The following is a 229,235-nucleotide window of genomic DNA, read 5'->3' on the forward strand; positions in this document are numbered from 1 at the left end:
AAGTGGTGATTCTGGCGATCATGATGAGCAACGAGCCGTCGCCCACCTTGGTGCGTGACACCATTTACTCCGCGGTAATGCTGGATATCAACGGCATCCTCGGCCTGGCCGCGTTGATGGGCGGCATCAAACATGGCGAGCAGTCCTACAACGATGACTCGGCGCGCACCTACAGCGTGATGATCCTGACGGCCATGGGCGTGTCAATGGTGGTGCCGGAATTTATCCCCGAAGCCGACTGGAAAATTTACTCAGCCTTCACCATTGGCGCGATGGTGGTGCTCTATACCCTGTTCCTGCGCATGCAGGTGGGGCCTCACAGTTATTTCTTCAGCTACAGCTACCCGGAAAAACGCCGCAAGAAACTGCCGGAAGAGGAGCAGACGCCGCCGGTGAACCTGGCGTTCTCCATTGGCACGCTGGTGTTTGGCGTGATTGTGATTGGCGCGCTGGCCGAGGTGATGTCCAAAACCCTCGACCTGGGTCTGGAAGGCACGGGCGCACCGCCAGTGATCACGGCGATTGTGGTCGCGGCGATCTCGGCAGCACCGGAAATCCTGACAGCGTTGCGCGCTGCATTGGCCAATCGCATGCAGTCAGTGGTGAACATTGCGCTGGGTGCGTCGTTGTCGACGGTGATTTTGACAGTGCCGGTGATGGAGGTGATGGCGCTCTACACTGGCCAGCCGTTCCAGATGGCGATGACGCCAGTGCAAACCGTGATGGTGTTTATCACGTTGATTGTCAGCGCGATCAACCTCAACGATGGCGAAACCAATGCCATCGAAGGGATGACCCATTTTGTGTTGTTTGCGACGTTTATCATGTTGTCTCTGCTGGGGTTGTAGGAACACAGCAGATAAAGGTGTGGGAGAGGTCAAACCCTCGCCCACCTTTTGAAGTGTGTTTGCTTAGGTTCCGGCGATCAGTTGTCGGGCTGCCTGGGTGTGGTCGGCGATCAAGCCTTTCAGGTCCAGCCCTTCCACCTGGCCATCAATGACCCGCCATTTGCCCCCTACCATCACCCGGTCTGCCCGATCCGCACCACACAGCAGCAGCGCCGAAATCGGATCATGGCTGCCGGAGAACCGCAGCTCATCGAGTTTGAACAGCGCCAGGTCGGCCTGTTTGCCGACGGCCAACTCACCAATATCCGTACGCCCCAGCAACTGCGCCGAACCTTTGGTAGCCCAACCGAGCACGCCTTGCGGGGTGATTTTTTCCGCGCCGTAACGCAGGCGCTGGATGTACAGGGCCTGGCGGGTTTCGAGGATCATGTTCGACGCGTCGTTGGAGGCGGAACCGTCCACGCCCAGGCCGATCGGCGCGCCGGCAGCCAGCAGGTCGAGGGTCGGACAGATGCCGGACGCCAGGCGCATATTCGAGCTTGGGCAGTGGCAGATCCCGGTACCGGCGGCGCCGAGGCGGGCAATTTCATCCGGGTTGAAATGAATGCCATGGGCCAGCCAGGTGCGTGGGCCAAGCCAGCCGACGCTGTCGAGGTAATCCACGGTGCGCAGGCCGAAGCGTTGCAGGCAGAAATCTTCTTCGTCGAGGGTTTCCGCCAAGTGGGTGTGCAGGCGCACGTCGAGGCTGTTGGCCAGTTCGGCGCTGGCTTGCATGATTTGCGGGGTGACGGAGAACGGCGAGCAGGGCGCCAGGGCGATCTGGATCTGCGCGCCGTCGCCACGCTCGTGGTATTCGTGGATCAAGCGCTGGCTGTCGTCGAGGATCACTTGGCCTTGTTGCACGGTCTGTTGCGGCGGCAGGCCACCGTCGGCTTCGCCCAGGCTCATGGAGCCTCGGGTGAGCATCGCGCGCATGCCCAGTTCGCGCACACTTTCCACTTGCACATCGATGGCATTTTCCAGGCCGTCGGGGAACAGATAGTGGTGGTCGGCCGCGGTGGTGCAGCCGGAGAGCAGCAACTCAGCCAGTGCGACCTTGGTGGCCAGGGCGAGCTTTTCCGGGGTCAGCCGCGCCCACACCGGGTACAGGGTTTTCAGCCAGGGAAACAACGGCTGGTTGACCACTGGCGCCCAGGCGCGGGTGAGGGTCTGATAGAAGTGATGGTGGGTGTTGATCAACCCCGGCAGGACCACATGCTCGCGGGCATCGAACACCTCGGCACAGGGCTGTGCGGGTGCTTGCCCCTGGGCCAGCACTTCGGTGATCACACCGTCTTGCAGCACCAGGCCGCCACGGGCATCGAGGCCATTGGCAGTGAAAATCGCGAGGGGGTTTTTTAACCAGATACGGGTCGCAGGCATTGGCCGGCTCCTCTGAATGATGGGTTCAGGTTTGCCAGCTCAGTGTTGCCCTGTCTGCTGATCCAGGGTCGCCCGTGAGGGCGAGCTGGGTAGATTACGTGTAGTTCGGGATCTGGTCTACTCGTAGGAAAAAGACGCTATCAATGGGGTGTTTACCAGGCGATGGTGTCGCCTTTGTAGTCCACGAAGTGGTGGCCGCCTTTACCGGTGTAGGCATTTACCTGATCCACCAGGCCGCGCACGCTGGTGTCGACATCAATGTGCGCGTTTTCGCCGCCCATGTCGGTCTTTACCCAGCCTGGGTGCAGCGACAGCACGGTGAGCTTGTGGTCGCCCAGTTGTGTGATGAAGCTGTTGGTCATGGAGTTGAGCGCGGCCTTGCTGGCCTTGTACAGCGCCAGGTCCGAGCCGTCGGGGATGGTCACGCTGCCCAGCACCGAACTCATGAATGCGAGCACGCCGCTGTCTTTGCGGATCTGTCCGACAAAGCGCTGGGCCAGGTTGATCGGCGCCACGGCGTTGGTGAAAAACAGTTGACCGACTTCCGCCAGGGTGGCGTGGCCAGGTTCCTGGTTGGCCGGACCTTTGACGCCGGCGTTGACGAAGAGCAGGTCGAAGGTGCGCTCTTTGAGGCGCTGGGCCAGGGCGATCACGGCTTGCTGATCGTCCATGTCGAGTTTTTCGATCTGTACCGGGCCCACGGCTTTCAGGGCATCGGCCTTGCTCGGATCACGTACGGTGGCGGTTACGTCCCAGCCGTCCTGGAGCAGTTGCTTGACCAAGCCAAGGCCCAGCCCGCGCGAGGCGCCGATGATCAGTGCGGTTTTTGGCGTAGACATGAAAAGCTTCCTTTGGAGTCGCGGTTCAGGGGGATTCAGCAAATTACAGTAACAGTTTCAGCGTTGCAGCAGGATACGCCCACGGCTCAGGTCGGCAAGCTGCGCCTGGAGCGTGTCGATGTGCGCCTCACCCAGTGCCAGTTGCAGGTCGACGCCGTTGGCAGTGAAGGTTTCTTCGATCACCAGCCCGCCCAGTTCGGCGATGCGCAGTTTCACCAGGTTCAACTCGGAGAAACCACAGGCGCAACTCAACGGCACGCGGCTGATCAGTTCGAGGCGCTCGGCATTCTGCAGGCATTTATTCGCACCGCCGCCATAGGCACGGGCGAGGCCGCCGGTGCCCAGTTGGATGCCGCCGTACCAGCGAATCACCAACACGGCGACCTGATCAAAGCCCTGGGCTTCGATAGCTGCCAGAATCGGTCGCCCGGCAGTGCCACCGGGTTCGCCGTCGTCACTGCTGCGGTATTGGTCGGCCAGCTTCCAGGCCCAGCAGTTGTGCGTGGCGTTCAGGTCGCTGTGTTGCTCGAAAAATGCCTGGGCGTCCTGTGGGCTGGTGATTGGCGCGGCGAGGGTGATGAAGCGGCTTTTGCGTATTTCTTCACGAAATTCGCAAAGACCGGTGAGCGTGAAAGGCATAAGTGGCTTCGTCTAGAGGGCCGGCTTGATGCCGCAGCCTTTGAGAATGATGTGAATCAGGTTCGTGCCCGCGTCTTCCATGTCTTGCTTGGTCAGCTTGGTGCGACCGGTGACGCGGCAGATCTGCGTGGCGAAGTCGGCGTAGTGCTGGGTGCTGCCCCATAGCAGGAAGATCAGGTGTACCGGGTCGATGGGGTCCATCTTGCCCGCGTCGATCCAGGCCTGGAACACGGCCGCTCGGCCACTGAACCAGGTGCGGTAGTCCTGGCTGAAATATTCGGTGAGGCATTCGCCGCCGCTGATGATTTCCATCGCAAAGATCCGCGAGGCCTGGGGTTGGCGTCGCGAAAACTCCATCTTGGCGCGGATGTAGCGGGAGAGGGCCACGGCCGGGTCGTCCTCGGCGGTCAGCGTGTTGAAGGTGCTGTCCCACAGTTCGAGGATATTGCTGAGCACGGCGATATACAGGCCCAGCTTGTTGGTGAAGTAGTAGTGCAAGTTGGCCTTCGGCAATCCGGCACTGGCAGCAATGGTGTTCATGCTGGTGCCCTTGTAGCCATGGCGCGCGAATTCATCTTCAGCAGCCTGGAGAATCGCTTGTTCGTTCTTTTGCCGAATGCGGCTGGCGGGCTTACCGGCGTGGTTGCTGTGGGCAGGAACTTCGAGGCTCATGGAGATTACCGTGCTGATCGATAGAGACGACGTGTGCACAGATAACCCACCCTCAAGCCTCAGACAAGTCCTGATGCAATAAAACCCTTAAAGCGGTTCCAGTGTGTCGCTTTCCGGCGCGTGGTTTGCGGCAGCTTCAGTCGCCTTGGACTCCGGCAGCAGGAGGCACAGTACGATGGCCGTCAGCCCGCCGCTGGTGATGGCCGAGTCAAACAGGTTCTGCACCAGCGTCGGCATCAGGTGCAGCAAGTTCGGTTGCGCGGCGATGCCCAGGCCGACGCCAAACGACGTGGCGATGATCAGCATGCTGCGGCGGTCCAGCGGCGCCTGGGCAAGGATGCGCACGCCTGCGGCCGCCACACTGCCGAACATCACCAGGGTCGCGCCGCCCAATACGGGTTTGGGGATTTGCTGCAACACCGCGCCAATCAACGGAAACAAGCCGAGGCAAAACAGCACCACGCCTATATATAAGCCAACGTAACGGCTGGCGACGCCGGTGAGTTGGATCACGCCGTTGTTCTGAGCAAAGGTGGTGTTGGGGAAGGCGCTGAAGGTGGCGGCAATCATGCAGCTCACACCATCACCCAGCACGCCGCCTTTGAGTCGGCTTATATAAGAAGGGCCGCTGATGGGCTGGCGCGCGATCATGCAGTTGGCGGTGAGGTCGCCGACCGTTTCGATGCTGCTGATCAGGTAAATCAGCGCGATCGGTAGGAAAGCGCTCCAGTCGAAGTTGAAGCCAAAGCGAAAAGGTATTGGCAGACTCATCAGAGGCAAGTCTGGCAGGGCCTGGGGCACCAGTTTTCCGCTGAACCAGGCCGCGAGGCTGCCAAGCGCGAGGCCGATGATGATGGCCGAGAGCCGCACCCACGGCGTGTTGGAGCGGTTGAGCAGGATGATCGTCAGCACCACGAACAGGCCCAACGCAAGGTTGGTGGGCGCACCGAAATCCGCTGCATTGAAGCCACCGCCGAGGTCGGTGATACCCACTTTGATCAGGCTGATGCCGATGAGCGTGATGACAATCCCGGTCACCAACGGCGTGATGACTCGGCGTAGTTGGCCGATAAAACGGCTCAGCACGATCTGCACCACGGCACCGAAAAAGCACACGCCGAAGATCATCGCCATGATGTCTTCCGGGCTGCCGCCGCGTTGTTTCACCAGGAAACCCGCCGACAGCACCGCGCCAAGAAAGGCAAAGCTGGTGCCTTGCAGGCAGATCATCCCCGCGCCGATGCCAAATGGCCTGCGCGCCTGGATGAACGTGCCGACACCGGAAACCATCAACGCCATGCTGATCAGGTAGGGCAAATGGGCGGTCAGGCCCAGGGTGGAGCCGATGATCAGTGGCGGGGTGATGATGCCGACAAACGCCGCCAGCACATGTTGCAGTGCGGCCAAAAAGGCTGGCGCCGGTTTGGGACGGTCGTTGAGGCCGTAGATCAGGTCGCTGGGGCTGCTAGATTCTGATGGCATGGCGGGTTAACTCAAGGCGGATGGTTCATGTTCCATCTGTCCTTGCAAAAAGCTGTCCAGTTGCTCAGCTTTTAGCGTAAGGCCCGTGCTAGCGCGTTGTGGCCAGACTGTCGAGGAAGCTTTCCAGCACCAAATGAGGGCGACGTCCCTTGCGGGTGACCGATGCGAGGCTTAAATCGTAAAAACGTGTAGCCGATTTCAGCGCGCGCAGTCGGCCTTGTTGCACCCACAGGCTGGCGTAGTGGTCGGGCAAGTAACCGATGTAACGGCCGGTGAGAATCAGGAACGCCATGCCTTCGCGGTCCGAGGCGCTGGCGGTGCAGTTAAGGGCTTGGTAATGGGCCTGGATTTCAGCAGGCAGGCGGAAGGTCGGTGCGATGGCGTCCTGGCTGTCGATGCGCTCGTCGTCCAATTGCTTGTCGTCGGCGTAAAACAGCGGGTGGCCGACTGCGCAGTAGAGCAGCGAGCGTTCGCTATATAACGGTTGGTACTCCAATCCGGAGAGGGCGCTGGCCTGTGGCACTACACCGACATGCAGGCGACCGTCGAGTACGCCTTGTTCGACCTCATTGGGGGCAATCATGCGGATCTGGATCTGCACGTCCGGGCCGCGTTCCTTTAATTGGGCCAGGGCGTGAGTAATGCGCATATGGGGCAGGGTGACGAGGTTGTCGGTAAGGCCGATGATCAACTCTCCGCGCAAATGCTGGTGCAGGCCGTTGACCTCGGTGCGGAAACTTTCCAGCGCACTTAAGAGTTGCAAGGCCGATTGATAAACCTCGCGGCCCTCTTCCGTCAGGGAAAAACCTGCGCGGCCGCGTTGGCACAGACGTAATCCGAGACGCTGTTCAAGGTCGCTCATTTGCTGGCTGATGGCCGAGCGCCCGATGCCGAGTACGGTTTCCGCCGCCGAGAACCCACCGCACTCCACCACACTGCGAAAGATGCGCAGCAGACGAATATCAAAGTCGCTGACTTGGGCCAGGGGATCGGGTCGACGGCTGCTCATAGTTTAGTGAAGGCCTGACTGAAGGTTAGAAGAGTTGAATTTCACCGACTTTATCGTCATGGCAATTTAGCTGCAAGAACGCTTTTCAATCCCGACGCTGCCTTTTGCCCTGCGAGGTTTTGCTGATGAACATGCCCGAAAACGCCCCATCGTCCCTGGCCAGCCAATTGAAGTTGGATGCGCACTGGATGCCCTACACCGCCAACCGCAACTTCCAGCGAGACCCACGTTTGATCGTGGCCGCCGAAGGCAGCTGGTTGACCGATGACAAGGGCCGCAAGGTGTACGACTCGCTGTCAGGCTTGTGGACGTGCGGCGCAGGGCACACGCGTAAGGAAATCCAGGAAGCGGTCGCCAAGCAATTGGGCACCTTGGACTACTCCCCCGGGTTCCAGTACGGTCATCCGTTGTCCTTCCAGCTGGCGGAAAAGATTACCGACTTGACCCCAGGCAACCTGAATCATGTGTTCTTCACCGACTCCGGTTCCGAGTGCGCTGATACGGCGGTGAAGATGGTGCGGGCTTACTGGCGCCTGAAAGGCCAGGCCACCAAGACCAAGATGATCGGCCGCGCCCGTGGTTATCACGGTGTGAACATCGCAGGCACTAGCCTGGGCGGTGTCAACGGCAACCGTAAGATGTTTGGCCAGGCGATGATGGACGTCGACCATCTGCCGCACACCTTGCTGGCGAGCAATGCGTTCTCCCGTGGTATGCCTGAGCTGGGTGGCATCGCGTTGGCCGATGAGCTGCTCAAGCTGATCGAACTGCATGACGCGTCCAACATCGCGGCAGTGTTTGTCGAGCCGATGGCTGGCTCCGCGGGCGTGCTGGTGCCACCGCAGGGTTATCTCAAGCGCCTGCGTGAAATCTGCGATCAGCATAATATTCTGCTGGTGTTCGACGAAGTGATCACCGGTTTCGGCCGTACCGGCTCGATGTTTGGCGCCGACAGCTTTGGCGTGACCCCGGACCTGATGTGCATCGCCAAGCAAGTCACCAACGGCGCGATTCCAATGGGCGCGGTGATTGCCAGCAGCGAGATCTATCAGACCTTCATGAACCAGGCGACGCCTGAGTACGCGGTGGAATTCCCCCACGGCTATACCTACTCGGCGCACCCCGTCGCTTGCGCGGCTGGCCTGGCGGCACTCGACCTGTTGCAGAAGGAAAACCTGGTGCAGAGCGTAGCCGAAGTCGCTCCGCACTTTGAGAATGCGCTGCACGGCTTGAAGGGCAGCAAGAACGTGATCGACATTCGTAACTATGGCCTGGCCGGTGCGATCCAAATTGCCCCGCGTGACGGTGATGCCATCGTGCGTCCATTCGAGGCCGGCATGGCCTTGTGGAAAGCCGGTTTCTACGTGCGTTTTGGTGGTGACACTCTGCAGTTCGGGCCAACCTTCAACAGCAAGCCGCAGGACCTGGACCGCCTGTTTGATGCGGTCGGCGAAGTGCTGAACAAGATCGACTGATTTCTCCTTCTATATAGAACAACTTTTCAGGAGTCCTGCATGAGCCTTATCCAGCATTTGATCAACGGTGAGTTGGTCAACGACAGCGGTCGCAGTGCCGACGTGTACAACCCGTCCACCGGCCAGGTGATTCACCAGGTGCCGTTGGCCAGCCGTGAAACCATTCAACAGGCGATCGACTCAGCCAAAGTCGCATTCCCGGCTTGGCGCAATACGCCGCCGGCCAAGCGTGCCCAAGTGATGTTTCGTTTCAAGCAGTTGCTGGAGCAGAACGAAGCGCGCATCTCGCAGTTGATCAGCGAGGAGCATGGCAAGACCCTGGAAGACGCGGCGGGTGAGTTGAAGCGCGGTATCGAGAACGTTGAGTACGCGTGCTCGGCGCCGGAGATTCTGAAGGGCGAGTACAGCCGCAACGTGGGTCCGAACATTGATGCCTGGTCGGACTTCCAGCCTTTGGGCGTGGTGGCGGGTATTACGCCGTTCAACTTCCCGGCGATGGTGCCGCTTTGGATGTATCCGCTGGCAATCGTGTGCGGTAACTGTTTCATCCTGAAACCTTCTGAGCGTGATCCCAGTTCGACGTTGTTGATTGCGCAATTGTTGCAGGAAGCCGGCCTGCCTAAGGGTGTGTTGAGTGTGGTGCATGGCGACAAGGGCGCGGTGGATGCGCTGATTGAGGCGCCGGAAGTGAAGGCGCTGAGTTTTGTGGGATCGACGCCGATTGCCGAGTACATCTACTCCGAAGCGACCAAGCGCGGAAAACGCGTACAGGCGCTGGGTGGGGCGAAGAACCATGCGGTGCTGATGCCGGATGCGGATCTGGATAACGCAGTCAGTGCCTTGATGGGCGCGGCATATGGTTCTTGCGGTGAGCGTTGCATGGCGATCTCGGTGGCGGTGTGCGTGGGTGACCAGGTTGCGGATGCATTGATCGCCAAGTTGGTGCCGCAGATCAAGGCGCTGAAGATTGGCGCTGGCACGACCTGTGGGTTGGATATGGGGCCGCTGGTGACAGGGCAGGCACGGGATAAGGTCAGCGGCTATATAGAAGACGGTGTGGCTTCGGGGGCGGAGCTTGTGGTTGATGGCCGTGGATTGAGCATTGCCGGGAATGAAGAGGGCTTCTTCCTCGGTGGCAGCCTGTTTGACCGTGTGACGCCTGAGATGCGTATCTATAAGGAGGAGATATTCGGGCCTGTGTTGTGCGTGGTGCGGGTGAGCAGTTTGGAAGCGGCGATGCAACTGATCAACGACCACGAATATGGCAACGGGACGTGTATCTTCACGCGTGATGGTGAAGCGGCTCGTCTGTTCTGTGATGAGATTGAAGTGGGCATGGTTGGGGTGAACGTTCCACTTCCAGTGCCGGTGGCTTATCACAGCTTTGGTGGCTGGAAGCGCTCGCTGTTTGGCGATCTGCATGCCTATGGGCCGGACGGGGTGCGTTTCTATACCCGTCGCAAGGCAATTACCCAGCGTTGGCCGCAGCGGGCGAGCCATGAAGCGTCGCAGTTCGCTTTCCCTAGCCTGTAAGGCTTGGTAGGCGCAAAGCCGGCCCCCGGGGCCGGCTTTTGCGTTTCAGGGGCATTTTTGACTTATATGACAGAAATATGAAAAAGAAGGTTGACGCCAGATTCTGGGAGCCTATAATTCGCCCCACTTCCGGCGCAGTCGAAACGGAAAACTCCTTGGTAAACAATGAGTTGCGCAGTTTTCGGCAGCAGGTTGCTTCAGTTTATCGAAGCCAAAAGGAAGTTGAAAAAGAGGTGTTGACAGCAGCGTGTAACGCTGTAGAATTCGCCTCCCGCTGATGAGAGATCCTCAGCGCAAGTGGTTGAAGTTGTTAAGGATTCCTTGAAAACTTCTGAAAATAATCACTTGACAGCAAATGAGGCTGCTGTAGAATGCGCGCCTCGGTTGAGACGAAAGATCTTAACCAACCGCTCTTTAACAACTGAATCAAGCAATTCGTGTGGGTGCTTGTGGAGTCAGACTGATAGTCAACAAGATTATCAGCATCACAAGTTACTCCGCGAGAAATCAAAGATGTAACCAACGATTGCTGAGCCAAGTTTAGGGTTTCTTAAAAACCCAAAGATGTTTGAACTGAAGAGTTTGATCATGGCTCAGATTGAACGCTGGCGGCAGGCCTAACACATGCAAGTCGAGCGGTAGAGAGAAGCTTGCTTCTCTTGAGAGCGGCGGACGGGTGAGTAATGCCTAGGAATCTGCCTGGTAGTGGGGGATAACGTTCGGAAACGGACGCTAATACCGCATACGTCCTACGGGAGAAAGCAGGGGACCTTCGGGCCTTGCGCTATCAGATGAGCCTAGGTCGGATTAGCTAGTTGGTGGGGTAATGGCTCACCAAGGCGACGATCCGTAACTGGTCTGAGAGGATGATCAGTCACACTGGAACTGAGACACGGTCCAGACTCCTACGGGAGGCAGCAGTGGGGAATATTGGACAATGGGCGAAAGCCTGATCCAGCCATGCCGCGTGTGTGAAGAAGGTCTTCGGATTGTAAAGCACTTTAAGTTGGGAGGAAGGGCAGTTACCTAATACGTGATTGTTTTGACGTTACCGACAGAATAAGCACCGGCTAACTCTGTGCCAGCAGCCGCGGTAATACAGAGGGTGCAAGCGTTAATCGGAATTACTGGGCGTAAAGCGCGCGTAGGTGGTTTGTTAAGTTGGATGTGAAATCCCCGGGCTCAACCTGGGAACTGCATTCAAAACTGACTGACTAGAGTATGGTAGAGGGTGGTGGAATTTCCTGTGTAGCGGTGAAATGCGTAGATATAGGAAGGAACACCAGTGGCGAAGGCGACCACCTGGACTGATACTGACACTGAGGTGCGAAAGCGTGGGGAGCAAACAGGATTAGATACCCTGGTAGTCCACGCCGTAAACGATGTCAACTAGCCGTTGGGAGCCTTGAGCTCTTAGTGGCGCAGCTAACGCATTAAGTTGACCGCCTGGGGAGTACGGCCGCAAGGTTAAAACTCAAATGAATTGACGGGGGCCCGCACAAGCGGTGGAGCATGTGGTTTAATTCGAAGCAACGCGAAGAACCTTACCAGGCCTTGACATCCAATGAACTTTCTAGAGATAGATTGGTGCCTTCGGGAACATTGAGACAGGTGCTGCATGGCTGTCGTCAGCTCGTGTCGTGAGATGTTGGGTTAAGTCCCGTAACGAGCGCAACCCTTGTCCTTAGTTACCAGCACGTAATGGTGGGCACTCTAAGGAGACTGCCGGTGACAAACCGGAGGAAGGTGGGGATGACGTCAAGTCATCATGGCCCTTACGGCCTGGGCTACACACGTGCTACAATGGTCGGTACAGAGGGTTGCCAAGCCGCGAGGTGGAGCTAATCCCATAAAACCGATCGTAGTCCGGATCGCAGTCTGCAACTCGACTGCGTGAAGTCGGAATCGCTAGTAATCGCGAATCAGAATGTCGCGGTGAATACGTTCCCGGGCCTTGTACACACCGCCCGTCACACCATGGGAGTGGGTTGCACCAGAAGTAGCTAGTCTAACCTTCGGGAGGACGGTTACCACGGTGTGATTCATGACTGGGGTGAAGTCGTAACAAGGTAGCCGTAGGGGAACCTGCGGCTGGATCACCTCCTTAATCGACGACATCAGCTGCTCCATAAGTTCCCACACGAATTGCTTGATTCATTGAAGAAGACGATAAAGAAGCAGCCCGAAATTGGGTCTTTAGCTCAGTTGGTTAGAGCGCACCCCTGATAAGGGTGAGGTCGGCAGTTCGAATCTGCCCAGACCCACCAATTTTGTGTGGGAAACGCCTGTAGAAATACGGGGCCATAGCTCAGCTGGGAGAGCGCCTGCCTTGCACGCAGGAGGTCAACGGTTCGATCCCGTTTGGCTCCACCACTACTGCTTCTGTTTGTTGAAAGCTTAGAAATGAGCATTCCATTGTGATGATGGTGAATGTTGATTTCTAGTCTTTGATTAGATCGTTCTTTAAAAATTTGGGTATGTGATAGAAAGATAGACTGAACGTTACTTTCACTGGTAACGGATCAGGCTAAGGTAAAATTTGTGAGTTCTCTTAATTGAGAAATTCGAATTTTCGGCGAATGTTGTCTTCACAGTATAACCAGATTGCTTGGGGTTATATGGTCAAGTGAAGAAGCGCATACGGTGGATGCCTTGGCAGTCAGAGGCGATGAAAGACGTGGTAGCCTGCGAAAAGCTTCGGGGAGTCGGCAAACAGACTTTGATCCGGAGATGTCTGAATGGGGGAACCCAGCCATCATAAGATGGTTATCTTACGCTGAATACATAGGCGTAAGAGGCGAACCAGGGGAACTGAAACATCTAAGTACCCTGAGGAAAAGAAATCAACCGAGATTCCCTTAGTAGTGGCGAGCGAACGGGGACTAGCCCTTAAGTGGCTTTGAGATTAGCGGAACGCTCTGGAAAGTGCGGCCATAGTGGGTGATAGCCCTGTACGCGAAAATCTCTTAGTCATGAAATCGAGTAGGACGGAGCACGAGAAACTTTGTCTGAATATGGGGGGACCATCCTCCAAGGCTAAATACTACTGACTGACCGATAGTGAACTAGTACCGTGAGGGAAAGGCGAAAAGAACCCCGGAGAGGGGAGTGAAATAGATCCTGAAACCGTATGCGTACAAGCAGTGGGAGCCCACTTTGTTGGGTGACTGCGTACCTTTTGTATAATGGGTCAGCGACTTATTTTCAGTGGCGAGCTTAACCGAATAGGGGAGGCGTAGCGAAAGCGAGTCTTAATAGGGCGTCTAGTCGCTGGGAATAGACCCGAAACCGGGCGATCTATCCATGGGCAGGTTGAAGGTTGGGTAACACTAACTGGAGGACCGAACCGACTACCGTTGAAAAGTTAGCGGATGACCTGTGGATCGGAGTGAAAGGCTAATCAAGCTCGGAGATAGCTGGTTCTCCTCGAAAGCTATTTAGGTAGCGCCTCATGTATCACTGTAGGGGGTAGAGCACTGTTTCGGCTAGGGGGTCATCCCGACTTACCAAACCGATGCAAACTCCGAATACCTACAAGTGCCGAGCATGGGAGACACACGGCGGGTGCTAACGTCCGTCGTGAAAAGGGAAACAACCCAGACCGTCAGCTAAGGTCCCAAAGTTATGGTTAAGTGGGAAACGATGTGGGAAGGCTTAGACAGCTAGGAGGTTGGCTTAGAAGCAGCCACCCTTTAAAGAAAGCGTAATAGCTCACTAGTCGAGTCGGCCTGCGCGGAAGATGTAACGGGGCTCAAACCATACACCGAAGCTACGGGTATCACGTAAGTGATGCGGTAGAGGAGCGTTCTGTAAGCCTGTGAAGGTGAGTTGAGAAGCTTGCTGGAGGTATCAGAAGTGCGAATGCTGACATGAGTAACGACAATGGGTGTGAAAAACACCCACGCCGAAAGACCAAGGTTTCCTGCGCAACGTTAATCGACGCAGGGTTAGTCGGTCCCTAAGGCGAGGCTGAAAAGCGTAGTCGATGGAAAACAGGTTAATATTCCTGTACTTCTGGTTATTGCGATGGAGGGACGGAGAAGGCTAGGCCAGCTTGGCGTTGGTTGTCCAAGTTTAAGGTGGTAGGCTGAGATCTTAGGTAAATCCGGGATCTTAAGGCCGAGAGCTGATGACGAGCTAACTTTTAGTTAGCGAAGTGGTTGATGCCATGCTTCCAAGAAAAGCTTCTAAGCTTCAGGTAACCAGGAACCGTACCCCAAACCGACACAGGTGGTTGGGTAGAGAATACCAAGGCGCTTGAGAGAACTCGGGTGAAGGAACTAGGCAAAATGGCACCGTAACTTCGGGAGAAGGTGCGCCGGTGAGGGTGAAGGACTTGCTCCGTAAGCCCATGCCGGTCGAAGATACCAGGCCGCTGCGACTGTTTATTAAAAACACAGCACTCTGCAAACACGAAAGTGGACGTATAGGGTGTGACGCCTGCCCGGTGCCGGAAGGTTAATTGATGGGGTTAGCTAACGCGAAGCTCTTGATCGAAGCCCCGGTAAACGGCGGCCGTAACTATAACGGTCCTAAGGTAGCGAAATTCCTTGTCGGGTAAGTTCCGACCTGCACGAATGGCGTAACGATGGCGGCGCTGTCTCCACCCGAGACTCAGTGAAATTGAAATCGCTGTGAAGATGCAGTGTATCCGCGGCTAGACGGAAAGACCCCGTGAACCTTTACTATAGCTTTGCACTGGACTTTGAATTTGCTTGTGTAGGATAGGTGGGAGGCTTTGAAGCGTGGACGCCAGTCTGCGTGGAGCCAACCTTGAAATACCACCCTGGCAACTTTGAGGTTCTAACTCAGGTCCGTTATCCGGATCGAGGACAGTGTATGGTGGGTAGTTTGACTGGGGCGGTCTCCTCCTAAAGAGTAACGGAGGAGTACGAAGGTGCGCTCAGACCGGTCGGAAATCGGTCGTAGAGTATAAAGGCAAAAGCGCGCTTGACTGCGAGACAGACACGTCGAGCAGGTACGAAAGTAGGTCTTAGTGATCCGGTGGTTCTGTATGGAAGGGCCATCGCTCAACGGATAAAAGGTACTCCGGGGATAACAGGCTGATACCGCCCAAGAGTTCATATCGACGGCGGTGTTTGGCACCTCGATGTCGGCTCATCACATCCTGGGGCTGAAGCCGGTCCCAAGGGTATGGCTGTTCGCCATTTAAAGTGGTACGCGAGCTGGGTTTAGAACGTCGTGAGACAGTTCGGTCCCTATCTGCCGTGGACGTTTGAGATTTGAGAGGGGCTGCTCCTAGTACGAGAGGACCGGAGTGGACGAACCTCTGGTGTTCCGGTTGTCACGCCAGTGGCATTGCCGGGTAGCTATGTTCGGAATAGATAACCGCTGAAAGCATCTAAGCGGGAAACTAGCCTCAAGATGAGATCTCACTGGAACCTTGAGTTCCCTGAAGGGCCGTCGAAGACTACGACGTTGATAGGTTGGGTGTGTAAGCGCTGTGAGGCGTTGAGCTAACCAATACTAATTGCCCGTGAGGCTTGACCATATAACACCCAAGCAATTTGCGTCGAAAGGCCAGATTGCGGTGTGTGAAGACGAGATGAACCGAAAGTTCGACGCTCACAAGACACCGAAAGCTATCACATACCCAATTTGCTGAAGCGAGGCCAACAGGCCGCGACTCAGTACCCGAATTTCTTGACGACCATAGAGCATTGGAACCACCTGATCCCATCCCGAACTCAGTAGTGAAACGATGCATCGCCGATGGTAGTGTGGGGTTTCCCCATGTGAGAGTAGGTCATCGTCAAGATTAAATTCCAGAACCCCATTTGCGAAAGCAGATGGGGTTTTGTTTTGGGCGGTCGGAAAGCGCGGTTAGACCCACGACAAATTTGCACAGTTATTTCTGAACCAGACCACTAGAATAGGTACCTAACCTTTTTTAGAGCCAGAGCCCTATTTATGCCCGATCCGGTTGATGCCCTTGAGGTGTCGGATTTACCACTGGACGACCTGGTGGCATGCCATGAGTGCGACTTACTGATGCGCAAACCCGTGCTCGCCCTCGGCGAAAAAGCCCAATGCCCGCGTTGCGGTTACGAGCTGTACGCTCACCGCCACAATGTCGTTGAGCGTAGTCTTGCCCTGGTACTCGCCGCGCTGTTGCTGTACATCCCCGCAAACTTTCTCCCCATCATGCAGCTCAATCTACTCGGGCAGTCCTCTGAGGACACCGTGTGGAGTGGCGTAGTCGGCCTATTTGATACTGGTATGCAAGGCGTTGCTGCCGTGGTGTTTCTATGCAGCATGGGCATTCCCTTGCTCAAATTGCTCTGCCAATTGGCGGTGTTGCTCAGCATTCGTTGGAAAGTCGGCCGCAGTTACGGCTTATTGTTGTACCGCATCTACCACCACATGAAAGATTGGGGAATGTTGGAGGTCTACTTGATGGGCGTGCTGGTGGCAATTGTGAAACTTGCCGACATGGCCGCCATCACAATTGGCCTCGGTTTGGTCTGCTTCGTCAGTCTATTAATGGTTCAGGTTCTGCTTGAGGTGGTGATGTCGCCGCACCAGATCTGGCAAGCGCTGTCGGGAGAGGATGATCATGCGGGCGATTGATGCGGGCATTCTGATTTGTACCGAATGCCACGAGTTGAACAAGCAGGAAGCAGATATTGATGAGCAAATCTGCTCCCGTTGCGGTGCGCTGATCCATGCCCGTCGCCCCAACAGCCTCGCGCGCACCTGGGCTTTGCTGATCACCGCCGCGATTTTGTACATCCCCGCCAACCTGTTGCCGATCATGACGATCAACTCATTGGGTCAGGGTGACCCCAGCACCATCATGGCGGGTGTGATTCAACTGGTGCAGCACGGTATGTTTCCCATCGCAGCCGTGGTATTTATCGCCAGTATCCTGGTGCCCACATTCAAGCTAGTAGGCATTGGCCTGCTACTGTTCTCGGTGCAGCGTCACCAGCCGCTTTCTGCACAGCAACGCATTGTGATGTACCGCTTTATCGAATTCATTGGGCGCTGGTCCATGTTGGATATCTTCGTGATCGCCATCCTTGTGGCGGTCGTAAACTTTGGACGGCTTGCCAGCGTCGAGGCCAACCTCGGTGCTGCGGCGTTCGCCAGTGTGGTGATCTTGACGATGCTTGCCGCTGTAACTTTTGATCCCCGACTGATTTGGGATAACACGGAGTCGGACGACGACCATGAGTGATTTGCCTAAAGCTAAAACCCGTCCAGCTTCCAACTGGTCGGCCATTTGGGTGTTACCCCTGATTGCCCTGATCATCGGCGGCTGGTTGGGATGGCGTGCCTATTCCCAGCAGGGCATTGAGATCCAAGTGCGCTTTGAAAGCGGCGAAGGCATCCAGGTCAACAAGACTGAAGTTGTCTACAAAGGCATGCCAGTGGGTAAGGTCAAAGCCTTGGCCTTGGATGACGAGGGCAATAATCGCGGGGTGATTGCCACCATCGAGATGAACAAAGACGTCGATCAATACCTCAAGACCAACACGCGCTTCTGGCTGGTCAAACCCAGCGTCAGCCTCGCCGGTATCACTGGCTTGGAAACCCTGGTCTCAGGTAACTACATCGCCGCCAGCCCTGGCGATGGCGAACCCACACGTAAATTCAAGGCGCTTTCTGAAGAGCCGCCATTATCCGACGCCAAGCCCGGCCTGCATCTGACCATCAAGGCTGATCGTCTAGGCTCGCTGAACCGTGGCAGCCCTGTCTTCTACAAGCAGATCCAGGTCGGTCAGGTCAAAAGCTACCTGCTGTCCGAGGATCAGAGCACCGTCGAGATCAAGGTCTACATCGAACCGACTTACGCCAACCTGGTGCGCAAACACACGCGTTTCTGGAATGCCAGCGGCATCAGCATCGACGCCAACCTTTCCGGTGTGAAAGTGCGCAGCGAGTCGCTCTCCAGCATCGTTGCCGGCGGTATAGCGTTCGCCACTCCGGAAAATCGAAAAGACAGCCCACCCACCGACCCAAGCCTACCGTTCCGGTTATACGAAGACTTCGACGCCGCCGCGGCTGGCATCAGGGTCAAGGTCAAGCTCACTGACTTCGAAGGCCTGCAAGCTGGGCGTACCCCGGTGATGTACAAAGGCATCCAGGTCGGCAGCCTTAAAACCCTGAAGATCGACCCCGATTTGTCCAGCGCTAACGCCGAGTTGACCCTCGACCCATTGGCCGAAGACTACCTGGTGCAGGACACCCAATTCTGGGTAGTCAAGCCGTCCATTTCCCTGGCAGGCATCACCGGTCTGGAAGCTTTGGTAAAAGGTAACTACATCGCCATCCGTCCTGGCGATAAGGGCAGCGCTCCTCAGCGTGAATACGTCGCCCGCGCCAAAGCACCACCGCTGGACCTGCGCTCTCCCGGCCTGCACATGGTGCTATTCACCGATAACCTTGGCTCCCTGGATGTCGGCAGCCCGATCCTTTACAAGCAGGTCAAGGTCGGTTCGGTACAGAGCTACCAGTTCTCGCGCAAGAACAAGCAACTGGTGATTGGCGTTCACATCGAGAAGGAATACGAAAACCTGGTCAACGGTTCCACGCGTTTCTGGAATGCCAGTGGCGTCACCCTGACCGGTGGCCTCACCGGCGGCATCCAGGTGAAGAGTGAATCCCTCGCCAGCCTGATGGCCGGCGGCATCGCCTTCGAAACGCCACAGCCGAACGTACCCCTGAAAAAGCGCATTCCGCGTTTCCGCTTGTTCGCCGACCGTGAAGCCGCCAACCAGCACGGCACTCTGGTGACCATCAAGGTTGACCGCGCCGATGGCCTGCGCCCAGGCACTGCGGTACGTTTCAAAGGCCTGGATGTCGGCAAGATCGAGAGTGTCGACCTGAGTGCCGATATGCAGTCGGTGCTGCTCAGTGCCCGCATCACCCAGGTGGCGGACCGGATCGCACGTGCCGGTAGCCAGTTCTGGGTGGTCAAGCCGGAGCTCGGCCTGATGAAAACCTCCAACCTGGAAACCCTGGTCACCGGCCAATACATCGAAGTGCAACCCGCAGTAAAAAGCTCGGGTCCGCAAAAGAGCTTCGTCGCCCTGGACCAGCCGCCTGAGGTGGTACACCAAGAGGAAGGCCTGAGCCTCACGCTCAGCGCCGCACGCCGTGGCTCGTTGAAGGAAGGTGTGCCTGTGACTTACCGTGAGGTTACCGTGGGCAAAGTTACGGGCTACGAGTTGGGCCAAACCGCTGACCGCGTGCTGATCCACATCCTGATCGAACCCAAGTACGCATCGCTGGTGCGCGGTGGCAGTCGTTTCTGGAATACCAGTGGCTTCGGTCTCGACTTCGGCCTCTTCAAAGGCGCCACCGTACGGACTGAGTCCTTGGAGACGCTGGTTGCCGGCGGCATCGCCTTCGCCACGCCAGACGGCGAGCGGATGGGTAACGCTGCGCGGCCACAGCAGACCTTCCCGTTGTTTGATAAGTTTGAAGATGAATGGCTGACCTGGGCGCCTAAAATTCCGCTCGGCAAGTAGACCCAGGCGCGGCTATCGGGGGCTTGCCCCCGTGAGGCCGCCCCAGTGTCTAGTCCTGAAATAGGTTTACACCTGTTTGAGTCTCAAAACGCCTGATGCACCGCATCGGGCGTTTTGTATTTCAGGGATAAGTGCGGCCGCTCCCCGTTGTAGATCAGCACCGACTCATCCACCATTTTTACGGCATCCGCCAAATCTTTGGGTCGGTGCAGCAAAAACTCAGTTTTCAAAATCCCATTTACCCGCTCTGCCATCGCGTTCTGATAGCAATCGTAGCCGTCAGTCATTGAGCACTTGATCCCATGCTTGGCGTGCATTTGCTGGTACAGGTCGGAGCAGTATTGGGCCCCGCGATCCGAGTGATGGATCAGCGACTGCATGGATTTTCGCTGGTTAACAGCTTTCTGCAATGCTTTGACCACCGACTCCGTATGCAGGCTGTCATGCACATGATGACCCACGATCTTGCGTGAGTACGCGTCTGTTATCAGGCTGACCTAAACAACACTTTCCCGCGTGGGCAGATAGGTAATATCTGCAACCCAAACCTGCTCGGGCCTGCCAGCGACAACTTGTTCCGGGCCTGCTTTGAGCAGGTTGGGATGGCGGCGGAACCGATGATGGCTATGCGTAGTTTTATGATAAGCACGCTTTCGAGGAACCAGCTCTCGCGCTTCGCGCAAGATGGAAAAAAGACGGTCTCGACCAACAATTACCTGCGCTTCAGCCTCAGTGCTCATCAGATAATGCAGCTTGCGCGTGCCTAGCCTCGGCTGGCGACGCCGCTTTTCCAGAACAAAGTCCACTACTTGCTGGTCTTGGTGAGCTCTCGCATCAACGGCTCGGTTACGTTTGTAATACGCTTGGCGCGAAATTCCCATGAACAGGCAAGCCCTGGTAATGCTCAGGTCTTGGATTTGCCCTTGCGAGAGGACTTGCCGGGTCGCTTTTTTACGATGGACACACCGTAATCATTTTTCAAGACGTTCACGACAGCTTCAAAGAACTGGGCCTTTTGATTGCTCAGCGCCAACTGTTCTTCAAGCTCTTTAATCCGCTGCTCGGGTGTCAGCGGGAGGTTGGGGTCGGTCATCGGCCTGCTCCGCGGCGCTCGGATTGAGGCGCCTTGGCTCCAGTCCTGTCGGCCATGCTTGCGTAGCCAAACCAGTACCGTGGACCGGCCCTGGATGCCAAAGCGCCGTTGAGCCTCTTTATAACTCAACTCGCCTTTTTCGACTTGGTCTACGACCGACAATTTAAAAGCTAGCGTGTAATCGCGTTGGCTGCGCCTTTTTCTCGTATCCATTGAGTCCTCCTGAACAAAGGTCAGAAGGTGTAAACCTTATTCAGGACGGGACACAGACACAAAAAAGGCCCCTGGGGAGAACCCAGGGGCCTTTGCATTTCAGCCCAAAAAATCAGACCTCATCCAACTCCGGTTCATCCGCCTGCACATTCACCGTCGCCTTCACCACATCGTGACGACGGATGTACTTCCAATCCGCCTCATCGATGTAGATCCCGTTCGGGCCGCTGCCACCTTCCAGGTCAATCGCCACCTGGGCAGACACTTGCGGCTTCACACTCGCCAGAATCGGCACGAAGCCCAGTTGCAGGCTGGTTTCCAGCAACGCGGCCTGGTTCTTCTCATCGATGTCCGCCGCTTCATCCAGGTAGTACGGCAAGCGCACACGCCCAGCCTGATCGCGGTCCATCAGGTGCAGCAACAAGTACATGTTGGTCAGCGCCTTGATGGTCATGGTGGTGCCGTTGGACGCCGCACCATCAATGTCGGTGTGAATGACCGGCTGACCATTTACCTTGGTGATCTCAAACGCCAGCTCGAACAAGTCCTTGAGGCCCAACTGGTTGTGGTTGGCCGCCACCAGACGCGCCAGATACTCCTTGGCCTCTTCGTTCTTGTTGTCTTGCTCGGCGCTCTGGCTGAGGTCGAACACCGACAGCGTTTCGCCTTCCTCGTACTGACCCGCACTGTGGATGATCTGGTCGATATGCTTGAGAGCTTCTTTGTTCGGCGCCAGCACGATGCGGAAGCTTTGCAGGTTGGACACCTGACGCTTGTTGATCTCGCGGTTGAACAACGCCAATTGGTGCTCAAGGCTGTCGTAGTCGCTGCGGATATTGCGCAGGGTCCGAGCGATATCGGTCACCGCCGCGCGGCGCGCCTTGCCCAGCGTCAGCGCTTCATCAGTGCGGTGGGCGTAGGCATTGATCAGCAGCTGCAGGCGGCGCTCAACATCATCCTCGCTGTCGAACTTGGCCACGCCCTTGAGGCGCACCTGCGCATACAGCGCCTCGATCTGGCCGTCGGCGCGCAGCAGACCTTGCCAGCTGTCCTGATAGTCATTGAGCAACGGCAGCAGGTTGTCCATGGAGTCGTCGACCGGGTCCATGAACGGCGTGCCGAACGGCAAATCCGCTGGCAGCAACTGACGACGGCGCAAGGCGTCGTCCAGCGTACGTTGCTTGGCTTCCATGTCGCCAATCTGCCGGCCGACCAGTTGCAGCTTCGCCGACAGTTGTTGGACACGTTCGGTAAACGCATCGCTGGAGCGCTTCAACTCGTCCTGGGCGGCTTCCATCTGCGCCAGGTTTTCGAGCTTCTCGCCTTCTTCGGCGCTCAGGGTTTGCGCACGGCGGAAGTCTTCCAGGGCCTTTTGCGCGTCAAGCACCTGCTGGTACAGCGCCTCGGTCTGGGTCTTGCTCGCGGCGCGGTCGGACGCTACAGCCTGCTGCGTCTTGAGCTGCTTGAGTTCTTTTTCCAGGCGTTCCTTCTGGTCACGCAATGCGGCGCGATCTGCCAGGGCCTGCAACGCCGGCGGCTCGATGTGGGAGATGTCGATGGACAGCCCCGGCACTTCAAAGCGCTCGCCCTTGAAGCCATCGAGGATCTGCTCCAGGGATTTGACCCACTGGCCGTCCTCGTCCAGCGTGATGCCATGCTCACCCAACGGCAGGCTGAACAACGAGCTGTTGAACAGACGCATCAGACGCTCGACATCCTGCTGTGAGAATTCTTCCCGCAGTTTGGCGTAGCTGTTGTTGTCGGCGTGATCAAGCTGCTGTCTGACCGACTTCAAGCGTTTTTCCAAGTCGCGCAGACGCTCGTCCAAGTCTTCGGCGCTGAACTGACGTGACTGCGCCAAAGCGCCCGCCAGCTCATCGTGGGCATCCTTGGCTGCCAGCAGTTGCTGTTCCAGCACCTTCACGTCATCCACCAGGGCAAAGCGATGCTTGAGCACCGACAGCTCGCCTAACCAGCGCTGGATGCCGCTGATCTCACGCTCCAGGCGCATCAGCTCCTGGGTGCCACCGCGCTGATCGTTCTGCAGCGCGTCCTGCTCGTTGCGGTAGTGCTCGGCCTGGATGGTCAGCTCTTCCTTGCGTGCACTGGCGTAATCCGACCAGGTGCCCAGCAGCGAGTCCAGCAGCGGCGACAGGCGATGCAGTTTGCCGCGCAAGCTGTCGCGCTGGCGAACGCCATTGGCCAACGCTTCGACCAGCGGACCAGCGGCGACCAGCGAGTTGTAGTCCTGCTCCATGCGTCGCACATCGCGAAAGGCTTCTTCGCACGCAGCGATGTAATCCACGCTACCGGAACGCAGGCTGTGTTCGAAGGCATCGAGGAACAATTGCTTGAGCTTGGCTGCGGTGATTTCGCGCATGTGCAGCAGGTTGATAAACAACGCACGGAAGGTCTTCAGGCTCTGCTCGCTGGTGGAGCGCAGCGGGATCAGCGTCAGGTCCAGCGGGATCGAGGTGTGGCCGCCCACCAGCAAACGCCGCAGTTCATCCGGCTTGAGTTCGTAGGCTTTGAGGCCTTCGCGCTCAAGGTTGGTGAACAGCTCTTTCTGACGCAGGCACGTGTCGTTCTTTTGGTAGTGCGCCAGGTCCAGCTTGCCCGCATAGGCGAAGAACTGGTGACCGAAACCACCGCCCGGCCCGCGCCCGACCACGCCGATCACGTGCGGGCCGTGGGGCAGGGAGACTTCCACCAGGATGTAGCTGGTGTCGGTAGCAAAGTAGAAGCGCCGCGATTGTTCCAGGGTGTACTTGCCGAAACTCATGTCCGACATGCGTGCCAGGATCGGGAACTGCAAGGCGTTGATCGACGCGGATTTACCCAGATTGTTTGCGCCATACACCGACAGCGGTTCTTCCAGCGGGAACAACCCCAAGCTGTAGCCGGCAGTGTTCAATAGGGCGAAGCGGCGGATGCCGTAGCGTTCCTTGCTCATGCGTCGGTCTCCTGTTCTTCGGCAATGGCGCGGGCCAGGGCGTCTTCTTCGCTTTCTTCTGCAAAATCGCTCAAGTCCAGCGGGTCATCGGTCTTCAGCAGTTTTTCATCGCTGTCTTCGTCAATGATCACCGGCACCGGCAGTGGCAACACGCTGTGTACGCTGGCCGCCAGGTCGCGGTCCTGCTGCACCGACAGGCACACGTCGAGGAAGCGGTGCATCGGCGGCAGGAAACGATAAATGCCGTTGTCTTCGCTGGCAAAACCCAGCTGGGTCATGCGGCGCATGATTTTTTCTTCGAGTTCTTCCTGGGTCTGCACTTCGGCCTGGATAAACAGGTCGCGGTATTTTTCCAGCAGGGACGGCAGCTCGTCGCGGCCCAGGCTGCCACCGTCGAGCACGGCGATCGGGTCGCGGCCCTGATCGGCCAGGTGTTCGACGATGATGAAGGTGAACAGCGCCAGGCGCTGGGCGGTCTTGTTCACCTGCGCGCTGGCGATGGCGGAGTCCGGCACGAAGTAATAAAAACCACGGGTGTCGCATACCAGCTCAAAGCCCAGGGCCTTGAACAGCGTGCGGTACTGGTCCTGGAAGTTCGACAGTTGTGCGTACAGCTCCGGGTCGCGGCGGCTGACGTGGTAACCCTTGAACAGCTCGCGAAAGATCGGCGCCAGCTGGGACAGTTCGGATAGATCAAGATGCATAAGGTGTACTCGCAGGATGCTCGGCGGCGTCGGTGCCGGCCGGGAGCAGGGCGAATGAGCGCAGGCTGACCTGGTGCTCGTGTGTGTGGTAATCGCGACGTTCCAGGCGTTCGCGCTTGAAGCGCTTCTCACGGGACAGTCGCGAGAACCAGTACAGTAATTCGTCGGTGGCGCCGTCCGGTTCCTGCTCCAGCAGCCAGCTCATCAGGTCCGGCATCGGCAGGGCGTCTTCGCAACGCTCCAGCATTTCCTTGACCGTACGTGGCGCACGCTGGGCTTCGCCCTTGTGGGATTTGTGCGCCTTGGGGAACCGTGCCGGTTTCGGCTCGAAATTCGCCAGGGCATATACATAGGCTTCCACCTGACTCGCGCTACCAAGGAAGGTACTTTGCGGCCGGGTGAACATGGGCATGGCGGCCTGGGGTACCGCATCCAGGCCTTTGCGGCGGATGGCCGACAGCGCCAGTGCCGCGCCACGGGTCACGGCGTTGTGCCGGCGCGCTTCTTCACGCAGCGGCAACAGCAGCTCGCGGGCATGACGCAAGGTCAACTGGGCGCTGGTCTGCATTTCGAGGATGCGCGCGTGGGTGCGCAGCAGCATGTCGTCGTCCACCAGGTGGCCAAGACGCTGTTGCTCGGTGAGCATGCGCAGCAGCACATTCTCGACCTTGCGCACGCCTTGCTCGAAGGCGCCGTCGGCGTTCACCAGTTGGATCATGGGTTCGACGTATTCGTCCCAGGTCGCCAGCACTTCGGCGTAACGCTGGCGCAACGGGATCTGCCGGTCGCTGGTCTTGGCACGGTCTGCCACGGCCGCGAGGGCTTGTTCGTCGTTGGCGAGTTTTTTCAGCACATCCCGCACGCGCATATCCAGCAGGCGCAGCTGGCGGGCCAGGTCGTGGCCGTCACGGATGTCGAAGGCGTCCTGGATATAACCGGCCAGGCGCTCAAGGTGGCGCAGGTAGGCTTCGATTTCCAGGCACAGGCCAAGCCGGTGCTCCTTGCGAAGATAAGCCAGGAAATCGTGGATCTGCGCGTTGAGCTCGAAACGGTTCGGGCTCTTGGCGACAGGCACCAGGATATCCAGGCGAATCCACACGTCCAGCAGGCTGGTGATGTCCTGGGGCGTGCTGTCCAGTTGTTGGGCGGCCAGTTGTGCGCGCAGCTCGCTCAGGCTCAGGGTGCCTTGGTCGAAGTGTTCGCACAGTGGCTCAAGTAAGGCCCAGTGTTCGGCGAGGGCGCGCAGGACGCGCTTGGGTTCGATCATGGGAATGGCCGGCTGGTTGGCGATTAAAAGTCGCGATTGTACTGCATCAAGCGGGGGATTTATCCACAGCCGGTCAGTGCGCAGTGGGCGATTGTTACCGAACAGCGGTAGAATCCCCGCTCTTTACTTATCCACAAGTGGCCGAGCTGTGCTTATCGAGTCCCGACGTCGCGCTTACTTGACCGCCATGCAGGTCGTCAACTGGCTGCCCCGCACCGAACTGCCGTTTGCCGCGCCGTCGCGGCCCGAGCTGCTGCAGGCGCTTGAGCCCGATGAGGCGTTCCAGACCTCGGGCGAGGAGGCCGCCGCACCGGTGGCGGTGGTCAAGCCGCAGCCGCAGGCGCGCCCGGCGGTCGAGCGCACCAAGATCGAAGTGCCACGCCCGTCGCCGATAGCCAAGCCCGTGGTCGCCGAGGCGGAGGCCCCGGTGGTCAAGACCCCGGCAGTGCCGCCGCCACGCTTTGCCCTGCAATTGCTGCGCGCCGGGCGCTGCCTGCTACTGGTGGAATTGCCCACCGGCGAGCGTTTCCAGACCCGCGATCCCGCTTATATGTTGCTCAAAGACATGCTGCGCGCCGCCGGTTTGCCCGACAGCCCGCAAATCGTCGGTGATCCGGTGCGCTGGCCGCTGTTGGTGCGCGGCACCATGGACCAGGGCCCGGAAGCGGCGCGGGATTTTGTGCAGAGCTTTGTCTCGGCGCGCCTGGAAGACGAACCCTGTGTGTGCCTGTGGCTGATCGGCCTGCCCGCCGTGCGGTTTGCCGGTGAGGCCAATGCCGAGTCCTGGTACCGCGAACTGCAGGTCGAAGGCCTGGGTTCGGTATGGGCCCTGCCGGGCCTCGAATTATTAATGGAAGAGCCACAGCGTAAGGCTGATGTCTGGCAAGCCATGCGCCGGCTGATGGCGCGCTGGAAAACAACCGATGAGTGAGGCTTTATCCTTCCGCCCGATGACCGAGGCTGACCTCGACGCCGTGCTGAAAATCGAATACGCGGCGTTCAGCCATCCCTGGACCCGCGGCATCTTTATGGACGGACTGGGCAAGTACCAGATCTGGCTGATGTTTGAAGGTGAGCAGCAGGTGGGTCATGGCGTCGTGCAGATCATCCTCGATGAGGCGCATTTGCTCAACATCACCGTCAAGCCGGAAAACCAGGGCCGTGGTTTGGGCTTGAGCTTGCTCGAACACTTGATGTCTCGGGCCTATGAGGCCAAGGCGCGGGAGTGTTTCCTGGAAGTGCGCGACAGCAATACCGGCGCTTTTCGCTTGTACGAGCGCTATGGCTTTAACGAGATTGGCCGTCGTCGGGATTACTACCCGGCTGTCGGTGGCCGCGAAGATGCGGTCGTCATGGCCTGCACCTTAGTCGACTGAACACACAGACCAATGTGGGAGGGGGCTTGCCCCCGATGGCGGTGTATCAGTGACATCTAAGTGCCTGACACCCTGCTATCGGGGGCAAGCCCCCTCCCACATTTGGGTCTACGGTGTTTCAGCGGCTGCGGTCGATCGGGTCAATGTCGGCGAGCTCCGCCTCATCCAACCCATTCCCGCCGCCAATCGCATCTTCATCCACGATACTCAGGTCGTAGTCCGCAGGATTATCTTCACCTTCCTCCCGGACATCCCGCGCACCATCCTCATGGATCAGGGTTTCCGGGCTCATATCGTCATCGGTAGGCTCGTGATCATCCGTCGAAGCCCCTGTCAGACCGGCTTCACGCACCCGTTCGGCGGGCATCAGGTGCTCGCGTTCACGACGTGGGATCTCATCACCGATCTCCGCCGTCGGTTCCTCTTCGTCAAAATCCAACTCGCGCATCGACCCCATGCGATCTTCGTTGTCGTCAATTGGTTCGGGCTGGGTAGCGCCGTAGGGACGTCGTGATTCAGTCATGGCCAATCCTCATACTGTGGGGCTTATAGTGTGTGGACAGGCACGGCGCGCCAAAGATTCAAGCTAATTTGCGCATCGCGTGACCTGGACGATGGGTTGTCAGTCACAAAACTGCGCATCATTCCTGAGGCTTTCCCTGATGAACGAACTACAAGACCTGCTTGATAACAACGAACGCTGGGCGGATGCGATCAAACAGGAAGATCCCGAATTCTTCGCCAAGCTCGCCCGCCAGCAAACCCCGGAATACCTGTGGATCGGCTGCTCCGACGCCCGTGTGCCGGCCAACGAGATCGTCGGCATGCTGCCGGGTGATCTGTTCGTGCACCGCAACGTGGCCAACGTGGTGCTGCACACCGACCTAAACTGCCTGTCGGTGATCCAGTACGCAGTCGACGTGCTGAAGGTCAAACACATCCTCGTCACCGGTCACTATGGCTGCGGCGGTGTGCGGGCGTCGATGCAGGATCGCCAGTTCGGCCTGATCGACGGCTGGCTGCGCACCATTCGCGACCTGTACTACGAAAACCGCGACGTGCTGTCCCAGTTGCCGACCGAAGAAGAACGTGTGGACCGCATGTGCGAGCTGAACGTGATTCAGCAGGTGGCCAACGTCGGCCACACCAGCATTGTGCAAAACGCCTGGCACCGTGGGCAGAGCCTGTCCATCCACGGCTGCATCTACGGCATCAAGGATGGCCGCTGGAAGAGCTTGAACACCACCATCAGTGGCTTCGAGCAACTGCCGCCGCAATACCGCCTGCGTCCACTGGGCGAAGCCTAAGGCCGTTTGCGCATCCGCCACTGGGCCATGAAGGCCTGGCCTTCGGCATTCAATGGCTCCTGGCTGCCGGTGATCCAGCCCCGGCAGTTCAGCTCGCCGCATTGGCAAGCGAACTGCCGGAACAGCACATCTTCAGTGCTGGCGTAGTCCAGGGTCAGCCAGGCGCCGGCGGCGATGGGTTGCACGGTCCAGAGCTCCAGGTACGTGGTGTCGAAGAACACATTCGGGTTGCACGAATGCTGTAAGAGGCCGCAGAACCAACAGTCGTACAAGTGGATGCGCGGGGACAACTGCAGCGTGTGCAGGCGTCGTTCGCCCACTGCGTAGCCGGAGACAATGGCAATGCGCGTGCGGCCGTCCAAGGCTGTGCGCGCCCTGATGCCACCTCCCGCGTCATTTGCGGTGCGTACGACCTTGAACTGCTCGGACGAAGGGTAGCCCTGTTCAATTCGCAGCGTCTTGAACGGGTATAAACATTCACTTGCAGCAGTTCTAGCCTTATCCATGGCTTGAGTTTTCATAACTCTCCTTGGTTAGGCTGCATCGACCTGCGGGTGGTGTCTGACGGCCAGTCTTGCAGCGGATGGGCGCGGCTCAAGACTCGCTTAAGTTGGATCCGATTTCTACTGTCAAATATGACAGTAGAAACGGGTTCTTTTTTCTGCGCTTTACAACGCAGGCTCCGTGATCAGGGGGGCAGGAGCGGCGTTCTTCAGCTGTTTCAACTGAGTTTTGATCGCTGATGTGGCGCACTTGGCGTTTGCCTGCTCCGGGCTCAGTTCGCGCACTGAGGTGTAGAACAACTCACAGGTCTGCTCTTTGCGCGTCACCTGCCAGGTATTCATGCAGGCCTTGAGCAGCACATTCGGGTCGCTGGCCGGTTTCTGGACCATCCCGGCCTGCCAGCAGGCGGCGCTGAGATCCTGGCCCATTACTTTCAAACCCGCCTCGTCGGCCTTTTGTTCGTTGCCGTCGTAGGTCTCGGGGTCGGCGGCGTACCAGATATAGCTTGGGTGGTTGGCGCCCAGTACCGATACGGCTTTGCCCTCGATCGGGTTTATTTGCGCCAAACCCAGTACGCCCACGGTTTGCCCGTACTGCTGCTTGATCCAGTTACGCACCGGCGCGCCGAACGCCACCATTGGCAGCGAGCCGTCGGGCAGCAGGCTCAGTTCCTTGACCATGCGTGTTTGGTAGTCGGTGAAGTAGCTGTAGATGCCTTCCAGGTCCTTGCCGGCGTTGGAGGGGGCGGCGATGGGGGCGATATCGATGATGGTCTGGTAAGCCGGGGTTTCGGTGGCCGGCACGCCGTTGCTGGTGAGCAAGTCGGCCCAGCGATCCGTGGTTTTCGACTCCAGGTAATCCTGCGCCTGAGTCAATGAATAGTCCGGCGGGAAGTGCAGCAGCTCAATACTTTTACGGTTTTCCAGGGCCATGCCCAATGGCAGGAACAGGTACCAGCTGTAGGCCCACTTGCCGTCGCTGTTGAGCTTGCTGGCGCCTTGGTAAGCCAAGTCTGCAGTGTTGAGCAACGTCGTCAGGGGTTGGCCATAGCTGTCGGGAACGCCGCTGAAGGTTGCCACGACTTGGCCGTCATGGCTCTTGACGCTGACCTTGGCGCGGCTGTAACCGTCGCGCACCAGGCTTTGGTTCAGATAGTGCTCGGCGGTCTGCTCCAGCGTCCAGGGACGAAAGCAGATCACATTGCAGTTGTTGGGGAACGCGAACAGCTGGGTAACCCGTTGCGTGCTACCCAGTGGTACGTCGACATCGGCGTGTACGACTGCACTGCACATCAGTGCGGCCAGGACGAGGGAAAGCCCGGTCGGTTTGAACATAGTTGATTCCTTGTCAGCGAAAGCCCGTCTGCGCGGGGTGAAAGCCCACCTCCTCACAGTAGCGGTTGACCAGGAAAACCGCGTGCTAAATCGCTGGGCGTGTCGCTATTGGATAAGAAACCTACAGGTTGAACTGCAAGGCGTTGCTCAAATCGCCCATGGGTTTCTGGCCGCGGGCGATCATCGCATCATCGCGCTGCTTGAGGCCGTCGAGGGTCTCCAGTTGGAAGACCCGGGTGATCAAGCGCAGGATCGACGCGGTGTCGTACACCGTATGGTCCACCGTGCCTTTACGTGCGAACGGCGACACCACCAGCGCCGGAACCCGCGTGCCAGGGCCCCAGCGGTCGCCTTTGGGCGGTGCGACGTGGTCCCACCAGCCGCCGTTTTCATCGACGGTGACGATCACCACCATGTTTTTCCACTGCGGGCTGTCCTGCAGCACCTTCAACGCGCGGGCGATATGGCGGTCGCCCGAGGCAACGTCGGCGTAACCGGCATGCATGTTCAGGTTGCCCTGGGGTTTGTAGAAACTCACGGCCGGCAGCTTGCCAGCCTGGGCATCGGCGAAAAACTTATTGGTGCTGGACTCATCGCCCAAACCGCCATCGCGCAGGCGCTTGTCGCGTTCTGCACGGTTCTCGGGACCCTGTTTTTTGAAATAGTTGAACGGCTGGTGGTGGTACTGGAAGTTCGGGATTTTCGGAATGCCCCCCGAATCCTTGAACTGATCCAACGTCGCCTGCCAGGCCCCGGCATACCAGGCCCAGTCGACGTTCTTTTTCGACAGCTTGTCGCCGATGTGTTCGTGGGTCTGCGGCACCAGCACGTTGGGCAGGTCGGGTTTGGAGTAATCCGGGTTCTGCGGGTCGCGAATCCACGTCGGCCAATAGGGCGGGGCCAGGGTATTCACGGCGAAACCGTCCGGGGTCAGCGCGCGGGGGCCGAACTGCGGCGGGCCAGTCATGGCGCTGGCCGGGGATTTTTCGAGCGGTTTGAGGCGTGTGTCGGTCGGGTCATCGCTTTGCAGCGTGGCGATCTGCGCCTTGGCCACCGACGCGGCGGCATTCGGATAAACCGGCGCCGTGGCGCTGATCAGGTACTGATGATTAAGGAACGAACCGCCGAACGCACCCTGGAAGAAGTTATCGCAAAGCACAAACTCCTTGGCCACGTCCCACAGACGCAGGGAATAACGGCTTTGTGCGTAACGGCCCATCACCAGCCCGCCGGAATCCGCCCAGGCGACGAAGCCATCGTTCTTGCCGCCGTTGATCTGCATCTGGTTCTGATAAAACACGTGCCACAAATCGCGGGTGACCAGGCTCAGCGGCAGGTCCTCACCACTCGGACCCTTGAGATCAAAAGGGGCGTTGGGCAGGTTTTCCTGGAATTGCACTTCGCTGGGGTACGTCACCCCGTCGACGGTTTGCGGGCCGACTTGCAGTACGCCGCCCCAGGCCGGTGGCAGCGTGCTCAATAAGCTGCCATCGCGGTCGCGTTGCTGGGTGTCGGTTGCGGACAGCGCGGAAAGCGGTTTCTCAACACCTGGGAAATCCGCAAACAGATTGTTGAAGCTGCGGTTCTCGGCATAGATCACCACCACGGTTTTCACCTGGTCCTGCAAGGCCTTGTCCAATTCCTGGGGCGTGAGTGGCCGCGCTGCAGGTTTTCCCGATGTGTCACTGGTGTGGCCGCAGGCACTCAAGGTCGCCCCCACCCCCAACACAGCCGCGCCCCCCAGGAAGCGCCGCCGGCTGCTGTCTACCGGCGGATTGGATGTGGAACCTGGGGCAGGGCGGTCTTCGTGCTCGTCACTCATTGCGGGGAGTCCTTGCTGGCGAGTTGTTGCAAGATATTTCGCAGGACGGTAGCAATGCAATGTGACGGAACGAAGACAGGCATTAGAGCAACCGCCGTGCCCTATGGCATCACCGGCGGCAGATACGTCAACGTCGTCCCCAACGCCCACAATAAAAACAGCACCAGTGGCGTGTGCACCAGCAACTGCACAAACGAAAACCCGATCAGATCCCGCGCTTTGAGCCCCAACACCCCGAGCAACGGCAGCATGTAGAAAGGGTTGATCAGATTGGGCAGCGCTTCAGCCGCGTTGTAGATCTGCACCGACCAGCCCAGGTGGTATTGCAGGTCATTGGCCACTTGCATCACGTACGGCGCTTCGATGATCCACTTGCCGCCGCCCGACGGGATAAAGAAGCCCAGCACCGCCGAGTACACGCCCATCAACAGCGCGTAGGTGTCGTGGGAGGCGATGGAGGTGAAGAAGGTCGAGATATGGTGCGCCAGCGTCTGGCCGTCAGCGCCTTTCACCACCGTCATCAGCGCCGCAATCGAGCCGTACAGCGGGAATTGGATCAGCACGCCAGTGGTGGTCGGCACCGCCCGCGCCACTGCATCCAGGAAGCTGCGCGGGCGCCAATGCAACAGCGCACCGACCATGATGAACAGGAAGTTGTAAGTGTTGAGCCCCGAGATGGCGCTGATCGCCGGTTTGGTCGAGAACTCGTGGAACAGCCAACCGGCCGCCAGCAGTGCCAGCAGGATGGTCAGCAGCGGACTGTGTTCCAGCCATTCGCCGGGGCGCGTCGGGGCTTGCGGCTTGGGCAGGTTGAAGGCCGGGTCGACGCCGCAGGCCTTGGCGTCACGGGCGCTGTTCGGGCCGGGCGCGGTGGCGTAGGCGATGATCAGCGACACCACGATCAGCGCCAGTAACAGCACGCCGGATTGCCACAGGAAGATGGTCTCGGTAAACGGGATCATCCCGGTGATCGCCAGAATCGACGGCGGCAGGCTGGCCGGGTTGGCCTGCAACTGCGCGGCCGACGACGACAACCCCAGCGCCCACACCGCACCGAGGCCCAGGTAGGCCGCAGCACCGGCGGCGCGGTAGTCCATGCGCAAATCCGTACGCCGGGCCAGCGCCCGTACCAGCAAGCCGCCGAATACCAGGGACAGGCCCCAGTTGAGCAGCGAGGCGACCATGGAAATCAACGCCACCCAGGCCACGGCTGAACGGCCGTTTTTCGGGATGCGTGCCAGGCGGTCAATCAGCTTGACCGCCGGCGGCGAACTGGCGACGACGTAACCGCCGATCACCACAAACGCCATTTGCATGGTGAACGGGATCAGGCTCCAGAACCCATCGCCGAAGGCCTTGGCGGCCTCGGTGGGCGCTGCGCCCATGCCCAGGGTCGCCACGGCGACGATGATCACCGCGAGCGCGGCGAACACCCAGGAGTCAGGGAACCAGCGTTCGGCGAAGTTGGAGCAACGCAGGGCAAATCGGGCATAGCGGCTTTCTTCGATAGCATCGGCCACGGGTCGTACCTCTTGTATTTATTATGGGCGGCAGTTTTCGCGCATGTTCCTCCACGGCCATTGATATGGGAATGCAGTTATCTTCATCGATCCATGAGGAAAACAAATATATCTGCGGCGATTGCCATCAACCGGCTCAGCTCATAACCTGCACGCCATTTTGTTTGTCTGCCGAGCCTCAACATGACTGCCACCTTTTCTTCACAGGCGCAGCGTTTTTCCCGCTCCGACTACAAAACCCTGGGCCTGGCCGCCCTGGGCGGTGCCCTGGAAATCTACGATTTCATTATTTTCGTGTTTTTTGCGCTGACCCTCAGCCAACTGTTTTTCCCCCCGGAAATGCCCGAGTGGCTGCGCCTGCTGCAAAGCTTCGGCATCTTCGTCACCGGCTATCTGGCGCGCCCGCTGGGCGGAATCCTGATGGCGCACTTTGCCGACCACCTGGGGCGCAAGCGCGTGTTCAGCCTCAGCATCCTGATGATGGCGTTGCCGTGCCTGCTGATCGGGATCATGCCCACCTATGCGCAAATCGGTTATTTCGCCCCGCTGATCCTGCTCGCGCTGCGCGTGCTGCAAGGTGCGGCGGTGGGCGGCGAAGTGCCGAGCGCCTGGACCTTTGTCGCCGAGCACGCACCGCGCAATCACCGAGGCTACGCGCTGGGCTTTCTGCAGGCCGGCCTGACCTTCGGCTACCTGCTCGGCGCCTTGACCGCCACGCTGCTGGCGCAAGTTTTCACCCCGGCCGAAATCCTGGATTACGCCTGGCGTTTTCCGTTTCTGCTCGGCGGTGTGTTCGGCGTGATCGGCGTATGGCTGCGTCGCTGGCTCAGCGAAACCCCGGTGTTCCTCGAAATGCAGGCCCGCCGCCAGGCCGCCGCTGAACTGCCGCTGCGTACCGTACTGCGTGACCACCGCGCCGTCTTGTTGCCGGCGATGATCCTCACCTGCGTGCTCACCTCCGCCGTGGTGGTCCTGGTGGTCATCACCCCGACCATGATGCAAAAAACCTTCGGCATGAGCCCCAGTCACACCTTCGCCCTGAGCGCCTTGGGCATCGTGTTCCTGAACATCGGCTGCGTCCTCGCCGGCCTGCTGGTGGACCGCATCGGCGCCTGGCGCGCGGTGCTGGTCTACAGCCTGTTGCTGCCAATGGGCATCGCGTTGCTGTACGCCAGCCTGATCAATGGCGGCGTGTGGCTGGGCGCGGCGTACGCCGTGGCGGGCTTGAGCTGCGGCGTGGTGGGCGCAGTGCCGTCGGTGATGGTCGGGCTGTTTCCGGCCCAGGTGCGGGTGTCGGGGATTTCCTTTACCTACAACATTGCCTACGCGCTGTGGGCGAGCACCACGCCGTTGATGCTGATCGCGCTGATGCCTACCAGCCCGTGGATCTGCGTGGGGTATTGCGTGGTGATGGGGGCGGTGGGCGTGACGAGTGTGGCGCTGTTTGGCAAGCGCCACACATTGGCTGCCTGAGGGCCCGCTCGGAAGTGCCAGAGCCCTTGCTGTCGATTTTGTAATCTTTGCTCCACCGCCCTGATAAGTCGCGAGCGCTACATTGCCTGCGCTTGGACCTCATGGCCGTGGAACTCTTGTTATGGCAATTTCCGTTAAAAAACTGGTCGGGGCGACGCTGCTGTGGGCGGCCGCCAACGCCGCCCTGGCGCAACCCCTGACCCTCGATTCCGCCCTGCAAACCGCCTTCGCCAACAACCCGGACCTGGCCGCCGCGCAATGGGAAATCGACATCGCTGCGGGCGGTCGCCAACAGGCTGGGTTGATCCCCAATCCGGTCGTGTCCTGGGACGCCGAAGACACTCGCCGCGACTCTCGCACCACCACCGTCAAACTCAGCCAAGCCCTGGAGCTGGGCGGTAAGCGTGGGGCGCGCATCGATGTCGCCAGCCGCGCCCAGGACGCCGCCGCGCTGACCCTGGAACAGCGCCGCAACACCCTGCGCACCGAGGTGATCGACAGCTATTACGCCGCCCTTCGCGCCCAGGAACGCCTCGACTTGGCGCAACGTTCCCTGGCCCTGGCCGAACGCGGTCTGGTGGTCGCCAACGGCCGCGTCAGCGCCGGCAAGACATCACCGGTGGAAGCCACCCGTGCCCAGGTGCAGTTGTCGCAAATCCGCCTGGAACTCAACCGCGCACAGATCGGCCTCACTGACGCGTATCGCCGGCTGGCCGCCAGCACTGGTAACGCCGCCGCCGACTTTGACGCTGTCGCCACGCCAAGCCAATCCACACCAGCCCTGCCGCCAGCCGCACAGTTGCTGGCACGCCTTGGGCAGACCGCTGAGCTGCGTCTGGCCGAACTGCACATTCAGCAAAGCGAGGCCAGTGTGAGCCTGGAAAAAACCCAGCGCATTCCCGACCTCGATGTGTCCATCGGCAGCCAATACGACGCCAGTGTGCGCGAGCGCGTGAACCTGGTGGGCGTGTCGATGCCGCTCCCGCTGTTCAACCGTAACCAGGGCAACGTGCTCGCCGCCACCCGACGTGCCGACCAGGCCCGTGACCTGCGCAATGCCGCTGAGCTGCGCCTGCGCACCGAAACCCGCCAGGCCCTTGACCTGTGGCAAGCAGCCAATACGGAGGTGCGCGCGCTCAACCAGCAGATCCTGCCCGCCGCTCAAAGTGCGGTGGATGCCGCCACCCGTGGCTTCGAGATGGGCAAGTTCAACTTCCTCGACGTGCTCGACGCCCAGCGCACCCTGATCGCGGCGCGCACCCAATACCTCACGGCCACGGCCCAGGCCACCGACGCCTGGCTGCGCATCGAACGGATTTACGGCGACGTCGCCCGCTTCTGATTTTTCCTGGAGTCCCCTATGAATAGAAAACACGGCGTGGCGCTTGCCGTCGCCTTGGGCCTGATGCTGTCCAGCCTGGCCAATGCCGAGGAAGAAGAAGGTGCGCTCGAACTCACCGCGCAGCAAATCGAGGCCGCCGGCATTCAACTCGCCCAGGCCCGACCACGGCCCATCAGCACCTTGCTGACGCTGCCGGGAGAGGTACGTTTTGACGAAGATCGCACCTCCCACATCGTCCCGCGTGCCGCCGGGGTGGTTGAGTCGGTGAAGGTCAATCTCGGTCAATCGGTGAAGAAGGGCGAACTGCTGGCGGTGATCGCCAGCCAGCAGATTTCCGATCAGCGCAGCGAGTTGGCCGCCGGCGAGCGCCGGGTCGAACTGGCGCGCACCACCTTCCAGCGCGAACGCCAGTTATGGCAGGACAAGATCTCCGCCGAGCAGGATTACCTGCTGGCGCGCCAGGCCCTGCAAGAGGCCGAAATCGCCCTCGACAATGCCCGCCAGAAGATGACCGCCCTGAGTGGCAGTGCCGTATTGGTCGGCGGCAATCGCTACGAACTGCGTGCGCCATTCGCCGGTGTCGTGGTGGAAAAGCACCTGGGGGTTGGCGAGGTCGTCAGCGAAACCACTAACGCCTTCACCCTCTCGGACCTGTCCCAGGTGTGGGTCACCTTCGGCGTATTCCCCAAGGACTTGAACAAGGTACGCATCGGCAAACCGGTGACCGTCAGCTCCACGGAACTGGGCACCGACGTGCGCGGCACCGTGGCCTACGTCGGCAGCCTGCTCGGCGAACAGACGCGCACCGCCACCGTGCGCGTGAGCGTGCCCAACCCGGACGACGCCTGGCGCCCAGGGTTGTTTGTCACCGTGCAACTGGCCACGGACACCGCCCAGGCCAAGGTCACCATCCCTCAGGAAGCGATCCAGACGGTCGAGGACAAGCCCTCGGTATTCGTGCGCACGCCGGCCGGTTTTATCACCCGCCACCTTGAGCTGGGCGTCAGTGAGAACGGCTACGTCGAAGTGCGCCAGGGGCTGGCCGCCGGCGAGCAAGTGGCCACGGTCGGCAGCTTCATCCTCAAGTCCGAACTGGGCAAAGGCTCGGCCGAGCACGCCCATTGATCCTGCGAGTGATTCCCCATGTTTGAGCGCCTTATCCAATTCGCCATCGAGCAGCGCATCATCGTGCTGCTGGCGGTGCTGTTGATGGCCGGTATCGGCATCGCCAGCTATCAGAAATTGCCCATCGACGCAGTGCCCGACATCACCAACGTACAGGTGCAGATCAACTCCGCAGCGGCCGGGTTTTCGCCGTTGGAAACCGAACAACGCATCACCTTTCCCATTGAAACGGCCATGGCCGGGTTGCCGGGCTTGCAGCAGACGCGTTCGCTGTCGCGCTCCGGGTTGTCCCAGGTCACGGTGATTTTCAAGGACGGCACCGACCTGTTCTTTGCCCGCCAACTGGTCAATGAGCGCCTGCAAGTGGCCCGCGAGCAATTGCCCAGTGGCATCGAAACGGCGATGGGGCCGATCTCCACCGGGCTCGGGGAAATTTTCCTGTGGACCGTGGAAGCCAACGACGGTGCGCTCAAGGATGACGGCACGCCTTACACGCCGACAGACTTGCGCGTGATTCAGGACTGGATCATCAAGCCGCAACTGCGCAACGTGCCGGGCGTGGCCGAGATCAACACCATTGGCGGCTTTGCCAAGGAATACCAGATTGCCCCTGATCCCAAGCGCCTGGCGGCCTACAACCTGACCTTGAGCGATCTGGTCACCGCGCTGGAGCGCAACAACGCCAACGTCGGCGCCGGTTATATCGAGCGCAGTGGCGAGCAATTGCTGATCCGCGCACCGGGGCAATTGGCGTCCATCGATGACATCGCCAACATCGTCATCACCTCTGCGGACGGCACGCCAATTCGTGTGCGCAACGTGGCCCAGGTCGACATCGGACGCGAGCTGCGCACCGGCGCCGCTACGGAAAACGGCCGTGAAGTGGTACTGGGCACGGTGTTCATGTTGATCGGTGAAAACAGCCGCAGCGTGTCCCAGGCCGTGGCGAAAAAACTTGAAGAGATCAACCGTTCGCTGCCCCAGGGCGTGGTGGCCGTCACCGTTTACGACCGCACCAACCTGGTCGAAAAAGCCATCGCCACCGTCAAGAAAAACCTTTTTGAAGGCGCGCTGTTGGTGGTCGCGGTGCTGTTTCTGTTCCTGGGCAATATCCGCGCGGCGTTGATCACCGCAATGGTGATTCCCCTGGCGATGCTGTTCACCTTCACCGGCATGTTCACCCACAAAGTCAGCGCCAACCTGATGAGCCTCGGCGCGCTGGATTTCGGCATCATCGTCGACGGCGCGGTGGTGATCGTCGAGAACGCCATTCGCCGCCTGGCCCATGCGCAACAGCGCCATGGCCGTCTGTTGACCCGCAGCGAGCGCCTGCACGAAGTGTTTGCCGCCGCCAAGGAAGCGCGGCGTGCGCTGATCTTCGGGCAGTTGATCATCATGGTCGTCTACCTGCCGATCTTCGCCCTCACCGGTGTGGCCGGGAAGATGTTCCACCCCATGGCCTTCACCGTGGTGATCGCCTTGCTCGGCGCGATGATTCTGTCGGTGACCTTCGTACCGGCGGCGATTGCGCTGTTTGTTACCGGCAAGGTCAAGGAAGAGGAGAACCTGGTGATGCGCAGCGCACGCCGGGTGTACGCGCCGGTGCTGGACTGGGTGATGACGCGACGTGCGCTGGTGTTCGGTCTGGCACTGTTGAGCATCGTCGCTTCGGGCGTGGTGGCCAGCCGCATGGGCAGTGAATTCATCCCCAGCCTCAGCGAAGGCGACTTCGCCCAACAGGCCCTGCGCGTGCCTGGCACCAGCCTCACGCAATCGGTGCAGATGCAGCAGCAGCTTGAGAAGGTGTTGATGGCCCAGGTGCCGGAAATCGAGCGAGTATTTGCCCGCACCGGCACCGCAGAAATTGCCTCCGACCCGATGCCGCCGAATATTTCCGACAGCTACGTGATGCTCAAGCCGAAGGACCAATGGCCCGATCCGAAAAAATCCCGCGAGGCGCTGATCGCCGATATCCAGCGCGCCAGTGCGATCGTGCCGGGCAGTGCGTATGAGCTGTCGCAGCCGATCCAACTGCGCTTCAACGAGCTGATTTCCGGGGTACGCAGTGACGTGGCGGTGAAGGTGTTTGGCGATGACATGGCGGTGCTGAACAGGACCGCCGGGGAAATCGCCGAGACCTTGCAGAAGCTCGATGGCGCCTCAGAAGTGAAGGTGGAACAGACCGCTGGTTTGCCGGTGCTGACCATCAATATCGACCGCGACAAGGCGGCGCGTTTTGGCCTGAATGTCGGCGATGTGCAGGACACCCTCGCGGTGGCCGTCGGTGGGCGCCAGGCCGGTACGTTGTATGAAGGCGACCGCCGTTTCGACATGGTCGTGCGTTTGTCCGACGCGCTGCGCACCGATATCGACGGCCTGTCACGGTTGCTGATTCCGCTGCCGGCGCAGGCCTCCGGGCAATTGGGTTTTATTGCCTTGTCCCAGGTTGCCAGCCTGGACCTGGTGCTCGGCCCGAACCAGATCAGCCGCGAGAACGGCAAGCGCCTGGTGATCGTCAGCGCCAACGTGCGCGGGCGCGATATTGGCTCGTTCGTGGCAGAGGCCGAAGCGGCGATCACCGGCCAAGTGAAAGTACCGGCGGGCTACTGGACTTCCTGGGGCGGCCAGTTCGAACAGCTCAAGGAAGCCTCCGAGCGCTTGCGCATCGTGGTGCCGGTGGCGCTGCTGCTGGTGTTCGGCTTGCTGTTCATGATGTTCAACAACCTCAAGGATGGGCTGTTGGTGTTTACCGGGATTCCGTTCGCGTTGACTGGTGGGATCATGGCCTTGTGGCTCAGGGATATTCCGCTGTCGATCTCGGCGGGAGTGGGCTTTATCGCGTTGTCCGGTGTGGCGGTGCTCAACGGTCTGGTGATGATTGCCTTCATCCGCAACCTGCGCGAGGAAGGGCGTTCGTTGTCGGTGGCGACCACCGAGGGTGCGCTGACCCGACTGCGCCCCGTGTTGATGACCGCGTTGGTAGCGTCCCTCGGGTTTATCCCCATGGCGTTGGCCACCGGCACCGGGGCTGAGGTGCAAAGGCCGCTGGCAACCGTGGTGATCGGCGGGATTATCTCCTCGACGTTGCTGACCTTGCTGGTGTTGCCGGCGTTGTACCAGTGGGCGCATCGCAAGGAAGAGGGCACGGCTTAAGGTGCTCAAGGTGCTTAAGGCGCTTAGGGTGTATTTTTTTTGTGGTGAGCGGGCTCACCACAACTGTCAGGGAAGCGGAAACACCAGGCTGAACCGTGTAAAAACGCCGGGCTGGCTGCTGACGTCGGCGTGGCCCTGGTGCAAATGCATGATCGATTGCACGATGGCCAGCCCCAGGCCCGTGCCGCCTTCGGCGCGGGTGCGGCTGCTGTCGGCGCGGTAGAAGCGTTCGAACAGGTGCGGCAAATGGTGCGCTTCGATGCCGCGACCGGGGTTGCCCACCGACAGCGCGACGCTCTGGTCGTAGGTTTCCACCAGCAGCAACACACTGGCGCCGCTCGGTGTATGCCGAATCGCGTTGGACAGCAGGTTGGAGATGGCGCGCTGGATCATCAGGCGATCCCCGGTCACCCAGGCGTCGCCGCGCAGGCTCAGGGTGACTTGCTTGTCCTCGGCACTCAGGGCGAACAGTTCAATCACCCGCTGCGCTTCGTCACCCAGCGATACTGCCCCAAACTCGGCGCGTGCCGCCGGGTGGCTGACCTGGGCCAGAAACAGCATGTCGGAAACGATGCGCGACAGGCGTTCCATTTCCTCGGTGCAGGACTCCAGCCCGGCCTTGTAGTCTGCCGAAGGCCGCTCGCGAGACAGCGTCACCTGGGCCTTGCCCATCAGGTTGGTCAACGGCGCGCGCAGTTCGTGGGCCAGGTCGTCGGAGAATTGCGACAGCTGCTGTACGCCGGCATCCAGGCGATTGAGCATCACGTTGAAACCCTGGGCCAACTCGCCCAGTTCCTTGGGCAGGTTATCCACGGACAAGCGATGGGTCAGGTCCTGAGTGGTGACCTGGGCGGCCACATGGCTGAACTGCTTCAACGGTGCCAAGCCGCGCTGCACCAGCCACCAGGCGCCCATGCCGATCAGGATCAACAGCAACGGCACGGCGATCACGGTGGAGCGCAGGTAGGCGCTGAGCAACGCTTCATCGTCGGAGCGGTCCAGCGACAGCAATACGCGCACATAGTCGCCACTGCGCAGGGGCATCACGTGGGTGGCGGTGAGGATGCGATTGTCGCGGCCGTCCACCCAATTCACGTAGGCCAGGTTTTTGCCGGCGGGAGCATCAAGCAACAACGGCTGCTGGGGTTTGGCGCCGGCGCTGAGCAGCACCGGCGCGTCAGGCTGGGTGCCGGTGATGGTCAGGTAAATATTGTCGTGGCCCATCACCAGGTCCAGCAACGAATGGGGGCGGGCGGCGATGTCGTGGGGTTTGAGGTCCTGGCGCAGGCTGTGTTCCAACTGCTCCATTTTGTTTTCCAGGCCCTTGCGCGCGAGGTTTTCCAGCTCGTGGGTCAGGGCCAGGTAGGCGAGGGTCGCGAGCAGCACCACCAGCCCTGCGCCCATCAGGCTGACCGTCAGGCCCAGGCGCATCGACAGGCTGCTGGTCTTCATTGGCGCGCTTCCAGCACATAGCCCACGCCGCGAATGGTGTGGATCAGCTTGACCTCGCTCTGGTCATCGACCTTGCCGCGAAGGCGGCTGATGGAGACTTCCACCACGTTGGTGTCGCAATCGAAGTTCATGTCCCACACCAGGGAAATGATCTGCGTGCGCGTCATCACTTCGCCTGTCTGGCGCATCAACACATGCAACAGGGCGAACTCCTTGGTGGTCAGGTCGATGCGTCGGTTGCCGCGATAGGCACGATGCCGACGCGGGTCCAACTCCAGGTCCGAGACGCGCAGCACGTCCGGCAGCGGGATATGTTCACTGCGCCGCAGCAAGGTGCGCACGCGGGCGAGCAACTCGGGAAATTCGAAGGGTTTGACCAGGTAGTCGTCGGCGCCCATGTCCAGGCCCTTGATCTTGTCGGCCAGGCGTCCGCGCGCGGTCAGCATCATCACGCGCTGGTTGCCCTCGCGGCGCAGTTGCTCCAGCACGTCCCAGCCATCGGTGTTGGGCAGGTTGACGTCGAGGATCACCAGTTCATAAGTGTTCTGCCTGGCCAGGTGCAGACCGTCGATGCCGCTGGCGGCGCAGTCGACGACGTAACCGCTTTCGGTCAGGCCTTGCTGCAAGTAATCGGCGGTTTTCTGCTCGTCCTCAACCACAAGGATACGCATGGGGATTTACCTTCAAGGAAACGAAAGGAGATGGCCTCATAGAGGCGCTGAGGGGTCTGTAGGAAAACTCTGAAGCCTGAAGTAGCTTTAGGGTCAAGGCAGGTCAGGCCGCTGCGACGATTCGTCGCTGGATGCGCGCACAAAAAAACGCCCCAAACGGGGCGTAAAAAATCATCTCTGTTCCAAAGGAGCTACACAAAAGCTGCAGAGATGAAGTGTGTTCGATGTGCAGTATAAAAAGTGCAACTTAACGAGAAGGTGAGGCCGATATTACAGTTCTGACAGACTTCAACTTGTTAAGAGATGTACGGCATTGGCAAGTGAATGTAAGTGGACCACCTAAAGCACGGCCAACGGATACTCGACAATCACGCGAACTTCTTCCAGGTCTGATTCGAATGCACTTGAGCGCACGGTGGCCTGGCGCAGCCTGAGGGATAGATCTTTCAAATTGCCACTTTGCACCACGTATTTGGCTTCGATATCCCGCTCCCAGCGGCGTTGATTGGTAAGCGGGTCGCCGGCCCCGTCGCGGCGCATGTACACCGCGTTGGCGTTGCTGTAATCGGCGCCGGTGCCTTTGGCGTAGCGGGTCATGAACGACAGGCCGGGGATGCCGAAGGCGTGCATGTCCAGGTCATAGCGGACCATCCACGAGCGTTCCTTGGGCGAGTTGAAGTCGCTGTACTGGATCGAGTTGTTGAGGAAGATCGAGTCCGAGTTGCGCAGGTAGTCGAAGTCGTCATCGCCGTTGTTGCGTTGATGGGACACGGCGAGGCTGTGAGCGCCGACCTTCGCGCCGAGCCGGGCACTCCAGATGGTGTTATCGAATTCACCGAGCAGTTTTTTACCTTCGTCCACCGCCTTGTAGACGTTGACGTCGCCGAACAACGAGACGTCGTCGCTCAGCGGGTAACTGGCGGCGCTGCCTGCGTAATACTGGTTCCACGCGTCCTTGAGGCGGCTGCCGTACAGGCTCAGGCTGAGGTGTTTGTTGAGCTGGTAATCGCCGCCGCCATAGGCGATCCAGGGCGAGTCGACGGGGCCTGCGTAAAACGTTGCGAAGCCTTTGTTCATGCCGCTTTGGATGGGTTGGCTCATGCCGTCCAGGCGCCCGCCCTGCAAGGTCAGGCCGTCCAGGCTGGTGTTCTGCAAGGTCACGCCGCGAAAACTTTCTGGCAATACGCGCGAATCGCCGTAGGCCACTACCGGTGTGAGCGGGAACACGTCGCCGGCCTTGACCACCGTGTCCAGCACGCGCAGTTTCGCCGCGCCGCCGACTTTGCTGTAGCTGTCTTCGGGATGGTTGTTGCTGTCCACGGGCATGACCCCGAACGAGCCTTTGCCGCCGCTGCGACCGGTGCCCGAGTCGAGCTTCACGCCGATCATGGCAAACGCGTCCAGGCCAAACCCCACGGTGCCTTGGGTAAAGCCGGACTCGAATTTACCGATCAACCCCTGGGCCCAGGCCTCGGAATAGCCATTGCCGGTTGGGCTGGACTGGCCCTTGCGGTCGTCCCGATTGAAGTAAAAATTGCGTGCGAGCACATTGATGCTGCTGCCTTCGATAAACCCTTCGGCCTTGTCTTCCACGGCCACAGCGGCCAAGGGCAGCGCGGCGCACAGTGAAAGGGGAAGGCTGTAATAACGGATGTGCATGTTTCGCTCCTCGGTATTGGCAGTGATCAGCTTCTTATGGAGGTGGGCGCTCTTATTGATCTGGCCCGGGCTGATAGTTGCAAACCGTGGATAACGATCAGGTGGCTTGAACATTACAATTCTGGAAACTCACCGGCATCTAACAAATAAGTAATGTTCTGGTGAACCTCGTGACAGGGTGCGCTGGTTAGTCTCGGCACTGAACTTTCAGTCGAGGAATCAACCATGAACTTTTATCGCGTTGGCTTGGGTGTATTGATCGCAACGTTGTCATTGGGGGCGCTGGCCGAAAACGGCGGTGATCGCACCTTTGCCCTGATGATGGAGCGCAATGAAAAGGCCATGGCCGCCTATGCCGAAAAGCAGGGCAAGCCGGCGCCTCAAGTACAGGTGTATCGCTATGGCATGGATCTGGACATTGCCAAGGTGGTTAGTGTCACGCCGCCGATCCGTGCCTGTAACCCGGTGCCGTCGCGCATGACCTATGAAGACTCCAGCGGCGCCCTCAATACACTGGAGTATCAAGTCATGGGCGTGTGTCGAAATAACGGCGGTTAATAGCGTCAAAAAAAACAGTCGGGTATGGCACTGAAGTTCGCTTCAGAAAAGCCCCTCAGGGCCGATGCAGGTCACATCACTCTCTCCAATTGACCATCGGTGCCTAATGTTCAACACCCGTTTGAAGCAGGAGCTGTCGGCTCTTCGCGAAGAATTGTCCAGCTTGCAGCAGGTCAAGGAGAGCCTGGAAAGCGAAATGTTGTGCCTGACGCTGGACGCCGATGGCCGGGTGGAATGGGCGAATGCCAATTTCCTGCAGGAACTGGCCTACCAGTCGAGCAACATTGTAGGGCGCCCTATTGAAGACTTGGTGCCGGCCCATGTGCGCCGGGATGAATTCCAGCAGCGCTTCAACAATGCCCTGCGCTGTGGCGAACACTTCGCTGGCACCGTGCGGCTGATGCGTGGCAATGGCCAGGAAGCCTGGCTTCGCTCCATCGTGCAGCCGGTGCGCAGTTCCGATGGACGCATCAAGCATTTCTCGATTTTTTCCAGCGACCTCACGCGCACCATCGAAGCGTCGCGTGAGCATGAAAACCTGATCACCGCGTTGGTACGCTCCACCGCCGTTATCGAGTTCGACCTGGGCGGCCATGTGCTCACCGCGAACGATCGCTTCCTTGCCGGCATGGGGTACAGCCTGGCGCAGATCCAGGGCAAACATCACCGTATGTTCTGTGAGCCGCAGGAATACAACAGCGACGAGTACCAGGCCTTCTGGAAGCGACTGAACAACGGTGAGTTTGTCGCATCGCGTTTCAAACGTGTGGACAGCCGTGGCCAGGTGGTGTGGTTGGAAGCCACCTACAACCCGGTGCTGGACGCCAACGAGCGGCTGTACAAAGTGGTCAAGTTCGCCACGGTGATCACCGATCAGGTCAACCGTGAACAGACAGTGGCCGACGCCGCGAACATCGCTTACAGCACCTCGCTGCAAACCGACAGCAGCGCCCAGCGCGGCACCACGGTGGTGACTCAGGCGGTCGAGGTGATGCGCGACCTGGCTACGCATATGCAACAGGCTGGTGAAGGCATCGAGGCGCTGAATGCGCAATCCCAGGTGATCGGCACCATCGTCAAGACCATCAGTGGCATCGCCGAACAGACCAACTTGCTGGCGCTCAACGCCGCCATCGAGGCGGCGCGTGCCGGCGAGCAGGGCCGCGGTTTTGCGGTGGTGGCTGATGAGGTGCGCCAACTGGCGTCACGTACCAGCAAAGCCGCCGAAGAAATTGTCGGCGTGGTGCGTCAGAACCAGGACATGGCCCGCGACGCGGTGGCGCTGATGACCGACGGCCGCCTGCAAGCCGAGCAAGGCCTGGCCCTGGCGGCGGAGGCGGGTACGGTGATCGTGGAAATCCAGGACGGCGCCCAGAAGGTAGTCAGCGCCGTAGGGCAATTCGCAAACCAGCTATCGACCTGACCCGTAGGGCTGATGCTGAGGTGTCGTAGGTTTTTTCATTTGAAGAGCCGATCCCAAGTCGCTCACTCAGCGCCCCAGCATCTTCACCCAGCGCGACGGCGGCATGCCGTAGGTGCTGCGAAACTGCCGGGTCATGTGACTCTGGTCGGTGAATCCGGCGGTCAAGGCTGCATCGACCAATGAACGCCCTTGGGCCAGCAGGCTGCGCACCAGATCCAGGCGGCGCATGGTCAGGTAGCGATAGGGGCTGGTGCCGAACAGCACACGAAAATCCCGCGACAACGCCCAGCGGTCACGGCCGGCGTGCTCGGCCATTTCATCCAGGGTGATGCTGCGGCCCAGGGCGCTGTGGATAAATTCCCGGGCGCGTTCGGCGGCCACGTAATCGAAGGTCTTGCGGCTGATGATGGCCCCGGCGGCAGTGCTGAGCGCGTGGGCCAGGTCGAACATCGCGTCCTGCTCCTGCAGTGGATCAATCGGGTGATCGAGGTTCTGCAGCAGCACTTCGCTGGCGCGGAACAGCCTGGGGTCGGTGGATAAACCACTGGGGATAAACGGCAGCGGCTTGCCGCCGAGAATCTGCTGGATCAGCGACGGCTCCACGTAGATCATCCGGTACTTGAAGCCCTCGTCGCTGCCGGCGTGGCCGTCGTGGGTCTCATCGGGATGGAGCACCATGGTCGTGCCGGGCAGGCTGTGGATCATGTCGCCGCGATAGTGAAAGCTCTGCACCCCGGACAAGGTACGCCCGATGGCGTAGGTGTCATGGCGATGGGGATCGAACGCAAAGCCCGCAAAGTACGCCTCGATACGGTCCAGGCCGCTGGCGTGCGGGGCGCGGTGCAGCCAGTCGAAGGTGGGGGTCGATTTGCCCATGGTGGCTTGTCACAAAAAGAGAGGGAATTACGTTAACCCAGTCTGCATCGCCTGTCTGCCGGGGTCTTGTACGATTGTGCGGGCGGTGGGGGCGGCCTATGCTGGTGACCCTCATGGCTACCCTGTCGTTCAGTTGGTATTCCTGCGTGGCGCTGGTGTTTTCCAGTGCGCATATGGCCAGTCTCTACAGTCGCTCACGCAACTGGCTCGATCGTTTTGCCGGCGGTTGCTACGTGTTGTTCGGCGCACATCTTGTAGCAAATCGCTGACGGCCCGTGGTAAGAAGCCTGACGTTTATTTGTGAGGTCGGGTCATGAGCAAGCTGCGGGTCGGTATTATTTTTGGGGGCCGTTCGGCTGAACACGAAGTGTCATTGCAGTCGGCGCGCAATATCGTCGACGCGCTGGACCGTTCGCGCTTCGAGCCCGTCCTGATCGGCATCGACAAGGCTGGCCATTGGCACCTCAACGACACCTCGAACTTCCTGATCAACCAGGAAAACCCGGCGCTCATCGCCCTCAACCAATCCAACCGCGAACTGGCGGTGGTGCCCGGCAAAGCCAGCCAGCAAGTGGTGGAAACCTCTGGCAACGACCTGCTGGCACACATTGATGTGATCTTTCCCATCGTCCACGGCACCCTTGGCGAAGACGGCTGCCTGCAAGGCCTGCTGCGCATGGCTGACCTGCCTTTCGTCGGCTCCGACGTGCTCGGTTCGGCGGTGTGCATGGACAAGGACATCAGCAAGCGCCTGCTGCGCGACGCGGGCATTGCGGTGACGCCGTTCATTACCCTGACCCGCAGCAACGCTGCGCGTACTTCCTTCGACACTGCGCTGAATAAACTCGGCCTGCCGATGTTCGTCAAACCGGCCAACCAGGGTTCGTCGGTGGGCGTGAGCAAAGTGGCGAATGAAGCCGAGTACCACGCGGCGGTTGAGCTGGCCTTGGGTTTTGATGAAAAAGTGCTGGTCGAATCGGCCGTGCAAGGCCGTGAAATCGAATGTGCCGTGCTCGGCAATGAACACCCCATCGCCAGCGGTTGCGGCGAGATTGTGGTGAGCAGCGGTTTCTATTCCTACGACAGCAAATACATCGACGACCAGGCGGCCCAGGTGGTGGTGCCGGCGGCGATCAGCCCCGAGGCCAGCGAGCGGATCCGCCAACTGGCCATTGAAGCGTTTGAGGTGTTGGGCTGCTCAGGCCTGGCGCGCGTTGACGTGTTTCTTACGGCAGACGGCGAAGTGCTGATCAACGAAATCAACTCACTGCCCGGCTTCACCCGCATCAGCATGTACCCCAAGCTGTGGCAGGCGGCGGGCATGAGTTACAGCGAGTTGGTAAGCCGCTTGATTGAGCTGGCGCTGGAACGGCATGCGGGGCGCAAGGGGCTGAAGATCAGCCGCTGACTTGCCACGCCTTGATGCGGATTTGTGGCGAGGGAGGCTGTGTGTTCATCAATCCCCCAGGGCTTCGCCTTCACGCCGAGGATCCGCGCCGCCGCTCAGCGACACCTTGCCCTGAGCATCCCGCGTGCGAACAATCGCCTGCACGCCGCTGGTCATCTCGATCTCGCTCAGCGCATGGCCTTTGTCCTTCAACGCCTGCTTCACGCCAGGGCTGAACAAACCGGCCTCCAACTCGGTAGCGCCGTTGCGGCTGCCGAAGTTGGGCAGGCTGATGGCGGCCTGTGGGTCGAGGTTCCAGTCGAGCATGGCCACCAGGGATTTGCTCACATATTCGATAATTTGTGAGCCGCCCGGTGAACCCACCGTGGCCAGCAGCTCACCGCTCTTGCGGTCGAATACCAGCGTCGGCGCCATGGCCGAACGCGGGCGTTTGCCGGGTTGTACGCGGTTGGCGACGGGCTGGCCGTTTTCTTCGGGGATGAACGAGAAGTCGGTCATCTGGTTGTTGAGCAAAAAGCCCTGAACCATTACATGTGCGCCAAACGCGGCTTCCACGGTGGTGGTCATCGACACGGCGCCGCCCCAGTCATCCACGGCCACCACTTGCGAGGTGGAGATGCGCAGCGGCGAACGGTCCGGCGCGTAAGCCACTTGAATGCCCGCAGGCTGGCCCGGTTTGGCGATGCCCATGCTGCGTTCACTGATCAACGTGGCGCGTTGGGCCAGGTAGTTCGGCGCGACCAGGCCAGCCACCGGCACCGGCGTAAAGTCCGCATCAGCCACATACAGCGCGCGGTCGGCGAAGGCCAGGCGGCCGGCTTCGGCGATCAGGTGCACGGCCTCGGGCAGTGGCTCAAGCCCGGCAGGCGAGGCGCTCTTGATCGGTGTCATCGGTGCAATAGCCAGACGCGGATCGCGGGCTTCCAGGGCCTGCAACGTTCCGAGGATCTGCGCGACCGCAATCCCACCCGACGACGGCGGCGGCATGCCACAGATTTTCCAGCGCTTGTAATCGGTGCACAGCGGTTCACGCTCCTTGGCTGCGTAGGCCTTGAGGTCAGTCTGGGACAGGCTGCCCGGGTTGCGATTGCCCTGTACTTTGCGTGCGATCTCATAGGCAATCGGCCCGCGGTACAACGCGTCCGGACCCTCTGTGGCGATGCGCCTGAACACGGCGGCCAGCGCCGGGTTTTTCAGCAGCGTACCCGCGGCTTTGGGCGTGCCATCGGCATTCAGAAAGTAGGCGGCCATCTCTGGCGATTGCGCAATAAAGCGGTCTGCTGCGATCAGGCTGTGCAAGCGTGGTGAAATCGCGAAGCCTTGCTCAGACAAGCGGATCGCCGGTTCAAACAGCTTGGCCCATTGCAGGTGGCCGCTCTTCTTATGGGCCATTTCCAAGGCCCGCAACACACCGGGCGTGCCCACCGAGCGCCCGCCGATCTGCGCGTCGGTGAAGGCCATGGGAGTGCCGTCGGCATTGAGGAACAACCGCTGCGTCGCCCCGGCCGGTGCCGTTTCGCGGCCGTCATAGGCGCGCACCTTTTCCCCATCCCACAGCATGATGAACGCACCGCCGCCGATGCCGGAGGATTGCGGTTCCACCAGGGTCAACACCGCCTGCATGGCGATGGCGGCATCAATCGCCGAACCGCCTTGGCGCAACATCGCGCGGCCGGCTTCGGCGGCCAGCGGGTTGGCGGCGGCGGCCATATGCCGTTGCGCGTGCTGCGTGCTCAGGTCGGTGCGATAGCCCGAGCCCAGCTCCGGTGCCGGTGGTTGTTCGTTGACCGGGGTGTGGCAGGCCACAAGGGCCAGGGCTGCGGCAATAACCGACAACTGACGGCGGGAAATCGAAAACACGTGCTGAACTCCGTTCATTTTGAGAATGATCTGTTGTCCCTGGTTGCTGCCGATTACAGGTAGATCGTGCCTTGCATGTACAACACGGCCTTGCCGGAAATGATCACTCGGTCGCCCTTGAGCGCGCAGCGCAATTGGCCTTTGCGTTTACCGCCTTGTTCCGCCGTCAGTGTTGTTTTCCCCAGGCGTGCAGCCCAGAACGGCGCGAGCGAGGTGTGCGCAGAACCCGTGACCGGGTCTTCATTGACGCCCACGTTCGGCCCGAACCAGCGCGAAATAAAATCGAACTGCGTGCCTTGGGTGGTTACTGCGATCCCGCGTTTAGGCAGGCCCTTGAGCCGTGCGAAATCCGGCGTCAGCGCAGCGACCTGGGCTTCGTTGGCGACCAGCACGACGTAGTCATCGGTGCTGAATACCTCGGCGTGCTCGATCCCCAGGGCACTCAACATGCCGGCTGGCGGCTCACAGGGCTGCGGCGTCTTGGCCGGGAAATCCATCGCCAACTCATCGCCATCGCGTGTCACCCGCAGCTCGCCGCTGCGGGTGGAAAAGCGCAGCACTTCGGGTGCATCGGGCAACTGATTAATCAGCACCCACGCCGCCGCCAGCGTGGCATGGCCACACAGGTCCACCTCGATTTCGGGGGTAAACCAGCGCAACTCGTAGAACCCATCACGGGGCACGAAGTAGGCGGTTTCGGAGAGGTTGTTTTCGGCGGCGATACTTTGCAGTTGATCGTCAGGCAGCCACTCGGTGAGCGGGCACACGGCTGCCGGGTTGCCGCCGAAAGGATGTTGGCTGAAGGCGTCGACTTGGTAGATGTCCAGTTTCACCGTGAAGCACTCCGTGTGGTGGGAGGCTGGACACTAACAGTGGCAAAGCAGGGCGTCAAAAGCGGCCTGCCTTGGAATAGGCCGTGTGGCCAGGTCATCAGAAATCCCAGCGTGTGGTCAGCATGAAGTGACGTGGCGCGCCGTAGATGGCGGAGTTATAGAAACCCACGTTGGTGTAGTAGTGCTTATCGAACACGTTGTTCAGGTTCAGCGTGGTCGACAGGTTTTTGGTGAATTGGTAGCGCGTCATCAAATCCACCACCCAATAGGACTCCTGGGAGAATTCATCGGTAGTGCCCTTGGGGCTGTTGTAGATGTCCTGCCACACCGTGTTCTGCCAGCGCAGGCCACCGCCGACGCTGACTTTGTCCAACTCGCCCTTGAGCTTGTAGATCGTGTACATGCTCACCTGGTCTTCGGGTTCGAAGGTCGAGATTTTTTTGCCGGCATCGTCGCGCACCACTTTGTGAGTGTAGCCACCTTGCAACTGCCAGCCGGGGGCGATTTCGCCGGACAGTTCCAACTCATAGCCCTTGGTCGTCGCGTCGGTGCCCTTGAACGCAAAGTTGGACGGGGTTGGCGTCTGGTTGTTGTAAGCGTCGTCGGGGAGGGAGCGGTTGCTTTCCTTGACTTCGAAGTACGCCAGGCTGGCGTTCATGCGACCGTCAAGGAACTCGCCCTTGAGGCCCACTTCGTAGTTCTCGCCTTCGTCCGGGTCGATCAGCTTGCGGTCGCGGTCGAGGTTGTAGCTTTCCTGGGGCATGAACACATCGGTGTAGCTGACATAGGCTGACAGGTTTTCCGTGAGGTCATAAATGGCCCCGGCATAGGGAATGAAACGACCGGTTTCACGGTAGGTGTCGGTGCTGCCGGTCAGGGTGTAGTCGACCACGCGACCGCCCAGCAACAGTTTCAGGTCATCGGTGAGGTTCCAGCGGGTGGTGACGTACATGCCGGTCTGGCGGATGGTGTCGTCGATGACTTGCGAGGCCACGCCCCAGTCGGGCTTGGCCAGGTTGCCGTGCCAGTTGAAGTAGTCGACGAGGTTGGCCGTGGGGAAGGTTTCATCCCAGTAGCCCTTGCCCTTCCAATGGGCGGTGCTGATCGAGCCGCCCACCACCAGGTCATGTTCGCGGCCGAGGAAGTTGAACGGGCCGCTGAGGTACAGGTCGGCCGAATCGCTGGTGGTTTCGCCTTTGTAGCGCTGCGCGTTGATGTCTGCAGTACCGTCCGCTGCCGGCTGGTAGAACTGGATCGCGCCCAGCTGGGCATCGTAGCCGTTGAGCTTGTGGTCCAGTTGCAGCTTGGTCACCCAGCCGTCGCCGAGGTCGTGCTCCAGGTTCGCGAACACCGTGCGGGTGTATTGCTGCCAACTGCTCCAGTCGGTGGCATTGCTGAAAGACCGCTTGGCATCGTTGAGCGCACCCGAATAGTTGAACAGCGGGAAACTGCCGGACCAGGTCGAGCCTTTGGGTTTGCTGTCCTGATAGTCCGCGCCGACGGTGAGCAGGGTGTCGGGCGACAGGTCGAATTCAAGGATGCCGTAGAACACCGAGCTTTTGTTCGAGTAACGGTCGATCCACGACTTGCTGTCCTGATACGCCGCCACGGCACGCCCGCGCACATTGCCGGTTTCGGTCAGCGGGCCGCTGACGTCCACTTCCGTGCGGTAGTTGTCCCATGTGCCGGCTGCCGTGGTGATGTGGCCGAGAAACTCCGCCGTGGGCTTCTTGCGCACCAGGTTGATGGTGCCGCCCAGGGAGCCGGCGCCGCTGAGCAGGCCGGAGGCGCCTTTGAGCACTTCGACGCGGTCATAGATCGCCATGTCGCTCAGGGTGTTGCCCGCCGAATAGGCCACGTTGCGCACGGCCGAGGGGATGCCGTCGTATTGGAAATTGTTGATCGAGAAACCGCGCGAGTAGTAGTTGCTGCGGTCGGTGTCGTAGGCCGAGACGGTAATGCCGGGTGTGTGGCGCATCACGTCGTCGACGCTGTCGAGGGCGAAGTCGTCCATGTGCTGGCGCGTGACGACGCTGATGGACTGCGGCGTTTCACGGGGTGTGAGCACCAGGCGCGTGGCCGTGGCGATGGTCCCAGGTGTGTAGGAACCGGTCCCTTCGGTGACGGTGCCCAGTTGGTTGCTGATCACCGTGGTGGTGCCCAGTTGCAAGGCTGCGCCGGGCTGTTCGGTGCGGGTTAGCATCACCGCGTTGGGACCGTTTCGCTCGAAGCTCAGCGGCGTGCCTTCGAGCAGTTGGGCCAGCGCCTCCAGGGCGGTCATGCGGCCGTTGACACCGGGCGATTCGACGCCCTGGGCCAGGTCAGCCGTGTAGGCAATTTGCAGCCCGCTCTGCACACTCAATTGATCCAGGGCATTGACCAGCGACTGGCCGGCGATGGCAAAACTGCGGGTGTCCGCCGCTTCGCGAGTGGCCAGCTGGCCCGCCGGTTCCACGGCAACCGCGTGGCTGCACGCCAGGCAAATGGCGAGCGTCAGGACGCTGCGGGCATGGGTCGGATTGAATGCTGGAAAGTGCATGTGAGCCCCGTTAGAAATAGGAATGATTTGCAAAGGCAAAGTTCTTGACGGGTTGAACCTTCGAAAGCCGTAAAACTTTTTTCGACGGTGTCGGGGCTCTGTGTCAGCGGATAACCAGGATGCCACCGGGCAGGCGCTGGACCTGGGTGGACGTGACTTTACTCAATGCCTTTACGATCGCCAGGGGGTCATCCAACTGGTAATTCCCGCTGACGCGCTCACTGGCGGCGGCATCGTTGAATAACAGGATCGGCGCCGGGTAATAGCGCCGGATCTCTTCGACTACCTGCACCAGTGGCGCGTTCTGGAACGACAGCCGCCCGTTGATCCAGGCCATCTGCCGTTCACTGCCTTCCAGTGACAGCGGTTGCAACTGTCCATCGCGCAACTGTTGCCAGTTGCCCGCGTGCAACAAGCTCTGTTCGCCCTTGCGGTCGGCGAAGCGCACTTGGCCCTGGCGCACGGCGACGGTGACCCCCGAGCCGCGCTGGCTGACGCTCAATTGCGTGCCGACCACGGTCACGCTGGCCTCGGCGGTCTCGATGCTCATGGGGCGGTTGGCATCATGGGCGGCTTCGACGTAGAGCTCGCCGCGCAGCAACTTGATGCGTCGATGCGCGCCGTCGAAGGCGGTGCTGATTGCGCTGTGGCTGCCCAGCACGATGTGCGAGCCGTCTTCGAGGTCAAAGCGTTCCAGCTGCGCAACGTCGGTCATGTGATCGGCTTGCAGGCGCATCGGTACATCGGCCATCCAGCCGACGCCCAGTGCGAGCAACACGGCAGCTGCGGCGGCCATCAAACGCATCCTGGGAGGCTTGGCGGTCAGCGGGGGCGGGGGTAACTCAAGGTCGACGGCAAGGTCTTTCAAGGCCTGTTCGAAGGCGCGGTTTTCCCACATCGTATCCAGTTCCGCATACGCGCTGGCGTGCCGGGGATCGGCCGTGCGCCACTGCTCAAAGCGCTGGCGGGTGATGAGGTTGCGCGCTGTCTCATCGCGCAGCGCGAACCAGTCGGCTGCCTGCTCACGTACGGCATCGGGAATGTCGGGGCGATCAATCATGGTAGGTCGTTTGCTTGACGCAGGCGGTGAGGGCTTGGCGCAGGTCCTTTTCCACCGTGCTCAACGATACCTGCAGGCGCTGGGCGATCTCGCCTTGGGACAGGTCGTGCAGTCGATGTAAAACCAGGATTTGTTGCTGGCGTTTGGGCAAGGTAGCGAGCACCTGTTGAAACTGCCGCAGTTGCTGCTGGCCCTGAGCCTGACTCTCCGGCCCGGGTGCCGTCGTGGGCACTTCGACCACCAGGCTTTCGGCCAAATGGCACTCATAGCGCCTTTTGCTGCGCACACTGCGCAAATGGTCAAAGGCCAGGTACTGCGCGGTTTGATAAAGAAACGGCTTCAAGTGTTCGATGGGGCGGGCGTACAGCGCCTTGGCTACCTTCAGGTAGGTTTCCTGGGCCAGGTCCTCCGCCTGGTTCGAACAGCCGACGACGCGCGACAGCATACGGATTAACGCACTGCGCTGCCCGATAAAAACGGCGCTGAGTTTTTCCTGATCCCCTGGCGTCCCTGTCTCCATGGCCCCGATACCTTACTGCTGCGTTGCGCGAATAGCAGGCATACTAATGAGAAGTTGTCTCATTTGATAGGGCGCTGGGTGACTATCGCCTCAGGCTGCGTTCGTAGGCGGCCAGCACCGTTCGCTCCGATTGCACAAGGTAGGCATCCAGCATGACAGTCGCCTCGTCTGGCCGGCCCTCCTCAACGCACTGCAGTATCGAAGCGTTCATATTGAGAAACGGCAAATGCAAGAACTGAGGGTCGTTGAGCAGCCCGAACGCCAGCCGCAATTCAGCCGAGATCTGACCGTAGAACACCAGCAGGCGCGGGCTATCGGCCAGTTCGACGATAGCGGTGTGGAACATCATGTTGGCCGTGCCGACCGCGCCCCAGTCTTTCGCATCGCGCGCACGCACGCCCAATTCGACCGCCTCGCGCATGTGCAGCGTGCCTGGATGCTGGGGGTAACCCTGTGCGATCGCCTTGCACTCGATGAAGCGGCGCACCCGGTAGATGTCGATGATCGACCCCATGTCCGGTTCCGCCACCGTGACGCCGCGGTTGGGTTCGTGTTTGAGCAACCCTTCACGCGTCAGGACCCGGAAGGCCTCTCTCAACGTGTTGCGCGAAATATCCAGGTTCTCGGCCAGTGCCGCTTCTGAAAGGCGTTGGCCGGGCACGAGCTCGCCTTCGACCAGCATCCTGCGAATTTCCTGGGTGATGGTTTCTCCCAGTGATCTTGGCAGGGCGGAAGAGGCGTCGTTCATAAAAAATCCTAGGTGAGAAAACCGCTCCATTATTCCATCAGAGCGGGTGAGTGGCACAAGGATGACGCGCGTCGTATGCGTCATTAAGTAGCACATGCGCGGTATGAGGTAACAATTTGGTGCCAATCGCTCAACTATAGGATATGGATTGTTCAACAAGAATTCCTTGATGCATCTACATTTCAGGGTGTTTGCCTGGGTCTTGGCATGCTCATTGCTCAGTCAAACTACCTCTCACTGTAGGAATGATGCCGTGACACAGACCCCTCAAGCGTTCACAAAAGCGCGGCGCGCTTCGTTGATCGCCGCGATTTTCATGATGGCGACGTCTGCCATCGGCCCTGGATTCATCACCCAGACCGCCACGTTCACGGCCAAGATGGGGGCGGCATTTGCGTTCGGTATCCTGGCGTCGATTCTGATCGACTTCGTGGTTCAGCTTAACGTCTGGCGTATCGTTTCCCTGACTCGAATGCGTGCCGCAGACGTGGCCAACAAAGCGATTCCAGGCAGCGGTTACCTGCTGGCGGTGCTGGTGATTTTCGGTGGGCTGGTGTTCAACGTCGGCAACATCGCCGGTGCCGGGCTGGGTCTGAATGCGCTGATGGGGCTTGATGCAAAGTGGGGCGGTGGCCTGAGTGCCCTGCTGGCTATCGGCATCTTCCTCTCTCACCGCGCCGGGTTGGCCGTCGACCGGCTGATCGTCGTGCTGGGCGTGGTGATGATTGGCTTGACGCTGTTCGTGGCCTTCGCCTCCAACCCACCTCTGGGTGAAGCCCTCTACCAGACCGTCCTTCCGGACCAGATCAACTTTGCCACCATTACCACCATTGTTGGAGGCACGGTCGGTGGCTACATCACCTATGCGGGGGCTCATAAACTGCTGGATCGCGGTGCTACCGGCGTCGAAAACCTCCAGGCTGTGACCAAGGCGGCCCTGAGCGGCATCCTGGTCACCGGCCTTATGCGCTATATCCTGTTTCTCGCCATCCTTGGCGTTGTTGCCAGCGGCGTCGTCATCGACACCTCGGGGCAGGGCGCCAATCCGGCTGCACAAGCCTTCCAGGCAGCCGCGGGACAGATCGGCCTGCGGATCTTCGGCCTCATCCTCTGGGCCGCCAGCATCACCAGTGTGATCGGCGCCGCGTACACGTCCATTTCCTTTATCACCGTATTCAAGCCGGACATCACCGAGCAGAGTCGCAACCGTGCCACCACTGTGTTCATCGCCGTATCGCTGCTGATCTTTGTTCTGTTGGGCACCGCGCCTGCCGCACTGCTGCTGTTTGCCGGCGGGTTCAACGGTCTGATACTGCCCATCGGCCTGAGCATCTTTATCTACGTCGGCTGGCGCCGATCCGACCTCATGGGCGGTTACCATTACCCACGCTGGCTCTTGGTCCTGGGCGCTCTGACCTGCCTGCTGACCTGGTACATGGCGATCAAATCCGTTGTGCCGATCTTTGCCATCCTCAGCGTCGCCTGAGCCGGATAACGAAAAAGGAGTTACGTGAATGCCAACGATAGATATCAACAGCGATCTGGGCGAAAGCTTCGGCGCCTGGAGCATGGGCGACGACGACGCCATGCTCGATGTGGTAACCAGCGCTAACGTCGCCTGTGGTTTCCACGCAGGCGACCCCGCCGGCATCCTGCGGACACTCAAAGCCGCCGCCGCAAGAAATGTCACCATTGGCGCCCACGTTGCCTACCCGGACAAGGTGGGTTTCGGTCGACGGAACATGGACCTGGCCAGCGATGAACTCACCGCCGACGTGATCTACCAGATCGGTGCGCTGCAAGGCCTGGCCAAGGCTGCCGGCACCTCGGTGCGTTACGTGAAACCCCATGGCGCGTTGTACAACACCATTGCCCACGACCGTCGCCAGGCGCTGGCGGTGATCACCGCCATCCGTGCCATTGATCCCACGCTGACCCTGGTGGCGTTGGCTGGCTCCGAGCTGATTGAGTGGGCACGTAACGAGGGCTTGCAGTGTATCGCCGAGGCCTTCGCCGACCGTGCCTATACGCCGCAAGGCACCCTGGTTTCGCGACGCGAGCCGGGCGCCGTGCTGCACGATCCGCAGCTTGTGGCTCAACGCATGTTGCGCCTGGTGCAAGACGGCACCCTCGAAGCCATCGACGGCACGCTCACCCGAATCCAGGCCGACTCGATCTGTGTCCACGGCGACAGCCCTGCCGCCGTAGCGATGGCTCGCGAATTGCGCCGAGTGCTGGAGCAGGCCAACCTGTCGCTGCAACCGTTTGCCGGAGGTCGTCCATGAATACGCTCGCCCGCGCCCGCCGAGCGGCCATTGCCGCTGCCCAGGACGCGCGTCAAACCTACCGTGGCGGGCTGGTCACCCCCACGGCCGGCATCGCGCCGGGCATGACCCAGGCCAACCTGATCGCCTTGCCGCGCGAATGGGCCTACGACTTTCTGCTGTACGCCCAGCGCAACCCGAAAGCCTGCCCGATTCTCGACGTCAGCGACGCGGGCAGCCCGCGAACACTGTTGGCTGAAGGCGCCGACCTGCGTACCGACATCCCCCTGTACCGCATCTGGCGGGACGGCAAGCTGGTCGAGGAAGTCAGCGATGCCACCCAGGCTTGGGCCGAGCACGACGATATGGTGGCGTTTTTGATTGGCTGCAGCTTTACCTTTGAAACCGCCTTGCAAGAAGCCGGCATCGAAGTGCGGCATATCGCCGATGGTTGCAACGTACCGATGTACCGGACCAACCGCGCTTGCCGTCCGGCGGGACGATTGCAGGGTGAAATGGTTGTGTCCATGCGCCCGATCCCGGCCGATCGTGTGGCCGAGGCCAGTGGCATCTCCGGGCGTTATCCGTCGGTCCACGGCGCTCCGGTGCATATCGGAGAGCCCGCGCTGCTGGGCATCCATGACCTGAGTCGACCCGATTTCGGCGATGCCGTGCGCATCGAGCCCGGCGAAGTCCCGGTGTTCTGGGCCTGCGGTGTGACGCCCCAGGCGGCGGTGGCGGCGTCGGGCGTGCCCTTCGCGATCACCCACGCCCCTGGCCACATGTTCATTACCGATGTGCCTGACAGCACCTATCACGTCTAGGAGTCTCCCGTGCGTTTTCTACCGGTCAACCTGGACACCCTGCTCGTCGAATTGAACGATCTCGACGAGACCTTGGCTTTGTTCGACGCCCTGATGGCGGAGCCTATTGCGGGCGTGGAAGAAATTGTGCCTGCTGCGCGGACGCTGCTGATCCAGTTTCGCCCCAGCGCCATCGAGCGTCAGGCGCTGGTCGATCGTATCGCCGGCCGGGACCTGAGCCGGCGCCGCGAGGGCGAACAGCGCCGCGTGGAAATCCCCGTGCATTACAACGGCGAAGACCTCGACGAGGTCGCCACGCTGCTCGGCATCAGCCGTAACGAAGTGATACAGCGCCACACCGCCCATGACTACAGCGTGGCCTTTTGTGGGTTCGCGCCGGGGTTTGCCTACCTCACGGGCGGCGCCGGTTTCCAGGTGCCGCGCCGACAGACCCCTCGCACCCGCATACCGGCGGGTGCCGTGGCGCTGGCCGGGGATTTCAGTGGCGTCTATCCGCAAGCCAGTCCTGGCGGCTGGCAGATCATCGGTGTCACGCCCCTGCAGATGTGGGACCTGAACCGCACCGAGCCGGCCCTGCTGCGCCCTGGTTATAAAGTGCGCTTTACCGACGCCGGCCCGCTCCCGGCCAACGGCCTGCCAACCCCCGCTGCGGCACTGCGTCCCGCCGCCCCCAGCGGTGCTTATCTGGAAATCATCCATCCTGGGTTACACAGCGTCCTGCAGGATATGGGACGGCCCGGCCAAACCGGTCAAGGCGTCTCCCGCTCTGGTGCGCTCGACCTCGGCGCCCTGCGCGCCGCCAACCGCGCGGTGGGCAATCGCTCGGACATGGCTTGCGTAGAGTCGGTACTTGGCGGCTTGAGCTTCGTTAGCCATGGCCGTGCGGTGATAGCGATCACTGGTGCGCACACACCGGTCACCATCACCAACGCCAGTGGCCTACAATGGCCGGCCAGCAACTATCAACCCATCGAACTGGACGTGGGTGACCGTGTCAGTCTGGGCGCACCGCTGGCGGGCCTGCGCAGCTACCTGGCCATTCGTGGCGGTTTTGAGGTCACGCCGGTACTCGGCAGTTTGTCCACGGACACGTTGGCCCAGGTCGGCCCTGCGGCACTTGCCGCTGGTGATCGTCTGGGCTTCACCACCCTGACCACGGGCACCAGCGTATCGCTGACCGAAGCCCCGGCCTTTGAGCTGCCGACGGCGACCCATATCGTTACCCTTGATGTGGTCATGGGGCCGCGCACCGATTGGTTTACCGAAGACGCGATCCAGCGCCTGAGCAGCCAGCTCTGGCGCGTGACCTCGCAGTCCAACCGGGTGGGCATTCGCCTGGCCGGTGATGCGCCGCTGACGCGCAGCAACCCACAGGAACTGCCCAGCGAAGGCACCTCCGTCGGCGCTATCCAAGTGCCAGCCAGCGGCCAGCCCGTGCTGTTTTTGGCCGACCATCCGTTGACCGGTGGCTACCCGGTGATCGCCGCAGTGGCTACACACCACTTGGACCTGGCGGGGCAGATACCGATCAACGCGCAGATTCGCTTCAACCCCCTGGGCGGATTCCACGAAATCCAACCCAGCACAGACGCCTCTTCTTCAACTGCCGATGCGAAGACAACTCCATGAAAAAATTATTGATCGCCAACCGTGGTGAAATCGCCGTCCGCATCGCCCGCGCCTGTCGCGACTACGGTGTGCAGTCTGTCGCGGTGTATGCCGACGCGGACATCGACGCCCTGCATGTGCGCCAGGCGGACGAAGCGTTTTCGCTGAATGGCCAACGCCCGGCAGAGACCTACCTGGATATCGAAAAACTCCTGGCCATCGCCAAACGCAGCGGCGCCGATGCCGTACACCCGGGTTATGGCTTTTTGTCGGAGCGCGCCGACTTTGCTCGCGCAGTGATCGCCGCTGGCTTGATCTGGGTGGGTCCCAACCCAGAGACCATCGACGTGCTGGGGGACAAGGTCGAAGCGCGGAAACTGGCCCAGCAGGTCGGCGCACCTCTGGTTGCGGGTACACCCGGACCTGTTGAAAGCGCCGCCCAAGTGCTGGCCTTTGCCGAGCAGCATGGCATGCCGATTGCCATCAAGGCAGCCTTCGGCGGCGGGGGGCGCGGCATGAAAGTCGCGTGGCGCCTGGATGAGGTCGCCGAGCTGTTTGCCTCGGCCGTGCGAGAAGCCGAAGCCGCCTTTGGTCGCGGTGAGTGTTTCGTCGAGCAGTTCCTCGACCGCCCTCGGCACATCGAAGCGCAGATTCTGGGCGACAAACACGGCAAGGTGGTGGTCGTCGGCACGCGTGACTGCTCGCTGCAACGACGCAACCAGAAGCTGGTGGAAGAGGCGCCCGCGCCTTTTATCAGCGATGCGCAGCGCCAGCGCATTCATCAGTCCGCCCACGATATCTGCGCCAAGGCCGGCTACGTCGGCGCCGGCACGGTGGAGTTCCTGCTCAGTCAGGATGGCACCTTGTCGTTTCTTGAGGTCAACACGCGCTTGCAAGTCGAGCACCCGGTGACCGAAGAAACCACCGGCGTCGATCTGGTGATCGAGCAACTGCGCATCGCCGACGGTTTCCCTTTGTCGTTCAGCGAGACGCCAACCCCACGTGGCCATAGCTTTGAGTTTCGTATCAACGCCGAAGATGCGGGCAAGGGCTTCTTGCCGACACCGGGGCAAATTACCGAGTTCCTGCCACCCTCGGGCCCGGGCGTGCGCCTGGACAGCGGCGTGACCAGCGGTTCACGCGTGCCCAGCACCTTCGATTCGATGATGGCCAAACTGATCGTCAGCGGCGCCACCCGCGAACAGGCTATCGCCCGTGCACGCCGGGCACTGGCTGAATTCAACATCGAGGGCATCGCGTCGGTACTGCCTTTCCACCGGGCCGTGATGGATCATGCCGACTTCACCGGTGCCGATCGCTTCGCCGTGCACACCCGCTGGATCGAGACCGACTTCGCCGAACAGATCACCATCGCGCCGCGCAACGCCATGTCGGCCGACCCTGACGTGCTGCGTACCTTTGTCGAGATCGACGGCAAGCGCCATGAGCTAGGCCTGCCTGCGGCCCTGTTGCGCGGTGTCAGCCTCAATGCCGCCGGTCCCGCCAGCGAAAGCACAAGCACACGCGAGGCGGTTGATCCGCACGCGGTACTGACGCCGGTAGCAGGCAACCTGCACACCTGGGTCGTCGACGATGGCGAATCGGTCAGTGCCGGGCAAGTGATCGCGGTGGTCGAAGCGATGAAGATGGAAACATCGATTCTGGCCCCCTGTGCGGGTGAACTTCAGATTGCCAAACAGGCGGGTGATTACTTTGAAGTCGGCTCCCTGATCGGCCGTATCAACGCCGCCAGTTGATTCAACTGCTTCTTTGGCAGGCCTTACGCGCAACGGGTTAATCACCCGTTTGCCGCGTGCTTAATCGAGGCTTTCAGAGAGCATGCGTAATGGGGGGGGGGGGGCGGATCTGGATGAAACTCCAGACACAAGAAAGCCCGCACTAGGCGGGCTTCTTGAGGTGATTCACAGACTGCTGTAGACATCTATGGATCGGTACTTGGTGGCTACGCAGGGACTTGAACCCCGGACCCCAGCATTATGAATGCTATGCTCTAACCAACTGAGCTACGTAGCCAAGTGGCGCGCATTATTCGCGTAGAACGCAAATGCGTCAAGCATTTTTGTGAAGATTTTTTCTACGCTTTCAATTGTTTAACGAAACTGAGGGTGTTGCGTGACTGCCAGCCTCTGCTTTCGTGATGTCTGGACAGTGGTGGGGGCCTGGCAACATTGGGGGCGCCGGCTGGAAACAGGTGGAGTCCGGTTGGGCAGATATCCCTGCCGCCCAACGTTTGGCCTGTCAGCCAGTCTTACGGTTGAAACGGGTTTTGGGTGGCGCGCTTGAGCTGTTCGCGCGCGCGCGACAAGCGTGAGCGGACTGTGCCGATAGGAATGTCCAATACGTCGGCGGTGTCCTGGTAGCTGCCGTCGGTTTCCAGCGATGCGTATAGCGTCTTGCGCATTTCCGTTGGCAGATGGTCGATGGCGCTCAGGGTGTTCTCCAGGCGGCGGTTGACCTCAAATTCCCAATCCAGGTTGTTGTTTTCTGCCTGGCCATGCCACAACGACTCATCAAATTCGCAATGCACAGGTTTGGCATACATGCGCCTGAAATGATTGCGGATCAGGTTCTGTGCGATGCCACACATCCAGGTGCTGAGCGATGCGTTACCGCAGAAGCGCTCGCGGTTGCGCCATGCTTCCAGGTAAGTCAGTTGCAGAAGGTCATCCGCATCTTCCGGGTTGAGTACGCGTTTGTGAATGAAGCGTCGGAGTTTTTTCTGCTGTTCGTCTGTCAGGTGATGCATGAATTGAGGCGAGCTGCCAACGAGGTGAGCTAAAGCTTCAATGGGAAGATTCATGGTTTTTTCCTCAGGGTGAACGGGTCGAAATGCTTTCGACGCAAAGCCCTGTAGCACTGGCTGTGCCAAACGGAAGATCTATGTAAGCAGCTGAAATATATGAATAAAAATATTTTATCTGATGCTGGTTGCGCAGTTTTTTGCAAAAAACCATGGGTGTTTTGTGCCGGTTTTTTCAAAAGTTCAGGGTGTGAATAAAAGTGGAACCGTCTCGGGGTTTCTTGCCACACAAGCACACACTCTTCTTATCTCGGCACGCCCATGAACGTCGAAATCACCCCTGAAGTGCAAAAGAGCCAGTATCTGGATCAGCTGGGTCCCAGCACTGGGATCGCACCCCAGACGCTGTCGGCTACGACGGGCATCGATGAACTGGCCAACGTGTTCAGCCAGGAAGCAATGCGTAACAGCCAACCGTTGGGCGAGCGTACGTTTGAGGTGCGCGTGCCGCCCATCGAGCAGTTCAAGCGGCTCTACAGCCTGCTAAGCCTCCCCGCTGACGCAAGCCTTTCCGCTGTTGCGCGTCGGATCAGGATGCAACTGCTGCAACGGCCCAGCGTTGACAAAATAGTGGAGCTGACTGGCCGTGATCCTGCTTGCACGTACGTGGTGCTCAAGCATGTCCTGACCCAGGCCGAAGGTGAATTGCGCGAGACCGAAGCCGGGCTGGCCCGAGACGCGCTGGCCAAGTTGGAGGTTCGCTACAAGGGCGAGATCCAGGCCGGGCTCAACATCGCCATGACGCTGCATGCGGCCAGTGGTGATCCGCAGGAGTGCCAGGCGGTGCGGGCGCTCTACTACGCGAGTGTGGTGCAGCGCCAGTCCCTGGCTCGCATGATGCAGGCCTTGCTGGGCGTGTACGGTGGCGACCGTTTCGCCGCAGGGCTCATGGTGATGCGCAAGGCCTTGGCGGACGATATTGCGGCGCACACGCCGTCGGTACCCACGGCGCAGTTGCGCACGTTGTTACTGGGCCTGCAAAGCTGCGGGCAGTTGAGTGCGGTGCTCGGTGCATGCCAGATGCTGATTCAGCGCATGAGTATCGAGCAGGACTCGGTCAGCCTGCTGCAGCGTCTGCTGGGTTATGCCGGCAGCGGCATCGCCCCTGCGGAGATCCAGAGCCTGGTGCAGGAGTTGGCTGGTGACAAGTCATCGGTTTCTCTAGTGTTGCTCAATGCGCTGTACCCGTTGTTCCAACAATTCCCTATCGCGTTGTGGAGTGATCAGCGTGGGCGTCAGGAGGCCCTGCACAACTTTTTGCTGGTGATGGATGAGTTTGCTCGTATCGAACGGGGTTCTGCCTACGTGGCAGGCTTTTCGAGGGACCGGGCGTGACCGCACTGGCGGTCATCAATAACGTGCTGCTCAAGGTGGCACGGCGTGCGGAGGTGCTGGGCGCCGTGGTGGTCATGGCCATCGTGTTTATTTTTATCGTGCCTTTGCCCACCTGGCTGGTGGATATCCTTATTGCACTGAATATTTGTATCTCGTGCCTGTTGATCGTGCTGGCGCTGTATTTGCCGGGGCCGTTGGCGTTCTCGTCGTTCCCGTCGATTTTGCTGTTGACCACGATGTTTCGTCTGGCGCTGTCGATCGCTACCACCCGCTTGATCCTGCTGGAACAGGACGCCGGTGAGATCGTCGAGGCCTTCGGCAATTTTGTGGTCGGGGGCAATCTGGCGGTGGGGATGGTGATCTTCCTGATCCTGACACTGGTCAACTTTCTGGTCATCACCAAAGGCTCGGAACGGGTCGCCGAAGTCGCGGCGCGGTTCAGCCTGGATGCGATGCCCGGTAAGCAAATGTCTATCGACAGCGACCTGCGCGCCGGGCTGATTGACGGCGGGCAAGCGCGGGACAAGCGCGAGCAGTTGTCCCGTGAAAGCCAATTGTTCGGAGCCATGGACGGGGCGATGAAGTTCGTCAAGGGCGACGCCATCGCCGGTTTGATCATTGTGCTGGTCAACCTGCTGGGCGGCTTCTCCACGGGAATGTTCCAGCACGGCTTGAGCGCTGCCGAGTCGATCTCGCTGTATTCCGTACTGACCATCGGTGATGGCCTGATTGCGCAGATTCCTGCGCTGCTGATCTCGCTGACGGCGGGCATGATCATTACTCGCGTCGCACCGGACGGCCGCAAGGGCGTCAGCAATATGGGCGCCGAAATTGCCCGGCAAATGACCAGCGAGCCCAAGAGCTGGATGATTGCTTCGGTCGGAATGCTGGCGTTCGCGATAGTGCCGGGCATGCCCACACTGGTGTTTATCTTTATCTCGATTATGACCGGGGCTCTGGGTTATTACCTCGCGCGCAAGCGGCAGCAACAAGCGCAGCCCGAAGCCCAGGCAGCCGAAGCGGTACGCCCTGAAGAGAACGGCAGTGAAGACCTGCGTGGCTTTGATCCGTCGCGGCCTTACTTGTTGAAGTTTCCCCCTGCACTGCGAGGGACGCCGCAAGTGACGGACTTGATTCACGGCATCCGCCAGGCACGCAATGCGCTTGTCGCTAACATCGGGCTCACGTTGCCGCCATTCGAGGTCGAGCTGGATGATTCGCTGGCCGACGATGAAATGCGGTTTTGCGTGCATGAAGTGCCGATGATCAAAGCCTCTGTCGTCAGCCGCGTGGCGGTAGAGCGCAAGGCGCTGACTGTTGAGCTGGAAGACGCCCAGGAAGGGCTGGCCGAGCGTGATGAGCAGGAATGGGTCTGGGTGAGGCCTGATGATCCGGTGCTGGATGATCCGCAGTTGGAGCGCTTCAGTGCAACGACCCTGATTATTGAACGCATGAAGCAAGCGATGATGCTCAGCGGACCGCAGTTCCTGGGTATTCAGGAGAGCAAGTCGATTCTCAGTTGGCTGGAGCACAACCAGCCCGAACTGGTGCAAGAGTTACAACGCATCATGCCGCTTTCGCGGTTTTCAGCGGTATTGCAACGACTGGCCGGTGAAGGCGTGCCGCTGCGCGCAGTGCGGCTGATCGTCGAGTCGCTGATCGAATATGGCCAGCATGAACGTGAGCCGGAGGCATTGGCCGGCTATGCCCGTATTGCCCTCAAGTCCCAGATATTTCACCAGTACAGTGAAGCTGATGGCCTGCACGTGTGGTTGTTGTCACCACAGAGCGAAAACACCTTGCGCGAGGCACTGCGCCAGACTCAGACCGGGGTGTTTTTTGCGCTTGACGATGAGAGCAGTGCAGCGCTGGTCAGCCTGCTCAACCAGGCCTTTACCTTACGTCCAAAAACCAAAAGCGTGATGTTGGTAGCGCAGGACTTGCGCAGCCCTCTACGTACCCTGCTGCTGGAGGAGTTCAACCATGTTCCGGTGCTGTCCTTTGCTGAACTGGGAAGCACCTCGAAGGTGAAAGTACTGGGACGTTTTGACTTCGGCCAGGACGAACTGATGCGGGGTGCCGTGGCGTGAGTGCCCATCCATGGTCAGTGTCAGGTAGGGCTCGATGATGTTTGAGCTACGTGTGCTGGACGGTTTACACCAAGGCGCTGCGTTGCCGTTGTTTGGCGACGAATGGAGTATTGGTGCCCATGCAGATGCAGATTTGGTGCTCAATGATGCTGGGATCGCCGAGCAGCATGCGCGGTTGCGGTTTATCGACTCGAACTGGTCGGTACAAGCCGAAGCCGGTCTGCTGCGCGGCGCTGATGGACAGGTGCTGGCCCAGATTGCGAGGCTGGAAGTCAGCGTACCGTTTCTGGTGGGCACGGTTCGGCTGTGTGTCGCCCTGGCTGATCATCCCTGGCCCCAGGCACCAGCGCCAGCTCCGGCGGCAGTACCGACATCATCGCGCCCGAGCGTCGACCCTGTGCGAACACTCACGTTGTCGTCCATCTCGCACTCCCAGCAAAAGCGCCTGCTCAGCCTGGTGTTGGTGGTGACGATCATCATCATGGCGGTGGGCATGGCCTCTACGGGGGAGCGCGAGGCCCAGGCTTCGCTGATGCCTCCTGAGGTCAAGAAAAGCGAGCTGGGTTCGCCGTTCGAAGTGCGCCAGCAGTTGCTGAAGATGCTCAACGAGCGCGAGTTGGATCATCGCGTCAGCTTGCAGGTGATCAATGGCCAGGTTGCCCTCAATGGGGATGTTTCCCAAGAGGATGTGGACTTGGTGGCGCGCATGCTCAGCCGCTTTGGCGAGCAGTTTGACAGTGACGTTCCGGTGATCAGCCGTGTCCGGGTACGCGACAGCGCACCGCCGTTCAGGATTGTGCAGATCGTTGGCGGGCCGAACGGTCATGTGGTGCTTGAAGACGGCGGTCGGCTGTTTGTGGGGGACGAATTGGATGGCTTGCGTCTGGTCTTGATCGATAACAGCAAAGTGATTTTCGATGGCGCACAGCGCTATGAGGTGCGCTGGTGAGTACGGACCTGCAAGCGCGCCTCGATGCATGGCAGCAGCGCCAGACACAATCGCTGGTGAGGTTTTCGCCGGTGAAGATGCGCGGTCGTATCCAGCGCGTCAACGGCATGCTGCTGCAATGCCGGTTGCCTCAGGCGCGTATCGGTGACTTGTGCCAGGTAGAAAAAAAGCCAGGCGAATACATGCTGGCCGAGATCATCGGTTTTGATCAGCAGGATGCGGTGCTCAGTGCCCTGGGCAACCTGGAAGGTGTGCGCGTGGGCGCCGGCGTGGAGCGCCTGGGTGTGCCGCATTGCGTGCAGGTCAGTGACGCGCTGCTGGGCCAGGTGCTGGATGGTTTTGGACGGCCGATTACGGGGGATGGCCCCAGTGCGTTTGCCGAGGCTGATGCGCCTGATGCAAGCCCGGTGTTATGTGAAGCGCCCTTGCCCACCGACCGGCCAAGGATCAACCGCGCGCTGGCCACGGGTGTGCGCTCGATCGACGGCCTGCTGACGCTCGGCGAAGGCCAGCGTGTGGGGTTGTTCGCGGGGGCCGGTTGCGGCAAGACCACCTTGTTGGCCGAGATCGCCCGTAATGTCGAGTGCGATGTGATTGTATTCGGCCTGATCGGCGAGCGGGGCCGGGAGCTGCGTGAGTTTCTCGACCACGAACTGGATGAGCAGCTGCGCTCCAAAGCGGTACTGGTGTGTGCCACGTCCGATCGCTCCAGCATGGAGCGCGCCCGTGCGGCCTTTACGGCAACCGCATTGGCGGAAGGCTTTCGACGCAAGGGAAAGCGGGTGTTGCTGCTGATCGATTCCCTGACGCGTTTCGCCCGGGCCCAGCGCGAAATCGGCCTGGCCGCCGGCGAACCCTTGGGGCGCGGTGGTTTACCTCCGTCGGTGTACAGCCTGTTGCCACGGCTGGTCGAGCGCGCCGGCCTGACCCGTGAAGGCGTGATCACCGCTATCTACACGGTGCTGATCGAACAGGACTCCATGAACGACCCCGTGGCCGATGAGGTTCGTTCGCTGCTCGATGGGCATATCGTGCTGTCCCGCAAGCTGGCCGAGCGCGGGCACTACCCGGCGGTCGATGTCCTCGCGAGCCTGTCGCGGATTTTGAGCAATGTCGCCGAGCCTGACGACATCCGTGCCGGGACGGCGTTGCGGCGCCTGTTGTCGGCGTACCAGCAGATCGAGTTGATGCTCAAGCTGGGTGAGTACCAGCCCGGCAGCGATGCCCTGACCGACCTGGCCGTGGACAGTCGTCAGGCCGTGGACGATTTCCTGCGCCAAGACTTGCGTGAGCCGGCGCCACTCGCGGCTACGCTGGACCAGCTCAAGGAGCTGACTGCCTATGTCCCTTTCTGAATCAACCTATTCGAAGGTGCTGCTGGATGAAGTCGAGACCTTGCGACGCCTGCGCCGGCATCGGGCGGACCGGGCCGAGCGCGCGCTGCGTGAAGCGAAGCGGGCTCAGAAAGCCTTGCTCGCGCATATCCAGCAGGCCCAGGCCGCCCTTGAGCAAACCCAGGAGGAAGAGGCCCGGCAAAGCGCCCAATTGCTCAGTCAGCATCAAGGCCAGGTATTGACCCTGCAGGCGCTCAAATCCTGGGGTGCGCAGGAGCGCTCATTGTCTGCCACGACTCGGCGCGACCAAGGTCAGCTGGAAACGCTACGGGGGCAGCAGGAAGAAAAGGAAGCCCGCGTCGACAGTACCCAGAAACAGGTTAGCGAGTGTCTGCGTCAGGTGGAAAAACTGCAGGAGTTATCTCTTTTACTGCTCCAGGAGTCGACATGACCCAGGTTTCAACCAAACCCACCGAACGCCCACGACAGCGCGAGCCTAGAGAGGGACATGAGCCTGGTGTTGGCGTCGTGGTGCCGTGGGAGCAAGGGCGGCTGTTTGCCCAGTTGTTCGGCGATAACGATGAAGGTACCGGGACGCGGGGTGGCTTGTCGGGCATGAAAGAGTCGATGACGACTTCCATGATTGAGGCGCTTGCGGAGCAACTGGCACCTCGCGTGATGGGCAGCGCGCAGTGGCCGCTTCAGGCGGTGTTGTATTTGCCGCGGCTGGGACGGATCAACGCCAGCGTACGCCGTGAGCAGAACGCCTGGAGCATTGATTTGGAAGCGGAAGATGACGCGACAGCGCGTTGGCTCAGGGGCACGCGCCAACAGTGCGAAGGTCGATTTGCCGCCGCGCTGGGGCAGCCGGTCAGCCTGTTTATACCCAACGCCGGGTCGGCATGATGATGCCGCAGTTGATATTGCCTTTGGTCAACGGCGATACGGTTGCCGCACGCCGTCGATTGGGGCGCGGCTTGCGCCTGCCGTTCCACGTGGCGGGGCAGGGCGGTGAGTTGAGTCTTGAACCAGGGCGCGCGCCTGCCGGGGTCAAAGCCGTGTGCCTGGAAACCGTATGCGGGGTGCTGGCGCTCGCTGAGGCCGGGCCGTTATTGAGCTTGCTGGGTGAGTGCCCGGTGACGCTGGCCGAGGCTGGCAACGATGCAGAGTCCTGGTTCTGGGCGCTGTTTCAACATCATCTCAGCCCTCAGGTGCTGGCCCTGCTGGGCTATGTGCGCTTGCTGGAGACAGAGCGCCCCACCGGGTTTGGTTGCCGGCTCAGCGTGACCCTGGGGGCGTCGCGTGTCACGGGCTATATGTGGTTGTCGGCTGAAAGTTTCCTGGCGTTGTGTGATGCGGGGCCTTGGCGCGCCATGGGCGCTCCGATGCCTGGAGCATTTCAACTGCCAATTGCCGTGATCCTGGGACGTTTGCAATTACCCATTGCGCAGGCACGCAGCCTGCGGCCTGGCGACGTGCTGATCTTTGAGCAGTGCTTGTTTCAAGCCCACGGCAATGGCCATTTACAGGTTGGCAGACAGCGGCTGCATGGCTGCATTGATGACGACACCGGGCAGCTGCGTCTGACCCTTACTTCTATCGAGGACACGTCTGTGGACGAGGAATTTTCAATACCCCCCTTCTCAGGGCATGAGGAGGATGAGCCCATAGTGGATGTGTTCGGCAACGAGCCGTTCGATGAGTTGAGCATCGGGCTGAACGTACGCTGCGGGACGTTGAACCTTACTCTGGGTGAGTTGCGTAACCTCGCCCCCGGCGCGGTGCTGGGGATTGCCGGATATGCCCCAGGAATGGCCGGCCTTTACTATGGGGATCGCCCTATTGGCCAGGGTCAGTTGGTAGAAGTCGACGGGCGCCTGGGCTTGCAGTTGTCTCGCGTGATGGTCGGTCGATGACACTGCAGGGGATAGATCCCCTCATTCTAGCGATGTTCCTTGGGGCATTGTCGTTGATGCCCATGCTGTTGATCATCTGCACATCGTTCTTGAAGATTGTCATTGTGCTGATGATTACCCGCAACGCCATCGGTGTGCAGCAGGTCCCGCCAAGCATGGCCATCAACGGGATCGCGTTGGCGGCCACGCTGTTTATCATGGCCCCGGTGGGGTACGAGATCGCCGAGAGCGTCAAGGCTTCGCCCCTGGACATGACTAACGTACAGACGTTTCTGCAGACCGGGAATGAGGCAATCAAACCGCTGCGTGCATTCATGCTGCGCAACGTCGACCCGGACGTACTGACCCATCTGCTGGAAAATACCGCGCGCCTGTGGCCTGCGCAGATGGCGCAAGAGGTGCAGCGCGAGGACCTGATCCTGTTGATACCGGCCTTCGTGCTGTCGCAACTGCAGGCGGGGTTCGAGATCGGCTTTCTCATCTATATCCCCTTCATTGTGATCGACCTGATCGTCTCCAACCTGCTGCTGGCGCTGGGGATGCAGATGGTCTCGCCCATGACCATCTCCCTGCCGCTCAAGTTGCTCTTGTTCGTGCTGGTGTCTGGCTGGTCGCGGTTGCTCGACAGCCTGTTCCTTTCCTATCTCTGAGGGGCGTATGGAACCGATCGTACTGTTCAAGCAAGGCATGTTGCTGGTGGTGGTGCTGTCGGCACCGCCGCTGATTGTGGCGGTGGTGGTGGGCGTGCTGACGTCGCTGGTGCAGGCGCTGATGCAGATACAGGACCAGACGCTGCCCTTTGGTATCAAGCTGGTGGCCGTGGGTATCACGTTGATCATGACCGGCCGCTGGATTGGTGTGGAGTTGATTCAACTGATCAACCTGACGTTCGAGATGATCGGTCGCTCGGCCCTGAATTGAGGTTTTGCCTGTGCTGCTGTATCTGGAGTTCCTGCCCAGCCTGATCATTGGCATGGCGCGTATCTACCCCTGCGCCTTTCTGGTGGTCGCGTTCTGTTTTCAGCATATCCGTGGCATGCCACGGCACACCATCGTGATGGTCATGGCGCTGATGCCCGCACCGGGTATTCATGCGGCATTGGAGGGCCACGACTACTCAGGGCTCATGCTCGGTGGCCTGGTGCTCAAGGAAGTGGCCCTGGGGTTTTTGTTGGGCGTTTTGCTTTCTATGCCGTTCTGGATGTTCGAGTCGGTAGGCGCACTGCTCGATAACCAGCGCGGCGCCTTGGCCGGCGGCCAGCTCAACCCTTCGCTAGGGCCGGATGCGACGCCCATCGGGCATTTGTTCAAGCAGTTGGCGATTTTTCTGTTGATCGTCAGCCTGGGGCTGGGCTCCCTGACTCAGGTGATCTGGGACAGTTACCTGATCTGGCCCCCCACGGTGTGGTTTCCGCTGCCGGCGGCGAATGGCATGAGCGTATTTGTCGACCTGCTCGCGGATACCTTCACGCACATGATGCTCTATGCCGCACCGTTCATTGCAGTGCTGCTGTTGCTGGAATTCGGCATCGCGTTGCTGGGGGTCTACAGTCAGCAGTTGCAGGTGAGTTCGCTGGCGCCACCGGTCAAGAGCCTGGCGGGTATCGGAATCCTGCTGTTGTACTTTGCGCTGCTACAGGACTTGATCGTCGGGCGCATGAGCCAGTTGGGCGACCTCAAGCACTCGCTGGGCCTGCTGTTCAAGGCGGCGATACCATGAGTGATTCCGGGGAGAAAAAACACCCGGCATCTGCCAAGAAGCTGCGTGACCAACGCAAGAAAGGCCAGGTTGCTCAAAGCCAGGATGTGGGCAAGTTGCTGGTGCTCACCGCCATCAGCGAAATCGCGTTGTTCACCGCCCAGACCAGTTTGCAACGGTTCCAGCAACTGATGATGTTGCCGATGTCCCGCCTGAATCAGCCTTTCGTGCGAGCGCTGGAGGAAGTGTTGGCCGAAGGCCTGGTGGTGTTTTTCTCGTTCGCCCTGCTGATGGCCGGTGTTGCGATCATCGTGAAGCTGATCAGCAGTTGGATGCAGTTCGGGATACTGTTTGCCCCGCAGACCCTGAAGCTCGATTTCAACCGCCTGAACCCCCTCAGCCAAATCAAGCAGATGTTCTCAGCCCAGTCGCTGATGAACCTATTGATGAGCATCGCCAAAGCGTTTCTCCTGGGATTGATTGTGTACGTGGTGGTCTGGCCTTCGTTGGGAACGTTGATCAACCTGGCCAATAGCGACCTGCAAAGTTACCTTCTGGCGTTGATTGCACTGTTCCGTCACCTGCTGCATGCGTGCCTGGGGTTGCTGCTGGTGCTGGCTCTGATCGACCTGATATTGCAGAAGCACTTTTTTGCCAAGCGCATGCGCATGACTCAGGTCGAGGTCGTCAAAGAGTATAAGGATATGGAGGGCGACCCCCATGTGAAAGGGCAGCGCCGCTCGTTGGCGTACCAATTGGCCCAAGAGGAACCGAAGGTCAAGCTGCCCAAGCTGGAGGAGGCCGATATGCTCGTGGTCAACCCGACGCACTTTGCCGTAGCGCTTTACTACCGCCCCGGCAAAACACCGTTGCCCTTGCTGGTGGACAAGGGCACTGATGCCAACGCTCGCAAACTGATCCACCGCGCCAAGGCGGCCGACGTGCCAGTGATCCAGTGTGTTTGGCTCGCTCGCACGCTTTATACGAAGAAACTGGGCGAGAACATTCCGCGCGAAACCTTGCAAGCCGTCGCGTTGATCTACCGGACCTTGCGCGAGCTCGATGATGAGGCCAAGCGTGAGACCCTGGAGTTGCCAGAGCTTGAGCAACGTTGATCAGCGGGTTGAGCCCGTGTCCAGGGCTTGCAGGCTGGCCAGTGTCAGCATCCGGCTGAGGACCCTGTCCGCAGCGCGGGTTGTTGCAGGCAGCGCGTGCCAGATCACCAGGGTGTCCTGGGCGTCGAGGTAGATAAAACAGCCATCGAACGCCAGCGCTTGCTCAAAGCGTCTTTCCAACGCCTGCTGCAATTGCCCGGTCTGCAGCGCTTCGCGAGCGACCAGCAGCGCCACCCCTGGTTGGGTGCCTGCGTTCTGTGCGCACACCGTTATACCAGGGCCGAGCGTAAGGTGAGCGGCAGTGCCGCCCACCAGGTTATCGAGGAAGACCTGACGCTGATGGTCGTCCAGTATCCCCGGAGTACTCATCGCTCCAGCGACACCGTCTGATAGTCCGCACGCTCCCCGGCGGGGCCGGGTTCGACGCGCATTTGAGGCGGCCACCAGATCACCAGCTTATCCTTGGTGGATTGCGGGCGTGAGCAGGAGTCGCCCTTGCAGGTCGGTGTGCAACCGGTGGCGAGCAATGCCGCGCCGATCAGGGTGACGTACAACAAGCGGTGTTTCATGGCGTGGCCTTCTGGATTGGAGAGAGCAAGGAGGGGCGTGGCACGCTGAGGTGTTCATCCTTTACCACCGGTCGCATGGCGATAAAGACCTCGGCTTCTTCACCTGGCTTGAGCCAGGCACGCGGCCAGACACTCACGGCCAACGTCTGCGAGTTGCTGCATTCTTTTTCATCAATGCGCACATTGCGCGTGAACTGGTTGCGCAGCACCACCACCGCGACGTTGTACTCCGGTCCGGCATACCATTGGCTGCGTTCGGTATTCAGTGCCAGCAGGTCACGGGTGTTGCACAGGGTATCTAGCCCCAGTGGCATCGGCGCCGCCTTGAAGGCCTTGGGTACTTGCCCGCTGACCAGATGGGCCAGTGTGCTGGTGATGTCGCTGCGCTTGATCACCGGTTGGTGCGGGTTAACGCGCCTGGCCAGCGGCGTGAGGGCGGCCTGCAGTTCGGCCTGGTCGGCCTGGGGCAAATAGCGTGACGGGTCGGTTTGGTCACCAATGACACGCGGGGTGAGGATGAACAAGCGCTCACGCCGATTGTTCTGGCGCTCGGTCGAGGAGAACAGCACCTTGCCCAGCAGCGGAATATCACCCAGCAACGGCACTTTGTTTTGCTTGTCGCTGCGCTCGGTCACGTGGAAGCCGCCGACCACCAGCGAACGCTTTTCCGCCATCACGGCCTGGGTGCTGACCTTGCCTCGGCGCACGTCAAGGTTGTTCGGATTGGGGTTGGTCTCGTCGAAATTGCCGTCTTCAATATCCACCACCAAGTGGATCTGATGGCCGCCACGGCTGGTGATGACGCGAGGCACTACCTGGAAGCTGGTGCCCACGGTAACCGGCAAAATGGTTGCATTCTCTCTACCGGGCGTCAGGTACTGCGTGCGGTTGAAGTCGATGACTGCCGGTTGGTTTTCCAGGGTGAGCACGGAGGGGTTGGAGACCATGGTTGCCAACCCCTTGGCTTCCAATGCGCGTATATCGGCATAGAAGCGGTCACGGTTTTCAATCGATAGTTGCGATGAGGTGCCCGGCGAGACATTGGCGCCGCCGCGAAACCGGCTGTTCTGAAAGCCCCAGTTCACCCCGAACTCGCGCAACTGCGTGCGCTCGATATCGAGGATGATCGCATCGATCTCAACCAGCTTGCGCGCGACGTCGAGCTGGCTGATCAACTCCCGATACATCGCCTGACGCTCTGGCACGTCGTAGATCAGCACAGCGTTGTTACGCACATCCGCCTCGACGCGGATCCGGCTGCTGGCGACCGGAGCTCGCGGGGTCAAGGTCGCCCCCATGTCCATTTGCGCCGGGTTGGCGTTCGCACCAAGCATTTGGCCCAACAACGGGTTGCCCAGGCGCGGCACGTTTGGCGTGAGAGGCGACGGCTGGGCGGCAGGGCGCTGGCCGAGCCCCGAGAGAGCAGAAGAGGAGCGCGGTTCCAGCAGCCCGCGCAAAATGCTGGCGACGCCTGGAACGTTGAGTTTTTCACCGCGGTAATCCACCAGGCGGTCTGTCGCATTGGCGAACTTCAACGGGTAACTCAGCACGCTCTGTTTTTCATCCGCAGAGCGGCGTTGACTGCTGAATTGCTTGATCTGTTGGATATAGCTCTTGGGACCGGAGACGAGTACGACACCGTCTTCCGGTAGCTCGCCCCAGCCGAAACGGCTATCGAGCAGTCCGATATCGGTCAGCGCCTGCTTGAGGTCGCTGATCGTCTCCGAAGACACCTCCAGCCGCGCGGACTCCTGCTGGTCCAGCGTGCTGATGTACAGGGTGTTGTTGTAGAGATACCACTGGAAGCGGTGCTCAACGCCCAGCCTGTCCAACATGGACTGCGGGGTATTCGCACGGATCTTGCCGTTGACAGTCCCCTCCAGCAAACCCTCGATTTGCAGTTGTGTGCCGAAGGTCTGGCCGAAGTCTTCGAGCACTTCCCTCAGAGGTTTGTGTTCGGCTTCATAGGCGTAGGCGGTGTTTTTCCATTCGGGGGGGATGGCGGCCAAGGTGCTGCTCACGGGCGTCAGCAGGCAGGTAACCAGAAGCAGGCTGCACAATTTGTCTCGTCGGGATAAAGCACCTGGCGAATCTTGGCGCAAGCTACGGCGCTTGTGGGTCGTGATTTTCATAGAGAATTCTCTGGTTAGTACGACAACGAACGTAACGAGGTGGGTCTGAGATTGCGGGTTGCGTGAGTGAGTCGCGCTGACGTGGCCCGCCACGTGTCGCGCTGGTTGAGCAGGTCTTCAAGACAACCGAGCACGTGGGCTTCCCCCTGCCCACTGCGTAAGGTTTGAATCAGCCAGAGCGTACCGCTGTCGGCTTTTTGAGCCAGTGCGCCCTGAAATAGATTCAGGCTGGCGACCCCCAAGCGCAGCCAACTTTGCAGTGTCGTGGTGTCTGAGGGGGTCGAGGTCAGTTGAACGCTCAATAAAACCAAATTGTCCTGGCGTTTTAAAATGATTTCGTCGTCGACTTCAAATAAGGTGATTTGTTCTTCGTGACTGCCCAGCCAATCACGGACGATATCTTTCATCTTATTGGAAACTTTCAATGGCTGTTTTCAGACACTGATGTTCAATTCGAAGGGTCTCAGTGTAAAGCGCATTGGAAACCGTCATCGATTCGACTAGTTTGTGAAATCGTTCAGCATCCTGTGCATCCTTTTCACCGCCTATCGGATGTGAGTTATAACTTTTATAAGCGGAATTTGCGTTTTTCAATGCGTAGTGCGAGAGCGTCTTTGGAGAGTCCATGGCGGGTCCTTTGTTGTTGAGGTTCTTATACGAAAGGCAGTTGTTTTGAGCCTGGGTTGAATCAGATGTTGATCACAAATTCTTTTTCGTGTTTGAACAAAGTGTCGAGCATGGAGCGCCAACTGATGCGAAAGTCTCCCTCATCCGTTTTCAAGACGAGTGTTTGAGGCGGGATCGCCTCATCAGCATGAAGTTTCCAGACGCAGGTTTTGTGATAAGCAAGATGCTGTTTTATTTCTTCAAGGTCTTGCGGGTGGCAGAGCAATGCCGCACTGACCTCCTGGACATGATTTATCAGCAATTGCTTCATAAGCGCGGCCAGCCTGCTCGGGGTTACCGTTTCATCGAGCAGGTAACCAATAGCCTCATTGGTAATGGAACTGGCGTATTGCTCAAGCATGTCGCACATGGATTGACGGTCGCGCTCCCAACGTTTTAGCTGGGCGTCAGCGCGCTGCCAGATTTCCAGTGACGCCTCCTCGCGTAATGTCTCGCATTGTTTTTCTGTCAAGCTTAGTAGCTCACTGGCCTGGTCCTCGGCGCGTTTCAATAGCTGCTCGGCCTGCTGCCAATTTGCTAGTTCTTCCCTCGGAATCAGGTTGCGTGGCAATCCGGGCGTGTCCTTGAGTAACTCAATGGCATATCGGCATAACATCAGTGATCTCCTTACTCGTCCGAGCCAGGGGCTATGGGATCACTTGGTAGCGACGTGACACGCCAGACCACGGCTTGCCAGAGTGTATTTAATCGACCACTCGCGTTCTCAAGGCCGGTATTGCTCTGTTCAATTTCATGCACCCGTTTACGAGAAAAACGCAATCTGAGACGCTGCCAGGTTGTGGGCTCTAGCCAGCTATGGAGCAGTAGCAACGGGTCGGCATTGGGCGACAGCATGGCAGGTGGCAATGCTTTGGAGAGGCGTATGCACCACAGGTGATCACTGTCACTCAACGGGTGGGCAACTTCAGGGTTGCAGGTGTCATGAACCAGCGTCAGCGCCAGGTTGACTTGTTCATTGGCAGCAAGGGCCAGACGCAGCACTGTGACGTTTGGGGCAGGGGGTAAGCAGGCTGCCACACCCATGAGAGAGCCCCGCACTAAATGTCTGTTGTGATGAAGCGCGTCAATCCAGGAGTACTTGTCCCCTTTCCAGTCCTCATGGGCGTATTTCCACGGGAATGCCCACCATTGAGCCCAGGCCAGGTGTTCGTTCATCGGGTGTTCGGTCCTAGACGTCATGGGAAGGGCCGATCGATTCGCGCGTTACGGGCGACTCGGATAATAACCGCCGACGTCGATTGTGCAGAAACAGTGCGGCGACGACGGCGGTTACCACGCTGAGCAGAAAGGTGATGATGCTGTTTCGCCAAAAGCCGAGATCCTCGCCAGGCACCAGGAACGGGCCGAAATACACCAGGCGTTGCTGTTCCTGATAAGTGGTGGCGGGTACGAATATCACGGTGAGTTTTTGCGGGTTGTCCACGGCTGTGGACATGCCAGGGATGCTGCTTGCCACCATCCTGCGCACGCGCGCGCGGATGTTATCGGGATCCAGGCGTGGGTCATGTTTTATAAACACCGAGGCGGATGCAGGTTGAACCGGTTCACCTGGCGCGATGCGTTCCGGCAGTACCACATGGACCCGGGCAACGATTACACCGTCAATGTTGGACAGCGTGGCCTCCAGCTCTTGGGACAAGGCGTAGATATAGCGTGCCCGCTCCTCCAGTGGCGTGGAGATAACGCCCTCCTTGCGAAATGTGTCTCCCAGCGTGGTCCTGGCCACTCTAGGCAGGCCGGCGGCTTCCAGCGTGCGTACGGCGCGCCCGATGTCGTTTGCGTTTACCGCGACGACGACACCATCTTTGGCCGGGATTTTTTGCGCGCGAATATGCTTATCTGCCAACTCGGCGATGACTTCATTAGCCTCTTGCTCAGAGAGTTGACGATGAAGTTCGACTCGGTCACTGCACCCGGTCAAGATAAATGCAGCCGCCAAGAGGAAGGAAATAGTCAGGAAGTTATTCATGATGCTTATTGTAGGTTTGATATTTTTTCAATGCCTTGAGTTGTCTTGGCGAGGCTTTTGACAAGCAGTTGAGATGTCAGTTGAATATTCGACAGTGCGCTTGGGAATAACCTGAACTTTTCAATATCCACCTCTTTTGTGTTTGATTTTATTATATTGCTCAGGCGGGCTCTTGATGTGGTTAATGGCTTTATGGCATCTGTCAAAAATGGGCTGATCTGTGCTGCGCCTGCGGAGAGCTTGGCCGCAGTCGATTGCTCAAGAGTTGACGAAAAAAAACAGGAGTCTCTACTGCATGCCAACGCATCTCGGGGTGTGGCCGACTCGCTGAGACCTGCATCTTTGTTGGAATAAACATACTCTTTTATTTGCATAAGATGCCCGTTGAGTTAATGCCTGCAGAAAATAGGTTCAAGCCGCGAGCGTTACCTCTCAGGCTGATGAGCCTGAGAGGTAATGGGCTATTATTGGAACGATTTAGCCGCTTGGTTGATACCTGACACTAGCTTGGCTTCGAGTTGTCTCTTGGTGGTGTAGTCGTTAATGGCTTCAGCTTGATCAAAGTTGTTTTCAGCAGAACCAGCACCTGATCCCCCGGATGTACCATTTGATAAGCTGCTTGCGCCATAATAAGGATTTATTGCGGCACCCGAACCGATTGAGTTCATAAAAGTTCTCCAAGCATAAGTTGAGATAGTTAGCCATTGGTCACGTTGAGGGCTTCTCAGGTTTCCTGACAAATTAACCTTGGCACTAGTGTGTGGCCGCCAGGGAAAAAGCGTTCCACTTGCTTAGCTATATAAATGTTTCCAGATATTTTGGGTTCTTGGCGTTATCAAGTGCGCAATAAAAAATTTCTTTAAACTCAATCTGCTTCATCCCAGTGCTATCTCCAGCTGTTTCATCCTGTGATACAACGTGCGCTTGGCAACCCCCAGTTCCAGCGACACGGTATCTACACAATGCTCATGGCGGCACAGCGACTCCTCAATCAGTGCCTTTTCAATTTGCTGCAGGCGTGCCTTCAGGTTCGTCTTGGTATCAACCAAGCTGTTCATGGGAGTGGAGAGCGGTGTCAACCCCAGCACGAACCGTTTTGCCGTCGAACGCAACTCGCGGACATTACCCAGCCACGGGTGGCACAACAATTGTTGCAGCAGCCCGTGAGAGGGCGGCGGGGCCGAGCAATTGAAATGGTCGGCTTCCTGCTGGATCATCTCCAGAAACAACGGGATGATGCGCTCACGCCTGTCCCGCAGGGGCGGAAGCTGGATGTGGACGACATTCAGGCGAAAGTAAAGGTCACGCCGGAAGGTACCGTGCTCGACCATCTGGTGCAGCGAGTGCTGGGCTGATGCTATGACACGCATGTCCACCGGTATAAAACGGGTCGATCCCAGGCGCTCGACGCCTCGCGACTCCAATACTCGCAGCAGCTTGGCTTGAAGACCCAATGGCATGCTGTCGATTTCATCGAGGTACAACGTGCCCAGATGGGCGGCTTCGACAAACCCTGCCCGCGATTGCATTGCTCCGGTATAGGCGCCGCTGTTGACGCCGAACAATTGGCTTTCCGCCAGGCTTTCCGGGATGGCCGCACAGTTCACGGCAACAAGGTTGCCACGCCGCCCTGATAAAAGATGAATTCGTCGGGCTAGCGTATCTTTTCCCGTGCCGGTTTCTCCCAGCAACAAGATGTCAATGTCGAGTGCAGCGGTGTTGTTAAGTGTGTTTTCAATGTCCGGGCCTTCAATGAGTGAAATTGCCGTTTCATTTTCCATGTTGAAGGTTGCCGGCATTGAATGATGCTCCCTTATCGCTATTAAAAGGGCGGTATGCACAAGGTGACCAGTTGAGCTTAGGTTATAGAAGTTGTCTTTGGTTTTTAAGGCGTTTAGCGGGTTAAGTGACGTAGGAAATTGTCTTTGGGTTGTAATGATTAAATTGGGGTGTTGGTATTTGAGCTGGCGCGTGAATAAGATCAATAGGAAACGTCTGAGAGTGTTTAATGTTTGGATGTAAATAACATTTGAAATTAAACGCTCGCCCACAAAAAAGCCGATGCAATGCATCGGCTTTTTATTACGGCAGTTATTGCAGGTGATGTTTATACATTAAATCGGAAGTGCATCACATCGCCATCTTTAACAATATATTCTTTGCCTTCCAGGCGCCATTTACCCGCTTCCTTGGCACCGGCCTCACCCTTGAATTGGATAAAGTCGTTGTAGGCGATCACTTCAGCGCGGATGAAGCCTTTTTCGAAGTCGGTGTGGATCACGCCTGCAGCCTGTGGCGCGGTGGCGCCGACCTTGACGGTCCAGGCGCGGACTTCTTCGACACCGGCGGTGAAGTAGGTCTGCAGGTTGAGCATTTCGTAGCCCGCACGAATCACGCGGTTCAGGCCAGGTTCTTCCAGGCCCAGGGCCTCAAGGAACATGTCTTTTTCTTCGCCGTCATCGAGTTCGGCGATTTCCGCTTCGATCTTGTTGCACACTGGCACTACGATCGCGCCTTCTTCGTCAGCGATGGCTTTTACCACGTCGAGCAGGGGGTTGTTCTCGAAGCCGTCTTCAGCGACGTTGGCAATGTACATCACCGGCTTGGTGGTCAGCAGGTGGAAGCCCTTGATCACGGCCTTCTCGTCGGCGCCCATGCCCTTCATAAGGCTGCGTGCCGGCTTGCCTTCGGTGAAGTGTGCGATCAACTGCTCCAGCAGGCCTTTCTGGACCACTGCGTCCTTGTCGCCGCCCTTGGCGTTACGCGCGACTTTCTGCAGTTGTTTCTCGCAGCTGTCGAGGTCGGCGAAGATCAGTTCCAGGTCGATGATCTCGATGTCGCGTTTCGGGTCGACGCTGTTGGAGACGTGAATCACGTTCTCGTCTTCAAAGCAGCGGACCACGTGGGCGATGGCATCGGTTTCGCGGATGTTGGCCAGGAACTTGTTGCCCAGGCCTTCGCCTTTCGACGCGCCGGCTACCAGGCCTGCGATGTCAACGAACTCCATGGTGGTCGGCAGGACGCGCTTGGGATTGACGATGGCCGCCAAGGCATCCAGGCGTGGATCCGGCATCGGCACGATACCGCTGTTGGGTTCGATGGTGCAGAAGGGGAAGTTCTCCGCCGCAATACCGGACTTGGTCAAAGCGTTGAACAAGGTGGATTTGCCGACGTTGGGCAGGCCGACGATGCCGCAATTGAATCCCATGGTGTTTCCCCTCGGAAAAAAGTCAGGCCTTCTGGCTGTGCAGGTTTTTCATCGCGCGGTTCCATTCCCCGGCGAAGATATCCGGCAGCACGCCGAGGGCAAAGTCGATGCTTGCATCGAGTTTTTCCTGTTCGGCGCGTGGCGCACGACCCAGGACGAAATTTGAAACCATACTGGCAACGCCTGGGTGGCCAATGCCGAGCCGCAGGCGGTAGAAATTATTCTGATTACCCAACTGCGCGATGATGTCGCGCAGGCCGTTATGCCCGCCATGCCCGCCGCCGAGCTTGAGCTTGGCAACGCCGGGTGGCAGGTCCAGTTCGTCATGGGCCACCAGGATTTCTTCGGGTTTGATCCGGAAGAAGCCCGCAAGCGCCGCGACAGCTTGGCCGCTGCGGTTCATGTAGGTGGTGGGAATCAGCAGACGAACATCCTGACCCTGGTGCGAGAAGCGCCCGGTCAGGCCAAAATACTTGCGATCGGCCGCCAGGTTTACACCTTGGGCATGGGCGATACGCTCAACAAAAAGGGCCCCCGCGTTATGCCGGGTCTGTTCGTATTCGGCGCCTGGATTTCCCAGGCCAACGATCAGTTTAATGGCAGTCACGACAGGGGCCCTTCCTTTGGAGTTGTGGATAACATCGCCGCGAACTGAGTGCGGCGAAAGTGGACGACAGGAGCTCACTTATCCAGAGATAAACTTCGCGTTGTCGCCCGCTTTCTCGCTACGTTCCGGTCCGCGATGTTTCCTCAAGCTCCGGCAATACAGAGTGAATTACTCTGCAGCGCCTTCTTCAGCTTCTGGAGCAACGCGTGGAGCGTGTACGTTTGCAACAGCTTTGTCATCACCGTGAGCCAGTGCAACGAACTCAACGCCTTTAGGGGCCTTGAGGTCGGACAGGTGAACGATTGCGCCGATTTCCAGAGCCGACAGGTCGACTTCGATGAACTCAGGCAGATCTTTCGGCAGGCAAGTTACTTCGATTTCGTTCAGGACGTGAGAGATCTCGCCGCCTTTCTTGACCGGAGCTTCTTCACCAACAAAGTGCACAGGCACGATAGCGGTCAGTTTCTGACCGGCTACAACGCGTACAAAGTCAGCGTGCAGAACGTGGCCCTTGGACGGGTGACGTTGCAGGGCTTTGATGATTACGTTCTGCTTTTTGCCGCCAACGTTCAGTTCGATAACGTGGCTGTAGGCAGCATCGTTTTCGAGCAGTTTGGCAACTTCTTTAGCCAGCATGCTGATGGATTCAGGGGCTTTCTCGCCACCGTAAACTACAGCTGGAACCAGGCTTGCGAGACGACGCAGGCGGCGGCTCGCACCTTTCCCCAGGTCGGAACGCACTTCAGCATTCAGAGTAAAATCGTTCATGTTGTATCTCCAAAATAACCACATTCGCCCCAGCGTTTGCGACCAGCGCTAAAGGCGATATGGGCAAAAAAGCCCCGCCCCAACAGAATGCTGGGGCGGGGCGCTTTTCGTCAGTGAGGTGTTCCGAAGGTTTGACCCTTAGCGGAACATCGCGCTGATCGATTCTTCATTGCTGATGCGGCGAACCGCTTCGGCAACTACCGGTGCGATATCCAGTTGACGGATACGCGCACAGGCTTGTGCAGCAGCGGACAACGGGATGGTGTTAGTCACCACCAGTTCGTCCAGCACAGAGTTCTCGATGTTCTCGATCGCTCGGCCTGACAGCACAGGGTGTGTGCAGTAGGCGAAGACTTTTGCTGCACCGTGCTCTTTCAAGGCTTTCGCCGCGTGGCACAGGGTGCCGGCGGTGTCGACCATGTCATCAACCAGAATACAGGTACGCCCTTCGACATCACCGATGATATGCATCACTTCCGAGTGATTGGCTTTCTCGCGGCGTTTGTCGATGATCCCGAGATCAACGCCCAGGGATTTGGCAACAGCCCGTGCACGCACGACGCCACCAATGTCCGGGGACACGATCATCAGGTTTTCAAAGCGCTGATCTTCGATATCGTCCACCAGTACTGGCGAACCGTAGATGTTATCTACCGGAATATCGAAGAACCCCTGGATTTGGTCAGCGTGCAGGTCAACCGTGAGAACACGGTCGATGCCTACCACGGTCAGCATGTCAGCAACGACTTTCGCGCTGATAGCCACACGTGCGGAACGCGGACGGCGATCCTGACGGGCATAACCAAAGTAAGGGATTACAGCTGTGATTCGAGTCGCTGAGGAGCGGCGGAAGGCATCAGCCATCACGACGAGTTCCATCAGGTTATCGTTGGTCGGAGCGCAGGTCGGCTGAATAATGAAGACGTCTTTACCGCGGACGTTTTCATTGATCTCGGCTGTAATTTCGCCGTCGGAAAATTTACCGACAGAGATGTCACCGAGAGGGATATGCAGCTGACGTACGACACGTCGAGCCAGATCGGGGTTGGCGTTCCCCGTAAAGACCATCATCTTGGACACGCGCAGTACCTAGAGGCTGAGGGTAACCTGGATGAGTATTAGAAAATGGCAGGGGCGGCTGGATTCGAACCAACGCATGGCAGGATCAAAACCTGCTGCCTTACCGCTTGGCGACGCCCCTGTATCTGTTGCAACGAGTACCCAGTACTCGGTTCCTTTTAGAGCAGACTTTGCAGCTTGCGATGCAACATCGAAACGTTGCTTCCCTTTGCTACAAACCCTGTAAGGGTCTCTGTAAGAAGGGCCGAGACTTTATCAGCTTCAGCTTTGTTTGGGAAGCCCCCAAACACACAACTTCCAGTTCCGGTTAATTTTGCTTCGGTAAATTTACCTAACAAATTCAAAGCGTTACGTACCTCTGGATAACGCCTTGCTACAACCGGTAAGCAGTCATTTCGACTGTTTCCCTTGGGAACGGGGCGCACTTTAATGGGAGAAGAGTTACGTGTCAACAACGGATCTGAAAAAATTTCTGCTGTACTTACAGATACTTGCGGGACAAGCACGACATACCACGGCTCTTCGGGATATTCCGGCGTGAGTTTCTCCCCCACGCCCTCAGCAAATGCGGCGTGTCCGTGCACGAAAACCGGGACGTCTGCGCCCAGTGTCAGGCCCAGTGCGGCCAGGCGATCATGGCCCCAGCCCAGTTGCCACAAGTGATTGAGCCCCAGCAACGTCGTCGCGGCATTTGAACTGCCGCCACCGATTCCGCCGCCCATGGGCAAAATTTTATCGATCCAGATATCGATGCCCAATGCACAGCCGGATTGTTCCTGAAGTTTTTTTGCCGCCTTCACGATCAGGTTGCTGTCGTGGGGCACGCCTTCGAATTCGGTGTGCAGGTGGATCACGCCATCGTCGCGCACGGCGAAGGTGAGCTCATCACCGTAGTCGAGAAATTGAAACAGCGTCTGCAACTCGTGATAGCCGTCTTCACGACGGCCGAGAATATGCAGCATCAGGTTGAGCTTGGCGGGTGAGGGCAGTGTCAGGCGTTCTGAAGTCACGTTATTGCCCCAGCTTGCGCGGTTGCCAATCCTTGATCACCAGCGTGACATCAAGGTCAGTGCCATGCAGCTTGATGCGCTCGGGCAGCCAATAACCGCCCTGTTCCACATAACTGAGGTACTCGACCTGCCAGCCATCCTGTTCCAGTGATGCGAGGCGGCTGTCACCATTGAGGCTCAGGCGACTCTTGCTGTCCGGAGCGGGCAAGCCGCGCACCCACCACACCAGGTGCGACACGGGTAGCTTCCAGCCAATCTGTTCTTCCAGCAGTGCTTCCGGCGAAGCCGCCTCATAGCGGCCCTGGTTGGCCACTTCAAGGCTGACTTGCCCCGGTCGACCTGTCAGGCGAGCGGCGCCACGGCCCAGCGGGCCCGACAAGCGAATGTCGTAGTAGTCCTGGCGTTGCAGCCAGAACACGGTGCCGCTGCCTGAGTCCTTGGGTGCGCGCACCCCGACTTTGCCTTCGATCTGCCAACCATCAATGCTGCTGAGCTGATCCTTGTGCTGTTGCCATTGCGCCGGGTTGCCCTGGCCTTCAACGGATTCACGGCTGCCGATGCCCGCGCAACCGGCGAGCAGGGCGATAAGACTGAACACTACAACATGGCGCAAGAACATAAGCTTAAAGGGTCTCGGATCCGGTCAGGCGCTTGATGGTGCCGCGCAGAATGGGGCTTTCGGGTTGTTCCTTGAGGAATTTTTCCCAGATTTGACGTGCTTCGCGCTGCTTGCCATTGGCCCACAGCACTTCGCCCAGGTGCGCCGCGACTTCCTGATCGGGGAAGCGCTCCAGCGCCTGGCGCAGCAAGCGCTCTGCTTCGTCGAGGTTGCCCAGGCGGTAATTCACCCAGCCGAGGCTGTCGAGTACGGCCGGGTCTTCCGGGTTGAGCTGGTGTGCCTGTTCGATCAACACCTTGGCTTCGTCGTAGCGGGTCGTGCGGTCGGACAAGGTGTAGCCCAGGGCGTTGAGGGCCATGGCGTTGTCAGGGTCGCGCTTGATGATCAGGCGCAGGTCTTTTTCCATCTGCGCCAGGTCATTGCGTTTTTCCGCCTGCATGGCGCGCGTGTACAGCAGGTTCAAGTCGTCGGGGAATTGCAGCAAGGCTTGTTGCAGCAGTTTCCAGGCGCGCTCGCCCTGATTGTTGGCCGACAGGGTTTCGGCCTGGATCAGGTACAGCTGGATCGCATAGTCCGGCTCGGCATCGCGGGCCGCGGCCAGGCGTTTTTCGGCCTCGTCGGTACGACCGTTGCTCATCAGGATATCGGCCTGGCGCAGCTGGGCCGGCAGGTAGTCGTTACCGGGGCCAACCTGGGCGTATTCGAGCAGGGCGGCCTGAGGGTCGTTGCGTTCTTCCGCGATACGGCCCAGGTTCAGGTGCGCCGAGTCCACATGGCTTTCACGCCCGATCAGTTCTTCAAGGTAACCCTTGGCCTCGTCCCAGGCCTTGGCTTCCAGGCACACCAGCGCCAGGGAGTAACGCAGTTCGTCGTCATCGGGGTATTGCTGGACCAGGTTGGCGAACTGCACTTTGGCGTCCTCCATACGGTCCTGCTCCACCAGCATACGTGCGTAAGTCAGGCGCAGGCGTTTGTCGTCCGGGTACTTCTTGATGCTTTTTTCCAGCAGCGGAATGGCTTCCTTGCCGCGATTGAGATTCTGCAGCAAGCGTGCGCGCAGCAGGATCGGCGCGATCTCGCCCTCGTCCGGCGGGTTCTGCTCCAGTAGTTTCAGCGCGGCGTCGGCCTCGTCGTCCTGTTGCAGCAGCAGGGCCTTGCCGAAAATCAGCTGGCTGTTTTTTGGATGCTTTTGCAGCAGGCGGTCGAAACTCTTCATCAGGCCATTGCGCGTGTCCTGGTCAGTGTCGGCAGCCGACAGCGCGAGGAAGTCGAAATGGGTGTCGCCCTTGCCTTGCAGGACTTTCTCCATATAGACCATGGAGTCGTCATAGCGCCCGGCCCGCGCCAGTTGAATGGCCGCCGCCCGTTGCGCTTCCAGATCGTCCGGCGCGTTTTTCGCCCAGATCAGCGAGGTGTCCAGTGCGGGCTGATCGGCGCCCAGGTACTCGGCGATGCGAAATGCCCGTTCGGAGATGCCAGGATCCTGTGTATTGATGGCCTGGGTCACATAGTTGTCCAGCGCAATGTCGAAGCGATTGCGCTGGCCGGCCAGTTCCGCACTCAGCAGGCTGAACACCGTTTCTTCACTGAATGAGGAATAAACCTTGGGCTTTTCAGGGGCGGGGGTGCTGTCTTCTACCGGCGGCGTACCGTCCGGCGAAACGGGGGCCAAGGTCTGGCAGCCGCTGAGGAAGACAAAAGCAAGGAGCAACGCGGAAGATCTATTCATATAGGAAGAGGACGACTAACCTGCGGTCGGATCATCATGACACAAGCCTTCGGCCAAACATAACCGAGTCTCAGTTGGTGCCTTTATAGACACAAGGCATTAGGACAATAGACGACGGTGGTTGTTCTGAATCTTTCGAAGTAGGACAATTGTCGGCTTCCCGACATCATCAGCGATATTGAATGGCCTTCCTCGCACTCGGTATTAACCACAAGACTGCCTCCGTAGACGTGCGCGAGCGCGTGGCGTTTACGCCAGAGCAGTTGGTTGAGGCCTTGCAGCAGCTCTGCCGGCTCACCGACAGTCGCGAAGCTGCGATCCTTTCGACCTGCAATCGCAGCGAGCTTTATATAGAGCAGGAACATCTTTCAGCGGATGTCGTCCTGCGCTGGCTGGCCGATTTCCACCATTTGAGCCTCGACGACCTGCGCGCCTGCGCTTATGTGCACGAAGAGGATGCGGCAGTTCGTCACATGATGCGCGTGGCTGCCGGTCTCGATTCGCTGGTGTTGGGCGAGCCGCAGATTCTGGGGCAGATGAAGTCCGCCTACGCTGTGGCGCGTGAGGCCGGCACCGTCGGCCCGCTGCTGGGCCGGCTGTTCCAGGCCACGTTCAATTCCGCCAAGCAGGTGCGCACCGACACCGCCATCGGCGAAAACCCGGTCTCGGTGGCATTTGCCGCCGTCAGCCTGGCCAAACAGATTTTCAGCGACCTGCAACGCAGCCAGGCCTTGCTGATTGGCGCCGGCGAGACCATCACCCTGGTCGCCCGTCACCTGCATGACCTGGGTGTGAAGCGCATCGTGGTCGCCAACCGCACCCTGGAGCGCGCCAGCATCCTCGCCGAACAATTCGGTGCCCACGCCGTTCTGCTGGCGGATATCCCCGCCGAACTGGTGCGCAGTGACATCGTCATCAGCTCCACCGCCAGCCAATTGCCGATCCTCGGCAAGGGCGCGGTGGAAAGCGCGCTGAAGCTGCGCAAGCACAAACCGATTTTCATGGTAGACATCGCCGTTCCCCGGGATATCGAACCCGAAGTCGGCGAGTTGGACGACGTTTACCTCTATAGCGTCGACGATCTGCACGAAGTCGTCGCCGAAAACCTCAAGAGCCGCCAGGGCGCAGCCCAGGCCGCCGAGGAAATGGTCAGCACCGGCGCCGAAGATTTTATGGTGCGCCTGCGCGAACTGGCGGCAGTGGACGTGCTCAAGGCGTATCGTCAGCAGGGCGAACGCCTGCGCGACGAGGAGCTGATCAAGGCCCAGCGTTTGCTGGCCAACGGCAGCAGCGCCGAAGAAGTGCTGATGCAACTGGCCCGTGGCTTGACCAACAAGTTGCTCCACGCACCCAGCGTACAGTTGAAAAAGCTTACCGCCGAAGGCCGCCTCGATGCGCTGGCCATGGCTCAGGAACTCTTTGCCCTCGGTGAGGGCGCGTCAGAAAGCTCTTCGGATAAAAAACCGCAATGAAAGCGTCACTGCTCAATAAACTGGACGTGCTCCAGGACCGTTTCGAAGAACTGACCGCCTTGCTCGGCGATGGCGAAGTCATCTCCGATCAGACCAAGTTCCGCACCTATTCCAAGGAATACGCCGAAGTTGAACCGATCGTAACCACCTACGGGCAATGGCTGAAAACCCAGGCCGACCTTGAAGGTGCCCAGGCGCTGCTCAAGGACAGCGACCCTGATATGCGCGAAATGGCCGTGGAAGAAGTCCGCGAGGCCAAGGACAAGTTGATCGCGCTGGAAGGCGACCTGCAACGCATGCTACTGCCCAAGGACCCCAACGACGGGCGCAACGTGTTCCTCGAAATCCGCGCCGGCACCGGTGGCGACGAGGCGGCGATTTTCTCCGGCGATCTGTTTCGCATGTATTCGCGCTATGCCGAGCGACGTGGCTGGCGTGTGGAGATCCTGTCCGAAAACGAGGGCGAGCACGGCGGCTATAAAGAAGTCATCGCGCGGGTCGAAGGCGAAAATGTCTACGGCAAGCTGAAGTTCGAATCCGGCGCGCACCGTGTACAGCGTGTCCCGGCGACCGAATCCCAAGGCCGTATCCACACCTCGGCGTGCACCGTGGCTGTATTGCCTGAGCCGGATGAGCAGGAGGCCATCGAGATCAACCCGGCGGACCTGAGGGTCGACACTTACCGCTCGTCGGGTGCCGGTGGTCAGCACGTCAACAAGACCGACTCGGCAATCCGTATCACCCACTTGCCGTCGGGCATCGTGGTCGAATGCCAGGAAGAACGTTCCCAGCACAAGAACCGGGCCCGGGCCATGTCCTGGCTGTCGGCCAAGCTCAATGACCAGCAGACCAGCGCCGCCGCCAACGCGATTGCCAGCGAGCGCAAGTTGCTGGTGGGTTCGGGCGACCGTTCCGAGCGCATCCGTACCTACAACTTTGCCCAGGGCCGGGTCACCGACCACCGGGTCAACCTGACCCTTTACTCCCTCGACGAGATTCTCGCCGGTGGCGTCGATGCGGTGATCGAGCCCCTGCTCGCCGAGTACCAGGCCGACCAATTGGCCGCGATAGGTGAATAAATGACCATCATCGCCAGCCTGCTGCGCGCCGCCGACCTGCCCGACTCGCCCACCGCGCGCCTGGACGTGGAATTGTTACTGGCGGCGGCCCTGGGCAAGTCCCGCAGCTACCTGCACACCTGGCCGGAAAAAATCGTCAGCAGCGAAGACGCGCTGACCTTTGCCGACTACCTCCAGCGCCGCCGCGCTGGGGAGCCGGTCGCCTATATTCTCGGCCAGCAGGGCTTCTGGAAGCTGGACTTGGAGGTCGCGCCCCACACGCTGATCCCGCGTCCGGACACCGAGTTGCTGGTAGAGGCCGCCCTGGAATTGTTGCCGGCCACGCCCACCCAGGTCCTCGACCTTGGCACGGGTAGCGGCGCCATCGCATTGGCCCTGGCCAGCGAGCGCCCGGCCTGGCACGTCACGGCCGTCGACCGCGTGCTGGAAGCCGTGGCGCTGGCCGAGCGCAATCGCCAGCGTCTGCACCTCAATAACGCCACAGTGCTGAGCAGTCATTGGTTCCGCGCGCTGCAAGGTCGCCGTTACGACCTGATCATCAGTAATCCGCCGTATATCGCCGACAATGACCCGCATCTGGTCGCGGGCGATGTACGTTTTGAACCGGCCAGCGCCCTGGTGGCGGGCCATGACGGTTTGGACGACCTGCGCTTGATCATCAACGAGGCCCCGGCCTACCTGAATGCCGGTGGTTGGTTGCTGCTCGAACACGGTTACGACCAGGCCCTGGCCGTGCGTGATCTGCTGCTGGGCCAGGGTTTTGAGGGCGTGCACAGTCGCATCGACCTCGGCGGCCACGAACGCATCACCTTGGGGCATCGCCCGTGCTGACCGATCAGGAGCTGTTGCGCTATAGCCGACAGATTCTGTTGCAGCATGTCGACATCGAAGGCCAGTTGCGCCTTAAAAACAGCCGTGCGCTGATCGTCGGCCTCGGTGGCCTGGGCGCGCCAGTGGCGCTGTACCTGGCCGCTGCGGGCGTGGGCGAACTGCATTTGGCCGACTTCGACACCGTCGACCTGACCAACCTGCAACGCCAGATCATCCATGACACCGACAGTGTCGGGCAGACCAAGGTCGACTCGGCCCTGCGCCGCCTGACCGCCATCAACCCTGAAATCACGTTGGTCGCCCATCGCACCGCGCTGGACGCCGACTCGCTGGCGGCGGCAGTGGCTGCGGCGGACGTGGTGCTTGATTGCAGCGACAACTTCTCCACACGCGAAGCGGTCAACGCCGCCTGCGTTATCGCGGCCAAGCCGTTGATCAGCGGGGCAGCGATTCGCCTGGAAGGCCAATTGTCGGTGTTCGACCCGCGTCGCGCCGACAGTCCGTGTTACCACTGTTTATACGGGCACGGCAGCGACACCGAACTCACCTGCAGCGAAGCGGGCGTGGTCGGGCCGTTGGTGGGGCTTGTCGGCAGCCTGCAAGCCTTGGAAGCCTTGAAGTTGCTGGCCTGTTTCGGTGAACCGCTGGTGGGCCGCTTGCTGCTGATCGACGCCTTGACCACACGTTTTCGAGAATTGCGCGTCAAGCGTGATCCCGGTTGCAGTGTCTGCGGGACGCAACATGGTTAAGGACGCGCCAATCGGTGTGTTCGATTCCGGCGTCGGCGGTTTGTCGGTGCTGGATGAAATCCAACAGCTATTGCCCCACGAATCGCTGTTGTATGTGGCCGATTGCGGGCATATCCCCTATGGCGAGAAAACCCCCGAATTTATTCGTGAGCGTTCGCGACGGGTCGCTGAGTTTTTCCGCGATCAGGGTGCCAAGGCTTTTGTGATTGCCTGCAACACCGCCACCGTCGCCGCCGTTGCCGATTTACGCGAGGACTACCCCGACTGGCCGTTGGTGGGCATGGAGCCCGCCGTCAAGCCAGCGGCTGCCGCCACCCGCAGTGGCGTGGTCGGCGTGCTGGCCACCACCGGCACCCTGCAAAGTGCCAAGTTCGCCGCGTTGCTCGACCGTTTCGCCACCGATGTGCGGGTGATCACCCAGCCGTGCCCCGGCCTGGTGGAACTGATTGAAACTGGCGACCTGAACAGCCCGGCCCTGCGCCAGTTGTTGCAGGGCTACATCGAGCCGCTGCTCAACGCCGGTTGCGACACCATTATCCTCGGTTGCACCCACTATCCCTTCCTGAAGCCCCTCCTGGCACAGATGCTGCCCCCCAGCATCGTCCTCATCGACACCGGCGCCGCCGTGGCCCGCCAGCTCAAGCGTTTGTTGGGCGAACGCAACCTGCTGGCCCATGGCGATCCTGAACCTGCCCAGTTCTGGACCAGCGGTGATGTGTGTCATCTAAGAAATATCCTACCCACACTTTGGAAACATTCCGCAGTTGTGCGAAGCTTTGGTTCGTGAAAATTTCGTGAAATGTCGCTGAACTTCTGGCTCTGAGTCAGCTTCTATAGCGAGATGGCCTGTAAAAAATCATACAACTTCGTTCTCAAAGGACTGTTTCTTATGAAGCGCTTGTTCTGTTTGGCCGCAATTGCGGCCGTAGTGGTGGGACACTCGGTTTCGGCCCAGGCTGCTGGCCTGGAATTTGGCGTAGGCAGCACCAGCGACTCGACCATGACCTACCGATTGGGGCTCACGTCGGACTGGGATAAACGCTGGTGGCAGAGCGATGTGGGTCGCCTGACCGGTTACTGGAGCGGCGCTTATACCTACTGGGATGGCGACAAGCGCGCCAGTGCCAGCAGCCTGTCGTTCTCGCCGGTGTTTGTGTATGAGTTTGCCGGGGAATCGGTCAAGCCATACATCGAGGCGGGGATCGGTGTGGCGGTGTTCTCCCGCACGAAGTTGGAAGACAATAACATCGGCCAGGCTTTCCAGTTCGAAGACCGTCTGGGGTTCGGCCTGCGGTTTACCGGTGGGCATGAAGTGGGCATTCGTGCCACGCACTATTCCAATGCAGGCATCAGCAGCAACAATGATGGGGTAGAGAGCTACGCGCTGCACTACACCCTGCAGTTGTAATTGCGCAAATCCCTTGTGGGAGGGGGCTTGAACTGGCCTAATGATTTTGGACACTTCAATCGGGCGCTATGATAGCGCCCAAATTTGAGGTGTTTGGATATGCGTAAATCTTATTCGAGTGAGTTCAAGCTCAAGGCCGCCAGCATGGTGTTGGATGAAGGTCAGCCAGTTACCGAAGTCTGTGCCAGCCTGGATATCGGCCCCACAGCGCTGCGTCGCTGGGTCGATCAAGTGCAAAAAGAACGCTTGGGCTCGACTCCCGTAGGGGCCAAGGCGATTACCGCTGATCAACGAGAAATCCAGAGGCTCAAAGCTCTGCTCAGAGAGAAAGACCTGGATATCGAAATCCTAAAAAAGGCCAGTGCTCTCCTGCTTTTGGACGCCAAAGATCATTCACGTTGATCGATGAGCTGGACGAGCAGTACGGCGTTAAAAGGTGTTGCCGGGCGTTCGGGGTCAACCGCAGTAGTTTCTACGCTTGGCGCCAGCGCCAAGGCAGAGCAAATCCTGAACGGGACAAGCTCAAGGCCGCGCTGGTCAGGCACCACAAGGCGTCCAGAGAGTCGGCCGGCGCACGTACATTGTCCAAGGAGCTACAAGCCAAAGGGCATCGTATCGGACGTTATATGGCTCGCAGTTTGATGCGCGAAGCTGGCATCGCTAGTCGTCAGCGCAGGCGCCATAAGTACAAATCGCCGGGCGTGGAGGCCTTAGTGGCGCCACACGTGCTCAAGCGGAAATTTGATGTGACGGCGGTTAATCAGGTGTGGTGTGGCGACGTGACTTACATCAAGGTCGGCAAGCGGTGGATGTACTTCGCCGCCGTTCTGGATTTGTACGCTCGCAGGATCGTGGGCTGGTCGTTCTCGATGATTTCTGATGCCAACCTGACCTGCGAAGCGCTACGCATGGCGGTTGAGCTACGCAGCCATCCCCAGAATGTGTTGTTTCATTCTGACCAAGGTTGTCAGTACACCAGTCATAAGTTTCGAAACGAGCTGCTCAAACAGGGTTTTAGGCAAAGCATGAGCCGTAAAGGCGAGTGCTGGGATAACGCCCCGATGGAGCGTTTCTTTGGCAGTTTGAAATCAGAGTGGGTGCCTGAAACGGGCTACAAACTGGAACATGAGGCCCGAGCAGACGTGCAGCGCTATGTCTCTCGCTACAACATCAGCAGGCCTCACAGCTACAACGACTACCGGTCGCCGGTCATGAAGGAAAGGTTGGCGGCGTGAACCGTAATCGGTGTCCAAGATTACTTGACCAGTTCAGCTTGCCCCCGATTGGGCTGTATCAGCCAGCGAATTTTTGTCTGACACACTGCAATCGGGGGCAAGCCCCCTCCTGCATTTGATCGTCATCGGTGTTTGGGTCAGCGGTAGGCCGTCGCAATCCCCTGGCGCTCTTCGATGCACTCCGGTGCGCCCATCTCGAATTCCCGGCAAATCAGCGGCCGACGCTCATAGATCGTGCACATCATCGTGTCCCGATCCAGCGCCGCGCACCAGCCGTCGTCCAGGCGCAGCATCACTTCGCCGCCCCAATCGTCGGTGTCGATATAGCGCTCCGGCACGCCGGTGTCGGTGATCAGCATGACTTCCAGCTGGCAGCAGCAGGCCGCGCACGTCGAGCAGGTGACGGCGGGTTCGGCGATTTGAGTGTGGGGGATGTTGGTCATGGCGGCAGCTTCAAGCTTTGAGCGGCAAGCTGCAAGAAAAAGCCGACCGGCTTCAGTATTTTGTCGCGGCGCGAGCAAGCAGTGCGAAGAGCACAGCCCACAGCAGTGCCAAGCCGAACAGGCTCGGCCACAGGGCGTAACCGAAGCTCACCCCTGCCAGTTGGCTGCCTGCGTAATAAGACATGGGGCCGCCCACGGCGCCCAATAATGCTGCGCGCCAGCGAGGCCGGGTGCTCCAGGCCAGACAATGACGCAGTGTGGTTGCCAGTAGCGCCCACAGCAGCATCAACCAGAACGGGATGAGCGGGCCCGGCTCGGTGAAATGAAACACGCCCACCGTGCGTAACGCCGTATCCAGCAATGTGCCCAGCACCGTCACGCCGAGAATCAGTCTGCCGTCTTCGGCCCATGAACTTATCCACAGCAGATGAATAGCCAGCGCAGCGAGCCCCACGAGTAACCACACGCTGTCGCCGCCCAGCACACAGGCAAACCAGCCGCACTGGAACAGCGCGGCATTGGCCAGGTTTTTAAGCATTGAAGCGCCCGAGCAACGGCGGGTTGATCGCTGCCGGTTTGGCCAGCAGCAATTGCGCGGTGCCGATGGTGCGCTCCATAAAGCCACCTTCGCAGTAACACAGGTAAAACTCCCACAACCGCAGGAAGTATTCGTCGTAGCCCATTTCTGTCAGGCGGCCGTGAGCGCGACGAAAGTTCTCATGCCACAGGCGCAGGGTTCGCGCGTAGTGCAGGCCAAAGTCTTCCATGTGCAGCAGGTTCATATCGGTGTCGCGGCTGACGATTTGCAGCATGTTCTGCACACTGGGCAGGGCGCCGCCCGGAAAAATGTAGCGCTGGATAAAGTCCACGCTGTTCTTGGCCTGCTCAAACCGTTGCTCGCGGATGGTGATGGCCTGCAGCAACATCAGCCCATCGCTCTTGAGCAAGTGCGCGCATTGCTTGAAGTAGGTCGGCAGGAAGCGATGGCCAACGGCTTCGATCATCTCGATGGACACCAGCTTGTCGTACTGGCCGGTGAGGTCGCGATAGTCACTCAGCAGCAGCGTGACCTGGCCTTGCAAGCCGAGGGTTTCGATGCGTTTTTCGGTGTAGGCGAACTGCTCCTTGGACAAGGTCGTGGTGGTGACCTTGCAGCCATAGTGTTGCGCCGCATACAGCGCCATGCTGCCCCAACCGGTGCCGATTTCCAGCAGGTGGTCGGTGGGCTTGAGCGCGAGCTTCTGGCAGATGCGTTCCAGCTTGTTCAGTTGCGCCTGTTCCAGGGTGTCGTCAGGGCTCAGAAATTGCGCCGCCGAATACATCATGGTCGGGTCGAGGAATTCTTCGAACAGGTCGTTGCCCAGGTCGTAGTGCGCGGCGATGTTTTTCTGCGAGCCCTTGCGTGTGTTGCGGTTGAGCCAGTGCAGGCCTTGGGTGAGCGGGCGTGCCAGCCGCGCCAGGCCACCTTCCATGGCGTCGAGCACGTCCAGGTTGCTGACCATCACACGCACCACGGCGGTCAGGTCCGGGCTGCTCCAATACCCGTGGATAAACGCCTCGCCGGCGCCGATGGAGCCGTTGGCCGCCACCAGTCCCCAAACCGCAGGGTCGAGGATCTGGATTTCCCCCAGCAAGTGCGCTTCCCGTGCGCCGAACACTTGCCGTTCGCCGTCCTCGATCACCACCAGTTGGCCGTGGCGCAATTGGCTGAGTTGACGCAGCACGCCCTTGCGCAACAGCGCACTGGTCACACCGTTGACGTTCAGGCGGTTGGCCTTGACCGATAAGCTAGGGGATTTCATGGCGGCGATCCTTGGTATACCCGACGGCTGTACGAGAGGCGCCATCGGCGGCCCGGTGGGAAAAAATCGGTGTGCGCTTAAGAAAAAGGCGCAGCGCCTGCCAGTAAATGGCCAGGCACGTCTTGGCGGTCATCCACGGAAAGCGCCACAAGTAGCGATGCAGGCTGGCGCGATCCAACACTTCTTTTTGCAGGCTCAAGGTGGCGTCGAACACTTTCAGCTCGCCCTGCCAGTCGGCCATGTGCACGCCGAGCCTGGCGGCGGGCGGGCTGAAGCTCATGCGGTATTCCAGGTCGCGGGGCAAGAACGGCGACACATGGAAGGCCTTGGCCACGGCGAAATGCTGGTGCTCATCAGCGCCCAGGGCTTGGGCCGGCAGCACGTAGTGGTAGCGCTCGCGCCACGGGGTGTTGGTCACTTCACACAGAATCGCGGCCAGTTGTCCGTCGGCCTCGAAGCAATAGAAGAAACTCACCGGATTAAAAGCCAGGCCCCAACTGCGGGCCTGGGTCAGTAGGCAGATCACGCCCTGAGGCGTACGCCCCAGCGCCTTGCCGACTTCCTGGCGCACGGCATCGCTCAAGCTCATGCCGTGGCGCGTGAATTCACGCAGGTAATCCTGCTGACGAAAACCGAAGGGCGCCAGGCGACTGCGCCCCGCCAACGGCGACAGCCCGAGGACTTCGTCTTGTTCGCTCAAGTCCAGGTACAGCAGGCCGATGCGGTAGCGAAAGGCATGGGCCTTGGGCGCAAACCGTCGATGGGCAATCCAGCCGCTGTACAGGGCGCTGTTCACAGGGTTTCCCCAAAGGCCTGGGCCACGCGCAGGGCGCTGACCACGCCGTCTTCGTGGAACCCATTGGCCCAGTAGGCGCCGCAGTAAAAGGTGTTGCGCGCCCCGGCCAGTTCTTCCCAGCGGTTTTGCGCGGCCACCGCCGCCAGGCTGTATTGCGGATGGGCGTAGGTGTAGCGCGCGAGGATCTTCAGCGGGTTGATCATTGGCGTCTGGTTGAGGCTGACGCAAAAGGTGGTGGCGCTGTCGATGCCCTGCAGGATGTTCATGTCATAAGTGACGGCCGCCTGGGTCTGGGTGTTGCCGCTCAGCCGATAATTCCAGCTGGCCCAGGCGAGTTTGCGGTCGGGCAGCAGGCGGGTGTCGGTGTGCAGGACCACGTCGTTGTCGGCGTAGGGCAGGGCACCGAGAATCTCCTGTTCGGCCTGGCTGGGGTCGGCGAGCAATGCCAGTGCCTGGTCGCTGTGGCAGGCGAACACCACCCGATCAAACGCCTCGCTGCCGGCAGGGCTGTGGATAACTACGCCGTCCTCGGTGCGCTCGACATTATGCACAGGGCAATTCAGGCGAATCTGCTCGCGAAAGCGGCGCGTCAACGGTTCGATGTAGCGGCTGGACCCGCCTTCGATCACACACCACTGCGGCCGGTTGTTCACCGACAGCAAGCCGTGGTTCTTGAAGAAGCGCACAAAGAACTGCAACGGAAAGCCCAGCATGTCTGCCAGGGACATCGACCAGATCGCCGCGCCCATCGGCACGATGTAATGCCGCACAAAGCGTTCGCCGTAACCGCCGGCTGCGAGGTAATCGCCCAAGGTCATCTCGGCGCTGATGCGTTGCTCCTGCAGATCCAGCGGCGCCTGGCGGTTGAAGCGCAGGATGTCGCGCAACATGCCCCAGAAGCCCGGCGACAGGATATTGCGGCGCTGGGCGAACAGGCTGTTGAGGTTATTGCCGTTGTATTCGAACCGGGTGCTTTCGTCGCACACCGAGAAGCTCATCTCGGTGGGTTTGAACGTCACGCCAATCTGCCCCAGCAAGCGGATGAAGTTGGGGTAGGTCCAGTCGTTGAACACGATAAAGCCGGTGTCCACCGCGTAGCTTTTGCCGTCGACGCTGACATCGACTGTATGGGTATGCCCGCCGATACGATTGCCCGCTTCAAACACGGTGACCTCGTGACGGCGGCTGAGCAGGTAGGCGCTGGTCAGGCCAGCAATGCCGCTGCCGATAATGGCGATCTTCACTGGTCGTCCTTTTTCGGTGGCGGGCTGCGCAGCATGCGTTTGCCGATGATCAATTGCGCGCGGTTAGGCAGTTTCGACAGCGGCCACAGGGTCGCAATGAACAACGCCGGGAAGGCGATTTCCAGTGGGCGTTTGTCCAGCTTGGCGAAAATGTGCCGAGCCGCCTTGTCGGCAGGCCAGCTCAGGGGCATCGGGAAGTCATTGCGCTCGGTCAGTGGCGTGTCGACAAAGCCAGGGCTGATCACGGTGACGTCGATGTTTTCCGTCGACAGGCTGATGCGCAGGGATTCGAACAGGTAACGCAGCCCGGCCTTGGACGCGCCATAGGCTTCGGCGCGGGGCATCGGCAGGTAGGTCACGGCGCTGGCAACACCCACCAGATGCGGGGTGCGCCCGGCACGCAACAACGGCAGGGCCGCTTCGATGCAATAACTGCTGGCCAGCAAGTTGGTGCGCACCACGTGCTCGATGATCGATGAATCAAACTGCTTGGCGTCGACATACTCACAGGTGCCGGCGTTGAGGATCACGGTGTCGAGCGAACCCCAGGCAGCACCGATATGCTCCCCGATCTCGCGTACCGTCTGGCTGTTGGTCAGGTCACCGGCCACCACCAGCACTTGGCCGGGGTAACGTTGGGCCAGTGCGTCCAGCGGCGCCTGGGTGCGGGAACTCAAGGCCACATGGGCGCCGCTGTCAAGCAACTCCACAGCCAAGGCGGCACCAATCCCACTGCTGGCACCGGTCAGCCAATAACGACGTGGCGACACTGCGTTCATCCCACTCTCCTTTTCAACCAACTGACGACTTTGCCCAGGACGGGAAGGTGTTCGTAGAGCATGGCGCCCGCATCGAAGTAATCGCGGTGGCGGTACACCTTGTCCCGCCACATCAGGTGCGAGCACCCCTCCACCCGGATGACTTGGCCGTTGGCCAGGCGCGGGTGGCAAAAACTCATTTTCCAGCGCAGGTAGCCTTCGCCTTCGGCCACTTGGTCGAAACCGTGGAAGTCGAAGCGCAGTTGGCTGACATTGCTGTACAGCTCGGCGAAATAGCTGTGCAGCGCGGTCAGGCCATGGACCTCGTGCAGCGGGTCGGTAAAGGCAATGTCCTTGCTGTATAGGCTGTCGAGCAGGTGCAGGTTGTGCTTGTCCAGCGTGGCGAAGGTCTGGGCGAAGCGTTGCAGGAAGTCACTCATGTTCGGCCACCGACTGCCGCGAAGGCAGGCTGCGAAAGGCGGCCAGTGCTCGCTCGCGGGACTTTTTCAGGTCGACAATCGAGCGCGGATAATCCGCCACGCCAAACAGGCCACCGACGGCTTCGGGGTTGTGCACTTCCTTTTTATTCAGGGCGGCCAGTTCCGGCAGCCAGTGCTTGATGAATACCCCTTCGCTGTCGAACTTTTCCGACTGGCTCAGGGGGCTGAAGATCCTGAAGTACGGCGCCGAGTCGGTGCCGGTGGACGAACTCCACTGCCAGCCGCCGTTGTTGGCCGCCAGGTCGCCGTCGATCAGGTGGCGCATAAAGAAGCGCTCGCCTTCACGCCAGTCGATCAGCAGGTTCTTGGTCAGGAACATCGCCACCACCATGCGCAGCCGGTTGTGCATCCAGCCGGTTTCCAGCAGTTGGCGCATGGCGGCGTCAATGATCGGCAGGCCCGTGCGAGCTTCCTGCCAGGCCGCCAGATCCTTGGGCGCATCACGCCAAGCCACGGCTTCGGTTTCGGGGCGGAACGCACGGTGGCGCGACACCCGTGGGTAGCCCACCAGGATGTGTTTGTAGAACTCACGCCAGAGCAATTCGTTGATCCAGGTGATGGCGCCGATGTCGCCACTTTCGAATTCGCCCTGGTTGGTCTGCAACGCGGCATGCAGGCACTGGCGCGGCGAGACCACGCCGGCCGCGAGGTAGGCCGATAACTGGCTGGTGCCGGGCTTGGCGGGGAAATCGCGCTCGTCTTTGTAGTAGCTGATCTGCTGGTCGGCGAAGGTGTCAAGGCGGCGCCGGGCCTCGTCTTCACCGGCAGGCCAGAGCGCGCGCAGGGTGTTGCTGGGCGGCTCGAAACCGGCAACGGTGGTCGGGACCGGATCGCTGTTGAAGTCGAGTCTGGCCTGGGCCTTTGGCGTGGGCACCAAGCGTGGCAGGGCGCTGTGCAGCCGTGTGTAGCAGACTTTGCGGAACTGACTGAAGACCTGGAAGTAGGTGCCGGTCTTGGTCAGCACACTGCCCGGTTGGAAGAACAATTGGTCAAGGTAGCTGTGGAACGTCACGCCTTCGGCCTCCAGCGCCTGGGCGACGGCGGCGTCACGGCGGCTTTCGTGAATGCCGTACTCCTCGTTGACGTGCAGCGATTGCACCGACAGCGCCCGGCACAGTTCGCCGAGCACAGCGGGCGCCTGATCCCAAGTGGCCGCCGTGCGGATCAACAGCGGGATGTTCAGCTCGCCCAAGGCCTGGCTCAGGTGCTGCAGGTTGCGTAGCCAGAAGTCGACCTTGCACGGCGCATCATCGTGGGCCAGCCATTGCTCAGGCGTGATCAGGTACACGGCAGCGACCGGGCCACGCTGGCTTGCGGCGGCCAGGGCGGTGTTGTCGTGTAGGCGCAGGTCGGTGCGCAGCCAGATCAAATGCATTTAGATAAGTCCACGCTGGATCAATAACTGGTGAGCCGACAGCACCTCTTCGGCCAAGAACAATTCAGGAGTGTCACGGGTTAATACGGCTAACTCAGCCTGGTGGATGCACACCGTTGGTCCGACGAGCAGCGTCGGGCAACTGACGCCCATCAGCAGTTTGGTCAGCGCTGGCAAGTGCAGGGCCTTGCTCGAATAAAGCAGCACCGCGCGCGGTTGCAGATGCTCCACCGCCAGGGCCAGTTCGCCGGCGGGCAGCGGCCAGTCGAACACTTCCACCGGGCAATCGGCGCTGCTGGCCAGCCAGGCGCTGAGCCACAGGTGCGGCTCCAGTGGCAGGTCGGACTGGTTGACCAGCAACAGCGGCGCACCGTGCAGTTGGCGATTGTTGTGGTAGATACGCGCACCGAACTTGCTGCGCAGCCAGGACAGGAAAAACACCCGTTCCATCTGCGCGCCGAACTGGCCCTGCCAACGCTGCTCCAGCTCCATGATCAGTGGCAGCAGCAGTTGTTCGCACAGGGTGCGCGGCGGGTACAGCGCCATGGCCTGGTTGAAGGCGTCGTCGACCCGGCGCTCGGTCAGTTCGCTGATGGCCTGCACCAGGGTCTGGCGCAGGGTGTGCCATTCATTCTCTGCCGTGTCGGGGCTGGTCTGAGCAGTGTCAATCAGGTGTTTCACCTGGCTGACCGGCACGCCGCGATTGAGCCAGGTGAGAATGGCGTGGATACGTTGCACATGGTCGGCGCTGAACAGCCGATGGCCCTTGGGCGTGCGCTGGGGCACGATCAGGCCATAGCGGCGTTCCCAGGCGCGCAGGGTCACGGCGTTGACACCGGTCTGGCGCGCCACTTCGCGGATCGGCAGCCAGCCGTCTTGCAGGGCTTGGGCGATGTCTTCACCGGGTTCGTCTTGCAGGGCAACTTTCATGGTCTAGATCGCATTGCGCAGGCTGAGGTTTTCCGGGTGCGGTTGCAGGTACGCCTGCTGCGCGATGTAGCGGTCCGGGTGTTGGCGAAAGTGATGTTTGAGCAGGGTCAACGGCACCACCAGTGGCACGATGCCGTGGCGGTATTGGCCGATAACGGTCTGCATTTCCTGCTTGTCGTCGGCGCTGATGACCTGCTTGAGATAGCCACTGATGTGTTGCAGCACATTGGTGTGGGTGCCGCGGGTGGCGCATTTGGTCAGGCCGGTCATCAAGTCGCTGAAGTAACACGCGGCCAGTTCACTGAGGTCGGTGCCTTTGCCCATGCTGCCCAGCAGGTGACCCAGGCTTTTGTAATGGACAGGGCTGTGGGCCATCAGCAGGTATTTGTAGCGCGAGTGAAAAGCCAGCAGGCCGTGACGGGTCAGTCCTTCGGCCTGCAGCTGCTGCCAACTGGCGTAGACGAACACGCGGGTCAGGAAGTTTTCCCGCAGCACCGGGTCATTCAATCGGCCGTCTTCTTCGACCGGCAGGTTGGGGTGGCGCGCGCAAAACGCCCGGGCATAGATGCCGCGCCCGCCACCGTCGACCGGGGTGCCGTTTTCGCGGTACACCTTGACCCGCTCCAGGCCACAGGACGGCGATTTCTGCATAAAAATGTAACCGCACAGGTCGGTGTGTTCCTGGGCCATCTGCTGGCCGTAGTCGTCCAGCGGCTGGGTCACGTTGAGCTCACGGCGCACCGTGCCCACGGCCTGCGGGTGGGCAGGGTCGCCGACCAGGCGGATCGGTTCGCGGGGGATGCCCAGGCCAATCGCAACTTCGGGGCACAGCGGCACAAAGTCGAAATAGTCGGCGAGGGTCTGGCTGCAGAGCAGGGATTGTTTATGACCGCCGTTGAAGCGCACGTTCTCGCCCAACAGGCAGGCGCTGATAGCGATCTTCGGTTTTGCGCTGCTGGACATCGGCAAACCCCTGATAAATTCCTGTACAAGCTTTAGGCGTTGTACAACTAAATCTCATCATAGGTTTGATGCTGTACAAGTCAAATTATTTGTACAGGTTTTTTCGTGAGGACTATTTCCAGCCGATTTTCCAGGCCTCGGCATTCTGCAAAGTCTGCCACGGCAGGCGTTCGGCCCGTTTGGTCATGATCGCCTGCAGCTCGATTTCCAGCACGGTGCCTTCTTCGTCCCGGAACAATTCGGTGACCAGAAAGTGTTTTTCCTTGTGGCGGGGGTGGGCTGCTGTCCACTTCGACAGCAGCAGTTTGGCGGGGTTGAGACGGTTCATTGCAGGTGCTCGATCAATCGTCGCGCGGCTTCCTGGCCACTGAGCCAGGCACCTTCGACCCGACCGGACAGGCACCAGTCGCCACACACGTACAGGCCCAGGTCAGCATCGGCCAGCACACCGAATTCGTGACTGCTGGACGGGCGCGCATAAAGCCAGCGGTGCGCCAGGCTGAAGGACGGCGCAGGCATGGCGCTGTGCAGCAATTCGGCGAAGGCGCCGTGCAGGTGTTCGATCACGGCTTCCTTGGGCAAGTCCAGATGGGCTTTGCTCCACGCACTGGTGGCATGCAGCACCCAGGTATCGGGGGTGGTGTCGCGCCCAGGTTTGCTGCGGTTGCGCGCCAGCCAGTCGAGGGGACTGTCTTGTACGAAACAGCCTTCCATCGGTGTATCCAGTGGCTTGTCGAAGGCCAGGGCGACAGCCCACGTGGGGTCCATTTTCACCCCCGCGGCGGCGCTGGCCAGCTTGGGCGCAGCAGCCAGCAGGGCGGTGGCTTGGGGCGCTGGCGTGGCGATGACCACATGGCTGAATGGGCCATGGCTGCCGCCGTCCGCGTCGAGCAGGTTCCAGTGCTGAGTGCCTTGGAACACCTCGGTAATGCGGCAACCGAATTCCACCGGCAAGTCATCGAGGAGGGCGCGGGTGATGGCGCTCATGCGCGGTGAGCCGACCCAGCGGATCTGCTCGTCGGGGGAGGGCGTGAGCTGGCCGGATTTGAAGTTGTACAACTGCGGTTTCCATTGCTCGGCCCAGCCGTTGCTTTGCCAGCGTTGCACTTCGTTGACGAAGCGTCGGTCGCGGGCGGTGAAGTACTGGGCGCCCATGTCCAGCGCGCCGGCATCGCTGCGCTTGCTGGACATGCGGCCACCGCTGCCGCGGCTCTTGTCGAAAAGTTTTACAGCGTGCCCGGCGTCTCGTAACGCTTGGGCGGCGGAGAGACCGGCGATGCCGGTACCGATGGTCGCGATGGGGACAGTCATGGGAGGCCTCGTTTTACCGTTGGGTACAGACTACGCCGACACCAATAGCTGTACAATATTGTTTTTTGGTATAAGTTTTGGCGTACCTGAACGTCTGGCGTGACCTATGGTTAAAGCTGAGGCTTAAACAACAGCCACGCCCGATTACAAATTGATCCCTGCTTATAAAATAGACCAGTGATCGGCGGCGAACGTTACATGAGGAGGATCCCATGCATATTTTGCTGACCGGCGGTACCGGCTTGATCGGCCGCCAACTCTGCCAACACTGGCTCGCCCAAGGCCATCGCCTGACCGTGTGGAGCCGCCATCCTGAAGAGGTTGCCGCCCTGTGTGGCGCGCAGGTGCTGGGCGTTGCGCGCCTGGAAGAGGTGATCGGCGCCGTGGACGCGGTGGTCAATCTCGCCGGCGCCGCCATCGCCGACCGCCCCTGGACTCACAAACGCAAGGCGCTGTTGTGGGGCAGCCGCATCGGTCTTACCGAAACCCTGCTGGCGTGGCTCGAAGGCCAGGCGCAGAAACCGGCGGTGTTGATTTCCGGCTCGGCGGTGGGCTGGTACGGCGACGGCGGTGAGCGCGAACTGACCGAGGCCAGCGGCCCGGTGCAGGACGACTTCCCCAGCCAGCTGTGTATCGCCTGGGAAGAAACCGCCCAGCGCGCAGAAGCCCTGGGCATTCGTGTGGTGCTGGTGCGGACCGGCCTGGTGCTGGCGGCCGAGGGCGGCTTTTTGTCGCGGCTGCTGTTGCCGTTCAAACTGGCGCTGGGCGGGCCGATCGGCAATGGTCGGCAGTGGATGCCCTGGGTGCATATCAAGGATCAAATCGCCCTGATTGATTTTCTTCTGCACAAGGATGACGCCAGCGGTCCGTATAATGCCTGCGCGCCACACCCGGTGCGTAACCGCGAGTTCGCCAAGACCCTGGGCCAGGTGCTGCACCGCCCGGCGTTCATGCCGATGCCGGCCTTTGCGCTGAAAGTCGGCTTGGGCGAGTTGTCGGGGCTGTTACTGGGCGGGCAGAAGGCGATCCCCGAACGCTTGATGGCCGCCGGTTTCATTTTCCAGTTCACTGAGTTGCATGCGGCTCTGGACGACTTGTCCAGCCGCCTCTAGAGATAGGATGTTGCATGACGGATCACGCGTTGTTACTGGTCAACCTGGGTTCACCGGCGTCCACTTCGGTGGCCGATGTGCGCAGCTACCTCAACCAGTTTTTGATGGACCCTTATGTGATCGACCTGCCATGGCCGGTGCGGCGCTTGCTGGTGTCGCTGATCCTGATCAAGCGCCCCGAGCAGTCGGCCCATGCCTATGCGTCGATCTGGTGGGATGAAGGCTCGCCGCTGGTAGTGCTCAGTCGCCGCCTGCAACAGCAGATGACCGCGCAGTGGACCCAGGGCCCAGTAGAGTTGGCCATGCGTTACGGCGAGCCGTCCCTGGAAACGACCCTCACCCGGCTGGCCGCCCAAGGCATTCAGAAGGTCACTCTGGCGCCTTTGTACCCACAGTTCGCCGACAGCACCGTGACCACGGTGATCGAAGAGGCCCGGCGCGTGGTGAAAGACAGGAAACTGAATGTACAGTTTTCGATCCTGCAGCCGTTCTACGATCAGCCCGAATACCTCGATGCCCTGGCGGCGAGCGCACAGCGTTATATCGAGCAGGATTACGACCACTTGCTGCTGAGCTTTCATGGTTTGCCCGAGCGCCATCTGACTAAGCTCGACCCGACCGGCCAGCATTGCTTCAAGGATGCCGACTGCTGCAAGAACGCCTCGCCGCAAGTGCTTGCCACATGCTATCGCGCGCAATGTTTCAGTGTTGCCCGCGATGTAGCCGAGCGCCTGGGCTTGCCGGATGGCAAATGGTCGGTGGCGTTTCAATCGCGCCTGGGCCGTGCGAAGTGGATCGAACCCTACACCGAAGCGCGCTTGGAGGCGCTGGCTCAACAAGGCGTGAAAAAGCTGCTGGTGATGTGCCCGGCGTTTGTGGCCGATTGCATCGAGACCCTGGAAGAGATTGGCGATCGCGGCCTGGAGCAGTTCCGCGAGGCCGGGGGCGAGGAATTGGTATTGGTACCGTGCTTGAATGATGATCCGCAGTGGGCGGCGGCGCTCAATACGCTGTGCGAAAGAGCGCCTCTTTCACTGTAATTGAACCTGGCGCAGATCCAAATGTGGGAAGGGGCTTGATCCCGCTACACGTAATTCGTAGCAGCTATCGGGAGCACGCCCCCTCCCACATGTTTGATTTGTGTTAGAGATTGAGGGTCAGGCTGACCGTGAAGTTGCGCGGTTCGCCGGGGTTGACCCAGTAATTGCTGTAGGACCGCTCATAGTATTTTTCATCAAACAGGTTGTTCAGGTTCAGGCCCACCGTCACGTTCTCGGTCGCCTTGTAATGCGCGAGCAAATCTACGGTGTGGTAGGCCGGCAGTTCAAAGCTGCCGCCTGCTTCACCTGAGCGGTCTCCCACATAGGTAAACGCTGCGCCCAGGTCTGAGCCGCGCAACGCGCCATCCTGGAATTCATACACCCCCAACAGACTGCCGCTGCGCTTGGCCACGCCGAGAATGCGGCTGCCGGCCGCAATGGCCTTGTCACCTTTGGTCACTTCGGCGTCGATGTAGGCGAAGGCGCCGATCACCCGTATCGCGTCGGTCAGTTGCCCGGTCAGTTGCAAGTCAACGCCCTGGCTGCGCGCCTTGCCCATGGCGCGGTTGGTGTTGGTGGCCGGGTCCAGGGCCAGCACGTTTTCCTTTTCGATATGGAACGCGGCGACGGTGGTGCTGAGGCGGTCGTCGAACAGCTCGCTCTTGATCCCCACTTCATAACCCACGCCTTCTTCGGGCTTGAAGGTGTTGCCCGTGGCGTCCAGGCCGCTGTTGGGTTTGAACGAGGTCGAAGCGTTGGCGAACACGCCGACTTCGGGCGTGAGTTGATAAAGCAGGCCGGCGCGCTGGGTGAGGGCGTCGTGGGTTTGCCGGCTCGGCGGGGCGTTGCGGGTGAAGTCGTCGACGGTTTGCTCGAAATGCTCGAAGCGTGCGCCGACCATGCCGCGCAGGCGGTCGGTAAAGACGATCTGGTCTTGCAGGTTCAGGGCGTGGCTTTTGGTCTGCTCGAAAAAGTCGGTGCCGGAACGTACGCCATTGGGTTTGGCTTGGCCGTAGACCGGGTTGTAGATGTCGATCGCGTATGAGCTACCCGGGCTGCCGGCGATGGCGGTCACGCGTTCCTTCTTGCGGTAGTCCTCGTATTCGGTGCCCACCAGCAGTTCATGCTGCCAGCTGCCGACGTCGAACAAACCGCGCAGCTCCAATTGGGTGATGCTGTCGTGCCAGCCCATGGAGCGTTCGCGGTAGCGGCGGTTGAGGGTATGGCCGTCGGCGCTGAGTGGCCGGTTTTCCGAGGCATCGCCCCATAGGCTGCCTTGTTTGTAGTGGCTGGCCAGGCGCAGTTTCCAGGCGTCGTTGAGGTGATGTTCGAGGGTCGCCTGGATGCGGTTGTTGTGGTTGTCGATGTCGCCGTCGTTGGGCTCGCCGAGGAAGGTGGAGCGCGACAGACCGGGCGCGTCGACGATGCCACGGTCGAACGTGGAGCTGTGGCGCACGAATTCGCTTTCCACCAGCAGGCTGGTGTCCGGGTCCAGTTGCCAACTGAACGAGGGCGCAACCAAAACGCGCTTGCTCTGCACGTGATCGCGAAAGCTGTGGTTGTCCTCTACTGCCAGGTTGACCCGCGAGAGCACGTGGCCTTCGTTGTCCAGGGGGGTGTTGACGTCGATGGCGGTGCGGTAACGGTCCCAACTGCCGGCGCTGGTTTGCAGGGTGGTGAAGGCGTCTGGCTGAGGTTTTTTGGTGACGATATTCACGGTGCCGCCTGGGTCGCCGCGCCCGTACAAACTGGCCGCAGGGCCTTTGAGTACTTCAATGCGTTCGATATTGGCCGCGTCCGGTGTGCTCGGGTAACCACGGTTGGCGCTGAAACCGTCCTGGTAGAACTCCGAGGTGGTGAAACCACGCACGCTGTATTCGTAGAGGGTCAGGCCGCCGAAGTTGTTTTGCTTGGACACGCCGCCCGCAAATTCCAGGGCGCGTTCCACATTGGTGCTGCCCAGGTCCTTGAGCACCGTGGCGGGAATCACGCTGATGGATTGTGGGATATCGCGCAGGGCTGTGTCGGTTTTAGTCGCGCTGGCCGAACGAGTGGCGCGGTAGCCCTTCACCGGGCCGGTGGCGGATTCATAGGCGTCGGTAGTGACGCTGATGGTATCGAGTTCGACGGTGGTTTCTTCGGCAAAGGCGGGGTCGAGCAGCAAACCCAAGGCCAGGCCAGCCAAGGGGGCAATTCTTCGAGACGGCATGATAGAGCGTTCCAATAGCGATATTGAAACAATATAACATGACTAATGAGAATGAATCGCTGTGAAACATTAACTTACAGGTGCCCGCTAAGGGGCACCTGGACGAGGCGGCTTATTCTTCTTCTTTTACCGGAGCCGGCGGCGGGCGCAGGCCGATTTCCGCCGACAACTTGATCTCTTTACCGTTGCGCATCACCAGGATCGCCACCTTATCGGTCGGTTTGATCCGCGCCACCTGGTTCATCGACTTGCGACCGTCGCCGGCCGGTTCGCCGTTGATGCTCAGTATCACGTCACCCAATTGCAGGCCGGCTTTCTGCGCCGGTCCGTCGCGGAAGATCCCGGCGACTACGATGCCAGGGCGCCCGGTCAGGCCAAACGACTCGGCCAGTTCCTTGGTCAGCGGTTGTACTTCGATCCCCAGCCAGCCGCGAATAACCTGGCCGTGCTCGATGATCGACTTCATCACTTCCATCGCCAGCTTCACCGGGATCGCAAAACCGATGCCCTGGGAGCCGCCGGACTTGGAAAAAATCGCGGTGTTGATACCGGTCAGGTTGCCATTGGCATCCACCAGCGCGCCGCCGGAGTTGCCAGGGTTGATCGCCGCGTCGGTCTGGATGAAATCTTCGTAGCTGTTGAGGCCCAACTGGTTACGGCCGGTGGCGCTGATGATGCCCATGGTCACCGTCTGGCCCACCCCGAACGGGTTGCCGATGGCCAGCGCCACATCACCCACCCGCAAGCCATCGGAACGGCCGAGGGTGATGGAAGGCAGGTTTTTCAAATCGATCTTCAACACCGCCAGGTCCGTTTCCGGGTCGCTGCCCACCACGCGGGCCAGGGTTTCGCGGCCATCACGCAGGGCCACCACAATTTGGTCGGCGCCGGTGGTCACGTGGTTGTTGGTGAGGATGTAGCCTTCGGGGCTCATGATCACCCCGGAACCCAGGCTGGATTCCATGCGCCGCTGCTTGGGCCCGTTGTCACCGAAATAGCGGCGGAACTGCGGATCCTCGAACAACGGATGCGCCGGCTTGTTGATGACCTTGGTGGTGTACAGGTTGACCACCGCCGGAGCGGCAATGACCACTGCGTCGGCGTACGTCACCGGGCCTTGCACCACCGCGCTGGTCTGCGGCGCCTGTTGCAGGTTGACATCAAGGCTGGGTAAGCCCACCCACTGGGGATAACGCTGAATAATCAGCATCGCGATCAGCACGCCAGCCAGCAATGGCCATCCAAAAAAACGCAGTGCCTTGAGCATCAAGTAAGTCCTGACAGGTTGCAGGGGGCGGGAGAGCGCCCATAATGTCGCGCATTATACGAGGCTGCGAGCGCCTCGGAACGGGATATTTAGGAGTCTTTTATGGCCGTCCCCCTTACCACCCTCGTCGAGGAAGCGGACCGCTACCTCGGCAGTGCAAAAATCGCCGACTACTGCCCCAACGGCCTGCAAGTCGAAGGCCGTCCGCAGGTGATGCGCATCGTCAGCGGCGTGACCGCAAGCCAAGCCCTGCTGGACGCAGCCGTTGAAGCCCAGGCCGATTTGATCCTGGTGCACCACGGCTATTTCTGGAAAGGCGAGAACCCCTGCATCACCGGCATGAAGCAGCGCCGCCTGAAAACCCTGCTCAAGCACGACATCAGTTTGCTGGCCTATCACCTGCCGCTGGACCTGCACCCCGACGTCGGCAACAACGTGCAGCTTGCCAAGCAGTTGGACATCACCGTCGAAGGCCCTCTCGACCCGACCAACCCCAAGATCGTCGGCCTGGTCGGCTCCCTCGCCGAACCCCTGTCGCCCCGCGACTTTGCCCGCCGCGTGCAGGACGTCATGGGCCGCGAACCGCTGCTGATCGAAGGCAGCGAAATGATCCGCCGCGTCGGCTGGTGCACCGGCGGTGGCCAAGGCTACATCGACCATGGGATTGCCGCCGGCGTCGACCTGTTCCTCAGCGGCGAAGCCTCCGAGCAAACCTTCCACAGTGCGCGGGAAAACGACATCAGCTTCATCGCCGCCGGCCACCACGCCACCGAGCGCTATGGCGTACAGGCACTGGGCGATTACTTGGCGCGGCGTTTTGCGCTCGAACATCTGTTCATCGACTGCCCCAACCCAATCTGAATGTGGGAGGGGGTTTGACGGCATGGCAGGCCAAACCTGGCGGCATATTCATATACCGTTTCGATCTAGCCAGCTCCCTGAATAGAAGAAGGTGCTGTGCTAGCATGCCTCGCTCGAACACGGCCCGCTGGCCGTCCATAAGATCGTTTTTCCGTGAGTAACCATGGTCGACAAACTGACGCATCTGAAACAGCTGGAGGCGGAAAGCATCCACATCATCCGCGAGGTCGCCGCCGAGTTCGACAACCCGGTGATGCTCTACTCGATCGGTAAAGACTCCGCCGTGATGCTGCATCTGGCACGCAAGGCCTTCTTTCCGGGCAAACTGCCGTTCCCGGTGATGCACGTCGACACCCGCTGGAAATTCCAGGAGATGTACGCGTTCCGCGACAAGATGGTCGAGGAACTGGGCCTGGACCTGATCACCCACGTCAACCCCGATGGCGTTGCGCAGGGCATCAACCCGTTCACCCACGGCAGCGCCAAGCACACCGACATCATGAAGACCGAAGGCCTCAAGCAGGCCTTGGACAAGCATGGTTTCGACGCAGCGTTCGGCGGTGCCCGTCGTGATGAAGAGAAATCCCGCGCCAAAGAGCGCGTGTACTCGTTCCGCGACAGCAAGCACCGCTGGGACCCGAAGAACCAGCGCCCCGAGTTGTGGAACGTCTACAACGGCAACGTCAACAAGGGCGAGTCGATCCGTGTATTCCCGCTGTCCAACTGGACCGAGCTGGACATCTGGCAGTACATCTACCTGGAAGGCATCCCGATCGTGCCGCTGTACTTCGCCGCCGAACGCGACGTGATCGAGAAGAACGGTACGTTGATCATGATCGACGACGACCGCATCCTTGAGCACCTGTCCGACGAAGACAAAGCCCGCATCGTCAAAAAGAAAGTCCGTTTCCGTACCCTTGGCTGCTACCCGTTGACGGGCGCGGTGGAGTCCGAAGCCGAGACGCTGACGGACATCATTCAGGAAATGCTCCTGACGCGAACTTCCGAGCGCCAGGGCCGTGTCATCGACCACGATGGCGCAGGCTCAATGGAAGATAAAAAACGTCAAGGCTATTTCTAAGGGGCTGTCATGTCGCATCAATCTGATTTGATCAGCGAGGACATCCTCGCCTACCTGGGCCAGCACGAGCGCAAAGAGATGTTGCGCTTCCTGACCTGCGGCAACGTCGATGACGGCAAGAGCACCCTGATCGGGCGCCTGCTGCACGACTCCAAGATGATCTACGAAGATCACCTGGAAGCCATCACCCGCGATTCGAAGAAGTCCGGCACTACCGGTGACGACATCGACCTGGCGTTGCTGGTCGACGGCCTGCAGGCCGAGCGTGAGCAGGGCATCACCATCGATGTTGCCTACCGCTACTTCTCCACCGCCAAGCGCAAATTCATCATTGCCGACACCCCCGGCCATGAGCAGTACACCCGCAACATGGCCACCGGTGCCTCCACCTGTGACCTGGCGATCATCCTGATCGACGCCCGCTACGGCGTGCAGACCCAGACCCGTCGCCACAGCTTCATCGCCTCGTTGCTGGGCATCAAGCACATCGTGATCGCCGTCAACAAGATGGACATCAACGGCTTCGACCAGAGCGTGTTCGAGCAGATCAAGGCCGATTACCTGAAGTTCGCCGACGGTATCGCCTTCAAGCCGAGCACCATGGCCTTTGTGCCGATGTCGGCGCTCAAGGGCGACAACGTGGTGAACAAGAGCGAGCGTTCGCCTTGGTACACCGGCCAGTCGCTGATGGAAATCCTCGAAACCGTCGAGATCGCCAACGACCGCAACTACACCGACCTGCGTTTCCCGGTGCAGTACGTCAACCGTCCGAACCTGAACTTCCGTGGTTTCGCCGGCACCCTGGCCAGCGGTATCGTGCACAAGGGCGACGAGATCGTGGTTCTGCCGTCGGGCAAGAGCAGCCGCGTCAAATCCATCGTCACCTTCGATGGTGAGCTGGAACACGCCGGCCCAGGCCAGGCCGTGACCCTGACCATGGAAGACGAGATCGACATCTCCCGTGGCGACCTGCTGGTGCATGCCGACAACGTGCCGCAAGTAACTGACGCCTTCGACGCCATGCTGGTGTGGATGGCCGAAGAACCGATGCTGCCGGGCAAGAAATACGACATCAAGCGCGCCACCAGCTACGTGCCGGGTTCCATCACCAGTATCGTGCACCGCGTGGACGTGAACACCCTGGCCGAAGGCCCGGCGAGTTCGCTGCAATTGAACGAGATCGGCCGGGTCAAGGTCAGCCTCGACGCCGCCATCGCGCTGGATGGTTACGACAGCAATCGCACCACGGGCGCGTTCATTGTTATCGACCGCTTGACCAACGGCACCGTTGCCGCAGGCATGATCATCGCACCGCCGGTCACTCACGGCAGCGCGGCGCAGCATGGCAAGTTGGCGCATGTGGCCACCGAAGAGCGTGCCCAGCGCTTCGGCCAGCAACCGGCCACCGTGCTGTTCAGCGGCCTGTCCGGCGCTGGCAAGAGCACCTTGGCCTATGCGGTCGAGCGCAAGCTGTTCGACATGGGTCGTGCGGTCTTCGTGCTGGATGGTCAGAACCTGCGTCACGACCTGAACAAAGGTCTGCCACAGGATCGTGCCGGGCGTACGGAAAACTGGCGTCGTGCGGCTCACGTGGCGCGCCAGTTCAACGAAGCCGGCCTGCTGACCCTGGCCGCGTTCGTTGCCCCGGATGCCGAAGGCCGTGAACAGGCCAAGGCGCTGATTGGCGGTGATCGTCTGCTGACTGTGTACGTGCAGGCGTCGCCGCTGGTATGCGCCGAGCGTGATCCGCAAGGCCTGTACGCGGCCGGCGGGGATAACATCCCTGGCGAATCCTTCCCGTACGACGTGCCGTTGAATGCCGACCTGGTGCTCGACACCCAGGCGCTGTCGCTGGAAGACAGCGTCAAGCAAGTGCTGGAACTGTTGCGTCAGCGCGGCGCGATCTAAACCTCGCGGCCACAAAAAAAGCCCGCCACCGAGTGATCGGTGGCGGGCTTTTTCACATCTTCAAGATCGGGCGCGGTCAAATGTGGGAGGGGGCTTGCCCTCTATAGCCGTGGGTCAGCTACGACTGCATCAACTGATGCTCCGTCATCGAGGGCAAGCCCCCTCCCACAGGTTGATCATCGTTTGCCTGGGAAGTCTTTATGCAGCTTTTCCAGCAACGCATCCTTGTCTTCCCATAACCGGTTGATCCAGCTCTGGAACGCCAACCGATACTCCCCATCCTGCTCATAATTCTTGCCAATAAACTCGGCCGGAATCTGCACCTCTTCAAACTGCACCACCACGTCCTTCACATTCCCGCATAGCAAATCCCAATAACCAGGACGCCCGCCAGGGTAGTGAATGGTCACATTCACCAGTGACTTCAGTTGCTCGCCCATGGCGTCCAGCACAAATGCGATGCCGCCAGCCTTGGGCTTGAGCAGGTAACGGAATGGCGATTTTTGCTGGGCATGTTTGCCATCAGTAAACCGTGTGCCTTCGGCAAAGTTGAAAATCCCGACCGGGTTGTCGCGAAACTTCGCACAGGTCTTGCGGGTGGTTTCCAAGTCTTTGCCTTTCTTCTCCGGGTGCTTCTCCAGATAAGCCTTGGTGTAGCGCTTCATGAACGGAAAGCCCAGTGCCCACCACGCCAGACCAATCACCGGCACCCAGATCAATTCCTGCTTGAGGAAGAACTTCAGCGGGCGAATCCGTCGATTGAGCACGTATTGCAAGACCATGATGTCGACCCAGCTCTGGTGGTTGCTGGTCACCAGGTACGAGTGTTGATAATCCAGCCCTTCAAGGCCTTTGAGGTGCCAGCGCGTGCGCTGTACCAGGTTCATCCAACCCTTGTTGTTGGTGACCCAGGCTTCGTGGGTGTGGTTCATCAGCCATTCGCTGAAGCGCTTGGCAAACGGCAACGCCTTGAACAGCGCAACGATGAACAGGAACGAACACAGCAGGATCGTGTTCAGCGCCAGCAACAGCGAAGCGATCACCCCGCGCACGGCGGCAGGTAGAAAATCCAGCATTTAGATATCCATTGGTCGGTTGGCGGCTTGGATCGCGGTCAGGGCGATGGTGTACACGATGTCGTCAACCTGGGCGCCGCGGGGCAGGTCGTTGACCGGTTTGCGCAGGCCCTGGAGCATCGGGCCCAGGCTTACGCAATCGGCGCTGCGTTGTACGGCCTTGTGGGTGGTGTTGCCGGTGTTCAGGTCAGGGAAGACGAACACGGTGGCCTTGCCGGCGACCTGGCTGTTGGGCGCCAGTTGTCGGGCTACGTCCTCGTTGGCGGCGGCGTCGTATTGCAGGGGGCCGTCGATCAACAGCGAGCTTTGCTGTTCATGGGCGAGCAGGGTGGCTTCGCGAACTTTTTCCACTTCCTCGCCGCTGGCCGAATCACCGCTGGAATAGCTGATCATCGCCACGCGCGGGGTAATGCCGAACGCCGCCGCCGAGTCGGCGCTTTGCAGGGCGATTTCCGCGAGTTCCGCAGCGCTTGGGTGCGGGTTCATCACGCAGTCGCCGTACACCAGCACCTCTTCGGGGAACAGCATGAAGAACACCGACGACACCAGCGTGCAGCCCGGCGCCGTTTTGATCAGTTGCAGGGCAGGGCGGATGGTGTTGGCGGTGGAGTGGATAACGCCAGAAACCAGGCCATCCACTTCATCCAGTGCGAGCATCATGGTGGCGATCACCACTGTGTCTTCCAATTGTTGCTCGGCCATCGGCGCGTTGAGGCTTTTGCTTTTGCGCAGCGCGACCATTGGTTCGACGTAGCGTTGGCGGATCAGGTCCGGGTCGAGAATTTCCAGGCCTTCCGGCAATTCGATGCCTTGGGCGCGGGCGACGGCTTCCACATCGGCTGGTTTGGCCAGCAACACGCAGCGGGCAATGCCTCGGGCCTGGCAGATGGCGGCGGCCTGGACGGTAAGTGGCTCGCTGCCTTCGGGCAGCACGATGCGTTTGTTGGCGGCCTGGGCGCGTTGGATCAACTGGTAGCGGAACACCGCTGGCGACAGGCGCATTTCCCGTGGTGTGCCGCAACGCTGATGCAGCCAGCGCGCATCAAGGTGGCTGGCGACGAAATCGGTGATGATCTCGGCGCGCTCGCGGTCATCGATGGGGATTTCTTTGTTCAGGTTGTTGAGCAGGTTGGCGGTGTCGTAGGAGCCGGTGCTCACCGACAGCACCGGTAGCCCGGCCTGAAACGCTCCGCGACACAGGTCCATGATGCGCGGATCGGGCAGTGTATCGCTGGTCAGCAGCAGGCCGGCCAGCGGCACGCCGTTGATCGCGGCCAGGCTGACGGCGAGGATGATGTCGTCGCGGTCGCCTGGGGTTACCACCAGCACGCCGGGTTTGAGCAGCTCGACGGTGTTACGCATGGTGCGGGCGCAGATGATGATCTTCGTCATGCGCCGGGTTTCGTAGTCGCCGGCGTTGAGGATCTGCGCGCCCATCAGGTCGGCCACGTCGCGGGTGCGCGGCGCGTTGAGTTCCGGTTGATACGGAATGCAGCCGAGCAGGCGGAAGTCACCGCTGCGCAGTAAAGGCGAATGCTCTTTAAGGCGCGCTGAAAACGCCTCCATGCTTTCGTCGGTTCGCACCTTGTTGAGGATCACGCCGAGTACTTTCGGGTCTTTCGGGCCGCCGAACAGTTGGGCCTGCAATTCCACGCGGCCGGAGAGTTCGGTGAGCACTTCGTTTTCCGGAGCGGAGACCAGGATCACTTCCGCGTCCAGGCTCTTGGCCAGGTGCAGGTTGACCCGTGCCGCATAGCTGGCGTTGCGGGTGGGCACCATGCCTTCGACGATCAGTACGTCCTTGCCCACGGCGGCCTGCTGATAGAGGGTGATGATCTCTTCGAGCAGTTCGTCGAGCTGGCCGTCGCCGAGCATCCGTTCAACGTGTGCCAGGCCCAAAGGCTGTGGTGGCTTGAGGCCGTGGGTGCGTGCCACCAGTTCGGTGGAGCGTTCGGGGCCGGTGTCGCCGGGGTGCGGCTGGGCAATCGGCTTGAAGAAGCCGACTTTCAGCCCGGCCCGCTCAAGGGTGCGCACCAGCCCAAGGCTGATGGAGGTCAGACCCACACCAAAATCGGTGGGCGCGATAAAAAAAGTCTGCATGCGAATTCTCTGGAGGTGCATGGCTTCGGTGGCGCTCTATGGCTGAGTGCCTACCGGGAATCAGGCGTCAAGGTTATCGTTATTCGGGGCTTGCGCACACCAGCCGCAGGCAAAGGGCTGGCCTATTTTTTCCAGACGCTGTGCGGGGTCGATTACCCAGGCGCGGGATTGCCATGGTGGCTGGTGGCGCAGATGCTGGGTGTGGCCGCAGGACAGCTCGGCCACCCAATGCCGTTCTTCGTCCAGATGAAAACCGACGACCGTGACCCTTGATCGGTCCCGTCTGTCCGGGTTCTGTTCGCTTTCGGGCAAATCCTTGTTTAGACTTGTCCGTTCTTCATTCTTATGCAAAAGGTCTCGCCCCATGACGATCGCCGCTAACAAGGCTGTCTCCATCGACTATACCCTGACCAACGACGCTGGTGAGGTCATCGACAGCTCCGCCGGCGGCGCGCCGCTGGTCTACCTGCAAGGCGCAGGTAACATCATCCCAGGCCTGGAAAAGGCACTGGAAGGCAAGGCAGTTGGTGATGAACTGACCGTTGCCGTAGAACCTGAAGATGCCTACGGCGAGTACTCGGCTGAACTGGTCAGCACTCTGAGCCGCAGCATGTTCGAAGGCGTTGACGAGCTGGAAGTGGGCATGCAGTTCCACGCTTCCGCGCCGGACGGCCAAATGCAGATCGTGACTATCCGTGATCTGGACGGCGACGACGTAACCGTCGACGGCAACCACCCTCTGGCAGGCCAGCGCCTGAACTTCCAAGTGAAGATCGTTGCCATCCGCGATGCTTCCCAGGAAGAAGTGGTTCACGGCCACGTTCACGGTGAAGGCGGTCATCAGCACTGATTGATGCGTTAATCAGCTGATAGCAAAAACGCCCCGACTGGTTCGGGGCGTTTTTTTTGCGCTTAAAAAAGCACTGAAGTTCAAATGTGGAAGAGTTGTACTTCAGAAAACAAAAATGCCCCGGACCTTTCGGTACGGGGCATTTCTTAACTGTTTCGCAACCAGGGTTGCGTTGCAGTTGTTACCACTTAGGCAGCAGCAGGAACGCTCAGAGCCTTGATGTGGCCGTTCAGGCGGCTCTTATGGCGAGCGGCCTTGTTCTTGTGGATGATGCCTTTATCGGCCATACGGTCGATAACTGGCACAGCCAGAACGTAAGCTGCTTGAGCTTTTTCAGCGTCTTTGGTGTCGATGGCTTTAACTACATTCTTGATGTAGGTACGAACCATGGAACGCAGGCTGGCGTTGTGGCTGCGACGCTTCTCAGCCTGTTTTGCACGTTTTTTGGCGGAAGGTGTGTTGGCCACCGTCGAGCTCCTCGAAAGACTTTTTAGGAAATAGCAAACAAAATAGGCCGCGAATCATGCCGATGACTTGATGTGTTGTCAAGGGCGGCTGATGCGAACTGCTGAGTGGTCGATCTGAAGAGGCGGGTGATTTATTTCCGGCGCTTGACCTGTAAACTCGCGAGCTTTGGCTCTGTGCTGTTGCAGGCGCGCAGTATCGCATAAGTAGGCGCACAGTTCGCCTGCTCTTTATCTAATAGGCGCAAACTCTTTCAATGAATCTGCTCAAATCGTTGGCCGCCGTCAGCTCTATCACGATGATCTCCAGGGTTCTGGGGTTTGTGCGTGACACCCTGCTGGCACGCATTTTTGGCGCCAGCATGGCCACGGATGCCTTCTTTATTGCCTTTAAATTGCCCAATCTGCTGCGGCGTATCTTCGCGGAGGGAGCGTTTTCCCAAGCATTCGTGCCGATTCTGGCCGAATACAAGACCCAGCAAGGCGAGGAGGCTACCCGCACCTTTATTGCCTACGTCTCAGGCCTGCTGACCCTGGTTTTGATGCTGGTGACTATCCTCGGCATGCTCGCCGCACCTTGGGTGATCTGGGCCACGGCGCCCGGTTTCGCCAATACGCCGGAAAAGTTCGCGCTGACCACTGATCTGCTACGGGTTACCTTTCCTTATATATTGCTGATTTCCCTGTCATCCCTGGCCGGGGCGATCCTCAATACCTGGAACCGTTTCTCGGTGCCGGCGTTTGTGCCGACCCTGCTAAACGTCAGCATGATAATTTTCGCGCTGTTCCTCACCCCGTATTTCGATCCGCCGGTCATGGCGCTCGGCTGGGCTGTATTGGCCGGCGGCCTGGCACAACTGCTCTACCAACTGCCGCACCTGAAAAAGATCGGCATGCTCGTGCTGCCGCGCCTGAATCTTAAGGACACCGGCGTCTGGCGCGTGATGCGCAATATGCTGCCGGCGATCCTCGGCGTATCGGTCAGCCAGATTTCCCTGATTATCAACACGGCCTTTGCCTCGCTGCTGGTATCGGGCTCGGTGTCGTGGATGTATTACGCCGACCGCCTGATGGAGCTGCCGTCCGGCGTGCTGGGCGTGGCCTTGGGCACAATCCTGCTGCCTACCCTGGCGCGCACTTATGCCAGCAAGGACCGGCAGGAGTACTCGCGCATCCTTGATTGGGGCCTGCGCCTGTGTTTTGTCCTGGTGTTGCCGTGTGCCCTGGCGCTGGGCATCCTGGCCGAGCCGCTGACGGTTTCACTGTTCCAATACGGCCAATTCGACGCCCATGACGCCTTGATGACGCAGCGCGCGCTGGTTGCCTACTCCGTCGGCCTGCTAGGCATCATCGTGATCAAAGTGCTGGCGCCTGGCTTTTATGCCCAGCAAAACATCCGTACACCCGTGAAAATCGCGATCTTCACGCTGATCGTCACGCAACTGCTCAATCTGGTGTTTATTGGTCCATTGGCTCATGCCGGCCTGGCCCTTGCGATCAGCGCGGGTGCCTGCATCAATGCGGGCTTGCTGTTTTATCAACTGCGCAAACAGCAGATGTTCCAGCCGCAGCCGGGCTGGGGCATGTTTGCCCTCAAGCTGTTGGTGGCGGTGGCAATGATGTCGGCGGTGTTACTGGGCTTGATGCACTTTATGCCGGCGTGGGACCAAGGCCCTATGTTGGAACGCTTCATGCGTCTGGGCGTGTTGGTTGTCGCTGGCGTGGTGGTGTACTTCGGAATGTTGCTGCTGCAGGGTTTCCGCCTGCGGGATTTCAATCGCAAGTCGTTGAGCTAGAGAGTTTGCCGCGATAAAAGCGGTGTTTTATCGATTCGATCCATTTGCCCTGCGCTGTTGCCTGTCGTCTGAGGCTGGGTGTGGTTATAATCGACCACTTTATGAGCAAGAAGCGCGTTATGCAGCTGGTTCGAGGTCTCCACAACCTGCGCCCCCAGCATCGGGGCTGCGTCGCCACTATTGGCAACTTTGACGGTGTTCACCGTGGTCACCAGGCTATCCTGGCCCGGCTGCGCGAGCGTGCGGTCGAGTTGGGCGTGCCCAGCTGCGTGGTGATTTTTGAGCCACAGCCGCGGGAATACTTTACCCCGGAGACGGCGCCGGCCCGCCTGGCCCGCTTGCGGGACAAGCTGCAACTGCTGGCCGAAGAAGGCGTGGACCGCGTCCTCTGCCTGGCTTTCAACCAGCGCTTGCAAAGCCTCAGCGCCGCCGAGTTCGTCGACCGTATCCTGGTGGATGGCCTGGGCGTGCAGCATCTGGAGGTCGGCGACGACTTCCGTTTTGGTTGCGATCGGGTTGGGGATTTCGAATTCCTGCAGCACGCCGGCGTTACTCAGGGCTTTACCGTTGAAGCCGCGCAAACCGTCGAACTGGACGGCCTGCGTGTGAGCAGCACCCAGGTGCGTAATGCCCTGGCGGCTGCCGACTTCGCCCTGGCCGAGCGTCTGCTGGGTCGCCCGTTCCGCATTGCCGGGCGGGTACTGCACGGCCAGAAGCTGGCGCGCCAACTGGGCACGCCAACCGCCAACGTGCAACTCAAGCGTCGTCGTGTGCCGCTTACCGGGGTTTACCTGGTGAGCGTCGACATCGACGGCCAGCCGTGGCCGGGAGTCGCCAACATAGGCGTCAGGCCCACGGTTGCAGGTGATGGCAAGGCCCACCTGGAAGTTCACCTTTTGGATTTTGCCGGTGATTTATACGACCGGCGTTTGACGGTGGTTTTCCACCAGAAGCTGCGTGAAGAGCAGCGTTTCGCCTCCCTTGAGGCGTTGAAAACGGCGATCAATGCGGATGTCGCCGCCGCCCGTGCACTAGCCGCACCTAGCGCCCATCGCTAACCGAAGAGCCTTAAATGACCGACTATAAAGCCACGCTAAACCTTCCGGACACCGCCTTCCCAATGAAGGCCGGCCTGCCACAGCGCGAACCGCAGATCCTGCAGCGCTGGGACAGTATTGGCCTGTACGGAAAGTTGCGCGAGATTGGCAAGGATCGTCCGAAGTTCGTCCTGCACGACGGCCCTCCTTACGCCAACGGCACGATTCACATCGGTCATGCACTGAACAAAATTCTCAAGGACATGATCCTGCGTTCGAAAACCCTTTCGGGCTTCGACGCACCTTATGTTCCGGGTTGGGACTGCCACGGCCTGCCGATCGAACACAAGGTCGAAGTGACCTACGGCAAGAACCTGGGCGCCGATAAAACCCGCGAACTGTGCCGTGCCTACGCCGCCGAGCAGATCGAAGGGCAGAAGTCCGAGTTCATCCGCCTGGGTGTGTTGGGCGAGTGGGACAACCCGTACAAAACCATGAACTTCAAGAACGAGGCCGGTGAAATCCGCGCCTTGGCAGAAATCGTCAAGGGTGGTTTCGTGTTCAAGGGCCTCAAGCCCGTGAACTGGTGCTTTGACTGCGGTTCGGCATTGGCCGAAGCCGAAGTCGAGTACGAAGACAAAAAGTCCTCGACCATCGACGTGGCGTTCCCGATCGCCGACGACGCCAAGCTGGCCCAGGCATTCGGCCTGGCAAGCCTGAGCAAACCAGCGGCCATCGTGATCTGGACCACCACCCCGTGGACCATCCCGGCCAACCAGGCGCTGAACGTGCACCCGGAGTTCACCTACGCGCTGGTAGACGTCGGTGATCGCCTGCTGGTGCTGGCCGAGGAAATGGTCGAGGCGTGCCTGGCGCGTTACGAGCTGCAAGGTTCGGTCATCGCCACCACCACCGGCTCCGCGCTTGAACTGATCAACTTCCGTCACCCGTTCTATGACCGTCTGTCGCCGGTGTACCTGGCTGACTATGTCGAGCTGGGCTCGGGCACTGGCGTGGTCCACTGCTCGCCCGCCTATGGCGTTGACGACTTTGTGATCTGCAAGAAGTACGGCCTGGTCAACGATGACATCATCAACCCGGTGCAAAGCAACGGCGTGTACGTGCCTTCGCTGGAGTTCTTCGGTGGTCAGTTCATCTTCAAGGCCGACCAGCCGATCATCGAAAAGCTGCGTGAAGTCGGCGCATTGATGCAAACCGACACCATCAAGCACAGCTACATGCACTGCTGGCGCCACAAAACTCCGCTGATCTACCGCGCCACCGCGCAGTGGTTCATCGGCATGGACAAAGAGCCAGCCAGCGGCGATACGCTGCGCAACCGCGCGATCAAGGCCATCGAAGACACCAAGTTCGTCCCGGCCTGGGGCCAGGCGCGCCTGCACTCGATGATCGCCAATCGTCCGGACTGGTGCATCTCCCGCCAGCGTAACTGGGGCGTGCCGATCCCGTTCTTCCTGAACAAGGAAAGCGGCGAGTTGCACCCGCGTACCGTCGAGCTGATGGAAGTCGTGGCCCAGCGCGTTGAACAGGAGGGCATCGAAGCCTGGTTCAAACTGGACGCCGCCGAACTGCTTGGCGACGAAGCGCCGCAGTACGACAAGATCAGCGACACCCTCGACGTGTGGTTCGACTCGGGCACCACCCACTGGCACGTGCTGCGTGGCTCGCACCCGATGGGCCACGAGACCGGCCCGCGTGCCGATCTGTACCTGGAAGGCTCGGACCAACACCGTGGCTGGTTCCACTCCTCGTTGCTGACCGGTTGCGCCATCGACGATCACGCCCCGTACCGCGAATTGCTGACCCACGGCTTCACCGTCGACGAGACGGGTCGCAAGATGTCCAAGTCGCTGAAAAACGTGATCGAGCCGAAAAAGATCAACGACACCCTGGGCGCCGACATCATGCGTCTGTGGGTGGCCTCGACCGATTACTCGGGCGAGATCGCCGTATCGGACCAGATCCTGGCCCGCAGCGCCGATGCCTATCGTCGCATCCGCAATACCGCGCGCTTCCTGCTGTCGAACCTGACCGGTTTCAACCCGGCCACGGACATCCTGCCGGCCGAGGACATGCTCGCCCTGGACCGTTGGGCCGTGGACCGCACCCTGTTGCTGCAGCGCGAGTTGCAGGAACACTACGGCGAATACCGCTTCTGGAACGTGTACTCGAAGATCCACAACTTCTGCGTGCAGGAACTGGGTGGTTTCTACCTCGACATCATCAAGGACCGCCAGTACACCACCGCCGCTAACAGCAAAGCACGCCGTTCGGCGCAGACTGCGCTGTACCACATCAGCGAAGCGCTGGTGCGCTGGATCGCGCCGATCCTTGCGTTCACCGCCGACGAACTGTGGGAATACCTGCCGGGCGAGCGCAACGAATCCGTGATGCTCAATACCTGGTACGAAGGCCTGACCGAACTGCCTGCCGACTTCGAACTGGGCCGCGAGTACTGGGAAGGCGTGATGGCCGTCAAAGTTGCGGTGAACAAGGAGCTGGAAGTTCAACGTGCGGCCAAGGCCGTCGGTGGCAACCTGCAAGCTGAAGTCACCCTGTTTGCCGAGGAAGGCCTGACCGCCGACCTGGCCAAACTGAGCAACGAGCTGCGCTTCGTGTTGATCACCTCCACGGCGAGCCTGGCGCCATTCGCTCAAGCACCGGCTGATGCCGTGGCTACCGAAGTGCCGGGCCTCAAGCTTAAAGTGATGAAGTCCGCCTTTGCCAAGTGCGCCCGTTGCTGGCACTGCCGTGAAGATGTGGGTGTGAACCCTGAGCATCCGGAAATCTGTGGTCGTTGCGTCGACAACATCTCCGGTGAAGGCGAGGTTCGCCACTATGCCTAACGCCAGTCGTTTCGGACGCCTGGGCTTGCTCGTGTTGAGTTTGCTGGTCCTGGTCATTGACCAGGTCAGCAAGGCTCACTTCGAGGGCTCCCTGGAAATGTTCCAGCAGATCGTGGTGATCCCCGATTACTTCAGCTGGACCCTGGCCTACAACACCGGCGCCGCGTTCAGCTTCCTCGCTGATGGCGGTGGCTGGCAGCGCTGGCTGTTTGCCGTTATCGCGCTGGTGGTCAGTGCGGTGCTGGTGGTGTGGCTCAAGCGCCTGGGTCGCGATGACACCTGGCTGGCCGTTGCCTTGGCCCTGGTGCTGGGTGGTGCGCTGGGTAACCTGTACGACCGCATTGCCCTTGGCCATGTAATCGACTTCATCCTGGTGCATTGGCAGAACCGTCATTACTTCCCGGCGTTCAACTTCGCCGACAGCGCCATCACCGTCGGCGCGATCATGTTGGCGCTGGATATGTTCAAAAGTAAGAAAACCGGAGAGACCGTCAATGACTGATCAGGTATTGGCTGAGCAACGCATCGGCCAGAACACGGAAGTCACTTTGCACTTTGCATTGCGCCTGGAGAATGGCGACACGGTCGACAGCACGTTCGACAAAGCCCCTGCGACCTTCAAGGTCGGTGACGGCAACCTGCTGCCGGGTTTTGAAGCGGCCCTGTTCGGTTTCAAGGCCGGCGACAAGCGCACCCTGCAGATTCTGCCGGAAAACGCCTTTGGCCAGCCCAACCCGCAAAATGTGCAGATCATCCCGCGTTCGCAGTTCCAGGACATGGACCTGTCGGAAGGCCTGCTGGTGATCTTCAACGACGCGGCGAATACCGAACTGCCTGGCGTGGTGAAAACCTTCGATGACGCGCAAGTGACGATCGACTTCAACCACCCGTTGGCCGGTAAAACCTTGACCTTTGACGTTGAAATCATCGACGTTAAAGCACTTTGATCAACGCCCCGGTCTAAAATGTGGGAGGGGGCTTGCCCCCGATGGCAGCGGCTCAGTCAAAGATGTATCAATTGACGCGCAGCCATCGGGGGCAAGCCCTCTCCCACTTTTGATCTCTATTGTCAGTTCAGTAGCATCAACTCTGACCCCAGCGCCAGACACGAGGCACAGCATGCAAATCAAACTCGCCAACCCCCGTGGCTTCTGCGCCGGCGTGGACCGTGCGATCGAAATCGTCAATCGCGCCCTGGAAGTCTTCGGTCCGCCGATCTACGTGCGTCATGAAGTCGTCCACAACAAGTTTGTGGTCGAAGACCTGCGCGCACGCGGCGCGATCTTTGTCGAAGAGCTAGACCAGGTGCCGGACGACGTGATCGTCATCTTCAGTGCCCACGGTGTTTCCCAGGCCGTGCGTACCGAAGCAGCAGGCCGTGGCCTCAAAGTGTTCGATGCCACCTGCCCTCTGGTCACCAAGGTGCACATCGAAGTCGCGCGCTACAGCCGCGACGGTCGGGAATGCATCCTGATCGGTCATGCCGGTCACCCGGAAGTCGAAGGCACCATGGGCCAATACGACGCCAGCAATGGCGGCGCCATCTACCTGGTGGAAGACGAGAAAGACGTCGCCAACCTGCAGGTGCACAACCCAGATCGTTTGGCCTTCGTCACCCAGACCACCTTGTCCATGGACGACACCAGCCGTGTGATCGATGCCCTGCGCACCCGTTTCCCGGCCATCGGCGGCCCGCGTAAGGATGACATCTGCTACGCCACCCAAAATCGCCAGGACGCGGTCAAGCAATTGGCTGACGAGTGCGATGTGGTTCTGGTGGTCGGCAGCCCCAACAGCTCCAACTCCAACCGTCTGCGTGAGCTGGCTGAGCGCATGGCTACCCCGGCGTACTTGATCGACGGGGCTGAAGACATGCAGCGCAGTTGGTTCGATGGCGTCCAGCGTATCGGCATCACAGCGGGTGCTTCTGCCCCTGAAGTACTGGTGCGCGGTGTTATCCAGCAACTGCACGCCTGGGGGGCTACCGGCGCTGATGAGTTGGCGGGACGTGAAGAGAACATCACTTTCTCCATGCCCAAGGAGCTGCGGGTTCGCTCACTGCTCTGAATGCCAGGGTGCCGGAGGTACTCCGGCACAACGCCTGTTCGGCTTTATCGCTGCGCAGGCTGATGCGCCCACTGGGCGCCAGCACCACTTGGTGCACACTTTGCGCCGAGTCCTTGGCGCATATGTGCACAGTGCCGGCACGAAAACCTCCCCCTGAAAATACCGGTTCGCCCAACCCGCTGAATCGCACCTGGCTTTTGACCGGGCCATTTCCCACTATCGGCACACGACCGCTGTCCTGGCGCTCCAGCAGCACCGGGTTGTTGTCGTCCAGATGGCCGCGCCCGCTGATGTCCACTATCACCCGCCAACCTCGACTCCAGTCATCGTCCAGTGCGTGAATGACCACCGCGCGGTTACGCGTGATGGCTTCGGTGCGTGCGAAGCGGAGTCCGTTGGTCAGCGATTGCGCCGCGCTTTGTCGCTGCTGTGACTCCAGCAGCCCCGCGAAACCCGGCACTGCCAGATGCGCCAGGATGCCGCTCACGATCAGTCCGAGCAGCAGTTCGATCAGGGTAAAACCTCGTTGTCCCATTGGTCGTCCCTCCGTGGACGTATGCAGAAAGCAGGTTGAGACATAGGTATAGCGCCCGGCGCGGAGTGCCGAATGATGGCCTTCATGTCCAAAGTATTTCCCTTTGTTCCATCGGCAGCGCGGGCGAAAAACCGACGCTAGTCTTGGGCCGCACCGCAGGATTTCCTGCTTTTTTTGCCCTTCGACACGGATGACGACGGTAATGCTTGCCTGCCTGAATACCTGTTTTCCCCACGCTGTAGCACGACATCAAATCGGCATGACGTTGATTGAGGTACTGGTAGCGGTGCTGATTCTCGCGGTCGGCCTGTTAGGCGCGGTGGTGCTCCAGCTCAATGCCCTCAAATACACCGACAGTTCGAGGATGACCAGTCAGGCCAGTTTCATTGCCTACGATATGCTCGACCGAATCCGCGCCAATTCCGGCGCCGACTACTCATCGCCAGGGAGGGTAAGGGCTCCGGCCAATACCGCGACTGCCAGTGTGCGTGACCTGGACCTGCATGATTTCGAGGCCAATATTCGCGGTTTTGCCGGGGAGAGTGCCAAAGGCTCTGTGGTGGTCAGTAGAAATGAGGTGACGGTCAGTATCAGTTGGGATGACCGATCGAGTTCGAATATCCCTGATGCGCGGGAAACCTTTACCCTGACCAGTCGCATCGACCCAGGGCCGGAGGTGGCGCAATGAGGCCTGTGGCGAGGGGTTTCAGCTTGATGGAGTTGCTGCTGGCCCTGGCAGTCGGTTTGGTGCTGGTGCTTGGGGGCAGCCAAGTGGTGATCGGTTCCCGAATGACCCACGCCAGCCAGCAGGCAGCCATGTTGCTGCAGGACGACGCCCGGTTTGCGCTGGGCAAGATGCTTCAGGATATCCGTCAGGCGGGCATGTTTGGCTGTATGGCTACTGCGTTTATCGACAATGCCCCACCGGCCTTTGATCGGCCGGTTGGCTGGAGTGCCGGGGGCGGTTCAACGTCGCTGACACTGTTGACTGCGGACGTGGGTGATGGCGGTGGCAAACCTGACTGGACGGTGTTGTCCGACTGCACGGGTACGGCCTATGCATACGGCGGGACCTCACCTTCGCCAGTTCCCGGGCAGATTCGCTTTGCCATTCGCCAACTCACCTACACCTTCGAGGCCGGCCAGTTAAAGGTCAGCACGCCTGCTGCGCCGGCCAGGGCAGTGTTGGTGGATAACGTGGGGGCGTTCGATCTCAGTTTCGGTGTGGCGGCCGGGCCGACATCGGCGCAGGTAGTGCGCTACGACGCCATGCCGTCTGACGAGTCGTTGATCCGCAGCGTACGCATCCGCATGACGCTGCGAGACCCGACGGGCCGGGTGAAAGATCAAACCTATAGCGTCGTGGCGGCGCTGCGTAACCGTGTGGGGTAGGGCGGTCATGGTGCTGACTGACGGTATTTCTTCGCAGCAGAGGGGAATGGTGCTGCTGATAAGCCTGGTGTTTTTGCTGCTGTTGTCACTGATTGGCTTGTCGTCAATCCAAGGTGCGGTGGCCCAGCAAAAGATCAGCGGCAGCCTGTGGCAACGAAACCAGTCGCTTCAAAACGCCGAAAGCGGCTTGAGGCTGGGAGAGCAGGCGGTGCAGCGAGCGGGTGTCGGGTGGCCGCAGTGCTGGTCGATTGTTACCTGCGCGCCGCCGGACGAGGCGTTTTTGCTGGTGGCTGCAGGGACGAACCCTGTTTCGGCAGTGACCTGGGTTGCCGTCAGGGGAGGGCTCTACGGCATTCAAGCCTTGGGTCCTGGCGTAGGGCTGGCGCATCTGCCGCCTCATGCCTCGGCGGCGGTCTACCGGGTGACGGCGGTCGGGTTCAGCGGCCAGTCGCGCACGGTATTGGAGACTGTATATGCGCGGGTGGAATTGGAAAGTGGCCCGCGGTTTCGGCGGGTGTCATGGCGACAGCTTCAATGAGGAATAGTGGAATGGGCATGGACTGCCGGGGCTTTACCCTGATCGAGTTACTTATCTGCGTAGCGATCATCGCGTTTCTGGCCGGGATCGCTTACCCCGGCTACACCCGTCATGTAAAAAAGGTCTATCGCGCGGAAATTGTCGCGCTACTGACCGAGCAAGCTCAGCACCTTGAGCGTTTTTATACGAGGAACGGCACTTTTATTGACGCCAGCGGCGTCAGCACCGGCAATGATCGCTATAGAATCACCGCTGCGTTGAACCCTCAGGATTTCTACCTGGTCGCTACGCCGGGCGTCGATTCGTTGATGGTGGGTGACCCTTGTGGTGACTTCAGCCTTAGCAGCACGGGTGTGCGGGCCAATCCGGGGGCGGCACCTGAAATGTCGCGCCAGACATGCTGGGGGCAATGATGGGGGTGCTGGATGATTGGGCGCCAGGTGCGCTTGTTCCTATTTATCGGCTGGATCGAATGATGGCTAAGCAACAGCAAGTGGTGATTGTCGGCGGCGGAGTCATTGGCCTGCTGACCGCGTACAACCTGGCGAGCCAGGGGCAGGCGGTGGTCCTGTTGGAGCGCGCCGGTGTGGGGCAGGAGTCTTCATGGGCGGGCGGTGGCATTGTGTCTCCGCTGTATCCGTGGCGCTACAGCCCGTCGGTCACTGCATTGGCCCATTGGTCCCAGGATTTTTATCCGCAACTGGCTGAGCGCCTGTTTGCCGCCACCGGCATCGACCCTGAGGTTCATACCACCGGCTTGTACTGGCTGGACTTGGAAGATGAGGCCGAGGCGCTGGCATGGGCGGTCCGTGAAGGTCGGCCTCTAGGCAAAGTGGATGTGTCGGCCGCCCATGATGCGGTTCCGGTGCTGGGTGGCGGGTATTCCAGCGCGATCTATATGGCTGACGTGGCCAATGTGCGCAACCCTCGCTTGGTCAAATCCCTCAAGGCTGCGTTGTTGGCACTGCCTGGCGTAACTGTTCACGAACAGTGTGAAGTCACTGGATTTGTCATGGAAGGCGACAATGTGGTGGGCGTAAACACTGCAGGGGGGCCGATTGTCGGGGAGCAAGTGGTACTGGCAGCAGGCGCGTGGAGCGGTGAGTTGCTCGGCACGCTGGGCTTGGTGCTGCCGGTGGAACCGGTCAAGGGGCAGATGATTTTGTACAAATGCGCCTCGGACTTCTTGTCGAGCATGGTCCTGGCCAAGGGCCGTTATGCCATACCCCGGCGCGACGGGCATATTCTCATTGGCAGTACCCTGGAACACGAGGGCTTCGACAAGACCCCCACCGATACTGCGCTGGAAAGTCTCAAAGCCTCGGCTGTGGAGCTGATTCCCGCCCTGGCAGACGCCGAAGTAGTGGGGCATTGGGCCGGTTTGCGCCCAGGCTCACCGGAAGGTATTCCCTATATCGGCCAGGTTCCCGGCTTTAAAGGGCTGTGGCTCAATTGCGGGCATTACCGCAACGGCCTGGTACTGGCGCCGGCGTCCTGTCAGTTGTTTGCAGACTTGCTGCTGGGGCATGCGCCGATCATCGATCCTGCGCCTTACTTGCCTGAAGGTCGCATCAGCGCTGTATAGACTTCGGTCCCTGCTCCAGATGCGCCTGAGTGCAATACCACTCCTGGCGCAAGCTTAGGGCGCGATCCTGTGGCAGGTGCACGCCGCAGTGGGCGCAACGCACCATCAACGCAGCGTCAGGCTCGTTGTTGCGTTGCTGCTTGGCGGCCGGGTTTTTGAATTTGCGCCAGAACCATACCGCGGCAGCAATAACGGCAATCCAGAACAGAAGACGAAGCATGATGGGCGGTTTCTCGATAAGGAATGCGCCAGTTTAGCCAAGGACGTGGCAGACGCACAGCGCAATAATACTGCCCATAAAAAAGGAGCCCCGAGGGGCTCCTTTTTTGCGTTGCATCGACAGATCAGTCGAACACACCGAAGGTCATGTAGCTGAACCACGAGCGGTCCTGGTTGTTGCCCAGAGCCTCTGGCTCTTCTTCTTCGATCACGTCGCCGTTCTCGTCGTGCGGCTTGAGCTCCGACGGAATGGCTTCCTTGGCGTCCTGGTATTGTTTGATCACGTCCTGATTGGCGCGGGTTTCGCCCGGCGGCAACGGAGGGCGCGACTCGATCAGGCCCAGGGTGTACTTGCTCAGCCACGAACGGTTGTCGGCTTCGGCAACCTGAGGCACGAACTGGCCGTCTTTCAGGCTAGGGTGATCCGGGTAGTTGAGCTTGAGGGTCTCCAGGCTGGTGTTGGCCAGATCGTCCAGGTGCAGCCGCTGGTAAGCCTCGGTCATCACTGCCAGGCCGTCACCCACGGAAGGGGTTTCCTGGAAGTTCTCTACGACATAGCGGCCACGGTTGGCGGCAGCCACGTACGCCTGACGGGTCAGGTAGTAGTGAGCTACGTGGATTTCGTAGGACGCCAGCAGGTTGCGCAGGTAGATCATGCGCTGCTTGGCGTCCGGCGCGTAGCGGCTGTTCGGATAGCGGCTGGTCAACTGGGCGAACTCGTTGTAGGAGTCGCGGGCAGCACCTGGGTCACGCTTGGTCATGTCCAGCGGCAGGAAGCGCGCCAGCAGGCCAACGTCCTGGTCGAACGAGGTCAGGCCCTTGAGGTAGTAGGCGTAGTCCACGTTCGGGTGTTGCGGGTGCAAGCGGATGAAGCGCTCGGCGGCGGACTTGGCAGCTTCCGGCTCGGCGTTCTTGTAGTTGGCGTAGATCAGCTCAAGCTGAGCCTGGTCGGCGTAGCGCCCGAACGGATAACGCGACTCCAGTGCCTTCAGCTTCGCTGTGGCGCTGGTGTAGCTATTATTGTCCAAGTCTTTCTGTGCCAGTTGGTACAGCTCGACTTCGCTCAGGTTTTCGTCGACGACGTCCTTTGTTGACGAGCAAGCAGCAGTCATGGCGAGGATGGCGATCAGCAGCAGGTGTTTCACTTGCATGGCGGCTTGCGTCCCTATGACGGCCGCTGTCTTGGGCGGGGCCGTCCTGTTATGATGAGCGCCCCGTTGAAAGCCTCGGGGCAAAAGACGCCGTATTTAACCACAAGCGCGCAGCCGAAACCAAAGGCTGTGCCACGCCTAGTCTGAGCATGTCCGATAAAATTGAACTTCGCGCAGAGGTGCCGTCCGAATTGGGCGGCCAACGCCTCGATCAAGTCGCCGCACAATTATTCGCTGAGCACTCGCGCTCGCGCCTTTCCGCCTGGATCAAAGACGGCCGCCTGACTGTGGATGGAGCGGTTATCCGCCCGCGAGACATAGTTCATGGCGGTGCGATTCTTGAGCTGACTGCCGAGCAGGAAGCCCAGGGAGAATGGGTCGCCCAGGACATCGAGCTGGATATCGTCTATGAAGACGACGACATCCTGGTCATCAACAAACCCGCAGGCCTGGTGGTTCACCCGGCGGCCGGGCACGCTGATGGCACCTTGCTCAATGCCCTGTTGCACCATATCCCCGACATCATCAACGTGCCGCGCTGCGGGATCGTGCACCGTCTGGACAAGGACACCACCGGCCTGATGGTGGTCGCCAAGACCATTCAGGCGCAGACGCAACTGGTTACGCAGTTGCAGAGCCGTAGCGTCAGCCGGATCTACGAGTGCATCGTGATCGGCGTGGTCGTCGCGGGTGGCAAGATCAACGCCCCCATCGGTCGCCACGGCCAGCAGCGCCAGCGCATGGCGGTAATGGAAGGCGGCAAGCAAGCCGTGAGCCACTACCGTGTGCTGGAGCGTTTCCGTTCCCACACTCACGTGCGGGTCAAGCTGGAAACCGGTCGTACTCACCAGATCCGCGTGCACATGGCCCACATCAACTTCCCGTTGGTCGGCGATCCTGCCTACGGTGGCCGCTTCCGCATTCCGCCTGCGGCCAGCCAGACCATGGTCGAATCGCTCAAGACGTTCCCGCGCCAGGCACTGCATGCACGTTTCCTGGAGCTGGATCATCCGACGAGCGGTAAGCGCATGAGTTGGGAATCGCCACTGCCGGACGATTTTGTCTGGTTGCTGTCGCTGCTCAAACAGGACCGCGAGGCGTTTGTCGGATGAGTGACCGGCTGATACCTGACTGGCCCGCGCCGGCTCGGGTAAAGGCTTGTGTCACCACCCGTGCGGGTGGCGTCAGCATGGCGCCATTCGACAGCCTCAACCTGGGCGATCATGTCGAGGACAGCCTGGAGGCTGTCCTTGAAAACCGCCGTCGTCTCAGCGACGCCTTTGCTATTAAGCCGGCCTGGCTGCGCCAAGTCCATGGGGTGAGCGTGGTCGAGGCCGATCCTGGTCACACGGCTGAAGCTGATGGCAGTTGGACCAGCACCCCTGGCATCGCCTGTACCGCTATGACTGCCGATTGCCTGCCCGCGTTGTTCTGCAACCGTGCCGGGACTCGCGTCGCTGCGGCCCATGCCGGTTGGCGTGGGTTGGCGGCCGGTGTGTTGGAGGCTGCTTTCGAAAGCCTGGAGACTGAACCTGCCGACGTATTGGTCTGGCTGGGTCCGGCAATCGGTCCGAAAGCCTTTGAAGTCGGCCCGCAAGTGCGTGAAGCGTTCATGCAGCAACTGCCGATCACGGCCGAAGCTTTTGTGCCGAGCCATAACCCTGGCAAGTTCATGGCAGACATCTATCAACTGGCCCGCCTGCGCCTTGCCGCACGGGGTGTCACGGCTGTCTACGGTGGTGGTCTGTGCACGGTGACCGACCCGCAATTCTTTTCTTACCGGCGCAGCCCGCGCACCGGTCGATTTGCCTCCCTTATCTGGCTCGAACGCTAGACTCTCCTGACTTACGTCAACTGTCCGTGGCTTGAATCTTCCAGAATCCCCCCCATCTATAAGGGTATCTGGCAGGTTTCTTCATTCAGGAATGTTTTATAGCTCCGGCCTGCTCAAAAGGAAGGTGACTAATGCGTATTGATCGTTTAACCAGCAAATTACAGTTGGCCTTATCGGACTCCCAATCGTTGGCGGTAGGTCTCGACCACCCGGCCATCGAGCCTGCGCACTTGATGCAGGCACTCCTGGAGCAGCAAGGTGGTTCTATCAAGCCCTTGCTGATGCAGGTGGGCTTTGATGTCAGCAGCCTGCGCAAGGAATTGAGCAAGGAGCTCGACCAACTGCCAAAAATCCAAAACCCAACCGGCGACGTGAACATGTCGCAGGACTTGGCGCGTCTGCTCAACCAGGCCGACCGCCTGGCCCAGCAGAAGGGTGACCAGTTCATCTCCAGCGAACTGGTACTGCTCGCCGCCATGGACGAGAACAGCAAGCTCGGCAAATTGTTGTTGGGCCAGGGCGTGAGCAAGAAAGCCCTGGAGAACGCCATCAACAACCTGCGTGGCGGCGACGCAGTAAACGACCCTAACCACGAGGAGTCGCGCCAGGCCCTGGACAAGTACACCGTCGACCTGACCAAACGCGCCGAAGAAGGCAAGCTTGACCCGGTGATCGGCCGTGACGATGAGATTCGTCGCACTATCCAGGTCCTGCAGCGTCGCACCAAGAACAACCCGGTGTTGATCGGTGAGCCTGGCGTGGGTAAAACCGCGATTGCTGAAGGCCTGGCCCAACGCATCATCAATGGTGAAGTGCCGGACGGCCTTAAAGGCAAGCGCCTGTTGTCCCTGGATATGGGCGCGTTGATCGCCGGTGCCAAGTTCCGTGGCGAGTTCGAAGAACGCCTCAAATCCCTGCTCAATGAACTGTCGAAGCAGGACGGGCAGATCATTCTGTTCATCGACGAACTGCATACCATGGTCGGCGCCGGTAAAGGCGAGGGCTCCATGGACGCTGGCAACATGCTCAAGCCCGCCTTGGCGCGGGGCGAGTTGCATTGCGTCGGTGCAACGACGCTCAACGAGTACCGCCAATATATAGAGAAGGACGCGGCTCTTGAGCGGCGCTTCCAGAAAGTGCTGGTAGAAGAGCCTAGTGAAGAAGACACCATCGCGATCCTGCGTGGCCTGAAAGAGCGCTATGAGGTCCACCATAAGGTGGCGATTACTGATGGTGCGATCATTGCGGCGGCCAAATTGAGTCATCGCTATATCACCGATCGTCAGTTACCGGACAAGGCCATCGATTTGATCGACGAAGCGGCCAGCCGCATTCGTATGGAAATCGATTCCAAGCCGGAAGTGCTCGACCGCCTTGATCGGCGCCTGATTCAACTGAAAGTCGAATCCCAGGCCCTGAAGAAAGAAGAGGACGACGCGGCGAAGAAACGTCTGGAAAAACTCCAGGAAGAAATCGTGCGCCTGGAACGCGAGTACTCGGACCTTGAAGAAATCTGGACCTCGGAAAAAGCCGAAGTGCAGGGCTCTGCGCAGATCCAGCAAAAGATCGAGCAGTCCCGCCAGGAACTGGAAGCCGCTCGCCGCAAGGGCGACCTGAACCGCATGGCCGAGTTGCAGTACGGGGTCATCCCGGACCTGGAGCGCAGCCTGCAAATGGTCGACCAGCACGGCAAGTCTGAAAACCAGTTGCTGCGCAGCAAGGTGACCGAGGAGGAAATCGCCGAAGTCGTCTCCAAGTGGACCGGCATTCCGGTGTCGAAAATGCTCGAAGGCGAGCGCGACAAGCTGTTGAAGATGGAGCATCTGTTGCACCAGCGCGTGATCGGCCAGGAAGAGGCGGTTGTGGCAGTGTCCAACGCGGTACGACGTTCGCGCGCCGGGTTGTCCGACCCGAATCGTCCGAGCGGCTCGTTCATGTTCCTCGGCCCGACCGGCGTGGGTAAAACCGAGCTGTGCAAGGCGCTGGCCGAATTCCTCTTTGATACTGAAGAGGCCATGGTGCGGATCGATATGTCCGAGTTCATGGAGAAACACTCGGTGGCCCGTCTGATCGGCGCACCACCAGGCTATGTGGGCTACGAGGAGGGCGGTTACCTGACCGAAGCCGTGCGACGCAAGCCTTACTCGGTGATCCTGCTGGATGAGGTCGAGAAGGCGCATCCGGATGTGTTCAACATCCTGCTGCAAGTGCTGGAAGATGGTCGATTGACGGACAGCCACGGGCGTACTGTGGACTTTCGCAACACGGTAATCGTGATGACCTCCAACCTGGGCTCGTCGCAGATCCAGGAGCTGGTAGGGGACCGTGAGGCTCAGCGCGCTGCTGTCATGGACGCGTTGACCTCGCACTTCCGCCCGGAATTCATCAACCGGGTCGACGAAGTGGTGATCTTCGAGCCCTTGGCGCGGGATCAGATTGCGGGCATTACCGAGATACAGTTGGGGCGCCTGCGCAGTCGTCTGGCTGAGCGCGAACTGTCGCTGCAGCTGAGCCGCGAGGCGTTGGACAAGCTCATCGCGGTTGGTTACGACCCGGTGTATGGCGCACGGCCTTTGAAGCGTGCGATTCAGCGCTGGATCGAGAACCCGCTGGCGCAGTTGATCCTTTCTGGCAGTTTTATGCCGGGTACCAGCGTCGAAGCCACTGTGGAAAACGACGAAATCGTCTTCCACTGAGCCTGAACAGCAGGCAAATAAGAGAAGGCCCCGCATCGCGGGGCCTTTTTTTTCGTTAGGGCGTTGAACTGTAAGGAAAAGGCTTGTAAAGTGCGCCCCGCAGCAACGTCAGCCCACGGGTTTCTTCTCCCCAAGAAGAAATCAGAAAGAAGCGCAAATCATTGTCTTAAAAGCAATTTAAAGGGTTGACAGGGGTTTTTAAGATTGTAGAATAGCGCGCCTCAGAGACGCTAACGTAGCGATACGGACAGGGTCGAAGAGGAAGGTTACAGAGCAGTAAAAGTTGTACTTTGAAATATGTAGTTCCGTGATAGCTCAGTCGGTAGAGCAAATGACTGTTAATCATTGGGTCCCAGGTTCGAGTCCTGGTCACGGAGCCAATTTCAAACCGGGGTATAGCGCAGTCCGGTAGCGCGCCTGCTTTGGGAGCAGGATGTCGGGAGTTCGAATCCCCCTACCCCGACCATATTTGGGTCGTTAGCTCAGTTGGTAGAGCAGTTGGCTTTTAACCAATTGGTCGTAGGTTCGAATCCCACACGACCCACCATTTTTGAGACCAGTTAGCGCTGGAATCGAATCTTAAGATCAGAGGCCAAAAGCGCTGATCGAAGAAGGCGACTGAAAGGTCGCCTTTTTTTTACCGGGGTATAGCGCAGTCCGGTAGCGCGCCTGCTTTGGGAGCAGGATGTCGGGAGTTCGAATCCCCCTACCCCGACCATATTAAAAATCCTCGTATCGAAAGATACGGGGATTTTTTTTGCGTGCGCAAAACTCAAGTGCCCTGAAAAGCTGATGTGGGAGGGAGCTTGCTCCCGATGCAGTGGTTCAGTTACCAAATACTTGGCTGACCCACCGCTATCGGGAGCAAGTCCCTCCCACATGGTTTTATGGTGTTAGTGAAGCTTCAGGCGCGGCTCAGTCCCGCGTCCAATCTTGCTGCCCAGCATCAACATCGCGGTGCGGAAGAAGCCATACAGCGCCATCTGGTGCATGCGATACAGCGACACATAGAACATCCGCGCCAGCCAACCCTCCAGCATCACGCTGCCGGTCAAGTTGCCCATCAGGTTACCCACAGCGGAAAAGCGCGACAGCGAGATCAGCGAGCCATAGTCGGTGTACTTGTACGACGGCAGCTCCTTGCCCTCGATGCGCAGCTTCAACGACTTGGCCAGCAACGACGCCTGCTGGTGAGCCGCCTGGGCCCGTGGCGGCACGTTGCGGTCGGTGCCCGGTTGCGGGCAGGCGGCGCAGTCGCCGAAGGCAAAGATATTTTCGTCGCGGGTGGTTTGCAGCGTCGGCAGTACTTGCAGCTGATTGATACGGTTGGTTTCCAGGCCATCAATGTCCTTGAGGAAGCCTGGTGCGCGAATCCCGGCAGCCCACACCTTAAGGCTGGCCGGAATCACCTGGCCGCTACTGGTAATCAGTGCATCGGCGGTGACTTCGCTGACAGCCGAGTTGGTCAGCACGGTCACGCCGAGCTTCTCCAGGGTTTTATGCACGGGCCCGCCGATACGCTCCGGCAGGGCAGGCAGCACCCTTGGACCAGCTTCGATCAAAGTGATGTGCATGTTTTCCGGCTTGATCCGGTCCAAGCCATACGCCGCCAGCTCATGGGCGGCATTGTGTAGCTCTGCCGCCAGCTCGACCCCGGTGGCGCCAGCGCCGACGATGGCGACGCTGATCTGTTCAACGGCATCGGTCTGCCCGGCATGGGCACGCAGGTAGTGGTTCAGCAGTTGCTGGTGAAAGCGCTCGGCCTGTTTGCGGGTATCGAGGAACAGGCAGTGTTGCGCCGCGCCTTCGGTGCCGAAATCGTTGGTGGTACTGCCGACCGCAATCACCAGGCTGTCATAGCCCAGCACGCGCGCAGGCACCAGTTCGCGGCCCTCTTCGTCGAGGGTGGCGGCCAGTTGGATTTTCTTCTGCTCACGGTCGAGCCCGCTCATACGCCCCAGTTGGAACTCGAAGTGGTTCCATTTGGCTTGGGCGACGTAATTGAGTTCGTCTTCCGAAGAGTTAAGCGAGCCGGCAGCCACTTCATGCAGCAGCGGCTTCCATATATGGGTCAGGTTGGTGTCCACCAGCGTGACGCTGGCGGTGCCGCGCTTGCCCAGAGTCTTACCCAGGCGGGTAGCCAACTCCAGGCCGCCGGCGCCGCCGCCGACGATAATAATACGATGGGTCATGGGGATATCTCGCAAGGCTAAAAGAAATCGGAGCAGTTACCCCCGCGAGCGCCAGGCAGCTCATAGCGTCAGGTAACTCAAAAGGCGGCTCAGCAGACCGAGCCCGATCACCACTACCAGCACCACACCAAGGAGCAGCCACGGCCGGAAAGGCTTGCGCTCGACTCGGTTCTGGGAGAGTTGCAGGTACTCTTCGACATGCTGTTGGTCGTCGGGGTTCAGGCGGCTGGTCATAGAAGGCCTCGTCAGGTAGACGTTGCAAAAGGGCGCCACGTTACAGTCGGGGTGGGATCAGAGGCTGATGCCCACGTCGAACACTATGCTGCGCCCCAGGTTGTTGCGCAAGAAATCCGGCGCGTCCGGGTGAGCGAACAGCACCCGTGCAAACGTCGGCCCGACCAGCGACAGCGAGCGCCACCCCTGGCGCAGATACTCGGTGGGCGGTGGAAAGTGGCTGTTGAGGTCCAGCACTTCGCGCTTGAGGCTGGTGAAGGCGACGATATCCAGCTCGCCCAGGTCCATCCCGCGCTCTTTATAGTTGTGCGCTTTTTTGCGCAGTGTGGGCCCCAGGCGCAGCAGGAATTCATGGGCGGGAATGCGTCGCGGCTTGGCTTCGCGCCGAACCAGTTGGCTGAGGGAGAAGGCACTGCGTCGGCGTAGCAATTCATCGCGCCATTCGTCGTTGAGTCGCCGCCCTTCATCCAGTACAAAAAACACCTCGAAACTGGCATCACGAAACAATACATCCGGGGGCTCTTGCCCCGCAGCGTGAAACTCTTCGGCGCGGTAGGGCACGTTCAAGCCTTGTAGCAGGCGCTGGCAGACCCAACGCTCACGCTCCCATTTGCGGGCATTGGACAGGAATGCGTTGGCTTGTTCGGCTGCTACGGTGAGCAGGCGCAAATAATCTGAGTCATCCATGCTTGCAGCTTAGCGTCCAAATGATGACTGCAGGAAGTCTCACTGCAAAAGGGCGGTGTAGACTGACGACTCGACTTCAACTCCTGCAAAGAGGTGTGCGGTGAGCTTTTTTGCCTTGGTAGTTCACCCATGATCAGTGCCGCAGTGTTGGCGCCCGCAACCCTCGGCATCGGTTGGCTGCTGTACGCACCGGTACTGCTGTGGGCCGCTGTGCATTCGCCATGGGTTGAATTGTTCGCCGACCGGCGGCGCCAGCATCTGCTGTTCGGTACGGTGTTCGCGTTGTTCATGTTGTGGCTGGTGCGGCGCGATTTCGATACCGGTGTGTCTTACCACTTTATCGGCATGACCGCCGTGACCCTGCTGCTGGATTGGCCCCTGGCAATCGTAGGGGGCTTTGCCGCCCAGTTCGGTTTGATGCTGCTGGGGCGTCAGGATCTGGTAGCCCTTGGTATCAACGGCCTGCTGCTGATCGTGCTGCCGGTGCTGGTCACCGAAGGTTGCGCGGTGCTGGTCGAGCGTGCGCAACCGCGTAATCCTTTTGTGTATATCTTCTGTTCGGGTTTTTTTGCCGCCGCGCTGTCGGCCTTGTTCTGTCTTCTGCTGGGGCTGGGTTTACTGTGGTTTGACGGACGTTTTGCAATGCCCGAATGGCTGGAAGATTTTGTCGGCTACCTGTGGCTCATCATCTTTCCCGAGGCATTTATCAACGGCATGGTCGTCAGCGCTCTGGTGGTGTTCTGTCCGGAATGGCTGGAGACCTTCAACCGCACCCGCTACCTCTCGGCGCCCTGGAACGATGACGAATCGCAGCGTTGATCCAGATCAAATCCAGTACAAGCAAGCAGGCCCATGCTCAGCCAAATTTTAGATGAGTAAGGCGGGAGCACGGATCATGGGTGTGTATGAGTGGGCACGGCAGGAGTTGCGCAAAAGCCAGGATTCGGCGCAGGAAATCGGTTTTGACCCAGGCTTGACCCTGCGCGCCATGCTCAGTGCGGTGGTGCAGCAGAGCAAGGGCGTGCGCAGTTTTGAAGACCTGGCCGACGAGCTGCAATACCTTGCAGAGAACCTCGACGACCAGCAGGAATACGCCTTTATGCGGCCTTAATGGCGCGGCGACAGGTCTTCGGAAAACAGCTCGTCTTCGGCATCCGGGGCCACGGGAATCTTGTGCTCTTCAGCGGCCCAGGCGCCCAGGTCGATGAGTTTGCAGCGGTCCGAGCAGAACGGCCGGTTGAGGTTGTCGGTTTTCCATTCCACGGGTGCGCCGCAGGTTGGGCAGTCGACGGTCAAGGGTTGGCTCATGATCGGCCTCCACGCAAAGTAAGGTAAAAGTGGTGCAGTCGCTCGACCTCGATGTGCAGCCAGGCGAGGTCCTGGTCATTGACCAGCACGTCATCGGCATGGTTCAGGCGGTCTTCACGGCTGGACTGAGCCTTGAGGATCGCCTGCACCTGTTGCTCGCTGATGCCGTCGCGCTGCAGGGTACGCTGAATCTGCAGCGATTGCGGCACGTCGATCACCAGGATGCGCTGGGTCATGCTGTATTGGCCGGATTCGATCAGCAGCGGCGACACCAGGATCGCGTATGGCGAGCGCGCGCGCGCCAGGTGGCTGCGAATCTCCTCGCCGATCAGCGGGTGCAGCAAGCCTTCCAGCCATAGGCGCTCTTCGGGTACTTCAAAGATCAGCTTGCGCAACGCGGCGCGGTCCAACTGGCCGTCGTGCTGCAGCACGCCGCCGCCAAAGTGTTCGACGATGCGGGCCAGCGCCGGCCGGCCAGGCTCGACTACCCAGCGGGCGGCGTGGTCAGCGTCGACCAGGTCGATGCCCAGGTCGATAAAGTGCTGGGCCGCCGCGCTTTTACCGCTGCCGATGCCGCCGGTGAGGCCGAGAATCCAGGGTGTTGCAACAGAAGTGGTCATCTGAAACCGACAGACTGCAAATAGAAGTCGGTTATTTGACCACCCCAGAGCAATGCAATCCAGCCGGCAATTGCCAGATACGGACCAAATGGCATCGGTGCCGACGCCTGGGTCTTGCGTACGCGCATCAGGATCAGCCCGCTAAACACGCCTACCAGCGACGACATAAACAGCGTCATCGGCAAAATCTGCCAGCCACCCCAGGCGCCTAGCAAGGCCAGTAACTTGAAGTCACCGTGGCCCATGCCGTCCTTTCCGGTGACCAGCTTGAACAGCCAGAACACGCTCCATAGGCTCAGATAGCCGATCACCGCGCCCCAAAGGGCATCGGGCAATGTGGTCAATAATTCAAAACTGTTGACGATCAACCCCAGCCACAGCAACGGTAGCACCAGCACATCCGGGAGCAACTGGTGGTCTGCGTCGATCAAACTCATCGCCAGTAGCCCCCAGCTCAACAGCAGTACTGCTGCCGCTTGCCAGCCCAAGCCGAAATGCCAGGCGACCCAGGCCGAGATCAGCGCGCACGTAAGTTCGGTTAACGGGTAGCGGGCGCTGATGGCGCCGTGGCAATGAGCACAGCGTCCCCGGAGTATCAGGTAGCTGAGCACGGGGATATTTTCCCAGGGCCGGATTGGGTGATCACAGTGCGGGCAGCAGGAATTTGGGCGCATCAGGTTGTAGGTCGGCCCTGCAGGCTCGGCAGGCAAACCGAGCACTTCATGGGCCTGGGCGCGCCATTCCCGTTCGAGCATTTTTGGCAGGCGCCACACCAGCACATTGAGAAAACTGCCGACGATCAGCCCCAGTACCGATGCTAACGCCACAAATGCCCAGGGGGACTCACTCAACAGCAGGTTCAAAATGCGCTCCCCAGTTGGAAGACCGGCAGGTACATGGCGATGACCAGTGCTGCGACGATGCCTCCCAGAACCACCATGATCAGCGGTTCCATCAGGCTGGTGAGGCTATCGACCTGGTTGTCCACGTCGGTCTCATAGTGGTTGGCGACTCTTTCCAGCATCTGTTCCAGCATGCCCGATTCTTCGCCGATTGCCGTCATCTGGATCGCCATGCCGGGAAACAGACCGCTGTTGGCCATGGATTGATTCAACTGCATGCCAGTGGATACATCGTGACGCATATGTTCGATTGCCTGTTTGAACGGAGCATTGCCCACGGCGCCGGCGACTGAGTCCAATGCCTGTACCAGTGGAACACCGGCGGCAAAGGTGGTGGAAAGCGTGCGGGCGTAGCGGGCCGCGGCGGATTTTGTCAGCAGTTTGCCTGCCAGGGGCGCTTTCAACAAACCGGTGTCCAGCCAATATCTGAAACCTGGCGATGTCCGATAGGCCTTCCGCAACCCCATGGCTGCGAAGGCAATGCCCAAGACCAGCATCCACCAGGCTTGCTGCATGAATGCCGACAGGGCGATCACCTGCAAGGTAAACGCCGGCAGCTTGCCGCCGACCCCGGCGAACAGCGTCTGGAACTGCGGCACGACGTGGACCAGCAGTACGCCGGTGACCAGGCTGGCAACCACCAGCACCGCAATGGGGTATGTCATGGCCTTTTTGACCTTGGCCTTGAGTTGCTCATTCTTTTCGCGATGGATCGCCACACGCTCCAGCAGGGTCTCCAATGCGCCGGCCTGCTCGCCAGCGGCTACCAGGTTGCAGTACAGCTCATCGAAGTAGCGCGGCTGTTTGCGCAGTGCGTCGGCCAGGCTGGCGCCAGCTGCGACCTGCTGTTTGAGCCCCTGCACCAGCTCACGCACGGCGCGGTTGTCGAAGCCTTCGTTGATGATGTCGAAGGCTTGCAACAGGGGAATTCCGGCGTTCAGTAGCGTAGCCAGTTGGCGCGTGAGCAGGGTGATGTCAGCCGCCTTGGCCGACTGGGCCAGGCCTGGCAGCATCGGGGATTGCTTGCGCACGCGACCTGGGCTGATCCCTTGCAGGCGCAGTTGTGCCTTGACCAGGGCAGGGTTGTGCCCTTTGGTCTTCCTGGACACACTGCGTCCTTTGCGGTTGATGCCTTCCCAAGCGTAGATCGTTGAAGGGTTGTTCATGTCGCGGTTCCGCATACAAGTCATCGAAGATTTATAGCGTAGTCAGGTGACGGATCCGGGCATGCCGATGGCGCCGGATAAAATGTCAGAATGTGCGTCTTGTGCGCGATTGACCGCTTGCGGGTGAGTACACTGGCGCCGCTGAAAAAAACGGGGTGCAGGACGCGCCTTGTCATGAGTTTTATTCTGGAGAGTGAATGTGATGAGTCAGAAAGGCTTTACCTTGATCGAGTTGTTGATCGTCGTGGCAATCATCGGCATTTTGGCCACCATCGGCCTGCCGATGTACACCACACACCAGGCCAAGGCCAAGTTCACTGCCGGCTTGGCTGAAATTACCGCGTTGAAGGCCGGTTATGAGGACACTATCAACCAGGGCACCGTACCCACCGTGACCTTGATCGGTGGCACCAGCCCCACCGCCAACTGCAAAATCGAGGTCGCGGGCGACGTTGCTACGGGCGCGGGCTCCATCAGTTGCGAAATACTCGACGCGCCAGCGCCGGTGCTGGGCAAGACCATCAACCTGACGCGCAGCGCCACCACCGGTTGGAAGTGCACTACAACCGCTGAAGAGAAATATGCCAGCAAGGGTTGCAGCGCTGGCGGTGCATAACTGCTGAACCATCCACAGGGACTAGAGGTGGCCGATGGCGTTATCCGTACGGCAGCGAGGCGGGGCTTTCCTGGTAGCAGTGGTGTGCTTGCTGACGATTGGGGTTTGCGCACCGTTTGGTGGGCATGATCTGCAGCGTGTAATGCAGATTGCCATTGGGCTCTGCGCGGTGCTGTACGGGTTGTCGGTTTCCGCGCTTGAACCCTTGGTGGACAGGCACACGGCCTGGGGCCTGGCGCTGATTATTGCGCTGGGGCTGCTGTCTTCGGCGCATGCCCATCAGCCGCTCTGGGCATTCACCGAAGTGGCGTTGCTGGTCAGCTGCGCGGCAATCGCCGTAGCGTTTGCCTTGCTCCGCCGGCACGGTGGGGGCGCGATGGATCGTGTGCTGATCCTGGTTGTGCTGCTGCTATGCCTGATCAAATCCATTCAATATCTGTACGCCAGCGCGCTGGTGCTGACCAGCGGAGCGCTGACGCTGGACCCAGACCTGTTGCTGTCCGGCTTTTCCAACAAGCGCTTCTACGGTCAGTTCCAGACATTCACGCTGCCGTTACTGGCGCTTCCCCTGCTGATACCCAAAGTCTCCCGCGCTGTGCGAGGCGCAGTGTTCGCGTTGTTGTGCGTCTGGTGGCTGATCGCGATCAGCGGGGGGACGCGCGGCACATGGCTGGGGATGGGCGCGGCGGGTTTGCTGCTGGCACCGCTGGGGCCTTGGGGGCGACGCTGGCTCGGATGGCAGTTGGCCGCTGTTGTCGGCGGGCTGTTGCTGTACTGGCTGGCGTTTACAGTACTGGCCGATCACTTGGGAATCGTGCTCTCCAGTGGTGCTGGTGATCGCCTCACCACCTCGCTGTCGGGTCGCGGTCCGATCTGGTGGCAGGCGTGGCATATGCTCGTCGAACGTCCGTGGCTGGGGTTCGGGCCGATGCATTTTGCCGATATTGCCAACAAGATCGCCGCCCATCCACATCAGTCTGTCTTGCAATGGGCCAGCGAGTGGGGTGGGCCATCGACCTTGATCGTTGCTGCTTTGGCGTGGCGCGCTGGCTGGGCCACGTTTGGCGTATTGCGTGAGAGGGCTCTGTCCGCCGAGCGCGCTGACCTGATGCGCTTGTGCCTGTTTGCCGCGTTGGTCGGCGCGTTAGTGCAGTCCATGGTCGACGGTGTGACCGTGATGCCTAACTCCCAGGTCTGGCTGGCGTTGCTAATAGGCTGGCTGATGGCCCTGCATGTGTGGCGTGCCCCGGCAACGCCTGCACTGCCACTGGGCTGGGAGATATGGAAAGGACTGAGTGTGCTGGCCGTTGGTCTGTTGATCGTGATTGCACTGCGTGACGTGCCTCACATCGCGCAAGCCCAGCAGCAATACCTGGGCGCCGAGGGCGATCACCTGCAACCACGCTTCTGGGCTCAAGGCGTGATCGCCCGCTGAGGGGCGTAAGTTGCCGGACGCCCGATGCGGTGCTAGCTTTAGCCCACCGCCCGTGTAGCTCAGTTGGTAGAGCAGCGCACTCGTAACGCGAAGGTCGCAGGTTCGATTCCTGTCTCGGGCATAAAGGCACTACTGCTTGTTTTAGATGCAATGTTTCAAAGGCAATGTTTTCAGATGATCCCAGAATGGTTCTGAAGGCCAGGCGAGTCGGCATTCGTGCCCGCTCTTTTGTATCTGCGCAACCTTGATGACCCAGATGCATCCCCATTCCTCGATCTAAGAGAACGACATGACCACGACTGAAATGACCCAGGAAGTTCGGCATCAAGCAGCCCTCGAAAAATACATCGGGGAAACGCCGCAGCTTAAAGAAGAGATCAAGGACCTGAGCGCCGATGATCAGCGTGACCAGATCCAGTGGGCATTCGAGGACGAGGCCGAGAGCCAGGGTCTCCAGCCTTGGGAGCTGACGCTCAAATACACCTCGACACCAGAAGAATTCGAAGCGGAACGGCTGGTCCTTCACAAGGAAGCGGCCGAGGTGCTGGGTGTTGATTGGGAAGAGTATTGCGAAATGAATAATCTGGTGGTTTGAAAGCAGCGGCATGTCTCAAGCTGCAAGTGGTCATACGGCCTCTTGCAGCTTGGCGCTTATCGCCTCATATACTGAGGCGCATCGACAGATCCACCGCCTTCACATCCTTGGTCATCGCCCCGATGGAGATGTAATCCACGCCGGTTTCAGCGATGGGCAGCAGGGTGCTTTCATTGATCCCGCCGCTGGCTTCCAGCTTCGCCTTGCCGCCGTTCAGGCGTACGGCCTCACGCATATCCTCCAGGCTCAACTCATCAAGCATGATGATGTCGGCGCCCGCCGCCAGTGCTTCGCGCAGTTCTTCCAGGCTTTCCACTTCGATTTCCACCGGCTTGCCGGGTGCGATCTTGTGGGCGGCAGTAATGGCTTGGGCGATACCACCGCAGGCCGCGATATGGTTTTCCTTGATCAGGAATGCGTCATACAAACCGATGCGGTGGTTGTGGCAGCCGCCGCAGGTCACGGCGTATTTCTGCGCCAGGCGCAGGCCGGGTAGGGTTTTGCGGGTGTCCAGCAGCTTGACCTGGGTGCTGGCAACAAAATCTGCGAGGAACCGCGCGCGCGTGGCGACGCCGGACAGTAACTGCAGAAAGTTCAGGGCAGAGCGTTCGCCGCTGAGCAGCGAGCGCGCCGGGCCTTCGAGGTGGAACAGGGCTTGGTCGGGGCTGACCCGTTCGCCGTCGGCCACTTGCCAGTGTACGGCGACCCGTGGGTCCAGTTGGCGGAACACGGCGTCCACCCAGGCCGTACCAGCAATGACCGCGCTGTCGCGGGTAATGATGGTGGCCGTGGCCAGGCGTTCGGTCGGGATCAACTGCGCGGTAATGTCGCCGCTGCCGATGTCCTCCAGCAGTGCACGGCGCACGTTGGCTTCGATTTCGGCGGTGAGGTCGGCAAGACGGAGATTCGGCATAACAGGCTCCACAAACAAAGTGCCCCGATTATAGGGGCAGCGTGCACTCGAACCCAGACTCACCGCTGATTTACCGCGCAATCTCAGAGTTTGCTGGCGCAACGGGGCTCATTTGCAAGATAATCTCGCGCCTTGCAATTGGCGTCATAGCTTTGACGTCCTGGTGATTACCGGTTTCGACAGCGCCTCATGGGCCTGTACCCGATCTTTCCCAACCAATACCGCCGTTTCAGGAGGCCAGGATGCACAATGACGGAAAGGTGGTGCCAATCAACAGGGCACACGCCACGCCATCGCCGCTCGCGCGCCTGCCGGTGGTATTGCTGCAGGTTCGCGACAAGGCCGCGCAGCAGTTGCAGCACGGGCTGCAGGAGCTGTTCGATAACGCCGACGACACGTTGTTCGAGATGGCCGACAAGGCCCGCAGCAACGTGGACCATCATATTTTCTTTGAAGCCATGCGCGACTTGCGCCTCAAACGCAAGAATTTCGAGCGTGTGTTCATGGAGCGGCTGTTCGAAGCCTTCGGCGGCCTGGGCCAGGCGGGACGCGGCGAGCTGCAGATGGTGCCGGTGGTGTCCTATGACGCGGCGCCAGGTTCATCCAAGGATGAGCTGGAAAAAGCCGTTGCACTTGAGACCATGCTCGGCCGCGTGCATCACCGTGACGGGCTGGCGCTGGGGCAACTGACCGCGCGCTTGAGTGCCTTGCTGGGCAATCAACTGGATGACCGTGAAAACCCCTTGGGCCCGGCGCTGCTGTGCGAGTTTTTCCTGCGTGCGGGGCGCAGTCTGGGCGTTGAGATCCGCGTCAAGCTGATCATGCTCAAGCTGTTTGAGAAGTACGTACTCAGCGACGCGGACCAACTGTACGGTGAAGCCAACCAGTTGCTGGTCGCCACCGGCGTGTTGCCGGACCTCAAGGCCGCGCCGTCCCGCCGCCCCGGCGAGCGCGCCACCCGTGATTACCCGCGTGAGGCGGCACTGCCCAGCGCCGAGCAACCCGTCGACGAAAATGGCCAGCAAGCCTTCACTGCCTTGCAGGCGCTGTTGACCGCCTTGCGCGGTAGCGTGTCGCCTACCCTTGAGGCCAGCGCCGAACCCCAGCCCATCGCCACCCGTGACCTGCTGCGGCTGCTGTCGCATTTGCAGCAGTACGTACCGGAGCCGCAGGTCGAGGATGATTTCGACCTGCGTAACCAGCTTGAGCAATTGCTCACGCGGGTAAGCGTCAAGAGTGGCAAATCACGGGTGGTGGAGGAAGCGGACGAAGACGTGATCAACCTGATCGCCCTGCTGTTCGAATTTATCCTCAATGACCGCACCGTGCCGGACGCCTTCAAGGCCTTGATCGGCCGCCTGCAGATCCCTCTGTTGAAAGTGGCTGTGCTGGACAAGAGTTTTTTCAGTCCCTCCGGCCACCCGGCGCGGCGCCTGTTGAATGAAATCGCAGCGTCCGCCATGGGCTGGAGCCCGGTCGATGACTACGCGCACGACAGCCTGTATCTGCGCATTGAGCAGGTGGTTCAGCGTTTGCTCAATGAGTTTGCCGAGGACCCGGCGATTTTTTCCCAATTGCTGACCGAGTTCACCGCGTTCACCGCCGAGGAGCGTCGGCGCCGCGAGTTGCTCGAACAGCACACCCGCGACGCTGAAGAAGGGCGCGTACGAACTGAAGCGGCGCGTGCACGCGTGGCCGAGGTGCTCAACCGACGGCTGTTGGGCAAGGTGTTACCGCGAGCGGTGGTGCAGTTTCTGCAACAAGCCTGGAGCCAGGTGCTGTTGCTGGCCAGCCTCAAGCACGGCGAGCAGTCGGTGCAGTGGCAGGCAGCGCTGCGCACCATGGATGAGTTGATCTGGAGTGTGAGCCTGCCGCAAGACACCGACGCCGCAGGCCACTTGTTGGTGCAGTTGCCGGGCTTGCTCAAGGCCCTGCGCGACGGGTTGACCAGCGCGGCCTTCGACCCCTTCAGCACCCGAGATTTTTTTGTTCGCTTGCAGGCCCTGCATGTCCAGCCGCCCGAAGGTGTCGATGGTTTGATCGAAGTGCGCGAGCCTTTTGTGCTCAGTGCAACGCCGCCCGATTCAGCCCAGGAGCTGCCGGCGGATGATCCGGACCTGCTCAAGGTGTACCAGCTGCGTATCGGTGGCTGGGTCGTGTTCCAGCCAGATCAGGGCAATGCCCTGCGATGCAAGTTGATGACGATCATGGCGCCGGCCAATACCTATGTTTTCGTCGGCCGCACCGGGCTCAAAATCATGCACAAAAGCGTCGGCCAACTTGCACTGGCGTTCAAGCGTGGCGCGCTGCACACCCTGGACGATGGTCCGCTGTTCGAGCGGGCACTGGCAGCGGTTGTGGGCCAGTTGCGTCAACTCAATCGCGGCAAGTGATCGCAACCGCGGGGTCGAACGCGGCATACTGGTCACACTTAGTCACGTTCAAGGATCCTGTATGCAGTTGGACCCCGTCAGCGGTTGGTGCGAGGGCATTCGCCATTGCCCGTCCCCCAACTTCAACGAGCGCCCCGCAGGCGAAATCTCACTGTTGGTGGTGCATAACATCAGCCTGCCACCGGCGCAGTTCGCCACGGGCAAGGTGCAGGAATTTTTCCAGAATCGCCTGGATGTCACGGAACATCCCTACTTTGAAGGGATTGCCGACCTACGGGTGTCTGCGCATTTTCTGATTGAGCGCGACGGTGCGGTGACGCAGTTTGTGTCCTGCATCGACCGGGCCTGGCACGCCGGGGTTTCATGTTTCGACGGGCGTGAAGCCTGTAACGACTTTTCTTTGGGGATAGAGCTGGAAGGCACGGATGACCTGCCGTTCACCGACGCCCAGTATGTGTCGCTGATCGGCCTGACTCGTCAGTTGCTGGCGACCTACCCCGGTATTACACCGCAGCGTATCTGTGGTCACAGCGATATCGCCCCGGGGCGTAAGACCGATCCCGGCCCCGCTTTTGATTGGACGCGCTTTCGCAGCGCTCTGCAGGATGGAGGACACGCACGATGAGTTTTCTGGTGTTGGTGCTGGCGGTGTGGATCGAGAAGTTTTCGGCCATGCGCCAGCGATTGCAGCGTGATGGCGGCTGGTTGCGCGAATTGGCCAAGCTGGAATCGAGCCCGCGCCTGGGTAAACAACCTTGGCTGATTCTGGCCCTGCTGGTGCTGCTGCCGGTGGCGTTGCTGGCGTTGCTGCTGCTGGTGCTGGAACCGGTGGCCTATGGTTTGTTGGCGTTGCCGGTGCACCTGCTGGTGGTGATCTACAGCCTGGGCCGTGGCGACCTGTTGGCCGGGCTTGGGCCGTTTCGCGATGCGTGGCGCCGGGGCGATCTGCAAGCCGCCGAACATGTGGCTGAACGCGATCTGAAAATCGGCGCCGACAGCGGTGAGCAACTTCTGGAACGCGTCCAGGGCCATCTGTTATGGCAGGCCTACCAGAGTTTTTTCGCAGTGATTTTCTGGTACTTCCTGTTGGGCCCGGTCGCCGCACTGGCCTATAGGCTGTTGGCCCTGGCCAGTGAACACAGCCAGAACCCACTGGTGGCCGAGCGCGCTGGGCAGTTACGTCACGCATTTGACTGGTTGCCGGTGCGTCTGCTGGCGGCCAGCTTTGCCTTGGTGGGCAACTTCGTTGCGGTCAGCCGTGTGATGCTTCACGAGTTGCTGAACTGGGACATCAGCGCCGCGCAACTGGTGGAGAAAGTCGGCCTGGTCGCCGCCGAAATCCCACCGCCGGTGGTCGGTGCAGACGGCATCAACAGCCTGGATCGCTTGTGGGAGCTGCTGCTGCGTGCGGCGGTGCTGTGGTATGCCGGGTTCGCCATCTGGACCGTGCTGCCTTGACCCCCCGGACAGGAGCGAGTCCTTCGCTCCTGTCGTTAACCTTAAGTTACAAAACTCCCTTTCAAATTGAGCTATACAGACAGAACGCCAAATAGTGGCTTTCTGCCGCCGCCCTGCGCCTCAATAAAAATAAAATAAAAGGGAGTTCACCTGTGAAGAGCTTGCTCTATCCCGCCATCGCGCTGATGAATCGCCTGAGCTTCGGCATGAAGTTCAGCCTGATCAGCGTGTTGTTCCTGCTGCCGATGCTGGCGACCAACTATTACCTGGTGCGTGATTCCTGGCGCGAATTCCAGGGCACCCGTGTCGAACTGCAAAGCCTCGATCTGCTTGGTAGTAGCCTGGCCTTGCGCCGTGATCTGGAAACCCTGAATAACCAAGTGCAGATCAACGCAACCCTTGGTCAGTCCGCTAAGGCCGCAGACCTTGAGGCCAGGATTGGCAGCTTGGAGCAGAGCGTGCTCGCCCGTCTGCAGGGCCTCAACCCGATGGCCACCGAGCCTGAGCAAATCACCGTGTTTGAAGGCAAGCGCGACGAGTTGATCGCGGCCTTCAAGGCCCAGCAACAGGAAACCTCGTTGCTGAGCAAAAGTGCGCTGATCGGCAAGTTGCTCAACAAGGCACAGATACTCAGCCAGATCATCGCCAGCCAATCCGGCTTGAGCCGCGACTCTCAGAGCGATTTACGCCAACTCAGCGAACTGATCACCAGTGTCACGCCCCAAGTCACCCAAGTCTTGGGCGAAGGTCGGGCGATGGGCGCTTATTCCCTGGGCCAGGGCTTCCTCAATTCCTCCTCCAGCACGCGTTTTGACGAGTTGCTGCAACAGCTGGAAAAACTCCAAGCCGAATACGGCTTGAAATTGCACGATGCCCTCGGCTCCAGCACCGCCGCCCACGCCGCCCTGGAGGGGCTGGCGAAGGCCAGTAACGCCAGCCTCAAGCAAGGCAGCGAGCTGTTTGAAGAGCAAGTGGTGATGGCTGAAACACTCGACGCACCCTGGCAGGCTTTCTACGACAGCGTCAGCCAATTGATGGCCCAGACCTATCAGCTCGATGACGCCACCTTGATGTTCCTCGGGCAGCAACTGGAGCAGCGCCTGGCGCAGAATCGCACGCACATGGTGGTACTGGTCTCGGCGCTGACGGCGGTGTTTCTGCTGATCTTCTACCTGTACGCCGGCTTCTACGCCTCGACGCGCACCACCCTGCGCCGCCTGGGGGCGATGATGGACAAGGTGGCGGCCGGCGACATGACCGTCACGTTTGTCGCCCAGAGCCGTGACGAGTTGGGCGATCTCGGCCAGGTGTTCAACGGCACTGTGGCGAAAATCCATGACTTGATCGAACGCGTCGGGCACACCGTCAGCCAGGTCGAACTCCAGGCCGGTCAAGTGGAAACGGTGTCGGCCCGCAGCAATGAGGCGGTCTCTGGCCAGCGCATGCAAATCGAACAGGTCGCCACGGCCATGAACCAGATGTCGGTCACCGCCCAGGAAGTGGCGCGCAGTGCGGCGGCAGCGGTCAGCAGTGCGCACAGCGTCAACGACGAAACCGTCAATGGCCGTGGCCTGGTGCAATCCCAGCAGGGCAGTATTGCGCGGCTGGCTTCGGAGATCGATGCGTCGGTACGGGTGATCAACCAATTGGCCAGCGACAGCCAGGCCATCAGCAGTGTGTTGGAAGTGATCAAAAGCATCGCCGAGCAAACCAACCTGCTGGCGCTCAATGCGGCGATTGAGGCCGCCCGGGCCGGTGAGCAGGGGCGTGGTTTTGCGGTGGTGGCCGATGAGGTACGCACCCTGGCCCGGCGGACCCAGCATTCCACTGAAGAAATCGAACAAATGATCAGCCGTCTGCACGCCGGTGTCGGCGCAGCCGTGAAGGCCATGGGTACCAGCCATGAAATGGCCAGCGGCACCGTGGGCCAATCGGAAAAGGTCCAGCAGGCGCTGGAAAATATCCTCGGTGCCGTCGGCATGATCGTCGACCAGAACCAGCAGATTGCTGCCGCTGTGGAGCAGCAGACCGCCGTCGCCCACGATATCGACCAGAACATTGTCGAAATCAACCGGGCCGGCGAACATGCGGCCCAAGGCGCACATCAGACCGAGGCGGCGAGCCGGCAGCTTTCAGTGCAGGTGATCGAGCTGAAGCAATTGATCGGCGCGTTTCGTGTGTAGGGCGGCGGGGTAGGATTGGTCTCTTGTGGATGTAGTGCCTGTCTGGATTTCCCTGAGTGCCTTTTTTGCTCGCGGGAATGAGTGAGAATTTATTTCACTCATTCATGATCCAGGGGAGGCATGACGATGACCACTGCCATCGGCATCAAAGGGCACTGCGCCCATTGCGATATCACGTTTGAACTCAAGCCTTGGCAGCTCAACGCCATCGCTATCGAAGAACCCTTCGACTGCCCTTACTGTCAGCGGGTGTTGGAGCTGAACTGCCCCCGGCAATTGCGCCACTTCAAGGCGCTGGACCACTGGTCGCTGGTCCGCCCGAGCATGGCGGTGTTGACCAGCATGGTACTGATCGTGGCGTTGGTGACGGAATGGGTGGGGCTGATCAGCGTGATCGGGCAGCTCAACGTGTCACTGGTGGTGCTGTTGGTGCACTTTCTGGTGTTGCGCTACGCCCGGCATCGGCAACGCATGACCCTGAATCTGCAAGCGGTGACACCTGTGCTACCAATTGAACAGCTCGCACGCATTGCGTGTGCTCGCCTCGGCCAGCAATAGCGGGCTGGTGCCCATGCGCTCGGCCAGGGCGGTGCAGATCGCCGGCAGGTGCTCAGGGCTGTTGCGCTGGCCGGGGAACATGGCCGGTGCCATGTCGGGGGCGTCGGTTTCCAGTACCACCGCATCCAGCGGCAGTTGCGTGAGCACCTTGTGCATGCGCAGCGCCTGGGGCCACGTGGCGGCGCCGCCCAGGCCAAGTTTGAAGCCCAGCTTGATGTACTCGCGGGCTTCTTCCCTGCTGCCGGCAAACGCGTGGATGATGCCGCCCCGTGGCAGGCGGATACGCTTGAGGGTCGCGATCACGGCGGCGTGGCTGCGGCGTACGTGCAGCAGGGCCGGAAGCTGGAGGTCCACGGCCAGTTTGAGCTGCGCTTCGAACAGGCTTTGCTGGCGTTCGCGGTCCAGGTGTTCGAGGAAGTAATCCAGGCCGATCTCGCCCACCGCGCACAGTTGCCGATGGCCGTGCAGGCGACTCAGCCAGTCGCCCAGTTCCGTGAGGTCGGCGGGGCGATGGTCATCCAGGTACACCGGGTGCAGGCCGAAGGCCGCGAACAAACCTTCATCTGTCTGCACCAGATCCCACAAGCGCTGCCAATTCTGCTGATAGACCCCCAACACCACCATGCGCTGCACCCCGAGTGAGCGGCTGTGCGCGAGGACTTGCGCGCGATCATTGTCGAAGTCCGCAAAGTCCAGGTGGGTGTGGGTGTCGATCAGCTCCACGTTCAGGCCTCGTGGATTCGCTGTTTGAAGGTCCGGCCGATGGCGTGCACGCCCGGCTGGTACTGTTCTTCTTCAATCGCGGCCAGGGCCAGGCGCAAGGCGGTGTCGGCAATCAGTTGATGTTGCTGGGCCATTGCGTTGACCGGCAGCGGCAGGAAATCCAGCAACTGCGTGTCACCAAAGGTGCCCAGGCGTAGCGGGCGCGACTTGAGCGGGAAGTCATGCAGCGCGTCAAACACACCCTGCAACAGCACGTAGGACGTGGTCACCAGTGCGTCAGGCAAATGCCCCAGTTGTTGCAGAAGTTGCTCCATCAACTGTCGGCCGCAATCACGGCTGAAGGATTCGCCGTGTTCGACGATCACTTCACCCGTGAAGCCTTGCAGCGCTTCACGGAAACCGGCGGCACGCTCCTGGCTGATGCTCAACTCGGGCCGTGCGCCGATCAGCACGATCTGCTTGGGCAGCGGCTGCAACAGGCTGCTGGTCAGTTGCTGGCACGCCTGGCGGTCGTCGCTGACCACGGAGCAGAACTGCTCGGGCTCCATCACCCGGTCGATGGCGATCACCGGCAAGCCCTTGGCTTGCAGCTCGCGGTAACTGTGATCGCTGGCGGGCAGGCAACTGGCCACGAACAACGCATCGCACCGCCGTGCACGGAACAGTTGCAGCAATTGGCGCTCGCTGTCCGCCTCATCGTCGGAACTGGCAATCAGCAACTGATAACCGCGCGCACGGGCGCCCTGTTCCAATAGCTTGGCGATTCGTGCGTAACTGGGGTTTTCCAGGTCGGGCAGGATAAAGCCCAAGGTGCGCGTGTGCCGACTGCGCAGCCCGGCGGCCTGTGGGTTGGGGGTAAATCCATGGGCTTGGACCACGGCACGCACACGCTCGACGGTGGCGCTGCTGATGCGTTGCTGTTCGGCCTTGCCATTGATGACATAGCTGGCGGTGGTCACGGACACACCGGCCAGACGTGCGATATCACTGAGTTTCAAACCGGGATTTCCTTGTTTTTTGGAGCTTGCCCCGACATTTTTTCCAATCGTAACCGATTCCTGGGTACGACCCATGTCCTGGCTCAAGTGCCGAGTGGTCCTTCAAGGATGCACAATTAACGCGTAATCTGCCTTAAATTCTAGATTAAACGTTTCAGCCAGCGTATTTTTACGACGTTCGCTACTGAGTGGCTACTGCCAATTGACCGCTCAGTCAGTAAATTCTGAACACATTTACACTGAATTATTCAAAACAATACCTAGTGCACCCCTTGCACTAACTAGGAGAACGGCATGCTTGAGCTCACCGTAGAGCAGATATCCATGGGCCAAGTGGCTGTGGATAAGTCTGCTGCCTTGCACCTGCTCGCTGACAAACTGGTGGTCGATGGCCTGGTCGCCGAAGGGTATCTCAGCGGCTTGCAAGCCCGTGAAGCCCAAGGCTCGACTTTTCTCGGCCAGGGTATTGCCATCCCCCACGGCACTCCCGAAACCCGCGACCAGGTATTTTCCACCGGCGTGCGCCTGTTGCAGTTCCCCGAAGGGGTGGACTGGGGCGACGGTCAGATCGTGTACCTGGCCATCGGCATTGCCGCCAAATCCGATGAACACCTGCGCCTGCTGCAACTGCTCACCCGCGCCCTCGGTGAAACCGACCTGGGCCAGGCACTGCGCCGTGCCGGCAGCGCCGAAGCGTTGCTAAAACTGCTGCAAGGCGCGCCGCAGGAGCTGGCGCTGGATGCGCAGATGATCAGCCTGGGCGTGTCCGCCGATGACTTTGAAGAGCTGGTCTGGCGAGGCGCACGCCTGCTGCGCCAGGCCGATTGTGTGAGCAATGGTTTCGCCGCTGTATTGCAGCAGGTCGACGCGCTCCCGCTGGGCGATGGCCTGTGGTGGTTGCACAGCGAACAGACGGTCAAGCGTCCCGGCCTGGCGTTTGTCACGCCGGATAAACCTATGCGCTACCTCGGCCAGCCGCTTAACGGCCTGTTCTGCCTGGCCAGCCTGGGCGAAGCCCATCAGGCGTTGCTTGAGCGCCTGTGCGCCTTATTGATCGAAGGCCGCGGCCAGGAATTGGGCCGTGCCACCAGCAGCCGTGCGGTACTCGAAGTGCTGGGCGGTGAACTGCCGCCGGATTGGCCGAGCGCACGCATTACCCTGGCCAACGCCCACGGGCTGCATGCGCGACCGGCGAAGATCCTCGCGCAACTGGCAAAGAGTTTTGAAGGCGACATCCGTGTACGCATCGTCGACGGTCCTGTGGGCGCGGTGTCGGTCAAGAGCCTGAGCAAGTTGCTGAGCCTGGGCGCCCGTCGCGGTCAAGTGCTGGAGTTTGTTGCCGAGCCGAGCATTGCCGGTGATGCGCTGCCCGCGCTGTTGGCGGCGGTGGAAGAGGGCCTGGGAGAAGAGGTCGAGCCGCTGCCGACCGCGAGCGCCCAGCCTGCCATCGTTGAGGCCGAGCCCGCGCTCAGCGCACCGCTGGCCGGCAGCCAGGTCCAGGCCATCGCCGCCGCGCCGGGCATTGCCATTGGCCCTGCGCATGTGCAGATCCAGCAAGTCTTCGATTACCCGTTGCGCGGCGAATCCTCGGCCATTGAGCGCCAGCGCCTGCAAGAGGCACTCGGTGAAGTACGCCGCGATATCCAGGGCCTGATCGAGCGCAGCCAAGCCAAGGCGATTCGCGAGATTTTCATCACCCACCAGGAAATGCTCGACGACCCGGAACTGACCGACGAAGTCGACACCCGCCTCAAACAAGGCGAAAGCGCCGAAGCCGCGTGGATGAGCGTGATCGAAGCCGCCGCCAGGCAGCAGGAGTCTTTGCAGGATGCTCTGCTCGCCGAGCGCGCCGCCGACCTGCGAGACATTGGTCGGCGGGTGCTGGCCCAACTGTGCGGCGTCGAAACCGCCCAGGAGCCAAGCGAGCCCTACATTCTGGTGATGGATGAAGTCGGCCCGTCCGATGTTGCCCGCCTGGACCCGGCCCGCGTCGCCGGCATCCTCACCGCCCGTGGTGGCGCCACGGCCCACAGCGCTATCGTCGCCCGTGCCCTCGGCATCCCCGCGTTGGTCGGTGCCGGTCCGGCCGTGTTGCTGCTGGCCTCCGGCACGCCATTGTTGCTCGATGGCCAGCGCGGTCGCCTGCATGTGGACGCCGACGCCGCCACCTTGCAACGCGCCACCGTCGAGCGCGACACCCGCGAACAGCGCCTGCAAGCCGCCTCGGCCCAGCGCCATGAACCGGCGGTCACCCGTGACGGCCACGCCGTGGAAGTGTTTGCCAACATCGGCGAGAGCGCGGGTGTCGCCAAAGCGGTCGAGCAGGGCGCCGAAGGCATTGGCCTGCTGCGTACCGAGCTGATTTTCATGGCCCACCCGCAAGCGCCGGACGAAGCCACCCAGGAAGCCGAATACCGCCGCGTCCTCGACGGCCTCGACGGGCGCCCGCTGGTGGTGCGCACCCTCGACGTAGGCGGCGACAAACCGTTGCCTTACTGGCCGATTGCCGAGGAAGAAAACCCTTTCCTCGGTGTGCGCGGCATTCGCCTCACCCTGCAACGCCCGCAGATCATGGAAGCGCAATTGCGCGCCCTGTTGCGCTCGGCGGATAACCGTCCGCTGCGCATCATGTTTCCCATGGTCGGCAGCGTGGATGAATGGCGCGCCGCCCGTGACATGACCGAGCGCCTGCGCCTGGAAATCCCGGTGGCCGACCTGCAACTGGGCATCATGATCGAAGTGCCGTCGGCTGCGCTGTTGGCGCCGGTGCTGGCCAAAGAGGTCGACTTCTTCAGCGTCGGCACCAACGACCTGACCCAGTACACCCTGGCCATCGACCGTGGCCACCCGACCTTGTCGGCCCAGGCCGATGGCCTGCACCCGGCAGTGTTGCAACTGATCGGCATCACCGTGCGTGCGGCCCACGCCCATGGCAAATGGGTCGGCGTGTGCGGCGAACTGGCGGCAGACCCGCTGGCGGTGCCGGTGCTGATCGGGTTGGGTGTGGATGAGTTGAGCGTGTCGGCCCGCAGCATTCCCGAAGTGAAGGCGCGGGTGCGTGAATTCAGTCTGAGCGAGGCCCAGGGCCTGGCGCAAAAGGCACTGGCGGTGGGGTCTCCCGCCGAAGTGCGTGCCCTAGTGGAGGCCGTGTAAATGGCAAGGATTCTAAGCCTGACGCTCAACCCGGCGTTGGACCTTACGGTGCGCCTGGCGCGCCTGGAACCGGGTGAAGTCAATCGCAGCGACGCCATGCTCACCCATGCCGCCGGCAAGGGCGTGAATGTGGCGCAGGTGTTGGCGGATCTTGGGCATCAGGTGACCGTTGGCGGATTTCTGGGGGAGGGCAATCCTCAGGCATTTGAGGCGCTGATCGTGCGCCGTGGTTTTGCCGACGCGTTTATCCGCGTGCCTGGCGAAACCCGCAGCAATATCAAGATTGCCGAGCAGGACGGCCGGGTCACCGACATCAACGCGCCGGGGCCGTGGGTCAGTGAACAGGCGCAACAGGCGCTCCTCGATCAACTCACGCGGATCGCCCCCGGGCATGACGCGGTGGTGGTCGCTGGCAGCTTGCCCCGTGGCGTCAGCCCGCAGTGGTTGCAGGATTTGTTGGTGCAACTGAAGAAGCTCGGTTTGAAAGTCGCCCTGGACACCAGCGGCGAAGCGTTGCGTGCCGGATTGCAGGCGGGCCCGTGGTTGGTCAAACCCAACACCGAAGAGCTGGCCGATGCCCTGGCGAATGCCACGGATGCCGTCAGCCAACTGCATCAACAGGGTGTGGAACATGTGGTGGTCTCCGACGGCGCCGCAGGCGTGAGCTGGTACAGCTCGGGCGTGACACTGCATGCGACGCCGCCCAAGGTCACCGTGGCCAGCACCGTCGGCGCCGGCGATTCGCTGCTGGCCGGCATGCTCCACGGTCTGCTCAGCGGCGAAGCGCCCGAGCAGACCTTGCGCCGTGCCACTGCAATTGCCGCGATGGCGGTGACGCAAATCGGTTTTGGCATCAGCGATGACGCGCAGTTGGCGCACCTCGAAAGCGGCGTTGTTGTGCGCCCGCTGACAGAACAATAAGAGGGTTTGTGATGAAGTTAGCCATTGTTACTGCCTGCCCGAACGGCATGGTCACCAGTGTGCTGTGCGCCCGCTTGCTGGACGCCGCCGCGCAACGCCAAGGTTGGAGCACCAGCGTCGAAGTCGTCGACGTACAGCATCCGGAACGCGCACTGTCCCAAGCGACAATCGACGCCGCCGAATGGGTGTTGCTGGTCAGCAGCACCCCGGTGGATATGCAACGCTTTGTCGGCAAGCGCGTGTTCCAGAGCACCCCGGCCCAAGCGCTGGCGGATGTCGAAGCAGTGTTGCGCCGTGGCGCTGAAGAGGCCGAGGTGCAGGTCGCCAGCCAAGCGCCAGCGGTGTCGAAACAGGCCCCGCGTATCGTCGCGGTGACCGCGTGCCCCACGGGCGTGGCCCACACCTTCATGGCCGCCGAAGCCTTGCAGCAGACGGCCAAGCGCCTGGGTTATGACTTGCAGGTCGAGACTCAAGGTTCAGTTGGCGCACGTACGCCATTGAGCCCGGAGGCCATCGCCAACGCCGACGTGGTGTTGCTCGCGGCAGACATCGAAGTCGCCACCGAGCGCTTCGCCGGCAAGAAGATCTATCGCTGCGGCACCGGCATTGCCCTCAAGCAATCCGAAGCGACCCTCAACAAGGCCTTGGCCGAAGGCGCCGTCGAAAGCACAGGCACCGCGACGGTGGCCAAGAAAGAAAAAACCGGCGTGTACAAACACCTGCTCACCGGGGTGTCGTTCATGTTGCCGATGGTGGTGGCGGGCGGGTTGTTGATCGCCTTGTCGTTTGCCTTCGGCATTCACGCGTTCGAACAGGAAGGCACCTTGGCGGCCGCGCTGAAAACCGTCGGCAACAGCGCCTTTATGTTGATGGTGCCGCTGCTGGCAGGTTACATCGCGTACTCGATTGCCGACCGCCCAGGCATTGCGCCGGGCATGATCGGCGGCCTGTTGGCCGGCACCTTGGGGGCGGGTTTTATCGGTGGCATCCTGGCCGGTTTCCTGGCGGGCTACTGCGTCAAACTGATCACCCGTGCCGTGCAATTGCCGCAAAGCATGGAGGCGCTCAAGCCGATCCTGATCATCCCATTGCTGGCCAGCCTGATTACCGGCCTGGCGATGATCTACCTGGTCGGCCCGCCTGTCGCGCGCATGCTGACCAGCCTGACCGACTTTCTCAGCACCATGGGCACCACCAACGCGGTGCTGCTGGGCATCCTGCTGGGCGGCATGATGTGTGTGGATCTGGGCGGGCCGATCAACAAGGCGGCCTATGCGTTTTCGGTGGGTTTGCTGGCCGCGTCCAGCGGCGCGCCGATGGCGGCGACCATGGCCGCCGGCATGGTGCCGCCGATTGGCATGGGCATCGCAACGTTCCTGGCGCGGCGCAAATTTGCCCAGACCGAGCGCGAAGCCGGCAAGGCTGCGATGATCCTCGGCCTGTGCTTTATCTCTGAAGGCGCGATCCCGTTCGCGGCCAAAGACCCACTGCGGGTGATCCCGGCCGCTATCGCCGGTGGCGCGTTGACGGGCGCCCTGTCCATGTACTTCGGCTGCAAACTCGCCGCGCCCCATGGCGGGCTGTTCGTGCTGGTGATTCCGGGTGCGATCAACCACGCGCTGTTGTACCTGTTGGCCATCGTCGCCGGTAGCCTGTTGACCGGTCTGGTATATGCCGTGATCAAGCGTCCCGAAACCGTGGAGCTGGCTGTCGCACCGGTGTCATAAGTGCGTGCTTAAGTGGCCCTTTTGATACTCAAGAGGGCACCTGCATGAGCCATTTCGATCTGGGCCGTCGCCGTGTGATGCAAGTCGTCGGCGCCGGCCTTTTGCTGCCGGGCCTGGCGCCGGCGGTGATTGCTTCGGTCAAGGACCGGCCGCAACTCACCGACGGCGTGCAGTCCGGCGACCTGCTCGGCGATCGCGCCATGATCTGGAGCCGCAGCGACCGCCCGGCGCGGATGGTGGTGGAGTGGGACACCCGCAGCGTGTTCAGCAACCCACGCCGATTCGTCTCGCCTTTGGTCGACAACCGTAGCGACTTCACCGCCCGCGTCGAACTCACCGGGCTGCCCGCCGACCAGGCGGTTTTCTACCGTGTGCACTTCGAAGACGCCCAGACCGGCATCGCCAGTGAGCCGTGGTTCGGCCACCTGCGCAGCGTGCCGCAGCAGCGCCGTGACATTCGCTTTGTGTGGAGCGGCGACACCGTCGGCCAAGGCTTCGGCATCAACCCGGACATCGGCGGCATGCGCATCTACGAGGCCATGCGCCTGCGCCTGCCGGACTTTTTTATCCACAGCGGCGACACCATCTACGCTGACGGCCCGGTGCCGGCGCAACTGGCGACTGAAGGCGGGCGCATCTGGCGCAATATCACCACCGAAGCCAAGAGCAAAGTCGCCGAAACCCTCGATGAGTATCGCGGCAATTACCGCTACAACCTGCTGGACGAAAACGTGCGCCGCTTCAATGCCGAAGTGCCGCAGATCTGGCAGTGGGACGACCACGAGGTGGTGAACAACTGGTCGCCCAGCAAGCAGCTCGACGAGCGTTACCAGACCAAGGACATCAACACGCTGGTGGGTCGTGCGCGCCAAGCCTGGCTCGAATATTCACCGATGCGCCGCCAAAGCGCAGACGGCGGCGGGCGGATTTATCGCAAGCTCAGCTACGGCCCGCTGCTGGATGTGTTTGTGCTGGATATGCGCAGCTATCGCAGCGGCAACGATGACAATCTGGGCGGCGCCAAGCCCTTCCTCGGTCGTGAGCAACTGGACTGGCTCAAGCGCGAACTCAAGGCCTCGAAGGCGCAATGGAAAGTGATCGCCGCCGACATGCCGATTGGCCTGGGTGTGCCCGACGGTGAAGTCAGCCCCGGCGTGCCGCGCTGGGAAGCGATCGCCAATGGCGACCCCGGCTCGGCGCAAGGGCGCGAGCTGGAAATCGCCGAACTGTTGGCATTCCTGCGTGCGCAGAAGGTGCGTAACCACGTATGGCTGACGGCGGATGTGCACTACTGCGCAGCGCATCACTACCACCCGGATCGGGCGGCGTTCCAGGATTTTGAGCCGTTCTGGGAGTTCGTTGCCGGGCCGCTGAATGCGGGGAGTTTCGGGCCTAATCCGCTGGATAAAACCTTTGGGCCAGAGGTGGTCTTCGAGAAGGCGCCGCCGGCGCAGAACACCTCGCCGTTTGCCGGGTTTCAGTTTTTTGGCGAGGTGAATATCGATGGGCAGACGACAGAGTTGACGGTGATATTGCGCGACCTGGATGGCGTCTCGGTGTTCGAGCAAAAACTACAACCAGTCTAATCATTTGGTATGCGGTCCAAATGTGGGAGGGGGCTTGCCCCCGATAGCGGTGGGGCAGTCACAGATGTGTTAGCTGACACCCCCTCATCGGGGCATAGGTATTGAATGTATGGCAACTGGGCTGTTGTGGTGAGCGGGCTTGTCCCGCGCTGGGCTGCGAAGCAGCCCCAATAAGGTCACCGCAGAGTGCCAGAATCAATCGAGGTGGACGTTTTGGGGCCGCTTCGCAGCCCAGCGCGGGGCAAGCCCGCTCACCACAAAAGCCCGCTCTCCACAGAGTTATGTATAAGCCTTTGAGAGTTGTGTTGAGACCCATGCTCATCGGGGGCAAGCCCTCTCTCACATAGGTCGCCTCAGTAGACATCCCGGCGATAGCGGCCTTGTTCGATCAAGCGATCCACCGCCTCGCTGCCCAGCACGTCGTGCAGCACCTGATCCACCCCCGCCGCCATCCCCTGCAAGCTCCCGCACACATAAATCGCCGCGCCGTCTGCGAGCCATTTACGCAGCACATCGGCCGATTCACGCAGGCGGTCCTGCACGTAGATCTTCTCTTCCTGATCCCGCGAAAATGCCAGGTCCAGCAAGGCCAGATCACCGCTGGCCAGCCAGCCTTGCAGCTCGTCCTGGCACAGGTAGTCGTGGGCGATATTGCGTTCGCCGAACAACAGCCAATTGCGCTGCTGGCCATCGGCAATCCGCGCTTTGAGCAAGCTGCGCAGGCCCGCGAGGCCGGTGCCGTTGCCCAGCAGGATCAATGGCACAGGCGCTTGCGGCAGGTGGAAGGCGCTGTTGCGACGCAGCCGCAGGCTGATGCCTGCGCCCAAGGCCGCGTGTTCGGTGAGCCAACCCGAGCCCAGGCCCAGGCTGCCATCGGGGTGGCGTTCCTGGCGCACGATCAACTCCAGCACGCCGTCGCTGGCAACCGAGGCGATGGAGTATTCGCGCATGCCCAAGGGCGCCAGTGCGTCCACCAATGCCTGGGCATGCATGCCCACCAGATGGGCGCGGTTTTCCGGCAGTTGGCGAGTCGCCAGGGCTTGGTTGAGGGGCGTGGCCAAACCGTCGATCAACACGCCGTCGGTGCCGGTCAGGCCCAGGCCGCTCAGGAAGTGCTCGATGGCCCATGGGCAATTGCGGGGCAACACTTCCGCCAGGTCGCCGGCTTGCCAGGTGTGTGGCGAAGCCGGGGTGAGGCCGAGCAGGTAAACGTTCGAGCCTGCGCTGTTGCGGTTGAGCAGGTGGCGCTGGCTGAGCGTCCAGGTTTCGTACTGGGCGGTAGGCCATGCCGCGGCCGGTGCCTGACCGGTCAACTGCCCAAGCTGTTGTTGCCAATGCAGCAGCGCGGCCGTGTCGCCGCTGTCCACTTCCACCGGAGCAAACAGTGGGTTGCCGCCCTGGTTGGTCAGCCAGAAATGCAGGCGCCGGGCAAAGCCGCAGAAGTGTTCGTATTGACGATCACCCAGGGCCAGCACCGAGTAATTCAGGCCCTTGAGGGACAGGTCCTGGCCGAGCACTGCGCGTTCAAAGCCACGGGCGCTGTCGGGGGCTTCGCCGTCGCCGAAAGTGCTGACCACAAACAGCGCATTTTCTGACTGGAGCAAATCGTCCTGGCTGACGCTACCCAAGGACTGCACCTTCACCGGCAGGCCGGCCGCCTGCAATTGCCCGGCGGTCTGCCAAGCCAGTTGCTCGGCAAAACCGCTCTGGCTGGCAAAGCCGATCAGCCAGGCCGGGGTATTGCTGTGGTTGGCGCCGAGGCTTTTACGGGCGTCGCGCACCTGGCGTTTTTTGCGGCGACGGTCCAGGTACAGCAACCAGCCAGTGATGAAGAACAGCGGCATCAGCAATGAGCTGACAGTGAGGATGATCCGCCCGGCGAGGCCGAAGTAACTGCCGGTGTGCAGCGCGTAGAGGCTGGTCAGTAGCTGCGCCTTGAAGCTCTTGCTCGCGTATTGATCATGGGATTTGACCTCGCCGGTAGCCGGGTCCAGGTTGATCTGGTTCAGGGCGCGGTCATGGGGTGAGTCTTTCAACAGGTAGTAGACGGTCGCCGGTTGCCCGGCGACGGCCGGCATGCGGATGTTGTAGGCGCTCAACCCCGGGCCTGCGTTGCTGTAGATGCTGCTCCAGATCGCGTCATAGTTGGCCACCAGCGCCGGGCCTGCCGGCGGCGGGCCGCGCTTGCGCATGCGTTCATTTTGCGGCGCGTCGGACAGCAGTTTGGTCAAGCCCTGACTGTACCAGTCATATGACCAGGACAGCCCGGTCAGCGCCGCCAACAAGTAAGCCAGCAGGCACCAGGTGCCAAACACCGAGTGCAGGTCCCAGTTGAAACTGCGGCCCTTTTTGCGCCAGTCCAGGGTCAGCCACACACGCCAACTTGCCACCTGGCGCGGCCAGCGCAGGTACAAACCGGAGAGGCAGAAAAACACCAGGATCAGCGTGCACGCGCCGGTGATGTTGCGCCCGGTTTCGCCCATGGCGAGGAAGCGGTGCAGTTGCAGGATAAAGCCGAAAAAGTCCTGGCCGACCACATCGCCCATGTAAGCGCCGGTATAGGGATCGAAGTAGCGCAGTTGGCCGCGTCGCTCACCCGGCGGCGGGGTGAAGAACACCCGTGCGGCATTGCCGCTTTCGCTTTCCACGAACAGCATGGCGACGGTCTTGCCTTCGCAGGCTTCGAGCTTGCGCACCAGTTCGGCGGGCGGCAGCACACCGGCTTCGCGTTTTTCAACGCTCAGTACGTTGGGGTTGAGTGCCCGCAGTAGTTCATCCTGAAACGAGACCGCAGCCCCGGTGATCCCCATCAAGGCCAGCACCAGCCCGGCAGTGATGCCGAAGAACCAGTGCAACTGGAACAGGGTTTTCTTCAACACGTCTGACCGCCTCGTCTATCTGGGTATGTAGGGCACGGCGCGCATTATGCCGTGGCTTTTCGAGAAACATTCTGTTTTACACGCAAAAGCCCCACGCATCCGATGCGTGGGGCTTTGTGCTACGTGAAGCGGTGTCTAGAAGTGGAAGCTAGTGGACACCAGCGCCGTGCGCCCAGCCGCCTGGTTGGCGAAGTGCGTTGAGAACGCTTTGTCGTAGTAGGTCTTGTCCGTGAGGTTTTGCACGTTCAATTGCAGGTCGATGTTTTTGGTCAGCTTGTAGCTGGCCATGGCGTCGTAGCGGGTATAGGACGGCACGTAGACCGTGTTACCCACATCGCCGTAGACGTCATCGACGTAGAACGCGCCGCCGCCGATGGTCAGCTTGGGTGTGATGGCGTAGGTGGTCCACAGGCTGAAGCTGTTCTTCGGCGTGTTGGGCATCTGGTTGCCTTCGTTGGAACCGGCGCTGATGACACCGTTGCGCCCGTTACGGCCCGCTTTGACCAGCTCGCTGTCCAGGTAGCTGTAGCCCGCGAACACTTGCCACTGATCAGTGATTTTGCCGCTGGCGGACAACTCGATACCGTCTACCTGGGATTCACCGGCGTTCTGGTAGGTGAGGGCGTCCACCAGGATGCGCGTGTTTTTCTTCTCGGTACGGAACACTGCAGCGGTCAGCGAGAGGCGGTCGTGGAACAGATCCCACTTGGTGCCCAGTTCGTAGTTGACGGTTTCTTCCGGTTGCAGATCGCTGCTGGCCGCGCCAGCGGACAGCGGGTTGCCATCGGAGCCTTCGCCGACCAGGCCGCCGGCGGGGGTTGCCGAGGTGGCGTACGAGGCATAGACGCTGGCGTTTTCCACCGGCTTCCAGACCAGGCCGGCCTGCCAGTTGAAGAACTGACTGTCATCCTTGATCTTGCTCCGCGCCTTCACGGTCGCGCTAGGGACGGCGTTGGTGTTGGCTTCGGTGTCAAAGGTGTCGTAGCGCAGGCCAACGTTCAGCAGCCATTTCGGGTCCAGTTCGATGGTGTCGAACACATAGGCGGCGCGGCTGGTGGCCTTGGTATTGGTGCCGTTGTAGTTGCGCGCGATGCTGCCGTTCCAGGCGTCATCCGGGTTCGGGTTGCTCAGCGAGGTGCACTGGCCGCCTTGGCTGCCGCCGGCCACGGTGCAGCCGCCGGTGGGGTTGGCGTTCGGGCTGATGGTGTAGCTGCTCACGCGGGTTTCTTCACCCGTGAATTCCAGGCCGGTGGAGTAGCTGTGCTTGAAGCCCAGTGCCTGGAAACTGCCAAACAGATCGGTCTGGTTGGTGGTCGTCGTCGTTGTGGAGACGCGGCTGTTGGCGCGACGCCATACGGTGCCGAAACGGTTGACGTTGAGCTTGCTGTCATCCGGCTGGGTCAGGATGTAGTCCTGTCCGGTGCTGCCATGACGCAGGGTGTTTTTCAGCGTCATGCTGTCGTTCAGGTCGTGCTCGATGGAGACGGTGCTGATATCGGCGCGGGTCTTGCGGAAATCCCGATCTTTAAGGCCGTAGAAGTTGTTGCTGTCGCCGCCGTCATTGGGTTTGTCGTGCCCGTGGGTGGTGGCGGTCGACGAGCTGTAGCCGTAGGGAATGCCCGAGTCCGGGAGGTCGTTGCTTTCCATGTGGTAGTAGCTGAGGTTGACGCGGGTCGGGGTGCCCAGGCCAAAGGTCAGCGATGGCGCCACGCCCCAACGGTCGTAATTGACGGCGTCACGGCCGGCCACGTTCTGCTCGTGGGTCATGAGGTTCAGGCGGAACGCGGCGCTGTCGTCGAGGAACTGGCGGTTCACGTCGAGCACGTAGCGACGGGTCTGGTCTGAACCGTAGGTGAAGCCGCCGTTGGTGAAGTCTCGGGCTTGCGGCGTCTTGCTCACCAGGTTGAGGCTGCCACCGGCCGAACCGCGACCGCCGAACGAGGAGTTCGGGCCTTTGCTGACTTCGATGGACTCGATGTCGAAAATCTCACGACTCTGGCCGCCAGTGTCGCGCACGCCGTCCAGGTAAGTGTCGCCCTGGGCGTCGAAACCCCGGATGAACGGTCGGTCGCCCTGGGGGTTGCCGCCTTCGCCAGCGCCGAAGGTAATCCCCGGTACGGTGCGCAGGGCATCCTGCAACGAGGTAGCGGCGGTGTCTTTGAGCACTTGTTGCGGCACGACGGTGACCGAGCGCGGCGTGTCCACCAGCGGCGCGGTGTATTTCTGCGAAGAGGCTTTTTCGACTTGGTAGGACGTGGCGTCCTGTTCTTCCCCAGTGATGCTGGTGGCACCCAGGGAGATGCTGTCGCGCTGGCCTTTCTGTTCGGTGTCTTCGGCCGCTTGCGCCAGATGGGCGACGGAGCTGGCACCGAGGGCCACGCCGATGGCCGAGGCCAGCAAACGCGGTGAACTGGCAGATGTTTTTATAATGGTGCGCGACATGACGTGTCCTTTCCCCAAGGATGTGAGGCCGCGGAATATAGGGTTAACAAGACTTCATATCAATTGCGATACATTGCTAATTGCACTGAATTTACATTCTTTACACTTTTTGCTTACGGTTTTTACGAACTCGTCCGTCACGGCGTTTTACAGGTCGGATAAGAATCAATACCATTAGCGCCTCCTTGCCTACAGGTATTGCCTCATGTTGCTGCACATTCCCGGCCTGTTCTCTCGCGAGGAAGTGCAGCGCATCCGCCAAGCCCTGGAAGACGCCGATTGGGCCGACGGCAAAATCACCGCCGGGCATCAATCCGCCAAAGCCAAACACAATCTGCAATTGCCCGAAGGCCACCCGTTGGCCAAGGAAATCGGTGCGGCGATGCTCGAACGCTTGTGGCAGAACCCGCTGTTTATGTCAGCGGCGTTACCCCACAAGGTGTTCCCGCCGTTGCTCAACTGCTATACCGCAGGCGGCAGTTTCGACTTCCATATCGACAACGCCGTGCGCCAGCCCAAAGGCAGCCACGAACGGGTGCGTACGGACCTGTCGTCCACCCTGTTCTTCAGCGATCCGGATGAGTACGACGGCGGCGAACTGGAGATCCAGGACACCTTTGGCGTGCAGCGGGTCAAGTTGCCCGCCGGCGACATGGTGCTGTACCCCGGCTCCAGCCTGCACAAAGTCAACGCCGTGACCCGTGGCGCGCGTTATGCCTCATTCTTCTGGACCCAAAGCCTGGTGCGCGAAGACAGCCAGCGCACCTTGCTGTTCGAGATGGACGGCGCGATCCAGCAACTGACCACGGATGTACCCGACCACCCCGCGTTGATCCAGCTCACCGGCACTTACCACAACCTGTTGCGTCGCTGGGTCGAGGTCTGAGATGGGCTTTTTGTTACGCCGCCAGGAAGTGCTCAATGTCGAACAATTGCAGAACATGCTCGACGACGCGCCGGTGCGCGCCGCCCAAGCGATCCTGATCGCGGCCAAGGAGGGCGTGGTGGATGCCCAGGCCCTGCTCGGGCAAATCCTGCTGGAAGGGCGGGGCATTGCGCGTGATGAAGCGCTGGCATTGCGCTGGTTTCGGATCGCGGCGCAGGGCGGTCATCTGATGGCGCGCAATATGGCCGGGCGTTGCCTGGAGCATGGCTGGGGCTGCCCGGCGGATGCGGCCGCGGCGGCGCAGCAATACCGTCTGGCCGCCGAGGCGGGGCTGGATTGGGGGCAATACAACTACGCAAACCTGCTGGCGACCGGTCGCGGTGTTGCTGAGGATCAGCCGCAAGCATTGTCCTTCTATCGTCGGGCGGCGGAGCAGGGCCACGCCAAGTCGATGAACCTGCTGGGGCGCTACCTGGAAGACGGTCAGTATTGCCCGAGGGACCCGCAGGCCGCTGTGGACTGGTATCGCCGCTCAGCCGAAGGCGGGGATTTCCGTGGGCAGTTCAGTTATGCGGCGGTGCTGGCGGATAGAGGCCAGGTCGAGACGGCGCTGGAGTGGCTGCACAAAGCGCTTGCCGGCGGCAATCTGAAGTTTTTGCGGGTGGCCCACAAGGCGCTGGCGGCGGCCAACGACCCGCCGATTCGCGCGATGGCCGAGGCCTACCGACAACGCGCCGCCAGCCTTCCGGAGGCATAAAAAAACCCATGACACGTCATGGGTTTTTCTTGCGGTTTGCAGCTTAAAACTTGCGGCTGCTGTTAAACATAAAACGACTTCAACGGCGGGAAGCCATTGAACTCAACCGCGCTGTAGCTGGTGGTGTAGGCACCGGTCGACAGCCAGTACAAACGGTCACCGATGGCCAGGTTCAGCGGCAGGCCGTACTTGTAGTTTTCGTACATGATGTCGGCGCTGTCGCAGGTTGGGCCGGCGATGACCACTTCTTCCATCTCGCCTTTCTTTTCGGTCCAGATCGGGAACTTGATGGCTTCGTCCATGGTTTCGATCAGGCCGGAGAATTTACCCACGTCTGTGTACACCCAACGCTCGACGGCGGTACGGGATTTACGTGCGACCAACACCACTTCACTGACCAGGATACCGGCGTTGGCGATCAACGAACGGCCCGGCTCCAGGATGATTTCCGGCAGGTCGTCGCCGAAGTCTTCCTTGAGGAAACGGATGATTTCTTCAGCGTAGGTTTCCAGGCTGTTGGTGCGGGTGATGTAGTTGGCCGGGAAGCCGCCGCCCATGTTGATCAGCTTGAGGTGGATGTTGTCTTCTTCTTTCAGGCGTTCGAAGATCACTTTGACCTTGGCGATCGCCGCGTCCCACACGCTGATGTCGCGCTGCTGCGAACCCACGTGGAACGAGATGCCGTAAGGCACCAGGCCCAGGTCGCGCGCCAGGATCAGCAGGTCCATGGCCATGTCGGTCTGGCAGCCGAATTTGCGCGACAAAGGCCAGTCAGCCGTGGTCGAGCCTTCGGTGAGGATACGCACATACACTTTCGAACCCGGCGCAGCCTTAGCGATGTTGCGCAGGTCGGCTTCGGAGTCGGTGGAGAACAGACGCACGCCCTTCTCGTAGAAGTAGCGGATGTCCTTGGATTTCTTGATGGTGTTGCCGTAGCTGATACGGTCGGCGCTGACGCCACGGTCCATGACCTTGTCCAGCTCGTAGATCGACGCGATGTCGAAGCTCGAACCCTTGTCTTTCAACAGGTCGATGATCTCGACGGCTGGGTTGGCCTTGACGGCGTAATACACCTTGGCGAATTCGAAACCGGCGCGCAGGTCGTCGTAGGCCTGGCTGATCATCGCGGTGTCGATCACCACGAACGGGGTTTCTTGCTTGTCGGCGAACGCCTTCATTTTGTCAAAAGTGGCGCGCGCGAAATAATCTTCGACGTTGATCGACATGCTGGGGACTCCTAAGGGCAAACTGAAATTAGCAATGGGTGCAAATGAACGTCCTCCGTATCCCCACTTTGGTTCGCCTACTTCCCAAGGCATGTCGCCGAAAGCAAAAAGGCCATGGGAATAGACGCTTCCCTTGGCCTTGCTGTCTCGTCGTCAGTACTTGAGCCGGATGGATCGTTTCCAGCATGGACGTTCGGCGCGAACTTTAGGGCTTGATGGGCGTGGGATCAACTAAAAATGTCGCGTTTCTGCACGCGTTCGTCGCGCGATGGCGTGCAGCTACTTATGTAACCGACAGGTGTGACGGAATGATGTTCCCCGGATCGGGCAAATCGACGGTATTTACCTGACGCACCACGGAGCAAATGTGGGAGGGGGCTTGCCCCCGATAGCGGTGTGTCAGCCAATACTTCAGTGACTGACACACCGCCATCGGGGGCAAGCCCCCTCCCACATAAGATCAGGCCAGTGCCGTCTCGGCAGGCGAAACAATACTGGTCTTGCCCCCACGCGACTTACCGGAGCTCAGGTACTCGGCAATCGACTCCTGCGTCACTTCCCCCAGGAACACCCGCTCCGCATCCATCACCGGCAGCCACGAGCGGTTGAATTCGTACATGCGCGACAACAGGATGCGCAAATGCTCGTCATACGCCGCCGTGGCGTTGAACTCGCGCAGGTATTGGCCGCAGGTACCGGTCTGACGGTGCAGGTCGCGACGTCGTACATAACCCAGTGCCTTGTTCTCGGCACAGGTGACCACCACATAGCGACGGTCGGTTTCGTCCATCAGTTCCAGGGCATCGGCCACCGGGGTTTCCGGGCTCACCGACGGGGCGTTGTCTGCCGCGTCTTCGGCCTTCACCAGCAGCAGGCGCTTGAGGGTGCTGTCCTGGCCCACGAAGTTGCTGACGAACTCGTCAGCCGGGTGCGCCAAAAGCGTGTCTGGATGGTCGATCTGCAGCAGCTTGCCGGCGCGGAAGATCGCGATTTTGTCACCCAGCTTGATGGCTTCGTCGATGTCGTGGCTGACCATGATCACGGTCTTGTTCAGCGCGCGCTGCATCTCGAAGAACTCGTTCTGGATCATCTCGCGGTTGATCGGGTCGACCGCGCCGAACGGCTCATCCATCAGCAGCAACGGCGCATCGGCCGCCAGTGCGCGGATCACGCCGATCCGCTGCTGCTGGCCACCGGACAACTCACGGGGGTAGCGATGCAGGTACTGCTTGGGTTCCAGCTTGATCATGCTCATCAACTCGCGGGCGCGGTCGTGGCATTTCTGTTTGTCCCAGCCCAGCAGCTTGGGCACGACCACGATGTTTTCCTCGATGGTCATGTTGGGGAACAGGCCGATCTGCTGGATCACGTAGCCGATGTTGCGACGCAGGGTCACTTCATCCAGGTCGGTGGTGTCTTCGCCGTTGATCAGGATCTTGCCCGAGGAAGGCTTGATCAGGCGGTTGATCATCTTCAGGGTGGTGCTTTTGCCGCAGCCCGACGGGCCGAGGAACACGCAAATCTCGCCTTCATTGACGGTCAGGCTGACATCGTTGACGGCAGTAATGGTCTTGCCGTTGCTTTGAAAGGTCTTGGACAGGTTTTGAAGTTCGATCATTTGAGCAATCCTTTTGGAGTCAGCGAGCGTTGCAGCCATTGCAGAAGCAGGTCGGCGAAGATGGCCAGGAGACTGACCAGCACGGCGCCAACAATCAGCATCGACATGTCGCTGCGGCTGATGGAAGCCAGAATAAGTACACCCAGGCCACCGGCACCGATGGTGGCGGCGATGGTCATCACACCAATGTTCATCACCACGGCGGTGCGCACACCGGCGAGGATCACCGGCACCGCAATCGGCAGTTCGACCATGCGCAGGCGCTGGCCGAAAGTCATGCCGATGCCTTTGGCGGCCTCGCGAATGCCCGGTTCAACGCCGGTCAGGGCGAGGTAGGTGTTACGCATGATCGGCAACAGGGAGTAGAGGAACACGGCGGTGATCGCCGGCATCGGGCCCAGGCCCTGGCCGAATTTGGAGTAGAACGGCAGCAGCAGGCCGAACAGGGCAATGGACGGCACGGTCAGCAGCACCGTGGCGCTGGCTTGCAGCGGGCCGGCCAAGGTCGGAAAGCGCGTCATCAGCACGCCGAGGGGCACGCCCACGACAATCGCCAGGATCACGGCAATGCCAACCAGGGTGATGTGCTGCCAGGTCAGGTGCAGGACTTGTGCCCAATCAAGATGGGAAAAGGCGTTCAGGAATTCCATGTCTTCTCCTTCTTTAGTTGATCGGATGTTGGCGCAGGAAATCGGCGGCAACAGCGGACGGGCTCTCATGGTCGACGTCGACCCGCGCATTCAGCTGGCGCATGGTTTCGTCGTCGAACAGCGTGGCCAGTGGCTTGAGTTCGGCAGCCAGTTGCGGATGCTTGTCGAGGTATTCCTGACGCACCACGGGTGCTGCGGTGTAGTCCGGGAAGTAGTGCATGTCATCCGCCAGCAGCTTGAGCTTGAAGGCGTTGAGGCGACCGTCGGTGGTGTAGACCAGGCCGGCAAACACCTGGCCATTGCGCAAGGCGGTGTAGACCAGGCCCGCGTCCATCTGCCGAGTGTTTTTGCGCGTGAGGTTCATGTCGTACAGCTTGACCATGCCGGCCAGGCCATCGGAGCGGTTGGCGAACTCGGTGTCCAGGGCGACCAGGCGATGCTCTTTGGTCTCCTGGGCCATGGCTTTGGTGAGGTCGCTGATGCTGTTGATCTCGGGATGTTCTTCGGCGACCTTCTCCGGCAATGCCAGGGCGTAGGTGTTGCTGAAGCGCGACGGCGAGAGCCAGACCAGGCCTTTTTTAGCGTCGAGTTCTTTCACCCGAGCGTAGGACTGTTCGCTGTCGAGCTTCTCGTCCACATGGTTGTAGGCCACCAGGGACACGCCGGTGTACTCCCAGATCAGATCCAGTTGCCCGCTTTCCTGGGCACTGCGCGCCAGGTTGCTGCCCAGGCCGCCGGTCACCTGGGTGTCGTAGCCCTTGGCGCGCAGGTACTGGGACGTGATTTCGGCGAGCAGGGTCTGCTCGGTGAACACTCGGGCGCCGATGCGGATCACCGGTTTCTCGGCGGCTTGCGCAAAACCTGCGAACAGCAGGACGCAGCTCAATATCAATGTCAGTTTTTTCATGTGAATTCCTTTGCCAGGCCTTAAGACGGACGCAACCCGCGTTCCAGCCAGAGGCGGCTGGCCATGGTCACCAGACCGTCGAGCAGCAATGCCAGCAACGCGGTGCACGCGGCGCCGAGCAGCAATTGCGGCTGATTGTTCAGGGCGATGCCGGGGAAGATCAGGCTGCCCAGGCTGTTGGCGCCGATCAGGAACGCCAGCGGTGCAGTACCCACGTTGATCGCCAGGGCCACGCGCACACCGCCGATGATGATCGGCACGGCGTTGGGCAATTCCACACGAAACAGCACCTGGCGCGGCGTCATGCCGATGCCGGTGGCGGCTTCCTTGAGTGAGCCTTGAACGTTTTTGAGGCCCTCGTAGGTGTTGCGCACGATGGGCAGGAGGGAGGCGAGGAACAGCGCGAAGATGGCCGGGCCGCTGCCGATGCCGAGGACGCCGAGGGCGATGGCCAGTACGGCCAGAGGCGGGACGGTGTTGCCGATGTTGAAGATCTGCATGAAGCGTTCTGCACGCCCGACCATGTTTGGTCGGCTGAGCAGGATACCGGCAGGGATGCCCACAACGAGGGCCGCCAGCATGGAGACTAGAACGAGGATCAGGTGTGCTTGCAGGTAAAACAACAAATCGTCGCGGTACAGTTCGATCGTGTTGATGCCGATCCAGTGGACCAGCAGGGCCAGGAGCGCGACGACAACCACGCCTCCTATCAGCCCTTTGCCATAGCGAATAGCCACAGGCGGACTCCTTTTTTCTTTTGTCGGCGAACACATTTCCGAGCGGCAATGCCATTCCTGGCTGTCGGCAAATGTGGTCGCGAAAAGCAGCTCGCCAATACCGGCAACGCGGTATCAAATCGAGCCATGAGCGCAGCCTCGTCAGGCTAACTTGCTGATTTATCAGCCCCTGTTCCGAGTGCGGTAGCAGGGGAGTGGACGTCTCTACCTTTTAAAAGGTTCCATACTTGGCAGCATTTAGCCACCCCCAATCGGGTGAACGGTGGTCCGGCCCCCGGGGTTTGCGCTATACTCGCCGCCCTTTTTTGACTCACCTGCCAGGCGATTTCCCATGACCCACCAGGCCGCCGAAGTCGCGAAACGCCGCACTTTCGCCATTATTTCCCACCCCGATGCCGGTAAAACCACCATCACCGAGAAGCTCCTGCTGATGGGCAAGGCAATCGCGGTGGCCGGCACGGTGAAATCCCGCAAATCCGACCGCCATGCCACATCCGACTGGATGGAGATGGAGAAGCAACGGGGTATTTCCATTACCACGTCGGTCATGCAGTTCCCGTATCGCGACCATATGGTCAACCTGCTCGACACCCCGGGCCACGAAGACTTCTCCGAAGACACCTACCGCACCCTGACGGCGGTGGACTCGGCCTTGATGGTCCTCGACGGCGGTAAAGGCGTCGAGCCACGGACCATCGCGCTGATGGACGTGTGCCGCCTGCGTGACACGCCGATCGTGAGCTTCATCAACAAACTCGACCGTGACATCCGCGACCCCATCGAGTTGCTGGATGAAATCGAAGCGGTCCTGAAGATCAAGGCCGCGCCGATCACCTGGCCGATTGGTTGCTATCGCGACTTCAAGGGCGTGTACCACCTGGCCGACGACTACATCATTGTCTACACCGCCGGCCACGGTCACGAACGCACCGATGTGAAAATCATCGAGAAGCTCGACTCGGACGAAGCCCGCGCCCACTTGGGTGACGAGTACGACCGTTTTGTCGATCAGCTTGAACTGGTGCAGGGCGCCTGCCACGAGTTCAACCAGCAGGAATTCCTCGACGGCCAACTGACCCCGGTGTTCTTCGGGACCGCGCTGGGCAACTTCGGTGTCGACCACGTACTTGATGCTGTCGTGAACTGGGCGCCAAAGCCCCTGGCCCGTGTGGCCAACGAGCGTACGGTTGAGCCGGTCGAAGAGAAATTCACCGGCTTCGTGTTCAAGATCCAGGCGAACATGGACCCCAAGCACCGCGACCGTATCGCCTTCATGCGTATCTGCTCCGGCAAATACGAAAAAGGCATGAAGATGCGCCACGTGCGCACCGGCAAGGACGTGCGCATCGGCGACGCCCTGACGTTCTTCTCCTCCGAGCGTGAACAGCTCGAAGAAGCCTACGCCGGCGACATCATCGGCCTGCACAACCACGGCACCATCCAGATCGGCGACACCTTCACCGAAGGCGAAGCGCTGGGTTTCACCGGCATCCCGCACTTCGCCCCGGAACTGTTCCGCCGCGTACGCCTGCGCGACCCGCTCAAATCCAAGCAACTGCGCCAGGGCTTGCAGCAGTTGGCGGAAGAGGGCGCCACCCAGGTGTTCTTCCCCGAGCGCAGCAACGACATCATCCTCGGTGCCGTCGGTGTGCTGCAGTTCGATGTGGTGGCCAGCCGCCTGAAAGAGGAATACAAGGTCGAATGCTCGTATGAGCCGATCACCGTGTACTCCGCGCGTTGGATCGATTGCAGCGATAAGAAGAAGTTGGAAGAGTTCTCCAACAAGGCTGTGGAAAACCTGGCGGTCGACGGCGGCGGTCACCTGACCTACCTGGCGCCGACACGGGTGAACCTGGCGCTGATGGAAGAGCGTTGGCCGGATGTGAAATTCCGGGCGACCCGCGAACACCATTAATTCCTGAACGTCGCAAAACCAAGTGTGGGAGGGGCTTGCCCCTCCCACACTTTTTTTTGCATAAGACTGGGGAATTGGCGAGAACCCTGCATCGGGTCTAGCGTTTACGCACCGACTATAGAAGGAGACCACCGTGCGAAACGCTCAACGCGCCATCCCCCTGGTGTTGCTCGTAGCCTTGGGACTGACGGCTCTTCCGGTAATGGCGGGCTCAGGCTCCCCCCAATGGAAGGACACCGGCCCGGTCACCAAGAAAAAACAGAACGAGGTCAACTCCGGCAGTTGGCAGCCGCAACCGCAGCCCACGGACGAGCAAGATCCGGAAAACCCCCTCAACGAGGGCGAAGCCAGCGACACCTACGACGACGGTGACACCTGAGTCGCCAAAAAGAAAACCCCTCCTGCCAGGCTGATGCGCAACCTGGCGGGAAGGGCTGTAGAACGCTGTATCACTCTAATGTAATGCCCCCGGTAGATACCGTCTTGACTCTCACCGGGCAACTGCAATTTTCGGGTTGTAGCAGCTGCCGAGCGCAAGCGAGGCTGCGTTGGCGCCCCGCAGATCGCAGGGTGTCAATGCGTCCGCTACGCAGCCTCGCCAAGGCTCGGCAGCTGCTACGAACCAAAACTTGCGCTTGTCCGGTGACGTCTACGGGGGTTACTCAAGCGACGAACTGCTCCGCGTAGTGGCACGCCACCTGCCGGTTATCCAAGGCGCGCAACTGCGGCTCCTCAGTGCTGCAGCGTGCCGTCGCATACGGGCAGCGTTTGTGGAATGCGCAACCCGACGGCGGGTTCAGTGGGTTGGGCAACTCGCCGACGATTTTGATCTTCGGTTTGTTCGGGTCCGGATGAATGGTCGGGGTGGCCGACAGCAGCGCCTGGGTGTACGGGTGCAGCGGGCGCGCATAGATGTCTTCCTTCGGGCCCACTTCCACCGGGCGGCCGAGGTACATCACCATCACGTCATCGGCAACGTGCTGCACCACCGCCAGGTTGTGGGAAATGAACACGTAGGCCGTGTTGAATTCCTGCTGCAGATCCATGAACAGGTTCAGCACCTGCGCCTGGATCGACACGTCCAGCGCCGAGGTCGGTTCGTCCGCCACCAGCACTTTGGGTTGCAGCATCATGGCGCGGGCCAGGGCGATGCGCTGGCGCTGACCACCGGAGAACATGTGCGGGTAGCGCTGATAATGCTCAGGGCGCAGGCCCACTTGCTTCATCATCGCCTGCACTTTTTCGCGGCGTTCGGCGGCGGACAGGTTGGTGTTGATCAACAGCGGCTCGCCAAGTTGATCGCCGACTTTCTGGCGTGGGTTCAACGAAGCGTACGGGCTCTGGAACACCATCTGCACGTCTTTGCGCAGTTGCTTGCGCTGGGCCTTGTCGGCGCCGGCGACTTCCTGGCCGGCGATTTTCAGCGAGCCGGACGACGGCTCTTCAATCAGTGTCAGCGCTCGGGCCAGGGTGGATTTGCCGCAACCCGACTCGCCCACAACGGCGAGGGTCTTGCCGGCTTCCAGTTCGAACGACACACCATTGAGCGCGCGCACCAGGGCGTGGCCCTTGAACAGTCCACGGGACACTTCGTAGTGACGGGTGAGGTCGCGGGCGGTAAGAACGACGGCCATTACGCCACCTCCTGGTTCAAGGGGTAGAAGCAGCGCGCAAGGCTGTTGCTTTTCGGATCAAGGCCGGGACGCTGGGCGCGGCAGGATTCCTGCACATACGGGCAACGCGGCGACAGCAGGCAGCCCTGCGGACGGTCATAGCGGCCGGGCACGATACCCGGCAGTGTGGCCAGGCGCGTGGCGCCGAGGCTGTGTTCCGGGATCGCCTTGAGCAATGCTTCGCTGTAAGGGTGCGCCGGAATATCGAACAGTTGCGGCACCTGGCCGACTTCCACCGCTTGGCCTGCGTACATCACGCACACGCGCTGGGCGGTTTCCGCCACGACGGCAAGGTCGTGGGTGATCAGCACCAGGCCCATGTTCTGTTCTTTTTGCAGGGCCAGCAGCAGCTCCATGATTTGCGCCTGGATGGTCACGTCCAGTGCAGTAGTCGGCTCATCCGCGATCAGCAGTTTCGGCTCGCCGGCAATGGCCATGGCGATTGCCACGCGCTGGCTCATGCCACCGGACAGTTGGTGCGGGTAGGCGTCCATACGGCTGGCCGCACCTGGGATTTCTACTTTTTCGAGCAGTTCGATGGCGCGTTTACGCGCTTGCTTGCCGGACATTTTCAGGTGCAGGCGCAGCACTTCTTCAATCTGGAAACCCACGGTGTAGCTGGGGTTCAGTGCGGTCATCGGGTCCTGGAACACCATCGCCAGGTCTTTGCCGACAATCTTGCGGCGCTGGCGGTTGCTCAGCTTGAGCATGTCCTTGCCGTCGAAGTTCAGGGCGTCGGCGGTGACGATGCCGGGGTGCTCGATCAGGCCCATCAGCGCCATCATGGTCACGGATTTACCCGAGCCGGACTCGCCAACGATCGCCAGGACTTCGCCCTTGTCGACCGAAATGTCGAGGCCATCGACCACCGGCACGGCGGTCTTGTCGCCGAAGCGGACGTTGAGATTCTTGATTTCTAACAGTGACATGGGAATCTCCTCAGGCGGCGTTCTTGAGTTTCGGGTCCAGCGCATCGCGCAGGCCGTCACCCATCAAGTTGATTGCCAGCACGCTGAGCAAAATGGTCAAACCAGGCAAGCTCACTACCCACCAGGCGCGTTCGATGTAGTCACGGGCCGAAGCCAGCATGGTGCCCCACTCAGGGGTTGGCGGTTGAACGCCCAGACCGAGGAAGCCCAACGCGGCGGCATCGAGAATCGCCGAAGAGAAACTCAAGGTGGCCTGTACGATCAGCGGCGCCATGCAGTTGGGCAGCACAGTGATGAACATCAGGCGTGGCAGGCCGGCGCCGGCGAGGCGGGCGGCAGTCACGTAGTCACGGTTGAGTTCGCCCATCACCGCCGCGCGGGTCAGACGCACATAGGACGGCAACGACACGATAGCGATGGCGATCACGGTGTTGATCAGGCCAGGGCCGAGGATTGCGACAATGGCAACGGCCAGCAGCAACGAGGGCAGGGCCAGCATGATGTCCATCAGGCGCATGATGGTTGGGCCAAGCAGGCGCGGGAAGAACCCGGCGAACAGACCCAGCAGGATGCCCGGGATCAGCGACATCACCACCGACGACAAACCGATCAGCAACGACAGGCGCGAGCCCTGGATCAGGCGCGAGAGCAAGTCACGGCCGAGTTCGTCGGTGCCGAGCAGGAACTGCATCTGCCCGCCTTCCAGCCAGGCCGGCGGGGTGAGCAGGAAGTCGCGGTATTGCTCGCTGGGGTTATGCGGGGCCACCCACGGCGCGAAGATCGCGCAGAACACGATCAGCAACATGAACAGCAGGCCGGCAACCGCGCCTTTGTTCTTGGAGAAGGCTTGCCAGAATTCTTTGTACGGGGACGGGTACAGCAGGCTTTGATCGACTGCTGACACTTGAGTAGGTGTGGTCATGGTCATGATCTCAGCGCTGGTGACGGATACGTGGGTTGGCGAAGCCGTAGAGGATATCCACCACGAAGTTCACCAGGATCACCAGGCAGGCGATCAACAGGATGCCGTTTTGCACTACCGGGTAGTCCCGCGCGCCAATGGCTTCGATCAGCCATTTGCCGATGCCGGGCCACGAGAAGATGGTTTCGGTCAGGACCGCACCGGCCAGCAGGGTGCCGACTTGCAGGCCGACCACCGTGAGCACCGGGATCAGCGCGTTACGCAGGCCGTGTACGAATACCACGCGCGCCGGCGACAGGCCTTTGGCCTTGGCAGTACGGATGTAGTCTTCACGCAGCACTTCGAGCATGGATGAACGGGTCATCCGTGCGATCACTGCCAGCGGGATGGTGCCGAGCACGATGGCCGGCAGGATCAAGTGGTGCAGCGCATCCCAGAATGCATCCGGCTCGTCAGCCAGCAGGGTATCGATCAGCATGAAGCCGGTGCGCGGCTCGATGTCGTAGAGCAGGTCGATGCGCCCGGAAACCGGGGTCCAGCCCAGGCTCACCGAGAAGAACATGATCAGGATCAGGCCCCACCAGAAGATCGGCATCGAATAGCCCGCGAGGGAGATGCCCATCACCCCGTGGTCGAACAGGGATCCTCGCTTGAGTGCCGCGATCACCCCGGCCAACAGGCCCAGGATACCGGCGAACAACAGGGCGGCCATGGACAGTTCCAGGGTCGCCGGGAAAAGGGCGGTGAATTCGGTCCACACGCTGGTACGGGTGCGCAGCGATTCGCCAAGGTCGCCCTGGGCGAGCTTGCCGACATAGTCCAGGTATTGCGCATACAACGGCTTGTTAAGGCCAAGGCGCTCCATTGCCTGTGCGTGCATCTCGGGGTCGACGCGCCGCTCGCCCATCATGACTTCGACGGGGTCGCCAGGGATCATGCGAATCAACGCAAACGTGAGCAACGTGATGCCGAAAAACGTGGGGATCAATAACCCCAGTCGGCGGGCAATAAAACTAAACATCTTGTTGTGTACCTCAATCAGCCGGTTAGGCAGGTTCGGCACCGTCCCAGTGGGCGGTGCCGAGCGTTTCTCTTATTTACTTCACCTGGGTAGTGGCGAAGTTATTTGTACCCAGAGGGCTTTGGGTAAAGCCTTCTACGTTCTTGCGCATGGCGGTGAACAGTTTCGGGTAAGCCATGGGGAGCCATGGTTGGTCTTTTTCGAAAACGTCCTGTGCTTGTTCATAGAGCGCAGCCCGAGCCGCGGGTTCATCAATTGCGCGGGCTTTGTCGATCAGGGCCTGAAACTCTTTGTTACACCAGCGGGCGTAGTTTTCGCCGTTTTTCGCAGCGTCGCAACTCAGGTTGGGCGTAAGGAAGTTGTCCGGGTCGCCGTTATCGCCGACCCAGCCAGCCGAGACCATGTCGTGCTCGCCGTTTTTAGCGCGCTTGAGCATCTCGCCCCATTCCATGACTTTGATATTGACCTTCAGGCCAACCTGCGCCAGATCCGCCTGCATGCGCTGGGCGCCGAGCATCGGGTTGGGGTTGGTCGGGCCGCCGCCGTTACGGGTGAACAGGGTGAATTCGGTGCCTTCCGGTACGCCGGCTTCCTTGAGCAGGGCGCGGGCCTTGTCGAGGTCACGGGGCGGGTTTTTCAGGTTGGTGTTGAACCCCAGCAACGTCGGTGGATAAGGGCCGGTGCCCACCACGGCATTGCCTTTGCCGAACAGCGCTTCGGTATAGCCGGCCTTGTCGAATGCGATGTTGATCGCGTGGCGGACCCGTGCATCGCTCATGTACTTATGGGTGGTGTTCATGGCGGTGTAGCTGGTGGTCATCGCCGCCAGTTCGTCGACCTTGAGGTTCGGGTCCTTGCGGATGCTTGGAATGTCATCGGGCTTGGGGAACAGCGCGATCTGGCATTCGTTGGCCTTGAGCTTCTGCAGGCGCACATTGTTGTCTGTGGTGACCGCCAGGATCAGCGGATCGGCCGCCGGCTTGCCACGGAAATACTCCGGGTTGGCCTTGAAGCGTACCTGGGCGTCCTTCGCGTAGCGCGTGAAGATGAACGGCCCGGTGCCGATCGGCTTGGCGTTCAGGTCATCGGTCTTGCCGGATTTGAGCAACTGGTCGGCGTATTCGGCGGAATGGATCGACGAGAACGCCATGCCCAGGTCGGCCAGAAACGGTGCTTCAGGACGGGTCAGGGTAAAGACGACGGTGTGATCGTCAGTCTTCTCTACGCTCTTGAGCAGTTCCTTGAAACCCATGCTTTCAAAGTAGGGGTAGCCCACGACGGACTTATTGTGCCACGGGTGTTTCGGGTCCAGCTGGCGCTGGAAGCTCCACAGCACGTCGTCGGCATTCAGGTTGCGCGTGGGTTTGAAGTAGTCGGTGGTGTGGAACTTGATGTCTTCACGCAGGTGGAACGTGTAGGTCAGGCCATCGGCGCTGATCTCTGGCAGGTCTTTGGCCAGTGCAGGCACTACTTCGGTGGTGCCGGGCTTGAAGTCCACCAAACGGTTGAACATGGTTTCAGCGGCGGCATCGGCGGTGACGGCCGTGGTGTACAGGACCGGGTCAAAACCCTCCGGGCTGGCTTCGGTGCAGACCACCAGCGGTTTGGCTGAAATGCCGACAGCCACGCTCAACAGCGCGGCAGCCATGGCGGCTTGTAGCGGTAGCATTTTCATTCAGAGCCCTCTGCAATCGATGGACCAGACAAGCGTAGACGGCGGGCTCGTCCTGAGCCCGCCGTCTACCTGGCGCTAGTTAAAGAATGTTGAATGGAATGGTGGTGACCAGGCGGAACTCTTTGATGTTGCCGTCAGCCTGTTGAGCGCTGCCACGGTGTTCGACGTAAGTCGCACGAATCGCGGTGGCCTTGAGTGGCCCGCTCTGCACGGCGTAAGCCGCGCCTACACCGTATTCCTGGTGTTTCTCGCCATCCATCAAGCGCAAGTCGCTGCGTGACTTGCCAGCTTCGCCATAGGCGGTGCCGTTGTAGTGAGTACCGTCGATGCCCCAGCCGCGTGCCGAGTAGACATTGAACTTCAGGCCAGGCACGCCGTATTCGGCCATGTTGATGGCGTAGGCCACCTGGAAGGACTTCTCGTTCGGGCTGTTGAAGTCGGACGTCAGGGAGTTGGCCAGGTAGATGCCGTTGGTTTCGTGCAGGTAGTCGAAGTACTCGTCACCGTTCACTTCCTGATACGCGAAGGTCAGGGTGTGGGCCTGGTGAGTCAGTCCCAGGGACAACGAGTAGGTATCGTTGTCGATGTTGCCCATCTTCTTGCTGCCGGTGTCGGTGGTCTTGTAGTAGTTCAGGCCGGTGGTCAGCGCCAGGGTCTGTGCGTCACCCAATTCGTGGGTGGCACCGAAGTAGTACTGGTTCCAGAAGTCTTCGACGTTAGCCGCGAACAGGCTGGTTTTCAGGCTCTTGAACGGCTGGTAGTTGAAGCCCAGGGTCTTGACCTTGTCGGTTTTCTGGCCATTGCCGTATTCGGAGACGAATTTCGTCAGGCTTTGCTCGGTCCGTGGCGAAACGCGATCGAAGATACCGCCCTGGAACGACAGGTTGCTGAACTCTTCGCTGTTGAAGCTCACACCCTGGAAGCTGGAAGGCAAAGCACGGTTGCCGATGGTGTCGACGATGCCGCTGCTGAAGTTCTGGCGGCCGGCGGTCAGGGTGGTGTTGGACACGCGGAACTGCATGTTGGCGAGGCCGAGTTTGCTCCACTGGTCTACGGCGTTGCCATCCGAGTCGGCCAGTGTGCGGTTGGAGCCGCCCTTGATGTCACGCTTGCTACGATCCAAAACGAGGGCGTTGTACAGCGCCACTTCGGTCTTCACGCCCACGGTGCCCTGGGTGAAACCCGAGCTGGCGTTGAGGATTGTGCCTTGTACCCAGTTGGTGCGGTTACGGTCGGTTTCAGTTTTACCGTGTTTTGTGTAGGAAAAGGTGCCGCCACGGTATTTGCTTTCGTGGGAGTACCAGTTACGCGTGGTGCCGCCCAGGCTGAAATCTTCGATAAAACCTTTGGCCTCGCTTTGGGCGCTGGCGCCGGCCAGTGTGGTCGGAACGAAGTCCTGGCTGACGGGCTCAGCATAGGCGGTAGCCGTGATGCTGCTGATGGCCAGGGCCAGAAGCGCTTTGCTGCTCAGTTTCATGGGTGAAGCTCCTTTGGTTCTCTTTTTTATGCCGGTCTTTTTAGGTGAACCGACTATTGGTGTGTAACTCGTTCAGGCACTTGCAAACGTTTGCCGTAGGAAATTTCCCAATAAATGGCTGCACGTTTGCCGGAGAGCTGACTTCGCTCTCCTGCAATCCGGTTATTTTCTTATGGGGTAATACTGACGCCCGAGAACACGTTGCGGCCGAAGGGGCTCACTTTGAAACCTTCGACTTTGGTGCTTAACGGCTGGTTGACCGTCGAGTGGGCGACAGGCGTGATCGGCACTTGCTGCTTGAGCAACTGCTGCGCCTGTTTGTAGAGAACAGTCCGTTGTTCGCGGTCGGTGACGACCTTGGCTTGCTTGATCAGCTTGTCATACGCCGGGTCACACCACATGGAGTAGTTGTTCCCGCCGATGGCGTCGCAGCTGTAGAGAGTGCCCAGCCAGTTGTCCGGGTCACCGTTGTCGCCGGTCCAGCCGATCAGGCTGATATCGTGCTCACCGTTCTTGGTGCGCTTGATGTACTCGCCCCATTCGTAGCTGACGATCTTCACTTTCAGGCCGATCTTGGCCCAATCGCTCTGCAGCATTTCAGCCATCAGCTTGGCGTTGGGGTTGTACGGCCGTTGCACCGGCATCGCCCACAGGGTGATCTCGGTGCCTTCCTTGACGCCGGCAGCCTTGAGCAGTTCCTTGGCTTTTTCCGGGTTGTAGGCGGCGTCCTTGATGGTGTCGTCGTAGGACCATTGGGTCGGCGGCATGGCGTTGACCGCCAGTTGCCCCGCACCCTGGTACACGGCGTTCAGGATGCTCTGCTTGTTCACCGCCATGTCCAGCGCCTGGCGCACTTCGAGCTGATCGAAGGGCTTGTGGCGCACGTTGTAGGCGATGTAGCCGAGGTTGAAGCCAGGCTTGGTCAGCAGTTGCAGATTCGGGTCGGCCTTGAGCGCATCGACGTCAGCCGGACGCGGATGCAGGGTCACCTGGCATTCGCCGGCCTTGAGCTTCTGCACCCGCACCGAGGCGTCGGTGTTGATGGCGAAGATCAGTTGATCGAGCTGAACGCGGCTCGGGTCCCAGTACTGTTTGTTGCCAACGTAACGGATCTGCGAGTCTTTCTGGTAGCGCTGGAACACGAACGGGCCGGTGCCGATCGGTTTCTGGTTGATGTCGCTGGGCTTGCCGCTCTTGAGCAACTGCTCGGCGTATTCGGCCGACAGGATCGCGGCGAAGCTCATGGCGATGTTTTGCACGAACGCGGCGTCGACCGTGTTCAGGGTCATCACCACGGTGTGTTCGTCGGTTTTCTCGACCTTGGCGATGTTCTTGTTCAGGCTCATCCCGTTGAAGTACGGAAACTCGGTGGGGTAGGCCTTACGGAACGGGTGATCAGGGTCCAGCATGCGGTTGAAGGTGAACAGCACGTCGTCGGCGTTGAAGTCGCGTGTCGGCTTGAACTCCTTGTTGCTGTGGAATTTCACCCCTTCACGCAGGTGGAAGGTGTAGGTCAGGCCGTCTTCGGAAATATCCCACTTGGTGGCCAGCCCAGGCACTACGTTGGTTGCGCCTTTTTCAAACTCGACAAGTCGGTTGTACAGCGGCTCGGCTGCGTCGTTGTCGGTGGCGGTGGTGTATTGCGCTGTGTCAAAACCTGCCGGGCTGCCTTCGGAGCAGAACACCAGGCTCTTCTTGTCGGCGGCGTGACCCATGGTGGCCATGGCCAGCAGGCTGGTGCCAAAAATGGCGGATAGAACGGTGGTATGGCGCATGACGATCCCGATCCTTGTTTGTAGTTGTCATCAGCGAACAATCACCCAAGCGCAAGGCCTGGGGGACAACGCTGATCCCACACACAGCAAGTGCCTTTCCCGAGTTGGAGCCTCTGCTGTCCTACGACGTTATGAGCCGCGGACTTCAGAGTAAATGCGCCAAATCGGATTGACCCTGTAGGCAACGGAGTCAGGTGTCGCGGTTTTTTGCTGTAGGAAGCATCGACTGCGAACGTGCTCATTTTCCTAGGGGCCAGGCGGATGCAATAACGGCGACGTTATGAAACGTCGCCGTCAATGATCCTTACTTGCCGCTGACGCTCACGCCGTAGAAGGAGTTCAAGCCAAACGGGCTGATCTTGAAGTCCTGCACGGTGTTGCGCATGGGTTGATACACCGTCGAGTGCGCGATAGGTGTCATCGGGACTGCATCTTTGAGGATATGTTGCGCCTGCTTGTACAGCTCGGTGCGTTTGGCGACATCCGATGTGGCCTTGGCTTCTTTCACGACGCCGTCGAATTTTTTGTCGCACCACTTGGAGAAGTTGTTGCCGGACAGGGAATCGCAGCCGAACAGCACGTTCAGCCAGTTGTCCGGGTCACCATTGTCGCCGCTCCAGCCAATGATCATGGCCTGGTTCTCGCCGCCTTTGGAACGCTTGATGTACTCGCCCCACTCGTAGCTGGTGATCTTGACCTTCAGGCCGATCTTGGACCAGTCGTTCTGCAGCATCTCAGCCATCAGTTTGGCGTTCGGGTTGTACGGACGCTGAACCGGCATGGCCCACAGCACGATCTCGGTGCCTTCCTTGACGCCCGCTTCCTTGAGCAGCGCCTTGGCTTTCTCGGGGTTGTAGGCGGCGTCCTTGATGGTGGTGTCGTAGGACCATTGGGTCGGCGGCATGGCGTTGACGGCCAGTTGGCCGGCGCCTTGGTACACGGAGTCGATGATCTGCTGCTTGTTCACCGACATGTCCAGCGCCTGGCGTACGCGCAGGTCAGCCAGCGGGTTGGGCTGGTCGCTGCCCTTGACCTTGTCCATGACGTTGTAGGCCACATAACCCAGGTTGAAACCGGCCTGGTTCGGCAGTTTCAGGTCCTTGTCTTCGCCCAGCGCCTTGAGGTCGGCCGGACGAGGGAACAGGGTGATCTGGCATTCATTTTTCTTGAGCTTCTGGATACGCACCGACGGGTCGGTGGTGATGGCGAAGATCAGGTTGTCGATCTTCACGTCTTCAGGTTTCCAGTAGTCCTTGTTGCCGGTGTAGCGAATGTTCGAATCTTTCTGGTAGCTCTTGAACACGAACGGGCCAGTGCCGACCGGCTTCTGGTTGATGTCCTGGGGCGTACCGTTTTTCAGCAACTGGGCGGCATATTCGGCCGACTGGATCGACGCGAAGCTCATCGCCAGGTTCTGGATGAAAGCGGCGTCCACGGTGCCAAGGGTGAACTTGACGGTGTGGGCATCGACTTTCTCGATGTTCTTGATGTTGGTGTCCATCCCCATGTCCGTGAAGTACGGGAACTCAGTGGGGTAGGCCTTACGGAAAGGATCGTCTTTATTGATCATCCGGTTGAAGGTGAACAGCACGTCGTCAGCCGAGAATTCACGAGTCGGCTTGAAGTACGGGGTGGTGTGGAACTTGACGCCTTCGCGCAGGTGGAAGGTGTAGGTCAGGCCATCCGGGGATACGTCCCAGCTGGTGGCCAGGCCAGGAACCACGGCGGTGCCGCCACGTTCGAACTGGCTCAGACGGTTGAACATGGTTTCGGCCGAAGCATCGAAGTCTGTTCCGGTGGTGTACTGGCCTGGATCGAAACCGGCCGGGCTCCCTTCGGAGCAGAACACCAGGTTAGTCGCCGCTTGGGCGAAAGGGGCCGCGGCCATAAGGCCAGCGCTCACTAATAACGGAAGGACTGCGTGTTTAAGCATGTTGGCCTCATGATTTGTTGTCATTTTTGGTGGTGAGGGCGACCTCGTGAGTCGGCCTGCGGATACTTATGCAGGCGCCATACCCATTGCAAGATGCTGAACCACTGCAGGCCGGAAAGAGTGGTACGAACGTACAGGAATGTCGCAATTATGAAACTTTCGACATATTTGTATCTATTTAGAGGGTTTTTTCGGTGCGGATGGCGCACCAAAAAAGCCCAGCCGAGGCGTCTGGCGCACTCGGTTGGGGCGCAGCTGTTACTTATCTAGACTCACGCCGTAGAAGGGCGTCAAGCCGAACGGGCTGATCTTGAAGTCTTTGACTTCCTTGCGCAGGGGTTGGAAAACCGTCGAGTTCGCAATAGGCGTTATAGGTACTTGTTCCTTAAGTATTTTTTGCGCCTGTTGATACCACTTGATGCGCTGCTCGCGGTCGCTGCTGACCTTGGCTTGTTGCACCAGCTTGTCGTAGGCCGGGTTACACCATTTCGCATAGTTGCTGCCCTTGACCGCAGCACAACTGTAGAGCACGCCGAGCCAGTTATCCGGGTCGCCGTTGTCGCCGGTCCAGCCGTAAATCATGGCGTCGTGCTCGCCGTTTTTGGCGCGCTTGATGTACTCGCCCCACTCATAACTGACGATATTGGCCTTGATGCCGACTTTTTCCCAATCCTGCTGGATCATCTGTGCCGACATGCGCGCATTCGGGTTGGACGCACGTTGTACGGTCATGGCCCACAGGTTGATGGTGGTACCGGGTGCAACCCCTGCTTCTTTTAGTAGCGCCCGCGCCTTGGTGGGATCGTAGGGTGCATCCTTGATCGTCGGGTCATAAGACCACTGCGCCGGTGGCAGTGCGTTCTGCGCCAATTGTCCGGCGCTTTGATACACGGCTTTGATGATCGCCGGCTTGTCGATGGCCATGTCCAGGGCCTGGCGCACCTTGAGCTGGTCCAGTGGCGGGTGGGTCACGTTGTAGGCCAGAAAGCCCAGGTTGAAACCGGCTTGTTGCAACACGCGCAGGTTCGGGTCTTGCTTCATCACGTCGATGTCAGCGGGGCGCGGGTAGCCGCTGACCTGGCATTCGCCGGCCTTGAGCTTTTGCAGGCGCGACGCGGCATCCGGGGTGATGGCGAACACCAGGTTGTCGAGCTTCACGTCCTCGGGTTTCCAATACTGTTTATTGGCCACGTAGCGAATCTGCGAGTCTTTCTGGTAGCGCTTGAACACAAACGGCCCGGTGCCCACCGGTTTCTGGTTGATGTCCGAGGCGCTGCCTTGCTTGAGTAACTGCGCGGCATACTCGGCGGACTGCACCGAGGCGAAGCTCATGGCCAGGTTTTGCACGAAGGACGCATCGACGTTGTTCAGGTTGAACCGCACGGTGTGTTCGTCGAGTTTATCGACGCTTTTGATCGTGGTGTTCAGGCCCATGTCTGTGAAGTACGGCGACTCGGAAGGGTAGGCCTTGCGAAACGGGCTCTCGGCATCCAGCAGGCGGTTGAAGGTGAACAGCACGTCGTCGGCATTGAAGTCGCGGGTTGGCGTGAAGAAGTCGGTGGTGTGGAACTTGACGCCTTCGCGCAGGTGGAAGGTATACGTCAGGCCCTCTTTGGAAACTTCCCAACTCGTCGCCAGGCCGGGCTCGACTTCGGTGCCGCCGCGCTTGAACTGGGTCAGGCGGTTGAACACGGTTTCGGCGGACGCATCAAAATCAGTGCCGCTGGTGTACTGGCTGGGATCGAAGCCGGCGGGGCTGGCTTCGGAGCAGTAAACCAGGGTGCTGGCCGCGTGGGCCATCGGCATAAAGGCCAGCAGGCCGGCGGCAAGGAGGAGCGGTTTGAAGGCGATTCTTTCCATGGAGACCCCTGAAGTGGCGAGGCAGAAGACTGCCTGAATGCAAACGGCGATAACCCGAGGTTACCGCCGTTTATGGCGCGCTAGATAGGTTAAATCGCTTTATCTACGGGTTCAGGGGCTCACATCAGTGAAGGTGTCGAGACCTCTATCTTGGTGGGTGCCTTGGGGTCGATCGTGAACACGTCACCGGTCAGATCATTGTTCTCACGTATCGTGAAGGTTCTGGTGCTGACAATATTCAGGTCATTAGCGTTGATTAGCCCATCATCGGTGACCTGTCTGAGTTGCCATCGGGTAATAGCCTTGACGCTATGAGCGCCGCCGTCCGGGTCATAAGTGATGATGAAGTCTTTCTCCCTTGCGGCCACGGAGAATCCCTCTTTAAGGGCTGGAGGCATCAATTCGACAAGAGCGGGAAACGAACTTCCCTGGTGGGCTATCTCGGAGACGCGGGCTCGAAGTTCCGGGTTCGGAATCGTTTTTTCCAGTGTTGCGATCCGTTGTCCTACGGTGTCCTCAAACGTGTCCCCTCGGTAATCGAGGTCAGTACGCAGTTCGCCATTCGGTTGTTTTGTGATCACGCTGTAGCGTTCACGATTCAGATCGGGTGCAAAGCTGGAAGAGTACTGGCTGTTTGAGAATGTTGTGGGCTGGGCGCGTTCGCCCTCAGTGACGCTAAACGCACCATCATCGACTTGCCACGAAGCAATGAGCTTGCGCTTGATGTTTGAGCCATCCTCATAAACGCTGTCAGTGAATTGATAGTCGGTGTTTTCCTTGAGGTTCAGGTAGTCGTCGAACTTTTCTGCACCCTCGATTTTCGATCCATCGCTTTCGACAAAACGCTCTGAAAAGCTGGATGAACCCGCTGAATGGTTGCTGGGTGTCGGAGATGGAGGGCGATTCCAGGGCCAGCGCGCCCCGCCATCGGCTGAGGCTCGGGCCCACTCGCCATCTCCAGTGGCGTGCACCGTCATTACCGGCTTGCCGGTATCTGGATCAATGATCTGCACATAATCATTGCTCAGTTTGAAGTCGCTTTTTATCTCATATATCTGGCGAATCCCGGAGGTGTCTGTGTAGGGGACAAACCAACGATCAGCACCGGTTGCTGCATCTTTCGCCTGGTAGATTCCCTTGGCGTTACGCACAGCATTTTCAATCAGCCGTTCGCCGTCCGGCACCGCGTATTGGCTGATGCTGCCCGCCTGGCTTGGCTGCAAGCGGTTGGGAATAGATACGGTTTGCGGCGCTTCAACCCGAGGGCGCGTGCCTGGGATGGGCGTGTACGGTTTTTCTTCTGGCGGAACGAACGGATCCTCGACTGGGCCACTGGCACCGACCGAGAACAAGGTGTTCAACAACCCATCAAACGCCTTGGACGCACCGTCGTTGCGTTCAGCCAGCGTATCGCCGGAGGCTTGTTTTTCTGCACCCAGCGCCAGTTCGGTCACTCCCGCCACGACTGCGGCGGCCGCAACGGGCGCAGCGATGGGGGCCAGCTTGGCCAGCAAGCCAGCTGCGACGGTAATGTCGTTAAGCCATATGTCCCGCGTTACCTCGCTGTTGGACTTGATCATGACGTCGGCATCGCTGGTCATTCGCGCTTTACTCGCGGAGGTCATGCTGGCGAAGACATCGCCTTCGATATGCGATCCATCACCATCGAACGTCGGGTCTTTCAGCTTTCCAGTGGCGAGTTTTTCGAGCGTTGTGTCCAGACCTTCTGTTTTGGTGCCGACATTGGCCAGCCCCAAGATGGGCATGAACACTTTTGCCAAGCGCTCAATGGTGCCTGCCTCATGGTCCTGGCGGCTGATCAATGGGAAATGAGCGAGCAGGGCCGCGCGCTTTTTGGGGGCCTTGGCTTGATCGATCACCCATTGATCCAGCTTCTCAAGGGAGTCAAATCGCAGAAACGCCGGCTCGGCGCCTGGGATGTAGAGGACTTGCCTGCCGCCATCGTCGGCACTGAATCGCACGATGTCGTTAGACAAGAAACCCTTGATATTGAACGCGTGCGCCTGCACGACACCCTTTACCGGGGCTTCGGCCCTGAGCTGTTCGATAGTGAGTGGTGCATTTTCGTCGAGTGGAACGTTGGACATCGCGCCCATGACCAAGCGGTAGTCTTCACGGCTGAAGCGATGCTCGGGAGCTTGCAGTGCCTGCTCGGCAGGTGGCCGGGCTTGAGCCGTCTTCAGTTGTTTTCGGGCCTGATAGGCGAACTCGCCTTTGATTGATGTCTGGTAGTCCGAACTGCGGGTGTTCCAGAATTCGTCGATTTTTTGTGTCATCAATGTTTGGAAGTCAGTTTGCCAACTGGCATGCATGAGGTCGGAGGGCGCCACACGGTATTGGTTGTGCGCGCCATAACCCCCTGCTTGGCTCTTCCCGGGGCCGTCGGTGTAGATGCCTGCCTCAGAGTCGAGGTTGCCTGGGGTCCAATCGTTTTCAGAAAAGTTCTTCAACAATGCGTCCGGCAGGCGGAGTGAGGAGGTCGGCTCCTCGTTCAGGTGCTCCCAGCCTGTGACGGTCGAAGCGCTTTGTGCGCCATTGAAACGGTTCAAGTACAGGGTATCGGCATCCACATGTTCGCCGGTTAATTTGAAGATGACGGACTCCGCCCAGATTTTTGCATGGGCGCGCACGTTTGGCAGGGCGCCGGCAACCTCCGTCGCCAGGTGCTTGTAGGCCAATGCTTGAGGCGCTTGGGTGTAATACGTCTGGGCGTTGAGTTTGAGCGTTTCGAGGGCGCGTGCCGAGCGGCTCTGCGCCGGGCGCACGCGATCATCCGGCGCGATGGGGTTAAAGCCTTTTTGCTCTTCCAACTGCCTGATTTGCGCCCTGGCCTGGCGCAATGACGACGGCAGGGGCGTGCCCTGGAAGTTGGCGACCACCCCCGCGGTGACTTGTATGTAATCGTCGCCAAATCGCATCTGCAACCGTTCAACAGTGCCCGGCGCAATCACTTTGGCGGCCTCCAGCAACGGGCCGCTGACGTTTCCCCAGCCTGAGTTATCGGTGAGGGAGAACGTTTTCAGTTGGCCTTCTACGGTGGCGGTCAGGGTGCCTTTGCGGGGGTTGACGGTGAGCAAGGCGCTCTGGTCGATCTTCTGTTCCTGCATCCAGCCTTGAACGACAGGGTGCTCCACTTGCGCGCGATACACCCCCAGCCACTGGCCCATAACGCTCAAGGGTGGGACTTTTATAAGCTCTGGTGTTTTGCCCAAAACTTTGCTTTGCACTGCGCCGATGTAAGCCTCAAGGAGGGCTGCTTCGTGAGGTGAGGCCGTCAGGCTGGGTTCGGCTATTGGCGCCTGGACAATAGGGGTTGCGGCCCGTGATGGCGGCTCGGTCGATAAACGGGGGAGATGGAGCTGTGCGACAACGTTGGCGTTACTGGCTGATAGGGGCATGGTTTCAGTTCTCGTTATCTAAATAGATGCCGAGTCAGCACTCCCTGTTGGCTGCGGCACTATTTGTGTATCGAAAACCGAGTGGTTGATTCCAACGGATATGCTGCTGGATATAACGTGATTGGGTAGCGAATTGCCGAAAAAAAGCGCAACCCTGCAAGGACTGCGCTTTTTTTTTGGGGTAAGGGGGTTATTGCAAGACTTCGATCACCCCGTCGGCGCTCATGCTGACCTGGCTGGTGCCGGCTTCCACTTCAGGCGTTGGCGCGGAATCCATCATGGCGGCCTTCATCATCATCCCGCCACGGGCGTAGGGCTGTGGATAACCATTGGTGTTGAAATTCAGATTGACGATCTTGTAGCCCTTGCCGCCCAGCGCATCGGTGGCCAGTTGTGCACGGGCTTTAAAGGCGGCAACCGCGTCCTTGAGCAGGGCATCTTCGCTGGTCTTGCGTGTGGTGTCGGCGATGGCGAAGTCCATATTTTCCATCTTCAGCGTGTTCAGCAACTCGCCGGTGAGTTTGGACAGGGCCGGGAAGTCCGCGCTTTCCAGGCGCAGTTCGGCGCGTTCACGCCAGCCGGTGATTTTCTGGTTCTTGTTGTCGTAGATCGGGTAGCTGTTGCGACTGCCCTGGCGCAGGGTCACGGCCTTCACTTCACGGGCCTGGCCCTGGGCCTTGTTCATCGTGGTGGTGATTTCGGCGGCGAGCTTGGCCGGGTCGGCATTCTGGGATTCGGTGTAGAGGGTGACGATCATCTTGTCGCGGGCCACCTCCTGGCTGACCTCGGCGCGCAAGGAAATCTGATTGTAGTTCAGTGCGTCGGCGGCCATGGCTGGAAGGCTGGCCAAGGTCGCGGCGCTGAGGGTGAAGACGACTGCACTGTGAGTGAAACGAGACATGGAAGCTCCTTAGGGGTGTTCGTATCGGTATGACTGTAGACGCACGCATCGGGTTCTTCGGGTTTACACATCACCTACAAATGTTCGTGGCGCCGACGAACGGTCGTTTGCCCGGCCTGCGGCAAAGAGCCACACGCGCCGTGCCAGCAGGTCGGCTTCGTTTATACTCCTGCCGATCCGCCTGCAGCGCTCATCGGGAGAGCTCATGCTCGCCGCCGTAAAACTGACTTCCGCCACCCGCCAGAACCTCTGGCGCCTGACGTTCATCCGTACCCTGGTACTGGCCGCACAGGCCGGTTCGGTCGGGCTTGCCTATTGGTTCGACCTGCTGCCGCTGCCGTGGCTGCAACTGGGCGTGACCCTGGGCTTCTCCACCGTGCTGTGCGTGTTCACGGCTATTCGCTTGCGTACCACGTGGCCGGTGACCGAACTCGAATATGCGCTGCAACTGGCCTGCGACCTGTTTATCCACAGTGTGTTGCTGTACTTCTCCGGCGGTTCCACCAACCCGTTTGTGTCTTATTACCTGGTGCCGTTGACTATCGCGGCGGTGACCTTGCCGTGGCGCTATTCGGTAGTGCTCTCGGGTATCGCCCTGACCCTCTACACCCTGCTGCTGGCGCGGTTCTACCCGTTGCAAACGTTCCCCATCGCCCGGGAAAACCTGCAGATCTACGGGATGTGGCTGAGTTTTGCGCTGTCGGCCGCCGTCATTACTTTTTTCGCCGCACGCATGGCCGAAGAGCTGCGCCGCCAGGAAGAACTGCGCGCCATACGCCGTGAAGAGGGCCTGCGCGACCAGCAATTGCTGGCCGTCGCCACCCAGGCCGCGGGGGCCGCCCATGAGCTGGGCACACCGCTGGCGACCATGAGCGTGCTGCTCAACGAAATGGTCCAGGATCATCACGATCCGGCGCTGCAAGAAGACCTCGGCGTGCTGCGCGAGCAGGTCAAGCAGTGCAAGCAGACCTTGCAGCAGTTGGTGCGCGCCGCCGAAGCCAATCGCCGCCTGGCGGTCGACATGCAGGACGTGACCCGGTGGCTCGACGAAGCGCTCAACCGCTGGCACCTGATGCGGCCTGAAGCCAGCTACCGATTCCACCTGCTGGGGCAGGGCACCGTGCCGCGCATGGCGCCGCCGCCGGACCTGACCCAGGCGCTGCTCAACCTGCTCAACAACGCCGCCGACGCCTGCCCGGAAGGCCTGGGCGTGCAGTTGGACTGGGACGCGGAAAACGTGACCATCAGCATTCGTGACCACGGCGCCGGCGTGCCGCTGGCCATTGCCGAGCAAATCGGCAAACCCTTTTTTACCACCAAGGGCAAAGGCTTCGGCCTCGGCCTGTTTTTGAGCAAGGCCAGCGTGACCCGCGCGGGCGGCTCAGTGAAACTCTATAGTCATGAGGAAGGTGGCACGCTCACCGAGCTGCGCCTGCCCCGTGTCGCACGAGGAGATATCGATGAGTGACGAGATCCAAGTCGAAGGCGAAGAACTGCCGCACCTGCTGCTGGTAGATGACGACGCCACCTTTACCCGCGTGATGGCGCGCGCCATGAGCCGTCGTGGATTCCGCGTGAGCACCGCAGGCTCCGCCGAAGAAGGCCTGACCATCGCCCAGGCCGACCTGCCGGACTACGCCGCGCTCGACCTGAAAATGGACGGCGATTCCGGCCTGGTGCTGCTGCCCAAGCTGCTGGAACTCGACCCGGAAATGCGCGTGGTGATCCTCACCGGTTACTCCAGCATCGCCACCGCCGTTGAGGCCATCAAGCGCGGCGCCTGCAACTACCTGTGCAAGCCGGCGGACGCGGATGATGTGCTGGCGGCGTTGCTCTCCGAACACGCCGACCTCGACACTCTGGTGCCGGAAAACCCGATGTCGGTGGACCGTTTGCAGTGGGAGCACATCCAGCGTGTGCTGACCGAACACGAAGGCAATATCTCCGCCACTGCCCGTGCGTTGGGCATGCACCGCCGCACCCTGCAGCGCAAATTGCAGAAGCGTCCGGTACGACGCTGAACCTAGGCTGAACAACCCGCTTCAGGCCGCACGGAGCCCTGAACCGATCAACTATGATCGGTTCAAACACCTGTCTCCTCTTTCCTACCGAGCCTGAACCATGAATCAGAACGCTGAGTACTCTGCGGTCAACGATGCTGTGCGCGGGCAATTCCTACCCAGGGTGTGGCGGCTGATCACCCCTTACTGGCGCAGTGAAGAGAAGGGCCAGGCCTGGCTGCTGTTGTTGGTCGTGTTGGGCCTGTCGCTGTTCAGCGTGGCCGTCTCTGTGTGGTTCAACAGCTGGAACCGCGACTTCTACAACGCCCTCGAACACAAGGACTACGACGCCTTCACCCACCTGCTGATGTACTTCAGCGTGATCGCCGTGGTGGCGATTGTGACCGGTGTGTTCACCTCTTATCTGCAGCAAATGCTCACCATCCGCTGGCGTCGCTGGTTGACGGAAACCTATTTCGCCCGGTGGCTGGGCCACAAGAATTACTACCACCTGGAATACGGCGGCTATACCGATAACCCTGACCAGCGGATCTCCGAAGACCTCAACGCGTTTACCAACGGTACGCTGACTCTGGGGTTGGGTTTTGTCAGTAACCTGGTGACCCTGGTGTCGTTCTCGGTGATTCTTTGGGGTGTGTCCGGCAGCATCGAAGTGTGGGGCATCACGATTCCGGGCTACATGTTCTGGGCCGCGCTGGTGTATGCGGTGGTCGGCAGTTGGTTGACGCACTTGATCGGTCGAAAGTTGATCGGGCTGAGCAACCGCCAGCAACGCTTCGAAGCCGACTTGCGTTTCAGCCTTGTGCGGGTGCGGGAGAATGCCGAAAGCATCGCGCTGTTCGATGGCGAACCCAATGAACACCAGCAATTGAGTGCGCGGTTCGGGCGGGTGTGGAGCAACTTCTGGAGCATCATGCAGGTCAAGAAGCGCCTGAGTTTTTTCACCAGCGGTTATTCCCAGATCGCGATTATCTTTCCCTTTGTGGTCGCGGCACCGCGTTACTTTGCCGGCAAGATCGAACTGGGCGTGCTGATGCAGGTGGCCCAGGCGTTTGGCAGTGTGCAGGGCAGCCTGAGCTGGTTTGTCGACGCCTACACCGTGCTCGCCAGTTGGCGTGCCACTTGTGACCGCCTGCTGAGCTTCGGCCAGGCCATGGAAGAAAACGAAACCCGCGCCATGGGCATCGCGTTGCAGCAGCAGGGCGGGGATTTGCAGGTGAGCAATCTGAACCTGGATCTGGCGGACGGTCGTCATTTACTGCAAGGCGCCAACCTGACGGTGGCCGAGGGCGAGCGATTGATGCTCAGTGGTCGCTCCGGCAGCGGTAAGTCAACCCTGCTGCGGGCGATGGGCAACCTGTGGCCCAACGGCCACGGCAATATTCGATTGCCGGCCGAGCGTTATCTGTTCCTGCCGCAAAAGCCGTATCTGCCGATTGGCACGTTGAAGGCGGTGTTGAGTTATCCACAGGCGGATGGCGCCTATCCGGCAGAACGTTATGCACAGGTCCTGGAGACCTGCCGCCTGCCGCACCTCATCTCGCGCCTGGACGAAGCCAACCATTGGCAGCGCATGCTCTCGCCGGGCGAACAGCAGCGCCTGGCCTTCGCCCGCGCGTTGCTGTTCGCGCCGCAGTGGCTGTACATGGACGAAGCCACGTCGGCCATGGATGAAGAGGATGAGGCGACGTTGTACCAGGCGTTGATCGATCAGTTGCCGGGACTGGGCATCGTCAGTGTGGGGCATCGCAGCAGCCTCAAGCGTTTCCACGGGCGGCATGTGCGGATCGAGGGTGGGCTGCTTCAGGAACAACCCCTGGCTTGAGACCTGACTCGGTCAATGTGATCTGGAGAGTGAGTTCCCACAAAAAAGCCCGGCTGATCATTGATCAGCCGGGCTTTTTGTATTGCTTGAATAGACTTACTTCTTCAAGCCGTAATGCTCATCCAACATGCCTGGGGCGTTCGGCGTTTTTGGCGCGTAGTCCCGTGGTGGCTCCTGGTTTTCCCGGGGAGGGGTGAGGCGTTCCCGTGGAGTTTGCGGTGCATCGGAATGCAACGCGGCCAGCAGACGCTGACGGGTGATGTCGTCGAGGGCCAGGCGGTTAGCGCCATCGGCGAGGTGATCCTGTACTTCCTGATAGCTCTGAGTGAGCTTCTTGACCAGGTTGGCGGTGCTGTTGAAGTGGGTAACAACCTCGTTCTGATAACTGTCAAAACGTTCCTGAATGTCATCCAACTGACGCTGCGTGCGGTTAGGCGCGGCATTCGGCAGCAAGCGAGCAACCAGGAAACCAATGGCGACACCGGCAACCAGGGCAAGAGTCGGCAACAACCAAACTAAGAGCGAGTGTTCCACGAGTCCTTCCTCTATAAACGGCTTTGCTTTACGTTAACGGCTCAAACCTGCGCTGTATACCGCGATTAAGCTCGCAATGATGCCAAGCACAGACTTTTAGCTAGACGAGTCGACCCTTTGAGAGGTCACGGAGTTCATTCCTTGCTCATGCGTGAAACCCCCGTTTTGATCGATGGCCCGGTAGGCCAATTGGAAGCCCTGTACCTGGATCACCCCGAGCCACGTGGCCTGGCGCTGATCTGCCACCCTAACCCGGTGCAGGGCGGGACCATGCTCAATAAAGTCGTTTCGACCTTGCAACGCACCGCCCGCGATGCTGGTTTGATTACGTTGCGTTTCAATTACCGTGGTGTCGGCGCGAGTGCCGGTACCCACGACATGAGCACCGGCGAAGTCGACGATGCCGAAGCGGCCGCCACCTGGCTGCGGGAAAAACACCCCGACCTGCCGATGACGTTGCTCGGTTTTTCCTTCGGTGGTTATGTGGCCGCCAGCCTCGGTGGTCGCCTGGAAGCCAAGGGCGAAAAACTCGCCCATCTGTTCATGGTCGCCGCTGCTGTGATGCGCCTGCGCGAGACCGATGTGCTGCCCCAAGGCTGCCCGTTGACCGTGATCCAGCCGGAAACCGACGAAGTGGTCGACCCACAGACCGTCTACGACTGGTCCGCCGCCCTGAATCGCCCCCATACGCTTCTGAAAGTGGCAGAATGCGGACACTTTTTTCATGGCAAGCTCACCGATCTCAAGGATCTGGTGCTGCCGCGCCTCTCGAATTGATAGCAGTCTGATAAGCGATTACCCATGACGACGCGTACCCGTATCCTCACCGGCATCACCACCACCGGCACGCCGCACCTGGGCAACTACGCCGGTGCGATCCGCCCGGCGATCCTTGCCAGCCAGGACGCCAATGCCGATTCCTTCTACTTCCTGGCCGACTACCACGCCCTGATCAAATGCGATGACCCGCAGCGCATCCAGCGCTCGCGTATGGAAATCGCCGCGACCTGGCTGGCCGGCGGCCTGGATGTAAACCGGGTGACCTTCTATCGCCAGTCCGACATCCCGGAAATCCCCGAGCTGACCTGGCTGCTGACCTGCGTAGCCGCCAAGGGCCTGCTCAACCGCGCCCACGCCTACAAAGCCTCGGTGGACAAGAACGTGGAAACCGGCGAGGACCCGGATGCTGGCATCACCATGGGCCTGTACAGCTACCCGGTGCTGATGGCGGCGGACATCCTGATGTTCAACGCCCACAAAGTGCCGGTCGGCCGTGACCAGATCCAGCACGTGGAAATGGCCCGCGACATCGGCCAGCGTTTCAACCACCTGTTCGGCAATGGCAAAGAATTCTTCACCATGCCCGAGGCGTTGATCGAAGAAAGCGTCGCCACCTTGCCGGGCCTGGACGGCCGCAAGATGTCCAAGAGCTACGACAACACCATCCCGTTGTTCACCAGCGCCAAGGACATGAAAGACGCCATCTCGCGGATCGTCACCGACTCGCGCGCGCCGGGCGAAGCCAAGGACCCGGACAACTCGCACCTGTTCACCTTGTACCAGGCATTCGCGACCAAGGCCCAGGAAGAAGAATTCCGCGGCGAACTGCTGCAAGGCCTGGGCTGGGGCGAGGCCAAGAGCCGTCTGTTCCAACTGTTGGACGGCCAACTGGGCGAAGCCCGCGAGCGCTACCATCAACTGATGTCGCGCCCGTCGGACATGGAAGACCTGCTGCTGGTCGGCGCCAAGAAGGCCCGTGCCGTAGCGGCGCCGTTCCTCGCCGAGTTGCGTGAAGCGGTGGGCTTGCGTTCGTTCGTCGAGCAGGCTGCGGCGCCGGTCAGCACCAAGAAGAAAGCCGCAAAAGCTGCGCGCTTTGTGAGCTTTCGCGAAGACGACGGCAGCTTCCGCTTCCGCCTGTTGGCTGCCGATGGGGAGCAACTGCTGCTGTCGCGCAACTTTGCCGACGGCAAAGCCGCTGGCGCGGTAACCAAGCAATTGCAAAGTGGTGTGATGCTGGACGTGCGCCCCGAGGCCCTGGGCTTCAGCGTCTGGCTGGACGGTGCGGCCGTGGCCGACAGCGCTCAGTTCGCCGACAGCGCGACCCGCGATGCGGCCGTGCAGGCATTACGCATTGCGTTGACCCCTATCGAGGATTAACCCGACCAAGGGTTGATTGCCATTATCCGGGGCCGTCGTTACAGTGACGGCCCGTTTTTGTTGCCTTGCTAACGAAATTATGACGCCCCTAGAACGATATCAAGCTGATCTGAAACGCCCTGAATTCTTCCATGACGCGGCCCAGGAAACGGCGGTGCGTCATTTGCAGCGCCTGTACGACGACCTGGTCGCGGCCTCGCAAAGCAAGCCAGGGATGCTCGGCAAGCTGTTTGGCAAGAAAGACCGCACGCCAGTCAAAGGCTTGTACTTCTGGGGCGGCGTGGGCCGTGGCAAGACCTACCTGGTCGACACCTTCTTCGAAGCGCTGCCGTTCAAGGAAAAGGTCCGCACGCACTTCCACCGCTTCATGAAGCGTGTGCACGAAGAGATGAAGACCCTGCCGGGTGAGAAAAACCCGCTGACCATCATCGCCAAGCGTTTCTCCGATGAAGCGCGGGTCATCTGCTTCGATGAATTCTTCGTCTCCGACATCACCGACGCCATGATCCTCGGCACCCTGATGGAAGAGCTGTTCAAGAACGGTGTGACCCTGGTCGCCACTTCGAACATCGTGCCGGACGGCCTGTACAAGGACGGCTTGCAGCGTGCGCGCTTCCTGCCGGCCATCGCCTTGATCAAGCAGAACACTGAAATCGTCAACGTCGACAGCGGCGTCGACTACCGCCTGCGTCACCTGGAGCAAGCGGAGCTGTTCCACTTTCCGCTGAACGAAGCCGCCCACGAAAGCCTGCGCAAGAGCTTCCGCGCGCTGACGCCGGAATGCACCCAGGCGGTGGAAAACGACAAGTTGATGATCGAGAACCGCGAAATCATCGCGCTGCGTACCTGCGATGACGTGGCGTGGTTTGAATTCCGCCAACTGTGCGACGGCCCGCGCAGCCAGAACGACTACATCGAACTGGGCAAGATCTTCCACGCGGTGATCCTGAGCGGCGTGGAGCAGATGAGCGTCACCACCGACGACATCGCGCGACGTTTTATCAATATGGTCGACGAATTCTACGACCGTAACGTCAAGCTGATCATCTCGGCGGAAGTCGAGCTTAAGGATCTTTATACCGGTGGCCGTTTGAACTTCGAATTTCAACGGACATTGAGCCGCTTGCTGGAAATGCAGTCCCACGAGTTCCTGTCGCGCGGGCACAAACCCTAAGCGATTTCCAGAGCACTGGAGATCCAATGTGGGAGGGGGCTTGCTCCCGATAGCGGTGTGTCAGTGATAGATGTACTGGCTGACACACTGCCATCGGGGGCAAGCCCTAATGCCGGTCAGTTAAGAGATAAAAGGGCAAAAAGTAACCTGTGGCGAGGGAGCTTGCTCCCGTTGGACTGCGCAGCAGTCCCATTTTTGGGGCCGCTTCGCGGCCCAGCGGGAGCAAGCTCCCTCGCCACAGGTACGGTGTTCGTCCTTAACTGACCGGCATTAGGGCAAGCCCCCTCCCTCATTTGCTTAAGCTGCCTGCTGGAATTGCTGGCGATACTGGTTTGGCGACAACTCCGTGTGCTGCCTGAACAACCGCGCAAAGAAACTCGCATCGTCGTAACCCACCTCATAACTGATGGTCTTGATGCTCTTGCGGCTGCCCGAGAGCAGGCCCTTGGCCGTCTCGATACGCAGGCGCTGCAGGTAATGCAGCGGTTTGTCACCCGTCGCCGTCTGGAAGCGCCGCATGAAGTTGCGGATGCTCATGCCATGTTCGCGGGCGACGTCTTCGAAGCGGAACTTGTCGGCAAAGTGCTCTTCGAGCCAGTGCTGGATCTGCAGGATGATCACGTCCTGGTGCAGCTTCTGCCCGCCAAAACCAATGCGTCCCGGCGAATAGTTGCGCTGCACTTCATAGAGAATGTCGCGGGCCACCGCCTGGGCGATGTTGGCGCCGCAGAAGCGTTCGATCAGGTAGATGTAAAGGTCGCACGCTGAGGTAGTGCCGCCGGCGCAATACAGGTTGTCGGCGTCGGTGAGGTGCTTGTCCTGATTGAGCTGCACTTTGGGAAAGCGTTCGCTGAAGGCATTGAAGAACCGCCAGTAGGTAGTCGCCTCCTTGCCATCGAGCAGCCCGGCTTCGGCCAGCCAGAACACCCCGGTGGCTTCGCCGCAGAGCACGGCGCCGCGTGCGTGTTGTTCGCGCAGCCACGGCAGTACTTGGGGGTAGCGGGTGCAGAGGGCGTCGAAGTCATCCCAGAAGGCCGGCAGCACAATGATGTCGGCGTCTTCTAGGCCGCCGTCTACCGGCATGATCACATCGCTGAAGCTGCGCACCGATTGCCCGTCGGGGCTGACCAGGCGGGTTTCGAACGCCGGCGTCAGGCCCAGGCCTTGCTGTTTGCCGTAACGCAGGCTCGCGAGGTGGAAGAAATCCTTGGCTTGCATGAGGGTTGAAGCGAATACCCGATCAATGGCCAAAATGCTGACGCGCCGCAGGGGCGTGGAGATTTGGTTAGACATAATTTCATTTATTCTTATAGGGGAAAGTGGTCACCAGACGGCTGGATCGTCTTATTTTTTGTCGCATGTGTCCAGTGTCCTGTGACGTCTTCGCGGCATAGGCTCTGTTGGCTGGTCTTTGTCCGACAATCCCCGCAGGTGACCCATGATTCCCAGAACTTTGTTCAGCCCCGAACACGAACTCTTTCGCGACAGCGTGCGCACTTTCCTTGAAAAAGACGCCGCGCCGTTCCATGGGCAATGGGAAAAACAGGGGTATGTCGACCGCAGTCTGTGGAGCAAGGCGGGGGAGGCGGGCATGTTGTGTTCCCATCTGCCGGAAGAATATGGCGGCTTGGGTGCGGACTTTCTCTACAGCGCGGTGGTGATCGAGGAGATCAGTCGGCTGGGCCTGACCGGGATTGGTTTCTCCCTGCATTCGGACATCGTCGCGCCCTACATCCTGCATTACGGCAGTGAGGCGCTGAAGCACAAATACCTGCCAAAATTGATCTCCGGCGAGATGGTCACCGCCATTGCGATGACCGAGCCGGGCGCCGGGTCCGACCTGCAAGGGGTCAAGACCACGGCCGTGCTGGACGGCGATGAGTATGTAATCAACGGCTCCAAGACCTTCATCACCAACGGCTATCTGGCCGAACTGGTGATCGTCGTGGCCAAGACCGATCCCAAGGCTGGCGCGAAGGGCACCAGCCTGTTTCTGGTGCAGGCCGATACGCCGGGCTTCGCCAAGGGCAAGCGCCTGGAGAAGGTGGGCATGAAGGCCCAGGACACCTCGGAGCTGTTCTTCCAGGACGTGCGGGTGCCCAAGGAAAACCTGTTGGGTCAGGCGGGCATGGGCTTTGCCTACTTGATGCAGGAACTGCCCCAAGAGCGATTGACCGTGGCCATCGGTGCGATCACCTCAGCCGAAGCGGCGTTGCAGTGGACGCTGGACTACACCCGCGAGCGCAAGGCGTTCGGCAAGGCGATTGCCGATTTCCAAAACACCCGGTTCAAGTTGGCAGAGATGGCGACAGAGATTCAGATCGGCCGGGTGTTTGTCGATAAGTGCATGGCGCTGCACTTGGAGAGCAAGCTGGATGTGCCTACGGCGGCGATGGCCAAGTACTGGGCCACCGACCTGCAATGCAAGGTGCTCGACGAGTGTGTGCAGTTGCACGGCGGTTACGGCTTCATGTGGGAATACCCGATCGCGCGGGCCTGGGCGGATGCGCGAGTGCAGCGGATTTATGCGGGGACCAACGAGATCATGAAGGAGATTATTGCGCGGGCGCTTTGATTGTGTGGTGTTGCTGAAGGCCTTGTCGAGGGCAAGCCCCCTCCCACATTTGAATGTATTCACAAGTCAAAATGTGGGAGCTGGCTTGCCTGCGATAGCGATCCAAAGATCAATTAAGGCGCTGGATTCGGATGATCCTTCTGAATCGCCTCGATCCCTTCCAGCACTTCCTTCGATAGCTTCAGATCAGCGCTGGCGATGTTGCTGTCCAGTTGCTCAAGCGACGTGGCGCCAATAATGTTGCTGGTCACGAACGGCTGTTGCGTCACAAACGCCAGCGCCATCTGCGCCGGGTCCAAACCATGTTCCCGCGCCAATGCCACATAACGGCTGCATGCCGCTTCCGACTGCGGGTTGAAGTAGCGGCTGAAACGGCTGTACTCGGTCAGGCGTGCCTTGGCCGGGCGCGCGCCGCCTTCGTATTTGCCGCTGAGCATGCCGAACGCCAGGGGCGAGTAGGCGAGCAGGCCGCACTGTTCACGAATGGCGACTTCCGCCAGGCCCACTTCAAAGCTGCGATTGAGCAGGTTGTAGGGGTTCTGGATCGACACTGCGCGGGTCCAGCCACGGGCTTCGGCCAGGGCGAGGAATTTCATGGTGCCCCACGGGGTTTCGTTGGACAGGCCGATGTGGCGGATCTTGCCGGCCTTCACCTGTTCGTCCAGCGCTTCGAGGGTTTCTTCCAGTGGGGTGAGGTCGTCTTCGTCCTTGTGCTTGTAGCTCAATTGGCCGAAAAAGTTGGTGCTGCGCTCTGGCCAGTGCAGTTGGTAGAGGTCGATCCAGTCGGTCTGCAGGCGCTTGAGGCTGGCGTCCAGGGCATCGACAATGTGCTTGCGGTTGTGGCGCAGGTGGCCGTCGCGGATGTAGTCGATGGTGTTGCCGGGGCCGGCGATCTTGCTGGCGAGGATCCAGTCGGCGCGGTCACCACGGCTTTTGAAGTAATTACCGATGTAACGTTCGGTGGTGGCGTAGGTGTCGGCCTTGGGCGGCACCGGGTACATTTCCGCCGTGTCGAGGAAGTTGATCCCCGCGGCCTTGGCCCGTTCGATCTGCGCGAAGGCCTCTGCCTCGCTGTTCTGCTCACCCCAGGTCATGGTGCCCAAGGCTATCGCGCTCACGTTCAGATCCGTACGGCCCAGCTGTCGATAATCCATCGGGTACTCCTTCGGGGAAAACAATCATAAAAGCAGGTTGAATTTTTTTTCGCAATCTGCATAATTGCCCACCTCTTTCTGCAGTGGAAGTGATGCGCCGCCTGCCGAAGAATCTTGCCGTTGAACGGACGCGCCGACCCGAGCCCCCGATAGCGTCTGTATCCGGCTGCCTTTGACTTGTCAAAGTACGCACTATTCAGTAAGATCCGCCGTCTAATTTACAGGGCGGCCCCTGAGGCTATTAAAGAATGACAACTTTTACTGCAAAACCGGAAACAGTTCAGCGCGACTGGTTTGTCGTCGACGCCGCTGGTCAGACCCTGGGTCGTCTGGCCACTGAAGTCGCCAGCCGTCTGCGTGGCAAGCACAAGCCTGAGTACACCCCTCACGTTGATACCGGTGACTACATCGTGATCATCAACGCTGAGCAGGTACGTGTTACCGGCAACAAAGCGCAAGACAAAATGTACTACCGTCACTCCGGTTTCCCAGGCGGTATCAAGTCTTCGAACTTCGAAGGCCTGATCTCCAAGAAGCCTGAAGCCCCGATCGAAATCGCGGTCAAAGGTATGCTGCCTAAGGGCCCTCTGGGTCGCGATATGTTTCGCAAGCTGAAAGTCTATGCGGGCGCTGTACACCCTCATGCTGCTCAGCAGCCCCAAGAACTGAAGTTTTAACGGAATAGTTCATTATGTCGGCGACTCAAAATTACGGCACTGGCCGTCGCAAAACCGCAACCGCACGCGTTTTCCTGCGTCCGGGCACTGGCAACATCTCGATCAACAACCGCACTCTGGAAAATTTCTTCGGTCGCGAAACTGCCCGCATGGTAGTTCGTCAGCCGCTGGAACTGACCGAGACTGTTGAGAAGTTCGACATCTACGTCACCGTTATCGGTGGCGGTGTAAGTGGTCAAGCTGGCGCAATCCGCCACGGTATCACTCGCGCTCTGATGCAGTACGACGAAACCCTGCGTGGCGCTCTGCGCAAAGCTGGCTTCGTTACTCGCGATGCCCGTGAAGTTGAACGTAAGAAAGTCGGTCTGCGTAAAGCGCGTAAGCGTCCGCAGTACTCGAAGCGTTAATTCGCTTTACGTTCCACAAAAACGCCCAGCCTCCTCACGGAGCTGGGCGTTTTTTATTGCCTGCGATTTATCCACATTTTTTGCCGTGACAACTTGCCACATCCGTAGACCCCCTATACTACAAGGCCTGGAGGCTGAGTCCTGGGCAATTCCCTTGTCATACGTGGGGCTTTTCATTACCATCCGACAAAATTTTTATAAGTAAAGATTCAACACTTAGTAGACGCCTGATTTAACAGGCCAAAAAGCTGATGGGAGAGGACTGAATGAGCAATGACGGCGTGAATGCAGGCCGGCGTCGCTTCTTGGTAGCAGCCACATCCGTGGTGGGTGCTGCAGGAGCGGTGGGGGCTGCGGTCCCGTTCGTGGGGTCATGGTTTCCCAGTGCCAAGGCGAAAGCCGCAGGTGCACCGGTGAAGGTGAATGTCAGCAAGATCGAGCCAGGCCAGCAGATGATTGCTGAGTGGCGCGGCCAGCCGGTTTTCATTGTTCGCCGTACCGAGGAAATCCTGGGGAATCTCAAGAAGATTGAAGGCCAGTTGTCTGACCCCCAATCCGAGAAATCCGACCAACCCGCCTACGCCAAGAACGAAGCGCGTTCGATCAAGCCAGAGATCCTGCTGCTGGTTGGTCTGTGTACCCACCTGGGTTGCTCACCCACCTTCCGCCCGGAAGTAGCGCCTGTCGACTTGGGCAAGGACTGGGTCGGCGGTTATTTCTGCCCGTGCCACGGCTCCCATTACGACCTTGCCGGCCGCGTCTACAAGTCCCAGCCTGCGCCACTGAACCTGCCCGTGCCGCCGCATACCTACGAAACTGACGACCTCATAGTCATTGGCCTCGATAAGGAGAACGCGTGATGAGCAAGTTCATGGATTGGGTGGATGCGCGCTTCCCCGCCACTAAAATGTGGGAAGACCATCTCAGCAAATATTACGCGCCAAAAAACTTCAACTTCTTCTACTTCTTTGGCTCCCTGGCGCTGTTGGTGCTGGTCAACCAGATTGTCACCGGCGTCTGGCTGACGATGAGCTACACGCCTTCGGCGGAAGAGGCGTTCGCCTCCGTCGAATACATCATGCGTGACGTCGAATACGGTTCCATCCTGCGCCTGTTGCACTCCACCGGTGCGTCGGCGTTCTTTATCGTCGTCTACCTGCACATGTTCCGCGGCCTGCTCTACGGCTCATACCAGAAGCCCCGCGAGTTGGTGTGGGTGTTCGGCATGTTGATCTACCTGGCGCTGATGGCTGAAGCCTTCATGGGTTACCTGCTGCCTTGGGGCCAGATGTCGTACTGGGGCGCCCAGGTGATCATCTCGCTGTTTGGTGCGATCCCGGTGATCGGCAACGACCTGACCCAGTGGATTCGCGGTGACTACCTGATCTCTGGCATCACCCTGAACCGCTTCTTCGCCTTGCACGTGGTGGCCCTGCCGATTGTGATCCTGGGCCTGGTGGTGCTGCACATCCTGGCGCTGCACGAAGTGGGTTCCAACAACCCGGACGGCGTGGACATCAAGAAGCACAAGGACGAGAACGGCATCCCGCTGGACGGCATTCCATTCCACCCTTACTACACCGTAAAAGACATCGTCGGCGTAGTCGTGTTCTTGTTCGTGTTCTGCTCGATCGTGTTCTTTTTCCCGGAGATGGGCGGTTATTTCCTGGAGAAGCCTAACTTCGAACAGGCCAACGCCTTCAAGACCCCCGAGCACATTGCCCCGGTCTGGTACTTCACGCCGTTCTACGCAATCTTGCGGGCAATCCCCGACAAGCTGATGGGCGTAATAGCCATGGGCGCGGCCATCGCCGTGCTGTTTGTGTTGCCTTGGCTCGACCGCAGCCCGGTCAAATCCATGCGCTACAAAGGCTGGCTGAGCAAGATCTGGCTGTGGGTGTTCTGCATTTCGTTCGTGATCCTGGGTGTGTTGGGCGTATTGGCACCGACTCCCGAGCGTACGTTGCTGTCGCAGGTCTGCACCTTCCTGTACTTCGCCTACTTCATTCTGATGCCGTTCTACACCCGGCTTGAGAAGACCAAACCGGTTCCGGAAAGGGTGACTGGCTGATGAAAAAATTATTTGTTGCATTGATGCTTGCGGCGCTGCCGCTACTGTCTTTCGCTGCCGAGCACGGCGCGGAGCTGGAAAAAGTCGATATCGACGTGTCGGACAAGGCCGCCATGCAGGACGGTGCGCGCACCTTCGCCAACTACTGCATGGGCTGCCACAGCGCCAAGTTCCAGCGTTACGAGCGGGTTGCCGATGATTTGGGTATTCCCCACGAACTGATGCTGGATAAGCTGGTGTTTACCGGTGCCAAGATTGGCGACCACATGAACATCGGCATGCAACCGGCGGATGCCAAGGCCTGGTTCGGTGCGGCACCGCCCGACCTGACCCTGGTGGCCCGTGTGCGCGGCACCGATTGGCTATATGGCTACCTCAAGTCGTTCTACGAGGATCCGACGCGCCCTTACCGCGTGAACAACCGCGTATTCCCGAACGTCGGCATGCCTAACGTTCTGGTCGGCCTTCAAGGCAAGCAAGTGGTAGGATGCAAGCAGATCCAGGTCGTTGAAGACGGCAAGAAGCAATACGATCCGCTGACTGGCACGCCTCTGACTCATGAAGCGTGCGATCAACTGAAGATCGAAACCCCCGGTTCGCTGACTGACGAGCAGTTCGACGAGAAGGTCAAGAACCTCGTGACCTTCCTGGCCTACTCGGCCAACCCGGTCAAACTGCAGCACCAGCGTATCGGTACTTACGTCTTGCTCTACCTGGCTTTCTTCTTTGTATTCGCCTATCTGCTCAAACGCGAATACTGGAAGGATGTGCATTGATCCAACCGTAAGCAATTGCTGTTAATCTTGCGCGCCCAGCGGCATCTCTGAATACGTAGCGACGGGTTGAACCGCCGTTACAGAGATGCTTTCTGGGCGCGCTCGTTTTTGAGCTTTCGATAATTTCAACAAGCGAGGAGGACCGCCATGGGCGTGACCAATCGGTTGGCCTGTTACTCCGACCCCGCCGACCACTATTCCCACCGAGTACGTATCGTGCTCGCAGAGAAGGGTGTCAGCGCCGAGATCATCACTGTGGAGGCGGGCCGTCATCCGCCAAAGCTGATCGAAGTGAACCCTTACGGCAGCTTGCCCACCCTGGTCGATCGTGACCTGGCGTTGTGGGAGTCGACCGTGGTGATGGAATACCTGGATGAGCGTTACCCTCATCCGCCTTTGCTGCCGGTGTATCCGGTGGCGCGTGCCAACAGCCGCCTGCTGATCCATCGGATCCAGCGCGACTGGTGTGGGCTGGTGGATGTGATTCTGGATTCGCGCAGTAAAGAGGCGGCCCGTGTCGTGGCGCGCAAGGAATTGCGCGAGAGCCTGACCGGTGTTTCGCCGCTGTTCGCCGACAAACCTTTTTTCCTGAGTGAGGAACAAAGTTTGGTGGATTGCTGCCTATTACCGATACTCTGGCGTTTGCCGATTCTCGGTATTGAACTGCCGCGGCCCGCCAAGCCGCTGCTTGATTACATGGAGCGCCAGTTTGCGCGTGAGGCTTTCCAGGCGAGTCTGTCTGGTGTCGAACGCGATATGCGCTAAGGCTTAAGGAGCCGTTGATGAACTCCAGTCGACCTTACCTGGTCCGCGCGCTCTACGAGTGGATTGTGGATAACGATTGCACCCCGCACATGCTGGTCAATTCCGAATTTGCTGCGGTTCAGGTACCGCAGGGTTTTGCCAGTGACGGACAGATTGTGCTGAACGTATCGCCGAGTGCCGTGCGCCACCTGCACATGGACAATGAAGCGGTCAGTTTCGAAGGGCGTTTTGGCGGTGTGCCGCATACGCTCTACGTGCCAATTGGCGCCATTCTCGGGATCTACGCCCGTGAGAATGGCCAAGGCATGGTGTTTGATCTGGAGTCGCCTTTCGAGGACGACGAATCGATCGAAAACGAAGACGGTGATGATTTGCCACCACCGGATGCCGAGCCACCGCGTCCAAGCGGCCGGCCTAGCCTGAAAGTGGTGAAGTAAGCGGCATTCGCCTTCGGGTGTGCTGGAAAAATGCCTCGATCTGTATCGAGGCATTTTTTTGCGCGCAGGATATAAGTGAAAGTCGCGACTGAACAGTGATCGTACAACCACCATGGGCTATGATGCCTCTTTACTCAACCGAGATAGATGACCCCACATGGAAAACGCCAGCACCGCCCCTCGTCTTCCCCGCAAGCGCCGCAGCCTTGCCCAGGAATTGGTCACGGTGCTGTCCGAGCAGATCCGTGACGGCGAACTCAAACGGGGCGACAAGCTGCCCACCGAGTCCGCGATCATGGAAGCCCATGGCGTCAGTCGCACGGTAGTGCGTGAAGCCATCTCCCGTTTGCAGGCCGCAGGGCAAGTGGAAACCCGCCATGGCATCGGCACGTTCGTGCTGGACACGCCAAGCCCAAGCGGTTTCCGCATTGACCCGGCGACAGTGGTGACATTGCGCGATGTACTGGCGATCCTGGAGTTGCGCATCAGTCTGGAAGTGGAGTCCGCTGGCCTGGCCGCCCTGCGCCGCAGCGATGAGCAACTGGCCGCCATGCGCGCGGCGCTGGATGCCCTGAATGAAAGTGCGGCGCACGCCGGCGATGCGGTCGCATCCGACTTCGCGTTCCACCTGGAAATCGCGCTGTCCACCGGTAACCGCTACTTCACCGACATCATGACCCACCTGGGCACCAGCATCATTCCGCGTACCCGCCTGAATTCGGCGCGCCTGGCCCATGATGACCAGCAGCATTACATGGGGCGCCTGAGCCGCGAGCACGAAGAGATCTACGAGGCGATCGCCCGTCAGGATTCGGATGCGGCGCGGGCGGCGATGCGTTTGCACCTGACCAACAGCCGCGAGCGGCTGCGCCATGCCCATGAAGAGGCTGAAAAGGCAGGTTGATTGTCATCAGTTGGCTCATATGCCGTTCAGCGATTTTCTATGACGTTTGCATTTTTTGGATATGGGACGCTAGCGAGTCTAGTGTCTCTTCTTTCGCCACGTTGTCAGGAAGTTTTAACTGAAGCTCCTCTACTGATTCTTCAATCACACGACGCCTTTCGTTCTCGTCAGCAATCATCTCGGCCAAAGGTATATAGGGATCAAAGTCTTGATCTTTTTTATCCCGATTGGCTTCGAAACCGGTGGCCAGCAGTCCGAAAATTTCATCAGTGGTTTTCATGACATACCCTCTCATCAACATGCGTAAAAGAAGCAGAAATCAGTCCCGACTCAGGAGCTAATGCCTTAGCTCCTGAGGTGTGTTATCCGCCCTTGAAGAACTGCGCATAACTGTTAGAAATCACAGTGTCGACAAGCGGTGCCGGTTAAATCGGCGTATTCGGCTTGTAATCCTTCAGCAACAAATACGTACTCCACCCCCACCAATCATCCGTCCAGTGCTTGTCGTTCAGGTCATTCACGTCCTTGCGACGCAGTACTTTGTCTCCCTCCAGCTTGAACAGCGGCGAGAAGTTATTCGCCGGGTTCTGTGCTGCATTCAGGTCCGGCACGTACAACGGTGCCTTGAAGTTGGCCGGGGAGGGCGCCACACCGCTGATGAAGGTCTCGAAGATCTCATCGGCGGATGCCTGGACGGCGCGTTTGACCTGCACGCGATTGGCCGCATCGATGGCGTCGAAGTAGCGTTTATCGCCATAGGCATGCCACTCGTCACCCATGGCATTGCGCACCTTGAGTCCGAATTTGCTGTCTTCATCGTGCATGAAGCGACTGATCAATGAACCCAGCTCGCCCGGCGTGACCACCGCTGCCAGTTGCTTGCGCGGCACCCGCAGATGACCGGCGGAAAACAGATCGGTCAAGAAGTGATCAGCAAAACTGTTCATTGCGTAGGCCAGTTCCAATGCCTGATCGGTACCGGTGTGATGAGCGATCACCGCCTGTTGCAACGCTGCCGTGTGCCCTGCCAGGTAGGCCGAAAGTGCCCATTCGCCGAAGTGGTCGGCGTTGTCCGCCGCCAGTTTCAGGTAACGCCCCAGCGGTACCAGTGCCGAGACCGCACTCCCGCCCCCGGTGATGCGGTTCCATTCTTCGGACAACGTGTCACCCAACGCGTCGTAGGCTTCATGGGGTTGTTTGCCATCTTTGATGGCTTGGTTGACCGCGCTGATTTCCTTTTGCATCACCGCGAGGATCTTACCGGCTTCTTGCCGCGAGGCAGGCAGCACCGCCAGCGAGTTAAAGGCGGCGGTAAAGCGTTGCACGCGCTCGGCAGGGGAGGCGCCATCACTGATCGGCTTGCCGGGAATGCCATAGAAGTCACCGCCCAGGGCAATGACTTGGCCGTCGCTCAGTGCCAGCCCGTTGGGCAGGTGCAGTTCGATTTGTTGGGCGGGAATGGGTGGGGCGTCGGTGGTAAAGCGCAACAGCGTGTCGTCGCCGATGGCGGTGTGTTCGCCGCCTTCGAAACGCAGGGCCGGTTGGGTTCTTTCGGGTACTGCGAGATCAAGACCTGACATGTTAGCTCCTTGCTATGTCGTAGGAATCTTCCTTAATAGCTGTATGTATATACAGCTATTGCGAGCATAGAGGATAAATTTCCTACGTCAAGAACTGCTGTCTCAACACGGTTTCAGGTGAAGGCCGATGAATTGCAGTTGACGAATCTTTTTATAGTTGTACGATGACGTACGACATCACCAAAACCAACAACAATCTTTCGACAGAAAGTCTTTACCCAGGGTGTTCGAATAATGAATCCACAAGAGCTGAAGTCCATCCTCTCCCACGGTCTGCTGTCTTTCCCGGTGACCGATTTCAACGCCCAGGGTGACTTCCACCAAGCGGGCTACATCAAGCGCCTTGAATGGCTGGCCCCTTATGGCGCCACCGCGTTGTTCGCCGCAGGTGGCACGGGTGAGTTTTTCTCCCTGGCGGCCAGCGAATATTCCCAAGTGGTAAAGACCGCTGTTGATACCTGCGCCACCAGCGTGCCGATCCTCGCCGGTGTAGGCGGTTCCACGCGCCAGGCCATCGAATACGCCCAAGAGGCCGAACGCCTGGGCGCCAAAGGCCTGCTGCTGCTGCCGCACTACCTCACCGAAGCCAGCCAGGACGGCGTTGCCGCCCACGTTGAAGCCGTGTGCAAATCGGTAAAAATCGGCGTGGTGGTCTACAACCGTAACGTGTGCCGCCTGACCGCTCCGCTGCTGGAACGCCTGGCCGAGCGCTGCCCGAACCTGATCGGGTACAAGGATGGCCTGGGTGACATCGAGTTGATGGTGTCGATCCGCCGTCGTCTGGGCGACCGTTTCAGTTACCTCGGCGGCCTGCCGACTGCAGAGGTTTACGCCGCTGCCTACAAGGCCCTGGGCGTGCCGGTGTACTCCTCGGCGGTGTTCAACTTCATTCCGAAAACCGCGATGGACTTCTACCACGCCATTGCCAAGGATGATCACGCCACCGTCGCCAAGATCATCGACGACTTCTTTCTGCCTTACCTGGACATCCGTAACCGCAAATCCGGTTATGCCGTGAGCATCGTCAAGGCCGGTGCAAAAATCGCCGGCTATGACGCAGGTCCGGTGCGTACGCCGCTGACCGACCTGCTGCCGGAAGAATACGAAGCCCTGGCCGCGCTGATCGACAAGCAAGGTCCGCAATAACCCATTAACAAGGCCGCTGAGTAATCAGCGGCCTTTTGCGTCAGGAGAAGATTCGTGTCCCAAGCAAAGCGTTTTGAAAACTACATCAATGGCGAGTGGGTAACCGGCGCCGACTACTGCACCAACCTCAATCCTTCGGAGTTGTCTGACGTCATTGGTGAATATGCCAAGGCAGACGTCGCCCAAGTCAACGCCGCCATCGACGCCGCCCGTGCTGCATTCCCGGCCTGGTCCACGTCCGGCATCCAGGCGCGTCATGACGCGCTGGATAAAGTCGGCAGCGAAATCCTCGCCCGCCGCGAAGAGCTCGGCACCCTGCTGGCCCGTGAAGAGGGCAAGACCCTGCCGGAAGCCATCGGTGAAGTGACCCGCGCCGGTAACATCTTCAAGTTCTTCGCCGGTGAATGCCTGCGTTTGTCCGGCGACTACGTGCCGTCGGTGCGTCCGGGCGTCAATGTTGAAGTCACTCGCGAAGCCCTCGGCGTGGTCGGCCTGATCACCCCATGGAACTTCCCGATCGCCATCCCTGCGTGGAAGATCGCCCCGGCCCTGGCCTACGGCAACTGCGTAGTGATCAAACCGGCGGAACTGGTTCCGGGCTGCGCCTGGGCCCTGGCCGAAATCATCTCCCGCGCCGGTTTCCCGGCCGGCGTGTTTAACCTGGTGATGGGCAGTGGTCGTGTGGTTGGCGACGTGCTGGTCAACAGCCCGAAAGTCGACGGCATCAGCTTCACCGGTTCCGTGGGTGTGGGCCGTCAGATCGCTGTCAGCTGCGTGTCGCGCCAGGCCAAAGTGCAGTTGGAAATGGGCGGCAAGAACCCGCAGATCATCCTCGACGACGCCGACCTCAAGCAGGCCGTCGAGCTGTCGGTGCAGAGCGCGTTCTACTCCACTGGCCAGCGTTGCACCGCGTCCAGCCGTTTGATCGTGACTGCCGGGATTCACGACCAGTTCGTCGCGGCCATGGCCGAGCGTATGAAGTCGATCAAGGTCGGCCACGCGCTGAAAAGCGGTACCGACATCGGCCCAGTGGTTTCCCAGGCTCAGTTGGACCAGGACCTGAAATACATCGACATCGGCCAAAGCGAAGGCGCGCGGCTGGTCAGCGGTGGCGGCCTGGTGACCTGCGACACTGAAGGCTACTACCTGGCGCCGACACTGTTTGCCGACAGCGAAGCCGCCATGCGCATCAGCCGTGAAGAGATCTTCGGCCCGGTGGCCAACGTGGTGCGCGTAGCGGACTACGAGGCGGCGCTGGCCATGGCCAACGACACCGAGTTCGGCCTGTCGGCGGGCATTGCCACCACGTCGTTGAAATACGCCAACCACTTCAAACGCCACTCCCAGGCGGGGATGGTGATGGTCAACCTGCCGACGGCAGGCGTGGATTACCACGTTCCATTCGGTGGCCGTAAAGGCTCATCCTATGGCTCGCGGGAGCAAGGTCGCTATGCACAAGAGTTCTACACCGTGGTGAAAACCAGCTACATCGGCTCGTAACACGCACTACCCGTGGGAGCCGGACGCCTGCCGGCTCCCACACTGAACACACATAACTATTACCCGCAAAAAAAATAATTAGTGGGAGTACTTCTACATGCAAGCGACCAAGCCGACCCACGTCCGCTATTTGATCCTGCTCATGCTGTTCCTGGTGACCACGATCAACTACGCCGACCGGGCCACCATCGCCATCGCGGGCTCCAGCCTGCAAAAAGACCTCGGCATCGACGCGGTCACCCTCGGTTATATCTTCTCTGCATTCGGTTGGGCCTACGTGGCCGGGCAAATCCCCGGCGGCTGGCTGCTGGACCGTTTCGGCTCGAAAAAAGTCTATGCCCTGAGCATCTTCACCTGGTCGCTGTTCACTGTGCTGCAAGGCTACGTCGGTGAGTTTGGCGTCTCCACTGCGGTTGTTGCGCTGTTCATGCTGCGCTTCATGGTGGGCCTGGCCGAAGCGCCGTCCTTCCCCGGTAACGCTCGTATTGTCGCGGCTTGGTTCCCGACCGCTGAACGCGGCACGGCGTCGGCGATCTTCAACTCGGCGCAGTACTTCGCCACGGTGTTGTTCGCGCCATTGATGGGCTGGATCGTCTACCGCTTCGGCTGGCAGCACGTGTTTATCGTGATGGGCGTGATCGGCATCGTGTTCTCGCTGATCTGGCTGAAAGTTATCCACAGCCCGCGCCAGCATCCGATGATCAACGAAGCCGAGTTCAATCACATCGCCGCCAATGGTGCGATGGTCGATATGGACCAGGACAAAGGCAAAGGTAAGAAAACTGACGGGCCGAAGTGGGATTACATCCGGCAGTTGCTGACCAATCGCATGATGCTCGGCGTGTACCTGGGCCAGTACTGCATCAACGGCATCACTTACTTCTTCCTGACCTGGTTCCCGGTGTACCTGGTACAGGACCGTGGCATGACCATCCTCAAGGCCGGTTTCATTGCCTCGTTGCCGGCGATCTGCGGGTTTATCGGCGGTGTGCTCGGCGGTGTGATTTCCGACTACCTGCTGCGCAAGGGCCATTCCCTGACCTTCGCCCGCAAGGCACCGATCATCGCTGGCCTGCTGGTCTCCAGCAGTATCATCGCGTGTAATTACGTCGACGTTGAATGGATGGTCGTGGGCTTTATGGCCCTGGCTTTCTTCGGCAAAGGCGTTGGCGCACTGGGTTGGGCGGTGGTGTCCGACACTTCGCCGAAACAGATCGCCGGCCTCAGCGGCGGCTTGTTCAACACCTTTGGTAACCTGGCTTCGATCACCACGCCCATCGTGATCGGCTACATCATCAGCACCACCGGTTCCTTCAAATGGGCCCTGGTGTTCGTCGGCGCCAACGCGCTGGTGGCGGTGTTCAGCTACCTGGTTATCGTCGGCCCGATCAAGCGTGTAGTACTCAAAGAGCCGCCAAGCAAGGGGCCAGAGTTGACCAACCTAACCGAAGCGCATTCCTGAGAGGCACCGTGATGCAGTTGATTGAACATGCCGACTCGCCGCGCTCGATTCGTTTGCACGAGCGTGACAACGTAGTGATCGTGGTCAATGACCAGGGCGTACCGGCCGGGACCGAGTTCCCGGACGGCCTGGTGACCTTGGAGTTCATCCCCCAGAGCCATAAAGTGACCCTGGAAGATATCCCCGAAGGCGGTCAGATTATTCGCTACGGCCAGACCATCGGTTATGCCTTGGCGCCGATTCCACGCGGCAGTTGGGTCCAGGAAGATCAACTGCGCATGCCTACCGCGCCGCCGCTGGACAGCTTGCCTTTGTCCACTGATGTGCCGCAAACCCAGGCGCCGCTGGAAGGGTTTACGTTCGAGGGTTATCGCAACGCCGACGGGACCGTGGGCACGCGCAATATCCTTGGAATCACCACCACGGTGCAGTGCGTGACCGGGGTGCTGGACCATGCGGTCAAGCGCATCAAGGACGAATTGCTGCCCAAGTACCCGAATGTCGATGACGTGGTGGCGCTGACCCACAGCTACGGCTGTGGCGTGGCAATTACCGCGACGGATGCCTATATCCCGATCCGAACCGTGCGCAACCTGGCGCGCAACCCAAACCTGGGGGGCGAAGCCTTGGTGATCGGCCTGGGCTGCGAGAAATTGCAGGCCGGGCAGGTGATGCACGACAACGACAGCTCGGTCGACCTGAGCGAGCCGTGGTTGTACAAGCTGCAGGATTCCAGCCACGGCTTTACCGAGATGATCGAGCAGATCATGGAACTGGCCGAAATCCGCCTGAAGAAACTCGACCAGCGCCGCCGCGAAACCGTGCCGGCGTCCGAACTGATCCTGGGCATGCAGTGCGGCGGCAGTGATGCGTTTTCCGGCATCACCGCCAACCCCGCGCTGGGTTACGCCTCGGACTTGTTGCTGCGAGCCGGGGCGACGGTGATGTTTTCCGAAGTCACTGAAGTACGCGATGCCATCTACTTGCTGACATCTCGGGCGCAGACGAAGGAAGTGGCCGAGGAACTGGTCAGGGAAATGGACTGGTACGACCGTTACCTGGCCAAGGGCGAAGCAGATCGCAGCGCCAATACCACGCCGGGCAACAAGAAGGGCGGGTTGTCGAACATTGTCGAGAAGTCCTTGGGCTCGATCGTCAAGTCCGGCAGCAGCGCGATCAACGGCGTGCTGGGCCCTGGCGAGCGGTTCAAGAGCAAGGGCCTGATCTTCTGCGCGACGCCGGCCAGTGATTTTGTCTGCGGTACGCTGCAATTGGCGGCGGGGATGAACCTGCACGTGTTTACCACCGGCCGTGGCACGCCTTATGGGCTGGCGATGGCGCCAGTGGTGAAAGTGTCGACCCGTACGGAATTGGCGCAGCGTTGGCCGGACCTCATCGATATCGACGCTGGGCGCATTGCCACCGGGCGGGCGAGCATCGAGGAGTTGGGCTGGGAGTTGTTCCACTTCTACCTGGACGTGGCCAGCGGCAAGAAGCAGACCTGGGCGGAGCATCACAAGCTGCACAATGACATCACGTTGTTCAACCCGGCGCCGATTACCTGAGACCGAGTCGCCTGCATCGGGGGCAAGCCCCCTCCCACCTTGACCGAGTTCTAACATTTGAAATGTGGTCGAATGTGGGAGGGGCTTGTCCCCGATAGTGGTCTATCGGGCACTGCGCGTTTGTATGGCTTATCATTAGCCACCTAACGACGCTCACCAAGGTTCTCCCCGGCATGCTGGCTATCTTCCTCACCACCCTCACCATCACCGCGCCGGTATTCGCCATGCTGTTTCTGGGTGTGCTGCTCAAGCGCATCAATTGGATCAACGACAACTTTATCCACACGGCTTCGTCCCTGGTGTTCAACGTCACCATGCCGGCGCTGCTGTTTCTGGGCATCCTGCATGCCGACCTGCACTCGGCGCTCAAGCCGGGTCTGCTGATCTATTTCGCCGTCGCCACGCTGGCGAGCTTTGCGTTGGCCTGGGGCTGGGCGATTTTTCGCTGCAAGCGCGAAGACCGGGGCATCTATACCCAAGGCGCGTTTCGCGGCAATAACGGGGTGATCGGCCTGGCCTTGGCCGCCAGCATGTACGGCGACTACGGCATCTCTCTCGGTGCAATCCTCGCGGCGCTGGTGATCCTGTTCTACAACACCCTATCGACCATTGTGCTGGCGGTGTACAGCCCGGTGATCAAGTCCGACCCCTGGAGCATCTTCAAGAGTGTGGTGGCCAACCCGCTGATCATCAGCGTGATCGTGGCGGCGCCGTTTGCGTATTTTCAGATTGGCCTGCCTGGCTGGCTGGAAAAATCCATGCAATACCTGGCGGACACCACCTTGCCGCTGGCCTTGATCTGCATTGGCGGCACCTTGTCCCTGGCAGCGTTGCGCAAAAGCGGCAATATGGCGCTGAGCGCGAGCCTGATGAAGATGGTCTGGTTGCCGGTGGTCGCCACGCTGGGCGCCTGGCTGCTGGGCTTTCGCGGGCCGGAATTGGGGATTCTGTTCCTGTACTTCGGCGCGCCGACGGCCGCCGCCAGTTTCGTGATGGCGAGGGCGGCCGAAGGTAATCACGAGCTGGCGGCGGCGATTATTGTGATCACCACCTTGATGGCGGCGGTGACCACGAATATCGGTATTTTTGTGTTGCAGGCGGGTGGCTGGATCTAAGCTTCTTTCTGGTAGGTATCGATCACTTCCTGGGCAGCACGAAACGCATCGATCGCCGCCGGCACCCCTGCGTACACCGCACAGTGCAGCAATGCTTCGCGAATCTCTTCCACGGTGCAGCCATTGTTCAGTGCACCGCGTACGTGCCCCTTCAGCTCTTGTGGGCACTTGAGCGCAGTCAGCGCCGCCAGGGTGATCAGGCTGCGCGTCTTCAGCGGCAACCCTTCGCGGTTCCACACACTGCCCCAGGCATGTTCATTGACGAAATCCTGCAGCGGCTGGCTGAACTCGGTGGCATTGCCCAATGCGCGGTCGACGAATACATCGCCCATGACCTGGCGACGCATCTCAACCCCGGGTTTTTTCTGATCGGTCATTGCGATTCCCTCTTGTGTTGGCGGCGCCAGGCGCGCAGCGAGGTGAGCACCAGGAACACCACCAGCGCTGGCAGGATGTAATGCAGCATCAATTGTTCGAGTTTGGTGGCCAGGGGCATGCCGGTGGTGAACGCCATCACATGCAGCCCATACGCCAGGTACAACCCCAGTAACACCAGGCCTTCGGCGCGGGTCACGCGGTAACCGGTATAGAACACCGGCAGGCACAGCGCCACCACGCCGAGCATCACCGGCAGGTCGAAATCCAGGGCGTTGGGCGACACCGACAGCGGCGATGGCGCCAGCAGTGCCGTCAGCCCCAGCACACCCAGCAAGTTGAACAGGTTGCTGCCGATCACGTTGCCCACGGCAATTTCCCGCTCGCCGCGCAGGGCGGCAATCAGCGAAGTGGCCAGGCACGGCAGCGAGGTGCCGACGCCGATCAGCGTCAGGCCAATGATGCGTTCCGACAGGCCCAGGTCGCTGGCCACGTCCACCGCCGCGCCGAGCAACAGGTGGCCGGCCAGCACCAGGATCAGAAAGCCGCCGAGCATCAGCAATACGCTGCTCAGCCAGGGCGCTCGGGTCACCGTGTCCAGCGTGCGCGGGCGGCGCGAGTGGCGGGTCTGGTAGTGCAGCACGCCAAGATAGGCGATCAGGGCGATCAGCAGTAGCAGGCCATCGACCGGCGTCAGTTCTTCATTGGCCGCCAGGGTAAACACCAACAGGCCGGCGAGAATCATCACCGGGATATCCAGGCGCACCAACTGGCGCGAGACCCGCAAAGGGATGATCAGCGCCGACAGGCCGATGGTCACCAGGATGTTGAAGATGCTGCTGCCGATCACGCTGCCCACGGCGATATCGGTATTGCCGGACAGGGTCGCCTGCAGGCTGACGGTCATCTGTGGCGCGCTGCTGCCGAAGGCCACGATGGTCAGGCCGATGATCAATGGCCGTACCTTGAGACTGGCCGCGAGGCGCACCGCCGCGCGCACCAAAATTTCGGCGCCGACGATCAGCAGCACAAGGCCGCTGACCAGTTCGAGCAGGCTCCAGGGCGACAGGGTGGATAATCCAAAAATGGTCAGAGCCCTCCTGGTTAGTTGCTCATGGCCTGCACGCGAACCCGCGCAGTACCGCTGCGCAGCATGCCGAGTTGCTCGGCGGCTTCGCGGGAAAGATCGATCAGGCGCCCACGGGTATGCGGGCCGCGATCATTGATGCGGACCACGACGGAGTTGTCGTTGTCGAGATTGGTGACCTTGACTCGGGTGCCGAACGGCAGTTGCCGGTGGGCGGCGGTCAGGGCGTTCTGGTTGAAAGGTTCACCGCTGGCGGTTTTCTTGCCATGGTGCCGGGCGCCGTAATAGGAAGCGGTGCCGGTTTCGTCGTAGCCGTTGGGATTGATGAGGCCGCTGGCGCAACCGGTCAACAGGGAGAACAGGGCTAAAAGGCCAAGTAAACGGGTCATTCAAGGTATCCCCATTATCAAATGTGGGAGGGGGCTTGCCCCCTCCCACAGGAGGTCCGAGCCGAGCATGAAATCTGGCTTGGCCCCTTCACCGCTGTCAGCCTTCGAGCTTGCTTTTCAGCAGTTCGTTCACCTGTTGGGGGTTGGCCTTGCCTTTAGAGGCTTTCATGGCTTGGCCGACAAAGAAGCCGAACATCTTGCCGCGCTTGGCTTCGTCTGCCGCGCGGTATTGTTCGACCTGCTCGGCGTTGGCCGCCAGCATCTCATCCAGTACCGCCGAGATGGCGCCGCTGTCGGTGACCTGCTTGAGACCGCGTTTCTCGATGATCTCGTCAGCATTGCCTTCGCCCGCGGCCATCGCTTCAAACACAGTCTTCGCAATCTTGCCGGAGATGGTGTTGTCCTTGATGCGCAGCAGCATGCCGCCCAGCTGTTCGGCGGTCACTGGGGCTTCGTCGATTTCCAGGCCCTGCTTGTTCAGCAGGCTGCCCAGTTCAACCATGACCCAGTTGGCCGCCAGCTTGGCGTCGCCGGCAATGCTCACGACTTTTTCGAAGTAGTCGGCTTGCTCGCGGCTGGACGCCAATACGCTGGCGTCGTAGACCGACAGGCCGAACTGCTCTTGGAAGCGCTCGCGTTTTTGCGGCGGCAATTCCGGCAGGGTGGCGCGGATGTCATCCAGGAACGAGTCCTCGATGACCACCGGCAACAGGTCCGGGTCGGGGAAGTAACGGTAGTCGTTGGCTTCCTCCTTGCTGCGCATGGCGCGGGTTTCGTCTTTGTTCGGGTCGTAGAGGCGGGTCTGCTGGATCACCTTGCCGCCGTCTTCGATCAGTTCGATCTGGCGACGCACTTCGGTGTTGATCGCCTTCTCGATGAAACGGAACGAGTTGACGTTCTTGATCTCGCAGCGGGTACCGTACTCGGCCTGGCCTTTTGGCCGCACCGACACGTTGCAGTCGCAACGCAGCGAGCCTTCGGCCATGTTGCCGTCGCAGATGCCCAGGTAGCGCACCAGTGCGTGGATGGTCTTGACGTAGGCCACGGCTTCCTTGGCACTGCGCATGTCCGGCTCGGACACGATCTCCAGCAGCGGCGTGCCGGCGCGGTTCAGGTCGATGCCGGTGGCACCGTTGAACTCTTCATGCAGGCTTTTGCCGGCGTCTTCTTCCAGGTGGGCGCGGGTGACGCCGACACGTTTGATGGTGCCGTCTTCCAGCGGGATGTCCAGGTAGCCCTTGCCGACGATCGGCAATTCCATCTGGCTGATCTGGTAGCCCTTGGGCAGGTCCGGGTAGAAGTAGTTCTTGCGCGCAAACACGTTGTGCTGGCCGATCTCGGCGTCAATCGCCAGGCCGAACATCACCGCCATGCGCACCGCTTCCTGGTTCAGCACCGGCAAAACGCCGGGCATGCCCAGGTCGACCAGGCTGGCCTGGGTGTTGGGCTCGGAGCCGAACGTGGTGGCGCTACCGGAGAAAATCTTCGATTGGGTGGCGAGCTGGGTATGAATCTCCAGCCCGATCACAACTTCCCATTGCATAGTGTTCTCCTCAGAAGCCGGTAGGGGTGCGAGTGTGCCAGTCGGTGTTCAACTGGTACTGGTGCGCCACATTGAGCAGGCGGCCTTCCTGGAAATACGGTGCGAGCAATTGCACGCCCACCGGCAGGCCATCGACGAAGCCGGCCGGCATGGACAGGCCCGGCAAGCCCGCGAGGTTGGCGGTGATGGTGTAGAGGTCTTCCAGGTACTCGGCAATCGGGTCGCCGGTCTTGGCGCCGATCTTCCAGGCCGGGTTCGGCGTGGTTGGACCGAGGATCACGTCGACTTCTTCAAAGGCCGCCATGAAGTCGTTCTTGATCAGGCGACGGATCTTTTGCGCCTTGAGGTAGTACGCGTCGTAATAACCCGCCGACAAGGCGTAGGCACCGACCATGATCCGGCGTTGTACTTCGGCACCGAAGCCTTCGCCACGGGAGCGTTTGTAGAGGTCGGTGAGGTCTTTCGGGTTTTCGCAGCGGTAGCCAAAACGCACGCCGTCGAAACGCGACAGGTTGGAGGAGGCTTCTGCCGGCGCGATCACGTAGTAGGCAGGAATCGCGTGCTGGTTGTTCGGCAGGCTGATTTCCTTGATCACGGCGCCCAGGCCTTCCAGCGTCTTGATGCTGTTGTGCACCAATTCGGCGATGCGCGGGTCAAGACCGGCGCTGAAGTATTCCTTCGGCACGCCTATGCGCAGGCCTTTGAGCGAGGTGTTCAGGCTGGCGCTGTAGTCCGGCACGGGCTCATCGATGCTGGTTGAGTCCTGTGGATCAAAGCCAGCCATGCCTTGTAACAATATTGCGCAGTCTTCAGCGGTGCGGGCCAGCGGGCCGCCCTGATCGAGGCTGGATGCGTACGCGATCATGCCCCAGCGGGAAACGCGACCGTAGGTCGGCTTCAACCCGGTGAGGTTGGTGAAGGCAGCCGGTTGGCGAATGGAGCCGCCGGTGTCGGTGGCCGTGGCGGCCGGCAGGAAGCGCGCGGCGACGGCAGCAGCCGAACCGCCGGACGAACCGCCTGGCACGTGTTTCAGGTTCCACGGGTTTTTTACCGCGCCGTAGTAGCTCGACTCGTTGGCCGAACCCATGGCGAATTCGTCCATGTTGGTCTTGCCCAAGGTCACGGCCCCGGCGGCAGCCAGCTTGGACACCACGGTGGCGTCGTAGGGCGCTTTAAAGTTGTCGAGCATCTTCGAGCCGCAGCTGGTGCGTATGCCCTGGGTGCAGAACAGGTCTTTGTGGGCGATTGGAGCGCCCAGCAGTGCGCCGTTTTCACCGTTGGCGCGACGTACGTCGGCGGCCTTGGCCTGGCTCAGGGCCAGTTCTTCGGTGAGGCTGATGAAGCTGTTGACCTTGGGATCCAGCGCAGTAATACGCGCCAGCAGGGTCTTGGTCAGCTCTTCGGAGGAAAACGTTTTGTCGGCGAGACCGCGGGCGATCTCGGCCAGAGTCATGTGATGCATGAAAGGCTCTTTCCCTTTAGTCGATGACTTTCGGAACCAGGTACAGGCCGTTTTCGACCGCTGGTGCGATGGACTGGTAGGCCTCGCGATTATTGCGCTCGGTCACGACGTCTGCGCGCAGGCGCTGGCTGGCTTCCAGCGGGTGAGCCAGGGGCTCGATGCCGTCGGTGTTCACGGCCTGCATTTGGTCAACCAGCCCGAGAATGCTGTTCAGGGCTGCGGTGGTCTGTGGAAGATCGGCGTCATTGAGGCCAAGCGAGGCCAGATGCGCGATTTTTTCCACGTCGGAGCGTTCAAGCGCCATGGGAATCTCCAGTGGAAAACAGAACGGAGGCTGTCCGTGTGTTAGATTGTCGGAACACTACCGCATTTCTACGGTCATATGGCCGCGATTGTGGGGGTTGGTGCACAGAAAGTCGGCCAATTTAGCACATTGGCGCCTTGCCCAAAATCCCTGTCGTTGTTAGAGTTTGCCGCACTTTTTTACCCACGCGTTGCCTAGGGTCCTTTCCCCATGTTCAAGAAACTGCGTGGCATGTTTTCCAGCGATCTTTCCATTGACCTGGGCACTGCCAACACCCTTATTTACGTGCGCGAGCGCGGTATCGTTCTGAATGAGCCATCGGTTGTGGCCATTCGGACCCATGGTAATCAGAAAAGTGTCGTTGCCGTCGGCACCGAGGCCAAGCGCATGCTCGGCCGTACACCAGGCAATATTGCCGCCATTCGTCCGATGAAGGACGGCGTGATCGCCGACTTCAGTGTCTGCGAGAAGATGCTGCAGTACTTCATCAACAAGGTTCACGAAAACAGTTTCCTGCAGCCCAGCCCTCGTGTGCTGATCTGCGTTCCATGCAAGTCCACCCAGGTTGAGCGTCGTGCCATTCGTGAATCGGCCCTTGGCGCCGGTGCCCGTGAAGTGTTCCTGATCGAAGAGCCAATGGCTGCTGCGATCGGTGCCGGCCTGCCGGTTGAAGAAGCCCGCGGTTCGATGGTGGTGGATATCGGTGGTGGTACTACCGAGATCGCCCTGATTTCCCTGAACGGTGTGGTGTACGCAGAATCCGTGCGCGTGGGCGGCGACCGCTTCGACGAAGCGATCATCACGTATGTGCGTCGTAACTACGGCAGCCTGATCGGCGAATCCACCGCCGAACGCATCAAGCAGGAAATCGGTACCGCTTACCCAGGCGGCGAAGTGCGCGAAGTCGATGTTCGCGGTCGCAACCTGGCCGAAGGCGTTCCACGTGCCTTCACCCTGAACTCCAACGAAGTGCTGGAAGCTCTGCAAGAGTCCCTGGCCACCATCGTTCAGGCTGTGAAGAGCGCCCTGGAGCAATCGCCGCCGGAGCTGGCTTCCGATATCGCCGAGCGTGGCCTGGTACTGACCGGTGGTGGCGCCTTGCTGCGCGACCTCGACAAGTTGCTGGCCCAGGAAACCGGCCTGCCGGTGATCGTCGCCGAAGACCCGCTGACCTGCGTTGCGCGTGGCGGTGGTCGTGCACTGGAAATGATGGATAAACACACCATGGACCTGCTTTCCAGCGAATAAGATCGTTGGTTACTCCATGTTTCGCCCGCAGGCAGCACTTTGCAGTGCTGCCTGTTGGCGTTTATCTTCTTCAATCTGCATCCAGGCCGGTTAGATGCCGTATGAATAAAGAGAACATTTGCCTGGGAGGAGCGGCTTATTAAACCGCTTTTCGCCAAAGGCCCCTCATTGGGCGTGCGCTTACTGGTGCTGGTCGTGCTTTCGGTCGCGTTGATGGTGGTCGATGCCCGCTTCTCACTGCTCAAGCCGGTGCGTAGCCAGATGTCGCTGGTGTTGATGCAGACATACTGGGTCACCGATCTGCCGCAACGGCTCTACCAGGGGGTGGCCAGCCAATTCGGCAGCCGCACCGAACTCGTCGCCGAAAACGAAAAACTCAAGACCGAAAACCTGCTGTTGCAGGGGCGCATGCAAAAGCTCGCGGCCCTCACCGAGCAGAACGTTCGGCTGCGCGAGCTGCTCAACTCTTCGGCACTGGTCAACGAAAAGGTCGAAGTGGCCGAGTTGATCGGCATGGACCCGAATCCCTTTACCCACCGCATCATCATCAACAAGGGTGAGCGCGACGGTGTGGTCCTCGGTCAGCCGGTACTGGATGCCCGTGGCCTGATGGGGCAGGTAGTCGAGCTGATGCCCTACACCTCGCGGGTGCTGCTGCTGACGGACACGACCCACAGCATTCCGGTGCAGGTCAACCGTAACGGCTTGCGTGCGATTGCCAGCGGCACCGGCAACCCTGAGCGCCTTGAATTGCGTCACGTCGCCGACACGGCCGACATCAAGGAAGGTGACCTGCTGGTCAGCTCCGGCCTGGGCCAGCGGTTCCCGGCGGGTTACCCGGTGGCGACGGTCAAGGAAGTGATCCACGATTCCGGCCAGCCTTTCGCCATTGTGCGCGCCGTGCCCACTGCCGCCCTGAACCGCAGCCGCTATCTACTGCTGGTGTTCAGCGACAACCGCACGCCGGAAGAGCGTGCCAACGACGCCGCCCAGGCTCAGGAAGCGGAAGACAAGAAGAACGGCACTGCGCCGGTGATTCCTGCGACCGTACCCAAGCCCGCAGTAGCGACTCCTGTTGCTCCGGCAGTTGCTCCGGTGGTCACGCCGGCCAAACCAGCGGCCCATAGTGCAACGCCGGTGAAACCGACAGCGGCGAAACCACCCGCCACCACGACGCCTGCTGTGAGGCCTGCGGCCGCAGCCCCGGCCACCACGCGGCAGAGGGAGGAATAATGGCCGGTACTCATTCGAGCAATGGCTGGATCGTCTGGCTGACATTCGCTGTCGGGCTGCTGCTCAGCGTTTCCCCGCTGCCCCAATTCATGGAAATCCTGCGACCGCTCTGGCTGGCCTTGCTGCTGGCCTTCTGGTCGCTGAACCTGCCGCATAAAGTGGGTATGGTCACGGCCATGTTCCTGGGGTTGGCGGAAGATGTGCTGTATGGCACCTTGCTGGGCCAGAACGCGTTGATCCTGACCCTGATCACCTTCCTGGTGCTGTCGTTGCAGCAGCGTTTGCGCATGTTCCCGATGTGGCAGCAGTGCCTGGTGATCCTGGTAATCTTCGGCCTGGCGCAGTTGGTGCAACTGTGGCTCAGCGCCTTGACCGGTAACCGTCAGCCAACCCTGGCGCTGGTATTGCCAGCCCTGGTCAGTGCGCTCTTGTGGCCCTGGATCAGCTTCGGTCTGCGTGGGTTGAGTCGGCGCTATAAAATCAATTGAATGGATTGCGAGGCTCTGCCTGGTTATCGAACCCCACAGGGAGAGACTGCAATGAATTCGCTTTATCTGGCCTCGGGCTCCCCAAGACGGCGTGAACTGCTGACCCAGATCGGTGTGCCCTTCACCGTGGTCAGCGCGGCTATCGATGAAACTCCTCTTACCAATGAA

At 60.1% G+C, this 229,235-nt stretch carries 203 protein-coding genes, 9 tRNA genes, 3 rRNA genes and 4 pseudogenes (2 of these 219 running past the window's edge); 114 read left to right on the forward strand and 105 right to left on the reverse strand.

What is annotated here, in order from left to right; all coding sequences use genetic code 11:
- Positions 1-848: the 3' portion of a calcium:cation antiporter gene (locus AB3G88_RS03300; RefSeq protein ID WP_480453200.1), read on the forward strand. 244 nt of this gene lie to the left of the window's left edge; the window shows 848 of its 1,092 coding nt (coding positions 245-1,092); its start codon lies off the left edge, out of view; its stop codon occupies positions 846-848.
- Between the two features lie 63 nt (positions 849-911).
- Here AB3G88_RS03300 and AB3G88_RS03305 read toward each other — a convergent pair whose 3' ends face one another.
- The 6 genes from AB3G88_RS03305 to AB3G88_RS03330 all read right to left on the reverse strand — a co-directional run bounded on the left by AB3G88_RS03305 (position 912) and on the right by AB3G88_RS03330 (position 6,911).
- Positions 912-2,270, reverse strand: coding sequence for an 8-oxoguanine deaminase (locus AB3G88_RS03305; RefSeq protein WP_099583556.1), 1,359 nt, complete (start codon positions 2,268-2,270; stop codon positions 912-914).
- 152 nt (positions 2,271-2,422) lie between these two features.
- Complete coding sequence (locus tag AB3G88_RS03310) at positions 2,423-3,109, reverse strand: SDR family oxidoreductase (RefSeq protein ID WP_099583555.1); 687 nt, start codon at positions 3,107-3,109, stop codon at positions 2,423-2,425.
- Between the two features lie 57 nt (positions 3,110-3,166).
- Entirely contained in the window at positions 3,167-3,748 is a 582-nt protein-coding gene (locus tag AB3G88_RS03315; protein WP_480453204.1) for an IMPACT family protein, read from the reverse strand.
- Positions 3,749-3,760: 12 nt separating this feature from the next.
- Positions 3,761-4,420 carry a TetR/AcrR family transcriptional regulator gene (locus AB3G88_RS03320; protein WP_099583553.1) on the reverse strand — a complete coding sequence of 220 codons (660 nt, stop codon included), beginning with the start codon at positions 4,418-4,420 and terminating at the stop codon, positions 3,761-3,763.
- 87 nt (positions 4,421-4,507) lie between these two features.
- Positions 4,508-5,902 (reverse strand): uracil-xanthine permease family protein, encoded by a 1,395-nt coding sequence (locus tag AB3G88_RS03325; protein ID WP_480453206.1) that lies wholly within the window; start codon positions 5,900-5,902, stop codon positions 4,508-4,510.
- Positions 5,903-5,990: 88 nt separating this feature from the next.
- Positions 5,991-6,911, reverse strand: a complete 921-nt coding sequence (locus AB3G88_RS03330; RefSeq protein WP_099583551.1) for a LysR family transcriptional regulator — start codon at positions 6,909-6,911, stop codon at positions 5,991-5,993.
- Between the two features lie 125 nt (positions 6,912-7,036).
- Here AB3G88_RS03330 and aptA point away from each other — a divergent pair, with 125 nt between their 5' ends.
- The 10 genes from aptA to AB3G88_RS03380 all read left to right on the forward strand — a co-directional run bounded on the left by aptA (position 7,037) and on the right by AB3G88_RS03380 (position 19,416).
- Positions 7,037-8,386, forward strand: coding sequence for an omega-aminotransferase AptA (gene aptA / locus AB3G88_RS03335; protein ID WP_032887096.1), 1,350 nt, complete (start codon positions 7,037-7,039; stop codon positions 8,384-8,386).
- Positions 8,387-8,425: 39 nt separating this feature from the next.
- The gene (locus tag AB3G88_RS03340) at positions 8,426-9,919 is read left to right on the forward strand and encodes a CoA-acylating methylmalonate-semialdehyde dehydrogenase (protein WP_112193287.1); all 1,494 of its coding nucleotides are present in this window, start codon (positions 8,426-8,428) and stop codon (positions 9,917-9,919) included.
- Between the two features lie 570 nt (positions 9,920-10,489).
- A 16S ribosomal RNA gene (locus tag AB3G88_RS03345) occupies positions 10,490-12,026 on the forward strand.
- A gap of 83 nt (positions 12,027-12,109) precedes the next feature.
- Positions 12,110-12,186, forward strand: a tRNA-Ile gene (locus tag AB3G88_RS03350).
- A gap of 30 nt (positions 12,187-12,216) precedes the next feature.
- Positions 12,217-12,292: transfer RNA gene (locus tag AB3G88_RS03355), tRNA-Ala, on the forward strand.
- Between the two features lie 247 nt (positions 12,293-12,539).
- Positions 12,540-15,431 (forward strand): 23S ribosomal RNA (locus tag AB3G88_RS03360).
- 151 nt (positions 15,432-15,582) lie between these two features.
- Positions 15,583-15,698: ribosomal RNA gene (gene rrf / locus AB3G88_RS03365) — 5S ribosomal RNA — on the forward strand.
- The 16S, 23S and 5S rRNA genes sit together here with 2 tRNA genes alongside, the layout of an rRNA operon.
- 152 nt (positions 15,699-15,850) lie before the next feature.
- Positions 15,851-16,510 (forward strand): paraquat-inducible protein A, encoded by a 660-nt coding sequence (locus AB3G88_RS03370; protein ID WP_099583895.1) that lies wholly within the window; start codon positions 15,851-15,853, stop codon positions 16,508-16,510.
- A complete protein-coding gene (locus AB3G88_RS03375; protein ID WP_480454404.1) occupies positions 16,497-17,120 on the forward strand; it encodes a paraquat-inducible protein A in 624 nt (207 codons plus the stop codon). The genes AB3G88_RS03370 and AB3G88_RS03375 overlap by 14 nt, the downstream gene beginning before the upstream one ends.
- Positions 17,113-19,416 (forward strand): PqiB family protein, encoded by a 2,304-nt coding sequence (locus tag AB3G88_RS03380; protein ID WP_122309009.1) that lies wholly within the window; start codon positions 17,113-17,115, stop codon positions 19,414-19,416. The genes AB3G88_RS03375 and AB3G88_RS03380 overlap by 8 nt, the downstream gene beginning before the upstream one ends.
- An 83-nt stretch (positions 19,417-19,499) precedes the next feature.
- Here AB3G88_RS03380 and AB3G88_RS03385 read toward each other — a convergent pair.
- The 4 genes and pseudogenes from AB3G88_RS03385 to mksB form a co-directional block, all read right to left on the reverse strand.
- Positions 19,500-20,722, reverse strand: a pseudogene (locus tag AB3G88_RS03385) (IS3 family transposase).
- A 112-nt stretch (positions 20,723-20,834) separates the two neighbouring features.
- Positions 20,835-23,675, reverse strand: coding sequence for an Mks condensin complex protein MksF (gene mksF, locus AB3G88_RS03390; protein WP_099583898.1), 2,841 nt, complete (start codon positions 23,673-23,675; stop codon positions 20,835-20,837).
- Complete coding sequence (gene mksE, locus AB3G88_RS03395; protein ID WP_191948023.1) at positions 23,672-24,379, reverse strand: Mks condensin complex protein MksE; 708 nt, start codon at positions 24,377-24,379, stop codon at positions 23,672-23,674. The genes mksF and mksE overlap by 4 nt, the downstream gene beginning before the upstream one ends.
- A complete protein-coding gene (gene mksB / locus AB3G88_RS03400) occupies positions 24,369-25,646 on the reverse strand; it encodes an Mks condensin complex protein MksB (protein WP_099583899.1) in 1,278 nt (425 codons plus the stop codon). The genes mksE and mksB overlap by 11 nt, the downstream gene beginning before the upstream one ends.
- A gap of 187 nt (positions 25,647-25,833) precedes the next feature.
- Here mksB and AB3G88_RS03405 point away from each other — a divergent pair, with 187 nt between their 5' ends.
- Entirely contained in the window at positions 25,834-26,577 is a 744-nt protein-coding gene (locus AB3G88_RS03405) for an SPOR domain-containing protein (protein ID WP_250925755.1), read from the forward strand.
- Entirely contained in the window at positions 26,570-27,022 is a 453-nt protein-coding gene (gene rimI, locus AB3G88_RS03410; protein ID WP_099583901.1) for a ribosomal protein S18-alanine N-acetyltransferase, read from the forward strand. Before AB3G88_RS03405 ends, rimI begins: the two co-directional genes overlap by 8 nt.
- A gap of 118 nt (positions 27,023-27,140) precedes the next feature.
- Here rimI and AB3G88_RS03415 read toward each other — a convergent pair whose 3' ends face one another.
- The gene (locus tag AB3G88_RS03415) at positions 27,141-27,545 is read right to left on the reverse strand and encodes a serine kinase/phosphatase (RefSeq protein WP_480453212.1); all 405 of its coding nucleotides are present in this window, start codon (positions 27,543-27,545) and stop codon (positions 27,141-27,143) included.
- 139 nt (positions 27,546-27,684) lie between these two features.
- Here AB3G88_RS03415 and can point away from each other — a divergent pair, with 139 nt between their 5' ends.
- Positions 27,685-28,329, forward strand: a complete 645-nt coding sequence (can, locus tag AB3G88_RS03420; RefSeq protein WP_099583903.1) for a carbonate dehydratase — start codon at positions 27,685-27,687, stop codon at positions 28,327-28,329.
- On the opposite strand, the gene AB3G88_RS03425 is transcribed toward can, so the two are convergent.
- The 4 genes from AB3G88_RS03425 to AB3G88_RS03440 all read right to left on the reverse strand — a co-directional run bounded on the left by AB3G88_RS03425 (position 28,326) and on the right by AB3G88_RS03440 (position 33,509).
- Positions 28,326-28,850, reverse strand: a complete 525-nt coding sequence (locus AB3G88_RS03425) for an SET domain-containing protein-lysine N-methyltransferase (protein WP_480453214.1) — start codon at positions 28,848-28,850, stop codon at positions 28,326-28,328. The two genes, can and AB3G88_RS03425, sit on opposite strands and share 4 nt — an antisense overlap.
- 147 nt (positions 28,851-28,997) lie before the next feature.
- A complete protein-coding gene (locus tag AB3G88_RS03430; protein WP_480453216.1) occupies positions 28,998-30,167 on the reverse strand; it encodes a hypothetical protein in 1,170 nt (389 codons plus the stop codon).
- Between the two features lie 121 nt (positions 30,168-30,288).
- Positions 30,289-31,989, reverse strand: a complete 1,701-nt coding sequence (locus AB3G88_RS03435; protein WP_480453218.1) for an acid phosphatase — start codon at positions 31,987-31,989, stop codon at positions 30,289-30,291.
- Positions 31,990-32,090: 101 nt separating this feature from the next.
- Positions 32,091-33,509, reverse strand: coding sequence for a short-chain fatty acid transporter (locus tag AB3G88_RS03440; protein ID WP_099583907.1), 1,419 nt, complete (start codon positions 33,507-33,509; stop codon positions 32,091-32,093).
- Positions 33,510-33,692: 183 nt separating this feature from the next.
- Between AB3G88_RS03440 and AB3G88_RS03445 the strand changes: the two genes are divergently transcribed.
- The 4 genes from AB3G88_RS03445 to AB3G88_RS03460 all read left to right on the forward strand — a co-directional run bounded on the left by AB3G88_RS03445 (position 33,693) and on the right by AB3G88_RS03460 (position 40,602).
- Entirely contained in the window at positions 33,693-34,982 is a 1,290-nt protein-coding gene (locus AB3G88_RS03445; protein WP_480453220.1) for an MFS transporter, read from the forward strand.
- 121 nt (positions 34,983-35,103) lie between these two features.
- Positions 35,104-36,324, forward strand: a complete 1,221-nt coding sequence (locus tag AB3G88_RS03450) for a TolC family protein (protein ID WP_480453223.1) — start codon at positions 35,104-35,106, stop codon at positions 36,322-36,324.
- A gap of 18 nt (positions 36,325-36,342) precedes the next feature.
- Positions 36,343-37,449 (forward strand): efflux RND transporter periplasmic adaptor subunit, encoded by a 1,107-nt coding sequence (locus AB3G88_RS03455; protein ID WP_480453226.1) that lies wholly within the window; start codon positions 36,343-36,345, stop codon positions 37,447-37,449.
- An 18-nt stretch (positions 37,450-37,467) separates the two neighbouring features.
- Complete coding sequence (locus AB3G88_RS03460) at positions 37,468-40,602, forward strand: CusA/CzcA family heavy metal efflux RND transporter (protein WP_480453229.1); 3,135 nt, start codon at positions 37,468-37,470, stop codon at positions 40,600-40,602.
- Positions 40,603-40,668: 66 nt separating this feature from the next.
- On the opposite strand, the gene AB3G88_RS03465 is transcribed toward AB3G88_RS03460, so the two are convergent.
- From AB3G88_RS03465 to AB3G88_RS03475, 3 genes are all read right to left on the reverse strand, one after another.
- Positions 40,669-42,054, reverse strand: a complete 1,386-nt coding sequence (locus AB3G88_RS03465; protein WP_480453231.1) for a heavy metal sensor histidine kinase — start codon at positions 42,052-42,054, stop codon at positions 40,669-40,671.
- Positions 42,051-42,725, reverse strand: a complete 675-nt coding sequence (locus tag AB3G88_RS03470; protein ID WP_099583913.1) for a heavy metal response regulator transcription factor — start codon at positions 42,723-42,725, stop codon at positions 42,051-42,053. Before AB3G88_RS03470 ends, AB3G88_RS03465 begins: the two co-directional genes overlap by 4 nt.
- Before the next feature lie 339 nt (positions 42,726-43,064).
- Complete coding sequence (locus AB3G88_RS03475; protein ID WP_480453235.1) at positions 43,065-44,384, reverse strand: OprD family porin; 1,320 nt, start codon at positions 44,382-44,384, stop codon at positions 43,065-43,067.
- 225 nt (positions 44,385-44,609) lie between these two features.
- Here AB3G88_RS03475 and AB3G88_RS03480 point away from each other — a divergent pair, with 225 nt between their 5' ends.
- From AB3G88_RS03480 to AB3G88_RS03490, 3 genes and pseudogenes are all read left to right on the forward strand, one after another.
- Complete coding sequence (locus AB3G88_RS03480; protein WP_099583914.1) at positions 44,610-44,942, forward strand: DUF2790 domain-containing protein; 333 nt, start codon at positions 44,610-44,612, stop codon at positions 44,940-44,942.
- Positions 44,943-45,138: 196 nt separating this feature from the next.
- A pseudogene (locus AB3G88_RS03485) lies at positions 45,139-45,822 on the forward strand (PAS domain-containing protein); the annotation flags it as partial.
- A gap of 111 nt (positions 45,823-45,933) precedes the next feature.
- A pseudogene (locus AB3G88_RS03490) lies at positions 45,934-46,365 on the forward strand (methyl-accepting chemotaxis protein); the annotation flags it as partial.
- A gap of 66 nt (positions 46,366-46,431) precedes the next feature.
- On the opposite strand, the gene AB3G88_RS03495 reads toward AB3G88_RS03490, so the two are convergent.
- Positions 46,432-47,241: an AraC family transcriptional regulator gene (locus tag AB3G88_RS03495; RefSeq protein WP_480453238.1), complete on the reverse strand. Its 810-nt coding sequence runs from the start codon at positions 47,239-47,241 to the stop codon at positions 46,432-46,434.
- A gap of 95 nt (positions 47,242-47,336) precedes the next feature.
- Between AB3G88_RS03495 and AB3G88_RS03500 the strand changes: the two are divergent.
- Positions 47,337-47,510 (forward strand): annotated as a pseudogene (locus tag AB3G88_RS03500) (lysine transporter LysE); the annotation flags it as partial.
- Between the two features lie 44 nt (positions 47,511-47,554).
- Positions 47,555-48,649, forward strand: coding sequence for a D-alanine--D-alanine ligase (gene ddlA / locus AB3G88_RS03505; protein ID WP_191948014.1), 1,095 nt, complete (start codon positions 47,555-47,557; stop codon positions 48,647-48,649).
- Between the two features lie 48 nt (positions 48,650-48,697).
- Here the strand turns inward: ddlA and ggt are convergent, their stop codons facing one another.
- The 6 genes from ggt to AB3G88_RS03535 form a co-directional block, all read right to left on the reverse strand.
- Positions 48,698-50,527: a gamma-glutamyltransferase gene (gene ggt / locus AB3G88_RS03510; RefSeq protein WP_480453241.1), complete on the reverse strand. Its 1,830-nt coding sequence runs from the start codon at positions 50,525-50,527 to the stop codon at positions 48,698-48,700.
- Positions 50,528-50,562: 35 nt separating this feature from the next.
- Complete coding sequence (locus AB3G88_RS03515) at positions 50,563-51,342, reverse strand: PhzF family phenazine biosynthesis protein (protein ID WP_480453243.1); 780 nt, start codon at positions 51,340-51,342, stop codon at positions 50,563-50,565.
- Positions 51,343-51,439: 97 nt separating this feature from the next.
- Positions 51,440-53,881, reverse strand: coding sequence for a TonB-dependent siderophore receptor (locus AB3G88_RS03520; RefSeq protein ID WP_480453245.1), 2,442 nt, complete (start codon positions 53,879-53,881; stop codon positions 51,440-51,442).
- Between the two features lie 103 nt (positions 53,882-53,984).
- The gene (locus AB3G88_RS03525; protein ID WP_480453247.1) at positions 53,985-54,941 is read right to left on the reverse strand and encodes a FecR family protein; all 957 of its coding nucleotides are present in this window, start codon (positions 54,939-54,941) and stop codon (positions 53,985-53,987) included.
- On the reverse strand, positions 54,934-55,461 hold the full coding sequence (locus AB3G88_RS03530) for an RNA polymerase sigma factor (protein ID WP_099583922.1): 528 nt from the start codon (positions 55,459-55,461) through the stop codon (positions 54,934-54,936). Before AB3G88_RS03530 ends, AB3G88_RS03525 begins: the two co-directional genes overlap by 8 nt.
- Before the next feature lie 82 nt (positions 55,462-55,543).
- A complete protein-coding gene (locus AB3G88_RS03535) occupies positions 55,544-56,209 on the reverse strand; it encodes a GntR family transcriptional regulator (RefSeq protein WP_480453250.1) in 666 nt (221 codons plus the stop codon).
- A gap of 253 nt (positions 56,210-56,462) precedes the next feature.
- Between AB3G88_RS03535 and AB3G88_RS03540 the strand changes: the two genes are divergently transcribed.
- Genes AB3G88_RS03540 through AB3G88_RS03560 form a run of 5 tightly spaced genes read left to right on the forward strand, consistent with a single transcriptional unit; the run spans position 56,463 to position 62,662 of the window.
- Entirely contained in the window at positions 56,463-57,695 is a 1,233-nt protein-coding gene (locus tag AB3G88_RS03540; protein WP_099583924.1) for an NRAMP family divalent metal transporter, read from the forward strand.
- Positions 57,696-57,723: 28 nt separating this feature from the next.
- Complete coding sequence (locus AB3G88_RS03545; RefSeq protein ID WP_480453252.1) at positions 57,724-58,494, forward strand: LamB/YcsF family protein; 771 nt, start codon at positions 57,724-57,726, stop codon at positions 58,492-58,494.
- Positions 58,491-59,297, forward strand: a complete 807-nt coding sequence (locus AB3G88_RS03550; protein WP_112193327.1) for a putative hydro-lyase — start codon at positions 58,491-58,493, stop codon at positions 59,295-59,297. The genes AB3G88_RS03545 and AB3G88_RS03550 overlap by 4 nt, the downstream gene beginning before the upstream one ends.
- A 9-nt stretch (positions 59,298-59,306) precedes the next feature.
- Positions 59,307-60,926: a 5-oxoprolinase subunit B/C family protein gene (locus AB3G88_RS03555; protein WP_480453255.1), complete on the forward strand. Its 1,620-nt coding sequence runs from the start codon at positions 59,307-59,309 to the stop codon at positions 60,924-60,926.
- Positions 60,923-62,662, forward strand: a complete 1,740-nt coding sequence (locus AB3G88_RS03560; RefSeq protein WP_480453257.1) for an acetyl/propionyl/methylcrotonyl-CoA carboxylase subunit alpha — start codon at positions 60,923-60,925, stop codon at positions 62,660-62,662. The genes AB3G88_RS03555 and AB3G88_RS03560 overlap by 4 nt, the downstream gene beginning before the upstream one ends.
- A gap of 200 nt (positions 62,663-62,862) precedes the next feature.
- Here AB3G88_RS03560 and AB3G88_RS03565 read toward each other — a convergent pair.
- Together AB3G88_RS03565 and AB3G88_RS03570 are read right to left on the reverse strand one after the other, a co-directional pair.
- Positions 62,863-62,939, reverse strand: a tRNA-Met gene (locus tag AB3G88_RS03565).
- A gap of 235 nt (positions 62,940-63,174) precedes the next feature.
- Complete coding sequence (locus AB3G88_RS03570; protein ID WP_099583929.1) at positions 63,175-63,726, reverse strand: RNA polymerase sigma factor; 552 nt, start codon at positions 63,724-63,726, stop codon at positions 63,175-63,177.
- A 261-nt stretch (positions 63,727-63,987) separates the two neighbouring features.
- On the opposite strand from AB3G88_RS03570, the gene sctW reads away from it, so the two are divergent.
- From sctW to sctU, 11 genes are read left to right on the forward strand one after another with little or no spacing between them, the layout of a single operon-like run.
- Complete coding sequence (gene sctW, locus AB3G88_RS03575) at positions 63,988-65,061, forward strand: type III secretion system gatekeeper subunit SctW (protein WP_480453259.1); 1,074 nt, start codon at positions 63,988-63,990, stop codon at positions 65,059-65,061.
- Positions 65,058-67,151 (forward strand): type III secretion system export apparatus subunit SctV, encoded by a 2,094-nt coding sequence (sctV, locus tag AB3G88_RS03580; RefSeq protein ID WP_158877938.1) that lies wholly within the window; start codon positions 65,058-65,060, stop codon positions 67,149-67,151. Before sctW ends, sctV begins: the two co-directional genes overlap by 4 nt.
- Positions 67,152-67,188: 37 nt before the next feature.
- Entirely contained in the window at positions 67,189-68,100 is a 912-nt protein-coding gene (locus AB3G88_RS03585) for an FHA domain-containing protein (protein ID WP_480454406.1), read from the forward strand.
- A complete protein-coding gene (locus tag AB3G88_RS03590; protein WP_099583931.1) occupies positions 68,097-69,455 on the forward strand; it encodes a FliI/YscN family ATPase in 1,359 nt (452 codons plus the stop codon). The genes AB3G88_RS03585 and AB3G88_RS03590 overlap by 4 nt, the downstream gene beginning before the upstream one ends.
- Positions 69,442-69,885: a type III secretion system stalk subunit SctO gene (sctO, locus tag AB3G88_RS03595; protein ID WP_480453262.1), complete on the forward strand. Its 444-nt coding sequence runs from the start codon at positions 69,442-69,444 to the stop codon at positions 69,883-69,885. The genes AB3G88_RS03590 and sctO overlap by 14 nt, the downstream gene beginning before the upstream one ends.
- Complete coding sequence (locus AB3G88_RS03600) at positions 69,882-70,340, forward strand: type III secretion system HrpP C-terminal domain-containing protein (RefSeq protein WP_480453264.1); 459 nt, start codon at positions 69,882-69,884, stop codon at positions 70,338-70,340. Before sctO ends, AB3G88_RS03600 begins: the two co-directional genes overlap by 4 nt.
- A complete protein-coding gene (locus AB3G88_RS03605) occupies positions 70,337-71,350 on the forward strand; it encodes a FliM/FliN family flagellar motor switch protein (RefSeq protein ID WP_480453266.1) in 1,014 nt (337 codons plus the stop codon). Before AB3G88_RS03600 ends, AB3G88_RS03605 begins: the two co-directional genes overlap by 4 nt.
- Entirely contained in the window at positions 71,347-72,000 is a 654-nt protein-coding gene (gene sctR, locus AB3G88_RS03610; RefSeq protein ID WP_099583935.1) for a type III secretion system export apparatus subunit SctR, read from the forward strand. Before AB3G88_RS03605 ends, sctR begins: the two co-directional genes overlap by 4 nt.
- 7 nt (positions 72,001-72,007) lie before the next feature.
- A complete protein-coding gene (sctS, locus tag AB3G88_RS03615) occupies positions 72,008-72,271 on the forward strand; it encodes a type III secretion system export apparatus subunit SctS (RefSeq protein WP_065938437.1) in 264 nt (87 codons plus the stop codon).
- Positions 72,272-72,281: 10 nt separating this feature from the next.
- Positions 72,282-73,070: a type III secretion system export apparatus subunit SctT gene (gene sctT / locus AB3G88_RS03620; RefSeq protein WP_099583936.1), complete on the forward strand. Its 789-nt coding sequence runs from the start codon at positions 72,282-72,284 to the stop codon at positions 73,068-73,070.
- A complete protein-coding gene (sctU, locus tag AB3G88_RS03625) occupies positions 73,067-74,164 on the forward strand; it encodes a type III secretion system export apparatus subunit SctU (protein ID WP_112193340.1) in 1,098 nt (365 codons plus the stop codon). Before sctT ends, sctU begins: the two co-directional genes overlap by 4 nt.
- Here sctU and AB3G88_RS03630 read toward each other — a convergent pair whose 3' ends face one another.
- The 18 genes from AB3G88_RS03630 to AB3G88_RS03715 all read right to left on the reverse strand — a co-directional run bounded on the left by AB3G88_RS03630 (position 74,165) and on the right by AB3G88_RS03715 (position 88,542).
- On the reverse strand, positions 74,165-74,533 hold the full coding sequence (locus AB3G88_RS03630) for a transcriptional regulator (RefSeq protein ID WP_099583938.1): 369 nt from the start codon (positions 74,531-74,533) through the stop codon (positions 74,165-74,167).
- Complete coding sequence (gene hrpT / locus AB3G88_RS03635) at positions 74,530-74,733, reverse strand: HrpT family type III secretion system protein (protein WP_099583939.1); 204 nt, start codon at positions 74,731-74,733, stop codon at positions 74,530-74,532. Before hrpT ends, AB3G88_RS03630 begins: the two co-directional genes overlap by 4 nt.
- Entirely contained in the window at positions 74,730-76,865 is a 2,136-nt protein-coding gene (gene sctC, locus AB3G88_RS03640; RefSeq protein ID WP_480453270.1) for a type III secretion system outer membrane ring subunit SctC, read from the reverse strand. Before sctC ends, hrpT begins: the two co-directional genes overlap by 4 nt.
- A 14-nt stretch (positions 76,866-76,879) precedes the next feature.
- Positions 76,880-77,272 (reverse strand): type III secretion protein, encoded by a 393-nt coding sequence (locus AB3G88_RS03645; protein ID WP_480453272.1) that lies wholly within the window; start codon positions 77,270-77,272, stop codon positions 76,880-76,882.
- A 281-nt stretch (positions 77,273-77,553) separates the two neighbouring features.
- The gene (gene sctL, locus AB3G88_RS03650; protein ID WP_480453274.1) at positions 77,554-78,147 is read right to left on the reverse strand and encodes a type III secretion system stator protein SctL; all 594 of its coding nucleotides are present in this window, start codon (positions 78,145-78,147) and stop codon (positions 77,554-77,556) included.
- 11 nt (positions 78,148-78,158) lie between these two features.
- Positions 78,159-78,707 carry a type III secretion protein gene (locus tag AB3G88_RS03655; protein WP_480453277.1) on the reverse strand — a complete coding sequence of 183 codons (549 nt, stop codon included), beginning with the start codon at positions 78,705-78,707 and terminating at the stop codon, positions 78,159-78,161.
- Positions 78,708-78,720: 13 nt separating this feature from the next.
- Positions 78,721-79,521, reverse strand: coding sequence for a type III secretion system inner membrane ring lipoprotein SctJ (sctJ, locus tag AB3G88_RS03660; RefSeq protein ID WP_480453279.1), 801 nt, complete (start codon positions 79,519-79,521; stop codon positions 78,721-78,723).
- Positions 79,522-79,526: 5 nt separating this feature from the next.
- Positions 79,527-79,895, reverse strand: coding sequence for a type III secretion apparatus protein RspB (locus AB3G88_RS03665; RefSeq protein ID WP_250925706.1), 369 nt, complete (start codon positions 79,893-79,895; stop codon positions 79,527-79,529).
- 90 nt (positions 79,896-79,985) lie between these two features.
- A complete protein-coding gene (locus AB3G88_RS03670; protein WP_250925707.1) occupies positions 79,986-80,189 on the reverse strand; it encodes a hypothetical protein in 204 nt (67 codons plus the stop codon).
- 207 nt (positions 80,190-80,396) lie between these two features.
- Positions 80,397-81,320: a sigma 54-interacting transcriptional regulator gene (locus AB3G88_RS03675; protein WP_480453282.1), complete on the reverse strand. Its 924-nt coding sequence runs from the start codon at positions 81,318-81,320 to the stop codon at positions 80,397-80,399.
- A gap of 308 nt (positions 81,321-81,628) precedes the next feature.
- Positions 81,629-82,729 carry a redox-regulated ATPase YchF gene (gene ychF / locus AB3G88_RS03680; RefSeq protein ID WP_099583947.1) on the reverse strand — a complete coding sequence of 367 codons (1,101 nt, stop codon included), beginning with the start codon at positions 82,727-82,729 and terminating at the stop codon, positions 81,629-81,631.
- A 22-nt stretch (positions 82,730-82,751) separates the two neighbouring features.
- Positions 82,752-83,336 (reverse strand): aminoacyl-tRNA hydrolase, encoded by a 585-nt coding sequence (gene pth, locus AB3G88_RS03685; RefSeq protein WP_003171596.1) that lies wholly within the window; start codon positions 83,334-83,336, stop codon positions 82,752-82,754.
- A 168-nt stretch (positions 83,337-83,504) separates the two neighbouring features.
- A complete protein-coding gene (locus AB3G88_RS03690) occupies positions 83,505-84,104 on the reverse strand; it encodes a 50S ribosomal protein L25/general stress protein Ctc (protein ID WP_099583948.1) in 600 nt (199 codons plus the stop codon).
- A gap of 138 nt (positions 84,105-84,242) precedes the next feature.
- Positions 84,243-85,184, reverse strand: coding sequence for a ribose-phosphate pyrophosphokinase (locus AB3G88_RS03695; RefSeq protein WP_003171603.1), 942 nt, complete (start codon positions 85,182-85,184; stop codon positions 84,243-84,245).
- Positions 85,185-85,230: 46 nt separating this feature from the next.
- A tRNA-Gln gene (locus tag AB3G88_RS03700) sits at positions 85,231-85,305 on the reverse strand.
- Positions 85,306-85,342: 37 nt separating this feature from the next.
- Positions 85,343-86,194, reverse strand: a complete 852-nt coding sequence (gene ispE, locus AB3G88_RS03705) for a 4-(cytidine 5'-diphospho)-2-C-methyl-D-erythritol kinase (RefSeq protein WP_099583949.1) — start codon at positions 86,192-86,194, stop codon at positions 85,343-85,345.
- Position 86,195: 1 nt separating this feature from the next.
- Entirely contained in the window at positions 86,196-86,813 is a 618-nt protein-coding gene (lolB, locus tag AB3G88_RS03710; protein ID WP_400529170.1) for a lipoprotein insertase outer membrane protein LolB, read from the reverse strand.
- 4 nt (positions 86,814-86,817) lie between these two features.
- Positions 86,818-88,542: a tetratricopeptide repeat protein gene (locus AB3G88_RS03715; protein ID WP_480453286.1), complete on the reverse strand. Its 1,725-nt coding sequence runs from the start codon at positions 88,540-88,542 to the stop codon at positions 86,818-86,820.
- Between the two features lie 182 nt (positions 88,543-88,724).
- Here AB3G88_RS03715 and hemA point away from each other — a divergent pair, with 182 nt between their 5' ends.
- From hemA to AB3G88_RS03755, 8 genes are all read left to right on the forward strand, one after another.
- Positions 88,725-90,014, forward strand: a complete 1,290-nt coding sequence (gene hemA / locus AB3G88_RS03720; RefSeq protein ID WP_099583952.1) for a glutamyl-tRNA reductase — start codon at positions 88,725-88,727, stop codon at positions 90,012-90,014.
- Positions 90,011-91,093 carry a peptide chain release factor 1 gene (gene prfA / locus AB3G88_RS03725; protein WP_099583953.1) on the forward strand — a complete coding sequence of 361 codons (1,083 nt, stop codon included), beginning with the start codon at positions 90,011-90,013 and terminating at the stop codon, positions 91,091-91,093. The genes hemA and prfA overlap by 4 nt, the downstream gene beginning before the upstream one ends.
- Positions 91,094-91,924: a peptide chain release factor N(5)-glutamine methyltransferase gene (gene prmC / locus AB3G88_RS03730; protein ID WP_480453288.1), complete on the forward strand. Its 831-nt coding sequence runs from the start codon at positions 91,094-91,096 to the stop codon at positions 91,922-91,924.
- Complete coding sequence (locus AB3G88_RS03735; RefSeq protein WP_480453290.1) at positions 91,918-92,673, forward strand: molybdopterin-synthase adenylyltransferase MoeB; 756 nt, start codon at positions 91,918-91,920, stop codon at positions 92,671-92,673. The genes prmC and AB3G88_RS03735 overlap by 7 nt, the downstream gene beginning before the upstream one ends.
- Positions 92,666-93,460 (forward strand): glutamate racemase, encoded by a 795-nt coding sequence (murI, locus tag AB3G88_RS03740; protein WP_480453292.1) that lies wholly within the window; start codon positions 92,666-92,668, stop codon positions 93,458-93,460. Before AB3G88_RS03735 ends, murI begins: the two co-directional genes overlap by 8 nt.
- A 102-nt stretch (positions 93,461-93,562) precedes the next feature.
- Positions 93,563-94,081, forward strand: a complete 519-nt coding sequence (locus AB3G88_RS03745) for an acyloxyacyl hydrolase (RefSeq protein WP_480453294.1) — start codon at positions 93,563-93,565, stop codon at positions 94,079-94,081.
- A 99-nt stretch (positions 94,082-94,180) separates the two neighbouring features.
- Positions 94,181-94,483, forward strand: coding sequence for a transposase (locus AB3G88_RS03750; RefSeq protein ID WP_014717988.1), 303 nt, complete (start codon positions 94,181-94,183; stop codon positions 94,481-94,483).
- Positions 94,480-95,316: an IS3 family transposase gene (locus AB3G88_RS03755; protein ID WP_400530991.1), complete on the forward strand. Its 837-nt coding sequence runs from the start codon at positions 94,480-94,482 to the stop codon at positions 95,314-95,316. The genes AB3G88_RS03750 and AB3G88_RS03755 overlap by 4 nt, the downstream gene beginning before the upstream one ends.
- A 137-nt stretch (positions 95,317-95,453) precedes the next feature.
- Here AB3G88_RS03755 and AB3G88_RS03760 read toward each other — a convergent pair whose 3' ends face one another.
- From AB3G88_RS03760 to AB3G88_RS03815, 12 genes are all read right to left on the reverse strand, one after another.
- Positions 95,454-95,759, reverse strand: coding sequence for a YkgJ family cysteine cluster protein (locus AB3G88_RS03760; protein ID WP_099583958.1), 306 nt, complete (start codon positions 95,757-95,759; stop codon positions 95,454-95,456).
- 52 nt (positions 95,760-95,811) lie between these two features.
- The gene (locus AB3G88_RS03765) at positions 95,812-96,297 is read right to left on the reverse strand and encodes a DUF2878 domain-containing protein (RefSeq protein ID WP_158877928.1); all 486 of its coding nucleotides are present in this window, start codon (positions 96,295-96,297) and stop codon (positions 95,812-95,814) included.
- Positions 96,290-97,561, reverse strand: coding sequence for an SAM-dependent methyltransferase (locus AB3G88_RS03770; protein WP_112193362.1), 1,272 nt, complete (start codon positions 97,559-97,561; stop codon positions 96,290-96,292). The genes AB3G88_RS03765 and AB3G88_RS03770 overlap by 8 nt, the downstream gene beginning before the upstream one ends.
- Positions 97,548-98,357: a DUF1365 domain-containing protein gene (locus tag AB3G88_RS03775; RefSeq protein WP_099583961.1), complete on the reverse strand. Its 810-nt coding sequence runs from the start codon at positions 98,355-98,357 to the stop codon at positions 97,548-97,550. The genes AB3G88_RS03770 and AB3G88_RS03775 overlap by 14 nt, the downstream gene beginning before the upstream one ends.
- On the reverse strand, positions 98,354-99,601 hold the full coding sequence (locus tag AB3G88_RS03780; RefSeq protein ID WP_099583962.1) for an NAD(P)/FAD-dependent oxidoreductase: 1,248 nt from the start codon (positions 99,599-99,601) through the stop codon (positions 98,354-98,356). The genes AB3G88_RS03775 and AB3G88_RS03780 overlap by 4 nt, the downstream gene beginning before the upstream one ends.
- The gene (locus AB3G88_RS03785; RefSeq protein ID WP_099583963.1) at positions 99,598-100,380 is read right to left on the reverse strand and encodes an SDR family NAD(P)-dependent oxidoreductase; all 783 of its coding nucleotides are present in this window, start codon (positions 100,378-100,380) and stop codon (positions 99,598-99,600) included. The genes AB3G88_RS03780 and AB3G88_RS03785 overlap by 4 nt, the downstream gene beginning before the upstream one ends.
- Positions 100,377-100,799, reverse strand: a complete 423-nt coding sequence (locus AB3G88_RS03790; protein ID WP_099583964.1) for a nuclear transport factor 2 family protein — start codon at positions 100,797-100,799, stop codon at positions 100,377-100,379. The genes AB3G88_RS03785 and AB3G88_RS03790 overlap by 4 nt, the downstream gene beginning before the upstream one ends.
- Complete coding sequence (gene phrB / locus AB3G88_RS03795; RefSeq protein WP_112193366.1) at positions 100,792-102,234, reverse strand: deoxyribodipyrimidine photo-lyase; 1,443 nt, start codon at positions 102,232-102,234, stop codon at positions 100,792-100,794. Before phrB ends, AB3G88_RS03790 begins: the two co-directional genes overlap by 8 nt.
- Positions 102,235-103,164, reverse strand: coding sequence for a MerR family transcriptional regulator (locus tag AB3G88_RS03800; protein WP_191947972.1), 930 nt, complete (start codon positions 103,162-103,164; stop codon positions 102,235-102,237).
- Between the two features lie 3 nt (positions 103,165-103,167).
- A complete protein-coding gene (locus tag AB3G88_RS03805) occupies positions 103,168-104,127 on the reverse strand; it encodes a YbgA family protein (RefSeq protein WP_112193370.1) in 960 nt (319 codons plus the stop codon).
- A 112-nt stretch (positions 104,128-104,239) separates the two neighbouring features.
- Entirely contained in the window at positions 104,240-104,455 is a 216-nt protein-coding gene (locus tag AB3G88_RS03810; protein WP_099583968.1) for a TIGR02450 family Trp-rich protein, read from the reverse strand.
- Positions 104,452-105,438 (reverse strand): NAD(P)/FAD-dependent oxidoreductase, encoded by a 987-nt coding sequence (locus tag AB3G88_RS03815; protein WP_480453299.1) that lies wholly within the window; start codon positions 105,436-105,438, stop codon positions 104,452-104,454. The genes AB3G88_RS03810 and AB3G88_RS03815 overlap by 4 nt, the downstream gene beginning before the upstream one ends.
- A 212-nt stretch (positions 105,439-105,650) precedes the next feature.
- Between AB3G88_RS03815 and AB3G88_RS03820 the strand changes: the two genes are divergently transcribed.
- On the forward strand, positions 105,651-106,550 hold the full coding sequence (locus AB3G88_RS03820; protein ID WP_480453301.1) for a TIGR01777 family oxidoreductase: 900 nt from the start codon (positions 105,651-105,653) through the stop codon (positions 106,548-106,550).
- 14 nt (positions 106,551-106,564) lie between these two features.
- Entirely contained in the window at positions 106,565-107,590 is a 1,026-nt protein-coding gene (gene hemH / locus AB3G88_RS03825; protein WP_112193375.1) for a ferrochelatase, read from the forward strand.
- Between the two features lie 103 nt (positions 107,591-107,693).
- On the opposite strand, the gene AB3G88_RS03830 is transcribed toward hemH, so the two are convergent.
- Together AB3G88_RS03830 and algW are read right to left on the reverse strand one after the other, a co-directional pair.
- Entirely contained in the window at positions 107,694-109,799 is a 2,106-nt protein-coding gene (locus tag AB3G88_RS03830; protein ID WP_480453304.1) for a TonB-dependent siderophore receptor, read from the reverse strand.
- Between the two features lie 112 nt (positions 109,800-109,911).
- Positions 109,912-111,066 carry a Do family serine endopeptidase AlgW gene (algW, locus tag AB3G88_RS03835; RefSeq protein WP_099583973.1) on the reverse strand — a complete coding sequence of 385 codons (1,155 nt, stop codon included), beginning with the start codon at positions 111,064-111,066 and terminating at the stop codon, positions 109,912-109,914.
- Positions 111,067-111,168: 102 nt separating this feature from the next.
- On the opposite strand from algW, the gene AB3G88_RS03840 reads away from it, so the two are divergent.
- The 3 genes from AB3G88_RS03840 (at position 111,169) to cysN (ending at position 114,916) form a co-directional block, all read left to right on the forward strand.
- Positions 111,169-111,927: a Nif3-like dinuclear metal center hexameric protein gene (locus AB3G88_RS03840; protein WP_112193379.1), complete on the forward strand. Its 759-nt coding sequence runs from the start codon at positions 111,169-111,171 to the stop codon at positions 111,925-111,927.
- Positions 111,928-112,090: 163 nt separating this feature from the next.
- Positions 112,091-113,008 (forward strand): sulfate adenylyltransferase subunit CysD, encoded by a 918-nt coding sequence (cysD, locus tag AB3G88_RS03845; protein ID WP_032886164.1) that lies wholly within the window; start codon positions 112,091-112,093, stop codon positions 113,006-113,008.
- A 9-nt stretch (positions 113,009-113,017) separates the two neighbouring features.
- Entirely contained in the window at positions 113,018-114,916 is a 1,899-nt protein-coding gene (gene cysN, locus AB3G88_RS03850; protein WP_099583975.1) for a sulfate adenylyltransferase subunit CysN, read from the forward strand.
- Between the two features lie 176 nt (positions 114,917-115,092).
- Here cysN and AB3G88_RS03855 read toward each other — a convergent pair whose 3' ends face one another.
- From AB3G88_RS03855 to AB3G88_RS03865, 3 genes are read right to left on the reverse strand one after another with little or no spacing between them, the layout of a single operon-like run.
- The gene (locus AB3G88_RS03855; protein WP_099583976.1) at positions 115,093-115,992 is read right to left on the reverse strand and encodes a 1-acylglycerol-3-phosphate O-acyltransferase, YihG family; all 900 of its coding nucleotides are present in this window, start codon (positions 115,990-115,992) and stop codon (positions 115,093-115,095) included.
- The gene (gene pta / locus AB3G88_RS03860) at positions 115,993-118,092 is read right to left on the reverse strand and encodes a phosphate acetyltransferase (RefSeq protein WP_099583977.1); all 2,100 of its coding nucleotides are present in this window, start codon (positions 118,090-118,092) and stop codon (positions 115,993-115,995) included.
- Between the two features lie 60 nt (positions 118,093-118,152).
- Positions 118,153-118,488, reverse strand: coding sequence for a DUF3565 domain-containing protein (locus tag AB3G88_RS03865; RefSeq protein ID WP_480453307.1), 336 nt, complete (start codon positions 118,486-118,488; stop codon positions 118,153-118,155).
- Here AB3G88_RS03865 and AB3G88_RS03870 point away from each other — a divergent pair.
- The gene (locus tag AB3G88_RS03870) at positions 118,457-118,942 is read left to right on the forward strand and encodes an FKBP-type peptidyl-prolyl cis-trans isomerase (RefSeq protein WP_480453309.1); all 486 of its coding nucleotides are present in this window, start codon (positions 118,457-118,459) and stop codon (positions 118,940-118,942) included. The genes AB3G88_RS03865 and AB3G88_RS03870 overlap by 32 nt on opposite strands.
- A gap of 188 nt (positions 118,943-119,130) precedes the next feature.
- On the opposite strand, the gene rpsT is transcribed toward AB3G88_RS03870, so the two are convergent.
- Positions 119,131-119,409, reverse strand: coding sequence for a 30S ribosomal protein S20 (gene rpsT / locus AB3G88_RS03875; RefSeq protein ID WP_003188401.1), 279 nt, complete (start codon positions 119,407-119,409; stop codon positions 119,131-119,133).
- 254 nt (positions 119,410-119,663) lie between these two features.
- Here rpsT and murJ point away from each other — a divergent pair, with 254 nt between their 5' ends.
- From murJ to ispH, 6 genes are all read left to right on the forward strand, one after another.
- Positions 119,664-121,202 (forward strand): murein biosynthesis integral membrane protein MurJ, encoded by a 1,539-nt coding sequence (gene murJ / locus AB3G88_RS03880; protein ID WP_191947965.1) that lies wholly within the window; start codon positions 119,664-119,666, stop codon positions 121,200-121,202.
- 119 nt (positions 121,203-121,321) lie between these two features.
- Positions 121,322-122,260, forward strand: a complete 939-nt coding sequence (ribF, locus tag AB3G88_RS03885; protein ID WP_160385075.1) for a bifunctional riboflavin kinase/FAD synthetase — start codon at positions 121,322-121,324, stop codon at positions 122,258-122,260.
- Between the two features lie 14 nt (positions 122,261-122,274).
- The gene (ileS, locus tag AB3G88_RS03890) at positions 122,275-125,106 is read left to right on the forward strand and encodes an isoleucine--tRNA ligase (RefSeq protein WP_099583981.1); all 2,832 of its coding nucleotides are present in this window, start codon (positions 122,275-122,277) and stop codon (positions 125,104-125,106) included.
- Positions 125,099-125,608: a signal peptidase II gene (lspA, locus tag AB3G88_RS03895; RefSeq protein WP_099583982.1), complete on the forward strand. Its 510-nt coding sequence runs from the start codon at positions 125,099-125,101 to the stop codon at positions 125,606-125,608. Before ileS ends, lspA begins: the two co-directional genes overlap by 8 nt.
- A 7-nt stretch (positions 125,609-125,615) precedes the next feature.
- Positions 125,616-126,053, forward strand: a complete 438-nt coding sequence (gene fkpB / locus AB3G88_RS03900; protein WP_010213263.1) for an FKBP-type peptidyl-prolyl cis-trans isomerase — start codon at positions 125,616-125,618, stop codon at positions 126,051-126,053.
- Positions 126,054-126,225: 172 nt separating this feature from the next.
- The gene (gene ispH / locus AB3G88_RS03905; RefSeq protein ID WP_099583983.1) at positions 126,226-127,173 is read left to right on the forward strand and encodes a 4-hydroxy-3-methylbut-2-enyl diphosphate reductase; all 948 of its coding nucleotides are present in this window, start codon (positions 126,226-126,228) and stop codon (positions 127,171-127,173) included.
- Here ispH and AB3G88_RS03910 read toward each other — a convergent pair.
- Entirely contained in the window at positions 127,127-127,708 is a 582-nt protein-coding gene (locus AB3G88_RS03910; RefSeq protein WP_099583984.1) for a GspH/FimT family pseudopilin, read from the reverse strand. The two genes, ispH and AB3G88_RS03910, sit on opposite strands and share 47 nt — an antisense overlap.
- Before the next feature lie 202 nt (positions 127,709-127,910).
- Between AB3G88_RS03910 and pilV the strand changes: the two genes are divergently transcribed.
- From pilV to thiO, 5 genes are all read left to right on the forward strand, one after another.
- Complete coding sequence (pilV, locus tag AB3G88_RS03915; protein ID WP_099583995.1) at positions 127,911-128,396, forward strand: type IV pilus modification protein PilV; 486 nt, start codon at positions 127,911-127,913, stop codon at positions 128,394-128,396.
- Entirely contained in the window at positions 128,393-129,100 is a 708-nt protein-coding gene (locus AB3G88_RS03920) for a PilW family protein (RefSeq protein ID WP_112193391.1), read from the forward strand. Before pilV ends, AB3G88_RS03920 begins: the two co-directional genes overlap by 4 nt.
- A gap of 7 nt (positions 129,101-129,107) precedes the next feature.
- Positions 129,108-129,638: a pilus assembly PilX family protein gene (locus AB3G88_RS03925; RefSeq protein ID WP_099583996.1), complete on the forward strand. Its 531-nt coding sequence runs from the start codon at positions 129,108-129,110 to the stop codon at positions 129,636-129,638.
- A gap of 11 nt (positions 129,639-129,649) precedes the next feature.
- Positions 129,650-130,051, forward strand: a complete 402-nt coding sequence (locus AB3G88_RS03930; protein WP_112193393.1) for a type IV pilin protein — start codon at positions 129,650-129,652, stop codon at positions 130,049-130,051.
- A 62-nt stretch (positions 130,052-130,113) separates the two neighbouring features.
- Positions 130,114-131,223 (forward strand): glycine oxidase ThiO, encoded by a 1,110-nt coding sequence (gene thiO, locus AB3G88_RS03935; RefSeq protein WP_480453315.1) that lies wholly within the window; start codon positions 130,114-130,116, stop codon positions 131,221-131,223.
- On the opposite strand, the gene AB3G88_RS03940 is transcribed toward thiO, so the two are convergent.
- The gene (locus tag AB3G88_RS03940) at positions 131,210-131,443 is read right to left on the reverse strand and encodes a PP0621 family protein (RefSeq protein ID WP_099583988.1); all 234 of its coding nucleotides are present in this window, start codon (positions 131,441-131,443) and stop codon (positions 131,210-131,212) included. The two genes, thiO and AB3G88_RS03940, sit on opposite strands and share 14 nt — an antisense overlap.
- Before the next feature lie 124 nt (positions 131,444-131,567).
- Positions 131,568-132,593 (reverse strand): outer membrane protein assembly factor BamD, encoded by a 1,026-nt coding sequence (locus tag AB3G88_RS03945; RefSeq protein ID WP_099583989.1) that lies wholly within the window; start codon positions 132,591-132,593, stop codon positions 131,568-131,570.
- A gap of 149 nt (positions 132,594-132,742) precedes the next feature.
- Between AB3G88_RS03945 and rluD the strand changes: the two genes are divergently transcribed.
- The 7 genes from rluD (at position 132,743) to AB3G88_RS03980 (ending at position 137,841) form a co-directional block, all read left to right on the forward strand.
- Positions 132,743-133,705, forward strand: a complete 963-nt coding sequence (gene rluD / locus AB3G88_RS03950) for a 23S rRNA pseudouridine(1911/1915/1917) synthase RluD (RefSeq protein ID WP_032886184.1) — start codon at positions 132,743-132,745, stop codon at positions 133,703-133,705.
- A complete protein-coding gene (pgeF, locus tag AB3G88_RS03955; RefSeq protein ID WP_480453318.1) occupies positions 133,702-134,427 on the forward strand; it encodes a peptidoglycan editing factor PgeF in 726 nt (241 codons plus the stop codon). The genes rluD and pgeF overlap by 4 nt, the downstream gene beginning before the upstream one ends.
- Before the next feature lie 131 nt (positions 134,428-134,558).
- Positions 134,559-137,123, forward strand: coding sequence for an ATP-dependent chaperone ClpB (clpB, locus tag AB3G88_RS03960; RefSeq protein WP_099583991.1), 2,565 nt, complete (start codon positions 134,559-134,561; stop codon positions 137,121-137,123).
- A 304-nt stretch (positions 137,124-137,427) separates the two neighbouring features.
- Positions 137,428-137,503, forward strand: a tRNA-Asn gene (locus tag AB3G88_RS03965).
- 9 nt (positions 137,504-137,512) lie between these two features.
- A tRNA-Pro gene (locus AB3G88_RS03970) sits at positions 137,513-137,589 on the forward strand.
- Positions 137,590-137,594: 5 nt separating this feature from the next.
- Positions 137,595-137,670: transfer RNA gene (locus AB3G88_RS03975), tRNA-Lys, on the forward strand.
- Between the two features lie 94 nt (positions 137,671-137,764).
- A tRNA-Pro gene (locus AB3G88_RS03980) sits at positions 137,765-137,841 on the forward strand.
- Positions 137,842-138,016: 175 nt separating this feature from the next.
- Here the strand turns inward: AB3G88_RS03980 and AB3G88_RS03985 are convergent.
- Genes AB3G88_RS03985 through AB3G88_RS03995 form a run of 3 tightly spaced genes read right to left on the reverse strand, consistent with a single transcriptional unit; the run spans position 138,017 to position 140,236 of the window.
- Entirely contained in the window at positions 138,017-139,315 is a 1,299-nt protein-coding gene (locus AB3G88_RS03985) for an NAD(P)/FAD-dependent oxidoreductase (RefSeq protein WP_112193401.1), read from the reverse strand.
- Positions 139,316-139,375: 60 nt separating this feature from the next.
- Positions 139,376-139,549, reverse strand: a complete 174-nt coding sequence (locus AB3G88_RS03990) for a DUF3094 family protein (RefSeq protein WP_016976295.1) — start codon at positions 139,547-139,549, stop codon at positions 139,376-139,378.
- A gap of 57 nt (positions 139,550-139,606) precedes the next feature.
- A complete protein-coding gene (locus tag AB3G88_RS03995) occupies positions 139,607-140,236 on the reverse strand; it encodes a DUF1780 domain-containing protein (protein WP_099587043.1) in 630 nt (209 codons plus the stop codon).
- A 129-nt stretch (positions 140,237-140,365) separates the two neighbouring features.
- On the opposite strand from AB3G88_RS03995, the gene AB3G88_RS04000 reads away from it, so the two are divergent.
- The gene (locus tag AB3G88_RS04000; protein ID WP_480453321.1) at positions 140,366-141,055 is read left to right on the forward strand and encodes an energy-coupling factor ABC transporter permease; all 690 of its coding nucleotides are present in this window, start codon (positions 140,366-140,368) and stop codon (positions 141,053-141,055) included.
- A gap of 76 nt (positions 141,056-141,131) precedes the next feature.
- Entirely contained in the window at positions 141,132-141,347 is a 216-nt protein-coding gene (locus tag AB3G88_RS04005; RefSeq protein ID WP_099587045.1) for a hypothetical protein, read from the forward strand.
- Here AB3G88_RS04005 and yacG read toward each other — a convergent pair.
- The 4 genes from yacG to AB3G88_RS04025 are packed head-to-tail and all read right to left on the reverse strand — an operon-like array spanning position 141,344 to position 144,232.
- Positions 141,344-141,544 (reverse strand): DNA gyrase inhibitor YacG, encoded by a 201-nt coding sequence (gene yacG, locus AB3G88_RS04010; protein WP_099587046.1) that lies wholly within the window; start codon positions 141,542-141,544, stop codon positions 141,344-141,346. The genes AB3G88_RS04005 and yacG overlap by 4 nt on opposite strands.
- A complete protein-coding gene (gene coaE, locus AB3G88_RS04015) occupies positions 141,541-142,164 on the reverse strand; it encodes a dephospho-CoA kinase (protein ID WP_480453324.1) in 624 nt (207 codons plus the stop codon). Before coaE ends, yacG begins: the two co-directional genes overlap by 4 nt.
- Positions 142,161-143,027, reverse strand: a complete 867-nt coding sequence (locus AB3G88_RS04020; RefSeq protein ID WP_480453326.1) for a prepilin peptidase — start codon at positions 143,025-143,027, stop codon at positions 142,161-142,163. The genes coaE and AB3G88_RS04020 overlap by 4 nt, the downstream gene beginning before the upstream one ends.
- Positions 143,024-144,232, reverse strand: coding sequence for a type II secretion system F family protein (locus tag AB3G88_RS04025; RefSeq protein WP_480453328.1), 1,209 nt, complete (start codon positions 144,230-144,232; stop codon positions 143,024-143,026). The genes AB3G88_RS04020 and AB3G88_RS04025 overlap by 4 nt, the downstream gene beginning before the upstream one ends.
- Positions 144,233-144,434: 202 nt before the next feature.
- Between AB3G88_RS04025 and AB3G88_RS04030 the strand changes: the two genes are divergently transcribed.
- From AB3G88_RS04030 to AB3G88_RS04045, 4 genes are all read left to right on the forward strand, one after another.
- A complete protein-coding gene (locus tag AB3G88_RS04030) occupies positions 144,435-144,848 on the forward strand; it encodes a pilin (RefSeq protein WP_480453330.1) in 414 nt (137 codons plus the stop codon).
- Positions 144,849-144,882: 34 nt separating this feature from the next.
- Positions 144,883-146,283, forward strand: a complete 1,401-nt coding sequence (locus AB3G88_RS04035; RefSeq protein WP_480453332.1) for an O-antigen ligase family protein — start codon at positions 144,883-144,885, stop codon at positions 146,281-146,283.
- 48 nt (positions 146,284-146,331) lie between these two features.
- Positions 146,332-146,404 (forward strand) — tRNA-Thr (locus AB3G88_RS04040).
- A 168-nt stretch (positions 146,405-146,572) separates the two neighbouring features.
- On the forward strand, positions 146,573-146,878 hold the full coding sequence (locus AB3G88_RS04045; protein ID WP_400528333.1) for a DUF6388 family protein: 306 nt from the start codon (positions 146,573-146,575) through the stop codon (positions 146,876-146,878).
- 64 nt (positions 146,879-146,942) lie between these two features.
- Here AB3G88_RS04045 and nadC read toward each other — a convergent pair whose 3' ends face one another.
- Positions 146,943-147,791: a carboxylating nicotinate-nucleotide diphosphorylase gene (nadC, locus tag AB3G88_RS04050; protein WP_112193414.1), complete on the reverse strand. Its 849-nt coding sequence runs from the start codon at positions 147,789-147,791 to the stop codon at positions 146,943-146,945.
- A 242-nt stretch (positions 147,792-148,033) separates the two neighbouring features.
- On the opposite strand from nadC, the gene AB3G88_RS04055 reads away from it, so the two are divergent.
- The 5 genes from AB3G88_RS04055 (at position 148,034) to AB3G88_RS04075 (ending at position 154,383) form a co-directional block, all read left to right on the forward strand.
- A complete protein-coding gene (locus AB3G88_RS04055) occupies positions 148,034-150,184 on the forward strand; it encodes a DUF1631 domain-containing protein (RefSeq protein WP_480453335.1) in 2,151 nt (716 codons plus the stop codon).
- Between the two features lie 61 nt (positions 150,185-150,245).
- On the forward strand, positions 150,246-150,809 hold the full coding sequence (gene ampD / locus AB3G88_RS04060; protein WP_400528329.1) for a 1,6-anhydro-N-acetylmuramyl-L-alanine amidase AmpD: 564 nt from the start codon (positions 150,246-150,248) through the stop codon (positions 150,807-150,809).
- Complete coding sequence (gene ampE, locus AB3G88_RS04065; protein ID WP_099587056.1) at positions 150,806-151,642, forward strand: regulatory signaling modulator protein AmpE; 837 nt, start codon at positions 150,806-150,808, stop codon at positions 151,640-151,642. The genes ampD and ampE overlap by 4 nt, the downstream gene beginning before the upstream one ends.
- A gap of 152 nt (positions 151,643-151,794) precedes the next feature.
- Entirely contained in the window at positions 151,795-153,825 is a 2,031-nt protein-coding gene (locus AB3G88_RS04070; RefSeq protein WP_480453338.1) for a methyl-accepting chemotaxis protein, read from the forward strand.
- Between the two features lie 126 nt (positions 153,826-153,951).
- Positions 153,952-154,383, forward strand: a complete 432-nt coding sequence (locus AB3G88_RS04075; RefSeq protein ID WP_480453340.1) for a hypothetical protein — start codon at positions 153,952-153,954, stop codon at positions 154,381-154,383.
- Here AB3G88_RS04075 and AB3G88_RS04080 read toward each other — a convergent pair.
- Positions 154,330-155,106 carry a TatD family hydrolase gene (locus AB3G88_RS04080; protein WP_480453342.1) on the reverse strand — a complete coding sequence of 259 codons (777 nt, stop codon included), beginning with the start codon at positions 155,104-155,106 and terminating at the stop codon, positions 154,330-154,332. The two genes, AB3G88_RS04075 and AB3G88_RS04080, sit on opposite strands and share 54 nt — an antisense overlap.
- Positions 155,107-155,108: 2 nt before the next feature.
- Positions 155,109-156,104: a catabolite repressor/activator gene (gene cra, locus AB3G88_RS04085; RefSeq protein WP_158878388.1), complete on the reverse strand. Its 996-nt coding sequence runs from the start codon at positions 156,102-156,104 to the stop codon at positions 155,109-155,111.
- A 294-nt stretch (positions 156,105-156,398) separates the two neighbouring features.
- Between cra and ptsP the strand changes: the two genes are divergently transcribed.
- Genes ptsP through AB3G88_RS04105 form a run of 4 tightly spaced genes read left to right on the forward strand, consistent with a single transcriptional unit; the run spans position 156,399 to position 163,491 of the window.
- On the forward strand, positions 156,399-159,257 hold the full coding sequence (gene ptsP / locus AB3G88_RS04090; RefSeq protein ID WP_480453345.1) for a phosphoenolpyruvate--protein phosphotransferase: 2,859 nt from the start codon (positions 156,399-156,401) through the stop codon (positions 159,255-159,257).
- Positions 159,258-160,178, forward strand: coding sequence for a 1-phosphofructokinase (gene pfkB / locus AB3G88_RS04095; RefSeq protein WP_099587061.1), 921 nt, complete (start codon positions 159,258-159,260; stop codon positions 160,176-160,178).
- 11 nt (positions 160,179-160,189) lie between these two features.
- Positions 160,190-161,905 carry a PTS fructose-like transporter subunit IIB gene (locus AB3G88_RS04100; protein ID WP_099587062.1) on the forward strand — a complete coding sequence of 572 codons (1,716 nt, stop codon included), beginning with the start codon at positions 160,190-160,192 and terminating at the stop codon, positions 161,903-161,905.
- A 44-nt stretch (positions 161,906-161,949) separates the two neighbouring features.
- Positions 161,950-163,491 (forward strand): alkaline phosphatase D family protein, encoded by a 1,542-nt coding sequence (locus tag AB3G88_RS04105; RefSeq protein ID WP_480453348.1) that lies wholly within the window; start codon positions 161,950-161,952, stop codon positions 163,489-163,491.
- Between the two features lie 353 nt (positions 163,492-163,844).
- Here AB3G88_RS04105 and AB3G88_RS04110 read toward each other — a convergent pair whose 3' ends face one another.
- Together AB3G88_RS04110 and AB3G88_RS04115 are read right to left on the reverse strand one after the other, a co-directional pair.
- Complete coding sequence (locus AB3G88_RS04110; RefSeq protein ID WP_480453351.1) at positions 163,845-166,370, reverse strand: PepSY domain-containing protein; 2,526 nt, start codon at positions 166,368-166,370, stop codon at positions 163,845-163,847.
- Positions 166,371-166,505: 135 nt separating this feature from the next.
- On the reverse strand, positions 166,506-168,812 hold the full coding sequence (locus AB3G88_RS04115) for a TonB-dependent receptor (protein WP_099587065.1): 2,307 nt from the start codon (positions 168,810-168,812) through the stop codon (positions 166,506-166,508).
- 205 nt (positions 168,813-169,017) lie between these two features.
- Between AB3G88_RS04115 and AB3G88_RS04120 the strand changes: the two genes are divergently transcribed.
- Both AB3G88_RS04120 and AB3G88_RS04125 read left to right on the forward strand, forming a co-directional pair.
- Positions 169,018-169,698 (forward strand): Fe2+-dependent dioxygenase, encoded by a 681-nt coding sequence (locus AB3G88_RS04120; RefSeq protein WP_191959535.1) that lies wholly within the window; start codon positions 169,018-169,020, stop codon positions 169,696-169,698.
- A 1-nt stretch (position 169,699) separates the two neighbouring features.
- Positions 169,700-170,455, forward strand: coding sequence for a tetratricopeptide repeat protein (locus AB3G88_RS04125; RefSeq protein ID WP_099587067.1), 756 nt, complete (start codon positions 169,700-169,702; stop codon positions 170,453-170,455).
- A 62-nt stretch (positions 170,456-170,517) separates the two neighbouring features.
- Here AB3G88_RS04125 and AB3G88_RS04130 read toward each other — a convergent pair whose 3' ends face one another.
- The 5 genes from AB3G88_RS04130 to AB3G88_RS04150 form a co-directional block, all read right to left on the reverse strand.
- The gene (locus tag AB3G88_RS04130) at positions 170,518-171,681 is read right to left on the reverse strand and encodes a type III PLP-dependent enzyme (RefSeq protein WP_032886216.1); all 1,164 of its coding nucleotides are present in this window, start codon (positions 171,679-171,681) and stop codon (positions 170,518-170,520) included.
- A gap of 460 nt (positions 171,682-172,141) precedes the next feature.
- The gene (locus tag AB3G88_RS04135) at positions 172,142-173,299 is read right to left on the reverse strand and encodes an osmoprotectant ABC transporter ATP-binding protein OsmV (RefSeq protein WP_099587069.1); all 1,158 of its coding nucleotides are present in this window, start codon (positions 173,297-173,299) and stop codon (positions 172,142-172,144) included.
- Positions 173,296-173,949 (reverse strand): ABC transporter permease, encoded by a 654-nt coding sequence (locus AB3G88_RS04140; RefSeq protein ID WP_027604864.1) that lies wholly within the window; start codon positions 173,947-173,949, stop codon positions 173,296-173,298. The genes AB3G88_RS04135 and AB3G88_RS04140 overlap by 4 nt, the downstream gene beginning before the upstream one ends.
- Before the next feature lie 13 nt (positions 173,950-173,962).
- The gene (locus tag AB3G88_RS04145) at positions 173,963-174,856 is read right to left on the reverse strand and encodes a glycine betaine ABC transporter substrate-binding protein (RefSeq protein WP_158878394.1); all 894 of its coding nucleotides are present in this window, start codon (positions 174,854-174,856) and stop codon (positions 173,963-173,965) included.
- Positions 174,857-174,876: 20 nt separating this feature from the next.
- Positions 174,877-175,593, reverse strand: a complete 717-nt coding sequence (locus tag AB3G88_RS04150) for an ABC transporter permease (RefSeq protein ID WP_027604862.1) — start codon at positions 175,591-175,593, stop codon at positions 174,877-174,879.
- A gap of 331 nt (positions 175,594-175,924) precedes the next feature.
- Between AB3G88_RS04150 and AB3G88_RS04155 the strand changes: the two genes are divergently transcribed.
- The gene (locus tag AB3G88_RS04155) at positions 175,925-177,508 is read left to right on the forward strand and encodes a peptide chain release factor 3 (RefSeq protein ID WP_053131660.1); all 1,584 of its coding nucleotides are present in this window, start codon (positions 175,925-175,927) and stop codon (positions 177,506-177,508) included.
- A gap of 133 nt (positions 177,509-177,641) precedes the next feature.
- On the forward strand, positions 177,642-177,887 hold the full coding sequence (locus tag AB3G88_RS04160) for a hypothetical protein (protein ID WP_099587072.1): 246 nt from the start codon (positions 177,642-177,644) through the stop codon (positions 177,885-177,887).
- A 283-nt stretch (positions 177,888-178,170) separates the two neighbouring features.
- On the opposite strand, the gene AB3G88_RS04165 is transcribed toward AB3G88_RS04160, so the two are convergent.
- From AB3G88_RS04165 to AB3G88_RS04215, 11 genes are all read right to left on the reverse strand, one after another.
- Complete coding sequence (locus tag AB3G88_RS04165; RefSeq protein ID WP_017530136.1) at positions 178,171-179,142, reverse strand: peptide ABC transporter ATP-binding protein; 972 nt, start codon at positions 179,140-179,142, stop codon at positions 178,171-178,173.
- The gene (locus AB3G88_RS04170) at positions 179,142-180,110 is read right to left on the reverse strand and encodes an ABC transporter ATP-binding protein (RefSeq protein ID WP_099587073.1); all 969 of its coding nucleotides are present in this window, start codon (positions 180,108-180,110) and stop codon (positions 179,142-179,144) included. The genes AB3G88_RS04165 and AB3G88_RS04170 overlap by 1 nt, the downstream gene beginning before the upstream one ends.
- Before the next feature lie 10 nt (positions 180,111-180,120).
- The gene (locus AB3G88_RS04175) at positions 180,121-181,032 is read right to left on the reverse strand and encodes an ABC transporter permease subunit (protein ID WP_003188486.1); all 912 of its coding nucleotides are present in this window, start codon (positions 181,030-181,032) and stop codon (positions 180,121-180,123) included.
- A 10-nt stretch (positions 181,033-181,042) separates the two neighbouring features.
- Positions 181,043-182,053, reverse strand: coding sequence for an ABC transporter permease subunit (locus AB3G88_RS04180; RefSeq protein ID WP_003171721.1), 1,011 nt, complete (start codon positions 182,051-182,053; stop codon positions 181,043-181,045).
- Positions 182,054-182,129: 76 nt separating this feature from the next.
- A complete protein-coding gene (locus AB3G88_RS04185; RefSeq protein WP_099587074.1) occupies positions 182,130-183,728 on the reverse strand; it encodes an ABC transporter substrate-binding protein in 1,599 nt (532 codons plus the stop codon).
- 79 nt (positions 183,729-183,807) lie between these two features.
- A complete protein-coding gene (locus tag AB3G88_RS04190; RefSeq protein WP_112193445.1) occupies positions 183,808-185,205 on the reverse strand; it encodes an OprD family outer membrane porin in 1,398 nt (465 codons plus the stop codon).
- A 170-nt stretch (positions 185,206-185,375) separates the two neighbouring features.
- A complete protein-coding gene (locus AB3G88_RS04195; protein ID WP_371926558.1) occupies positions 185,376-186,929 on the reverse strand; it encodes an ABC transporter substrate-binding protein in 1,554 nt (517 codons plus the stop codon).
- 355 nt (positions 186,930-187,284) lie between these two features.
- Positions 187,285-188,913, reverse strand: coding sequence for an ABC transporter substrate-binding protein (locus tag AB3G88_RS04200; protein WP_099587077.1), 1,629 nt, complete (start codon positions 188,911-188,913; stop codon positions 187,285-187,287).
- 258 nt (positions 188,914-189,171) lie between these two features.
- On the reverse strand, positions 189,172-190,773 hold the full coding sequence (locus tag AB3G88_RS04205; RefSeq protein WP_191959532.1) for an ABC transporter substrate-binding protein: 1,602 nt from the start codon (positions 190,771-190,773) through the stop codon (positions 189,172-189,174).
- Between the two features lie 119 nt (positions 190,774-190,892).
- Positions 190,893-194,192: a dermonecrotic toxin domain-containing protein gene (locus tag AB3G88_RS04210; RefSeq protein ID WP_480453358.1), complete on the reverse strand. Its 3,300-nt coding sequence runs from the start codon at positions 194,190-194,192 to the stop codon at positions 190,893-190,895.
- Between the two features lie 190 nt (positions 194,193-194,382).
- Entirely contained in the window at positions 194,383-195,093 is a 711-nt protein-coding gene (locus AB3G88_RS04215) for an SIMPL domain-containing protein (RefSeq protein ID WP_480453360.1), read from the reverse strand.
- A 205-nt stretch (positions 195,094-195,298) separates the two neighbouring features.
- Here AB3G88_RS04215 and AB3G88_RS04220 point away from each other — a divergent pair, with 205 nt between their 5' ends.
- The 3 genes from AB3G88_RS04220 (at position 195,299) to AB3G88_RS04230 (ending at position 198,939) form a co-directional block, all read left to right on the forward strand.
- Positions 195,299-196,561: an ATP-binding protein gene (locus tag AB3G88_RS04220; protein ID WP_099587081.1), complete on the forward strand. Its 1,263-nt coding sequence runs from the start codon at positions 195,299-195,301 to the stop codon at positions 196,559-196,561.
- A complete protein-coding gene (locus AB3G88_RS04225) occupies positions 196,554-197,114 on the forward strand; it encodes a response regulator transcription factor (RefSeq protein ID WP_003171731.1) in 561 nt (186 codons plus the stop codon). The genes AB3G88_RS04220 and AB3G88_RS04225 overlap by 8 nt, the downstream gene beginning before the upstream one ends.
- A 100-nt stretch (positions 197,115-197,214) precedes the next feature.
- Positions 197,215-198,939, forward strand: a complete 1,725-nt coding sequence (locus tag AB3G88_RS04230) for an ABC transporter ATP-binding protein/permease (RefSeq protein WP_480453361.1) — start codon at positions 197,215-197,217, stop codon at positions 198,937-198,939.
- A 96-nt stretch (positions 198,940-199,035) separates the two neighbouring features.
- Here AB3G88_RS04230 and AB3G88_RS04235 read toward each other — a convergent pair whose 3' ends face one another.
- Entirely contained in the window at positions 199,036-199,473 is a 438-nt protein-coding gene (locus AB3G88_RS04235) for a Z-ring associated ZapG family protein (RefSeq protein ID WP_032886236.1), read from the reverse strand.
- Positions 199,474-199,620: 147 nt separating this feature from the next.
- Between AB3G88_RS04235 and AB3G88_RS04240 the strand changes: the two genes are divergently transcribed.
- The 3 genes from AB3G88_RS04240 to zapE all read left to right on the forward strand — a co-directional run bounded on the left by AB3G88_RS04240 (position 199,621) and on the right by zapE (position 202,804).
- The gene (locus AB3G88_RS04240; protein WP_112193453.1) at positions 199,621-200,250 is read left to right on the forward strand and encodes an alpha/beta hydrolase; all 630 of its coding nucleotides are present in this window, start codon (positions 199,621-199,623) and stop codon (positions 200,248-200,250) included.
- Between the two features lie 24 nt (positions 200,251-200,274).
- A complete protein-coding gene (locus AB3G88_RS04245; protein WP_099587084.1) occupies positions 200,275-201,630 on the forward strand; it encodes a tryptophan--tRNA ligase in 1,356 nt (451 codons plus the stop codon).
- A 79-nt stretch (positions 201,631-201,709) separates the two neighbouring features.
- Complete coding sequence (gene zapE / locus AB3G88_RS04250) at positions 201,710-202,804, forward strand: cell division protein ZapE (protein ID WP_099587085.1); 1,095 nt, start codon at positions 201,710-201,712, stop codon at positions 202,802-202,804.
- 297 nt (positions 202,805-203,101) lie between these two features.
- On the opposite strand, the gene AB3G88_RS04255 is transcribed toward zapE, so the two are convergent.
- Positions 203,102-204,022 (reverse strand): GlxA family transcriptional regulator, encoded by a 921-nt coding sequence (locus tag AB3G88_RS04255; protein ID WP_177411598.1) that lies wholly within the window; start codon positions 204,020-204,022, stop codon positions 203,102-203,104.
- A gap of 220 nt (positions 204,023-204,242) precedes the next feature.
- On the opposite strand from AB3G88_RS04255, the gene AB3G88_RS04260 reads away from it, so the two are divergent.
- Positions 204,243-205,379, forward strand: coding sequence for an acyl-CoA dehydrogenase family protein (locus AB3G88_RS04260; RefSeq protein ID WP_400530764.1), 1,137 nt, complete (start codon positions 204,243-204,245; stop codon positions 205,377-205,379).
- Between the two features lie 113 nt (positions 205,380-205,492).
- On the opposite strand, the gene AB3G88_RS04265 is transcribed toward AB3G88_RS04260, so the two are convergent.
- Complete coding sequence (locus AB3G88_RS04265; protein WP_064450694.1) at positions 205,493-206,533, reverse strand: NADP(H)-dependent aldo-keto reductase; 1,041 nt, start codon at positions 206,531-206,533, stop codon at positions 205,493-205,495.
- A 248-nt stretch (positions 206,534-206,781) separates the two neighbouring features.
- Between AB3G88_RS04265 and rplM the strand changes: the two genes are divergently transcribed.
- The 8 genes from rplM to AB3G88_RS04305 all read left to right on the forward strand — a co-directional run bounded on the left by rplM (position 206,782) and on the right by AB3G88_RS04305 (position 212,570).
- On the forward strand, positions 206,782-207,210 hold the full coding sequence (gene rplM, locus AB3G88_RS04270; RefSeq protein WP_003171742.1) for a 50S ribosomal protein L13: 429 nt from the start codon (positions 206,782-206,784) through the stop codon (positions 207,208-207,210).
- Positions 207,211-207,224: 14 nt separating this feature from the next.
- Complete coding sequence (gene rpsI / locus AB3G88_RS04275) at positions 207,225-207,617, forward strand: 30S ribosomal protein S9 (protein WP_003216038.1); 393 nt, start codon at positions 207,225-207,227, stop codon at positions 207,615-207,617.
- 266 nt (positions 207,618-207,883) lie between these two features.
- On the forward strand, positions 207,884-208,477 hold the full coding sequence (gene petA / locus AB3G88_RS04280) for a ubiquinol-cytochrome c reductase iron-sulfur subunit (protein ID WP_099587089.1): 594 nt from the start codon (positions 207,884-207,886) through the stop codon (positions 208,475-208,477).
- Positions 208,477-209,688, forward strand: coding sequence for a cytochrome b (locus AB3G88_RS04285; protein ID WP_003188526.1), 1,212 nt, complete (start codon positions 208,477-208,479; stop codon positions 209,686-209,688). Before petA ends, AB3G88_RS04285 begins: the two co-directional genes overlap by 1 nt.
- Positions 209,688-210,464: a cytochrome c1 gene (locus AB3G88_RS04290; protein ID WP_112193459.1), complete on the forward strand. Its 777-nt coding sequence runs from the start codon at positions 209,688-209,690 to the stop codon at positions 210,462-210,464. The genes AB3G88_RS04285 and AB3G88_RS04290 overlap by 1 nt, the downstream gene beginning before the upstream one ends.
- Before the next feature lie 147 nt (positions 210,465-210,611).
- Positions 210,612-211,229 carry a glutathione S-transferase N-terminal domain-containing protein gene (locus AB3G88_RS04295; protein WP_099587092.1) on the forward strand — a complete coding sequence of 206 codons (618 nt, stop codon included), beginning with the start codon at positions 210,612-210,614 and terminating at the stop codon, positions 211,227-211,229.
- Between the two features lie 17 nt (positions 211,230-211,246).
- Positions 211,247-211,666, forward strand: coding sequence for a ClpXP protease specificity-enhancing factor (locus AB3G88_RS04300; protein WP_099587093.1), 420 nt, complete (start codon positions 211,247-211,249; stop codon positions 211,664-211,666).
- Positions 211,667-211,823: 157 nt separating this feature from the next.
- Positions 211,824-212,570 carry a FadR/GntR family transcriptional regulator gene (locus AB3G88_RS04305; protein ID WP_159933000.1) on the forward strand — a complete coding sequence of 249 codons (747 nt, stop codon included), beginning with the start codon at positions 211,824-211,826 and terminating at the stop codon, positions 212,568-212,570.
- A 37-nt stretch (positions 212,571-212,607) separates the two neighbouring features.
- Here the strand turns inward: AB3G88_RS04305 and AB3G88_RS04310 are convergent, their stop codons facing one another.
- Together AB3G88_RS04310 and AB3G88_RS04315 are read right to left on the reverse strand one after the other, a co-directional pair.
- Complete coding sequence (locus AB3G88_RS04310) at positions 212,608-212,850, reverse strand: hypothetical protein (RefSeq protein ID WP_480453367.1); 243 nt, start codon at positions 212,848-212,850, stop codon at positions 212,608-212,610.
- A gap of 145 nt (positions 212,851-212,995) precedes the next feature.
- A complete protein-coding gene (locus AB3G88_RS04315) occupies positions 212,996-214,150 on the reverse strand; it encodes a phospholipase (RefSeq protein WP_480453369.1) in 1,155 nt (384 codons plus the stop codon).
- A gap of 234 nt (positions 214,151-214,384) precedes the next feature.
- Between AB3G88_RS04315 and kdgD the strand changes: the two genes are divergently transcribed.
- The 5 genes from kdgD to AB3G88_RS04340 all read left to right on the forward strand — a co-directional run bounded on the left by kdgD (position 214,385) and on the right by AB3G88_RS04340 (position 220,938).
- A complete protein-coding gene (gene kdgD, locus AB3G88_RS04320; RefSeq protein WP_032886251.1) occupies positions 214,385-215,296 on the forward strand; it encodes a 5-dehydro-4-deoxyglucarate dehydratase in 912 nt (303 codons plus the stop codon).
- A 54-nt stretch (positions 215,297-215,350) separates the two neighbouring features.
- Positions 215,351-216,796: an aldehyde dehydrogenase family protein gene (locus AB3G88_RS04325; RefSeq protein ID WP_112193465.1), complete on the forward strand. Its 1,446-nt coding sequence runs from the start codon at positions 215,351-215,353 to the stop codon at positions 216,794-216,796.
- A 97-nt stretch (positions 216,797-216,893) separates the two neighbouring features.
- Complete coding sequence (locus AB3G88_RS04330) at positions 216,894-218,258, forward strand: MFS transporter (protein WP_099587098.1); 1,365 nt, start codon at positions 216,894-216,896, stop codon at positions 218,256-218,258.
- 11 nt (positions 218,259-218,269) lie between these two features.
- Positions 218,270-219,823 carry a galactarate dehydratase gene (gene garD / locus AB3G88_RS04335; RefSeq protein ID WP_480454408.1) on the forward strand — a complete coding sequence of 518 codons (1,554 nt, stop codon included), beginning with the start codon at positions 218,270-218,272 and terminating at the stop codon, positions 219,821-219,823.
- A gap of 173 nt (positions 219,824-219,996) precedes the next feature.
- Complete coding sequence (locus AB3G88_RS04340) at positions 219,997-220,938, forward strand: AEC family transporter (protein WP_099587100.1); 942 nt, start codon at positions 219,997-219,999, stop codon at positions 220,936-220,938.
- On the opposite strand, the gene AB3G88_RS04345 is transcribed toward AB3G88_RS04340, so the two are convergent.
- From AB3G88_RS04345 to gatC, 6 genes are all read right to left on the reverse strand, one after another.
- Positions 220,935-221,315 carry a carboxymuconolactone decarboxylase family protein gene (locus AB3G88_RS04345; protein ID WP_099587101.1) on the reverse strand — a complete coding sequence of 127 codons (381 nt, stop codon included), beginning with the start codon at positions 221,313-221,315 and terminating at the stop codon, positions 220,935-220,937. The genes AB3G88_RS04340 and AB3G88_RS04345 overlap by 4 nt on opposite strands.
- Positions 221,312-222,358 (reverse strand): calcium/sodium antiporter, encoded by a 1,047-nt coding sequence (locus tag AB3G88_RS04350; RefSeq protein ID WP_480454409.1) that lies wholly within the window; start codon positions 222,356-222,358, stop codon positions 221,312-221,314. Before AB3G88_RS04350 ends, AB3G88_RS04345 begins: the two co-directional genes overlap by 4 nt.
- A gap of 59 nt (positions 222,359-222,417) precedes the next feature.
- Positions 222,418-222,789, reverse strand: a complete 372-nt coding sequence (locus AB3G88_RS04355; RefSeq protein ID WP_099587103.1) for a septal ring lytic transglycosylase RlpA family protein — start codon at positions 222,787-222,789, stop codon at positions 222,418-222,420.
- Positions 222,790-222,886: 97 nt separating this feature from the next.
- Positions 222,887-224,332 carry an Asp-tRNA(Asn)/Glu-tRNA(Gln) amidotransferase subunit GatB gene (gatB, locus tag AB3G88_RS04360; protein ID WP_099587104.1) on the reverse strand — a complete coding sequence of 482 codons (1,446 nt, stop codon included), beginning with the start codon at positions 224,330-224,332 and terminating at the stop codon, positions 222,887-222,889.
- Positions 224,333-224,342: 10 nt separating this feature from the next.
- Positions 224,343-225,794, reverse strand: a complete 1,452-nt coding sequence (gatA, locus tag AB3G88_RS04365) for an Asp-tRNA(Asn)/Glu-tRNA(Gln) amidotransferase subunit GatA (protein ID WP_480453374.1) — start codon at positions 225,792-225,794, stop codon at positions 224,343-224,345.
- 16 nt (positions 225,795-225,810) lie between these two features.
- Positions 225,811-226,098: an Asp-tRNA(Asn)/Glu-tRNA(Gln) amidotransferase subunit GatC gene (gatC, locus tag AB3G88_RS04370; RefSeq protein WP_003188556.1), complete on the reverse strand. Its 288-nt coding sequence runs from the start codon at positions 226,096-226,098 to the stop codon at positions 225,811-225,813.
- A gap of 210 nt (positions 226,099-226,308) precedes the next feature.
- Here gatC and mreB point away from each other — a divergent pair, with 210 nt between their 5' ends.
- The 4 genes from mreB to AB3G88_RS04390 form a co-directional block, all read left to right on the forward strand.
- Positions 226,309-227,346, forward strand: a complete 1,038-nt coding sequence (mreB, locus tag AB3G88_RS04375; RefSeq protein WP_002555108.1) for a rod shape-determining protein MreB — start codon at positions 226,309-226,311, stop codon at positions 227,344-227,346.
- 138 nt (positions 227,347-227,484) lie between these two features.
- Positions 227,485-228,579 (forward strand): rod shape-determining protein MreC, encoded by a 1,095-nt coding sequence (mreC, locus tag AB3G88_RS04380; protein WP_112193474.1) that lies wholly within the window; start codon positions 227,485-227,487, stop codon positions 228,577-228,579.
- Entirely contained in the window at positions 228,579-229,067 is a 489-nt protein-coding gene (mreD, locus tag AB3G88_RS04385; RefSeq protein WP_099587107.1) for a rod shape-determining protein MreD, read from the forward strand. The genes mreC and mreD overlap by 1 nt, the downstream gene beginning before the upstream one ends.
- Before the next feature lie 51 nt (positions 229,068-229,118).
- Positions 229,119-229,235, forward strand: the start of a protein-coding gene (locus AB3G88_RS04390; RefSeq protein WP_158878404.1) for a Maf family protein. 480 nt of this gene lie beyond the right edge of the window; only the first 117 of its 597 coding nucleotides appear in the window; the start codon lies at positions 229,119-229,121; the stop codon falls past the right edge of the window.

This window comes from Pseudomonas arvensis (assembly GCF_056688935.1).

Bases quoted from the DNA above. Each gene is read 5' to 3' on its own strand.
- AB3G88_RS03305 (WP_099583556.1), bottom strand. From the start codon at position 2,270: ATGCCTGCGACCCGTATCTGGTTAAAAAACCCCCTCGCGATTTTCACT.
- AB3G88_RS03310 (WP_099583555.1), bottom strand. From the start codon at position 3,109: ATGTCTACGCCAAAAACCGCACTGATCATCGGCGCCTCGCGCGGGCTG.
- AB3G88_RS03315 (WP_480453204.1), bottom strand. From the start codon at position 3,748: ATGCCTTTCACGCTCACCGGTCTTTGCGAATTTCGTGAAGAAATACGC.
- AB3G88_RS03320 (WP_099583553.1), bottom strand. From the start codon at position 4,420: ATGAGCCTCGAAGTTCCTGCCCACAGCAACCACGCCGGTAAGCCCGCC.
- AB3G88_RS03325 (WP_480453206.1), bottom strand. From the start codon at position 5,902: ATGCCATCAGAATCTAGCAGCCCCAGCGACCTGATCTACGGCCTCAAC.
- AB3G88_RS03330 (WP_099583551.1), bottom strand. From the start codon at position 6,911: ATGAGCAGCCGTCGACCCGATCCCCTGGCCCAAGTCAGCGACTTTGAT.
- aptA (WP_032887096.1), top strand. From the start codon at position 7,037: ATGAACATGCCCGAAAACGCCCCATCGTCCCTGGCCAGCCAATTGAAG.
- AB3G88_RS03340 (WP_112193287.1), top strand. From the start codon at position 8,426: ATGAGCCTTATCCAGCATTTGATCAACGGTGAGTTGGTCAACGACAGC.
- AB3G88_RS03370 (WP_099583895.1), top strand. From the start codon at position 15,851: ATGCCCGATCCGGTTGATGCCCTTGAGGTGTCGGATTTACCACTGGAC.
- AB3G88_RS03375 (WP_480454404.1), top strand. From the start codon at position 16,497: ATGCGGGCGATTGATGCGGGCATTCTGATTTGTACCGAATGCCACGAG.
- AB3G88_RS03380 (WP_122309009.1), top strand. From the start codon at position 17,113: ATGAGTGATTTGCCTAAAGCTAAAACCCGTCCAGCTTCCAACTGGTCG.
- mksF (WP_099583898.1), bottom strand. From the start codon at position 23,675: ATGAGCAAGGAACGCTACGGCATCCGCCGCTTCGCCCTATTGAACACT.
- mksE (WP_191948023.1), bottom strand. From the start codon at position 24,379: ATGCATCTTGATCTATCCGAACTGTCCCAGCTGGCGCCGATCTTTCGC.
- mksB (WP_099583899.1), bottom strand. From the start codon at position 25,646: ATGATCGAACCCAAGCGCGTCCTGCGCGCCCTCGCCGAACACTGGGCC.
- AB3G88_RS03405 (WP_250925755.1), top strand. From the start codon at position 25,834: ATGCAGGTCGTCAACTGGCTGCCCCGCACCGAACTGCCGTTTGCCGCG.
- rimI (WP_099583901.1), top strand. From the start codon at position 26,570: ATGAGTGAGGCTTTATCCTTCCGCCCGATGACCGAGGCTGACCTCGAC.
- AB3G88_RS03415 (WP_480453212.1), bottom strand. From the start codon at position 27,545: ATGACTGAATCACGACGTCCCTACGGCGCTACCCAGCCCGAACCAATT.
- can (WP_099583903.1), top strand. From the start codon at position 27,685: ATGAACGAACTACAAGACCTGCTTGATAACAACGAACGCTGGGCGGAT.
- AB3G88_RS03425 (WP_480453214.1), bottom strand. From the start codon at position 28,850: ATGAAAACTCAAGCCATGGATAAGGCTAGAACTGCTGCAAGTGAATGT.
- AB3G88_RS03430 (WP_480453216.1), bottom strand. From the start codon at position 30,167: ATGTTCAAACCGACCGGGCTTTCCCTCGTCCTGGCCGCACTGATGTGC.
- AB3G88_RS03435 (WP_480453218.1), bottom strand. From the start codon at position 31,989: ATGAGTGACGAGCACGAAGACCGCCCTGCCCCAGGTTCCACATCCAAT.
- AB3G88_RS03445 (WP_480453220.1), top strand. From the start codon at position 33,693: ATGACTGCCACCTTTTCTTCACAGGCGCAGCGTTTTTCCCGCTCCGAC.
- AB3G88_RS03450 (WP_480453223.1), top strand. From the start codon at position 35,104: ATGGCAATTTCCGTTAAAAAACTGGTCGGGGCGACGCTGCTGTGGGCG.
- AB3G88_RS03455 (WP_480453226.1), top strand. From the start codon at position 36,343: ATGAATAGAAAACACGGCGTGGCGCTTGCCGTCGCCTTGGGCCTGATG.
- AB3G88_RS03460 (WP_480453229.1), top strand. From the start codon at position 37,468: ATGTTTGAGCGCCTTATCCAATTCGCCATCGAGCAGCGCATCATCGTG.
- AB3G88_RS03465 (WP_480453231.1), bottom strand. From the start codon at position 42,054: ATGAAGACCAGCAGCCTGTCGATGCGCCTGGGCCTGACGGTCAGCCTG.
- AB3G88_RS03470 (WP_099583913.1), bottom strand. From the start codon at position 42,725: ATGCGTATCCTTGTGGTTGAGGACGAGCAGAAAACCGCCGATTACTTG.
- AB3G88_RS03475 (WP_480453235.1), bottom strand. From the start codon at position 44,384: ATGCACATCCGTTATTACAGCCTTCCCCTTTCACTGTGCGCCGCGCTG.
- AB3G88_RS03480 (WP_099583914.1), top strand. From the start codon at position 44,610: ATGAACTTTTATCGCGTTGGCTTGGGTGTATTGATCGCAACGTTGTCA.
- AB3G88_RS03495 (WP_480453238.1), bottom strand. From the start codon at position 47,241: ATGGGCAAATCGACCCCCACCTTCGACTGGCTGCACCGCGCCCCGCAC.
- ddlA (WP_191948014.1), top strand. From the start codon at position 47,555: ATGAGCAAGCTGCGGGTCGGTATTATTTTTGGGGGCCGTTCGGCTGAA.
- ggt (WP_480453241.1), bottom strand. From the start codon at position 50,527: ATGAACGGAGTTCAGCACGTGTTTTCGATTTCCCGCCGTCAGTTGTCG.
- AB3G88_RS03520 (WP_480453245.1), bottom strand. From the start codon at position 53,881: ATGCACTTTCCAGCATTCAATCCGACCCATGCCCGCAGCGTCCTGACG.
- AB3G88_RS03525 (WP_480453247.1), bottom strand. From the start codon at position 54,941: ATGATTGATCGCCCCGACATTCCCGATGCCGTACGTGAGCAGGCAGCC.
- AB3G88_RS03530 (WP_099583922.1), bottom strand. From the start codon at position 55,461: ATGGAGACAGGGACGCCAGGGGATCAGGAAAAACTCAGCGCCGTTTTT.
- AB3G88_RS03535 (WP_480453250.1), bottom strand. From the start codon at position 56,209: ATGAACGACGCCTCTTCCGCCCTGCCAAGATCACTGGGAGAAACCATC.
- AB3G88_RS03545 (WP_480453252.1), top strand. From the start codon at position 57,724: ATGCCAACGATAGATATCAACAGCGATCTGGGCGAAAGCTTCGGCGCC.
- AB3G88_RS03550 (WP_112193327.1), top strand. From the start codon at position 58,491: ATGAATACGCTCGCCCGCGCCCGCCGAGCGGCCATTGCCGCTGCCCAG.
- AB3G88_RS03560 (WP_480453257.1), top strand. From the start codon at position 60,923: ATGAAAAAATTATTGATCGCCAACCGTGGTGAAATCGCCGTCCGCATC.
- AB3G88_RS03570 (WP_099583929.1), bottom strand. From the start codon at position 63,726: ATGAATCTTCCCATTGAAGCTTTAGCTCACCTCGTTGGCAGCTCGCCT.
- sctW (WP_480453259.1), top strand. From the start codon at position 63,988: ATGAACGTCGAAATCACCCCTGAAGTGCAAAAGAGCCAGTATCTGGAT.
- AB3G88_RS03585 (WP_480454406.1), top strand. From the start codon at position 67,189: ATGTTTGAGCTACGTGTGCTGGACGGTTTACACCAAGGCGCTGCGTTG.
- sctO (WP_480453262.1), top strand. From the start codon at position 69,442: ATGTCCCTTTCTGAATCAACCTATTCGAAGGTGCTGCTGGATGAAGTC.
- AB3G88_RS03600 (WP_480453264.1), top strand. From the start codon at position 69,882: ATGACCCAGGTTTCAACCAAACCCACCGAACGCCCACGACAGCGCGAG.
- AB3G88_RS03605 (WP_480453266.1), top strand. From the start codon at position 70,337: ATGATGATGCCGCAGTTGATATTGCCTTTGGTCAACGGCGATACGGTT.
- sctR (WP_099583935.1), top strand. From the start codon at position 71,347: ATGACACTGCAGGGGATAGATCCCCTCATTCTAGCGATGTTCCTTGGG.
- sctS (WP_065938437.1), top strand. From the start codon at position 72,008: ATGGAACCGATCGTACTGTTCAAGCAAGGCATGTTGCTGGTGGTGGTG.
- sctU (WP_112193340.1), top strand. From the start codon at position 73,067: ATGAGTGATTCCGGGGAGAAAAAACACCCGGCATCTGCCAAGAAGCTG.
- AB3G88_RS03630 (WP_099583938.1), bottom strand. From the start codon at position 74,533: ATGAGTACTCCGGGGATACTGGACGACCATCAGCGTCAGGTCTTCCTC.
- hrpT (WP_099583939.1), bottom strand. From the start codon at position 74,733: ATGAAACACCGCTTGTTGTACGTCACCCTGATCGGCGCGGCATTGCTC.
- sctC (WP_480453270.1), bottom strand. From the start codon at position 76,865: ATGAAAATCACGACCCACAAGCGCCGTAGCTTGCGCCAAGATTCGCCA.
- AB3G88_RS03645 (WP_480453272.1), bottom strand. From the start codon at position 77,272: ATGAAAGATATCGTCCGTGATTGGCTGGGCAGTCACGAAGAACAAATC.
- sctL (WP_480453274.1), bottom strand. From the start codon at position 78,147: ATGTTATGCCGATATGCCATTGAGTTACTCAAGGACACGCCCGGATTG.
- AB3G88_RS03655 (WP_480453277.1), bottom strand. From the start codon at position 78,707: ATGAACGAACACCTGGCCTGGGCTCAATGGTGGGCATTCCCGTGGAAA.
- sctJ (WP_480453279.1), bottom strand. From the start codon at position 79,521: ATGAATAACTTCCTGACTATTTCCTTCCTCTTGGCGGCTGCATTTATC.
- AB3G88_RS03665 (WP_250925706.1), bottom strand. From the start codon at position 79,895: ATGCAAATAAAAGAGTATGTTTATTCCAACAAAGATGCAGGTCTCAGC.
- AB3G88_RS03670 (WP_250925707.1), bottom strand. From the start codon at position 80,189: ATGAACTCAATCGGTTCGGGTGCCGCAATAAATCCTTATTATGGCGCA.
- AB3G88_RS03675 (WP_480453282.1), bottom strand. From the start codon at position 81,320: ATGCCGGCAACCTTCAACATGGAAAATGAAACGGCAATTTCACTCATT.
- ychF (WP_099583947.1), bottom strand. From the start codon at position 82,729: ATGGGATTCAATTGCGGCATCGTCGGCCTGCCCAACGTCGGCAAATCC.
- AB3G88_RS03690 (WP_099583948.1), bottom strand. From the start codon at position 84,104: ATGAACGATTTTACTCTGAATGCTGAAGTGCGTTCCGACCTGGGGAAA.
- lolB (WP_400529170.1), bottom strand. From the start codon at position 86,813: ATGTTCTTGCGCCATGTTGTAGTGTTCAGTCTTATCGCCCTGCTCGCC.
- AB3G88_RS03715 (WP_480453286.1), bottom strand. From the start codon at position 88,542: ATGAATAGATCTTCCGCGTTGCTCCTTGCTTTTGTCTTCCTCAGCGGC.
- hemA (WP_099583952.1), top strand. From the start codon at position 88,725: ATGGCCTTCCTCGCACTCGGTATTAACCACAAGACTGCCTCCGTAGAC.
- prfA (WP_099583953.1), top strand. From the start codon at position 90,011: ATGAAAGCGTCACTGCTCAATAAACTGGACGTGCTCCAGGACCGTTTC.
- prmC (WP_480453288.1), top strand. From the start codon at position 91,094: ATGACCATCATCGCCAGCCTGCTGCGCGCCGCCGACCTGCCCGACTCG.
- murI (WP_480453292.1), top strand. From the start codon at position 92,666: ATGGTTAAGGACGCGCCAATCGGTGTGTTCGATTCCGGCGTCGGCGGT.
- AB3G88_RS03745 (WP_480453294.1), top strand. From the start codon at position 93,563: ATGAAGCGCTTGTTCTGTTTGGCCGCAATTGCGGCCGTAGTGGTGGGA.
- AB3G88_RS03750 (WP_014717988.1), top strand. From the start codon at position 94,181: ATGCGTAAATCTTATTCGAGTGAGTTCAAGCTCAAGGCCGCCAGCATG.
- AB3G88_RS03760 (WP_099583958.1), bottom strand. From the start codon at position 95,759: ATGACCAACATCCCCCACACTCAAATCGCCGAACCCGCCGTCACCTGC.
- AB3G88_RS03765 (WP_158877928.1), bottom strand. From the start codon at position 96,297: ATGCTTAAAAACCTGGCCAATGCCGCGCTGTTCCAGTGCGGCTGGTTT.
- AB3G88_RS03770 (WP_112193362.1), bottom strand. From the start codon at position 97,561: ATGAAATCCCCTAGCTTATCGGTCAAGGCCAACCGCCTGAACGTCAAC.
- AB3G88_RS03785 (WP_099583963.1), bottom strand. From the start codon at position 100,380: ATGAACGCAGTGTCGCCACGTCGTTATTGGCTGACCGGTGCCAGCAGT.
- AB3G88_RS03790 (WP_099583964.1), bottom strand. From the start codon at position 100,799: ATGAGTGACTTCCTGCAACGCTTCGCCCAGACCTTCGCCACGCTGGAC.
- phrB (WP_112193366.1), bottom strand. From the start codon at position 102,234: ATGCATTTGATCTGGCTGCGCACCGACCTGCGCCTACACGACAACACC.
- AB3G88_RS03800 (WP_191947972.1), bottom strand. From the start codon at position 103,164: ATGAAAGTTGCCCTGCAAGACGAACCCGGTGAAGACATCGCCCAAGCC.
- AB3G88_RS03805 (WP_112193370.1), bottom strand. From the start codon at position 104,127: ATGTCCAGCAGCGCAAAACCGAAGATCGCTATCAGCGCCTGCCTGTTG.
- AB3G88_RS03810 (WP_099583968.1), bottom strand. From the start codon at position 104,455: ATGAACCGTCTCAACCCCGCCAAACTGCTGCTGTCGAAGTGGACAGCA.
- AB3G88_RS03815 (WP_480453299.1), bottom strand. From the start codon at position 105,438: ATGACTGTCCCCATCGCGACCATCGGTACCGGCATCGCCGGTCTCTCC.
- AB3G88_RS03820 (WP_480453301.1), top strand. From the start codon at position 105,651: ATGCATATTTTGCTGACCGGCGGTACCGGCTTGATCGGCCGCCAACTC.
- hemH (WP_112193375.1), top strand. From the start codon at position 106,565: ATGACGGATCACGCGTTGTTACTGGTCAACCTGGGTTCACCGGCGTCC.
- AB3G88_RS03830 (WP_480453304.1), bottom strand. From the start codon at position 109,799: ATGCCGTCTCGAAGAATTGCCCCCTTGGCTGGCCTGGCCTTGGGTTTG.
- algW (WP_099583973.1), bottom strand. From the start codon at position 111,066: ATGCTCAAGGCACTGCGTTTTTTTGGATGGCCATTGCTGGCTGGCGTG.
- AB3G88_RS03840 (WP_112193379.1), top strand. From the start codon at position 111,169: ATGGCCGTCCCCCTTACCACCCTCGTCGAGGAAGCGGACCGCTACCTC.
- cysD (WP_032886164.1), top strand. From the start codon at position 112,091: ATGGTCGACAAACTGACGCATCTGAAACAGCTGGAGGCGGAAAGCATC.
- cysN (WP_099583975.1), top strand. From the start codon at position 113,018: ATGTCGCATCAATCTGATTTGATCAGCGAGGACATCCTCGCCTACCTG.
- AB3G88_RS03855 (WP_099583976.1), bottom strand. From the start codon at position 115,992: ATGCTGGATTTTCTACCTGCCGCCGTGCGCGGGGTGATCGCTTCGCTG.
- pta (WP_099583977.1), bottom strand. From the start codon at position 118,092: ATGCAGACTTTTTTTATCGCGCCCACCGATTTTGGTGTGGGTCTGACC.
- AB3G88_RS03870 (WP_480453309.1), top strand. From the start codon at position 118,457: ATGACGATCGCCGCTAACAAGGCTGTCTCCATCGACTATACCCTGACC.
- AB3G88_RS03865 (WP_480453307.1), bottom strand. From the start codon at position 118,488: ATGGAGACAGCCTTGTTAGCGGCGATCGTCATGGGGCGAGACCTTTTG.
- murJ (WP_191947965.1), top strand. From the start codon at position 119,664: ATGAATCTGCTCAAATCGTTGGCCGCCGTCAGCTCTATCACGATGATC.
- ribF (WP_160385075.1), top strand. From the start codon at position 121,322: ATGCAGCTGGTTCGAGGTCTCCACAACCTGCGCCCCCAGCATCGGGGC.
- ileS (WP_099583981.1), top strand. From the start codon at position 122,275: ATGACCGACTATAAAGCCACGCTAAACCTTCCGGACACCGCCTTCCCA.
- lspA (WP_099583982.1), top strand. From the start codon at position 125,099: ATGCCTAACGCCAGTCGTTTCGGACGCCTGGGCTTGCTCGTGTTGAGT.
- ispH (WP_099583983.1), top strand. From the start codon at position 126,226: ATGCAAATCAAACTCGCCAACCCCCGTGGCTTCTGCGCCGGCGTGGAC.
- AB3G88_RS03910 (WP_099583984.1), bottom strand. From the start codon at position 127,708: ATGGGACAACGAGGTTTTACCCTGATCGAACTGCTGCTCGGACTGATC.
- pilV (WP_099583995.1), top strand. From the start codon at position 127,911: ATGCTTGCCTGCCTGAATACCTGTTTTCCCCACGCTGTAGCACGACAT.
- AB3G88_RS03920 (WP_112193391.1), top strand. From the start codon at position 128,393: ATGAGGCCTGTGGCGAGGGGTTTCAGCTTGATGGAGTTGCTGCTGGCC.
- AB3G88_RS03925 (WP_099583996.1), top strand. From the start codon at position 129,108: ATGGTGCTGACTGACGGTATTTCTTCGCAGCAGAGGGGAATGGTGCTG.
- AB3G88_RS03930 (WP_112193393.1), top strand. From the start codon at position 129,650: ATGGGCATGGACTGCCGGGGCTTTACCCTGATCGAGTTACTTATCTGC.
- thiO (WP_480453315.1), top strand. From the start codon at position 130,114: ATGGCTAAGCAACAGCAAGTGGTGATTGTCGGCGGCGGAGTCATTGGC.
- AB3G88_RS03940 (WP_099583988.1), bottom strand. From the start codon at position 131,443: ATGCTTCGTCTTCTGTTCTGGATTGCCGTTATTGCTGCCGCGGTATGG.
- AB3G88_RS03945 (WP_099583989.1), bottom strand. From the start codon at position 132,593: ATGCAAGTGAAACACCTGCTGCTGATCGCCATCCTCGCCATGACTGCT.
- rluD (WP_032886184.1), top strand. From the start codon at position 132,743: ATGTCCGATAAAATTGAACTTCGCGCAGAGGTGCCGTCCGAATTGGGC.
- pgeF (WP_480453318.1), top strand. From the start codon at position 133,702: ATGAGTGACCGGCTGATACCTGACTGGCCCGCGCCGGCTCGGGTAAAG.
- clpB (WP_099583991.1), top strand. From the start codon at position 134,559: ATGCGTATTGATCGTTTAACCAGCAAATTACAGTTGGCCTTATCGGAC.
- AB3G88_RS03985 (WP_112193401.1), bottom strand. From the start codon at position 139,315: ATGACCCATCGTATTATTATCGTCGGCGGCGGCGCCGGCGGCCTGGAG.
- AB3G88_RS03990 (WP_016976295.1), bottom strand. From the start codon at position 139,549: ATGACCAGCCGCCTGAACCCCGACGACCAACAGCATGTCGAAGAGTAC.
- AB3G88_RS03995 (WP_099587043.1), bottom strand. From the start codon at position 140,236: ATGGATGACTCAGATTATTTGCGCCTGCTCACCGTAGCAGCCGAACAA.
- AB3G88_RS04000 (WP_480453321.1), top strand. From the start codon at position 140,366: ATGATCAGTGCCGCAGTGTTGGCGCCCGCAACCCTCGGCATCGGTTGG.
- AB3G88_RS04005 (WP_099587045.1), top strand. From the start codon at position 141,132: ATGGGTGTGTATGAGTGGGCACGGCAGGAGTTGCGCAAAAGCCAGGAT.
- yacG (WP_099587046.1), bottom strand. From the start codon at position 141,544: ATGAGCCAACCCTTGACCGTCGACTGCCCAACCTGCGGCGCACCCGTG.
- coaE (WP_480453324.1), bottom strand. From the start codon at position 142,164: ATGACCACTTCTGTTGCAACACCCTGGATTCTCGGCCTCACCGGCGGC.
- AB3G88_RS04025 (WP_480453328.1), bottom strand. From the start codon at position 144,232: ATGAACAACCCTTCAACGATCTACGCTTGGGAAGGCATCAACCGCAAA.
- AB3G88_RS04030 (WP_480453330.1), top strand. From the start codon at position 144,435: ATGAGTCAGAAAGGCTTTACCTTGATCGAGTTGTTGATCGTCGTGGCA.
- AB3G88_RS04035 (WP_480453332.1), top strand. From the start codon at position 144,883: ATGGCGTTATCCGTACGGCAGCGAGGCGGGGCTTTCCTGGTAGCAGTG.
- AB3G88_RS04045 (WP_400528333.1), top strand. From the start codon at position 146,573: ATGACCACGACTGAAATGACCCAGGAAGTTCGGCATCAAGCAGCCCTC.
- nadC (WP_112193414.1), bottom strand. From the start codon at position 147,791: ATGCCGAATCTCCGTCTTGCCGACCTCACCGCCGAAATCGAAGCCAAC.
- AB3G88_RS04055 (WP_480453335.1), top strand. From the start codon at position 148,034: ATGCACAATGACGGAAAGGTGGTGCCAATCAACAGGGCACACGCCACG.
- ampD (WP_400528329.1), top strand. From the start codon at position 150,246: ATGCAGTTGGACCCCGTCAGCGGTTGGTGCGAGGGCATTCGCCATTGC.
- ampE (WP_099587056.1), top strand. From the start codon at position 150,806: ATGAGTTTTCTGGTGTTGGTGCTGGCGGTGTGGATCGAGAAGTTTTCG.
- AB3G88_RS04075 (WP_480453340.1), top strand. From the start codon at position 153,952: ATGACCACTGCCATCGGCATCAAAGGGCACTGCGCCCATTGCGATATC.
- ptsP (WP_480453345.1), top strand. From the start codon at position 156,399: ATGCTTGAGCTCACCGTAGAGCAGATATCCATGGGCCAAGTGGCTGTG.
- pfkB (WP_099587061.1), top strand. From the start codon at position 159,258: ATGGCAAGGATTCTAAGCCTGACGCTCAACCCGGCGTTGGACCTTACG.
- AB3G88_RS04100 (WP_099587062.1), top strand. From the start codon at position 160,190: ATGAAGTTAGCCATTGTTACTGCCTGCCCGAACGGCATGGTCACCAGT.
- AB3G88_RS04105 (WP_480453348.1), top strand. From the start codon at position 161,950: ATGAGCCATTTCGATCTGGGCCGTCGCCGTGTGATGCAAGTCGTCGGC.
- AB3G88_RS04115 (WP_099587065.1), bottom strand. From the start codon at position 168,812: ATGTCGCGCACCATTATAAAAACATCTGCCAGTTCACCGCGTTTGCTG.
- AB3G88_RS04120 (WP_191959535.1), top strand. From the start codon at position 169,018: ATGTTGCTGCACATTCCCGGCCTGTTCTCTCGCGAGGAAGTGCAGCGC.
- AB3G88_RS04125 (WP_099587067.1), top strand. From the start codon at position 169,700: ATGGGCTTTTTGTTACGCCGCCAGGAAGTGCTCAATGTCGAACAATTG.
- AB3G88_RS04130 (WP_032886216.1), bottom strand. From the start codon at position 171,681: ATGTCGATCAACGTCGAAGATTATTTCGCGCGCGCCACTTTTGACAAA.
- AB3G88_RS04135 (WP_099587069.1), bottom strand. From the start codon at position 173,299: ATGATCGAACTTCAAAACCTGTCCAAGACCTTTCAAAGCAACGGCAAG.
- AB3G88_RS04140 (WP_027604864.1), bottom strand. From the start codon at position 173,949: ATGGAATTCCTGAACGCCTTTTCCCATCTTGATTGGGCACAAGTCCTG.
- AB3G88_RS04145 (WP_158878394.1), bottom strand. From the start codon at position 174,856: ATGAAAAAACTGACATTGATATTGAGCTGCGTCCTGCTGTTCGCAGGT.
- AB3G88_RS04155 (WP_053131660.1), top strand. From the start codon at position 175,925: ATGACCCACCAGGCCGCCGAAGTCGCGAAACGCCGCACTTTCGCCATT.
- AB3G88_RS04165 (WP_017530136.1), bottom strand. From the start codon at position 179,142: ATGGCCGTCGTTCTTACCGCCCGCGACCTCACCCGTCACTACGAAGTG.
- AB3G88_RS04170 (WP_099587073.1), bottom strand. From the start codon at position 180,110: ATGTCACTGTTAGAAATCAAGAATCTCAACGTCCGCTTCGGCGACAAG.
- AB3G88_RS04175 (WP_003188486.1), bottom strand. From the start codon at position 181,032: ATGACCACACCTACTCAAGTGTCAGCAGTCGATCAAAGCCTGCTGTAC.
- AB3G88_RS04180 (WP_003171721.1), bottom strand. From the start codon at position 182,053: ATGTTTAGTTTTATTGCCCGCCGACTGGGGTTATTGATCCCCACGTTT.
- AB3G88_RS04185 (WP_099587074.1), bottom strand. From the start codon at position 183,728: ATGAAAATGCTACCGCTACAAGCCGCCATGGCTGCCGCGCTGTTGAGC.
- AB3G88_RS04190 (WP_112193445.1), bottom strand. From the start codon at position 185,205: ATGAAACTGAGCAGCAAAGCGCTTCTGGCCCTGGCCATCAGCAGCATC.
- AB3G88_RS04195 (WP_371926558.1), bottom strand. From the start codon at position 186,929: ATGGCCACCATGGGTCACGCCGCCGACAAGAAGAGCCTGGTGTTCTGC.
- AB3G88_RS04200 (WP_099587077.1), bottom strand. From the start codon at position 188,913: ATGCTTAAACACGCAGTCCTTCCGTTATTAGTGAGCGCTGGCCTTATG.
- AB3G88_RS04205 (WP_191959532.1), bottom strand. From the start codon at position 190,773: ATGGAAAGAATCGCCTTCAAACCGCTCCTCCTTGCCGCCGGCCTGCTG.
- AB3G88_RS04210 (WP_480453358.1), bottom strand. From the start codon at position 194,192: ATGCCCCTATCAGCCAGTAACGCCAACGTTGTCGCACAGCTCCATCTC.
- AB3G88_RS04215 (WP_480453360.1), bottom strand. From the start codon at position 195,093: ATGTCTCGTTTCACTCACAGTGCAGTCGTCTTCACCCTCAGCGCCGCG.
- AB3G88_RS04220 (WP_099587081.1), top strand. From the start codon at position 195,299: ATGCTCGCCGCCGTAAAACTGACTTCCGCCACCCGCCAGAACCTCTGG.
- AB3G88_RS04225 (WP_003171731.1), top strand. From the start codon at position 196,554: ATGAGTGACGAGATCCAAGTCGAAGGCGAAGAACTGCCGCACCTGCTG.
- AB3G88_RS04230 (WP_480453361.1), top strand. From the start codon at position 197,215: ATGAATCAGAACGCTGAGTACTCTGCGGTCAACGATGCTGTGCGCGGG.
- AB3G88_RS04240 (WP_112193453.1), top strand. From the start codon at position 199,621: ATGCGTGAAACCCCCGTTTTGATCGATGGCCCGGTAGGCCAATTGGAA.
- AB3G88_RS04245 (WP_099587084.1), top strand. From the start codon at position 200,275: ATGACGACGCGTACCCGTATCCTCACCGGCATCACCACCACCGGCACG.
- zapE (WP_099587085.1), top strand. From the start codon at position 201,710: ATGACGCCCCTAGAACGATATCAAGCTGATCTGAAACGCCCTGAATTC.
- AB3G88_RS04255 (WP_177411598.1), bottom strand. From the start codon at position 204,022: ATGCAAGCCAAGGATTTCTTCCACCTCGCGAGCCTGCGTTACGGCAAA.
- AB3G88_RS04260 (WP_400530764.1), top strand. From the start codon at position 204,243: ATGATTCCCAGAACTTTGTTCAGCCCCGAACACGAACTCTTTCGCGAC.
- AB3G88_RS04265 (WP_064450694.1), bottom strand. From the start codon at position 206,533: ATGGATTATCGACAGCTGGGCCGTACGGATCTGAACGTGAGCGCGATA.
- rplM (WP_003171742.1), top strand. From the start codon at position 206,782: ATGACAACTTTTACTGCAAAACCGGAAACAGTTCAGCGCGACTGGTTT.
- rpsI (WP_003216038.1), top strand. From the start codon at position 207,225: ATGTCGGCGACTCAAAATTACGGCACTGGCCGTCGCAAAACCGCAACC.
- petA (WP_099587089.1), top strand. From the start codon at position 207,884: ATGAGCAATGACGGCGTGAATGCAGGCCGGCGTCGCTTCTTGGTAGCA.
- AB3G88_RS04285 (WP_003188526.1), top strand. From the start codon at position 208,477: ATGAGCAAGTTCATGGATTGGGTGGATGCGCGCTTCCCCGCCACTAAA.
- AB3G88_RS04290 (WP_112193459.1), top strand. From the start codon at position 209,688: ATGAAAAAATTATTTGTTGCATTGATGCTTGCGGCGCTGCCGCTACTG.
- AB3G88_RS04295 (WP_099587092.1), top strand. From the start codon at position 210,612: ATGGGCGTGACCAATCGGTTGGCCTGTTACTCCGACCCCGCCGACCAC.
- AB3G88_RS04300 (WP_099587093.1), top strand. From the start codon at position 211,247: ATGAACTCCAGTCGACCTTACCTGGTCCGCGCGCTCTACGAGTGGATT.
- AB3G88_RS04305 (WP_159933000.1), top strand. From the start codon at position 211,824: ATGGAAAACGCCAGCACCGCCCCTCGTCTTCCCCGCAAGCGCCGCAGC.
- AB3G88_RS04310 (WP_480453367.1), bottom strand. From the start codon at position 212,850: ATGAAAACCACTGATGAAATTTTCGGACTGCTGGCCACCGGTTTCGAA.
- AB3G88_RS04315 (WP_480453369.1), bottom strand. From the start codon at position 214,150: ATGTCAGGTCTTGATCTCGCAGTACCCGAAAGAACCCAACCGGCCCTG.
- kdgD (WP_032886251.1), top strand. From the start codon at position 214,385: ATGAATCCACAAGAGCTGAAGTCCATCCTCTCCCACGGTCTGCTGTCT.
- AB3G88_RS04330 (WP_099587098.1), top strand. From the start codon at position 216,894: ATGCAAGCGACCAAGCCGACCCACGTCCGCTATTTGATCCTGCTCATG.
- garD (WP_480454408.1), top strand. From the start codon at position 218,270: ATGCAGTTGATTGAACATGCCGACTCGCCGCGCTCGATTCGTTTGCAC.
- AB3G88_RS04340 (WP_099587100.1), top strand. From the start codon at position 219,997: ATGCTGGCTATCTTCCTCACCACCCTCACCATCACCGCGCCGGTATTC.
- AB3G88_RS04345 (WP_099587101.1), bottom strand. From the start codon at position 221,315: ATGACCGATCAGAAAAAACCCGGGGTTGAGATGCGTCGCCAGGTCATG.
- AB3G88_RS04355 (WP_099587103.1), bottom strand. From the start codon at position 222,789: ATGACCCGTTTACTTGGCCTTTTAGCCCTGTTCTCCCTGTTGACCGGT.
- gatB (WP_099587104.1), bottom strand. From the start codon at position 224,332: ATGCAATGGGAAGTTGTGATCGGGCTGGAGATTCATACCCAGCTCGCC.
- gatA (WP_480453374.1), bottom strand. From the start codon at position 225,794: ATGCATCACATGACTCTGGCCGAGATCGCCCGCGGTCTCGCCGACAAA.
- gatC (WP_003188556.1), bottom strand. From the start codon at position 226,098: ATGGCGCTTGAACGCTCCGACGTGGAAAAAATCGCGCATCTGGCCTCG.
- mreB (WP_002555108.1), top strand. From the start codon at position 226,309: ATGTTCAAGAAACTGCGTGGCATGTTTTCCAGCGATCTTTCCATTGAC.
- mreD (WP_099587107.1), top strand. From the start codon at position 228,579: ATGGCCGGTACTCATTCGAGCAATGGCTGGATCGTCTGGCTGACATTC.